This is a genomic window from Luteibacter sp. (assembly GCF_036500425.1).
Classification (GTDB): Bacteria; Pseudomonadota; Gammaproteobacteria; order Xanthomonadales; family Rhodanobacteraceae; genus Luteibacter.
On sequence record NZ_DASYCB010000022.1, the window covers coordinates 1 to 164,638 of the forward strand.

The 164,638-nt window shown below is 63.0% G+C and carries 132 protein-coding genes and 4 pseudogenes; 57 read left to right on the top strand and 79 right to left on the bottom strand.

From position 1 onward, the window contains the following. Nucleotides 1–155, bottom strand: a pseudogene (locus VGN46_RS05380) (IS30 family transposase); the annotation flags it as partial. 478 nt (nt 156–633) lie between these two features. Between VGN46_RS05380 and VGN46_RS05385 the strand changes: the two are divergent. Then, nucleotides 634–1,272 carry a hypothetical protein gene (locus tag VGN46_RS05385; protein ID WP_331641427.1) on the top strand — a complete coding sequence of 213 codons (639 nt, stop codon included), beginning with the start codon at nt 634–636 and terminating at the stop codon, nt 1,270–1,272. Then, on the top strand, nt 1,262–2,401 hold the full coding sequence (locus tag VGN46_RS05390; RefSeq protein ID WP_331641429.1) for an XRE family transcriptional regulator: 1,140 nt from the start codon (nt 1,262–1,264) through the stop codon (nt 2,399–2,401). The genes VGN46_RS05385 and VGN46_RS05390 overlap by 11 nt, the downstream gene beginning before the upstream one ends. Nucleotides 2,402–2,444: 43 nt before the next feature. On the opposite strand, the gene VGN46_RS05395 is transcribed toward VGN46_RS05390, so the two are convergent. The 7 genes from VGN46_RS05395 to VGN46_RS05425 all read right to left on the bottom strand — a co-directional run bounded on the left by VGN46_RS05395 (nt 2,445) and on the right by VGN46_RS05425 (nt 7,690). Beyond that, on the bottom strand, nt 2,445–2,648 hold the full coding sequence (locus VGN46_RS05395) for an abortive infection family protein (protein ID WP_331641431.1): 204 nt from the start codon (nt 2,646–2,648) through the stop codon (nt 2,445–2,447). A gap of 67 nt (nt 2,649–2,715) precedes the next feature. Beyond that, a complete protein-coding gene (locus VGN46_RS05400) occupies nt 2,716–3,186 on the bottom strand; it encodes a hypothetical protein (protein ID WP_331641433.1) in 471 nt (156 codons plus the stop codon). A 5-nt stretch (nt 3,187–3,191) separates the two neighbouring features. Next, on the bottom strand, nt 3,192–3,758 hold the full coding sequence (locus tag VGN46_RS05405; protein ID WP_331641434.1) for a PIN domain-containing protein: 567 nt from the start codon (nt 3,756–3,758) through the stop codon (nt 3,192–3,194). Beyond that, a complete protein-coding gene (locus VGN46_RS05410; RefSeq protein WP_331641436.1) occupies nt 3,758–4,222 on the bottom strand; it encodes a helix-turn-helix domain-containing protein in 465 nt (154 codons plus the stop codon). The genes VGN46_RS05405 and VGN46_RS05410 overlap by 1 nt, the downstream gene beginning before the upstream one ends. A gap of 629 nt (nt 4,223–4,851) precedes the next feature. Continuing rightward, nucleotides 4,852–5,130: a hypothetical protein gene (locus VGN46_RS05415; RefSeq protein WP_331641438.1), complete on the bottom strand. Its 279-nt coding sequence runs from the start codon at nt 5,128–5,130 to the stop codon at nt 4,852–4,854. Between the two features lie 798 nt (nt 5,131–5,928). After that, nucleotides 5,929–7,149, bottom strand: coding sequence for a site-specific integrase (locus tag VGN46_RS05420; protein WP_331641441.1), 1,221 nt, complete (start codon nt 7,147–7,149; stop codon nt 5,929–5,931). Nucleotides 7,150–7,486: 337 nt separating this feature from the next. Next, nucleotides 7,487–7,690 (bottom strand): hypothetical protein, encoded by a 204-nt coding sequence (locus VGN46_RS05425; protein ID WP_331641448.1) that lies wholly within the window; start codon nt 7,688–7,690, stop codon nt 7,487–7,489. Between the two features lie 306 nt (nt 7,691–7,996). Here VGN46_RS05425 and VGN46_RS05430 point away from each other — a divergent pair. Next, a pseudogene (locus VGN46_RS05430) lies at nt 7,997–8,233 on the top strand (IS3 family transposase); the annotation flags it as partial. A 33-nt stretch (nt 8,234–8,266) separates the two neighbouring features. Here VGN46_RS05430 and VGN46_RS05435 read toward each other — a convergent pair. From VGN46_RS05435 to VGN46_RS05445, 3 genes are all read right to left on the bottom strand, one after another. Further along, nucleotides 8,267–8,623 (bottom strand): response regulator, encoded by a 357-nt coding sequence (locus tag VGN46_RS05435; RefSeq protein WP_331641450.1) that lies wholly within the window; start codon nt 8,621–8,623, stop codon nt 8,267–8,269. Between the two features lie 72 nt (nt 8,624–8,695). Further along, a complete protein-coding gene (locus tag VGN46_RS05440) occupies nt 8,696–9,499 on the bottom strand; it encodes a hypothetical protein (RefSeq protein WP_331641452.1) in 804 nt (267 codons plus the stop codon). Then, nucleotides 9,483–9,713 carry a CopG family transcriptional regulator gene (locus VGN46_RS05445; protein WP_331641454.1) on the bottom strand — a complete coding sequence of 77 codons (231 nt, stop codon included), beginning with the start codon at nt 9,711–9,713 and terminating at the stop codon, nt 9,483–9,485. Before VGN46_RS05445 ends, VGN46_RS05440 begins: the two co-directional genes overlap by 17 nt. 81 nt (nt 9,714–9,794) lie before the next feature. Here VGN46_RS05445 and VGN46_RS05450 point away from each other — a divergent pair, with 81 nt between their 5' ends. Both VGN46_RS05450 and VGN46_RS05455 read left to right on the top strand, forming a co-directional pair. Next, on the top strand, nt 9,795–11,537 hold the full coding sequence (locus tag VGN46_RS05450; protein ID WP_414675225.1) for a SulP family inorganic anion transporter: 1,743 nt from the start codon (nt 9,795–9,797) through the stop codon (nt 11,535–11,537). Then, complete coding sequence (locus VGN46_RS05455; protein WP_331641458.1) at nt 11,524–11,877, top strand: YkgJ family cysteine cluster protein; 354 nt, start codon at nt 11,524–11,526, stop codon at nt 11,875–11,877. Before VGN46_RS05450 ends, VGN46_RS05455 begins: the two co-directional genes overlap by 14 nt. 416 nt (nt 11,878–12,293) lie before the next feature. Here the strand turns inward: VGN46_RS05455 and VGN46_RS05460 are convergent, their stop codons facing one another. Both VGN46_RS05460 and VGN46_RS05465 read right to left on the bottom strand, forming a co-directional pair. Next, a complete protein-coding gene (locus tag VGN46_RS05460) occupies nt 12,294–12,785 on the bottom strand; it encodes a DUF6496 domain-containing protein (protein WP_331641460.1) in 492 nt (163 codons plus the stop codon). 484 nt (nt 12,786–13,269) lie between these two features. Then, a complete protein-coding gene (locus VGN46_RS05465; RefSeq protein ID WP_331641462.1) occupies nt 13,270–13,461 on the bottom strand; it encodes a DUF3606 domain-containing protein in 192 nt (63 codons plus the stop codon). A gap of 165 nt (nt 13,462–13,626) precedes the next feature. Here VGN46_RS05465 and VGN46_RS05470 point away from each other — a divergent pair, with 165 nt between their 5' ends. Then, nucleotides 13,627–13,995, top strand: coding sequence for a hypothetical protein (locus VGN46_RS05470; protein WP_331641464.1), 369 nt, complete (start codon nt 13,627–13,629; stop codon nt 13,993–13,995). Nucleotides 13,996–14,131: 136 nt separating this feature from the next. On the opposite strand, the gene VGN46_RS05475 is transcribed toward VGN46_RS05470, so the two are convergent. The 9 genes from VGN46_RS05475 to VGN46_RS05515 form a co-directional block, all read right to left on the bottom strand. Continuing rightward, nucleotides 14,132–14,515, bottom strand: a complete 384-nt coding sequence (locus VGN46_RS05475; protein WP_331641466.1) for an SgcJ/EcaC family oxidoreductase — start codon at nt 14,513–14,515, stop codon at nt 14,132–14,134. Between the two features lie 258 nt (nt 14,516–14,773). After that, complete coding sequence (locus tag VGN46_RS05480) at nt 14,774–15,880, bottom strand: IS3 family transposase (protein ID WP_331641468.1); 1,107 nt, start codon at nt 15,878–15,880, stop codon at nt 14,774–14,776. Between the two features lie 47 nt (nt 15,881–15,927). Then, the gene (locus VGN46_RS05485) at nt 15,928–16,614 is read right to left on the bottom strand and encodes an SseB family protein (protein WP_331641470.1); all 687 of its coding nucleotides are present in this window, start codon (nt 16,612–16,614) and stop codon (nt 15,928–15,930) included. Between the two features lie 246 nt (nt 16,615–16,860). Further along, the gene (locus tag VGN46_RS05490; RefSeq protein WP_331641472.1) at nt 16,861–17,889 is read right to left on the bottom strand and encodes a DNA-binding protein; all 1,029 of its coding nucleotides are present in this window, start codon (nt 17,887–17,889) and stop codon (nt 16,861–16,863) included. Between the two features lie 629 nt (nt 17,890–18,518). Beyond that, a complete protein-coding gene (locus VGN46_RS05495; RefSeq protein ID WP_331641474.1) occupies nt 18,519–20,285 on the bottom strand; it encodes an alpha/beta hydrolase in 1,767 nt (588 codons plus the stop codon). 158 nt (nt 20,286–20,443) lie between these two features. Then, complete coding sequence (locus tag VGN46_RS05500) at nt 20,444–21,118, bottom strand: TetR/AcrR family transcriptional regulator (protein ID WP_331641476.1); 675 nt, start codon at nt 21,116–21,118, stop codon at nt 20,444–20,446. Continuing rightward, entirely contained in the window at nt 21,115–22,614 is a 1,500-nt protein-coding gene (adeC, locus tag VGN46_RS05505) for an AdeC/AdeK/OprM family multidrug efflux complex outer membrane factor (RefSeq protein ID WP_331641478.1), read from the bottom strand. Before adeC ends, VGN46_RS05500 begins: the two co-directional genes overlap by 4 nt. A 2-nt stretch (nt 22,615–22,616) precedes the next feature. Then, nucleotides 22,617–25,751, bottom strand: coding sequence for an efflux RND transporter permease subunit (locus VGN46_RS05510; protein ID WP_331641480.1), 3,135 nt, complete (start codon nt 25,749–25,751; stop codon nt 22,617–22,619). Between the two features lie 15 nt (nt 25,752–25,766). Then, a complete protein-coding gene (locus VGN46_RS05515) occupies nt 25,767–26,957 on the bottom strand; it encodes an efflux RND transporter periplasmic adaptor subunit (protein WP_331641482.1) in 1,191 nt (396 codons plus the stop codon). A gap of 131 nt (nt 26,958–27,088) precedes the next feature. Here VGN46_RS05515 and VGN46_RS05520 point away from each other — a divergent pair, with 131 nt between their 5' ends. From VGN46_RS05520 to VGN46_RS05535, 4 genes are all read left to right on the top strand, one after another. Next, nucleotides 27,089–27,709 carry a TetR/AcrR family transcriptional regulator gene (locus VGN46_RS05520; protein WP_331641700.1) on the top strand — a complete coding sequence of 207 codons (621 nt, stop codon included), beginning with the start codon at nt 27,089–27,091 and terminating at the stop codon, nt 27,707–27,709. A gap of 329 nt (nt 27,710–28,038) precedes the next feature. After that, nucleotides 28,039–29,340, top strand: coding sequence for a site-specific integrase (locus VGN46_RS05525; protein WP_331641484.1), 1,302 nt, complete (start codon nt 28,039–28,041; stop codon nt 29,338–29,340). A 30-nt stretch (nt 29,341–29,370) separates the two neighbouring features. Further along, on the top strand, nt 29,371–32,400 hold the full coding sequence (locus tag VGN46_RS05530) for a Tn3 family transposase (protein ID WP_331641486.1): 3,030 nt from the start codon (nt 29,371–29,373) through the stop codon (nt 32,398–32,400). A gap of 125 nt (nt 32,401–32,525) precedes the next feature. Then, nucleotides 32,526–33,035, top strand: a complete 510-nt coding sequence (locus VGN46_RS05535; protein WP_331641488.1) for an NADPH-dependent FMN reductase — start codon at nt 32,526–32,528, stop codon at nt 33,033–33,035. Between the two features lie 24 nt (nt 33,036–33,059). Here VGN46_RS05535 and VGN46_RS05540 read toward each other — a convergent pair whose 3' ends face one another. Next, entirely contained in the window at nt 33,060–33,638 is a 579-nt protein-coding gene (locus tag VGN46_RS05540; RefSeq protein WP_331641490.1) for an XRE family transcriptional regulator, read from the bottom strand. Between the two features lie 2 nt (nt 33,639–33,640). After that, entirely contained in the window at nt 33,641–34,090 is a 450-nt protein-coding gene (locus VGN46_RS05545) for a nuclear transport factor 2 family protein (RefSeq protein WP_331641492.1), read from the bottom strand. 235 nt (nt 34,091–34,325) lie between these two features. On the opposite strand from VGN46_RS05545, the gene VGN46_RS05550 reads away from it, so the two are divergent. Next, complete coding sequence (locus VGN46_RS05550; RefSeq protein WP_331641494.1) at nt 34,326–36,635, top strand: TonB-dependent receptor; 2,310 nt, start codon at nt 34,326–34,328, stop codon at nt 36,633–36,635. Between the two features lie 52 nt (nt 36,636–36,687). On the opposite strand, the gene VGN46_RS05555 is transcribed toward VGN46_RS05550, so the two are convergent. Next, the gene (locus VGN46_RS05555) at nt 36,688–38,676 is read right to left on the bottom strand and encodes an SPFH domain-containing protein (protein WP_331641496.1); all 1,989 of its coding nucleotides are present in this window, start codon (nt 38,674–38,676) and stop codon (nt 36,688–36,690) included. A gap of 493 nt (nt 38,677–39,169) precedes the next feature. On the opposite strand from VGN46_RS05555, the gene VGN46_RS05560 reads away from it, so the two are divergent. The 7 genes from VGN46_RS05560 (at nt 39,170) to VGN46_RS05590 (ending at nt 47,198) form a co-directional block, all read left to right on the top strand. Next, nucleotides 39,170–40,909: a hypothetical protein gene (locus tag VGN46_RS05560; protein ID WP_331641498.1), complete on the top strand. Its 1,740-nt coding sequence runs from the start codon at nt 39,170–39,172 to the stop codon at nt 40,907–40,909. Between the two features lies 1 nt (nt 40,910). Beyond that, a complete protein-coding gene (locus VGN46_RS05565; protein WP_331641500.1) occupies nt 40,911–42,236 on the top strand; it encodes a hypothetical protein in 1,326 nt (441 codons plus the stop codon). Between the two features lie 18 nt (nt 42,237–42,254). Continuing rightward, nucleotides 42,255–43,334 carry a DUF2235 domain-containing protein gene (locus VGN46_RS05570; protein ID WP_331641502.1) on the top strand — a complete coding sequence of 360 codons (1,080 nt, stop codon included), beginning with the start codon at nt 42,255–42,257 and terminating at the stop codon, nt 43,332–43,334. A gap of 10 nt (nt 43,335–43,344) precedes the next feature. Further along, nucleotides 43,345–43,755, top strand: coding sequence for a hypothetical protein (locus VGN46_RS05575; RefSeq protein ID WP_331641504.1), 411 nt, complete (start codon nt 43,345–43,347; stop codon nt 43,753–43,755). Next, the gene (locus VGN46_RS05580; protein ID WP_331641506.1) at nt 43,743–44,396 is read left to right on the top strand and encodes a hypothetical protein; all 654 of its coding nucleotides are present in this window, start codon (nt 43,743–43,745) and stop codon (nt 44,394–44,396) included. Before VGN46_RS05575 ends, VGN46_RS05580 begins: the two co-directional genes overlap by 13 nt. A 58-nt stretch (nt 44,397–44,454) precedes the next feature. Further along, nucleotides 44,455–45,021, top strand: a complete 567-nt coding sequence (locus VGN46_RS05585) for a hypothetical protein (RefSeq protein WP_331641508.1) — start codon at nt 44,455–44,457, stop codon at nt 45,019–45,021. 164 nt (nt 45,022–45,185) lie between these two features. Then, nucleotides 45,186–47,198: an OPT family oligopeptide transporter gene (locus VGN46_RS05590; protein ID WP_331641510.1), complete on the top strand. Its 2,013-nt coding sequence runs from the start codon at nt 45,186–45,188 to the stop codon at nt 47,196–47,198. Between the two features lie 43 nt (nt 47,199–47,241). Here VGN46_RS05590 and VGN46_RS05595 read toward each other — a convergent pair whose 3' ends face one another. The 12 genes from VGN46_RS05595 to VGN46_RS05650 all read right to left on the bottom strand — a co-directional run bounded on the left by VGN46_RS05595 (nt 47,242) and on the right by VGN46_RS05650 (nt 61,868). Next, nucleotides 47,242–48,033 (bottom strand): polysaccharide deacetylase family protein, encoded by a 792-nt coding sequence (locus VGN46_RS05595; protein ID WP_331641512.1) that lies wholly within the window; start codon nt 48,031–48,033, stop codon nt 47,242–47,244. Beyond that, on the bottom strand, nt 48,030–48,833 hold the full coding sequence (locus VGN46_RS05600) for a formyltransferase family protein (RefSeq protein WP_331641514.1): 804 nt from the start codon (nt 48,831–48,833) through the stop codon (nt 48,030–48,032). Before VGN46_RS05600 ends, VGN46_RS05595 begins: the two co-directional genes overlap by 4 nt. A gap of 94 nt (nt 48,834–48,927) precedes the next feature. Next, entirely contained in the window at nt 48,928–49,542 is a 615-nt protein-coding gene (locus VGN46_RS05605; protein WP_331641516.1) for a NapC/NirT family cytochrome c, read from the bottom strand. Nucleotide 49,543: 1 nt separating this feature from the next. Next, on the bottom strand, nt 49,544–50,119 hold the full coding sequence (locus VGN46_RS05610; RefSeq protein WP_331641518.1) for a nitrate reductase cytochrome c-type subunit: 576 nt from the start codon (nt 50,117–50,119) through the stop codon (nt 49,544–49,546). 10 nt (nt 50,120–50,129) lie between these two features. Then, complete coding sequence (napA, locus tag VGN46_RS05615; RefSeq protein ID WP_331641520.1) at nt 50,130–52,628, bottom strand: periplasmic nitrate reductase subunit alpha; 2,499 nt, start codon at nt 52,626–52,628, stop codon at nt 50,130–50,132. Next, entirely contained in the window at nt 52,625–52,918 is a 294-nt protein-coding gene (locus VGN46_RS05620) for a chaperone NapD (protein ID WP_331641522.1), read from the bottom strand. Before VGN46_RS05620 ends, napA begins: the two co-directional genes overlap by 4 nt. Before the next feature lie 19 nt (nt 52,919–52,937). Next, nucleotides 52,938–53,351 carry a ferredoxin-type protein NapF gene (locus VGN46_RS05625; protein WP_331641524.1) on the bottom strand — a complete coding sequence of 138 codons (414 nt, stop codon included), beginning with the start codon at nt 53,349–53,351 and terminating at the stop codon, nt 52,938–52,940. Nucleotides 53,352–53,433: 82 nt separating this feature from the next. Further along, nucleotides 53,434–53,604 (bottom strand): nitrate reductase, encoded by a 171-nt coding sequence (locus VGN46_RS05630; protein WP_331641526.1) that lies wholly within the window; start codon nt 53,602–53,604, stop codon nt 53,434–53,436. A 197-nt stretch (nt 53,605–53,801) separates the two neighbouring features. Continuing rightward, on the bottom strand, nt 53,802–55,397 hold the full coding sequence (locus VGN46_RS05635; protein WP_331641527.1) for a tryptophan halogenase family protein: 1,596 nt from the start codon (nt 55,395–55,397) through the stop codon (nt 53,802–53,804). 33 nt (nt 55,398–55,430) lie between these two features. Then, a complete protein-coding gene (locus VGN46_RS05640; RefSeq protein WP_331641529.1) occupies nt 55,431–57,869 on the bottom strand; it encodes a TonB-dependent receptor in 2,439 nt (812 codons plus the stop codon). Between the two features lie 290 nt (nt 57,870–58,159). After that, on the bottom strand, nt 58,160–60,661 hold the full coding sequence (locus VGN46_RS05645; RefSeq protein ID WP_331641531.1) for an exo 1,3/1,4-beta-D-glucan glucohydrolase: 2,502 nt from the start codon (nt 60,659–60,661) through the stop codon (nt 58,160–58,162). Nucleotides 60,662–60,854: 193 nt separating this feature from the next. Next, nucleotides 60,855–61,868 (bottom strand): LacI family DNA-binding transcriptional regulator, encoded by a 1,014-nt coding sequence (locus VGN46_RS05650; RefSeq protein WP_331641533.1) that lies wholly within the window; start codon nt 61,866–61,868, stop codon nt 60,855–60,857. Between the two features lie 250 nt (nt 61,869–62,118). Here VGN46_RS05650 and VGN46_RS05655 point away from each other — a divergent pair, with 250 nt between their 5' ends. After that, on the top strand, nt 62,119–63,615 hold the full coding sequence (locus VGN46_RS05655) for an MFS transporter (RefSeq protein ID WP_331641535.1): 1,497 nt from the start codon (nt 62,119–62,121) through the stop codon (nt 63,613–63,615). Between the two features lie 37 nt (nt 63,616–63,652). Here the strand turns inward: VGN46_RS05655 and VGN46_RS05660 are convergent, their stop codons facing one another. After that, a complete protein-coding gene (locus VGN46_RS05660) occupies nt 63,653–64,156 on the bottom strand; it encodes a helix-turn-helix domain-containing protein (RefSeq protein WP_331641701.1) in 504 nt (167 codons plus the stop codon). Nucleotides 64,157–64,269: 113 nt separating this feature from the next. Between VGN46_RS05660 and VGN46_RS05665 the strand changes: the two genes are divergently transcribed. After that, nucleotides 64,270–65,814: a S41 family peptidase gene (locus tag VGN46_RS05665; protein WP_331641537.1), complete on the top strand. Its 1,545-nt coding sequence runs from the start codon at nt 64,270–64,272 to the stop codon at nt 65,812–65,814. On the opposite strand, the gene VGN46_RS05670 is transcribed toward VGN46_RS05665, so the two are convergent. Further along, nucleotides 65,762–66,286, bottom strand: a complete 525-nt coding sequence (locus VGN46_RS05670) for a hypothetical protein (RefSeq protein WP_331641539.1) — start codon at nt 66,284–66,286, stop codon at nt 65,762–65,764. The genes VGN46_RS05665 and VGN46_RS05670 overlap by 53 nt on opposite strands. 79 nt (nt 66,287–66,365) lie before the next feature. Beyond that, nucleotides 66,366–66,686 (bottom strand): annotated as a pseudogene (locus tag VGN46_RS05675) (alkene reductase); the annotation flags it as partial. Between the two features lie 81 nt (nt 66,687–66,767). Between VGN46_RS05675 and VGN46_RS05680 the strand changes: the two are divergent. The 4 genes from VGN46_RS05680 to VGN46_RS05695 all read left to right on the top strand — a co-directional run bounded on the left by VGN46_RS05680 (nt 66,768) and on the right by VGN46_RS05695 (nt 72,362). Beyond that, a complete protein-coding gene (locus tag VGN46_RS05680; protein ID WP_331641541.1) occupies nt 66,768–67,139 on the top strand; it encodes a helix-turn-helix domain-containing protein in 372 nt (123 codons plus the stop codon). Between the two features lie 221 nt (nt 67,140–67,360). Beyond that, the gene (locus tag VGN46_RS05685; protein WP_331641543.1) at nt 67,361–70,060 is read left to right on the top strand and encodes a hypothetical protein; all 2,700 of its coding nucleotides are present in this window, start codon (nt 67,361–67,363) and stop codon (nt 70,058–70,060) included. A gap of 10 nt (nt 70,061–70,070) precedes the next feature. Next, complete coding sequence (locus VGN46_RS05690) at nt 70,071–71,003, top strand: hypothetical protein (protein ID WP_331641546.1); 933 nt, start codon at nt 70,071–70,073, stop codon at nt 71,001–71,003. Nucleotides 71,004–71,141: 138 nt separating this feature from the next. Next, nucleotides 71,142–72,362 (top strand): PQQ-dependent sugar dehydrogenase, encoded by a 1,221-nt coding sequence (locus tag VGN46_RS05695; protein ID WP_331641548.1) that lies wholly within the window; start codon nt 71,142–71,144, stop codon nt 72,360–72,362. 74 nt (nt 72,363–72,436) lie between these two features. Here the strand turns inward: VGN46_RS05695 and VGN46_RS05700 are convergent, their stop codons facing one another. From VGN46_RS05700 to VGN46_RS05715, 4 genes are all read right to left on the bottom strand, one after another. Beyond that, nucleotides 72,437–75,415 (bottom strand): TonB-dependent receptor plug domain-containing protein, encoded by a 2,979-nt coding sequence (locus VGN46_RS05700; protein ID WP_331641550.1) that lies wholly within the window; start codon nt 75,413–75,415, stop codon nt 72,437–72,439. A 255-nt stretch (nt 75,416–75,670) separates the two neighbouring features. Beyond that, entirely contained in the window at nt 75,671–76,645 is a 975-nt protein-coding gene (locus VGN46_RS05705; protein WP_331641552.1) for a sialidase family protein, read from the bottom strand. A gap of 77 nt (nt 76,646–76,722) precedes the next feature. After that, entirely contained in the window at nt 76,723–77,223 is a 501-nt protein-coding gene (locus VGN46_RS05710) for a GNAT family N-acetyltransferase (protein WP_331641554.1), read from the bottom strand. A 42-nt stretch (nt 77,224–77,265) separates the two neighbouring features. Then, nucleotides 77,266–78,177, bottom strand: a complete 912-nt coding sequence (locus VGN46_RS05715) for a LysR substrate-binding domain-containing protein (RefSeq protein ID WP_331641556.1) — start codon at nt 78,175–78,177, stop codon at nt 77,266–77,268. Between the two features lie 174 nt (nt 78,178–78,351). On the opposite strand from VGN46_RS05715, the gene VGN46_RS05720 reads away from it, so the two are divergent. Further along, a complete protein-coding gene (locus VGN46_RS05720; protein ID WP_331641558.1) occupies nt 78,352–78,918 on the top strand; it encodes a DUF4865 family protein in 567 nt (188 codons plus the stop codon). Between the two features lie 18 nt (nt 78,919–78,936). After that, nucleotides 78,937–79,317 carry a tautomerase family protein gene (locus VGN46_RS05725; protein ID WP_331641560.1) on the top strand — a complete coding sequence of 127 codons (381 nt, stop codon included), beginning with the start codon at nt 78,937–78,939 and terminating at the stop codon, nt 79,315–79,317. Nucleotides 79,318–79,359: 42 nt separating this feature from the next. Here the strand turns inward: VGN46_RS05725 and VGN46_RS05730 are convergent, their stop codons facing one another. Together VGN46_RS05730 and VGN46_RS05735 are read right to left on the bottom strand one after the other, a co-directional pair. After that, complete coding sequence (locus VGN46_RS05730; protein ID WP_414675228.1) at nt 79,360–80,937, bottom strand: SDR family NAD(P)-dependent oxidoreductase; 1,578 nt, start codon at nt 80,935–80,937, stop codon at nt 79,360–79,362. A 45-nt stretch (nt 80,938–80,982) separates the two neighbouring features. After that, nucleotides 80,983–81,720, bottom strand: a complete 738-nt coding sequence (locus VGN46_RS05735; protein WP_331641562.1) for an AraC family transcriptional regulator — start codon at nt 81,718–81,720, stop codon at nt 80,983–80,985. A 208-nt stretch (nt 81,721–81,928) separates the two neighbouring features. Between VGN46_RS05735 and VGN46_RS05740 the strand changes: the two genes are divergently transcribed. From VGN46_RS05740 to VGN46_RS05780, 9 genes are read left to right on the top strand one after another with little or no spacing between them, the layout of a single operon-like run. Then, entirely contained in the window at nt 81,929–82,870 is a 942-nt protein-coding gene (locus tag VGN46_RS05740) for a 4-hydroxyproline epimerase (protein ID WP_331641705.1), read from the top strand. After that, entirely contained in the window at nt 82,867–83,964 is a 1,098-nt protein-coding gene (locus VGN46_RS05745) for an FAD-dependent oxidoreductase (protein WP_331641564.1), read from the top strand. Before VGN46_RS05740 ends, VGN46_RS05745 begins: the two co-directional genes overlap by 4 nt. Then, nucleotides 83,961–84,209 carry a (2Fe-2S)-binding protein gene (locus VGN46_RS05750; RefSeq protein WP_331641566.1) on the top strand — a complete coding sequence of 83 codons (249 nt, stop codon included), beginning with the start codon at nt 83,961–83,963 and terminating at the stop codon, nt 84,207–84,209. Before VGN46_RS05745 ends, VGN46_RS05750 begins: the two co-directional genes overlap by 4 nt. Next, nucleotides 84,181–85,500: an FAD-dependent oxidoreductase gene (locus tag VGN46_RS05755; RefSeq protein ID WP_414675226.1), complete on the top strand. Its 1,320-nt coding sequence runs from the start codon at nt 84,181–84,183 to the stop codon at nt 85,498–85,500. The genes VGN46_RS05750 and VGN46_RS05755 overlap by 29 nt, the downstream gene beginning before the upstream one ends. Continuing rightward, nucleotides 85,497–86,402, top strand: a complete 906-nt coding sequence (locus tag VGN46_RS05760) for a dihydrodipicolinate synthase family protein (protein ID WP_331641570.1) — start codon at nt 85,497–85,499, stop codon at nt 86,400–86,402. Before VGN46_RS05755 ends, VGN46_RS05760 begins: the two co-directional genes overlap by 4 nt. Nucleotides 86,403–86,405: 3 nt before the next feature. Further along, the gene (locus VGN46_RS05765; RefSeq protein ID WP_331641572.1) at nt 86,406–88,019 is read left to right on the top strand and encodes an aldehyde dehydrogenase family protein; all 1,614 of its coding nucleotides are present in this window, start codon (nt 86,406–86,408) and stop codon (nt 88,017–88,019) included. 12 nt (nt 88,020–88,031) lie between these two features. Then, a complete protein-coding gene (locus VGN46_RS05770; RefSeq protein WP_414675227.1) occupies nt 88,032–89,789 on the top strand; it encodes a DUF885 domain-containing protein in 1,758 nt (585 codons plus the stop codon). 2 nt (nt 89,790–89,791) lie between these two features. After that, nucleotides 89,792–91,366, top strand: coding sequence for an APC family permease (locus tag VGN46_RS05775; protein WP_331641575.1), 1,575 nt, complete (start codon nt 89,792–89,794; stop codon nt 91,364–91,366). Next, a complete protein-coding gene (locus VGN46_RS05780; RefSeq protein WP_331641577.1) occupies nt 91,359–93,323 on the top strand; it encodes a glycoside hydrolase family 127 protein in 1,965 nt (654 codons plus the stop codon). Before VGN46_RS05775 ends, VGN46_RS05780 begins: the two co-directional genes overlap by 8 nt. Nucleotides 93,324–93,327: 4 nt before the next feature. Here the strand turns inward: VGN46_RS05780 and VGN46_RS05785 are convergent, their stop codons facing one another. From VGN46_RS05785 to VGN46_RS05820, 8 genes are all read right to left on the bottom strand, one after another. Next, a complete protein-coding gene (locus tag VGN46_RS05785) occupies nt 93,328–94,002 on the bottom strand; it encodes a hypothetical protein (RefSeq protein ID WP_331641579.1) in 675 nt (224 codons plus the stop codon). 299 nt (nt 94,003–94,301) lie between these two features. After that, nucleotides 94,302–96,473 carry a hypothetical protein gene (locus VGN46_RS05790; protein ID WP_331641581.1) on the bottom strand — a complete coding sequence of 724 codons (2,172 nt, stop codon included), beginning with the start codon at nt 96,471–96,473 and terminating at the stop codon, nt 94,302–94,304. Between the two features lie 5 nt (nt 96,474–96,478). After that, a complete protein-coding gene (locus VGN46_RS05795) occupies nt 96,479–97,198 on the bottom strand; it encodes a PilW family protein (protein WP_331641583.1) in 720 nt (239 codons plus the stop codon). Then, nucleotides 97,195–97,626: a hypothetical protein gene (locus VGN46_RS05800; protein ID WP_331641585.1), complete on the bottom strand. Its 432-nt coding sequence runs from the start codon at nt 97,624–97,626 to the stop codon at nt 97,195–97,197. The genes VGN46_RS05795 and VGN46_RS05800 overlap by 4 nt, the downstream gene beginning before the upstream one ends. After that, nucleotides 97,601–98,113, bottom strand: a complete 513-nt coding sequence (locus VGN46_RS05805; protein ID WP_331641588.1) for a pilus assembly FimT family protein — start codon at nt 98,111–98,113, stop codon at nt 97,601–97,603. The genes VGN46_RS05800 and VGN46_RS05805 overlap by 26 nt, the downstream gene beginning before the upstream one ends. A 5-nt stretch (nt 98,114–98,118) precedes the next feature. Next, nucleotides 98,119–98,592, bottom strand: coding sequence for a type IV pilin protein (locus tag VGN46_RS05810; RefSeq protein WP_331641591.1), 474 nt, complete (start codon nt 98,590–98,592; stop codon nt 98,119–98,121). Nucleotides 98,593–98,796: 204 nt separating this feature from the next. Further along, nucleotides 98,797–101,412, bottom strand: coding sequence for a helix-turn-helix transcriptional regulator (locus tag VGN46_RS05815; RefSeq protein ID WP_331641593.1), 2,616 nt, complete (start codon nt 101,410–101,412; stop codon nt 98,797–98,799). A 90-nt stretch (nt 101,413–101,502) separates the two neighbouring features. Further along, nucleotides 101,503–101,856 carry a DUF4242 domain-containing protein gene (locus VGN46_RS05820; protein WP_331641595.1) on the bottom strand — a complete coding sequence of 118 codons (354 nt, stop codon included), beginning with the start codon at nt 101,854–101,856 and terminating at the stop codon, nt 101,503–101,505. Between the two features lie 154 nt (nt 101,857–102,010). On the opposite strand from VGN46_RS05820, the gene VGN46_RS05825 reads away from it, so the two are divergent. From VGN46_RS05825 to VGN46_RS05845, 5 genes are all read left to right on the top strand, one after another. Continuing rightward, nucleotides 102,011–102,985 (top strand): GlxA family transcriptional regulator, encoded by a 975-nt coding sequence (locus tag VGN46_RS05825; protein ID WP_331641597.1) that lies wholly within the window; start codon nt 102,011–102,013, stop codon nt 102,983–102,985. A gap of 131 nt (nt 102,986–103,116) precedes the next feature. Further along, nucleotides 103,117–104,115: a VOC family protein gene (locus tag VGN46_RS05830; protein WP_331641599.1), complete on the top strand. Its 999-nt coding sequence runs from the start codon at nt 103,117–103,119 to the stop codon at nt 104,113–104,115. A 138-nt stretch (nt 104,116–104,253) separates the two neighbouring features. Beyond that, complete coding sequence (locus VGN46_RS05835; protein WP_331641601.1) at nt 104,254–105,135, top strand: DMT family transporter; 882 nt, start codon at nt 104,254–104,256, stop codon at nt 105,133–105,135. Nucleotides 105,136–105,760: 625 nt separating this feature from the next. Continuing rightward, on the top strand, nt 105,761–106,147 hold the full coding sequence (locus VGN46_RS05840; RefSeq protein ID WP_331641602.1) for a hypothetical protein: 387 nt from the start codon (nt 105,761–105,763) through the stop codon (nt 106,145–106,147). A 382-nt stretch (nt 106,148–106,529) separates the two neighbouring features. After that, nucleotides 106,530–107,108: a hypothetical protein gene (locus VGN46_RS05845; RefSeq protein ID WP_331641603.1), complete on the top strand. Its 579-nt coding sequence runs from the start codon at nt 106,530–106,532 to the stop codon at nt 107,106–107,108. Nucleotides 107,109–107,355: 247 nt separating this feature from the next. Here the strand turns inward: VGN46_RS05845 and VGN46_RS05850 are convergent, their stop codons facing one another. The 7 genes from VGN46_RS05850 to VGN46_RS05880 form a co-directional block, all read right to left on the bottom strand. Beyond that, complete coding sequence (locus VGN46_RS05850) at nt 107,356–108,240, bottom strand: alpha/beta hydrolase (protein ID WP_331641605.1); 885 nt, start codon at nt 108,238–108,240, stop codon at nt 107,356–107,358. Between the two features lie 128 nt (nt 108,241–108,368). Continuing rightward, nucleotides 108,369–109,394, bottom strand: coding sequence for an XdhC family protein (locus VGN46_RS05855; protein WP_331641607.1), 1,026 nt, complete (start codon nt 109,392–109,394; stop codon nt 108,369–108,371). Then, nucleotides 109,391–111,586: an aldehyde oxidoreductase molybdenum-binding subunit PaoC gene (gene paoC / locus VGN46_RS05860; protein ID WP_331641609.1), complete on the bottom strand. Its 2,196-nt coding sequence runs from the start codon at nt 111,584–111,586 to the stop codon at nt 109,391–109,393. The genes VGN46_RS05855 and paoC overlap by 4 nt, the downstream gene beginning before the upstream one ends. A gap of 2 nt (nt 111,587–111,588) precedes the next feature. Beyond that, a complete protein-coding gene (locus VGN46_RS05865) occupies nt 111,589–112,539 on the bottom strand; it encodes a xanthine dehydrogenase family protein subunit M (protein ID WP_331641611.1) in 951 nt (316 codons plus the stop codon). Beyond that, nucleotides 112,536–113,168, bottom strand: coding sequence for an aldehyde dehydrogenase iron-sulfur subunit PaoA (gene paoA / locus VGN46_RS05870; protein WP_331641709.1), 633 nt, complete (start codon nt 113,166–113,168; stop codon nt 112,536–112,538). Before paoA ends, VGN46_RS05865 begins: the two co-directional genes overlap by 4 nt. 242 nt (nt 113,169–113,410) lie before the next feature. Beyond that, the gene (locus VGN46_RS05875; RefSeq protein ID WP_331641613.1) at nt 113,411–124,300 is read right to left on the bottom strand and encodes an autotransporter-associated beta strand repeat-containing protein; all 10,890 of its coding nucleotides are present in this window, start codon (nt 124,298–124,300) and stop codon (nt 113,411–113,413) included. A gap of 301 nt (nt 124,301–124,601) precedes the next feature. Further along, nucleotides 124,602–127,220, bottom strand: a complete 2,619-nt coding sequence (locus VGN46_RS05880; RefSeq protein WP_331641615.1) for a prolyl oligopeptidase family serine peptidase — start codon at nt 127,218–127,220, stop codon at nt 124,602–124,604. A gap of 160 nt (nt 127,221–127,380) precedes the next feature. Here VGN46_RS05880 and VGN46_RS05885 point away from each other — a divergent pair, with 160 nt between their 5' ends. The 8 genes from VGN46_RS05885 to VGN46_RS05920 all read left to right on the top strand — a co-directional run bounded on the left by VGN46_RS05885 (nt 127,381) and on the right by VGN46_RS05920 (nt 137,780). Further along, a complete protein-coding gene (locus VGN46_RS05885; protein WP_331641617.1) occupies nt 127,381–129,249 on the top strand; it encodes a hypothetical protein in 1,869 nt (622 codons plus the stop codon). An 815-nt stretch (nt 129,250–130,064) separates the two neighbouring features. Further along, on the top strand, nt 130,065–130,601 hold the full coding sequence (gene pilV, locus VGN46_RS05890; RefSeq protein WP_331641619.1) for a type IV pilus modification protein PilV: 537 nt from the start codon (nt 130,065–130,067) through the stop codon (nt 130,599–130,601). Continuing rightward, nucleotides 130,598–131,926 (top strand): PilW family protein, encoded by a 1,329-nt coding sequence (locus VGN46_RS05895; protein WP_331641622.1) that lies wholly within the window; start codon nt 130,598–130,600, stop codon nt 131,924–131,926. The genes pilV and VGN46_RS05895 overlap by 4 nt, the downstream gene beginning before the upstream one ends. Continuing rightward, nucleotides 131,923–132,510, top strand: a complete 588-nt coding sequence (locus VGN46_RS05900) for a pilus assembly protein (RefSeq protein ID WP_331641624.1) — start codon at nt 131,923–131,925, stop codon at nt 132,508–132,510. The genes VGN46_RS05895 and VGN46_RS05900 overlap by 4 nt, the downstream gene beginning before the upstream one ends. Nucleotides 132,511–132,521: 11 nt before the next feature. Then, nucleotides 132,522–136,307: a pilus assembly protein gene (locus VGN46_RS05905; RefSeq protein WP_331641626.1), complete on the top strand. Its 3,786-nt coding sequence runs from the start codon at nt 132,522–132,524 to the stop codon at nt 136,305–136,307. A gap of 1 nt (nt 136,308) precedes the next feature. Next, nucleotides 136,309–136,740, top strand: a complete 432-nt coding sequence (locus tag VGN46_RS05910; RefSeq protein ID WP_331641628.1) for a type IV pilin protein — start codon at nt 136,309–136,311, stop codon at nt 136,738–136,740. Then, nucleotides 136,737–137,333, top strand: coding sequence for a GspH/FimT family pseudopilin (locus VGN46_RS05915; protein WP_331641630.1), 597 nt, complete (start codon nt 136,737–136,739; stop codon nt 137,331–137,333). The genes VGN46_RS05910 and VGN46_RS05915 overlap by 4 nt, the downstream gene beginning before the upstream one ends. A gap of 48 nt (nt 137,334–137,381) precedes the next feature. After that, nucleotides 137,382–137,780, top strand: a complete 399-nt coding sequence (locus tag VGN46_RS05920; protein ID WP_331641632.1) for a VOC family protein — start codon at nt 137,382–137,384, stop codon at nt 137,778–137,780. Nucleotides 137,781–137,783: 3 nt separating this feature from the next. Here VGN46_RS05920 and VGN46_RS05925 read toward each other — a convergent pair whose 3' ends face one another. Then, entirely contained in the window at nt 137,784–138,146 is a 363-nt protein-coding gene (locus VGN46_RS05925) for a DUF488 domain-containing protein (protein WP_331641634.1), read from the bottom strand. 56 nt (nt 138,147–138,202) lie between these two features. On the opposite strand from VGN46_RS05925, the gene VGN46_RS05930 reads away from it, so the two are divergent. Together VGN46_RS05930 and VGN46_RS05935 are read left to right on the top strand one after the other, a co-directional pair. After that, the gene (locus VGN46_RS05930) at nt 138,203–139,045 is read left to right on the top strand and encodes a class I SAM-dependent methyltransferase (protein WP_331641636.1); all 843 of its coding nucleotides are present in this window, start codon (nt 138,203–138,205) and stop codon (nt 139,043–139,045) included. A gap of 79 nt (nt 139,046–139,124) precedes the next feature. Further along, nucleotides 139,125–142,190 (top strand): discoidin domain-containing protein, encoded by a 3,066-nt coding sequence (locus VGN46_RS05935; RefSeq protein WP_331641637.1) that lies wholly within the window; start codon nt 139,125–139,127, stop codon nt 142,188–142,190. Nucleotides 142,191–142,272: 82 nt separating this feature from the next. On the opposite strand, the gene VGN46_RS05940 is transcribed toward VGN46_RS05935, so the two are convergent. Further along, on the bottom strand, nt 142,273–143,826 hold the full coding sequence (locus tag VGN46_RS05940) for an MDR family MFS transporter (protein WP_331641639.1): 1,554 nt from the start codon (nt 143,824–143,826) through the stop codon (nt 142,273–142,275). 94 nt (nt 143,827–143,920) lie between these two features. Here VGN46_RS05940 and VGN46_RS05945 point away from each other — a divergent pair, with 94 nt between their 5' ends. Continuing rightward, nucleotides 143,921–144,601 carry a TetR/AcrR family transcriptional regulator gene (locus VGN46_RS05945; protein WP_331641641.1) on the top strand — a complete coding sequence of 227 codons (681 nt, stop codon included), beginning with the start codon at nt 143,921–143,923 and terminating at the stop codon, nt 144,599–144,601. A gap of 29 nt (nt 144,602–144,630) precedes the next feature. Further along, nucleotides 144,631–145,281 carry an HAD-IA family hydrolase gene (locus VGN46_RS05950; RefSeq protein ID WP_331641644.1) on the top strand — a complete coding sequence of 217 codons (651 nt, stop codon included), beginning with the start codon at nt 144,631–144,633 and terminating at the stop codon, nt 145,279–145,281. A gap of 81 nt (nt 145,282–145,362) precedes the next feature. On the opposite strand, the gene VGN46_RS05955 is transcribed toward VGN46_RS05950, so the two are convergent. From VGN46_RS05955 to VGN46_RS05995, 9 genes are all read right to left on the bottom strand, one after another. After that, entirely contained in the window at nt 145,363–146,733 is a 1,371-nt protein-coding gene (locus VGN46_RS05955; protein ID WP_331641646.1) for a serine hydrolase, read from the bottom strand. Between the two features lie 216 nt (nt 146,734–146,949). Continuing rightward, nucleotides 146,950–147,693 carry a LytTR family DNA-binding domain-containing protein gene (locus VGN46_RS05960; RefSeq protein ID WP_331641648.1) on the bottom strand — a complete coding sequence of 248 codons (744 nt, stop codon included), beginning with the start codon at nt 147,691–147,693 and terminating at the stop codon, nt 146,950–146,952. Continuing rightward, nucleotides 147,690–148,760 carry a sensor histidine kinase gene (locus VGN46_RS05965; protein ID WP_331641650.1) on the bottom strand — a complete coding sequence of 357 codons (1,071 nt, stop codon included), beginning with the start codon at nt 148,758–148,760 and terminating at the stop codon, nt 147,690–147,692. The genes VGN46_RS05960 and VGN46_RS05965 overlap by 4 nt, the downstream gene beginning before the upstream one ends. Nucleotides 148,761–148,824: 64 nt before the next feature. Further along, entirely contained in the window at nt 148,825–149,325 is a 501-nt protein-coding gene (gene msrA / locus VGN46_RS05970) for a peptide-methionine (S)-S-oxide reductase MsrA (protein WP_331641652.1), read from the bottom strand. Next, nucleotides 149,322–149,783, bottom strand: a complete 462-nt coding sequence (gene msrB, locus VGN46_RS05975) for a peptide-methionine (R)-S-oxide reductase MsrB (RefSeq protein ID WP_331641654.1) — start codon at nt 149,781–149,783, stop codon at nt 149,322–149,324. Before msrB ends, msrA begins: the two co-directional genes overlap by 4 nt. A gap of 108 nt (nt 149,784–149,891) precedes the next feature. After that, a complete protein-coding gene (zwf, locus tag VGN46_RS05980; RefSeq protein WP_331641656.1) occupies nt 149,892–151,376 on the bottom strand; it encodes a glucose-6-phosphate dehydrogenase in 1,485 nt (494 codons plus the stop codon). Between the two features lie 202 nt (nt 151,377–151,578). After that, nucleotides 151,579–152,127, bottom strand: a complete 549-nt coding sequence (yjjX, locus tag VGN46_RS05985; protein WP_331641659.1) for an inosine/xanthosine triphosphatase — start codon at nt 152,125–152,127, stop codon at nt 151,579–151,581. 3 nt (nt 152,128–152,130) lie between these two features. Further along, nucleotides 152,131–153,771, bottom strand: a complete 1,641-nt coding sequence (gene pgm / locus VGN46_RS05990) for a phosphoglucomutase (alpha-D-glucose-1,6-bisphosphate-dependent) (RefSeq protein ID WP_331641661.1) — start codon at nt 153,769–153,771, stop codon at nt 152,131–152,133. Between the two features lie 112 nt (nt 153,772–153,883). Next, nucleotides 153,884–154,522 (bottom strand): response regulator transcription factor, encoded by a 639-nt coding sequence (locus VGN46_RS05995; RefSeq protein ID WP_331641664.1) that lies wholly within the window; start codon nt 154,520–154,522, stop codon nt 153,884–153,886. A 90-nt stretch (nt 154,523–154,612) separates the two neighbouring features. Here VGN46_RS05995 and VGN46_RS06000 point away from each other — a divergent pair, with 90 nt between their 5' ends. Then, nucleotides 154,613–155,431, top strand: a complete 819-nt coding sequence (locus tag VGN46_RS06000) for a hypothetical protein (RefSeq protein ID WP_331641666.1) — start codon at nt 154,613–154,615, stop codon at nt 155,429–155,431. Between the two features lie 8 nt (nt 155,432–155,439). Further along, nucleotides 155,440–156,270, top strand: a complete 831-nt coding sequence (locus VGN46_RS06005) for an NAD-dependent protein deacetylase (protein ID WP_331641669.1) — start codon at nt 155,440–155,442, stop codon at nt 156,268–156,270. Here VGN46_RS06005 and tadA read toward each other — a convergent pair. Together tadA and VGN46_RS06015 are read right to left on the bottom strand one after the other, a co-directional pair. Beyond that, complete coding sequence (gene tadA / locus VGN46_RS06010) at nt 156,267–156,758, bottom strand: tRNA adenosine(34) deaminase TadA (protein ID WP_331641671.1); 492 nt, start codon at nt 156,756–156,758, stop codon at nt 156,267–156,269. The genes VGN46_RS06005 and tadA overlap by 4 nt on opposite strands. A 27-nt stretch (nt 156,759–156,785) precedes the next feature. After that, a complete protein-coding gene (locus tag VGN46_RS06015) occupies nt 156,786–158,189 on the bottom strand; it encodes a PLP-dependent aminotransferase family protein (protein WP_331641673.1) in 1,404 nt (467 codons plus the stop codon). A 104-nt stretch (nt 158,190–158,293) separates the two neighbouring features. On the opposite strand from VGN46_RS06015, the gene VGN46_RS06020 reads away from it, so the two are divergent. Together VGN46_RS06020 and VGN46_RS06025 are read left to right on the top strand one after the other, a co-directional pair. Next, complete coding sequence (locus tag VGN46_RS06020; protein WP_331641675.1) at nt 158,294–158,758, top strand: carboxymuconolactone decarboxylase family protein; 465 nt, start codon at nt 158,294–158,296, stop codon at nt 158,756–158,758. 171 nt (nt 158,759–158,929) lie between these two features. Next, entirely contained in the window at nt 158,930–159,913 is a 984-nt protein-coding gene (locus VGN46_RS06025) for a hypothetical protein (protein WP_331641677.1), read from the top strand. Here the strand turns inward: VGN46_RS06025 and VGN46_RS06030 are convergent. From VGN46_RS06030 to VGN46_RS06050, 5 genes and pseudogenes are all read right to left on the bottom strand, one after another. After that, nucleotides 159,907–160,467 (bottom strand): DNA-3-methyladenine glycosylase I, encoded by a 561-nt coding sequence (locus tag VGN46_RS06030; protein WP_331641679.1) that lies wholly within the window; start codon nt 160,465–160,467, stop codon nt 159,907–159,909. The two genes, VGN46_RS06025 and VGN46_RS06030, sit on opposite strands and share 7 nt — an antisense overlap. Continuing rightward, nucleotides 160,464–161,018 carry a TetR/AcrR family transcriptional regulator gene (locus tag VGN46_RS06035; RefSeq protein WP_331641681.1) on the bottom strand — a complete coding sequence of 185 codons (555 nt, stop codon included), beginning with the start codon at nt 161,016–161,018 and terminating at the stop codon, nt 160,464–160,466. The genes VGN46_RS06030 and VGN46_RS06035 overlap by 4 nt, the downstream gene beginning before the upstream one ends. Further along, nucleotides 161,018–161,479, bottom strand: a complete 462-nt coding sequence (locus VGN46_RS06040) for a nuclear transport factor 2 family protein (RefSeq protein WP_331641697.1) — start codon at nt 161,477–161,479, stop codon at nt 161,018–161,020. Before VGN46_RS06040 ends, VGN46_RS06035 begins: the two co-directional genes overlap by 1 nt. Nucleotides 161,480–161,687: 208 nt before the next feature. After that, a pseudogene (locus tag VGN46_RS06045) lies at nt 161,688–162,788 on the bottom strand (NADH:flavin oxidoreductase/NADH oxidase); the annotation flags it as partial. A 133-nt stretch (nt 162,789–162,921) separates the two neighbouring features. Next, the gene (locus VGN46_RS06050) at nt 162,922–163,332 is read right to left on the bottom strand and encodes a hypothetical protein (RefSeq protein ID WP_331641698.1); all 411 of its coding nucleotides are present in this window, start codon (nt 163,330–163,332) and stop codon (nt 162,922–162,924) included. 195 nt (nt 163,333–163,527) lie between these two features. Here VGN46_RS06050 and mgrA point away from each other — a divergent pair, with 195 nt between their 5' ends. Beyond that, nucleotides 163,528–164,568 carry an L-glyceraldehyde 3-phosphate reductase gene (gene mgrA, locus VGN46_RS06055; protein ID WP_331641699.1) on the top strand — a complete coding sequence of 347 codons (1,041 nt, stop codon included), beginning with the start codon at nt 163,528–163,530 and terminating at the stop codon, nt 164,566–164,568. Nucleotides 164,569–164,638: the final 70 nt, after the last annotated feature.

Below are 164,638 nucleotides of genomic sequence, written 5' to 3' on the forward strand. Positions count from 1 at the left end.
CGACCCTTGCCGTGCCTTCCCTGGGCTTGGGGGTAGCGCAGCATGCGTTTGGTGCGCAGATGATCGAGCAGCTGCTTTTTAAGCACTCCTCGGCTCTGGACGAACAGGCTGCGATAGATGGTCTCGTGGGACACACGCATAATGTCGTCGTCCGGACAACCGAGTTCCCGGACCTTGAGAAGATTACAGACGCAGCTGACGCTGCCAAGCATGGTCGGCTCGCGTCGCTTGTGGCACGGCCACGCCATGTCGAGCGCATAGACCAATTGAAGGTTTCGCCGTCGCTTTTCACCGTACCATTCGGGCGCGGCGTATTCGCGGAAGCTGCTGACGTGTTCGTTCGGATGGGGGGGTGACAGCCAGTTCTCCGCGCGCCTCTACGTGTCCAAAGCCCTAGACTTCTGGCGTGCGAAGCTCCGCGACGTCCCCTGCAGTAAGTGCGTTCAACATTCGCTATTTGTGTCAGATACTTACGCAGATATATCGCATGCGATACGCGCCCTCGCCCGGCTCGGCACGAGACGTACTTGGCAGGAAGAGCGGCGCTAGTTGACAAAGTCGATCATTTTTACGAGTATCGCTGACAAAGTAAATGTCAGCCAACTCGGGCCACAAGCGAGGTTTTGTCAACCGATGAACGTTGAATCCGTGCTAAGGGGCTGCGGCCTATCAGACGCGCATTTCACCATGCTCGGCGAGGGTATTCCCTTGGGCTATCGAGCCCTCCAGGCGCTGGTTAAAGCCACCCCCATGCTGGCTCAGTTTATGCCTGGCATGATGACAGTCGGATACTTGCGAAACCTGGCCGTCCAATACGCGCTGGCAAACAAGGCGGCGGAGGGGCAGCTCTTCTTCGTCGACACGGGCCTGAACCAAGCACGGAACCACTCGTTCACGAAGCTGCAGTCCGGGAACGTCATCGTGACAACGCACTACGCCGGCGCGACCGGGTCGCGTGCAGTGCGCAAAGCCATAAGTCGCGCCGCGCTGGCTGACCGAAACGGTGACCTATTTGCCGATGATGGCAAGGGCGTGGACGCCGATGTAAACACTGGCCACGCATATGTACAGCTGAAGCATGGCGGTATTGCCATGCCCGTGTTTGCAGCACTGTACATACCCAATCGGGATCAGCGCTCTGTCGACCTTGCACCAATGCTATTGGAGCTCTCAACGCCAGATAACGCGAAGGTGGAGGAGGTAACCGACCGGCTTCGCGACACGATCAAGCGTAAGAATCGGAACGTCGAGCAGGACCGCCATGCTGGCTAAGTTCGAAGGCACTCGTTTGCAGCAAGCACGATTCCTGCGAGGTCTCACCCTTGCGGAATTGGGTGCAGCTGTGGACGTGACCCGCCAATCTTTGAGTTTGTTTGAGAATAACGACCGCGCGCCCTCGCCGGAGACATTGGAGAAGCTCAGTCAAAGGCTCCAGGTCCCTTTGGAGTTCTTCCTGCGCCCTAAAGGGAACACGGAACGGCAGCCGCGCACCCTGGTCCACTATCGATCGCAACGTCGCACCCGCGAAGTGTTGCGCGAGCAAAACCGTGCGTCTGCGATTCTTGACATGGCCGCGGCGGTGCTCGATGCGTTTGAGGAATACGTCGACTACGAGCCGACTCGCCTTTATGCACTCGACGAGGCAATCGACGTGCTGGCACTGACTGGTGACGACATAGAGGAGATTGCGACACGAACGCGCCGCTCACTCGGGTTGGGCGATGGACCGATTTCGGACGTTTCGCTGCTTGTCGAAAATCAGGCGGTTCTACTCCTTCGAGCCTCCTTAGAAGACGGGATGGACGGGCTGTCTGCTTGGTATGGTGATCGCGCCGCGATCGTCGTATCGAACAAGGCAACCTACGCGCGCGATCGTGCAAACGTCGCCCATGAGCTTGGTCATCTCGTGCTTCATCGTGAACTCGATCATCACGGCGAGTTGGACATGGAGACGTTCAAAGTTGTCGAATCGCAAGCCTGGCGGTTTGCAGGCGCTTTTCTTCTCCCTGCGAAGTCGTTCCTCGGGGAGGTCTATAGCGTTTCTCTGGATGCATTAGTCTCGCTGAAGAAGAAGTGGGGGGTCTCAGTTGCCGCGATGATTCGTCGTCTGCGAGATCTCGGTCTCGTTGATGAAGCACAGAGCCGTTACCTGAATATCCAGTTGCGGCAACGTGGATGGCAGCGTGTTGAGCCAGGCGATGATCGAGAACGCGAAGATAGTCGACTGTTTCGGAAGACAGCTCACGTCCTGGCTGAGGATGGAGGCACTTCACTGCCTGATTTTGCCGCCCACTCGAGACTCCCTCGCGACATTCTCGCATCCGCACTAGAGGTCTCGGTGGCGGACCTTTTGCCAGTGACAACGCCAGAGAATGTCCTGCAATTCAAGTTGAAGCGATAGGGAATGCAGAAGCACGCTCGGCAAGATCGGTGCGGCGCTGACATCACGGCGATAGCTTGGCGTTGAGGTAGTGCAGCACGGTCCGAATACCGTTGATCACTAGCATGGCTTCAGCGTTCGGGAGTAGCAAGTCGTTGGCGTGGGCCAATGTTGCCCGATTACGTAGCGGGTTGAGCGCATCAAGCATGGCTGCCAGGGCCCTCCCGACCTTCGCCACATCGCCCCCTCTAGGGCCACGGTCCTGCATGGCGGGGTGCTGCTGCCAAATCTGTTTGAAGAGCGACGTGATATCTGCGTCGGCTACGAAGGCGAGGCTAGCGTCCTGGCATACAGCTCGCAAATACCCATGCAACGCGGTGTGGGCGCGATCGACACCTGCGACCTCGCCGCTGCTTGCCACGGCTTTCGGTGCGTACGGGCAACGGTGACGACGTGGTATCCAGATCGATCACGATAAATCGCACTGGCTGTTTCAGCTCCGCCATGGTCTCGGCGATGCCTCGGCAGGCCGGGGCCAGGGCGTTGTTAGCCGCACGCTCACCCAGCGCCACGTAGTCATCGAGGGGCGCCGCGAAATAGAGCAGCGCGAACTTGTCATTCCAAGAGTTGGTTCCCTCGTGCAGTTCAAACGGCGCGGTTTCAAGGAACTCGGCTGCGGTGTTCCTGCTGCGTGCTCGTAGAAGGCGAACTGCTGTAGCCTTAAGGCGGACCCACGCGTCCGGCGACAAAAAGGGCTCGCCGAGAATGATCTCGCTGGAACCGGATCCCTGGTGAAGACGAATCATGGCTTCTACAGTCCTTCGATCACTTGCTCCAGCGCCGCCACGGTAAGTACCAGCCCCAACTCTTGGAAGGTATCCAAGAGTTCTCTCGCAGTGCGGGGTGGGTTTTTAAGGGACTCCCGCTGCGCGCGCACCGCCGCGAGGACGGCACCAGGATGCAGATCCAGCAAATGGCGAACGAACTCGTCCGGATGCTGCGCCTCAATGCCTTTGGGGCGCAGCACGTCGACCGGAAAATCCTTGAGGTTGTACGTCACGATGACGTCGGCACGCCCACAGATGGCCGCAGCCAGGACATGGCGATCGTCGGCGTCGGGCAGCTGCAGATCCGCCTCGAGGTCTTCGTAGCCCGTGACCAGGCAATCGGGCACCGCGCGATCCATGAGCTGACTCGTGCGGGCGAGCCGGTCGGCCGTCAGCTCGGGTCGCTTGGCCTGCAGCGACCGAATCCACTCGTCGTGAATGCGATCGGTCCATCTGGCTCGGAAAGTGTCCGTGCGGGCCAGGTGGATCAGCAAATCCCGAAACGGCGCGGGATAAAGCACGCAGGCGTCGTACAGGGCGACGAAGGCCATCAGTAGCCCATGCCCAATTCCTGAGCCTGAGCAGCCAGGGCCTCCATCGCTTCCCGGCCTTCGGCATCGCGTCGGGCCTTATACGCCATCACGTCGCGGGCGTAGATGCGGCGATGCGTGCCGACCATGTGGCACTCGATCTGGCCACTCTCAATGAGCGAGATCAGGAAAGGCCGCGACACATTCAGCAGCTCCGCGGCCTGCTGGGTGGTCAGTTCGGCGTTCTTCGGCATCAGGCCGACGGCCCGACCCTCGGCCATGTTGGCCAGGATGTCGACCAGCAGACGCAAGGCACTGACCGGCACTTCAATGACGTCGTTGCCGTCGTGGACGCGCAGGCGGGCGCTCTCGCCTTGGCCGAGGCAAGCGGCCAGCAAGCGGCTACTGGAGCGGGCCAGTTCGGCCTCGTGCGCCGTCGGCGGTGCCGGCGGGCTGGGTGGGACGGTGTTACGTAGTGCGACCATGATGACGCCTCCTATTGTGTTTCCTAGCTCGACGGAGCGTCATGCCCCGGTTTTCCGACGAGGTTTTTTTTGCCTCTCCGGAATAAGAGCATCTTGCAGCCACAGCCACGTAAACGCAATAACCGAAATAAACGCAACTTAAATTTGGATCGCTAGTTTTGACGCAGGCAATTTGGCCCAATGACAGAGAAGCTGCAATTTATGGCCAAATACGCCGCAATGAATTGTTCTGCTTGATAAATATCGAAAAAACCTCGGAATCGTCTGGCAGGCCTCGTTCAACGGCGCGGATCCGAACGTCCTCTACCGACGTCCTAGGCAGGGCAATGAAATCGCACTCCGGACGCGGTGGCCCCTGGTACCAGCCCGGGTTGTCGCGATCCAGTTGGGCACCGCCGTGGCCGCGGCCGATGCCTGTGGTGACACCGTCACGGGGCTTCGTACCCGGCGTGATCGCACACTGATCCTATTGGGCTTTTTTACCAATTCTCGGCCGACCCTCAAGAGGGCCCGGAAGAGGGGCCATTGCCTTATGCTTCGTGGTCCGCCCGGAGCCGGATGACTGCGGCGACTAGGCGCCCGCCAGAAAGGTTGGAGTAGCCGCTCGTGGCGTGCGAGTCATCTGCAGATCAGCGTAGCGATCGGGTGGCACTTTCTATCGCATCGGAGAGGGCGAACAACGCATCACCATAGTCGTGTGCGGGCGCGGTGCCGTCGGGGCCGAGGCACTCTACCAGCATGGTCGCCGCCATCAGGACTGGGGCAAGGGCGAGCTGATCGGCGATGGCATGGAGGCAGCGGGCCCGAAAACGGATTTCCGTCATGTCATGGTCGCGTAAGGCATGGCCGAGGGCTGAGCCCTCCGCTCGCATGGCATCCAGATGTACGGCGGTATCGGGGGCGTTCATTGCAACGCATCCTATGCCGAACGCGCCTGCGCGTCCTCCCTCCGTTTGGGGGCCGACGCCCTAATAACCTGTGTGGCCTTCGCGCTGCACGCTAAACCTAGGTCTGTTCCGCCCGAGCCTTGGCGACGGCTGCAACTGTCGGCGCCGAACAGGGCCAAGGGCTCACTCTCTGCCGCCATGGTCAGGATGCCATTATCGGCGCCTACTCAGGGGATGGTTTTTGGTGCGGGGCGCTCCCATACTCGGAGCGCAGCATCCGCTGCAAGCTCACCAGATGAGAAATCGAGAAACCCCGATCCACCGTCGATGAGGGAGTTCCCCTCAAGCAAGATCCACCACCACGCGTCGTTTGCATCTTGTCCCGTCATGACAGTCCAGTTTCGTGGTGAAAGTACAGCGTCTGGCCTCAAACTGCCCATATGAATCCTCCCGAGACGAATGCTATAGATCTTGAAATCGCGCGAGCCCTGATTGCGGAGTGTCGCGGCGCGATTGCGAACGCACTGATCTCTGCGGAGGGTGTCTCCCCGGCTAATTCCGAGTTAGTTAGCAAGCTTCTGCACCAGCTCGCTATATTGCGTACGCAAGCCGGAGCGTCATATCGAAGCCGCCGTACGTAAGATCCAGATCCTCGCGTTCGGAGACTTTCTCGATCGAATGATATCGTTCCGTAAACTCGTCGTAGTACTTGATCACGGCGGGGATGGGCGGGAGCCTAGATAGAACTTCCGTCCTAAGGCGATCCGAATTCTCTTCGTTCAGAATCAGATGTTTCTTCACGACTCCTCCTTGTTCGGCTCAAAGATTTCGAAGGTTGCGAAGAATTTCTACCTGGCTATCGAACTCTGCTGACCAGACGCTAGAAAGGCGATCTTCAAAAACGGCCGACGCATAGCGCATCGGCATCATTGACTCCCGTGACCAACCAAAGAAGGCCCGCAATTTCTGGGTTGCGAGATCCATGTGGTCACCATTGGCAAGTAATTGATTTAGGCGTATGACAGCACAGGTGTGCCGAAGGTCGTGCGGAGTAATAGTGTTACGACCGTTTCGGGCACTGAGATCGTCAAGAGCAGATTTTGGAAGCGACTCCGATATCTTTGCGAAAAACTTGGTCAAGGACTCAGTTGACAGAGGCAACTGTCTTTGTGAATTGAAGAGATAGGAATGGCTCGGACGTCCGCGGTAATTATCGACGTAGGACTCAACCAGGTTTGCCATGGTCTTGCTTAGGGGAAGCTGTCGTATAGATTCTGCAGTTTTTATCCCAGGTCGACTCGACCTAGGATCAAGCGAGGCATCCTCGTACGGGTTCGTTTGGATGTTTATCCAGAAGCGATCACGGTCTTGGCGTGAGTCATACGCCGAGCGCACGGCATCCGCAGGAAGTTGGAGCAGCTCGCCTCTTCGAAGGCCTTGGTGAAGCAAAAGTAGGAAGCCTACGAAGACTATCCAGCGAGTTCGTTCACTTCGGAACGGGTTGGCGGCGGCAGCAGGGTCAAGCAAAACGTAAAGCGACTCGACAACGCTGGCTGGTAATGATCTGATCATCGTCGGCTGACGCGACCTGGCAACGTGGAGCTGCTTGTACAGATGTGTCAGCCGGTGAAGTCGCCTTTCGATGTTCCGCAGATCGTGGCCAGGTGGGGACGACTTCGATAGCCACGTTACAGTGTCTGAGACAAAGCCGAAGCCGACACGCCACCTAGCTTCGTCGTTCAGTCTCGAGGAGCTCCTGTTGACGATGGAAACGAACCACGACTCAAGGATCGATGCGAGGCTTGCGACGTCAATCCGATGGATGGCCGCGTCGAGGGCCCCGCAGCCCATCATGCTGTCGGCGTGACAGTAGAGGCTGTCTAGGAAGCGAAGCTTTCGTTCTTCGCTAGAGCTGGCGGCATCGCTAAGCCTCAACGTGGCCCATACAGTTGCCCAGAATCGAGGCACGCCCGCGTGGTCGACGAGGACCCCCTGGCGGAGTGTCGCTGGTAAGGCATTGGTCCGGAGCCGTTTATACATCTGCTGTCAGCCCGCAACGCTGAGGAGGGCCAAAAGCTAGCTTAGTGATTGGTCATTTGCCAAACAGGCCGGCGCCTTGCGCAACACCTGTGAAAGTACCAAGGATACGCATAATGTATATTATGTAAACTTTGACTAAGGGCATTATGAGGGTCGGCCGAGAATTCGGGAAAAAGGCGCCACTTGCAGCATAAGCACCTGTCTGCACTGGGGTTCTTCTCGAGCCGTGAGCTACTCGCATCCCCCAGGATGAAGCGTACGGTTCGGCCGCGCGACGGCGGTGCGGGCTACTGCCTTGTGTGCAGTAGTCCCTTGAGCGCGCGTGGCGCAGAGCAAGTCACTCAAAGTCGAGATCGGCTGGATCGACGCTGTGGAAGACATCTGCAGCTCCGTCGAGAAACATGATCCGTATATTGGGGGTTCCCAAATCGGGGTGTACTACACTGAGCACCTGCGCAGGCGCAAGCCAACGATGGCCACCGTACTTTGTCTTATGCGTGATCTGCACGCGCAGACCAGGCCTCACCTCTTCACGCTCCATCAGTTACGTCCTTAGCACTCTCGCGGCGAATCATTGTTCGCGAGATTTGGAGGCAACGACATCAACGGGCTACGCGGCGAGCTATTTTTTCCGGGCAAGATACCGGCACAGTACCGCGCTGAGGCCCACCATGAGTTCAGCATCATCGAACGATGGTGGACTGCCCTCGACTAGGTGACGGCCAAAGTTGGAGGTGTAACCCCACGCTTTGGTCACCACTGTGTCGAGCGGCGGTGGGAACATCTGGGGATTACGCTGGACCAACTGTCCGAGCGTGTCGCGTGAACCAGCGTGGTCGCGGGCCGCAGCCGGCGCGGCAACTGCTGGGATAACTCGGTGGCGGAGTCGTTCTTCAGCAGTCTGTTCTTCAGCAGTCTAAAGAAGGAGCGCGTGCGAGGCCGCGTCTATGGCAGTCGCGAGGAAGCGCGCAGCGACGTATTCGACTACATCGAGGTTTTCTACAACCGGCAACGCCGCCATGGACATCTGGGTGGCCTTGCGCCAATGATGTTTGAGGCGGCTAACTCAAAATCCAGCAGCTGACCGTCTACGAAAGCGGGGGCGTACCAGTCTGCGTCAGATCGGTCGCATCAAGAGCTGCTCCATGCACCGTTGCAGCTCGACCAGGCCAGTGGGTTTGATCAACACCCGGTCGCCTTCCGTATCGTTGGCACGGGGTTCACCTGACTCCGCGTCGCGCTCGACCAGCAGCACCACGGGAATCGCGCAGCGACGTAGCACGGCGACAATCTGCCGAGTTTCGCCGTAGGGGAGATGGGCATTGACCAGAGCGATGCGGTGGGTCGCCTGCAACAGCGCCTCAAGCGCTGAGGCCAAACCGGCCGCGGCACACACCCCATATCCGGTACGTCGTAAATCGCGCTCCAACGCATCACGAAATGCCATGTCATCGTCAACGATCAGTATCGTCATACCCTCCCCTCGCATGCCTTCGTCATGGCGCGGTGATCACCTTCGGCGCATCTCGTCTGTCACTCTACGCACTTACTTGCGCTGTCGTTGACGACCCAGCGCATGAAAACGGGACGGCGGCGCCAGCTGAGCGCGAACTGTTTCGAAAAGCGGGTTCGGCTGGTCCGGCTGCAGGATGTGCCGACCCACGGCAGCGGCGGCCAATTGGGTCATCTCCAATGCCAGGGGGTCAGTAGCCTCCGACCAAAACGTCAGTTCCAGCGGGCCAAGTCGGGCAGCACTATCCAGATGTGGCAAGGCTTCACGATAAACCTTCAACTGCGCATCGTTCTGCAATGCCCCCCTGCTCGGTGCAATCAGAAGACAACATGCTGCCTGACTCGTGCTCTTGAGGAAGCCGCTATAGGCGGTCAGACAGCCGGCGAACAGAGAGCGATAACGCAATGCATCGGCCCCCGGGAGCGGGCGCGCCTCGTACTCGACGACGGCGACCGAAAAGCGCACCGGAAGGCGACGGATCAACGCCGCCAATGTACTTTCCGCCGCGCCAGAATCACGCTCAAGTGGCGAACCCAGTTGGGGTGCCACGTCGTGAACCCAGGACGTACCACCCTTGGGGGGACTGGAGAGCGCCATGGCGCCACCGCGCAGTTCCCGCAAGCTGGTGGCTGTCTGTGTCAGCGTGGCCCACGCCGTCGGAACGGTGGGCCAGCACAGAACCTGCACGAACACGTGCTTGTCTTCGCTACTCGCCATGTACTCGCCCAGAAACGCCACCTGCTCCGGTCGTAATCCGACCATCGACGGCGACGTGCTTTTGCTGGTCGTCGCCGCCGACCGAGGCGCGACCGCGCCGGGCTTACCGACGGCTGACACGACGACTCCCTTGTTCCTCGGGGACGCCACCGGGCGCGACCTCGTCCTCCGCATGCCATGGCCGTCCCGAGACGCGCTCGATGTACTCCCGGATGAGGCTCCGCACGACCTGGGACGGGGTCGTGTCCGCGTCCGCGCACAGTTGTTCGAAGACCGCCTTCTTGCGCGGGTCGATCAGGATGGTCAGGCGGGCCGTACGGTTCTCGGTGGGCATACAGGATTATCCTGAGTCACATTAGATACGTACTTTATGATAATACTATTATCATCCCGTTTGCTTTCGCTCCAGGGGAAGATGGACGTGATTAACGCTCGCAAGTACCTGCGACTGTATGTGCCGAAGCTGTACACCGTGTTGTCCGAAGGCTACGGATGGCGCGACCTGCGTGGCGATGCGATCGCGGGGCTGACCGTTGCCATCGTGGCGTTACCGTTGGCCATGGCGCTGGCGATCGCCAGCGGCACCACCCCGGAAAAAGGGCTGTACACGGCCATCGTCGCGGGTTTCCTGATCTCCGCACTGGGGGGCTCGCGCGTCCAGATTGGCGGGCCGACCGCGGCGTTCATTCCGGTGGTGTTCGTTGTCATCCAGAAATTCGGCTTCGGCGGCCTGATCCTGTGCACGCTTCTCGCCGGCCTGATGCTGATCGGTGCCGGGCTCTTACGTTTGGGCACCCTGATGAAGTACATGCCCCAGCCGGTCATCACGGGATTCACGGCCGGGATAGCCGTCAGCATCTTTTCCAGCCAGGTCAAGGACGCTCTCGGGCTGACCATGGCCACCGTGCCCGCCGACTTCCTCGGGCGGTGGATCGCGTATGTACACCAGCTTCCGACCACGCAACCGGCGGCCGCGGTGCTCACGCTGGTCAGTCTCGTCGTCATCCTGGCGACTCGCCGCTGGCGGCCGGGCTGGCCCGGCTTCCTGATCGCCTTGCTGGTCTGCACGGCGCTGAGCGTGGGCTTCGCCTTGCCCGCGGAGACGATTGGCAGCCGGTTCGGTGGGTTGCCCTCGAGCCTGCCGAGTTTCGATGTTCCCCATATTCCGTTCGAGCGCACGCGCGAGCTATTGCCCAGTGCGTTCACCATCGCCTTCCTCGCGGGTGTGGAATCGCTGCTATCGGCCGTGGTGGCGGATGGCATGACGGGGGGACGACATCGCTCCAATGGCGAACTGGTGGCACAAGGCATCGCCAACGTCGGCGCCGCCTTATTCGGCGGTCTTCCCGCCACCGGTGCCATTGCGCGCACAGCGACGAACATACGTGCAGGCGGCAGGACGCCGCTGGCTGGCATGATCCACGCAGCCCTGCTGCTGGTGTTCATGCTGGTTCTGGCGCCGCTGCTTAAGTTCGTTCCACTCGCCGCTCTCGCCGCCACCTTGCTCGTGGTGGCATGGAACATGAGCGAGATCGAGCATTTTCGCCACACCTTGTCGGCACCCAAAGGCGACGGACTGGTACTTCTGCTGACTTTCGGCCTGACGGTATTTTTCAATCTCACGGTAGCGATCGAGGTCGGACTGGTCGTGTCGGCTTTCGTCTTCATGTTCCGCATGGCAGAGGCTGTTGAAGTCAGCGCAGGCGTCGGGCAGTTGGACGAAACGGGTGACGATCACCCCTTGGGCGACGACACTTCACAACGTGCCAGGCTGCCGCCAGGTGTCGAAGCATTCCAGATCAGCGGCCCGTTGTTCTTCGGTGCGGCCAATCGGCTGGACGATTTGCTCGATCAGTTTACGAAGGCACCCAGCGTCTTCATTCTCCGCATGCGGCTGGTGCCCATCATCGATGCCAGTGGCGTGCACGCCTTGAAGACCTTGCTGGAGCGCTGTCGTCGACGGAGCATCGTCCTCGTCATATCAGGCCTTCAACCGCAGCCGCAGCGGGTGATCCGGGCGATGGCGCTTCATCCCCACGAGGGTGAGCTGTACTTCGTCGACAACTACGAGGCCGCGCTGGCACTATCCCGACAATTGAGCGTTCGGGCGTTATCCACCGGGCCGGAAACAGCACGGGAAGCCCATGACCCCGAATGACCGAACAATCGACGCGTTGCGTCAGCGCATCCCCTCGTTCACCTGCATCGTGGGTTGCCATGATTGTTGTGGACCAGTGACCGCATCCTCAGAAGAAGTGGCAAGACTGCCAACCAAGACTGAGGCCGAACATGCGGCCGCATTGTCCGAACTGAATTGTCCGTACCTGGGCAAGCATGGCTGTGAGGTCTATGGCGAACGTCCGCTGATTTGCCGCTTGTTTGGCACCACGCCACGATTGCTTTGCCCGAACGGGAAACGCCCGGTGTATATGATCGACACCCGGGCCGAGGGCGAGATTCATCAATTTCTTGCGAGGACACGGCAAGTCTTGTTGTAAAGCGGTCATTGATTCGCGAATCACGCGCCCACTAAGTCCCAGTAACTCCAATCATAGGCTGAAAGTGCCGTCTTCTCCGGGGCAGTCCAGTTGGGCCCCATGGTCTCTCGCCGATACTAAATAGATATACCTAAGACTAAGGCAATTAGCTTAGATTTGCAGATATATACCTATACGGTCCGATATCGTGGATGCCGCGCAATCGCTCGGGTACTGTCGATTCTCGCGTTGCTGCAAGTGGGGCTGCACTTCCCGTACCCGGCACCCCGCGTCAAGGGGCAGTAGCCTAAAGTCGCTTCGCATGAGATCACGTGGCCGGACAATGCCGGCATGGATTCTTTTCGACGTATCGCGCGCGACATGTGCAACTAGCGCCAGACGCTGACTCAGGGCGTGCTGCCGCAAGACACCAGCTGTCAGCTCGCGCGCGTCTTGGCCGCCTTCTTGGCAGCTGACTTACGTCCAGCCACGCCTTTTGTCTGAGCGGCTTTCTTTGCTGCCGCACTCCTCGATGCCGCGGGCCGCTTGCGTGCAGCGGCCTTGCCTTGCCGTGATAAAGCTAACTTGCTCGCTGCTGCCGTGCCCTCACGCTTGAGGACCTTTTTCGTTGCTGCCGAACGCTTCGTCGAGGCCTTTTTTGCGGCACCCTTACGATGAGACGCAGCACTGTCTTGAGCCGCTTTCTTTCGGGTGGCCTTCGTCGCCGTTTTCTTGACCGGCGCCTTGACGCCCGCACGCCTTGCTTTGGACAGGCCGATAGCGATGGCTTGCTTGGTAGATTTGGCGCCGTGCTTGCCTTCGCGGACGTGCTCGATTTCTTCGTGGACGTAAGCCCCGGCTTGGGTGCTGGAAGCTTTGCCTGCTTTCTTGGCAGCCTGGGCTTTCGCCTTCGTTTGTTTCTCGGGCATGGTCGACTCCTTGCAGGGAACCGAAGCCGATTCTCACGAGGAAGGCGTGAATGGTATGGCAAGTCAAGCTCCCTGCCGCCTAGCCATGGCCCGCACTCACAATATCACACCTTACGAGCGATCTTCAGCAACTTTGGGCTCCCGCGTTGTGAGTCCTTAGGAACAAAAAAGTCGGCGACCGATGTCTGCTCCGGGCTCGGTCGCCGACTGACCCTGCGGGCCGGAAGGGAACTCATCAATTACCGCTGGCCGCCCTTGTCGGGGCTCTGCTGGCCTCTCTCGTCGCCTTGGCTCTTGCCGAGCCTGTCCTGGCGGAGATTTGCGGCACGAACCAGCGACGCCGGTGGAGGAATGCTGGGTTATTCGATGGTCGTTATTGCTCATCACTGCTCTCCTGTTGGGAGACCAATCCTCGGCCTCGACTCGTGAGGGAATAGAGGCATCGCCGTCAGCAGTCGGTCACGGCTTTCACCCAAGTGGAGCTTTACGCCACTGTCAGCCGCGCCAGGCAAAGGTACGCCTGCACCTTATGCGCATCGGCACCCACTGCCAGGGTTGCCGCCGTAATAGTTTGCGATGTAACGCCAAGTACGAGGCCCCACAACATTACGTTGTAGGCGTCTTCGAGGTTGATGTTGGTCGACGTCGTTTCGTAGACGTCCGGTCGATCGGTCATAAATAGTCCCACCGCGATACGTCGAGGGGCAGGCTGCCGGTCGTCTCGCAAAGACGGCCTAAGGCTAGTGGTACCGTGAGAAGATCGCGTGAAGATGGTGTTCCGGAGGGCAGCCGCAGCTGAAGGGCGTATGGTGAAGGCTCACCTACGCCCATGGGAACTGCGATGTCCCGCAATAACCTGCCGTTCGCCGTTGTCATCGAGCCGAAGCCCCTAGTGGCTGACATGGTGGCGGACACCCTTCGACGGATGGGCTACGAGGTGGCTGTGTCTGCCACGCATGCTGGCGGCGCCCACCACGCGAAGACGCATGGAATGGTCAGCCTCGGGGTGGTGGCTGTCCCCGCGCCAGGCGAAGACCTAGGGGGGGCGTATCTCCTTGAGGCCCGTCATGCGAACGACAAGATGGGAATGTTAGTCCTGCTCTCCGATCCCTCCGAAGGATCCGACGAAGCCCTTCCCGGTGCGCAGAAGCTCGTGAAACCGTTCGGGATGGACGAACTGAAGGCGGCCGTCATACTCGCGACTAGCTAAGCACCCGTCATTGAACATACATGCTGTCTACAGGTGCCCGCCATGTTTAACGAATCTTCGTCACAACGCTTTCTGGCGGGCGCGGGGACGTCGGCTGCACCCCGCGCCAGCGCGTCATCGAGGCCCGAGGGCAGTGTCAGTTTTGCGTCGTCAGAAGATTAGCGTCGCGTGCAACCCGCCACTTTCCATCGGATTCTTTGCGCAAAAGTGTGAGCGTGTATCCCGAACGACGAATGGGATCACTGCCGGACGGCGTAGCCGTCATGTCAATGCGATTGCGGATGAATGCCCAGCTTCCAAGAACCTCCAGTTCGAGGATCTGGTTCATGCCCTCTATCCGGGTGTCGCCCATGCTTGCTGAGGCCGTAGCAAAAGCCTCCTTGCCGAATGGCTCCTGTCCAGGCACCGAGAACACCACATCGTCGGTCATCAATGCAAGGACGGTTGCGAGGTCTCCAGTCTTGCCAGCTGTCATCCAAGTCTCAACAACTTGCCGGATCGCCTTTTCGTCGTCGGTCATTCTAAAAGCCTCCGCTGAACAATTTCTCTTACGGCACATTGTGCGACTAGAACCCGCAACCTAGCAGGGTTAGAAACTTTGCAATGCATTGAGACATTCGGCATCGCACTCGGTCACGGGTGGTCGAATTCAGCTCTTGGTAGAGATCCAGGCGTCCCCAGCCACCCGTGTCGACCCCCTGTAAACTTACTCCAGACATAAACCGAAGTTGCCGGGCAATTGACGTCGTACCGTTTTTAAGACACTTCAGAACTAGATTCAGGCCACTTCTGGGGCTGCTCGCTGACCTTTCTTCAAGAACTCGCTCGGGGCCAGATGGCCGAGCGATCCCTGGGGTCGGTGCTGGTTGTAATCGATCCGCCAGGCTTCCAACTTCTGCCGAGCATCGTCGATCGATTCAAACGCCTGGACGTTGAGGCATTCGTCGCGTAGACGTCCGTTGAAGGACTCGATCATGCCGTTCTCCGTGGGCCGCCCGGGGCGAATGAAATCCAGTTGAATGCCGTGGTTATACGTCCATTCGTCAACGAGCTTGCAAGTGAATTCGGTGCCGTGGTCCACGGTGATCGCCCGAGGCAGCGGATGAGCTGGACCAAGCCGTTCGAACGCGTCGATAAGGCGTTGGCCGCCGAGTGAAAAATCGGCCTCTAGCAGGATACTCTCGCGGCTCCACTTATCAACGACGGTCAGCACGCGGAAGGGACGGCCGTTGACGAGCTGGTCGTAGACGAAGTCCATCGCCCAGTACTGGTGGTCACCGGTCGGGAGGGGCGTGGGCCCCCGATGCAAGCTGATGACCTTGCGCCGACGACGGCGCATGCGAAGCTGCAGACCTTCCAGGCAATACAGGCGATGCACGCGCTTGCGGCCGACGACCCAACCCTCACGGCGCAGCATCACCGTGATGCGCTCATAGCCAAAGCGAGGTCGGGCTTGGGCCAGATCGCGAATACGCATGCGTAGCGCCGACTGATCCTTCGCCTGGCTCTTGTAGTACCAGGTCGCTCGCTGTATGCCGGCCAATCCGCATGCACGTCGGGCGATCACCTGAAATTGCTCGTGGATCCAATCGGCAATCTCCCGGCGGCGAACTGGCCTCAGATTTTTTTTTCGAATGACTTCCGAAAGGATCTGCTTGTCCAGGGTCAGGTCGGCCACCAGGCGCTTCAGGCGACCGTTCTCGTCCTGCAGCTGACGCAACTGACGAAGCTCAGCAACGCCGAGGCTGGCATACTTCTTCTTCCAAACGTAGAAGGTGGCTTCGCTGATGCCCATCTGTCGACAGACATCCGTGACCAGCGTTCCGGACTCGGCCAGGCGTAGCGCGTAGATGACCTGTTCTTCGGTAAACCGCGACTTCTTCATCGCTCCTCCGGGGCCCGATCGGGCCGGTGGGTGAAGCGACCTTACCTCTAGTTATGAGCTGTGTCGAAAAAGCGGGCCCACGTCACCCACGATGGACGCTGCCCTGGCTCGACGAAATGCACGATATCCAGGGCGAACTGGTGCTCTCGGCACGCAGGCTGTGCGGCGGGAATGATGGCGTGAATTGCTCGCTCGCCCAGTCCGTCTTCCGTGCCCAGAGCCAACAAAGTTCTGCTGGCCCCCTTTCCATCGAGAGCATGCATGCTGGCCATGTAGGCAACCTCAACGAACGACATTCCTGCCAAGGCGGTCGTCAAAATATCCATGAGCCAGGCGGGCGCTGGTGTAGACAGGCCGATCAGGGGCTCGCTCCCTTCCGTGACGGTAACCTTCGCGAACCGAGGCATGCGCCCGGTACGCAAGAGTGCTTCGATCTCCTCGGAATAGAACGTGCCATGCTCGTCGTTGGGATTGAGCATGAGCGTGGCGCCCAGGGTCGCTTCGAGAAACACGCGACCACGCAAGGAAATGACGCGAGGTGACGTTCCGACCGCTGCACGAGCTTTAGCTTCATCGGTGAAAAAAGGAAGAATGAGCTGCCCGGTCTCTGGATGGTTGAACTGGATGAAGCGAAGACGCCGCGATACCGGATCGGTAATCGGCGTGGGCGTACACCTTGGCATCAAGCAGAGCACGAAAAAAAGCCGGCTCCTGATGATTGTCTTCAGCTGCACGCGTCAACAAACGATTTAGCGTGGCGGCACTAATCACCCTCTACCTCCGCTTATCGAACATCTGCTGAGGATTGCCCATAGCGCTCAATTTCATCGACGTTTTCGAGCCGCGATGGGTCAACGGTTACTTCATGCCCGTCTAGATAGACACTATGCGGCAAGGTCCACAGATGATCGCTTCCCTGGCATCGATGTATCCCGCGAGGATGGGAGGGCTTCGAACACCGATCATATTAGGTCGACGGCTTAGGTCGACGGCGCGGTCCCCGTCTGCGGGAATGGCTGAAGACTCGATAGCAAGGCCTCAATTGTTCCCCAGCGTTCGCCCTGCGCTCTGGCTTCTCGCAGGGCGTCCGCCAACGCGCTGCGTTCGGCATCCCATTGCATGTGCGCCATCGTCTGTTCGCGGCGCATCGCTTCCAGGTCCGCGGTGACCTGACTGACGCGCTGCTCGAGCGCCTGATTGGCCTGACGTAAGGCCTCTGTGCCGGCGGCGCGCTCCTGCGCTGCAAGCAACGCCCGGCGCGCTTCCCGCAGCTCTTTGTCGTGCTGCCCAGCCTGCTCGGTCAATCGGGCATTGTCTCGATTGAGCGTGAGGAGCTCGTCGTTCTTCGTCGCCACGCTGTCCGTGGCCCGGCGCAGTTCCACCTGAAGGGCTTGCACCGCCTGTTCGTGTTGCCGCGCTTCGATCTCGCGCTGCTCTTTGGAGGCCAGCCGGAAATGGTCCAGGGCGTCACGCGCCTGCTGGTGTTTGGTTTCGACCGAGATCAGATGAGCCTCGCGCTCGCCCAATTGGCGTTCGAGGCCGGCCAGGCGCTCCTGCAGGCCAACGATCACGGTATCCCGTTCCCGCAGGGCTTGTTCGGTCGCCGCGAGCGTCTGTCGGGCGGCGTCCAAGGTCGTCTGCAAGCGCTGAATCTGGTCGCTTGCCTCGCGCGTTTGCCGAGTCAGCGAGGTCGCCTCGGCCTGGGCGGCGGCCACCTGGCTGTCGGCTCGGGTCTGCCCGGCCGCGACGGTCGCCTCAGCCTCGTGGCGCAATTGGGCGGCGAGCTGCCCCACCAGGGCCTGGAGCACGTCGCTGACCGCTTCGCCTGCGAGTTCCGCCGCGCTGACCTCTTCGGCCTCCAGCTCCTTCATCAGCCGGTGGATCGTCGTCTTCGAGCCGGTATTGCCCAACGCGATCCGGACGGCGTCCAGCGAGGGGTTCGTACCCTGAAGCAAGAGCGTGTCACGCGCGACTTTGACCTCGGATTTATAGACTCGACCGCGTGCCATGACTTGCCCTCAGTGATTTATCGTACCGTAGTACGTACTACGTATATACGTACCATTTAGTATGCAGTCAAGTGCCATCACGGTAGATAAATCAAGGCGGGATAATTACGAATTATCCCGCCTTGGGGCGCCGATCGGCGTAGGATCGGCATCAGGCAGTACGGCTGGCGCATCTCCAGCCCTACGCTCGCCCGGAGACCTCATCTGTGAGCGAAAGCGATAAGAACGAGCTCGCGTCGGCGCCGTTGCCTTTCTCCGCCGGCGACTACGCTGTGGCCGGTCGCCGAGCGAATACCGAGCGTAGTTACGCCGAGGTGTGCGGCATTTCGAGGAAACGTGGGGCGGACTCTTGCCGGCGACGCCCTGCGAAAAAAATGGTGAGCGTACCGGACCGGCGCGAGCTGGTGCGCTATCTGATCGGCCAGGAACTGAGTGAGCGCCAGTCGCTGGCGATCGCCGGTACCCCGTCAAACTCGTGGTCTACGTTAGTGAGATACCACGCGCAATGACCGCCTATCTCGAAACCGTCGAGGCAAAAGCCACAAAGGCCACAGGATAAGCGCCAAGCTGACACTGGTTCGGCTTCTCGAAAGCGAACACACTGCTCTGCAAACGCAGAAGAGGGTCCACTATCTCGTGCCAGGGTTAGCGCCAGCCTGAGCCGAGGGCAGCGTGGCGGCCGCATGTTCGCGCAGGATGCGGCGAATCTCCACGATGGCCTCGGGTGTCTCCTGCACGCTGTGGCCTGAATGCACGACGAGTTCGGATGACGCGGCAGGCATATGCGCACTGGAATATGGCACCAGACCGTCACTGGACTCACTCAAGGGCTGATCCGGATTCTCCTGCCCCAAGATAGCGTGATACGTCACGCCCCGAGACATCGGAAGGTCAGCGGCAACCACGATAAAAGGATCCTCGTCGCTAAGGCTGTCGATGCTGCTCGGTACACGGGGTGACTTCCCTGCATCTTCACCGTGCGACAGATAGTCGGCCGCCGCGCCCATCTGCCTTATCAAGCCTGCCGGAGCCCGGATGAGCTGGCTTAGCCAACGCGCAATGCGCAGCCTCGCGAACGGAGTGCCACGTTGGGGCGCCGCAAGAAAGATGGCACTATCGAACTGGTGCATAGGATTGAACTCCATGTAGGGGGCAAACCTTTCCCGCGCTCGCGCGCTCTCATCCGACCGGAGATTCGGACGGAGCGGAAGTGTCTTCCATAACTTCTCGTCGCTTGTGGAAACGAGAAGCCGACCAATAACGCCTCCCATGCTGTGTCCGATCAATACCGCGCCATTCGACGCGATTGCCGTGCCCAAGGGATCAAAATGCGCAAACGTGACATTGAGTGCATCACGTATTCGCTTGAGATTGACGGGAATCGGCAAGTCGGTGGGGTAATACACCTCCCAGATCTGATATCGCTTTCGAAGGTTTTCGTCACCCATGATTTCGTTTGCAACGTTGACCCATGCTTCGGGGCTGCTCGCCAGGCCATGAATCATCACCACCGTCTCGCGGGTCGGGTCGTAAGGCTGCATGAGATAGACGTTCGGCGTCTGGTCGCCAACACCACGGCCGAAGAGGTTTCGGATGCTCTCGCGAGCGAAATTCGATCCGGACAACCAGACACCGTAGGGCGCAGTGAAGTTTGCACCGAGGGGAAGTTCGTGACCTGCAACCGTGATGGACGCCGATGCGTAAGGGTCACTGACGGACGGGACCACTGTTTTCGCGGCCAACACTTCAGAAAGCGTGTCCCCGGGAAAGCTTAACGAGACCGTGGCAGGCAGGAACGCCGGTTCACGCCAGGGTTGATCTGGCGCGGCCTCGCCCCGCGGCATCTCGGCGACAAAGGTTGCTCCAAAGCCATCTCGCCGGTATGTATTGCGCAGCCCGTTGAAAGCAAGCCGCTGGGACGGGAGGAGTGCCGTTGGCGTCTGTCTGCTGAGATCCGACTTCAGATCATTATGCGGGTACCCAATCGTCCACCCGGCGAGCTTCATGCCTTCGGCCTGGCTAAAGTGCAGGCGTTCCTCAAAGAACCGTCCCACAAGCCGCTGCACGGCGAAATTGTAAAAGTCGATGACCTGGATCTGGCGCATCTCGAACACGCGTTCTTCGGGGTGACGAGAGGTAAAAAAGAGATACGCATAGGCGTACCTGGTTGCCTCCAGATAGGCGGCGGTCGCGACGTCACTGACAAGATGGTCCTCTGGCCGTGCGTCAGCCAGAAGAGCAACCTCAAGCCAGAGCTCGGCGAGGGTCGATGTTCGCTGCTCGTCGTTCAGTGCCAGTGAACCCGCGACGCGCCCCACGCACGCAGTGAACTGCTTTCGACACGTCGACTCGTTCAGAGCAAGAATGGAGAGAACCTGCCTCGTCCCATCGCTCATGCGCGACGTGTTGAGGACATCTGAGCGTTGGTCCGCAAGAAATGCATGCGAACTGACTGTTCGTGTGCCGACGACACTGCAGCCTACCGAAGCGAAAATCATGCTCGTAACAGTGAGAGCGCGACAGATCCACGCCCGTGACGGCGCTCGGGTAAGTCTCATGGCGGTAGGTAACCTCCCGGCGCATAGGTGGTCAGAAAAAACGTCACCGCCACCTCAATGTGTGCATCCAACGACTGCACGCTTGGCCAATGATTTCCAGTGAGGACCGTGTGGAGGATCGGACGACCGATGGCCAGTCCGAGAAACTGCGCGGATGCGCACGGGACGTCAGTAATCACGAGCCTTCCCGCACTAACCTCGATATAAAGGAACGCTTCAATGGCACGCGCATAACGGTCAAATATCTCGGCCGCAAACTGCTCCGTGATATGGGCGTTGAGCGATGTGGAGAGGACGACCATACGGTACATGCTTTTCATCATCGGGCCCGTCAACAGCTCGCATACATCCCGAGCGATGCCACGGAGCGAATCACTGAGGCTCCCTTCGCGGTTGAGAACCAGCTCCCTCGGGCCCGGCAGAGCAGCAAGCATCTCCTCAAGAGCAGCGAGCAAAATATCGTACTTGCCATTGAAATACGCGTAGACCGTTGCTTTTGAAACCTGGGCGGCATTAGCAATGGCGTTGACGCTCGTCCCATCGAATCCGCGCATCCCGAACAGGTGTATGGCCGCTCGCACAACGGACTCGTACTTGCACCCATCGCGGCGGCGGAGAGGCCGATCATCGACCAACGCTTCGCCGATCGGTCCGGGCACCAGACGGTTCACTTCGCCCCGGCCAAGGTTACAAGCGGCGCCCCCGACTCGTGGGAGGCCACCCCAACCTCGTCCGGCTGGTGTGAAGCGGACGCCTCGATCCAACCTCCACCCATCGCCTTGTAAAAGCTCACCTGATTGGTGAATCGGGAAAGACGCGTGGAAATCAGGTTCTTCTGTGCGGCATATAGTGATCGCTGCGCATCGAGGACGTCTAGGTAGCTATCGACATCATGATCGTACCTCGCCTTTGACAACCGGTAGCTGTCCGCTGTGGCATCGACCAGCGACTGCTGGGCTGCAAGCTGACGCGCCAATGTCGACCTCTGGGCCAAGGCGTCGGAAACCTCACGAAACGCCGTCTGAATTGATTTTTCGTACTGGGCCACGTCGATGTCCCGGCTGATCTTGGCGATATCCAGGTTCGCCCGGTTGGATCCCGCATTGAAGATGGGGAGCGACAATTGAGGCGCGAAGTTCCAGCTGCCGGAGCCCCCCTTGAATAAACCCGACAGGCTCGCACTGGACGTACCCGCCGACGCGGTTAGCCCGATACGCGGGAAGAAGGCTGCTCGGGCCGCGCCGATGTTTGCATTGGCGGCACGCAGCGTGCGCTCTGCCTCGAGGATATCCGGGCGTCGCTGCAACAGGTCCGACGACAATCCGGGGGGGATGCTGGCGAGCATATTGCTGTCGGCTTCTGAGTCGTTGGGCAATGCGGAAGGGAGTATATCGTCAGGCACCGGCGTGCCCACCAGCAAGGCGAGCGCATTGCGATCCTGAGCGACCTGGCCGGAGTACGTCTCTACATCCACCCGCGCGCTGTCGACGGTCGTCTGGGCCTGACGCAGCGTCAGGGTCGAATCGACACCGAGGTCGAACCTGCGCTGGGTGAGCCGGTAGCTTTCTTGCTGGCTGGCCAGCGTATCGTTGGCCAACCGCAATAAGTCCTGGTCGGCGGCAAGGGTCAGGTAGGCTGTGGCGACTTCGGCCACGAGACTGATGTGGGTGCTTCGTCGTGCTTCTTCCGTTGACAGATACGTCTCCAGCGCCTGCCTCTTGAGGCTGCGCACGCGGCCGAAGAGATCCAGCTCGTAGGACGTAAAACCCAGTGTGGTGGTGTACTCATGCGACACCAGAGGCTGACCGGTCGCCGACAGGTCGCTCGGCGTACGACCACTGGTGCCCGAGCCCACGGCTTCGATTGCCGGGGAGAGGGCCGCGCGCTGCACGCGGTACTGGGCTCGGGCCTCGTCGACGTTCAATGCGGCGACCCGAAGATCGCGATTGTTCGCCAGGGCAAGTGCAATGACCTGCTGCAAGCGTGCGTCCGTGAATACGTCTCGCCACCCGAGATCCGCAACGGGCCTTGCAGGCGTCGCGTCCCCTGCCCCCGCAAACGTCGCCGGTACTGGCGCGCTCGGTCGTTCGTAAGTCGGATCGAGGGAGCAACCTTCTGCCAGCAGGCAAAGTGCAGCAGACATCGTGGCAATCAACAGATGCTTCATCTTCAGTCTCCCAGCCGCAGGCCGGCTGCCGGCTGCTTGCGCATGAACAGGCGTCCCACCAGAACAAAGAACAGGGGCACGAAGAAGATGGCGAGCACCGTTCCCGAGACCATGCCGCCAATCACGGCTGTACCCAGGGCGTGCTGGGCGCCAGCGCCTGCACCGGCGCCGAGAACGAGCGGAACCACCCCGAGGATGAACGCAAGCGAGGTCATCAGGATCGGACGCAGTCGCATCCGCGCGGCTTCCACCGCGGACTCCCTGAGGCTCTTGCCGCCTTCGTGCAGCTCCTTGGCAAACTCGACAATCAGGATGGCGTTCTTGGACGCCAGACCAATGGTGGTGAGCAAGCCAACCTGGAAATACACGTCATTCATCTTCCAGGTCAGGATGGCTCCGACAAGCGCCCCGAGTACGCCCAGCGGCACCACCAGGATGACCGAGAAGGGAATGGACCAGCTCTCATAGAGGGCTGCCAGGCTGAGGAACACGATGAGAATGGACAGTCCGTACAACAATCCCGTCTGCCCGCTGGATGCCTTTTCCTGCCGCGAAAGGCCAGTCCACTCATAACCGATGCCGGCTGGAAGTTTCGCCGCCGCCGCTTCAACGATAGCCATCGCCTCACCACTGGATGCGGCGCCCGGCATGGCCATACCAAGAATCTCAACCGACGGCACGCTGTTGTAGCGTTCCAGCCGCGGTGATCCCGATGTCCAGCTTGAAGTGGCGAACGCATTGAACGACACCATGGTGCCGGCGCTGTTGCGTACATACCAGCGGCCGATATCCTCCGGCAGCATTCGGAACGGCGCATCGGCCTGCAACATGACTTTCTTCACCCTGCCCTTGTCGATGAAGTCGTTGACATAATTGCTACCCCACGCCGTCGAAAACGTGCTGTTGATGTCGGCGATGGACACACCGAGGGTTTCGGCCTTGTGTGAATCGATATCCAGCTTGAATTCCGGTGCGTCTTCGAGCCCGTTGGGGCGCAGCCCGACGATGCGCTTATCTTTCGAGAGCTCGCTCAGAAGCTGGTTTCGTGCCTGCATGAGCGCTTCATGCCCCAGGTTGGCCCGGTCTTGCAGCATCAGATCGAAGCCGGTGGCATTGCCCAGTTCGGCGACGGCCGGAGGTGCAAACACGAATACCTTGGCATCGCGAATGCCGGCGAACGCTTCGAGGGCCCGCGTACTGACGTCGCTCGCGCTCTGCCCGTTGCCACTGCGCTCATCCCACGGCTTGAGTTTGATGAACGCGAAGCCGACGTTCTGGCCGCTGCCAGCGAAGCTGTAGCCGGAGACCGCGAAAATGCCACCGACAGATGCCTTCTCGTCGACCAGGAAGTGATGCTCGACCTGTCGAATGACTTCATCGGTCCGTGCCGCCGTGGCGCCCGGTGGCAGCTGGATGACCGCAAACAGCGTGCCCTGATCTTCGTCAGGAAGAAACCCGAGCGGCAATTTCATAAAGCCGACGACGACAAATGCCAGCAGCACCGCGTACACCATCATGTACCGCCAGCCCTTGCCGACCATGTGGCCCACCACTCCCTGGTAACGGGCATTGCCTCGGTTGAACGTACGATTGAATAACCCGAAGAAGCCCGTCGTGGCCATGCCGTGATCCTTGGCCAACGGCTTGAGCAACGTCGCGCAAAGGGCCGGCGTCAGGACCATTGCCGTCAACACCGACAAGGTCATTGCGGCAACGATGGTGATGGAGAACTGTCGGTAGATCACGCCGGTGGAGCCGGCAAAGAAAGCCATGGGGACGAAGACGGCCGCCAGCACCAGTGCGACGCCTACCAGCGCTCCGGTGATCTGGTCCATGGACTTTCTGGCGGCGTCCTTTGGTGATAAATGTTCCTCGCCCATCACACGTTCAACGTTCTCGACCACTACGATGGCGTCATCGACCAACAACCCGATAGCGAGCACCATGGCAAACGTGGTCAGCGTATTGATGGTGAAGCCGAACAGTGCCAGCACACCGAATGTACCGAGCAAGACCACCGGCACGGCGATGGTGGGAATCAGGGTCGCGCGGAAGTTCTGCAAGAAGAGATACATCACGGCGAAAACCAGCACGATAGCCTCGACCAGGGTGCGCACGACCTCTTCAATCGAGATGCGTACGAACGGAGTCGTGTCGTAGGGCTTTTGCACTTTCATCCCAGGTGGGAAGAACTTTTCCTGCTCGGCGAGACTGGCGTCGACCGCCTTGACGGTATCGAGTGCATTTGCCCCCGAGGCAAGTTTGAGGGCAAGGCCCGCGGCGGGTTTACCGTTGTAGCGCCCCACGGTGTTGTAGTTCTCGCTGCCAAGCTCGATGCGGGCGACATCTCGCAAGCGGACTTGCGATCCATCCGATTGCGTGCGAAGCAGGATAGTTGCGAACTCGTCGGCGGTCTTCAGCCGGGTCTGCGCTGTAATGGTCGCATTGAGTTGCTGGTTGCCAGTGGCAGGAAGCGCGCCCAGTTGCCCGGCGGAGACCTGCGCGTTCTGCGCGCGTATGGCGGTGCTCACATCGTCCGGGGTCAGGCTGAAGTTCGTCAGCTTGTTGGGATCGAGCCACACCCGCATCGAATACTGCGAACCGAACAGCGTCGTGTCGCCCACGCCATCTACCCGGCTGAGTTTCTCCTGTACGTTGGCTGCGACGTAATCGGACAAGTCCGAGTCCGTCATGCTGCCGTCTTCGGACGTGAAGGCCAATACATTCAGAAAATTAGCCACCGATTTGGTCACCGTCACACCCTGCTGCTGCACTTCCGTGGGAAGCAGCGGTGTGGCGAGCGACAGCTTGTTCTGAACCTGGACCTGTGCGGTGTCCGGGTCGGTGCCGTTTTCGAACGTGAGCGTGATGGTGACCTGGCCGTTCGATTCGCTGGTCGAGGCCATGTAGCTCAGGTGATCCACCCCTTTCATCCGCTGCTCGATCACCTGGGTGACGGTGTCTTCCAGGGTCTTGGCCGAGGCACCGGGATAGTTGGCGGTGATCGCGACGGCTGGGGGCGCAATGCTCGGGTACTGGGCAATCGGGAGCGTGAGGACGCACAGGATGCCGGCCAACATCACGATGATGGCAAGAACCCACGCGAAAATCGGACGATCGATAAAGAAGCGTGCCATGGGGATCGGTCCGCCTTAGTTCGCAACTGGGGAGGCGGAGGGTGTCGACCTGGCATCGGGCTTCCACGGCGCGATCTTGACCTCGATGCCCGCCTTGGCGCGCGGCAGGCCGTCGACCACCAGCTGCTCGCCGGGCTTCAAGCCACTGTTTACCAACCACTGGTCGCCCACCGCACGTTCAGTCACTAACGTGCGCAGCTGAAGCTTGTGATCAGTGCCCACGACATAAACGATGGGCTTGCCCGCGCCATCGCGTTGAATGGCCCGCTGCGGCACAAGCAGGCCTTGACCCTTCACCCCCTCTTCGAGAACGGCGCGAACATACATCCCGGGCAAGAGGTCGGCATTGGGGTTCGGGAACACGGCCCGCAAGGTGATCGAGCCGGTGTCCTTGTCGACGGTGACGTCGGAGAACTCAAGGCGGCCTTCAAGCGGGTAGCTACTCCCGTCCTCCAGAAGCAGGTGGACCCTGGCAGCGCTGGCTCCCGCCTTTTCCAGATCCCCTCGGGTCATGGCCTGCTTGAGCTTCAGCAGGGAGGCGCTGGTCTGGGTGACATCGACATAGATGGGGTCGAGCTGCTGGATGGTTGCAAGAGCCGTGGACTGGCTGGCGGTTACCAGGGCACCGGCGGTCACGCCCGACTTTCCGATGCGTCCGGAAATCGGTGCGTCAACATGAGTGTAGGCAAGGTTGATGCGCGCACTGTCCACACTGGCCTTGCCCGCAGCCACGTCCGCCGCCGCCTCGCCAAGCGCGGCGGCCGTGTCGTCGTTGTCCTGGCGACTGATGGCGGAGACGGCTACCAACTCGTGGTAGCGATCCGCCTTGAGCTGCGCCGTGCGCAGGGTCGCCTGGGATTTTTGCAGTGTCGCCACCGCGCTGTCGTAGCTCGCCTGGTAGGTGGCCGGGTCAATCTGGTAGAGCGTTTCGCCGGCCTTGACGTCGCCGCCTTCCCTGAACTTACGTGACAGGATGATGCCGTTGACCTGCGGCCGGACATCGGCAATGAGGTAGGGCACGGTTCGGCCCGGCACCTCGGTGGTCAGGGTCACAGGCTGCGTGATCACGGTGACGACGCCCATCGTCGGCATGCCTTCGGCAGGCGGCGGCCCCCCGGGGGGCTTCCCACAGGCACTCAGGATGGCGGCCGACACGACTAGGACAAGCAGCGTCCGGGCCAGGCGAAAGTAAGGGGCGAGGTGCATCAGGGGCTCCGGGCATGGACGACGTCATTACTAGACGGTACAGGCCGGTATCCTAAAGACAAGCTTTCGAAAGTCAAGCTATAATGACCACCATCGTGTACTTATTTCAGCCGACCTATAGGGAGCGCCCGATGCGAGTCCGGACGGAAGCCAAACGCGAGACCATCATCCAGGTCGCCTCGGAGGTCTTCCTCGAGGCCGGCTTCGAGGGAACCTCGATGGCGCAGATTTCAGAACGTCTGGGCGGCTCGAAGCGCACCCTGTATGGCTACTTCAACTCGAAGGAAGAGCTGTTTGGCGCCGTCGCCCATCGCGCCTCGGAAGCACTTTTTCGCCCGCTAGTCGACACGTTGATTGCGAGCGAGAAACCTCTGCCCGTTGCCCTGGCGACTTTCGGCAGGGGCATGGTCAGGCTGATATGCGACGAACAGAACGTGCAGATGTTCCGCACCATGATCGGCGTTGCCGGCAGGACCGATGTCGGCGCTGACTTCTATGACAACGGTCCGGCAGTCGGCATCGAGCATGTTGCCGGCTATCTGCAACGACACGTCGAGGCGGGTGAGTTGGTGAAGTGCAACTCCACCGTTGCCGCTCACCATCTCCACGCGCTACTACAGGCTGAGATCCTGCTTCCTGCACTGCTGGGTAAGCTGCGAAATCCACCGAGAAAGTTTGTCAACGATGTGGCAGATCGTGCGGTGAAAGCCTTCCTGGACGCCTACGCCACTGCACATGCGCAACGGACATAGACACCCAGGGCGCCGCGTTCATAACTGTCGCAGTCCATACGTGTCGTTCTTCCTCAAGAGAGTCTGTAGCCGATCTGGTGTAGGTGCATGGCGCAGGTGGCGACGATATCATCGTCACTTACCAGCGAGGGCCTCCGTAACATGGATATGGCGCGATACGATATGTGGGTAACGCGATCTTCTCGCTGGATCCGAGATCCCACATGCGATGGTGGGCTGCCGCCTAGTGTCGGCTGGCAACTCTATAACAGCCTCGTTGTGTCTCAGGGAGTGTTCTTGAACGCCTACATGGTGAGGCTCGCCGCGCTCCGCTCTCAGCAGGACGAACCGTGACCCTCCCGCCAGTCCCGAGCCGAAGTGTCGCGGACTATCTGGACGCGAGCACACGCGACAATACTCAAAAGGCCTACGCTGCTGGCGTGCGCCATTACGAGGAGACCTGGGGCGGTTTGCTGCCCGCAACGCCACAGCGGGTGGCAGAGTACCTTGCCGCCTACGGTGCGACCCAATCGGTCAACACACTGCGTAGTCGCCTGGCGGCACTTGCACACTGGCACCAGTCCCACGGCTTTGCCGATCCGACGCGCCATCCCCTGGTTCGGCAAACCCTCAAAGGGATTCGTGCGGTGCATAACGTCCAGGAGCGGCGCGCGGAGCCCCTGCAATTGCGCGACCTCACGGCGCTTGATGGATGGATGGCCCGCGCCATCGCGGCCGCCGTCGCGTGTGGCGATCATACGACGGCGCTACGCGTGCGGCGTGACCGCGCGCTGATTCTGCTGGGGTTCTGGAAAGGGTTCCGCGGCGACGAACTGTTGCATCTGCGCATCGAGCAGGTGACGGTCATCCCCGCCCAGGGGATGACCCTGTATCTCCCCCGGAGTAAGGGCGATCGACAGGCGGCGGGCGTGACCCACCGCGTGCCAGCTCTGAGTCGGTTGTGTCCGGTCGTGGCCGTCCAAGAGTGGCGTGACACCGCCGGTCTAGCGGACGGGCCGCTCTTTCGCGCCATCGACGCCCAAGGCACCGTAAGAGCCGGCGCCCTGCACGCCAATAGCCTGATCGGCGTACTCCGGCGCGCCTTCACCCGGGCGGGGTTGCCTGGGGCCGCGCAGTACACCAGCCACTCCCTGCGGCGCGGCTTCGCCGGCTGGGCCAGTGGTAACGGTTGGGACGCCAAGGCGCTCATGGAGTATGTGGGCTGGAAGGATGTTCATACCGCCATGCGATACGTCGATAGTCCCGATGCCTTCGGGCGATCTCGGATCGAGGAGGCGCTGGCACAGTCGACGTCGATCACCCCGCCGGCACGCCCAGCCCCGGTACCGGAAGTGGCCCAGCCATCCACGTTCACAGTCTCGCTCACCGTGCGGTTGGCGGTCGGTCGGTTGCGCCGTGGGGCGGCCCAAGCCCATCGCACGATTGAGTTCGTCTGCCTGCAACGGCACGCCGCCGTTGCGCAAGACACCGCGCGAACTCAATACATCCTGACCGTCGGTGCCAAGGATGAGCTGGAACTGAGCGAAACCATGGCGTCGCTGATCGAAGACATCCATCGGATCGCCGACAACCACGGCGCCACGGCCGACACGGTGGCGCAACACGACGAAGGCAGGCTCCGATGGGACTGATCACCTTCTGACCTAGAGGACACGGCCCGGATGACTCAAGAGCACGAGACGGCGTACCGACGGCTCCCCGCTGATCCGGGCGCCATCGAACTGAAGGAAATCTTCACCCCTACAGCGGCGGAAGTTACTTTCATTCGGTCCATCACCGACCAGCCGCATCGTCGCTTCACGGCGATGCTTCAACTGAAAACCGCGCAGTACCTTGGCCGCTTCGCGCCAATCGCAGCGACGCCCGAGCGTATTGTTCGCCATGTCGCGGAGACTCTCGGTTTTCGGCGTTCCTTCCGGCTCGACGACCTAGACGCGTACGACCGTTCGCGAACGCGTGACAGGCACGTCACCGCCATTCGTGAGTACTTGAAGCTACGCCGCCTAGGGGATCGCGGTCGTGCGGCGTTGACGGTCGTGGCCCGAGAGGCTGCGCGAACACGTCATTACCTTGCCGACATCATCAACGTCATGCTGGAGGAACTGATTCGGCATTCGTACGAGCTGCCCGCCTTCGCGTTACTGGACGCCATGGCGGGGAAGGCTCGCGAGGATATTCACGAGACCTTCTTCACCCAGATCGACGACAGCCTGTCCGCTGCCTCCAAGGCGACGATCGCGGACCTGTTGACCGTGTCTCCGGGCATGACCAGCAGTGGCTGGCAAGCGCTCAAGCGTGAGCCGCGCAAACCGGGCAACAAGGAGGTCCGCCACTATTTGGCCCATGTGCAGCGTTTGCGGACACTGGCGGACTCACTGCCGCCGGTGGATATCCCGATCGCCAAGCTGAAGTTCTTTCGTGACTGGGCGCGTGCCAAGGACGCTGCCGAGCTGGCTGAATACCACCCGGCTAAGCGCCACGCGCTGGCCGTCATCTTCATCCGCTCCCAGTACAACAAGACCCTGGACGACGCCGCTGAGCTCTACATACGGCTGCTGCAGAACCTGGAAAACGTCGCTCAAAAGAACCTGATGACCTACCAGGCCGAGCATATGAAGCGCACCGATGCGTTGGTCGCGCAGCTCAAGGAGATCCTGCAGGCCTACCAACTCGACGGTACCTCCGATCAGCGCATCGATGCTATCGAGGGCACCATGGATCGCGCAGTCCCGCTGATCCCGGCCGATTGCAATGAACACCTGGCGTACGCGGGACAACATTTCATCCCGTTCCTCGAGCGGCCCTATGCCGCCCAACGCGCTCTGCTGCTGAATTGCCTCACCATCATGCAGCTCCGTTCCACCTCAAGCGATGACAACACGGGCCGACTGCTGGAAGTACTGGCGTACTGTCGGGACGTACGTCGCGACTCAATCCCTCTGTCGGAACTGGGCTTGAGCTGGCCGGAGGATTTCACCTGGCTATCCGCCGCATGGCGGAAAGAGGTACTGATCAAGAACGGCACGGCGGCGCCCGTGTTGGTTCGGCGACGCTTCTTCGAGCTCGCCGTGCTCTTCCACATCAAAGACGAGCTGAAATCCGGTGATCTCTTTGTGCCAGGAGCCAACAAGTTCGACGACTACCGCGAGACACTGGTCGACGATGCCACATTCGCCGAGGAACTCCCGCTCTATGGCGAAGCCACGGGGCTCGCGATCGAACCCGAGCAATTCGTCCAGGACCTTCGCCAAGCGATGCGCGACCGTTGCGAATCCGTCAATCGGCGATTCCCGGCCAACGCCGACGCCTCCTTCGTGGACGGTCGCTTGATCCTTCGTAAGCCGCAGCGCCCGGAGGTGAGTCGTGACATCGCACTTCTGGATGCGAAGCTACTCGAACGCATGGAGCCGACCACGATTACGGATGTTCTGCAGGACGTTGCGACCTGGACCGGCATGGAGCAGCACTTCAAACCGCTTGCCGGCAGTGAGGCACAGGTCGATAACCTCTTGTATCGTGTCGTCACCACCGTGTTTTGCTACGGATGCAATCTTGGGCCCACGCAAACGGCACGATCGCTCCGTGATTTGAGCCGGAAGCAAGCGGGTTGGCTGAATCTCAAGTATGTGACCGATGAGGTGCTTGAGCGCGCCACCAAGGACATCATCAATGTCTACAATCGCTACGAGCTTCCAGGGTATTGGGGGAGCGGCCAGTCCGCTTCCGCCGACGGGACGAAGTGGAGCATGTACGAGCAGAATACGCTCTCGCAGTATCACCTCCGCTACGGAGGCTACGGTGGTATCGGGTACTACCATGTCTCGGACAAGTACATCGCGCTGCTGAGTCGTTTTATTGCCTGCGGCACCTATGAGGCCATCTACATCCTGGATGTACTGCAGAACGACTCGGACATTCAGCCAAAAACCATTCATGGCGACACGCAGGCGCAGAGCTTTCCGGTGTTCGCCTTGGCCTACCTCCTGGGCATCGACCTTATGCCCCGCATCCGCAATCTACGGGACTTGTCGTTTTCCCGGCCGGATGCGGGAACCGCTTATCCACACCTGCACCCGCTGTTCGGCGAAGGGGTAATCGACTGGGATCTCATCCAGACGCATTTGCCTGACATGCAGCGTGTCGCCGTGTCGATCAAGACGGGAAAAATCACTGCCTCGACGATTTTGCGTCGACTGGGGACGGCTAGCCGCAAGAACAAGTTGTACTTCGCATTCCGCGAACTCGGACGCGTGATCCGAACAATGTTCCTGCTACGCTACATCGACAGTGCAGAGATTCGCCAGATGATCACCGCGGCAACGAACAAGAGCGAGGAGTTCAACAACTTCGCGCAATGGGCCTTCTTTGGCGGTCAGGGCATCATTGCTGAAAACCTGCGCCACGAGCAGGAGAAGGTGATTGGCTACAACCATCTGGTCGCCAACATGGTGATCCTCCACAACGTTGAGCACATGACGCGCGCCATTGGCGAACTCCAAGTGGAGGGGCATGTCATCACGCCGGAGGTCTTGGCAGGGCTATCGCCGTATCGGACCGCGCATATCAATCGGTTTGGCGACTACACGGTCGACCTAACGCGCGCAGTCACACCTCATAATGCGAGTCAAAGGCTCCTTACACCACGCCTCGTCGAAAGTGCAGACGATTCTGTTACACCGGTGGAGGCTTAAGCATTCCCTAGGCTCTGGATATCGAGTGGTCGGGATATCCGTGTTTTCCTGTGGCGGTGCGCATGCCGCATGCGTTCGCATGAAAAAAACGTCGATGCGCCCACCATATCACACATGATATCAATGTGTTACGAGTCAAGTGGCGCTTTTTTTCTAGATTCTCGGCCGACCCTCTACCTATGTTCAACGAAGACGACGAGCACGATCTTGCAGATGGGGTGAAACCACTTCGCCATGCCGTAGCGAAGGCCGATGGCCTGCTGATCGCCACTCCCGAATACAACCACTCGTTTCCTGGTGTTCTGAAGAATGCTATCGACTGGTTGTCCCGGGGCACCGATTCGGTGCTAGCCGGCAAGCCGATGGCGGTTATCGGTGCCAGCACGGGAAGCTGGGGCACTCGCCTTGCACAGGCTGCGCTGCGACAAGTACTTACGGCGACCGAGGCACGAGTTATGCCGGGGCCGATGCTGTTCGTCGCACGTGCGAGCGATCGCCTTGGTGTTGACGGTCAACTACACGACCCCGAGCTGACAGAGTCGTTGTCAGCTCTGGTCGCCCATCTAGGGGATTGGATTACCCTGCACAATTTCCACGGGGAACCCTCGCCGAGGCTTGATCCGTCGATGTCGTGACTGCCCTTCCCAGCTCCCTCAAACCTAGTCCTTAAATATCGCAGGCGTCCCCACCCAAATCATCCGCACCTCGGTCTTCCCGGCATTCCGCATACTGTAAGGATGCCGCTGATCAAAGTGCGCACTATCCCCAGCCTTAAGCACAAACTTCTTCCGACCCACCGTCATCTCCAGCGTCCCGCTAAGGATGTACCAGAACCCCTCCCCCTCCCTATGGATGGTAGGCGCAACGAGGCCCGGTGGAACGATCAGCCGCAGCGCCTCCATCTTCCGTTCGGCATGCCGGCCGCTCAGCCGCTCGTAAACCACCGGCGATTCCAGGTCGATCCGATCATGCTCGCCGGCACGGCAAACAATCTGCCCCGGCGTAGGCACGCCGACGAAGTAATCCACGTCGACATCAAGCGCCCGCGCGATGGCTTCCAGCGACAGTAGCGATGGGTGGGCAAGGTTCCTCTCGACCTGGGAGAGGAACGGTATGGACAGCCCTGAGCTGGTAGCCAGGGCTTGCAAGGTGAGACCAAGTCCGCGCCGGCGGTCACGAATCGCGGAGCCGATGCTCAGCCCCGCGGGGTGCTCCGGCGTCCCCTGAGCGCCGGCCATGCTCAGGAGCTATGGTCGCTGTTAATCAGCCAGCGACCGCCTACCTTGTGGAAGAGCAGCGTGGTGAGTCCGGTGACCTCCGCGCCGGTATCCGGCTTAAGGTGGTAGCGGCCGACCACATAGGCATATTGGGAGCCGAGGTCTTTGACTTCGATGACCTCCAACGTCAGCTTGCCGAAGCTGGCACCTGGCTTCTTGAAGCGCGTTTCGTACATGGCTGCGATCGCTTCGTAGCCCTGGATGCTGCCGCTCGCGCTCACATAACGGGTGCTGGGCGAGTGCTCGTAGCACTCCATGAAGGTTTTCAGGTCACCCGCCGACCAGGCGGCGGCGCTCGCATCGAGCGTCTGCTTGATGGCCTGGGCGGTCGAGACGGCCGGAGTTTCAGCCGACACGCTGGCGGCCATCGCCACTGCGCTCACGGCGCAGAAAAGAACGGACATGGTTTTCATGGCACCCCTGGCGCATGTGAGAAGTAGCTCTTCCACCCCCGGAAGGATGGCATCGGTGGGACCGTTTAGGTGGCTATCTGCAACTGCGATCCGATCCTATCGCAAATACTTGACTCCATCAAAACTTTTTGATCTGATCGAAACAAGCCATCTTGCACCGCAGCAATGGCCGTCTGGATGTCTATCCATTCCGTGCCAGGGGACCTAGGGCACAACCGACTCCCGGGGGAGTTTCATGAACCACGATTTCAAGCGCACCCTGCTCTACTCAGCCCTGTTGTCCGTGGCATTGGCGGCAGGTGTCGCCGAGGCGCAAGACGCCGCCACGCCCGCCAACGATAAAAAGAAAGCGCAGGCGTCTGACACGCCACAGACCCTTGAAGGCATCACGGTGACGGCCGCCAAGCGCGAGCAGGATATCCAGAAGGTGCCGATCAGCATGACCGCGCTGACTGGCGAACAGCTTGAGCGCCAGGGCGTAACCAGTCTGGTCGACCTGGCCCGCATCGCACCGGCGCTGACGGTCGTATCGTCTGGCCCGGGTTCCAATAACCTGATCATCCGCGGCATTTCATCGAGCGCCGGCTCCGCAGCGACCGTCGGCTATTACCTGGACGACGTGCCCATCGCCGCCTCCAGCAATGCCGCGCTGCTTTCAACGCGCGGCGTGATCGACCCGTCGGTCTTCGATATCGAGCGCGTCGAGGTCCTCCGCGGACCGCAGGGCACGATCTACGGCTCCAGCTCAATGGGCGGCACGGTCAAGTATGTGACCAACCAGCCGGACCTCGACTTCGTCGAAGCCCGCATCAAGACCGATGTCTCCGGAACGTACCATGGCGGTCCGAATGCCAACGTCAACGGCGTGCTCAACGTCCCGCTGCTCAAGGACAAGGTTGCCCTGCGCGTCTCTGCCTATTATCGCGATGATGATGGCTATATCGATCGCTACCGGATCGATCCGTCCAACTACCTCGAGGCGGATCCGGATAGCAAGAAGAAGGACAACGTCAACACCTTCAAGACGTACGGCGCACGCGCAGCGTTGCTGATCAAGCCGGACGATACGCTGACGATCACGCCGAGCGTCATCTACCAGTACTCGCGGCTGGGCTCGCCGTTTACGTATGACAAGATTCCCGCGACGCTCAGCGATCCGTACCAGGTACGCGACGTCAACGAAGCGAACGTGCAGAAGTCGACGATCTCGAACCTCGCGATCCACAAGCAGTTCGATGCGTTCGAATTGATGTCGTCGTCCTCGTACTTCACCCGCGATGTCAACATTCGCGACGACAGCTCCAAGGTCATCAACTACTTCTTCGACCTGCCCAGCGTCTATCCGACGACCATGTATGGCAGCTACAAGAACAAGGAGTTCACTGAGGAAGTCCGGGCGACGAGCAAGTTTGACGGTCCGGTGCAGGCCATCCTCGGTGCGTTCTACCACGATGTTAAGGCGCCGCTTTCTTCATCCATCCCCTACCCCGACGGCTTCAACCAGGCTTTCAACACGCCGTTCCCTGACTATTCGACGATCTACGCCGGCGCGCGTAACGCCACCTTGCATGAATACGCCGTCTTCGGGGAGTTGTCCTGGAACATCACCGATAAGCTGAAGGCCAGCGCGGGTATCCGTGCGTTTGAGGTCAAGCAGGGCTTTGCCCAGAGCGGTGATGGTCTGCTCAATGGCGGGCCGAGCACCGTGCGAAGCAGTTCAAAGGATTACGGCAGCACGCCGAAGTTCACGCTGCAGTACCAGATCACCCCCGACAACATGGTCTACGCCACCGCGTCTGAAGGCTACCGCCCGGGCGGCCCGAACAACCCTGCCCCGGCAGCGCTGTGCGGTTCGGAAGTCGAAGGGCTGGGCCTCAGTCAATCGCAGTTGAACAAGTACAACCCGGATACCTTGTGGAACTACGAGCTGGGTTTCAAGAGCTCACTGCTGGACCGGCGCCTGCTCATCGATGCGTCCGTTTACCACATCGACTGGAAGCACGTGCAGCAGCAGATCGTGCTCGGCTGCGGTTACAACATCACCGCTAACTTCGGCGATGCCGTGAGCCAGGGTGCGGAACTCGAGATGAAGTTCCTGCCCATCAACTCGGTGACCTTGAGCGCGGGCTTCAGCTACAACGATGCGTATCTCAAGAACGACGTGCCCGGCACCTCGGCGAAGGATGGCGATCGCCTGGTCAACGTGCCGCGCTTCACAGGTTCGCTCGCGGCCGAGTACCGCCACCGGGTGAATGCGCAGTACGACGGCTTCATGCGCGCCGACCTAAGCTACGTGGGCGATTCCAACTTCCTGTACGACCGCGAGAGCCCGTTCTACCGCCGCGCGGGCTTTGCGACCACCAATGTCCGCTTGGGCATGGAAGGCCGCAACGGCTTCGATATCTCGCTCTACGCTACCAACCTGTTCGACAAGCACGGCGAGACTGACCTTCCGGTCGCCATCTCGGCCGACCTGCCGACGACGCGACGGGTCGCACTCAACCAGCCGCGTACGATCGGCGTGACCCTCCAGTACCAGTACTGAAGGGCCATCAGGCGGGGCTTTGGATCAGTTTTCCATAGCCCCGTCGCCCGGCTCAGCCCTGCACCACCATCCCCTTCCCCTCCGGCATGCCCGCATCGGCCCGCTCGGCCAGCAACGAACTAGCCAGCTGAATCAGCGAGCCCAGGCCATTCGCGCCGGCCTCGCCACCACCCAGCGAAATCTTCGGCACGATGGCGATCTGCCCATCGCGGATCGCTTCGGCGAACTGCGTACCCAGCGTGTTGATCAGCTGCAGGCGCGCACCCTCACCCGTTAGCGCCTGTGACTTGGCCTGGATGGCTTCGGCCTCGGCCTTACCCACCGCGGCGATGGCGGAGGCGCGGCCGTCGCCCTCGGCGGTGAGGCGGCGGCGTTCGGCGTCGGCATCGATACCGATCACGTTCGCCCGCTTGGTCGCTTCCACCACGTTGGCCTCACCCACGTTCTTCTTGATCTCGATATGGATCATGGAATTGGTTAGCTCGGCCTGGATGTCGGTCTTGGCGCGGGCTTCGCGTAGCGAGCGCTCCTTGGCGGCCGACTGTTCCTGCAATTCGAACGTGGCGACTTGCTCGATCGCGACCTGTCGGTCCCTCAACTGGTTAAGGATCGCATCAATACGAGCACCCGAAGCATTCCCCGTGCTGCCATGGGGCGTGCCGATCAGCACCTCCTGGAGTTCCAGGTTGTAAGCCGCAAAGCGACCCATCATCTCAACGCCTGCCACCTGCTGGATCTCGGCGCGGTTCTGGATCAGTTCGATCAGCGTCTTGGTCTGGCCGATGTTCTTGAAGTAAGCACTGACCATCGGGTCGAGGGTCTGGTCGACAAGACGCTTGATGTCGCCGAAGCGCTGCACTACCAGCGGCGCCTTGCGGTAATCGATGTGCACGACCACGGAAAGCGGCAGAAGCGGCTCGAAGGCATCCTTGGTGATCAGTGAGACCTCGGAGAGGTTTTCATCGAACTTGTGCATGTTGGTCACTTCCGGCGTCCACTTCAGGATGAAGTTGGTCGTCGGCACGAGCTGGATCTTGCCAGCATACGTGTTGAAGGCGTACTTGCCAGGAAGCAACGGTTCTTTCCACACACCGCGGCACGAACTGTCCACCAGTTCACCGTGGGAATAGCCCTCGCCGGAGCGATCCGCGCCGATGGTACCGATGTATGAAACCACCACGCCAACGAATCCAACGGGCACCACCGTCTTCGCGATGTAGTCCACCGTCGCGAATAACCGGTTGATGTAGTACGTGCCCTCAACCAGCACCTGGTGCTGGCGGCCGCGGTTACCGCCGGCGCGCAGGAAGGCATCGATATTCTGGAAGTTATTGTGGAAGGTGGGTTTGTCGGCCGCATCCTGGCCCACGCGCGGCGCGACGATTTCATCGGGGGGAAGCACCGGGCCATCGTGCACCGTTACTACGCCGAGCATGTCATTGGTGCTGTCGTCGGCCTGCGCCGAGGCATTTTCGCGGCGGCCCCCGATAATCACCGGCTGGAAGCCGCCACGTTCCTGCAGCACGCTTCCCATGTGGTCGATAGTCCCGCGCTCTTCCTCGGAAAGGAGCAGACCGTGCACACGGGACGCCGTAATGATGGCGAACTGTGCCACGTTGATGGCGTACGTACCTTCGCGGAGCATCGTGCGTTGCGGCCCCTTCTGGCCACCGCTGCGCAGGAAGGCATCGACATCCTCGATACCGGTCTGCACGGTGCGGCCCAGCGCCTGGCCTTCCTCGAGATCATGGCCGTCGCGGGCGAACACGTAGCCGATTTCGCCCTGTGGAATGGTGACCAGGTCGACCTTGTGCACGCGCCACTGGAACGGCGTGAAGTAATGCAGGCCGCCACGCAGGACGGTGGGTTGGTAACCCACTTCGCCCTTAAGTGCGATAAGCCCACGGGTTACCGAGGGCGCGCCCCAAAGCCGCTCGACGACGCCGACGCGGTCATTGGGGATGTAGACGATGACATGGGAGATAACAACGAGCACGATCAGTACGACAACGGCGACTGCGATAGCAATAAGCCAGGTCATGGCTGAATGTCCTTAAGGTAAGTGGGCCCGGTGTGACACCGGGGAAGTACAGCGAACACATAGGCGGGGCGCAAAGGCCCGTCCCGCCCGTAAAAGGCGGATGACATATCAAAGGGTCACGGCCTGACGGCCCGCTGCATACGCAGGGGCATCGTCATGGGCAGGAGGGACGCGGGCTCTGTGCCATCCGGTCGCGGTGCGCCTCAGGGCGCTACGATCCGGCACTACTTATTTCGTGGGCGGCATGGCTGGTTCGTCTCGGAACGCGGGTGCGCGTTCAACGTGCTGCGCAACATACGCCGACGTTCGGTGATACACAATCACACGGCGTAGTCGTGCCGTGATGGTGCCCGATTATGCAATTTCGGCCGGGGTGTTACCGTGCTGAGACGGCCAACTAGCTAATGGGGAAACGTCAGCGACCCGCATAGACTGGACGTTGCCATCGTTTGTGCGTCCTGTTGGCCCGGATTGACGCCGCTAGGAGGCGCTCATGGTTGCTCGTAGTCCGCAGGGAAAGACGGTATACGACGTCGTGCGCAATGATGTGCCGATGCGGCACTGGACGATCCTGGCCCAGGACCCCTCCATTCTGGGCGCAGGCGGTAAGGCACTGACGACCACGGTACGGGTACCGTCGGAGCGCCTCGAGCGTGGGCCGAAGGGCTTTCGCGTCCATGTCATTGACTACGATGCGTCATCCGACACGTTCTACCGGGCCCGCGACAAGAACATCGATACGGATCCTTACGTCAAGGTCACCGATATCGAGAAACTGGTCCGCGACCCGTATTTCCACCAGCAGAACGTCTACGCGATCGCCATGGCGACCCTGCAGGCGTTCGAAGGCGCCCTGGGCCGGACGGTGCCATGGGGATTTCCGACGCCGAGCCACCAGATCAAAGTGGCGCCGCACGCCTTCGCCGATGCAAACGCTTATTACTCGCGTGAATCCGAGAGCCTGAACTTCGGGTATTTCCCGGATCAGGATGGAAAACAGGTATTCACCTGCTTGTCCCATGACATTGTCGTCCACGAAACGGCCCATGCGCTCCTCGACGGGTTGCGCTCGCATTACCTGTTGCCATCGTCTACGGATCAGGCCGCCTTCCACGAGGGCTTTTCCGATATCGTCGCCCTCCTCTCGGTGTTCCAGAGCCAGCCCGTCATCGACCGCTTGCTTGCACCGCTGACCGCCCGGAATGGCCGCCTTGCGCCCGGCAACCTCACGGCGAGCAAGCTGGGCGGCACCCACCTGGCTGAACTCGCCGAGCAAATGGGCGCGGCGCTCAGTGGCGTGCCGACCTCGGCCCTGCGCACGTCGCTGTCGATCAGGCCGGACAAACGCCACTACACCAGCGCCAGGTTCGAAGAGGAGCATGACCGCGGCGAGCTCCTGGTCGCTATCGTCCTGGGTGCGTTCTTCGAGGTATGGGCACGGCGGCTCAAACCGCTCTTGCAGGGGCATCCGGATGGGCTGGCCCGGGCCGTGGTTTCTGAGGAAGGTACAACGGCGGCGAGCCAGCTGCTGCGCATTATGATTCGTGCGCTCGATTACATGCCGCCCGTAGATCTCACGTTCGGCGATTTCCTTAGCGCCTTGCTGACGGCGGACCTCCAGCTATATCCCGACGATACGCGGTATCGCTACCGCGACATCCTCAAACATTCCTTCGAAAGCTATGGCGTGAGCCCGGCGAGCCACGGTCGGTCCGATGGCGCGTGGGACCCTCCGCGTGCCAGCGAATTCACGCTTGCCGGAACGCACTTCGAGCGTATGCAACGCGACCCTTTAGAGGTCTTCCGTTTCGTCTGGGAGAACAAGGCTGCGCTGGGCGTAGAGCCCAATGCCTTCACCCGCGTTACATCGGTACGGCCGGTGATGCGCATTAGCAACGACCAGACGGTCCTGCGCGAGACGGTCGCGGAATATGTGCAGCAGCTCACCGTCTACGGCAGTGAACTGACTCATATGGGCATCCGAAGGCCGGAGGGGATGCCGACAAACCGTCTCATCAACCTCTACGGTGGCGGAACGCTCGTCTTCAACGAGTACGGCTTGTTGAAGTTCCACATCGCCACGGGGGTCAAGAGCCCGCGCCAGTCGGATCGCCTGCAAAGCCTTTGGGACCGCGGCTACTTCGCGAAACAACCTTCCGCGTCCGCGCGTATCGCCAGCCTTCACCGGGACCGCGTCCTGCGGCCGCATCCTTCCTTCAAGGAGGCATGGTGAGATGGCTACGCGTCGTTCTGGCAAAAAAGTCCAGCCCGTCGAAATGATCCTGCGCAGCTACGATGTCGGTTTCGGCGACTGCCTCCTTCTGACGTTTCGCTACGCTGAATTCAACCGGCACGTGTTGATCGACTTTGGTTCGACCCGGCCGCCCAAGGGCAAGAAGCTCGATGCCCACATGTTGGCCGTAGCAAAAGATATCGCGGAAAGATGCGAAGGCAAATTGCACGCGTTGGTCGTTACGCATCGGCACAAGGATCACCTCAGCGGATTCGCCTACAAGGACGGCAAGGGGCCGGGAGCCATCATCCGCGCCCTTGATCCGGATCTGATCATCCAGCCCTGGACTGAGAACCCCAAGGCGCAACCCGGCATGAAGAAACGGGCTAAGACAGCGTCTTCAAGCGCCAAGGCGAAGCAACAGCATATTGCGGCCCTGACCGACATGAACCATTTTGCCGGCTATGTCGTCGCGGCGAGCAAGCGACTTCGCGGGAGCCACCTCAAATCGGTTCGGGACCAACTGGAATTCCTGGGCGACGACAATGACCTGGCCAACCGTGATGCGGTCACCAATTTAATGAGGATGAAAGGCCGTAAACGCTACGTTTCTTTCGGCGTCGATTCGGGGCTGAAGAGCATCCTGCCCGGCGTCGTCACACACGTACTCGGACCACCTACCCTTGATCAGGAACCAGGCATCGCGACACAGCGCTCAAAGGATTCGGAGCAATTTTGGCTGCAACTCGAGGAGCGCGCCAACTTCTGGGCCAAGCATGGCCAGATCGCGAGGTCCGGCAGCACGGGCCGTCCGCTCTTCCCCCGCCACGTCGAGAAGCGTCACCCTTGGGATATGCGCTGGTACCGGTACCAGGCCCAACGCGAGCAGGCGGAGAACATGCTGTCGATCGTGCGTACACTCGACGGCGTCATGAACAATACGAGCGTCATCCTGTTGTTCGAAGCCGGAAGCAAGAGCCTGCTCTTCCCGGGTGATGCCCAGTACGAGAACTGGATGTACGCGCTGTCGCAAGCGGCCATCGTTAAGCGGCTCGCCAAGGTTGACCTTTATAAGGTAGGGCACCATGGAAGCCTCAATGCAACGCCAAAGGACCTTTGGAACCTGTTTTCCGCGAAAGGCGGCAAGGCCAAGACGGGCCGGCTGAAATCGGTGCTATCGACGCTCGCCGGCGTCCATGGCAGCGAGGCCGCCCACACCGAAGTGCCACGGGATCCCTTGGTGGCAGCGCTAACGAAGCAGTCGAACCTCACGGACACAAGGATGGCAGGCGATGAGTTATCGGTAGTAACAAGGCTGAATCTATAGCGTGTACGCGGAGCGACGATGAAACGAATCATTGTGTGTGCGGATGGCACCTGGAATGTTCGGGACCAGATCAACGACGGCAGCAAGACCCGTCGGCCGACCAATGTGACCAAGATTGCGCGCGCGATCCTGCCCACGGATGCGTACGGCGTGACTCAGGTTGTCATTTACCGCGAAGGTGTCGGAACGGGCCCAGGGCTGGACAAGTTAACCGGAGGCGCTTTCGGGAGTGGCATCGAAGACAATATCGTCTCGCTCTACCGCAGCGTCCTCTACAACTACGAGCCCGGCGATGAACTGTTTTTTTTCGGGTTCAGTCGCGGCGCCTTCACCGTGCGCAGCCTCGCCGGGTTCATTGTGCACGCAGGCCTGCTCGGCAAGAGCGACGACTATTACACCCCCGATTTCTACGCATGTTACGAAGGCGGCCGCGGGCCCGGTACACCGGAATGGACGAAGGCTACGCACAAGCTGGAAAGCCCACGCCTGCATCCGAAGATCAAGATGCTGGGCGTATGGGACACCGTGGGTTCGCTCGGCGCGCCCGGCGTGCTTGGGCAATGGATGAACAGCAATAAGTATCAGTATCACAAGGTGGGTCTGTTTCCCGATATCGAGAACGCCTTCCATGCGCTTGCGATCGACGAACAGCGCAAACCCTTCGTGCCGACGTTATGGGAATCCCCCCCCGGTTGGGCGGGGCACCTGGAACAGGTCTGGTTCGCGGGCGTGCATTGCAATGTCGGCGGCGGTTATCCGCAAGACGGGTTGGCCAATGAAGCCATGTACTGGTTGCTCGGCGAAGCCGCACACCTTGGCCTGGCCGTGGATTGCCCCTACCTTGCGCCGTTCGAGGCCAGGTTTGATGGAACGATCATGGATTCGATGGACTTCAAATACCAACTCATGGGTAAGGTCGTTCGCCCCATCGGCGAAACGAAGAACGGGAATGAGGCTATCCACGAGTCGGTGGTCAAACGGCTAGGCGAACCCAGTCTCAAGTATGCGGCGGCGAACGCGCTTGCTTTTCTGAAGAGAAATGGCCAGCAGCCGGTAAAAACACGCCCACTGCCCTGCCCCCCAGTCGTGCCTTCCTGAGGTTACCGCCGTGGATGAAGAGGATTTCGCATTGATCGAACAGGATCTGGTCAGCCTGGCCGAAGCGCTGGGAGCGCCGGATGCCGTGGATGACCCGTTGTTCCGGCGTCGAGACGTCGAGAGCGGCATTGAGCGCGCCATGCCGCGTCTTGAGAGAGTGAGGGAGAAGATTCGTGCCCTGGAACGCGTGGCTGCCTTGATCGATCGTCGCACCTTCGAAACCACGATGGAGGCGATTGGTGCCGCTGCCGACCGCGGGCGGCCTCGCGAAGGGTCGCGCTATGTCCCCGAGAGCGCGTTGGTATTGGGCGACAACGGCGAGCCGGTCATCGATTTAGGTGCACTGCCCGACCTTAGCGAAATCCGGTCGTCGCTGCGCCGTCTAGCGAACTCGTTAGAGGATGAGCAATGGCTACGTTAAGCGGGACGAAGGCCCGATCGGAAATAAAGCGGATCCTGACGCAGTTGGGCGTGGCGCGCTCCGGATTGCCCGCCGTGACAAATCTCGGTGCGGGGAAGCTCTACGAGTTATATGTGCTTTCGCGTTTGCTGGAAGAGCTCGTCAACGATGGCTATGCGCTTGGCTTTTCCCATCCTGTGATTGCCTTCAAGACGGGGGGCGGCCCCATCAAGGCTCATGATTTCCACATCGATCTGAGCAAGGGCGGCAATGTCATCGGCCAGCTATACACGGACGTGGAGGTCAGGACGTTGGGATGGCAGCTGGGTCAGGTCTCCGATCTTAGCCAGTATCACGAGATCGATATCGTGGTCGTCGACGCCGGTACGACGGGCTTTCCCGGGCCCCAGGAACTCATGCTCGGCATCGAATGCAAGGCCACGGCGACCTTCCAGAAATCCCATGTCCGTGAGGCACTGAGACGCCGACGCGAGTTGAGTCTCTTCGACCGGTCGACCTTCCCTTCCAGGGTATTTGCGGGCCGCACCCTTTCAGCAGACCCTCCATCGGAATACTGGCTGGCATTCATCGACCCGGCTGGCAGCAAGTACAGCCAGAGCCCCGCGGTCTTCTCGGTCGACCTGAGGCATTGGCAGCCCTGATAACGTCGCCGTGAGTCGTTCACGGGGCCAGATGTCCATCCGGTGCGAGGATTGCGTCATGGGTTCAGATCTTCGGAAATTCATAGATTCAGCTTATTGGGATATCGAGGCGCTTCTTGGAAAGGCGCCGTTTACAGTTCTTTTTACCAACGTGGCATTTATCCTGTTGCTTGTCCTGATCTGGAAGCTCACCAGCAGGATGACATCTACCGGGGCTGACGTTCGCGAAACATGGAGCAACCGGTTGATAGCATTGATCGGTGGCTTATGCGGCTGGGCCATTGGGACGGCCTTTGCCCCTTACTCGACCGATGATCTTGCCGCCTTTCAACACATCGGGTCAGTCGTGTCGGCGTTCGTATCCGGTTACGTCGTCAGCAAACTTGACAGATTTCTCGAACAGATGGTGTTTCAGGGAAGTCCGGACAGGTGGCAGAAGCTAGGGCTCTTCGTTGCAAGTTTTCTCTTGGTTGCAATTACTGTCTTTATCAACCGCTTCTACGCCTTTAACTTACCGGCAGCCGAGATTACTCATATGCTCGCGCCGCCTTCAGTCATTGTAGACATCACGCATGGGATGACGTCGCCGGCATGTATCGCGCCCCTTCTCTCTGATTGGGTCTAGCGGAGCATGGGTACAGCCACCGGTGGGAGGTGGCCGCGCTCGTCTTGAGCGATGGCCCCTCCCCGCTCCCCCATTGCCATTCCCGCCAAATCCGGCAACCCTACCCGCTAGCCCGCCATCCGAGGCGGAGCACCAGGGGAGCACCACATGACCGGACGACTTTCGTGAGCGGCAATCATCTCCAGACGGAAAACCGCAAGGAGCTGACCGTTCGAGGTCTCATCCTGGGCGTGATCATCACGGTGGTCTTCACCGCCGCCAACGTTTTCTTCGGCCTCAAGGCTGGCCTGACCTTCGCCACGTCGATTCCTGCGGCGGTGATTTCCATGGCCTTGCTGCGTGGGTTCAAGGATTCGACCATCCAGGAAAACAACGTGGTGCAGACCATCGCCTCGGCGGCGGGCACCTTGTCTTCGATCATCTTCGTGCTGCCCGGCATGATCATGATCGGCTGGTGGGCTAACTTCCCGTTCTGGACCTCGTTCGCCGTGTGCGCGCTGGGCGGCATCCTGGGCGTGATGTATTCCATCCCGCTGCGCCGCGCGCTGGTCACCAATTCGGACTTGCCCTACCCCGAAGGCCTCGCCTGCGCGGAAGTGCTGAAGGTCGGCAGTGGCGAGAGTGCCGACGCCACCAGCGTGGACGAAAGCCGTGCCGGCCTGCTTGCCGTCCTGTGGGGTTCGATCGTGTCGGCCGTGTTCGCCGTGATCGTGGCCACGCAGGTGTTTGCCAGCGATTTCGTGCGCTACTTCCGTGTCAACGACAAGGGCGCAGTCAGCGGTTTCGACTTCGGCCTTTCCTTCGCGCTGTTTGCTATCGGCCACCTGGTGGGTCTGTCGGTGGGCATCGCGATGTTGGTCGGCGCGATCATTGGCTGGGGTTGGGGCGTGCCGCACTTCTCCGCGCTCGGCGATCTGTCGCAGCCGCTTTCCGATCTCGCCAATGCGACCTGGAGCCACAAGGTACGCTTTGTCGGCGCAGGCGCGATCGGCGTGTCGGCTATCTGGACGCTGGCCAAGCTGGTGAAGCCGGTGATTACCGGGCTGACCTCGGCCATGGCGGCCGCCAAGGTACGTAAGGCTGGCGAGGCCCATACGCTGCCGCGCACCGAGCGCGACATCCCGATCGGTATCGTCGGCCTGATCACGCTGGCGTGCTTCATTCCGATCGCATGGCTGCTCGGCTACTTCGGCAACTCGGCCGGCCTGGGTGCCCACGTGGGCGTGCTTGCCATCGGCGGCGTCGCCTTCGTGGTGCTGATGGGTTTCTTCGTATCGACCGTGTGCGGCTATATGGCTGGCCTGATCGGCTCGTCGAACAGTCCGCTCTCGGGCGTGGGCATTCTCGTGGTGATCGCCGCCGCGTTGTTGCTGGTGGCCTTCGTCAAGCCGTATGTCGGCGTGGAGGAAGGCAAGGCGCTGGTGGCGTTCGCGCTGTTCATCACCGCGGTGGTGTTCACCGTTGCCGCGATCGCCAACAACAACCTGCAGGATCTCAAGACCGGCCAGTTAGTGGACGCCACACCGTGGCGTCAGCAGGTGGCGCTGGTAGTCGGCGTGGTCGCAGGCGCAGCGGTCATTCCGCCGGTGCTGGATCTGATCAACAAGGCCTATGGTTTCGTCGGTGTGCCGGGCGCGGGTCCCCACGCACTACCGGCGCCGCAGGCAGGGCTGATTTCTGCCCTGGCCCAGGGCGTGATAACCGGTGATATCGACTGGAGCCTGATTGAAATCGGTGTCGGCATTGGCATCGTCATGATTGCGATCGACGAGATCCTGGCGCGCACTACCAAGGGTGCGCGCATTCCGCCGCTGGCTGTCGGCCTGGGCATTTACCTGCCGACCGTAAGCACCTTGATGGTAGTGGTGGGTTCGGTCGTCGGCTGGTTCTTCGACCGCCGCGCCGATCGCTCGGCACGACCGGAAAGCACCAAACAGCTGGGCGTCCTGCTTGCGTCAGGCCTGATCGTGGGTGAAAGCATCATCGGTGTACTGATTGCCGCGATCGTGGCATTCGCCGACAAGCTGGGCTTTAGCAACCTGCAGGCGCCGTTGGCCCTGGTGGGTGCGGACTTCGGCGAAAAGGCGCAATGGATCGGCGGCACCGTATTCGCGATCATCGTGCTTTTCATGTATCGCTGGGTGGCCCGCATGGCCAACGGTATCGGCAATAAGTGAAGCACCCGGTCGCGCCCTGCTCGAGGCGGGGCGCGACCGAACGTTATTGCGATGAAAGTCGCTCGTGCAGCAACCGCGCCCTGGCAAAGCGGTAAACTGGCCCGGCCCAGCGCTTAAGCGGTTTCTTGACGTTCCACGCCGCCCATTGCTTCAGTCGCGCCCCACCCTCCCCGCTGGCAAGCGCCACGGCCATAGCCGGCGCAGAGTCCCGGAGTAGCGCGTAACGACCCAGCACCGCACAGGTGCCGCTATGCGCTTCACGCGTGGTGGGCTCTGAGGTAAACAACGTGCGGATCCCCGCAGCCTCCGCAGCGCGCAATACGGCCGTCGACATGAAGCCGCCCGGCACGGAGGCAGTGTGCACCGGCTCGCCGAGCACTTGCTCGAGGGTATCCACGCTTCGACGCCATTCGTCGTGCAGCGCGTGCGTTTCGAGCTGGGAGATGTTCGCCGGATGCGTATGCGAATGACTGCCGATCAGATGGCCATCCCGGCGCATCGTGCGCAGGTCCTGCGCAGTGACGAATCCGGGTGTACCGATGCGGGCGGTGGTGATGAAAAAACATCCGCGGATGCCCCGCTGCAGCATCGCCTCGCCAACGGTGGATGCGCTTGCGCCGCCGTCGTCAAAGGTCAAAAGGCAGCCTTGGTAGTTCCCACCGACCACGGCATCCGGGTCAGCGAACAGCGTTCTTGCAGCGCACAGGCCGTCCAGGTGGGCGATAAAGTTCGCGGTATCGAGCTTGTAATGGGCCGCCGCGCTACCCGGGAAGCCGCTGTCGTCCCAGCGGCCGGCGGACACGACGTCGTGGTACATGAGGGCGGCCAGGCTCATTCGGCGGGCACCGCGGCAGGCTGCTTATCGAGGGTGGCCCGTTTCCAGCGCAGGTAGCGGCTCAGCCATGGCTGGCCCCACACGCCGCTTTGCCGGCCCGCCACGTCCAGGGGGCGGGCCGTCCCGGCCGCAATGTCCCGAATGCGCTGGGCCAAGGCGTCCAGGTTCTCGAGAACCATGCGGTACTGCACCCGCACATGCGATTCGTTGGCCTCGTCAAAGGCATAGGTGAAATAGCCATAGACCGGCCCGGTGTCGACACCGGCGTCGATGCGCAGCAGCGTTAGCCCAACGCGATCGAGGTCGCGCTCGGCCAGGGCCCAGAAGCAACCGTGGGCATTTCGGTATTCCGGGCAGATGCCGGGGTGCATGACCAGACAACCCCGCCGGGGAATCCGGTAGATCTTTCGTGCCAGGAGCTGCTTGCTGCGGGCGATCATTACGTCGGGTCTGCAGCTGGCCAGGAACTCGGCCACTTCTGGGGCATTGCCGCTGGAAACACGGAGTTCAGGCACGCCGGCCACTTCGCCGAAGCGGCTTTTGAGGCCCGCCAGGCTGGCATCCATCCAGGCATGGTCGGCGGCCGCCAGCCGGAAGCGGTAGTAGAACCGCATCGCAAGCACGTCCAGGAAGCGCCACGGCCCCACGCGCTGGAACTCGCGGCGGACGCGGGCGCGTTTCTGGGTGCCGGTCTCCTCGATCAGGACCAGCCCGACCAGATCGGAAAACGACGCCAGCCACGCCGCAAGGCCCTGGCGGTCGAAGGCATCTTCGGCGTGGCACATCAATACCGTGCGCATGAATCGCACTCAGGTGGGAGGCGGCCTATTCTGGCGCCACCCTGCCCGGGGCGCGATTGGTCGAAGGTTGTATGCCGCCACGCTGATCGGGACCTCACCCCTGCGGAATATCCCTCATATTAGGCAGGTGATGCGCAATCCCCTTATGGCAATCAATACAGGTCTTCTCCCCAGTCCCAAGCCACATCTTATGGATCTGCGCCGCCCGCGGTGATTGGCGGGTCAAGTCCATCGAGTTGAAGCTATGGCAGTTCCTGCACTCAAGCGAATCATTGGCCTTCAGTCGCGCCCACTCGTGTTCGGCGAGCACAAGTCGATGATCGACGAACTTCTCCCGGGTATTCACCGTGCCGAAGACCTTCGCCCAGACCTCCTTTGAAGCCTGCATCTTGCGTGCGATCTTGTCCGGCCAGGCATGCGGCACATGACAGTCCGGGCAAGTAGCGCGCACGCCGGATCGATTGGTGTAGTGGATGGTGGTCTTCAGCTCCTCGAATACGTTGTCGCGCATTTCGTGGCAGCTGGTACAGAAGGCTTCGGTATTGGTCGCCTCCAGACCTGTGTTGAACGCACCCCAGAAGGCGACGCCGGCGATGAAGCCGCCGAGGGTGAGGAAGCCCAGGCTGTAATGCACGCCGGGGCGGCGCATCACGTCCCACATGGACAGGAGCCAGCGGACCGGTGGCCAGGCTGAGATGCGTTGCCACATATCAGTTCGCCTTCTCGCGCTCGTTGGACAGCACGGTATCGATATCCTTGAAGGTATTGGCGACGAGCGGCTTGGCGTCGGTCTGCACCACATGGCATTGGTTGCAGAAGTAACGCCGCGGCGAGATCGTCGCCAGGAACTGGTCGTCGCGGTCCATGTAATGGGTGACGCTCACTGGCGGCGCCTGGAACTTGTCGGCGTTGGCGCGCGCGTGGCACAGCAGGCAACGGTTGGAATTCAGGTCGACCTGATAGTTATCGATACTGTGCGGAATCGTCGGCGGCTGCATCGGGTACGCCCGATTGCGCTTGACGTCGGTGTTTTCCACCTTGGCCATCGCCGGCGGCGGGATTTCCTGGTCGATCGGCGCGCCTCGGCGAATCGCATCGATCTGCTGGTCACCGGGGCCTGGCACGATCGTCACCGGTGGCAGCGGCTTTGCATCGGCCAACGTCGGTGCCGGCGTGCCAGGTTGCAGGTCGGACTTCTTGCCCACGCTCAACCCGACCACGAAGGTCGACGCCGCAATCACGACCAGGAACAGCGCCCCCACGAATACCGGAATCTTGTTATTCATGACGCGACTCCTAGGCGGCCAGGATCTTGACGGCGCATTTCTTGTAGTCGGTCTGCTTGGAGATCGGGTCGGTGGCGTCCAGCGTGACCTTGTTGATGAGCTGGCCCGCGTCGAACCACGGCACGAAAATCACCCCTCGCGGCATGCGATTGCGCCCGCGTGTCTCCACGCGCGATAGCATCTCCCCTCGCCTCGACACCACGCGCACCTCGTCACCGCGCTTGAGCCCTCGTGTCACGGCATCGTCGGGGTGCATGAAGACCACCGCGGCCGGCACGGCGCGGTAGAGTTCCGGTACGCGCATGGTCATTGAGCCCGAATGCCAGTGCTCAAGCACGCGACCGGTGACCAGCCACATGTCGAACTCGTCATCGGGCGATTCCGGCGGGGGTTCGTAGGGCAAGGCCCAGATCACCGCGCGGTTGTCGGGATTGCCGTAGAACTGGAATCCCGTCCCTGGCTTGACGTATGGATCGGTGCCTTCCCGGTATCGCCATAGCGTTTCCTTGCCATTGACCACCGGCCAGCGAATGCCCCGCGCCTTGTGATAGGCATCGAAATCGGCCAGGTCGTGACCATGCCCGCGACCGAATTCGGCGTATTCCTCGAACAAGCCCTTCTGGGGATAGAAGCCGAACACCGTCGCTTCGTCGTTGAGGTAGCCTTTTTCAATGTCTGAAACGGGAAAACGGTCGACCTTGCCGTTTCGGTAAAGCACGTCGAATAGTGTCTTGCCCTTGAACTGCGGGTTGGCTGCAAGCATGTCGGCAGGCCAGCATTCGTCGGTGGTGAAGCGCCTGGAGAACTCCATCAGTTGCCAGAGGTCGGATCGGGCTTCGCCGGGTGCCTTCACCAACTGGTGCCAGAACTGTGTGCGCCGTTCGGCATTGCCGTAGGCGCCCTCCTTCTCCACCCACATAGCGGCAGGCAGGATCAGGTCCGCGGCCTGCGCGGTCACCGTGGGATAAACGTCGGACACCACGATGAAGTTGCCAGGGCGGCGGTATCCCGGAAAGGTCTCCTGCAACATGTTGGCGCCGGCCTGCATGTTGTTGTTGGCCATCACCCAGTACGCATTGAGCTTGCCGTCGCGCAGTGCGCGATTCTGTTCGACAGCGTGATAACCGGGCTTGGCGACGATCACGCCATGCGGAACCTTCCAGATCTCCTCGGCGTGCTTGCGATGCTCAGGGTTGGTCACGACCATGTCGGCTGGCAGGCGGTTACTGAAGGTGCCCACCTCGCGCGCCGTGCCACAGGCGGAAGGCTGGCCGGTCAATGAGAACGGGCTGTTGCCGGGGGTGGATATCTTGCCGGTCAACAGATGGATGTTGTAGACCATGTTGTTGGCCCAGACACCACGGGTGTGCTGGTTGAACCCCATGGTCCAGAACGAGGTCACCTTGACCGCGGGGTCCGCATACAACTCGGCCAGCTTCTCCAGCCAGCCGGCGTCTACACCTGTCATCTCCACCGTTTTTTCCAGCGTGTAAGGCTTGACGAAGTCGGCGAATCGTTCGAAGTCGATCGGTTGTGAGGCCGTCGGGTCCGTCGCGTTCTTCGCGTGTTCCTCCAATGGGTTGTCGGGGCGCAGCCCGTACCCGATGTCGGTCACGCCCTGCCGGAACGTGGTGTGTTTGTCGACGAACGCTTTGTTGACCCTGCCTGTCCGGATGATGTGGTTGGCGATGTAGTTGAGGATGACCAGGTCGGTTTGCGGATGGAACACGATGGGAATGTCGGCTAGCTCGAAGCTGCGGTGCTCGAAGGTGGACAGCACGGCGACCTTCACGTGCGGATTGGAAAGGCGGCGATCCGTGACCCGTGTCCATAGGATCGGATGCATCTCTGCCATGTTCGAGCCCCACAGGACGAAGGCATCGGCCGCCTCAATGTCGTTGTAGCAGCCCATCGGCTCATCCATGCCGAAGGTGCGCATGAAGCCCTGCACGGCGGAGGCCATGCAATGACGCGCATTGGGGTCAAGGTGGTTGCTGCGGAATCCCGCCTTCATCAGTTTGTTGGCGGCATAGCCTTCAAAAATGGTCCACTGGCCCGAGCCGAACATGCCGATTGCCTGCGATCCTTTCTCCTTCAACACCTGCTTGAACTGAGCCGCCATGACGTCGAAGGCTTCGTCCCACGAAACGGCTTCGAACTCGCCGTCCTTGGCATAGACCCCATTGCGCTTGCGCAACAAGGGCTGGGTCAGCCGGTCCCCGCCGTACATGATCTTGGACAGGAAATAGCCCTTGACGCAGTTGATGCCACGGTTGACCTCGGCGTGGACATCGCCATGCGTGGCGACGACGCGGCCGTCCTTCACGGCGACGTTGACGCCGCAGCCGGTGCCGCAGAAGCGGCACGGTGCCTTGTCCCATTTCAACTGGGTCTGGTCGCCTTCGAGGATGACGTTGCTGGCTGATCCCGGTAGCGAAAGTCCCGCCGCGGTGGCGGCGGTGGCCAGGGCGGTCTGCTTGATGAAGTCGCGGCGCGTCACGGTGCTCATGCGGAGGCCTCCATCGATTCGACCACGGGCATCAGCTGATCCAGGGCCTCTCGGGGCTCGGCGTGGTGGTAGATCAGCGACACATTCAGTACGCCAACCACGTCGCGCATGGCGTCGATGTGATCCATCAGGCCGCGTTGGTCGCCGGTCTCGCAGAGCACGATGCTGCGAATCCCTTCGTTGAGCGCGAGTTCGAGCTCCGGGCGAGCATCGATGAAGGCGCGGAGCTGCGGGAGAGCATCGGGGCGATGCTGGATGAATAAGCTGGAGATGTGCAGTTCACGAGACATGCCGGCTCCTTGGAACCTGTCAGGTTGACGGGCGCAATGCGATCGCCAGGGTGGGACAGTTGGATATACAGGCGCCGCAACCAGAGCACCGATCGGGATGGACGGTTGGTGTGGAGACGCCTCCGGCGCGCGGAAGGAAACCGATGGCGCGATCGCCACAGGCATCCTCGCAGCATCGGCAGACCACGCCGCGCGTGGTCAGGCATGCGTCGTCGTTCACCCTGGCCTTCCAGTGCCAGGCCGGTGTCACGGTGGCGGCGTTCAGTGCGCGCGGCGCGCAGGCCTCGGCGCATACACCGCAAAACGTGCACTCCCCGCGCATGGGATCGAAAACAGGAAAGCCGCCATCGGCCGACACAAGCACATCTTCCGGACAGCGTTCGACGCAGGCGTTGCAACGCGTGCAGGTGTCGAGGAAGGCCGCTTCGTCCAAGGCCCAGGGCGGCCGGACAGCGGGTTCCGGACGGGGGCGTCCGCGAAGCCATGCACGGCGGGAAGGGTCCGGGGCATTCATGTCAGCCCCGTGGTGGACCGGGTGGGCCACTGACGAACATCTGCCAGAACCACACGACGAAACCGAAAATGACCACCAGCGCGATCGCCAGGATCGGGAAGAGAGCGACCGTGAGCAGGAGGAAGGCCGACCGCTCGCCCTTCTTCGTGCTGGATGTGATCAAGGGCTCCATGTCACCTATCCAGGACAGGACCCGACTCCGTCACGGAGCCTAGTCATTCATTGCCGCTAATGATTTCCTTCTTATCGGCTTATACAGAAAAAGAATAGGTGGAGCCACTGCTTCGCTCGCAATGTGCGAACCGGCATCGGATTTAGAAAAAAGCCGAGCTCACGGGGGAGTATCCGCAAATTCGGCAAGTCAACCGCTCAACCCGCCACGGAGCCCGCGAGTTTCACACCCGACCGGCTGTGCTCCCCAGGCTCCCGGCAAAGCTGTTCAACCAGAGCGCGATGATCTGGCAGATCATCCAGCGCGCGAGCGGCCGCCTGCTGAATCATCGCGAACTCCTGCCGGGCTAACTCCACATGCGGATAGGCACTGCGCATGGCCTCAAGGTCAGTCTGAAACTCCATCCCATACAGCACGTACTGCCAACTGGAGGTCATGAACATCTCCAGGTCGCTAACGAAATCCAGCCGATGCGGCGGACGTTGCTTCCACTTCTCGAGCTTCTCCCGAAGGGTCTGCGGAATACTGGCGACGTCGGCGTTGTTGATCCAGAACGACGAGTCACGCCGCTGGGTCAGGCAATAGTGCATCTTGATGAAGTCGATGATGCGATCGTATCGCGCCACCATCATCTCGTTGAAATGACACGCGGCACTTTCCATATGCTCTGTGTCGCTCGGCAGCAGATGCGTGAGCAGGTAAGTCGCGAGCTCCACCAGTGCGATGCCGGTGGATTCCAGCGGTTCGACGAAGCCCCCAGCCAGTCCCACTGCCACGCAATTCTTGCGCCAGTGCTCCGGCCGGTATCCCGTCTCGAACTTGATGTGCATGGCCTTTAGATTCTCCCCCGCCCGGCCCACATAGCCCCGAAAGACTTCTTCGGCACGATCGTCGGTGGTGTGCCGCGACGAATAGACATAGCCGACGCCGCGCCGCTTCTGCAGGCCGATGTCCCAGATCCAGCCAGCCTCCTGCGCCGTGGAGATGGTGTATGAGGGGATCGGGGTATCGGGTGCTTCGTACGGCACCTGCATGGCGACTGCGCGATCGGCGAACAGCACATCCGCGCGACTCCGGAACGGCGATTGCATCACGTTGCCAATCAGCATGCCGCGCAGCCCGGTGCAATCTACGTACAGATCGGCAGTGAACTCGCCCTTCTCCTTCGTCACCACGCGTGCTATGGCGCCCTGCTCGTCCAGCTCCGCGCGCTCCACCGTCGCCACATGCCGTACCACGCCAAGTGCTTCCTGGCCATGCTCGGCGAGCACACGTGCGAAGCAGGCGGCGTCGAAGTGGAACGCGTGATTCAGCGGGCCCTGGTACTCCGCATCCTTTGCACGCTTGGGTGCGCGCGCATGATCGACCAGGGTGCTCTGCATCGACACGGCGTCGGCAAAGGCCATGCCCTGCGGTGCGGCCCCGAGCAGCCAGTACGGCAACAACTCGGGGCCACCCGGACGCTGGCTGGGTGCGTTGAATGGATGAAAGAAGTGATCCGCTCCCGGGGTACCCGGTGGCCGTACCCAGTGGCGATAGTGGATGCCCTGTTTGTACGTCGCCGTGGCACCCACCAGGAAGCGGCGCTCGTCGAGGCCGATGGCCGCCAGTGTGCCGCGGATCGAGGGGAACGTGGCTTCGCCCACGCCAAGCAAGCCAATATCAGGTGATTCCACCAGATGGACCTGTACGCTCCGGGGATCGACCGCATTGACCGCCTTGGCCAGATAGCATGCCGCCAGCCAACCGGCAGTGCCGCCGCCCATGACCAACACTTTCTTCAGACGCGCCATGATTCGTTCCCCGCCGATCCGCCGTGTATCACCTCAGAACCACACGCCAAGCTGGACACCATAGGTACGCGGCGCCAGGTATTGCGACACATACTGCAGCGACCCATCAGACATCAGGAAGCGGCCGGCGCTGGTACGGATCTTTCCATCGGAAACATTCTGCACATATGCATTGACCCACCACTTGTCGCCCGGCTCGCTGTAGCGCAATGCCACGTCGCCGCGCGTGTAACCCTTCTGCTGGTCGCCCGACCCCAGGTTGAAGTAGCTCAGCCACTGCGAGCTCTGGTACTGCGCGCTGACGCGTGGCGTGAGGCGTCCGCCGTTGGAAAGGTGGAAGGTGTGCTCGTAGATCGCAGTGAGTGACACGTTCGGCGCATGCGGCAGATCGTTGCCGGTGACGTTCATGCAGTTGGCGAGGTTGGATTCCGGCGGGCACGCCGGCAGGCCCTGGTAGTCGTTGGAACCGGCGTAGACCAGCTTGCCGAGCTCCTTCTTCGGAATGGCCGAGAAGATCAGGTTGAGGCGGTCGTCCGTCGTTTGATATGCCAGCTCCGACTCGAAGCCAAGCACCTTGGTGCTGCCACCCACGTTGGAGAAGCCCAGGCCGTGGTTGCCGTCCGGGTAGACGATGGGTGCGGAGAGCTGGAAGTTCTTGAAGTTCTCGTAGTAGACGGCCGTATTCCACGTCATGTGGCCATCGAGGAAGGCAAACTTGCTGCCCACTTCATAGTTGGTCAGCGTCTCGGGCTTGTACAGCGTGCCGGCGTCCTGTGTACCGCCCGACTTGTAGCCCGTGGAGACGCTGGCGTACAGCAGGCCGTTCTCGCTCACATCGGTATCGAGGCGCACGAGCCAGGTCGGCTTGCCCTTGCTGTATTTGGCGGTGTTCCGCTGCGAGATCGAGAAACCGTTCGACGGATCCGGGTAGACGTCCGGCGAGATCGGCACCTGCGGCACGTTCGGGTCGTAGGCCCAACCCCAGTTGATGCCGCCCTTGTTCTCCTTGTCATCGTGCGACCAGCGCGCGCCGCCGGTGAGGCGCCAGTGGTCGCTGAGATGCCACGTGGCCTGGCCGAACAGCGCGTACGATTCCACCGTTTCCTTCGGCTGGATGAAGGACCCCTGCCAGCTCACCGTGCCGTAGCGCGTGCCGTTCATGATGGGGATGTCGAAGCGGATGTCGTTGTCTTCGTAGCCGTAGTACGCACCGAGGATCCAGTCGACCGTCTGCGGTCCGACGGATTTCAGGTTGATTTCCTGGCTCCAGTTCTTGTAGGTGGAGCTGTTGGTGCGGTCGTCCTGGTAGACGCCATTGGTGGTGAAGCTGGTGGGCACGCTGACGCCGACATCCTGGTCGAAGTCGCTCTGGCCGGTGTAGTGGTTATAGCCGGCGATGTAGCTGAGCTGCATGCCGTCGTTGATGTTCCAGTCCATGCGGCTGCGCAGTGTCTTGGACGTACGGTCCAGGTACGGCGCGGTGTCGATCAGCGCGGACCAGAAATCCTGGCCCTGGCGCGGGGTCTGCATCAGGCTCATGCTGGGCGTGCCGCGATCGAGGAAGTACTCGTACGAGAGATTCCACTTGAACGCGTCGCTGGGCTGCCACAACGCACTCACGCGCGCGGCGGACTGGTCCTGCGAGTTGTACTTGTCGCCCTTCTGCACGTACTGGCCGGGGTCGATCGGCCGGAAGCCGGCAAGCGAGCCGCCGGAAGCCGGCGAAGCGAGGTACGCCTGTTGCTGCTGCGCCACGCTGGGCAGCTGGCCTGACGGGTTCTGGTAATCGACATAGCCATCGTGCTGCTCGTGCACCACAGCGACGCGCATCGCGAAAGTGTTGCTGATGGGAAGGTTGAACGCGGCACGTGCACCTAGCTGGTTGTAGTTACCCGCGCCCATCTGTGCGTTGCCGTAGAAGCCTGCGCCGATGTCTGGCTTGGCCGTCTGGAAGCTGATGGCACCCGCGGTGGAGTTGCGGCCCCAAAGCGTGCCCTGCGGGCCGCGCAGCGTTTCGACGCCATCCATATCGAGCAACAGACCCGATGCCGCCTCGGCGCGCGGTGCATAGACGCCGTCGACGAACGTCGCGACTTCGGGATCGGCGTACTCGGTCTTCGCGCTGTCGTTGCCGATGCCGCGCAGGGTCAGCGTCACGACGCCATGATCGCCCTGCGATGTTCCTTGCAGGCCGGGCACCAGCTTGGTCAGGTCCTGTACGGTCATCACGCGCTCTCGGTCGAGCGTGTCGACGGAGATCGCGGTGACGGCTACCGGCGTCTTCTGCAGCGGCGTCTCGCGCTTGGTCGCGGTGACCGAGACGGCGTCCAGGTTCTGTACCTTCTTGTCGGCGGCAGCAGGGTTCTTTGACGGCGCGCTTTGCCCTGTGGTGTCCTGATCCGCGGCGAACAGCGTGCCCGGAGCGACGGCGAGCGATATGGCGACGTACAACAACTTGCGATGCAAATTCATCTGGTTCTCCCCATGATTCGTTCGGATAAATGTTGTCCGCCGCACGCGCCGGCCATGACAAAGGTTTCCCTACTCCCCAACCGGCACGCCATTAACCCCAAATGACAGCGCTGTCATTGCTTGATAATAGAGCGCCGTGACGATGAATGCTTGCGGCATGGCAGCACGTCATCGTTGGCAACGACAAACTCAGGATGTACGGGCTCGGGCGCCGCTTCCGAGCCTTTCAACGCCTTGATATTGGTGCAAAGCAAATAAACAATCTGGCGCTTAATCCACAAAGTGGACGGTCACGGCTTATCCCGGTGAGTTGGGCACGACAACGTGCGGTCCGCAACGGTGCCGAGTGATACATCGGTGATGGCAATTTGCCCGCCAGAATGGCTGGACCATTCAAAGGGCCGATCGATCTTGCTCATGTTCGCGCCGGCGTCGCGGAAACATTTCAACGGAATGCCCACGCGCAACCACTGCCCGTGAGGCAACGCGGAGAGCTGGTCGCCGACAGGCACCCTGCCCTCACAACCGGTGCCGCAACCAACACCAACGGTCGAGGTATCCCCTGGTGACATGGCATCCACCTTCAACGTAGTCACCAGCAAAACATCGCCATTGGTCTCGCGATCGACATCGAGCGGTGCGGGCGCAACCAGTTCAACGCGTGCGGCACCCGTACCGGTACCGGACCAGCTCAGGCTGCGCGCATCCTCCTGCGCTTTATAGTCGAGCGCGGTCAGCCGCAGGCTGCCGTCTGCCGTGGCGGCCGGCGTAGCGGCGACACTCATGGCCACGCCGTTCGCGCCAGTCAGGCGCACCACGAAATCCTGTGATGGCTTGCCGCGGGAGAAGTAGACGCCGGCCTGCGCGCTGCTCAGGACGAGGCCTGGGTCCTCTGGCAACTTAGTGGCGGTCCCGTGATCGGCATAGGTCAGGCCAAAGCCGTAAGGGAATTGCGGATGCTCGCCTCGTGCCATGGCGGCGACCGGTATCTGTATCGCACTGCGTGGCCAGGCGTAAGGCAACTTGCCGTGGAAGTCATGCGCTACACGACCATCGCGGGTACGTAGCAGCACGTCGGCGATGCCCTCGCCCTCGCTACCCGGGAGCCACGCCACCACGAAAGCATCCGCGGCGTTGATCTCGCGATTCACCCACAACGGCCGCCCGGTCAGGAACACCGCTGTTACCGGCACGCCCTGACTGCGTAGTTTGCGAAGCAGATCGAGGTCGTGATCGTTGCCCGGATGATAGGCCAGGTTCGGCCGGTCTCCCTGGAACTCCGCGTAAGGATCCTCACCGAACACCACGATGGCGGCGTCGGGCTTCTGTTTGTAGTCGCCATCCACCGACAACTCGGCGCTGCCGCCTGCGGCCTTCACCTGTGCCTGGAGACCGGCCCAGATCGAGGTGGCGCCGGGGAAATTCGCGTTGGTCAGGCCGGTGCCCTGCCAGGTCAGCGTCCAGCCACCGTTTTGTTTGGAGATATTGTCGGCGCCATCACCGGTCACCAGGATGTGCTTGCGCGGATCGATCGGCAGCACGCCCCGGTCGTTCTTCAGCAGTACGAGGGATTCGCGGACGGCCCGACGTGCCACGTCGCGGTGTGCAGCACTGCCGATCACCTCGGCTGACTTGACGGCCAGTGCGTTGGCGGACGGTCTCCCGGCTTCAAACATGCCCAGGCGCATCTTCACCCGCAGGATGCGCGTCACCGCATCGTCGACGCGGCTCATCGGGATCACGCCAGCCTTCACCTCGGCCAGGGTGTTCTTGTACAGGCCTTTCCAGGAGTCCGGTGCCTCTAGCATGTCGAGCCCGGCGTTATACGCGACGGGGCAATCCTCGTTGGTGCAGCCGGGGACTTGTCCGTGCGCGTTCCAGTCGCCCAGCACAATGCCATCGAAGCCCATGCGCTGCTTCAGTACGTCGGTGATCAGGCCCTTGTTGCCGGCCATCTTCACCCCGTTCCAACTGGAGAACGAGACCATCACCACCTGCACGCCCGCCTTGATCGCGGGCGGATAGCCTGCGCCGTGGATGTCGCGCAAGGCGGCCTCGCTGACCTTGGCGTCGCCCTGGTCCTTGCCATCGTGGGTGCCGCCATCGCCGAGGAAGTGTTTAGCGGTGGCGATCACATGTCCGGTATCGAGGAACTGCGCGGTGCCTGGCTTGCCTTCCAGACCACCGATGATGGCCGAGGCGTATTGCGCAACGAGCGCCGGATGTTGCGAGTAACCCTCATACGAACGGCCCCAACGCACATCCTGCGGCACGGTGAGCGTGGGCGCGAAGGTCCAGCTGATACCGCTGGCACGTAGTTCTCGCGCGGTGACCTCACCGATGTCGTGCATCAACTGCGGATCGCGCGCGGCACCCAGCCCTGAGTTCTGTGGGAAGAGCGTGCTGCCGACCAGGTTGTTGTGGCCATGTACGGCATCGATGCCGAACAGCACCGGGATCGCCAGGCCGCCCTTCGATGTATCCATGGAGGCGTCGTAGAACGCGTCGGATAGTGCCTTCCAGTCCGCGCCATTGGGGTACGGCTTATCCGGCGGTTTGGAGTTGCCGCCGGCCAGAACCGATCCAAGGCGGTACTCGCGCACATCGTCCGGCGTCACGTACTTGATGTCTGCCTGGATCATCTGGCCGACCTTGTCCGCGACGGACATCTTCGACAGCACATCCCGGATCCGGGCTTCGAGCGCGGGATCAGGCGGCAGCGGTGATTGGCCTTTGGGCCACTGGTCGGGATGCACGGCGGTGGCATCGCCACCCATGGCTGGAACGGTCATTAGCAACCCGCTGGCAACAGATAGCGCGACGGAAAGGCTTCGCACGAACGGGCTCGATCGGTGCAGCAATGGCACGGCAAAGCTCCCCGCAGGCGTACCGGCGGTACGCTCCCGAGCCGCATCTTGGCAGGAATGACAGCGCTGTCAATTTGCTATGCAGCATGACCTTTGCCTGGGTCGGGAACGAGTGTTCTCAGGGGGCCTTGGCCGTGGAGCCGCGGATCTGCAGGGAGAAAGGCACCTGCACCAGATGACCGGTACCATGACTGCGCAGGTCGCTTAGCAGCTGCTCGGCGGCAATCTTTCCCATCTCGCGGCTGGGCTGTTGCACGGTGGTGAGCGCCGGCCATAGCTGGCGAGACAGGGGCGTATCGTCGAAGCCGCAGACCGACAGGTCGTGCGGCACTTTCAAGCCATACTCGCCGGCCGCCCACATCACGCCGGTGGCCATGTCGTCATTGGCGGCGAACACCGCCGTCGGTCGCTTGCGCAGGGAAAACAGCTGTCGCGCCGCCTCCACGCCCGAACCGAACGTAAAAGCGCCCTGCACCACCAGGGCCGGATCCTCGGGTAAACCCGCGGCGGCCATCGCCTCGTGGTACCCCGCCAATCGCCAACGACTGGCACCATGATTGGCGATACCGACCACGTGGGCGATCCGCCGGTGGCCCAGGTCCAGCAGATGCTCCACGATAGCGCGCGCGGCGCGCTGCTCATCCATCGTCACACCCAGGTTCTTGCCGCGCCGCTGCGGCGACACGCTGGCGTAGGGCACCTTATGCTCACGCAGGCGCTTCAACAGCGGCGCGTAGTCGGTAATCGGCGGTGTCAGCACCACGCCATCGGGGTGGTGGTCGGAAATAAGCGCATCGAGGCGGCGGATAAAATCGCCATCGCGCATGCGCAGCGGCCGGACCATCATGCTGTAGCGGTGTGCGTCACAGGCCTCGAGCACGCCATCCTGGATTTCGGCCAGATAGGTCGAGGACGGGTTGTCATTGTTGTCATAAAGCATCGCAACCACGAACGAACGGTTGCCGGCCAGGCTGCGCGCGGACGGATGTGGGCGATAATCCATTGCTTCCATGGCCGCGCGCACGCGCTCACGCGTGGCATCGGTCACGTTGGCCTCGTCATTGAGCACGCGCGATACCGTCTTGGGCGATACGCTCGCTGCGCGCGCCACATCTTCGAGGCGTACCCGCATGGATTCTCCGCTGTCATTGCACTGTCGATTGACTATGCGGCCAGTGCCCTCTCCTTTACAAGGGCAGGCCAGGCCCTCGATGCTGCGCCCGCAGCATGCGGGATGCGCCGGGCCATGACATAACTGTGGTTGGAGGAGGCACCCATGACCTTGAACGACCCCAGTGCAGACCCGCTACGTGCGCGCTGAGCATGTACCCGACGGATGCGCACCGGCGGCGCGCGATCGCCTGGAGCACGGTCAAGTATCGATGACGAGGCGATCCACGCTCTCGTTCTGGCAGATATGGAACATGTGCTTTGGTTTTCTCGGCCTCCAGTTCGGGCTCGCGCTGCAGAACGCGAATGTCAGCCGGATCTTCCAAACCCTGGGCGCGAACCTCAATGACATCCCTGCCCTATGGATCGCCGCGCCGCTGACGGGGTTGATCGTGCAACCGATCGTCGGCCACTACTCCGATCGCACCTGGAACCGCCTCGGCCGACGCCGGCCCTACTTCCTGGCCGGAGCCGTGGTCGCCTCGCTGGCCTTGCTATGGATGCCGAACGCGCCGGCGCTGTGGATGGCTGCCGGACTGCTGTGGATCCTGGATGCCTCGATCAACGTCTCGATGGAACCCTTCCGCGCCCTGGTGGGCGATCAACTGCCCACGCAACAAGCGCCCACCGGTTTCGCGATGCAGAGCTTCTTCATCGGCGCGGGCGCCGTGGTTGCCTCGATATCGCCCTGGGTGCTCGCGCGCTTCGGCGTCGCCAACGTGGCACCGGACGGAGGCATCCCTGATACGGTGAAGTACGCCTTCTACGTCGGTGGCGCGGTACTACTGGGTGCCGTGCTCTGGACCATGCTGACTACGCGCGAATACCCGCCTGCGCAGCTGCGTTCGTTCACCGACACCGTGCCAGAGCGGCCGTCAGTGGATGTATCACGGGCCGTTCGTCCCGGCTTGTTCTTACTGCTTGCGGGTGCTGCTGTCCTGTTCGCGATCAGGCATTTCGCGTTGGAGAAGGAGGTTTACCTGCTGGCTGGTGGCCTGGTCGCGTTTGGCCTCCTGCTGACCTGGCTTAGCCGCACGCGCAGTCGCGGCATGCTGCGCGAGATCATTGGCGATCTCTATGGCATGCCCGAGTCGATGCGGCGGCTGGCCGGGGTGCAGTTGTTCTCGTGGTTCGCGCTCTTCGCGATGTGGATCTACACCACCGCAGGTGTGACCCAGACGATGTACGCCACGGTGGATACGAGTTCAGCCGCCTACAACGAAGGCGCCAACTGGGTTGGCGTGCTGTTCGCGGCATACAACGGATTTGGTGCGCTGGCTGCGGTGGTCATTCCGCTGATGGTGCGCCGGTGGGGACTGCGTACGAGCCATGTGGTGAACTTGTGCTTTGGTGGCCTTGGACTGCTGTCGTTCCTCTACATCCGCGATCCACGTTGGCTTCTCGCCTCGATGGTCGGTGTCGGCTTTGCGTGGGCTTCGATTCTATCGCTGCCTTATGCGCTACTTTCGGATCATCTGCCCACTGCGAAGATGGGCGTGTATATGGGTATTTTTAATTTCTTCATCGTGATCCCGCAGGTGCTGGCCGCCAGCATTCTCGGGCTGTTGCTGCGGCTTTGCTTTCATAACCAGCCCATCTGGGCGTTGGGTCTTGGTGGAACTAGCCTGCTTATCGCCGGCCTGTGCACATTGCACGTGCCGGAGCCACAAGGCCGAGTTCACGGCAGCAGCCTCTCGTCCTCACCATGAAATCGCAACACCTTCCGTCGCGCCGCCGGCGGACACTTCACCAGACTGTGCAACGAAAGAAGCGCATCACGTCACGACCACGGTTCTCAAACACGTGCACTTGATCGCTGGCAAACAGATGCCCCGTCTGCGTGAGCTCGACCTTCTTCCCTGCACACGTCAACGTCAGCACGCCCGACACCACGAACAACATCACGTGCCAGCCCTCAGGATCCGCTCCCGCCTCGTAACGTTCCCCAGGCTGAAGCACCCACTCCCAGGTCTCCGCTTCACGACGCGCGTCGACGCTCCAGCGCAGGATGCCCTCCCCGCCCTTCTCCCCTTCCCAGCCCAGCTGATTCCGTACCACACTGCGCCGCCCCGACGAATCGGCCACGAGTTCCGACAGCGTGGTGTCCAGGGCCACCGCGATCCGGTCGAGGGTGGCGGTGCTCAGGCTGGTCGTCCCGTTTTCGATGGCCCCGATCATGCGCAGGCTGATACCTGAGGCTTCGGCGAGCGTTCGCTGGCTGACGCCAGCCCGCTTGCGTGCTTGCCTCACATTGGTGGCGACATGGACAAGGAATGATGGCGTGGCTTGACTAGGCAAAATTTTGCCTCTCTACTATATGGCAATATATTGCTTATACCGGAATCGCCTGCATGCCGCCATCGATGCGTTGGGTCATGGTCTTTCTATATGGGATCGGCAGCATCGGCGCTGCGAGTGCCGCGCCCCCTCCGACCACGGCGCTTACGGCCTCACAGGCACAGGAAGACCTCGACCTGGCCGTGAAGGCGCTCGAAGCAGCGCTCCCCGCGCTCTACTGGCATCAGACGCCTGGCGAGTGGAGGCAGGCCAAGGCAATGGCCCGGCAACGGGCTGCGCAGGCAGGGAACAGTGAGGACCTCTGGCGGGCATTAATGCCGCTTCTGGCCCAGATCGGCGAGGGTCATCTCAGCCTCACACCCAGCGACGCGATGGTCCAGAACGAGCGCACGAACGGATTGCTTCTTCCGCTCTCCGTGCTTTGGAACGCCTCAGGGGCGTACGTAGTGGGTAGGTATGGGGATGCGGCCGACATCCCGCGTGGGACACGTATCCTCGCGATCAACGAACGCAGTACAGCTCTCCTCGAGAAGGACCTGATGTACGCGGCGACACGCGATGGACAGATCCGCACAGGCGTTCTCCGTGAGGCGTCGGGTAGCAACTATGGCCACCTCCTCTACCTGATGACCGGCTCACACGCGCAATTTCGTCTTCAGCTGAAGACCGTCGATGGACGCATTGTGAACCGCGATGTCCACGGGGCGCCGCCATCGGCACGCCACGATCCTATCGTCGCGGAAACCCCAGCCGTGGCCTCGTTGGCATGGTTGGATCCCGATACCGCTTACTTGAATGTCCCGACATTCAGCAATCGACGTTACCGTGAGGCAGGAGCGGATTTCCACGCGACCCTTCAGCGCATCTTCGACGAACTGCACACTAAGGGCGCGCGAAACCTCATTCTCGACCTGCGGGAGAACGGCGGCGGCTCCGAACCGAATGAAAGCATCCTGTTCTCCTACCTCGTCGCCGAGCCGCTGCAGAAATACGCCGCCGTCGAAGCAAACGCCAGGCACCTCTCCGTATACGACGCCAGCGGCCGGCGCTATGAAACGGACGTCTTCGACGACGACGAGATGAAAATGCAGCGAGTCCTGCCCAAGGGACGCCTTATAAGACGCGATATCCCACCCGAAGGGCTGATGACCACGTGGACCGCCTCATCGCCGGTCTTTCACGGCCGCCTTGTGGTCCTCGCGGGCGGAAACACATTTTCTGGGGGCGCCGAGCTGGCATCCATGCTTTACCACGTTCACCGCGGCGTGTTTGTAGGCGAAGAAGTCGGTGGCACCCACGAAGGCAACACCAGCGGCTACCGGTGGTCGCTGACCCTGCCGAACAGCGGCATGACAGTCAGGATCCCTTTGCTTCAGTTCCGCTTCGCATGGGCCGGACTGCCGCGCGACCGCGGCGTCCGGCCCGACTGTGAAGCGCCCCCGAGTGCGGAAGAGTACGGATTGCAGAAGGATGCGGCGTGGCGTATCGCCCGGAACATCGCCCGTGGGTTGACCGACGTTCACTGCGCGGGAAACGTACAGGCTCGCCGCGCGCGCCTCAGTCTGTCGCCGCTACCGCCTGCTCCTCTTCCCAACGAGGGAAGTCCGTGAAGCCCACCGGGCCGCGACGGGTGTAGTACGTCGAACGATCGGCGACGGCGAGCGGCCAGCCGTTCCGTAGACGCTCCACCAGGTCGGGGTTCGCAATGTACGGGCGGCCGAAGGCGATCAGGTCGACCAGACCGGTATCAAGCGCTTCCTGGGCAGCTTCGCGGGTCGTAAAGCCCCCGCACCAGATGATCGTGCCGGGGAATATCGCGCGAATCTTCGCGAGTACGGCGTGCTCGATGTGCGCCTTTTCGAACGTGGCGCTTTCCATGTTTCCCGCCAGCATCAGCTCATAGAGAAGATGGATGTAGGCGACGCCGCGCTGACCCAGCTCACGCGCAAGGTATAACAGCGTTTCCTCGACATCGGGATCCGCCGGCATCGAGTTGAAGATGCCGAAGGGGGAAAGGCGAACGCCGACGCGCCCCAGACCGAGCACACGCACCGCCTCGTCGACGGTCTCCTTGCTCGTCATGGGCAAACACGTCAGAGGTCTCAGCCGGTTGTTCGGTCACGCCCCAGGGCGCCTCGCCGTTGGGCATGAGCGACGGATGAGCCATGCGGCCAACGTGCCAGATCTGCATGAAGATCGTGCCGCCGTTGCGATGGACTTCGTCGGTTACCCGCCGCCAGCCCTGTTTCTGCGCTTCGTTGTAGATACCCGGCGTCATCGCGTATCCGTTACTGGACGGAAGCACGTCTGCGACCTCACTGACGATCAGGCCTGCACTGGCGCGCTGTCCGTAATAGGTGGCGATGAGCGCATTCGGGATGTCGCCTACGTCAGTCCGTGTACGTGTCATCGGGGGCATGACGATGCGATTTTTTAACGGAACGGTGCCACCGACTACATGCGAATCAAAGAGGTTTACCATACGCTTATCTCCGATCAGGAATGATCAAAAGATAGGTTCGGGTCACCATGCATTCCACACACTTTTTGGTAAGTAGTCGCCATGAAGATCAACAAGAGACTGCCAGGCCTTGCGCTTGACCGCACGTTGGCCATTCTCTCCGGACGCTGGAAAGCGAACATTCTTCATGCGCTCCTCGACGGAGCACAGCGCACCCGAGAGCTCGACAAACGCATCATCGGCATCTCGCAGAAGGTGCTGATCGAGCAACTTCGCGTACTTGAGGAACACGGGTTGGTGAGCCGGCAACCTAGCAGTGACGACCGGCAAGGGATCGAATATCGGCTCACTCCGTTCGGCGAAAGCCTACGGCCGGTGCTGAAGGCATTGGATGAGTGGGGAATGCATCATGCCGAGGCATCGCACGAGGGGGACAGGCTTCTGCCGTGTGAGGCGGTGGTCCGGGAACGGTAGAGACCGGGTCTTGCTGCCACACGTAGGGCGAGACGTAGCCGTATTCGGCAAATGCAACGCACGCGAATCACCACGCGATTACTCGATCGAGTTAGGACGTCTGAGGTATGGGCGAGCGGCTGCCGCTGTAAATAGACTGTGCGCCGCGGGCCCTATGTGGCCCGTGTCATTCCGCACGTCAGGGGCCACGCCGACACGCATCCAGGATGGGAGGATTTGCCATGCCCGCGTCCCGAACGAATTATCTGTCTTCGTCGTTGGCCGATCTCGAACGTGAGCTTCCGCCGCCGGTCCATTGGGAGCATGTATCGAGCCTCGGTTACGGCCTCGCGCGATCGGCAAGCGCAGGCACCAGGCTGGCGTCGTTTGAGCGATTCCTTTGGGCCATCACGGGACCGCTCCGGAAACTGGATGCGCTGCATGAGCTGGCGTTGTCGGCGCTGGCGGGAAACCCGGACGCGGTGCGGGCAGCTTCGTGCGCACTAGACCAGTTAGCACGACGCGCCATGCAGCGCGATTTACTCATACACGGCAAGGTTACGGCATGCGCGGTCGAACCCGCATGCGGTTGCGCGCACCTCCCGTCGCGCGATTCCGCACCTCTCGAAAGCCCGGACGGGCGAAGCCATGTCGATGAACCCACGCTCTTGAACGAGCTGGGGCTATCCGGCCTGCTGCTCGCGGCCGCAAGACTTCACCGGCATTCACCTCATCTGGATAGCACGCTGAATGCCGTCATGGATCTGGTGAATTCCGCCGGGCTTGCCGCGGAACTGTTCAAGGCACTCGTACGCGCGGGTGACGAGGCGCTCGCCCCTGTGTTGGCGCAAAGGCTCGCTTCCCTGCCCCAGGAGGCACTGCAATCGCTGGATGAGGCCATGCGCCCGATGTCGATGACCATGGACCTCGATTTTGGTACGGACGTTCCGGGACTACCTGGTCTGCCAGGCGTAGATCAGCTGTTCCCGAAGAAGGATATCGACAACATACTCGCGACGTTGCGCGGGAAGAAACGCTTTGATCCGGACCATCTGTTGGACCCGAATTTCGTCGTACACCGCTCATACGATTATGTGGACTACTGGAATCTTCCCTTCTTCCGCTGTGTCCGGCACGCCAAGGAGATGCTCGCCGATCGCGCAAAGATCCCGCCGCCGAACCCACCGGTGCCCGTGACCTGGGCGCTCGGGATCTCGAGCATAACAGCCAGTCATGCATGTGCAGGTGCCACGGTAGTGATTCGCGGTACCCATTTGAGTATTCCGGGTGCCGTACTCCTCGTGCCGTTTGCGGATGGTTGTCATGTGGTGCCCGTGGACGCAGGGCGCTGGACCGACTCGACGATCACGTTCACGCTCCCCGCAGGCGCTATCAGCGGCCCCGTCGGATTCGGCGACGGAGCTTACATAAAGGCTTACGACGTATGGGCGGATCAGCAGAACCAGCTGGCCGATCAGATTCGAGCGCTGAATTGCCTCTTTCCCGACATGCCCTGGGTTTCGCCCTTCCGGCAGTGCCCGCCCGATCTGGGTGTCAATCACATACAAGCCGGGGCGGCGATCATCGATGCGTTCACGGCCAACGGCGCGGGCCTGCTCGTGCTTGAAAGCGATGCGCCCGTCACGCTCGCCTGGGTCGTGAGGAACGCCATCGAGGTCCGGATCAGCCAGATAGGAACGCTCGGGCCGTTTCCCGGAGGCTTCTCGGATATCGTGAATCCTGTCGGCACTTCACTGGCACTGGGTAATGTGACCGCAGGAAGCCCTTCGGTTTTCACGTATCGGCTGGTAGCTCGCGGACCTTGCGGGGAGGCGACCCAGGACGTGCAAGTGGTTGTGAGCCGACGGCCAAAGCTGTCCATCCAGGGTATCGAGATCACCCAGGGCATTCAGACCATTCCCGCTTCCCTGCCCTACGTGGTCGGGAAACCGATCGTGGTGCGAGTGACGGTTCGGCACGGCCTGAATGGGTGGGCAGACGACACGGTGCCCCACGTGGTGGGTCGTCTTAGAGTGCGCTACACCGCCGGAGGAGGCTCGGCCTGGTTCGACGCCGCCAATGGCTCGTTCCCCATGGCTCCTAATCCCGGAACCAGCATCACTGTGCGACCCCATCCGCAACGTAGCCGTACTGACGACACGTTGAACTTCCTGGTGCCGCTCATTTACAGCACCAATCTGCCGTGTCTATACGCTATCGAGGTACGCGTTTCGGGGTTTGGAGCCATCGGTCCGTTTGCCGGGTTCGATGATCAGGTCGCCGTGTTGAGCGACGTGTGCACGTTCGAAACGCGCAAGGCTCTGGATGTCCGCTATGGGATGGTGAATTTCAACAACCAGGGTGCACCCACGGCGGCCCAATGTGTTTCTGTCATCAACGCCGGCGTGGCCCTCCTACCGACGCCTGCGCCTCATATCTCCGCGCTTCCCATGGGAGTGCGCATGGCGTCGGGTGGGGGCTCCCCTGGCAAGGATAAGTTCATTGGCGGCAAGCAGGCCTTCATCGATCAGGTGGATGATGAACATAACTGTTCGTTCCTTGAGTCTTTCATGCCGTTCATGGATTGCCCGGACGACGACGGCGCGTATTGGGCATTCATTACCGGCGCAGCCACCAGTATCGGCGGCCTTGCCTCGGATATCCCTGGAAATTGCCTGCTTTCCGATCAGACGACGGTCATTTTTGCCCATGAGATGGCGCACTGTCTCAACCAGCGTCATGTGAATACCTGCGGAGCGAGCGGCGGTGATTCAGCGAGCGCATGGAACAACGGGTACCTCAACGATTTCGCGTTCGACCCATCGGCCAATACGGTGGTCGTTGATGCGACGGGGCGCACCACCGAGCTCATGACGTACTGTAACGGCCGCTGGCCGGCCCCGCAGCGCTGGGATGCCTTGTTCAACTACATCGGCCCGTGAGGTAGGCGCCATGCGAGATATCACCTTTCTTCTGCTTACCGGTGTGCTGGACCGCGCCGGCACCTTCACCCTCCGTCGTGCGCAGACGGCCCTGACCGTACGCGCGTGGCCACACGTCACGGCGTCGCAACTGCGATTGGAGTCGCTGGATGCCGAGCACCATGTCATTGCCAGCGAGGAGGCGGAGCTCCGGCCGCGCACGACGTGTTCGGCGGCGGATAGCGATGACTGGCGCGTATATGCGGCCATCGCCCTCAGGGATGACGCGGCCAGTATCCAGCTGGTCTGGAATGAACGCGTGATCTGGTCGAGGACCCTTCCTGAGCCGCCGACATTGGAACTGCTTGAACTGAAGACGTTCCATCGCAAGGAGCGACAGGTATCGCTTCGAATGGATTTTAGCGCTCCTGAAGATGAGGCCTGGATGGCTGTAATCTACCAGTGGGGTACGCAGCGCATGCATCGCATGGTCTATGTGGGCGAACCTTTGCGCACGATGCAGCTCGGCCTGAACGATATGCCGGGAGGTGATGAGTGCGTGATTCGTATCGCTTACAGCAACGGCCTGCGCTCGGCGACAGTGAACTCAGAGCCTTTCAGCATGCCGCCGCTGGGGCCGCGCCTCGACATCCTGAAACCTGCCGATGGCGCCAGGGTGCGCTTCGGTGTGCCGGTTGAACTTCAGGCCTCCATCCTGGACGAAGAGCGGGTGGGTGGTGCGCGCCCCGGTGATCTGGTCTGGTGGGTCGATGGCAAGGTCATAGCCTCGGGGCATTCCGCGTGCACAAGCCTGCTGGGGATCGGAAACCATGAGATCCGCGTCGAGTACGGTGCTCCTGTTGAAGCCCGCGCTGTGGTTCGCGTCGCGGTCGAACGGGTGGGTGATGCGCCCATCGCCGATGAATGGCGCGATTGGAATCCGGTACTTGGGCGGCCTGCGTAGTAGCGTGTGGCACGACCTCGGTCACCGATTCGGCGAAAATCCGGGCTCGTGGCGTGCAGGTGTGCGAATAGCGGTAGCGTCCAACCTATCCGGGGCCCTAGCATACGACGGATATCTCCGACGCGAGGAACCACGCGAATGAAGAAGCTGGCCAACGGTGTCTTGCTCGCCGCCCTGCTGACAAGCGCCGCCCATGCGCAAACCAATGCGGGTGATCAGAAGTCCGATTCCGATCTCCCTTTCAATATCACGCAAGTGGCTACCTTCGATTTGCCTTGGCGCATCGCCTTCTTGCCCGATAGCCGCATGCTGATCACCGAGAAGGTCGGCCGCCTCCAGCTTGTGACGCCCCAGGGCGCCAAGACCGAGGTCCAGGGTGTGCCGGCCAGCGATTTCGAAGGCCAGAACGGCATGCTGGGTGTCTTCCTTTCGCCCCACTACGCCACCGACCACAACGTGTACCTCACGTACAACGAGCCTGGTGATTACGGCAGCGGCCTGGCCCTGGGCCGGGGGAAGCTCGTGCTGGATGGCGACAAGCCGCGGCTGGAGAACTTCCAGGTGCTGTGGCGCCAGTTGCCGACCGGCAAAGGCGGCCAGTCCGGTGCCCAGATCGCCTTCTCACCGGACGGTAAGTATCTGTTCCTCACTGTCGGCGATCGCCAGCGCTTTACCCCCGCGCAGGATCCGGATCAGCCGGAAGGCAAGATTCTGCGGCTTACACTGGACGGCAAACCCGCACCGGGCAATCCGTGGGCCGGAAAGGAAGGTGCCCACACCATTCCACTGATCGACCCGGCCAAGGACACCGAGGCCGCCAAAACGGCGCCGGTAGTCAGCACCTATACCTTCCCGGGACCCAACCTGACACCCGCTGAAACCTGGGCCACTGGCGTGCGCACACCGTATGGCCTTGCCTTCGGTCCCGATGGTCGCCTTTGGGAAGTTGAACACGGCCCGCGTGGGGGCGACGAGCTGAATCTGATCCAGCGTGGCAAGAATTACGGTTGGCCCCTGGTGTCGTACGGCATGAACTATGACGGTGTACCCATTGCAACCCCGGATTCGCGGCCTGATCTCGTCAAGCCGGTGATCTATTGGGTACCGGTGATCGCACCAGGCAATCTCATGTTCTACAAGGGCAACCTGTTCCCACACTGGAAAGGCAGCGCCTTGATCAGCGGCCTCGTCAGCATGGGCATGACCCGCGTGACGTTCGACGGCAAGGGCGGCGCCACCGCGGTCCAGCGCTGGAGCATCGGCAAACGCATCCGTGACATCGAAGAGGCCCCGGATGGCTCGCTCTGGATGCTGCAGGATGCGCAGCCTGGTGGCCTGTTCCGTCTGACGCCGAAGTAACCTCGAGATCAGGTCCGCAAGACGGGTTGGCCTTTTCGACATCGGGCCAACCCGTATCGCGGTCGAGCGTCCTATTAGTTCAGCTTGTAATCAAACGTCATAAAGATCTCCCGACCGTTGTACTCATCCGCGGTCTGCCCCGTCGTAACGAACTCAAAGCCACCGGCGTAATAAGGAATCGCCCCGACCTTATTGAAGATGTTCGACACGGTGAGCTTCAAATGCGTATCGGGATTGATCTGCAGGCCCACCGAGCCGTTCCAGGTAATCCACACCGGCGTCCTGCCCCTATACGTCGTGTCGCTGACGGTGACCTGATTACCATCCTGCGTGACCTGGCAGATGCCGGTCGGGTGTGTCTCGCCCCCATCAGCATAGGTGACCATGCCAGGCTGGATGCCATTCGGCAGCACATCGCAGCCGTTGTAGTTGGGCGCGCGCATGCTCCCCTCGCGGACACCCGAGATCGATACGTTCCACGGCCCCTTGGTCCAGTCACCGATCCAGGTGACCCGGCTCGCTACGTTCTGATAACGCGTGTTCTGCAATTCATCAGACGCAAGCACACGCTGCTTGTACGAAAGGTTGTCCGTATAGTTGATGCCAGCACGGAAGTTGCCCCAATGATCCGTGTGGAACTTGTAATCCAAAGAGGCATCGATACCGCCGACGTACAGTGAGGCCTCGTTGATCGGCCCGGAACGCACGGAGAGGACCTGGCCGGTCGCATCACGCGTCACCATCTGGGTCACCATGTTGCAGTACGCCGAGCCCGCCACGTGTGCCGTATAGGGTGAAAGGCCGGAGGTACCGTTTGGTTTGACGCCCGTGAGGCAACCGGCCTCGTCGTTCAGCACGGTGTTCTGGTCGAGGTACTGGATGGCATTGTCCACGCCCATGTGCCAGTAATCGGCGGACACAGACAGGCCCTGTACGCCCGGGATCTGCCATACGAAACCGTAGGTCCATGAGTGGCCGGTCTGCGGCAACAGCAGGCGGCTGCCGTTGGTGTACAGCGTGTAGTACTGCGAGCTCGGCCGCTGGACCTGGTTGCACCAGGTGTTATTGCTCTGGCCGCTCTTGATCGCGTTTATGCACTGCAAGGGATCGATGTAATCACCCACCGGCGAGGTGGAGCCGGTCAGGTAAATGGCCTGCATGTCCGGCGCCTTGAAGTTGGTGCCGTAGCTGCCGCGGAGCAGAAGGCCGTCATACGGCCGCCATTCGATACCGGAACCCCAGGTCCGGGCGACGTCGGCGCTGCTCGCGTCGTTGTATTTGTCGAGGCGGCCGGAGATGGTCCAGGTCACGGTATCGAGCACAGGCACGCGGAACTCGGTACCCAGCGAATAGCGCTGACGGGTGCCGCCACCGGTGAGATATGCACCAAACGGATTCTGGAACGTGCTCGGGTCAGTAGCGCGAATGTCCGGCGAGAGTTTGAAGCCGTTGTGTGCCGCTTCCAGCACCGCCGCCCAGCCCACTGACTCATCCACCCAGGGGAACTTGAACAGATCGCCGTTAAGGCGGAACTGCGCCTGGTTTAGCCAAGACGATGAGGTGTTCTCGCCGTTCACCGCGAACTGGCTGTACTGCTGCGGCGTGATGGGGTTCCACCACTGCTGCCAGTTCATGGCGTAAATGGGCAAGCCATCGGCCGTGGTGCCCTGCTGCTGGCCAAGGAAGAAGTTATTCATGCCCTGCGCGTTGTAGCCGGTGAAGTCCTCGCGCACGATGTACTTCTGGCTGTTGAGGTTCAGGTCCCAGTTGAACCTGCCGTCGAACACAGTGCCGCGCAAGCCGGTCTGCAGGTTCCAGTTCTTCTCGCGATCGTGGGTATTGGCCGACGTGCCCATCTCCGTCGCCGTCAGCTGGCGGATGGCCTGATTGATGACCTGGCCGGTGGTCTGGTCGTAGAACTTACCCGTGCCGTAGGCATTCAACTGGGTGTTGGAAATACCGACCGTCTGGTAGAGGGCCGCCGAACCGTAGAGCTGCAACCCGTTGTCGAAGTCGTACTCGCCGGACACGTAACCATTATTGCTGCGGCTACCGGGCGTCAGTACCCAGTTCTGGAACAGGGCTGGCTGTGAACAGTAATAACCGTTGTTCGTCACGCCAGAGATTTGCGTGCCATTGGTGGTGACGGTGTGCGACTGGCTCAATTGCGAGTTGGTGAATTTCCCACAGGTGCCCGATGGCGGCGTGATGTACTGGCCGTTGCCGTTCATCGCGGAAAGAGCCACGGCGCTGGCCGCATCGTACTGGTAGCCAAACATGCGTGCAGCCGGGCCCCAGGCGCCATAACCGGCATCGGACACGGAATCCTGGTACGGACGATCCATGCCCCACAGGGCCGTACGGTTTGACTTTTCCAGGTTGTAGAGGACATGCCAGTTGCTGCCGGACTTGCCACCGAAAAAGTTGATGTCGCCATACGCGCGACCACCGCGTGTGGCGCCACCACCGGTCACTTCCAGGTTGTCGCCCTGGTAGTTCTTCTTCAGGATCACGTTCACCACGCCGGCGACCGCGTCCGATCCGTAAATCGATGAGGCGCCGGAGGCGAGGACTTCGACATGGTCGATCATGCCGATGGGGAGGTTGTTGTAGTTCTGGAAGTTGTTCTGTTTGTTCAACGGCTGTGGATAATCCACGACGCGGTGGCCATCGATCATCAACAGGCTGAAGCCGGGGCCCAGGCCGCGGAGGTTGACCGAGCGCGCATTGACCGAGCTGGATCCCCATGCGGCGGAATCCGAAATCTGCTGGCCCACCTGCGGTAGCGAATCGAGGAATTCCCACAGGGTGGTATAACCCTGCTGCTTGATCTGCTCGGCCGTGATGCTGATCACCGGCGCGGGGCCCTCGACCTCCACGCGCGGAATCATTGAACCGGTGACCGTGACCTCCTTGAGCTGCACCGCCTTGTCGGGGGTGCCGGGAGGCGGGGCGTTTTCAGGCGTCGCCGACTGCGCGTAAACCTGCGGAGCCAAAAGCGCGAGTGCAATGGAACTGGCGATAATTCCGCGTCGTAAACGAATGCTATTCATTAATGATCCTCCCCCCACGGGAGTTCTCGAACGGATGAGTGTTGTGCAGCCTGCTCGCTACCCCTAAGCCCCGGCCCCGCCTATTCGCAAGAAAATGCGATATGAGGCAGGGAGATGCATATACGAACGCGAAGTTCACATATGTAGGTACGGTTTATAAGCCGAATTAAGATCGATGCAAGTTGCGTCGCACCAAGCATTAGCCGCGGTTCAGGAACTCACGGTCAAGTCCGCATGCAAATCGCATACTGGCTTTCAGAAACCTTTCGATGGCGCGGTCAATTTCGTGGGGTCGATAACGACATGTCGCATTTTTTTTCGCTCCCACGTATAGAAAACATGGACGCGACCATCCCGCGCTTGAATAACCGCGGGGTACGAGTACTCCTTACCCGGTTTATCTTCGAGCGTCAGCACCCTCTTCCATTGAATGCCATCCTCACTAATAGCGACCGCCAGGGTGCCCCGGCCATCCCACCAGTTTTTGCCAGGTTGGCCCGGGTTGTAGACCAACAGGTAGCGATCATCCGCGAGCGATACCGCGTCGATGCCTGAATTGGGATTTTCGACGTCCAACAAACGCATCGGCGACCAATGGCGCCCGCCATCCACGGAGCGGGTCTGAAAGAGCTTGCCTTGGCGGGTGCGCCCGATCGCTTCCAACTCACCGTGCGGCCTGACGAGCACACTGGGTTGAATGGCGTCGATGCCACTCGCTGCTACATCGCCGCTCCTCGACCATGTCTTGCCATCATCGCTGGAGCGCTCGAAATGAATATGCCAGCCACCCTCTTCCGTGCTGGAAGGACTAACGATGGTCCCATCGGCGAGTTGGACCGGCTTGTTCTTGATCGGCCCAAGGATGCCCGGCGGCAAGCGGCGCGGTGCGGTCCAATGCAGACCGTCGTCGCGGGAGGTCATGAGCATGCCCCACCAATGCGACGGATCGGGGCCAATCTTGTAGAAAAGCATCAACGTGCCAGACGCGGATTGAAACAGGACGGGGTTCCATGTCGGCAGGCGCTGTCCGTTGTCTTGCATCCCATTTGCGACTTCACGTGGTGGTAACCAGCGTCCCTCGACGTATCGCGCCACCCAGATGCCGACGCTGGGGTCACGCTCCTCTTTTCCACCGAACCAGGCTGCAACGAGCCCATGCCCGGTCTCCACGATCGTTCCTGCATGACTCTGCGGCGTGGGGGCGGGGTCGGCGACGAATTCGCTGGTCACGACAGGCGTCTCACTACCGAACACTGAGAAAGGTATGGTTAGAAGAAGCGAACAGCCCCAAACGCGCCAACCAGAAATCATGAGCGCTCCCGCACATACTTCCCGATAACCTTTCCATACAAGGACGTCTCCTCCTTGTAGGCCAGGCCAAGGCGCTCAGCGACACGGATCGATGACGTGTTGCCTTCGGAAATCAGCGCATGCACGCTCGGCTCGCGACGCACGGTGAACGCGTGATCCACCATCGCCGCCGCCGCTTCACCAGCAATGCCCTTACCCCAAAAGGCCCGATAGGTATTCCAGCCAATCTCCATGTCGGACGACTGCTCGCGGAAAAATGCGCCGACGGTGCCGACGACCTGCCCTGTTTCGCGCAGCTCCACCGCCCACCAGCCGGCGCCATGGAGTAGCCAAAGGCCGGCATGCGATCCGAAGATCCGCCAGGCCGTCTGACGATCCTTTACCGACAGATGCACCATGCTCTCGGCATCCGCGGTGTGTTCAGCGAATGCGTCAAAGTCCTCGGGGCGGTAAGCGCGCAGCAGAAGGCGTTCGGTCTGGAGGATCGGTACAGACATGGCAAAAGCATGGGTCATGGAATGGACAGCCTCGGTTAGGCGTTATGCCGGTGAATAGTCGCCGCCTGGAAGACCGAGTTTCCCCAGTGCTTCTCCCAGTCGTTCCTTGATAAGCAACGCAAGCCGCTCCGCCGCAACGTTCTTCTCAGCGCCGCTCGTGTAGAGGGCAAGTCCCAATGTGGGTAGCGCCGGTAAATCATGCTGCCCAGCGTCCAGCACCTGCAATTCGGCCGGTAACCCCAGCTCCGTCCGGACGCTCAGGCCCCACCCCGCCTTCACCGCCGCCCACGTGCCGGCAAGGCTTGGACTGGTAAAAGCGATGCGCCATGGGCGGCTCGCATAATCAAGCGCGTCGATGGCCGCCGATCGCATCATGCAGGGCGCGTCAAGCACGACCAGCGGCATGGGCTCATTCGCGTCGGGCAAGGGTGAGTCCTTGGCGGTAATCCAACGCATCGGCAGCGTGGTGATGTGCTCCGCGTGGATGGAACTGGCCTCGGTCTGCCAGGCCAGGGCCAGGTCGAGGCGGCCGGTCTTCAGGCCATCCAGCAGTTCGGCATTGCGTGCCAGCTGCACTTCGATCTGCAGGCGCGGGTGGGCCCGGCGGAAAAGCCCCAGGACATCGGGCAGCACACTCTCGCCAAAGTCCTCTTGAAGACCAAGCCGCACGCGGCCGGCGAGTTGGGCGCCCTGCATCGCACTGGCCGCTTCGTCGTTCAGATCGAGCAGGCGGCGGCCATAGGCGAGCATGATTTCGCCGGATTCGGTCAGGGCCAGACCCCTCCCCGCCTTTCGTAAAAGAGGTGCATCTACCTGATCTTCAAGACGTTTCAGCTGTGCACTGACCGCCGACGTCGACCGGCCCAGCCGTTCGGCCGCCTTGACGAAGCTCCCCAACTCGACGCCAGTGACGAAGCTGCGAATGACATCGAGATCGAAGGTAAGCCGGCCCATATAGACAGTCCTGATTTTCGGGATCGTCGATCAATTACTTTCAAATTTTCAGAACGATCATCCGGAGCTAAGCTGGTTTCGTCAAGCCGTTACACCGGAGCCATTTATGACGTATCGATCGCTTACCTGCGTACTGCGTTGTGTCACCACGGCGAACTTGCCGGGGGCTGAGACATGATGGCCATGCAATATCGCATCGGGCTTCCGGCCGACTACGACATGGCGATTATCCGCCGACGTATTGCCGAGCGTGGCCATCTCACCGACACGCTCGACGGGCTGGCCTTCAAGGCGTACCTGCATGCCAACAGCGACCCGACCCGTGTGGGCAGCCAGAGCGCTTATGCACCCTTCTATCTGTGGCGAAAGCCCGAAGGTATGAGTGCCTTCCTGAGCGGCCCCGGCTTCGCTGGCGTCGTGGCGTCGTTCGGCCGGCCGGTGGTGCACCTATGGTCGGTATGGCAAGCGGAGTGGAACGATGACCTCTCGCTTGTCACCCATGCGACGCAGGAAACGGCCACGATTTCGCCGCATGCCTCCCTTGACGACGTGCGCAAGACCGAGCACGCGCTCGCTCAGGCCGCGCGCGACGAAGGCGCAGAGGCTGTCGTCTCCGCGTTCGATCCCACCCGCTGGACGCTGATGCGCTTCGCCCTTTGGCGTAGCGCGAAGCGTGCCGACGGCATGCTGCTCGGCGATGCCTATGCCGTCGGTCACCTTTCCCAACCGCCCTACGTTTGATCACCCTGAGGACAAACCATGCCCCTCGTACGTATCGCCTTGCGCCGTGGCAAATCGGCTGCCCACATCAAGGCCATCCGCGATGGCGTCTATGCCGCCATGCACGAAAGTTTCGAGGTGCCGGAGGGCGACCGCTTCATCCTGGTCAGCCAGTACGACGCCGATGAATTCGATTACGACCCGTCCTACCTGGGTATCGAGCGAAGCGACGATCTGGTGATTGTGCAGATGACCTGCAACAACACCCGTGGCGTCCCGCAGAAGAAAGCGTTCTACGCGGCGGTCGTCGAGAACCTGAAGGCCAATCCGGGGGTCCGCCCGGAAGATGTCCTCATCAACCTCGTTGAGGTGGTCAAGGAAAACTGGTCGTTCGGAAACGGTATCGCGCAGTACGCCTGAAGCCGCTGGGCCATCGAATCGGAACGATGTCGACTGACTGGCTTACCAGTCAGTCGGTCGATAATCCTTCAGGAACTGCCCCCAGACGTGTTCGCCGGTGTTGATGCCGTTGATGATCGGATCGACGATGCGCGCGGCACCGTCAACGATGTCCAGCGGCGGGTGGAAACGTTCTTCCAGCACTTTCTTCGCGGCAAGGTCCGCCGGATCCTCGTCGGTCACCCAGCCGGTGTCGACGCTGTTCATGTGGATGCCGTCGTTGTAGTAATCCGTCGCCGAGGTGCGCGTCATCATGTTGAGCGCGGCCTTGGCCATGTTGGTGTGTGGATGCCGGGTGGTCTTGAAATTCCGGTAGAACTGCCCCTCCATCGCCGACACGTTGACGATGTGCTTGTCGCGCTCGGGGGTGCGCAGCATGAGCGGCTTCAATCGCGCGTTGATGATGAACGGCGCGATCGCATTGACCAACTGCACCTCCAGCAACTCAACCGATGAGACTTCGGCCATGAGCAAGCGCCACGAATTACGCTCACGCAGGTCGATCTGCTGCAGGTCCTGGTCGAGCTTGCCCTCGGGGAACAGATGGCTCTGTGCCAGCATCTCTTCCGGTAGCAGCGGCAGCTGCGAGAGTTCGGCAGCGCGGACCAGACCAGGCAGATCCGTAGCGCGGTTGGCGATCGGGTTCGCCGCAACGCTCGCATCGGGCAGGATGTTGGAGCCGCGCAGGCCTTCGTAGTGACCGACCAGTTTACGCACGTGCTCGGGCATGTCGTGCAGCGCGGCCCTCTCGCCATCCATCATGTGCGCGTAGAAATCCGGCGGGCGACGCACGGTCTGGCAAGCGTTATTGATGATGAAATCCAGACGCGGCCGGGTAGCGACCAGTTCCTGGCAGAACGCTTCGACGCTGGGCGTGTGGCGTAGATCAAGTCCGTAGACTTGCAGGCGATGTCCCCATTCGCCGAAATCCGGCTCCTCGGCGTACCGTGCTGCCGAGTCGCGCGGGAAGCGCGTGGTGACGATCAGTTCCGCACCCGCGCGCAGCAGCTTCAGGCCGGCTTGATAACCGATCTTGACGCGACCGCCGGTCAGCAGCGCGACGCGACCACGCAGGTCGACCAGTTCCGTGCGCTTGGCATAATTGAACGTGGCGCAGTCTGGGCACATCTGGTCGTAGAAGAAATGGATTGACGTGTATTTCTTCTTGCAAACGTAGCAGTGCTTGGGCTCGATCGACTCGCGCGGTTGCGTGGCGTCGGCATCGGGGCCAATGTCGTTCGCCTCGAAACCCTCTGGAGCAAACACATTCGGCGTGGTGAAGACCGGTTTGCGGCGCAGTGCGCGGATACCGGTCTGGTTGAGAACGGTGTCCTCGGCCTGGATCTTCGAGGCATGCCGGGCCTTCTGGGCTGCCTTGAGCCGGATCCGGCGCTCGCCTGGGTCGGGGTGATAGACCTGCGCCACCGCCTGGTACAGGCGCTGGCGGTCATCGGCTGGCACGTCGTCCAGCAACAGGCGGTCGGCCGCGACCGATTCAAGCAGTTGCACCGCGGAACGCAGGCGCTCCAACAGTGGGGTATCGGTGTCGTTAGACAGTGGCGTGGTCATAGTCAAGAGCATCATCCGTATCGGGCATCGCACATAGCAAGCGGCCTATTTTGCCCGTTATGGCGGTGTCGTGGGGATTACGCCGTGAAGTTCCGCGCTCAGCACCATGGCGCGGTAGTCGCTCGGCGTCATGCCGACGGTCGCCTTGAACTGGCGCGCGAACGCGCTCTGGTCGACGAAGCCGCAGGCCATGCCGATGGAGGCGACGCTGCCGTCACCGCTCAGTAAGCGCATGGCTGCCTCGATGCGTAGCTTCGTGAGTACCTGTTGCGGTGTCAGCTGGAACACGCGACGGAAATGGCGTTCGAGCTGGGCCACCGACAGGCCAGCGAGCTGGGCAAGTGCAGGGATCCGTACACCATCGCCATAGTGCACCTGCATGTGCGCGAACACTCGGCGTAGACGTTCATACGTCGGATGTCGACCATCAGGAAGGCCCAGGTCCCGCGAAATGCCGATCACACCGCGGATCTCGCCGCGCGACGATACCAGCGGCCGCTTGCAGGTCAGGCACCAGCCCGGCGTGCGGCTGTTGAAAATGTGCACCTCGAGCTGATTTTCGATCAGCTCGCCAGTCAGCACGCGCCGATCCTGCGCGGCGTAAGAACCACCCATCATCACCGGGAAGAGTTCGGTCACGTCCTTACCTATCACGTCGCTGCGACGCTTTAAGCCCAACCGGCGGACAAGGGTCAGGTTGGCATGGGTGTAGCGGCCGTCGGTGTCCTTCACGAAGAACACGACATCGGGCAATACATCGAACAACGGCTCAAGCTCATCGGCGGAAATCTTCATGGCCGCGCGGTCCTCCTGGGCTGTGGCAACGTGTGATGACGACACACCGGATATGCCGCAACGCATCATAAACGGCACGGAACGGGTTGTTGCAAGGCCTCCACTTAAAGCGTCCACCAGGGCGGTGCTTCGGGTTATGCCAAATTCCGCATCCACCCTCGGCAAAGCCTTCTATACGTCGAAGGGGCGTCCCGGTGAGCATGATCCCATGCACCGTATCGAATTCATTGACTCACACACCGGCGGCGAACCCACCCGGGTCGTGCTTTCCGGCTTTCCCGACCTTGGGCGTGGCCCGCTCTCCGAGCGTCGCCTGCGCATGCGCGAAACGTACGATCACTGGCGCCAGGGTATCGCCTGCGAACCCCGCGGTTCAGACACCATGGTCGGCGCCCTGCTTCTGGAGCCGAGCGATCCGTCCGCCTGCGCGGGCGTGATCTTCTTCAATAACGTCGGCTACCTTGGCATGTGTGGGCACGGCACCATCGGCCTGGTGCGTACGCTGCACCACCTGGGCCGAATCTCCCCCGGCCGGCACCGCCTCGAAACTCCCGTCGGCATGGTCGGCATCGAACTGCTCGACGACGGCCGTGTGGCCATCGAGAACGTGGAAAGTTACCGGTACCGCCGGAACGTCGTGGTCGAGGTGCCCGGTCACGGCCTGGTCACCGGCGACGTCGCCTGGGGTGGCAACTGGTTCTTCATCACCAGCGACACCCCGCACCCTCTCACCCTGGCAAACCAGCGCGCGCTCACCATGTACACCGAAGCGATTCGCGCTGGGCTCGAACGTGAAGGGATTACGGGCGCCGACGGCCAGGAAATCGACCATATAGAACTGAACGGCCCCGACCAGGATACGGGTGGCGACGGCCGCAACTTCGTGCTCTGTCCCGGCATGGCCTACGACCGCTCACCCTGCGGTACCGGCACCTGTGCGAAGGTGGCGTGCCTGGCTGCCGACGGCGAGCTTGATCCGGGTCAGGTATGGCGGCAAGCCGGCGTCCTCGGCAGCATCTTCGAAGCCACCTACCGCTATGGAGAGCGCGGCGTGCTGCCGCGTATCACCGGCAGCGCGCACATCACGATGCACGGCACGATCGTGATCGACGAGGCCGACCCGCTGGCCTGGGGCATAGGCACCGCGTGAGTACGTTCGACCTGATCGTGATCGGTGCCGGCATCGTCGGTGCCGCATGTGCGGAGAAGGCTACCGCCGAAGGGCTGAAGGTCGCGATCATTGAGCCAGGTACGGTCGGTGGCGGTGCCACGGCGGCAGCGATGGGGCACCTCGTGGCGATGGACGACGATCCGGCGGAACTCGCGTTGTCGCGATATTCGCTTGCCTTGTGGGAAGCCTTCACCGATCTGCCTCTCGCTGAGTTCAGCCGTTGCGGCACGCTATGGATCGCCAGCAACGATGACGAGTTCTCGCACATACCCGCCAAACTCGCGCGACTCGCCGATGCCGGCATCGAGGCAGAGCTCGTCGAAGCGGCGTACCTATATGAACTGGAACCGATGCTTGCTCGCGGATTGCGCGGCGGCCTGCGGGTCCCTCGTGAAGGGGTGGTTTACCCGCCGGCCATCGCGCGGCATCTCGTGGATCGCGCGGTGGAACGGGGTGCCACGTTCCACGCGCAACACGCGTCCCACTTGCAACCAGGCGGCGTAACGCTGCAGAACGGTAGTGTGTTGCATGGCCCCGTGCTCGTCGCCACCGGCTGCGCCTTACCCCAACTGCTACCCTCGCTGCCGATCCGCGCGCGCAAGGGGCATCTGGTCATCACCGAGCGCTATGCGCCTATGGTGAGGCATCAACTCCTTGAACTTGGTTATGCCGACAGCGCGCACGGCGCCGATACCGCCAGCGTTGCCTTCAACGTGCAGCCGCGGCCGACGGGGCAGATACTGATCGGCTCGTCGCGCGAATACGACGCGAACGATGCTGATGTGTCGATGGATATGGTCCGGCGCATGCTTCAGCGCAGTTTTTGTTTCCTTCCGGGACTGCGCGATCTCGACGCCCTGCGCATCTGGACCGGCTTTCGCCCGGTGAGCGTGGATGGATTGCCTTACCTCGGCCGCGTGCCGGGGATGGCGGATACCTGGGTCGCGGCCGGCCACGAGGGTCTTGGTGTGACCACCTCGCTAGGCAGCGCTAGCCTTCTTATCGACCAGCTGCTGTCGCGTGCGACGGCGATCGACGCGACGCCATACGATCCCGCTCGGGTGCTCTCGTGAGCGGAGACCGTGTCCGCCTGACCGTGAATGGTGTGCCGGTCGATGTGCCTGGGCGGATCAGCGTCGCCGCCGCGCTGCTCGGCCTCGAGCGTCCCTTCCGGCGCTCGTTAAGTGGACAACGCCGTGCACCGTTGTGTGGCATGGGTGTGTGCTTCGAGTGTCGCGTGCGCATCGATGGCCGTGCCCAGCAGCGCGCCTGCCAGGTCACCGTACGCGATGCCATGCGGGTGGACACGGATGACTGAAGCCTTCGACATCGCCGTGATCGGGGCTGGCCCGGCGGGTCTGGCCGCAGCCACTGCCGCCGCCGGCGCGGGGCGCCGTGTCGTGCTCATCGATAGCCAGCCGACGGCGGGCGGCCAGGTCTGGCGCCACGACGTCGCACACGGCTATCCCGCGCCCGCCAGGCGGAGCATTCAGGGCGCCATGTCCGGGCACGGCGTGACGTGGTTGCCCGAAACACAGGTGGTCGCGGCCGAATCCGGTCATCTGCTCGTGCAGGACCCGCGCCGCGGCTATCGGCTGCCCTACCGTTCGCTCGTGATTGCCTCCGGCGCACGCGAACTGCTGCTGCCGTTTCCGGGATGGACGCTACCGGGCGTGGTCGGCGCCGGTGGCCTTCAGGCGTTGGCCAAGCAGGGCTGGGCTCTGCGGGGGCGTCGTGTCCTGATCGCAGGCAGTGGCCCCCTTCTGCTGGCCGCCGCCCATACCGCGCGCAGGCATGGTGCCATCGTGCTCGGCGTCCACGAACAGGCATCGGCCGCGACGATCCACCACTTCGCGCGCGGGCTCTGGCGCTGGCCGGGCAAACTCGCGCAAGCCGCATCGCTGCGGCTGTCGCTCGCCGGTATCGGGTACTACCCAGGCAGCGTCGTTACCGCGGCGCTGGGCGATGACGCCCTTTCCGCCGTGGAGATCGAAGGCCCGCGCGGTCATGAGCGCCTTGACTGCGACGTGCTCGCGGTTGGCTTCGGTCTCGTCCCCGACCTCACCCTGGCCAGACACCTGGGCTGCGCGACGCGCACGGATCATGTGCACGCACAGGTCGACGTGAATGCCCAGCAACGGACGAGCCGTGACGACACGTTCGCCGCTGGCGAAAGCTGCGGTATCGGTGGCCGTGACTGCGCTCGGCTGGAAGGCACGATCGCCGGGCTCGCCGCGGCCGGTGTACCGATACCCGCGGCGCTGCTGCACCGTCGTGACCACGCGCGGGCCTTCACACGCCACCTCGACCGACATTTCATCCTCTCGCCGCGCGTGCATGACCTCGCCCGTGATGACACCGTGGTCTGTCGCTGTGAAGACGTGCCGCTGGGTGCGATCCGTCCACACGCCAATGGGCGCAGCGCAAAGCTCGCAACCCGTTGTGGCATGGGCGCTTGCCAGGGCCGCATTTGTGGCGCCGCGTTGACCGAACTCGGGCACGGCCCAAGCACCGATGCGCGCCCACCTGTCTTTCCCACCCGGTTGTCGACCTTGGGCGAACCGGATCGTCTCCCTTCCCTTCCCGTATCGAGAGGCATCTCAACATGAGCAACGCAACCTTCTGGCACGGCGTCCTCCCCGCCATCACCACGCCATTCACTGCCGATGGCCAGGTCGATCACGATTTTCTTGCGAAGCACGCGGTGCAGATGCTCGATGCTGGCTGCAAAGGCATCGTTCCACTCGGTTCGCTGGGTGAAGCAGCCACGCTGAGCTTTGACGAAAAGGTGGCTATCCTGCGTACGCTGGTCAGGGCTCTCGACGGCCGCGGCCCGGTGATCCCGGGCATCGCCTCACTCTCCACTGACGAGGCCGTTCGCCTTGCACAGGAGGCCAAGGCGATCGGTTGTTCGGCGCTGATGGTCCTGCCGCCCTATGTCTACTCCACCGACTGGCGCGAGATGAGCGCGCACGTGAAGGCCGTGATCGCCGCCACCGACCTGCCCTGCATGCTCTACAACAACCCGGTGGCCTATAAGACGGACTTCGCCCCGGCGCAGATCGCCGAGTTGGCCTCCCAGTTCCCGAACCTACAGGCCGTGAAGGAATCCTCCGCCGACGTGCGCCGTTTCGCCGCGATCCGCGCGCTGCTCGGCGACCGACTCGAGCTGCTCGTCGGTATGGATGATGCCCTGGTCGAAGGTGTCAGCATGGGGGCAACCGGCTGGATCGCCGGCTTGGTCAACGCCTATCCGGAGGAATCCGTGAAGTTGTTCGAGCTGGCTCGCGACGGTGGCCCCAAGGCCGCTGAATCGCTCTATGCCTGGTTTTTGCCGCTGCTCCGCCTCGATACCGTGCCCACCTTCGTGCAGCTCATCAAGCTGGTGCAGGCGCGCGTCGGCATGGGCAGCGAAACCGTACGCGCGCCGCGCCTGCCCGTCGCGGGTGCGGAACGCGACGCGGCAATGAAGGTCATCGATCACGCCATCGCCACGAAGCCGGGAGTCTGAGCCATGAGCGACCAGCCGCAGGTTCTGGTGGGTGGCCGGTGGCGCGCCGCGGATAGGCCGACCGGCGAGTTCCGGGCGGAGGACCCTACCCGCGCCGAAGCCATCGGCCCGGCTTTTCCGGTCAGTAGTGCCGCGGACGTCGAGGCGGTGCTCATCGCCGGCATCGCGGCAGCTGCCGACCTGGTAGCCACGGCACCCGAACGCATCGCGGATTTCCTCGAACGTTATGCGTCGGCGATCGAGGGCGATGCCGAAACGCTCGTCGCGCTAGCGGCGGCGGAAACCGCACTGCCCGCCGAGCCACGTCTGCGCTCAGTGGAACTGCCACGCGCGAGCGGGCAACTTCGCCAGGCAGCGCGTGCGGTGCGCGAACACAGCTGGAGCGATCCCGTGATCGACACCGCCAGCGGCTTGCGTGCGCACCGCGCACCGCTAGGCAAGCCGGTGCTGGTGTTCGGCCCGAACAACTTCCCGTTCGCCTTCAACGCGATCGCAGGCAGCGATTTCGCCTCGGCCATCGCCGCGCGTAATCCCGTCATCGCCAAGGCGCACCCCTCGCATCCGGCCACCTCGCGACGCCTGGCCGAGCTCGCCCACGCGGCGATCCTCGCCGCCGGCCTGCCCGCCGCGGCGGTGCAGATGCTCTACCACGTCGATAACAGCCTCGGTGTGCGGCTTGCCGGCGATGCCCGGCTGGGTGCCATCGGGTTCACCGGTAGCCGCGCAGGCGGTCTCGCCCTGAAAGCCGCCGCCGATCCGGCCGGCATTCCCATCTTCGCCGAGATGTCCAGCATCAATCCGGTCTTCCTGTTGCCGGGGGCGCTAGCCGAGGATGCCGATGCGCTGGCGGCGACGTTCTTCGCCTCCTGCACGATGGGCAGCGGCCAGTTCTGTACCAACCCCGGTATCGTCGTCGTCCCCAAAGATGCCGCCGGTGATGCGTTCGTCGCCCGCGCCACCCGCGAGTTCGCCGAGGCTTCCCCACGCCCGCTGTTTTCGCGTGGCGTACAGGAAAGCCTCGCGCGCGCCGTGCAGGGACTGACCGTGGCCGGTGCGCAGGTACTAGCGGGCGGTGACGTCGGTGCCGGCACGGGCTATCGCTTCCGGCCGACGCTGCTTAGTGTCGAGAGTGCCGCCTTCATTGACGACAAGGGCGCGCTGCAAGCCGAAGCCTTTGGCCCGGTCAGCCTGCTGGTCCGTGTCGATGGCGACGAGGCCTTCACCGCGGTGGCAAAGGCGTTCGAAGGGAATCTCACGGGTACGCTTTACCGCGCTGCGGACGGTAGCGATGACGTACTCTGGGCATCCGTCGCGCGGCACTTGCGCGAACGCGTGGGCCGGCTCATCGCCAACCGGATGCCCACCGGCGTGGCGGTTAGCCCCGCGATGAACCACGGCGGCCCCTTCCCGTCTACGAGCCAGGCCGGCTTCACTGCCGTTGGCATGCCGTCGGCCATTCACCGGTTCACGGCGTTGCACAGTTACGACAACGTTCCCGATGCGCTGCTACCGGATGAGCTGCGCGATCGCAACACAGTTGGCGTGCAGCGGCGTATCGATGGGCGCTGGTCCGACGCTGATGTGGGAGCCGGAGCATCGACACGCACCCACCACTGAACGGAGTGTCACGTGCCCCCGTACCTCGCCCGTCTTACCTTCCTGTTGGGCATTGCCACCTTCGCTGCCCCCGTGCTCGCCGACGACGCGACCCACCGCTTTCGCGATATCGCCGCCCGTGAATGGTCGTGGCGACAGGGCCAGTTCGCCGGCGCGGATGACGAGGATGGCCCGACGGTGCCCTCCGATACCCTGCCAAGGGTGGATGCGTCGACCCAGGCGGCACGTCAGCGGTACTGGAGCGAGGTACTGGGGCAACTTCAGGGGATCGACCCGAAGGAGCTGACGGGTGAGGACCCGGCCAATGACGCAGTGTATCGCCAGCAGATCGAAGTGTTGCTCGCCGACCAGCGTTTCATGACCTGGCAAATGCCCTTCAATGCCGACACGGCCTTCTGGAGCAACCTCGGCTTCAGCGCGCGGGCCACGTTCACCGATACCGCGGCGTACCGCCGTTACCTCGGCCGGTTACACGACGTGCCCCGCTACTTTGATGAGCAGATCGCCAACATGCGTCTCGGCCTGGCGCGCGGCTTCACGCAACCGAAGATCATCGTCGCCAGCCAGTACGATGGGATTCGCGCGGTGGCCAACGCGACCGACGACGAAAACATCTTCTACACGCCGTTCAGGAGAATGCCCTCGGTGATTCCCGCGGCGGAGCAGGCACGCCTGCGCGAGGAAGCGCGCAAGGCGATCACGCAACAGGTACGGCCAGCGTACGCGAAGCTACTGGCATTCATGCGCGATGAGTACTACCCGAAAGCCCGCGAGGGCCTCGCCGCCGAAGACCTGCCGGACGGCATGGCTTTCTATCGTTCGCAGATCCTCGAGTACACCACGCTCGACATGAGCCCCGACGACATCCATGCGCTCGGTCTGAAGGAGATGGCGGATATCCACGAACAGATGCTCGCGGTCATGCGCGAGGTGGATTTCAAGGGTAGTTTTCCCGAGTTCCTCCATTTCCTGCGCACGGACCCGCAGTTCTACGCAAAGACACCCGATGAGTTGCTCAAGGATGCCGCGTGGATCGCCAAGGAGGTCGATGCCGTGGTCGGCGACTACATCGGTCTGTTGCCGCGGCGGCGCTTCGCGATCAAGCCCGTGCCAGACGATCTCGCCCCCATCTATACGGGTGGGCGCGGCGGTCCCGGTATTTACCTGGTCAATACCTATAACCTGCCGGCGCGACCGCTCTATTCATTGCCCGCGCTGACACTGCACGAATCGTCCCCCGGGCATGCCTTGCAGATGCCGCTGGCGGCTGAGATGACAGGCCTGCCCGACTACCGCCGGTACAACTACATCTCGGCGTACGGCGAGGGGTGGGCCCTGTACTGCGAGTACCTCGGCCAGGAGATGGGTATCTACCACACACCCTACGAGCGCTTCGGTTACCTCAGTTACCAGGCATGGCGCGCGGCGCGACTCGTGGTCGATACGGGTATCCACCACCTGCACTGGACACGTGAGCAGGCCCGGCAATACCTGCGGGACAACACGGCCCTGGCCGAGCACGAGATCGACACGGAGGTAGACCGCTATATCGCGTGGCCAGCGCAGGCGCTGTCCTACTACATCGGCGAGATGGCGATCCGCGATGGCCGCGCACGTGCCGAGAAGGCGCTGGGCACGACGTTCGATATTCGCGCCTTCCACGATACGGTGCTCGCCACCGGTTCCGTGCCGCTTCCCGTCCTGAACCAGCGAATCGACGCCTTCATCGCGAGTGGTGGTAAATCTCCACATGACCAGGGAATCCATTGACCATGGCTGATGCATCGCAAGGCCACTTCCAGAAGCGGCTCACCCTGGTCGATCTCACCTTCATCGGACTGGGCGCGATCTTCGGCTCGGGCTGGCTGTTCGCGGCCGGGCATGTCGCCGCGCTCGCGGGGCCGGCCGGGATCCTCTCATGGTTGATCGGAGGCGCTGCGGTTCTGCTGCTCGGTCTGGTCTATTGCGAACTGGGCGCCGCCCTCCCACGCGCGGGGGGCGCGGTGCGTTACCCCGAGTACTCGCACGGCGCGCTGCTCGGTTCGCTCATGGGCTTCATCACGCTGATCGCGTTTTCCAGCCTGATCGCCATTGAAACCGTGGCCTGCCGGCAATACGCCGCGGCGTGGCTGCCCGCGCTGAACGTCCCAGGCACGACGCATGCGAGTGTGGTCGGCTGGTTCGCCCAGCTGGCCTTGCTTTTCGTGTTCTTCGCGCTGAACTACTTCAGCGTGAAAACCTTCGCTAAAGCTAACAACGTCGTCAGCATCTTCAAGTTCGTGGTGCCGGTACTGGTGGTTATCGTACTTTTGACGCACTTCCACCCCGGCAACCTGAGCATTCACGGACTCGCGCCCACCGGCCTCTCTGGCATCGAGGCGGCGGTGTCTGCCGGCGGCATCATCTTTGCCTACCTCGGCCTTACGCCCATCGTCTCGGTGGCCAGCGAGGTGCGCGACCCGCAACGCACGATTCCCATCGCGTTGATCCTGTCGGTACTGCTCTCGACGGTGATCTATGTGCTGCTGCAACTCGCCTTCCTCGGCGGTATCCCCACCGAGATGCTGGCAAGCGGCTGGAGCGGCATGGACAAGGCTTTCGCGCTGCCTTACCACGACATCGCGCTCGCACTAGGCTTTGGCTGGCTAGCTACGCTGGTGGTTTGCGACGCGGTGATCTCGCCCAGCGGCACCGGCAACATCTACATGAACGCAACGCCGCGCATCGTCTATGGCTGGGCTCGTAGCGGCGGCATCTTACCGATGCTGACGCGGATCGACCGACAGTCCGGCATTCCCCGCCCGGCTCTCTGGCTGACCCTCGCCTTGTCGATCTTCTGGACCCTGCCCTTCCCCTCCTGGGAGGCGTTGATCCAGGTCGTCTCCGCCGCACTGGTGCTGAGCTATGCGGTGGCACCGGTGACGGTTGCTGCGCTGCGCCGTAGCGCGCCGGGACTGGAACGTCCCTTCCGCGTCCATGGCTTCGCCGTCATCGGGCCCGTCTCGTTCGCGGTCGCCGCGCTGATCGTCTATTGGTCTGGCTGGAGCACGGTGTCGTGGTTGCTCGGCCTGCAGATCGCGATGTTCGCCGGCTACATCATCATCAAACGGGCCGGCGGCGCGCCACGCGATGTGCTCGCCCAGCAGGTGCGCTCGTCGCTGTGGCTGATCGGCTTTTATGTGCTGATCATGCTCGTCTCGGCGCTAGGTACGTTCGGCGGTAGCGGCCGCCTGGCGCATCCCTGGGATTCGGTGACGGTACTGGTGTTTTCTACGCTGATTTACTACTGGGGCGCATCGACCGGCTTGCCCGCCTCCGCGCTTTCACTGGATGACGACGATGAGTGACCACGACCGAGGCGGCGATGCCGTGCGCCTGTATGAAAAGCGCAGGCGATTTCTGAAGACCGGTGCGTTGGCCTTCACCGGTGCGCTCACCGCGCCCCGCCTGCGCGCCTTCGATACCGCCGACCCGGCCAGTATGGCCGCCGGCGCCGCCCGCGAAAAACCGGTATCCCGGATGCAGCCTTTCGCGCTGAACCAGGTCCATCTGCTCGATAGTGATTTCAGCCGTGCTGCGGCGGTCAACCTCGGCTACCTGCACAGCCTACCCGTCGATCGCCTCGCTCACAGTTTCCGCGTGCAGGCCGGCCAGCGCTCCACCGCGCAACCATTGGGTGGCTGGGAGAAGCCGGATGGCGAGTTGCGTGGCCATTTCAGCGGTGGCCATTACCTCTCCGCGGCGGCGCTCGCCTGGGCGGCCCAGGGCGACACCACGATGAAAGCGCGGGGCGATGAACTCGTTGCCATCCTGGCCAGCTGCCAGCGCCCTAACGGCTACCTCAGCGCGTTCCCCGAATCGTTCTTCGACCGGCTCAGTGCCGGCGAGAAGGTATGGGCACCGTTCTATACGATCCACAAGATCCAGGCCGGCATGCTGGACATGTACAGGCTGGCCGGCAACAAGCAGGCCCTGGCCGTGGCAACAGGCATCGGCAACTGGACGGTGCGCTGGCTCAACGGATTCTCCGACGCAGAAATGGCGCACATCCTCAAGACCGAATACGGCGGCATGAACGAGTCGATGGTCGAGCTATACGCCATCACCGGCAATACGCGCTATCTGGACGCCGCCCACCGCTTCGACCAGATGTCGCTGTTCGAACCGCTCACTGCCCATCGCGACGAGCTGAAGGGCTTGCACAGCAACACCCAGATTCCCAAGGTAATCGGTGCGGCAAGACGCTACGAACTCACCGGCGAGCCGCGTTTCCGCCGCATTGCGGAGTTCTTCTGGGAGACCGTGACGCAGAACCGCACCTATGCGACCGGTGGCTCAAGCAACGACGAGTTCTGGAACACCGGCCCCGGTGATCTCACGCATCAGCTGGGCCTGTACGCCGCCGAGTGCTGCGTGGCCTACAACCTGCTCAAGCTAACGCGCCACGTCTACGCCTGGAACGGTGACCCGCGCGCCTTCGACTATTACGAGCGCAACCTTTACAACGCGCGTCTGGGCACTCAGGACGCGCAGGGTATGAAGCTCTACTACTACTCACTCCAACCGGGCGGCGCGAAGTTCTACAACTCACCGATGGATTCGTTTTGGTGTTGCACCGGCACTGGCGCGGAGGAGTTCGCCCGCTTCAACGACGCGATCTACTTCCGTGACGGCGACGCGCTGCATGTAAACCTGTTCATCGCTTCGACCCTGGACTGGCCCGAGCTGGGCCTGACAGTGCGCCAGGATACGGATTTCCCGCGTGAGGCCGCGACGCGCTTCACGCTCACGATCACGCAGCCGCGAGAGATCGCCCTCAACCTGCGCATTCCATCCTGGATCGAGCCCGGCGCGACGTTGGAGGTCAATGGCCAGGTGCAGGACATATTCGCCTCGCCCGGCAGCTACCTCACCATAAAGCGTACCTGGCGCTCCGGCGACCGCGTGTCGCTGACCCTGCCCATGGCACCACGTCGCGTGCCGCTGCCCGGTGACGACACCCTGCACGCCGTCCTGCTCGGGCCGCTCGTCCTCGCGGCGCGACTCGGCGCAAAGGGTCTGACGCACGACCAGCAATACGGCAAGTACGACGCCGGCCCATCGCCGGAGCCGAAACCACTACCTGCCCCGCAGGTGGCCTCCGACGAGGGTGATCCGCTCGGCTGGCTGGTTCCGGCGGGGAAACCCTTGACGTTCCACGCAAACACGCGCCACGGCGTGGTTGAAGTGGTGCCGCTCAACACGATCCAAGGGGAACGCTACGCCGTGTACTGGCAGACCGAAGGCGAAGCCGGCACCGGCTGACGACTCACTCCTTCGGCAGCACGATGTTGAACCCGACGGTTACCCACGCTGAGTGGGTCTGTCCGCGATCCGCGCCGACCAGCACATCGAAGCTGGCGTCCTCGCTCAGGTAACGCCGTATCCCCGCCTCACCGGCCGCGTGGGTATCGCGGTAGGCCTCGGCCAGCATGGCCCAGTGGCCGGCGATCGCCACTTCAAACCCGATGCCTCCGGTCACTGCGCCATGCTTGCCAGGGGACTGTGCCCACCCCACGTTCGTGTTCATGACGACGCGACGCTGCGAATCCAGGGCGAAGGTCATCGGGACATTGACGTTCCAGCCGTCTAGGTGTCCGCGCGTGACGTTCCACGCGGTACCGACGGAAAGGCCAACGCCCCAATCATGCGTATCGAAATCGCGGAACACGCGCTTGATGCCGGGACCCAGAAGCGTGCTGGATGATGCGTTGTGGAGCTGGCTTACGCCCAGGCTCCACTCGGTGCCATCCACGGTGCACGCCGGCACCGCGGTGAGCTCCTGACCGGGCGTATAGGTGCGCGCCCAGGACTCGACCTGGCAGCGGCCCGCCGGGGTGAGCGTAGCGTCATCGACGAACAGGCTAGCGCCCGCACGCGCTTGCAGCGCGTACGTCGAAAGAAGAGCCACGAGAAACGTGACACGCAGGTGCTTCGAGAGCATTGGCGATCTCCGGGAACAACGGAAATGCCAAAGACCTCCCTGTCGGGGTCTTACGGATGTTCAGCAGATGGGTGCGAGGCGCACCGTGAGGCTGGGCTCACGTTGAGCGGGCCCGTCCTGAGCGGACGGAACCGACCTTGGGGTCAGTGTTCCGCCGGCTTAGGCGCCGTGCCGAGATCGACTATGACTGTCCAAGGAAGGAGGCCTCTGGATCGGTGGATGAAAGTGGCGGGATGATGCCGGACCCATCCCGCCAAATCAACCGCATGCAGACCTGATCTTTCAGTCACGCGTCATCTTCACAGATAACGCGACCACTGGACCACACTGCTATTTGCCGTGCCGCTCGATCCCGACGCCGCGCAGTCCTTCATGCACGGCAGCGTGCCGGGACTGTACGTATTCGGGAGCTGGGCGAAGTTCAACGACGTCGAACCGCTCCACGATACCGGGCTCTTGTCGGCGGCGTTCTGCGCGGACGACATGATGAAGCCGTTGATGGTGGAGCTACCGCCCGTGTTGACCTGGTTGCCGGCGATGACGCTTCCGTTCACGACCGAGCTTGCCCCGATATCGATATTGCCGCCGCTGAAGGTGTCACCGACGTAACCGCCCGCGAGGAGTCCGATATTGCCGATCGGGTTGGCGATCAGCTGTTGTTTGGCCGTATCGCAAAACGCGGTCGGGTAAACCCCGGCGAAGTCAGCCACCTGGGCGGTGTCCAGGGTGACGCCCGCAGGCGTGGCGTTCGTGCAGATAGCTGCGTATCCGGCGAAATTTGGCGAGTCCAGGCGGAAGCTGCCGCTGGTGAAGATGTTCCCGGTCGCGATCGCGGTGTCGAGGTAATAGCCGTTATCGAGGTTGAGGTCTCCCTCGAACCAGATGACCCCGCGGGCGAAGCTGCGACCGCTGATCTTCCAGGTGCCGTTGGTATAGGAGAGGCAACTATTGACCGTCGACTGGCCCTGGCAGAGCGTGCGGCCTGGTGTTGCCGGGGTAAGGCATGTGCCCTTCCCGCTTGCATCCAGCGTTCCACTGACAAGAGCGGTGCAGAGGAAATCCTGGTAGCCCCGACCGGAGGCGAAGGGATACGACCCGAGGAAATAGGTGCCATCCGTCACGCCGGTAACTCCCGAGACGGTCACCTGGATGGCCTTTCCCGCCACCGTGAAGGCGTAGTTCGACGAGGCGCGCAGTGCATAAGCGTCGACTGACTGCGGCGCCAACGTGACCGGCGCCAGCGGTGTGACGTCGACCGTAGGCACGGTCACAACCAGCCCGGGGCTGACGGTGACATTGGATGACATGAACGGGCTGGCTTTGGTCAGCGTGCCGCCGATCGTTCCGGTCACACTGGCCCAGGCATTGAGGTTGAGGTTCCCCTTCGCCAACAACGCGTCGACACCGCCAAACCCATTGATGGTGACGTTGCCCAAGGTGGTGACGGCGTGTGCGCCACCTCCCGTCAGGGTCACGTCGCCCTTGGCCTGGATCGTCGTGGAACCGGTATTCCCGCCTGCGTAGACGACGTAGCCGTTCGCGGTGATCGAAGTGGCGCCGCCACCGCTTCCCGTCCAAAGCACATTGCCCATCGTGGCGATCGAGCCGATGGTGATCCCGCCGCCCTGGACGAGGACATCCCCCATGGCCTTCACCGTGGTGGCACCGCCGCCCTGGAAGGTGACCGAGCCGTTGGCGGTGATGAGCACGGGGCTGGCCCCACCCTGGATGATCACGTTACCCAACGAACTCACCTGGGCGACGCTTGCGCTGCCGGTCAAGGTCACGTCACCGTTGGCGTAGACCTGGTTCACGTGGATGCCGCTGCCGATCGACACGTTACCGGTCGCATTGATGCTGTTCACGCCGGTGATCGACGCGCTATCGAGCACGACATTGCCCTGGACGTTCAGGTTTGCGCTCTGACCGCCAAGGACCGCGATGCCTCCGGTCATGTTGAGGTCTTTGTAAATGTTGATCGTGTCGATCGTCGCGGGGTTCGTCCCGCCTTTACTGCCACCGGGCGTGGTGCCTGCGTTGCCGGGCGTCACGCCATAGACCACTTGCAACGTGGCTGCCGTCGCCGCGCTGGTATCCGCAGCCACCTTGCCGGTCAGGTTGACCACGATCCGGTAGACCACCGGGCTGCCAGTGGCATCCACGCGCACCACGCTCGCGGTCAGCCCATCGAGCCCATCGATCGCGAGTGTCCCGCTCAGCGCGGCAAGCGTATCGGCAGGCAGCGTCTCGAGATAACGGCGGACAAGTTCGGAGCCCGTCCAGGCGGTCTGCTGGGCCGGTGTTATCGCATGCAGGGAGAGCTGCCCTTCTTGCGAGCTGCGCACCGCATGGACCACACCCGCGGTCGTGACGATCATCCCGAGCCCGATCATCAGGACCATGAGCAGATTGGCCATGCCGCCCTGGAAACGACGTGGCACGCGAGGGTGGCTGCGGCGTACAGGCATCATGGCAATCACGTCCTGAAGTTGGGCAGGCAGACGGAAAACACCGGGATCGCGTTGAATGGCGCGGATGCCGCAGTGGAGGTCGGGGCCGGCAGACCGGCGGCGTCGGCGCCTTCTTTCGTGAGGTAATAGCTCACGAGAAGGCTGTTCACGGCATCGGTCTGGCCGAAGGGCCAGCAACTGGCCGGTTCGAGGCGGAACGTGGATGCATCGCCGACGACACCCGGATCGACCAATGCCGTTCGCCTCCATGTCAGCTCATGCCATTCGGTCGGCGCGGTACAGGCAACGGGCGACAGTCGAAGCAGATCGTTGCCATCGACGAACAGGCCTTCGCAGGTATACGCGGCAGGATCGAGGGTTCCGGTCGCCCCCGTGGGGTTATAGCCCCAGAGGATGGCGTTACCGGTCACGGCGGAGCTGTACGCGCTGGCTGGCTCGCCGCTCATCTTGCCGGCCGCAGTCACGCTTACGTGCTGCAGCACGATCACATCCGTGCCAGCGACCGCCTGGTTAATGCCGAACCCCGCCTGCTGAAGCTGTTGTTGGGCGACCAGTGACGACGTGGCCAACTGCGCATCGATACCGGCGCGCTGCCTGACATCGTACGAGGTGGTGACCAGCATTCGATACAACACGAGCATGGCGGCAATGCAGATGACCCCGATCAGCAGGCCGATCATCATGCTGACGAGCGTGAAACCACGACTGCGCGGGTGGCCTTTCATCCGCAGGTCACCTTGGCATTGTTTCCCACCTTGATCGTGCCCTCGAACTGACCTGCGGAATCCTTGGGCACACAAAGCACGACGCTCGAGGGTTGGTCGATGCTCACACCGCCTACCGACACCTTCATGCCCTCAGCGCACTTCACGTCCAGGGATTGATGGGCGTATGAGCCAGGCAGGATGACCGCCGCTCGTGAGTGGCTAGCCGCACCCGGGCATAAGGTGGCGCCGTACTGCTGGAGCAGGACGCGCATTTGCGTGGTCGCCGCGCCATTGGCACGGGTCTGGCGCGCGCTCACGTTCATGCGCGAGGCGATGTACGTCGACCCGGCACCGATGATGGCCATGATCAGCACGCATATCAGCGACTCGAGCAAGGCATCGCCGCGGGCCTTACGCACGTCACGGTATGGATACGGTAAGCGCATTCTCGTTCCCCACGATGACGTTGATGATCGCCTGCTGGCCGTTGTTGGGCGCGGGCGTACAGTGCAGGCCACCCACGGTCGCATCCAGTGCAAGACCGCGTTCGTTGTAAGCCACGCAGCTCAGCGCTCCGCCACCGGTGGCCAGGGTCACTTTGGCGTCCTCGGGAAGCGTGCTCGACCACACGATCCCGGCGGCGCAACTTAGGCTTGTACCGACGGGTACCACCACCCGCGCGTCGCTGCCGATAAGACAGGCAGCTGCCACGGGAAGCGTCTGATCCGTCTGCCCCGCGGCATTGCGAAGACTTAGCGCCTTTGCCCTTCCCAAGGCCTCGATCAGCATGCCGTACGCGCTGCGCTGGTGTGCCGATTGCACCCAGGCACGGGTGAGCGGCGTGCTGAGCAGGATGAGGAAGGCCAACACCGTAAGCGTGACCATGAGTTCGATCAGCGAGAACCCGCTCGCTTCACCCTTTCGCCCTGTCACGGCGCTCACCAGGCGGTCACGGTGCCGCAGTTATCCACCTGGCCGATCTGCGCATTGGCTGCGCTGGTCGCGCTGCCGGCTGGGTACATCGTGCTGTTGAGAGTCAACTTGCAGCCGGTGACCTTACCCTGGCTCCCGGTGGCGACGAGCTGGTAGCTGCTCGCTGTCGAGGTCATGGTGTAAGTGAAGTTGTTGTATTGCGCGGGCTTCCAGCCGGGATACGCACTGACCGTCGCATCGGTCGAGGTCGTGGTATGCGCTCCATAACTGAGATTGCGCTGGAGCTCGTTCTCGAGGTTAAGCGAGAGCGCGGTGAGATCGCCCTTGGCCGCCTGGATCTTGCTCCGGGTGATGTACCCGCTGTAGATCGTGATGGCGATCGCCGCGAGAATGCCAACGATGGCAACGGCGACCATGAGTTCGATGAGTGTGAAACCTCCAGCGCGCTTCGGCGCCGGCGGCTTGGTCTGACGGTTCACTACGGTCTTCCCCTGTAGAAGAGTCGAAGCGGTGGGTTAATGGCTATGGTGGGAAATGGTAGCGGTGAGCCATTCACACGGCCTCGGCCCGCGCGGGCCGAGTTCCTGTCAGATCAGGCCATGTTCGCGAACTGCGACAACCGACGCAGACAGATCGCATCGATCGCCATCGTGCGAAGTGCACTTCCGCCGGGAATGCGGCGACTAGCCCTGGTCCGTCAGGCCGATCCGCCCCGCTGCAGCGACGGCCTCGCCGCGCGAACTCACGTCCAGCTTGCGCAGGATCGCCGAGATGTGATGCTCCACGGTCTTCTCTGAGCGCACGATCTGTTGCGCGATGTCCGCATTCGAAAGGCCTTTCACCAACAAGCTCATGACGTGGCGTTCGCGCGCGGTGAGGCCTGCCGGATTCGCCGCGGTACTGGCCCGCGGTCCTCGCGTGACGCCGCGTACGCCCGCTTGCCGCAATTCACCTCGGCACAGCTTTACCGTGGCACAGGCACCCAGTGCCTCGAAAATGGCAAGGGCTTCCAGCTTGTGTGCTTCATCGCCATCCCACAGCGCGATCGCGCGCATGTACGGGCAATCGAGCGTCGCCCAGGCGTCGGCGGCACGCTGCCACTCGCCATCGCATTGCATGGCGTAGGGATCATCCACAGCGCGATACGTCCCCTGCTCCTCGCCCAGCTTCCAGCACCAGAAGGCAAGTTCGCCGAGTTCGCGACGCTCACCTAGCCCTTCGGCCATCGTGTAGGTTTGCCTTACCCACGCGTCCGTCAACCGCGTGCTGCCTTGCAGCCACGCTGCTTCTGCGCGTGCGATCGCCACGGGTGCAAGCCGCTGGAACTCGCCGGTGCTGCTCGCCAGTTCGCTGGCTTCATCAAGCATGGCATCGGCACCGGAATCACCGCGGCGCAGGCGGATGCGTGCGAGCACGGCCATCGCGGGGATCCGGGTGACGGGCGCCACCGCGTCACGGATGATGAGCTGGCTGGCCAGGCGTGCCGCATCGTCCCAGCGGCCCTGTTCGAAATCCATGCGGGCCTTCCAGGCGAGGACGTAGTTTGCCCACGAATCGAGATCGCGCTCAGCGAAGTAGGCCCGGGCTTCGTCGATCGATTTCGCCGCACGCACGTAGTCGCGCGTGGTGACTTCGGTACTGGTCAGGTTCGCATAGGCGCGGGCGACGTGTTCGCCGTAGTTGTGTTCGAGTGCGACCGCCAGGCTGGCTTCGAGCAGCGCCCTGCCCTCCGGGTCGCCGGTGCCGAGCATGGCGGTGCCGACGTTGTTCATGGCATGGCAGAGGACTTCGGTATCGCCGATGCGCTTGGCGAGTTCGGTCGCGCGGGTGCCCCACGCCACGGCTTCCGCGGTCTTGCCTGCAAGCATGTACAGCTGCGAGCGGTTGCTCAGCGCCCAGGCCAGCTCACGGTCTTCAGACAGTTGTTCGAGCAAGGCCACGGCCTGGTCGGCATAGGCTTCCGCCTCACCGTTCAGGCCGGCGAACCAGCGCAGGCGTGATAACCAACGCAGGGTGTGCCCTTCCTGGGTGAGGTCGCCGAGTTCACGCCAGATGGCCAGCGCACGCAGGGTCGCGGTCATGGCCTCGTCGGCCTGGTCGGTGAGGTAGCACTGGTAGGAGCGGCGACCCAGAAGCTCGGCCTGCTCACGCGGCGACAGGTTCCATGCGTGGGCCAGCGCGACGCCATACAACTTGGCAGCCTCACAGTGCGAGCCGTGCGAAATGGCTTCCTCGGCAGCCGCAGGCGCATAGGTCAGGACGGCGGTAGCGTCGCCAGCGCCCGCGGCGTGATGCACCAGGCGGGCAAAAGGAACCGCATGTTGAGAGGGTGCGGGGGTGTCCTCGTTCTGCGCTTCGAGGTGAGCGAGCATCTGCGCGTGGAGCATGGCAGCCTGGGGCGCGGCCAGCGCCTGCTCCATCGCGATGCGTGCGAGCTCGTGGCGATAGGCGTACCAGCCATCGGTGAGCGTGATGAGCCCTGACGCGAGAGCGGCGGAGATGTCTTCGGCCATGGGCGCAAGGACGGCGTCGACGGTGGCGATATCGATGCGCGCTGGCACGATCGCCACGAGGTCAAGCAGTGCGCGTACCGATGGGATTTGCCGTGCGGCACGCGCCAGCACGGCATCGCGCACGCTGGCCGGCACGCCCTCCGCGCGCAGAACCTCGGTGACGAAGAACGGGTTGCCGGCCGTGGTGGCGAAGATGCCATCGACGGCGCAGCCGGACTCGCGCGCCATACGCGCGACGCCTTCTTCCGATAGCGGCAGCAAAGGAATGCGCATCGCGGCATCGGCCGGCAGATCGCCAAAGACCAGTTGCAACGGATGCCTGTCACCTATCTCATCGTCACGGTAGGTAAGCAGGAGCATGGCGCGCAGCGGGTGGATGCGCCGGGCCAGGTATTTCACGAGATCCAGGGTCGCGGTATCCGCCCAGTGCAAGTCCTCGAGGACCAGCAGCGTGGTGCGGCAGGACTGTTGCAGATCCGCCAGCACGGCGCTGAAGAGCCGGGCACGTGAGCCATCGACCCCCAGCATGCCCTGCACCTCGGCGTCGAAGGCGTGGGCCATGTCGTAGATCGGCCCCAATGGCCGGGGCGAAAACAGGGCCTCACAACTGCCCCAAAGCACCCGATCACCCTCCACGGCCCGGTCGCGCACGAGCCGGCGCACCAGCGCCGTCTTGCCGATCCCCGCCTCACCGCTGACGAGGACGGTGAGTCCGGTGCCCTGGTCTGCTCGCCCGACGGCGTCGTGCAAGCGTTGCAGGGCGTAATCGCGTTCGATGAGTTCCACCTACGGGCTCCCCGGAACCTGCCCGCGCATTCTTGCACCGGGCAGGTTCCAGACGAGTGAAGCGGCGTGCCGCTGTTGTAGCTTTCCGCCTCAGGCCGCCAGGTAGCTGAACGGAAGCCAGGGAGCGCGCAGACGGGAACGTGCCGTGGATTCGCTGCCCGCATGGCCGATACCCAGATAAAAGTACGGATCGAGCACCGAGACCTCGGTGATGCTGCCGACCGGTAGCTTGTTCCGGCGAGCCACCTCGCGGATGGCCTCCGGGCTGGGAGCGTCATAGACACAGAAGGTCACCGTGCGGTCCAGGCTCACATAGGAATGCACCCAGGTGACCCCTTCTTCCGCATTGGTGTCGACGATCTTGCGGCACAGCCGGTCGCCGGTCTCATTGGTGGGCAGATCGAGGCCGCCAGGGAAGGAACGTTCAACGATATAGCGAGACATGGGTGTTCTCCGTGGGGAAGGCAGTTCAATGTCGAGCTGCGAGTTCAGACTACGGAGACCGGGCCCGCCCGCCATCGGGGATATCCCCCAGATTGCACGCACGAGCCCCTCAGTTTGGAACCCTCGATATGGACCCAACCGTGCGGGCACCCGCTTGACGCTCGCCATCCGGATCAAGCCCAATGGCCGCACCATGCGCCGCGAGATCGCCATCGTCGTTTTCCCCGGGTTCCAGCTGCTGGATGCGGCTGGCCCGATCGCCGTGTTCGAGATGGCCGAACGGTTCCGGCCGGAGAGCTATGCGATCCACGTCGTCGCCCCTGGCGGTGGCGTGGTGCGCAGCTCGTCAGGTGTATGCCTGACCGCGGCACCGCTGGAGCACACGCTGTTCGATACCGTGATCGTCTCCGGTGGCAACCTGGCGCAGGTCGAAGCGGGCCAGTCGGGGATCGCGGCGCTGCTTGCGGGCGACGCCTGGCGCCGGGCGGCAGGCGTTTGCTCCGGGGCGTTCTTCCTCGCTGAATCCGGCCTGCTTGATGGCCGGCTCGCCACCACGCACTGGGCGGCAGCCGAGCGCTTCCGCCAGCTGTATCCGAAGGTGCGGCTCGATGCGGACCGGATGTTTGTCAGGGACGGCAAGCTCTGGACCTCGGCGGGCATTTCCGCGGGGATCGATCTCGCCCTGGCCCTGGTCGAAGACGACCTCGGCCCCGGTATCGCGCGACGCACGGCGCAGCAGCTCGTGGTGCACCAGCGGCGCCACGGTGGGCAATCGCAGTACTCCGTGCTGATGGAACAAGGGGGCAAGACCGGCCGCTTCGGTGAACTGATCGGCTGGATGCGCACGCGACTTGACGAGCCGATGTCGGTCGAGCGCCTCGCCGAACGGGCCGCGATGAGCCCGCGCAACTTCGCCCGCGCGTTCGCGGCGGATATCGGTGCGACACCAGCGAAGGTCGTCGAAGGCTTGCGTCTGGAAGCGGCGCGCATCGCCGTGGAAACCGGCCACCTCAACCTGGAGCACATCGCGATGTCGACCGGTTTCGGCGACGCTAGCCGCATGCGGCGCGCGTTCGTGCGTGCCTTTGGCATGTCGCCGCAGGATCTGCGCCGTAGTACGGGTACCTGAGCGCAGCGCTCGCGCGCTGTCTGCCGCCCTTCCCGGCTGGCCGTTTTCGCTCGGAAATTGTCCTTGCGGCGACAGGCGCGAGCGCCGATAAAAGGGCGCAGCGGCAACCGCTACCCACCATGAGGATTCGCATGCGCCCGATCCGTCTCGCCTCAGCCTGCCTACTGTGTCTCGCCACCGCCCAGGCCGCGATAGCCGCACCTGCGTCCGTTGCGACGACGACACGACTCGACCATGTGCTGCTGTGGGGCCATGGGATCGACGAAGCCACTTCGGTGATGGCGGTCAAGCTGGGCTTCCAGGTCCGGCCCGGTCGCGATCCTGGCGGCGTAGCGAACCGCTATATCCGCTTCTCGGATACGAGCTTCATCGAATTGCTCGGCGTCACCCGGGCAGATCCCAGCTACGACCCCGGTATGAAGGAAGACCGGCAGGCGCTGAAGAACGGGCCCGGTGCACGGACCTTTGGCTTCCGTTCGTCGTCGCTGGATACCCTGCATACCGCGTTGGAAGCGCTGCACTACCCCATCACGCCATTCTTCACCGGGCCCGATAGCGCCAAGCCGGGCTGGCGTTTGTTCGCGTTCGACCTGGACCACCCGCCGCTGTCGAGCAACACCTTCTTCATCGACTACAAGGCCGACTACGCGCCTGACCAGTTCGATCCCGCCAATAAGGACGACTACCGTGTGACGCGCGAACATTCGAATGGCGCCCGCGCGCTCTCCTCGATCTGGATAGTGTCGGGCGATGCCGATGCGGATCGGCGCGAGCTGGAGAAGATGGGCTTCGGCCATGCCATTCCCGTGACGCTGCCTGCCGTGGGCGCGAAAGGGTTCTGCGTACCGGTGGGCCCCACCGCACTGTTGGCCGTACAGCCCGATGGCGCGGGTGTCGCCGCGCAGACCATGGCGAAGGGCGGCGCCCGCATCCTCGGCGTGAGCTTCGCCGTCGCCGACCTCGGCCGTGCGCAGCGCTGGGTCGAGCGCGGCTACGAGCGCAAGCTGCCGACATACCAGGGACTCGCCGGCGAATCATTCCTGGCACCGACGCAGGACGACCTCGGTCTGTCGATCGAATTCCACGCCATGCAGGGGCATGCATCGCCGTGCGCCGGAGCTAAACCGTAGGCGCGTCACAAGCTAACTACACCAGCGGCCGGCGTATCCATCACATGGAGTGCCTTGTCCGTGGCGGCCACGTCTGCCGCTTCCGTGTCGGACCCGCCTAGGCCACTATGTCCCTCTTGAACCGGGGACGTGTTGGGCATGAATGAGGCAAAGGCGTCGACGGGCGCTGTCATCGCACTGGGTGTCACCGTCGTGATCTGGGCTTTCAGCTGGATCGTGATGAAACTGGTGCTGCAATACGCGGGGCCGTTCGACTTCTCGGCCCTGCGCTACAGCATCGGTGCGGTGCTGCTGTTCGTCGTGTTGCTGGTGATGCGCCGCCCCCTGGCGCCACCGCCGCTGCCCGCAACGATCGTGACCGGGCTGGCACAGACCGCCGCTTTCCAGGGACTCGGCCAGTTCGCGCTCACCGCAGGTGGAACCGGCCACGTGGTGTTATTGGCATATGCGATGCCGTTCTGGGCGGTGCTGCTGGCATGGCTACTGTTGGGCGAGCGGCCGTCGCGCAGGCACTGGATAGGGCTCGCCCTCGCCGCGATCGGCCTTACCTGTGTTATCGCCCCGTGGCATGGCCTGGGTAATCCGGTCAGCACCCTGTTCGCCTTGATTGGCGGCATGTGCTGGGCCCTGGGTACGGTCACCAGCAAGCAGATGTTCCAGCGCCACCAGCCCGACCCGCTCACCTTCACCGCATGGCAGATGGCCTTTGGCGCCGCCGGGCTAGGTGTCGTCGCGCTGCTCGTACCGCAGCGGACCATCGAGTGGAGCCCGGCCTTCATCGCGGGCCTGGCATACTCGGTGATCCTGGCCACCAGCCTCGCCTGGACGCTATGGCTGCTGGTGGTGCGGCGGTTGCCTACCGCCGTCGCATCGGTGTCGTCACTCGCCGTGCCGGTGCTTAGCGTGCTGATGGCCTGGGTGGTGCTGCAGGAGAAGCCCGCACCTAGCGAGTGGCTGGGTATGGGTTTCATCGTGGCAGGGCTGCTGGCGGTCAGCGGCGTGAGGCTGCGCCGAACCTGACGCCCGTACGGATGGACGGTTACACCGGCACTATCTGAGGATCGGCCGAGATCTATAGAAAAAGCGTCACTTACGCTGTAATCCACCGTATGTATCTGCTTTCGTCGCGTTGGCCGGCCGGGGCGCGCTTGCCTGCCTAGTGCGATCGACGACGAGAGTTAACCAAGCGCGCGGCCCATGCCCATTCATAGCCCGGCGTCAGTGGGAGCGCATCGATCCACGGATGGCCTTGCCTGGCCATAGATGACGTGAAGGGCCTGCTATCTCTCGGCGCCAATAACGGCGCTGGATCCTCGGCGTGCAACCGAACGTGGACTCGCGAATGAACTCTCGCAATGGCCAGGTTTGGTTCGCCGAATATGTGTAGGTGAATTCCCTTCGTGCATTGTCGGTGCTGCCTGACAGTGAACTCTAAAAAATTGATCTACGTTTTCGAGCGCTGCGCGCGCTTGGGCTGACCAGGCGCACTGACCGATTGGCCTGTCTTCTCCAATGTACCTGGCGCGAATGCTCCAGCGGTAAGGGCCGGTGCAGCAATAATCGGCGTTGCTACCGTAGGAATAGGCTTCTACGATGCAACTATCATTCTGGAAGGCTTCATCTACGCGATTCCTGAGAACTCACCATGACCTTGACGTGGATCATAGTTGTTGCTTCCGTTGTCGCATTGGCCGCCTTGATTATGTACTTCAGGCGGCACACGCGAACCAATCTATTTGGGACAAGGGAAGATGTTAGCCTCGAGCACCTACGGGTTATGTCGAATACGAATGCGCCGCTCGCCTTGTTCGAAGAGGTTTTTAGCACGATTGCAAAGGAAGTCGGCGTCCATCCCGGTCAACTCAGACCTTCGGATAGACTTGTTGAGATTTTCAAGGTCGACAGTTGGCAGTTGGGCGGCGCGCAGGATGCGCTCGAAGTCTTGATTCGAAGAAAGACGGCAAATCGTCCACCATCTTTCGAGACCCTCCAGGAGTTACTTACTTGGCTGGCGAGCGAGCAATCAAAATAATCCGTGATGGGCATTAGCTTTTGGCAAAATAGCTGTCCCATCTCGTAGATGATTACCGGAAATTCGCTGAACCGAGGACCTGGGCCTAGGAGATTAATTCGGCGTAGAGGAGAACGATGGCTTCGCGTTCATTGGGTGCTCGCGAGCCATCCTCGGCATGGGATGTTCTGTATGTGAGAATCGTTAGCTAACGCTGTGGCGGCCCGTCGCCGGTCGCGACAAGCTCGCTACGGTTCGGTAGCCTGCACTGACCGTATCTTTGACCAGAATGATCTGCGGATGATGGACCCTATCGCTTTCGCGGTATCGGTCTAAGTGGTCGGGTTGCTCCATTGAGAAATTCTCTGCAGCAGAACGGCATAGACGTTATTGAACATTGACCATGACATACGACATCATTAAGCAGCCCTTCGAGAAAGATCTTCTTGATATGTCGAAAGGCGAGCTCGAACAATATTTCCAATGGTTCATCGGCGTGATTCCAGCTCGCATCGACGTACTAGAAGAGGCTGTGCGCAATACGCCTGGGTTCGGTCAGTGGTGCGCGGATTACACTCCGTCATCACTCAGTCCGCTTGGCCATTGGTTTGCCTCCCAGGTAGAGACTCGAAGCCGATCTGAGACAGAGCTGGAAAAGATAAGGGAAAAGCAGACCTTTCCCATGGATGTACCAGAAACCGAGCTGACAACCAGGACTTTGTCCTTAGTCATGGACATTGGCATGTACCTCGGCCGGGTTTTTCTGACGAACCACCCTTCCTTGAAGTGGTCTCAGGATACGTCGGACAAGAAATTCGCTTACTACGGACAACCGCTAGTTACTGGATTCGGCTCCGTACCGTTCAATCCTGCAGGCACAGCCTTGGTTCAGGCGTATGGCCTAATCAGCAAGAAAAAAACGGGAGACAGGCTTCGGGAAATTTACGACATTTGGCAGAAGCGAACTGGGCCTTCGTCGTAAAGCGCATGCCCTCATACTGAGCGCGTCCGGTCGTCCGCGCGATTCCGTGCTAGTCGGTTGATCAGCCGGGCTACTTAGCTGTGAAAGCCGGGTAGCCCGGTGGCCTCTGGCATATGTCCGATCGATGGAGCGGTTTGATGACCCACCGCAGGTGCGATACCTCACGGCAGGACTAACTGACATGTCGTTTCCGCGCTGAAAGCCGCCCCCTTGGTCACAGGTAAAGGCCCGATTCTTGCCCGGCCCTCTACCTGACCGTTGCCAGCCACTTCAGCAAGGCCTGCGAAAGCTCCAGGCGCTTATCGGAATACGCATGGTCCGTTGGCAAATGCAGCGCGGCCACCTGTGTGTCGCCGGCTTTGCGAAGTGCCTCGGCGAACGCCCCATCCGATGGAGCCAGGCCGTCGTCTGAGGTAATGACGAAGACCGGCCGGCTTTTGAGCGCGTCGACCGTGGATGAGAAGACCCACTTGGCCGTATGGTCGGCAAGTTCCTGGCCCAGGCCATCCGGGGTCACGCCGTGCAGCGGCGCGAGGCCTTCTTCCGCGAGCATCGCGCCCATCTTCTTCGCTGCGGCTGCTTGCGTGGGTTCCTTCGCTCGCACCTGCTGGAACATACCGGCCATGTCGGCGCCTGAAATCAGGGCGATACCTTTGATCGCGGGATCCGCGGCCGCGCCTTGCGTGGCCATGAAGCCACCCATGCTATGGCCGATGAGCACGATCTTCGAGGGATCGATCCGGAGCTTTGCGGCGTTCTTGGGGTCGCGAAGGTAGGCAATGGCCGACGACACATCCTCGATGCTGTTCGCGAAGGAAAAGTCGCCCGGTGTGCCCCACGCGCCGCGGTAATTGAAGTAGAGGACGTCCCACCCTGCCCGGCGCATGTCCTGGGCAAGATCCAGGTTGCGCTCGTTACCGGGAAAACCATGCAGCAGGATCACGGCCGGATGCGGGCCCGCGCCGGCCGCCACGTAGACGATCGCGTTGAGCTGCGACCCGTGGCTGGGGATCTGCAGGGTGGCCATGCTGGCTTTCGTGTCCGCGCTTTCGCTGGCGTACACGGCGGGCACAGCGGTGCATAGCAACAGGCAGGCGATGAATCGGGCCGCCTTCGCAAAACGATGGGTCATGTGGTTCCCCCTGGACGCTGTGACGTTTATCACTTGCCCGGCCGCCGGTGTGGGCAGGGTGCGTGGGGAGTGTACGCCGGTTGGGAGGGATCGCGCGCAAGCGCGCTCCTACAGGGTCGTGCGTTTGGTTAGTGGATTGGGCCGCCGCTGCGGCTTAGGGCGCGGCCATCGCGGGCATGCCGGGCGGCCATGATTTCGGCGACGACGGAAAGCGCGATTTCGCGGCTGGTGTTGGAGCCGATGTCCAGGCCGGCGGGTACGTGCAGCGTGGGCGATGGCACGGCGTGGGCGATGGTGCGGGCGCGTTGTTGTGAACCTAGGGTACCGAGGTAAAACGCGGAACAGGCTTGTCCGGCGCGAAGATAAGCGATGTCGAGTTCGAGGTTGTGGGTCATGCTGACCACGGCCGTCGAGGCGTGGACACGTAAGGTGTGGGCGAGTCGCTCGGGGCGGACTTCTACGGCATGCCACCCTGGCGCATCGAGATTCATGTGTTCGAGGCGCTCCACGGACGTATCCACGACGACGCCCCGCCAGCCCATCCGCGACGCCAGGTAGGCCAGTTCCCTGGCTTCATGCGACGCGCCCGCGACAATGAGCGACACCGGTGCATCGAAGGTTTCGAACAGGCGGAAGCCACCTTCCCACGGTTCGCTCATGGCCTTGTCGCGTGTTACACCTTCGCCATCGCCGCCCTCAACCCGCATTAATGACCGCGTTGCAGGGCTGCGCGCATCCGGCGCGGGGAACGAGGTGACGATGCGAAACGCATCGTTGCTAGCGAGCATGGCATCCAGGTCACCGAGGAAGGCAGGTAGCTCGCCGTGGATCGGTTCGATCGCCACCTCCAGTTCACCGCCACAGCCGGCTTCCATGAGCAGGTCCAGTCCTTGTTCGGCGTTGTAGGCCACATAGGCGATCCTGCCCTCGCTCATCACCATAAGCGAGCGCTCGACGATCTCCCGTTGCGGGCAGCCACCCGCAAGCGGGTTGACCACGCTACCGTCGGCACGGACCAGCATGGCGGCGCCGACACGCCGGAACGTGGAACCCGATGTACGCAGGATCGTTACCAACGCGGCGCGCGCACCGGGAGTCTCCCCAAGCACGCGCCATGCCCTGGCCAGTTCGCGTAATTCGCCGTAGGACTTCATACGGCCGGGAGCTTGTCCAGTAGCTTGTCGAGCGTGACCGGGTAATCACGCACGCGCACGCCTGTCGCGTTGTACACGGCATTGGCGACTGCGGCGGCGACGCCGCATATGCCGAGTTCTCCCACGCCCTTGGCCTTCATCGGCGACGACATGGGATCGGTTTCGTCGAGGAATACCACGTCCTGGTGCGGGATATCCGCATGTACAGGCACCTCGTATCCGGCGAGGTCGTGGTTGACGAAGAAGCCCAGGCGCTTGTCGACGACGAGCTCTTCCATCAAGGCCGCACCGACGCCCATGGTCATGGCGCCGATTACCTGGCTGCGGGCCGATTTCGGATTGAGGATACGGCCCGCGGCACAGACGGCCAGCATGCGTCGCACCCTAATCTCACCCGTGGCCGCATCGACGCCCACCTCGACGAAGTGCGCACCGAATGTGGATTGCTGGAATTTCTTTTCCAGGTCGCCGTATTCCATGCTGTCCTCGGCGACGAGCTCGCCACCCATGGTGGCCTGCATGAGCGGCAGGCTATGACCGCCGGCAGTGACTTTACCGTCTTCAAAGACGGCTGATGCGGGGTCTAGCCCGAGCTTCCCGGCGACGGCCTCGCGAAGTTTCACACACGCCGCGTAGACCCCCGACGTGGAGCTGTTGCCACCCCACTGCCCACCGGACCCCGAGGACACCGGAAACGACGAGTCGCCCAGAAGAACGGTCACCTTCGATAGCGGGAGGCCGAGCATTTCCGCCGCGGTCTGTGCGATCACCGTATAGCTGCCGGTACCGATGTCGGTCATGTCGGTTTCAACCGTGGCGCGTCCGTCCTTGCCGAGCCGAACGCGCGCGGCCGACTTCATCACGAGGTTATTGCGGAAGGCAGACGCGACACCCATGCCCAGCAGCCAGCGTCCATCGCGGCGCGCACCCGGTGTCGCTGAGCGTTGCTGCCAGCCGAACTGCTCGGCGCCGCGACGCATGCACTGGACGAAGTTGCGTTGGGAGAACGGCCGTTCGGGTTTTTCCGGATCGACCTGGGTGTCGTTGAGGACGCGGAAATCGATCGGATCGAGCTTCAGTTTCTCGGCCAGTTCATCGATGGCGATTTCCAGCGCCATGAGGCCGGACGCTTCGCCCGGCGCGCGCATCGCATTGCCTTCTGGAAGATCGAGCGTCGCGAGCCGCGTTGCGGTCATGCGGTTGGCCCCCGCATAGAGCAGCCGCGTCTGGCTAACGGCCGTCTCCGGGCCGCCACCAGGCAGATCGCCCGACCAGCTCTCGTGGCCGATCGCGGTGATCTTGCCGTCGGGCGTCGCACCGATGCGGATCCGCTGGATCGTCGCGGGCCGATGGGTCGTGTTGTTGGCGATGAGCGGACGGGGCAGCGCGACCGCGACCGGACGCTTCGCCGCCTTCGCACCGAGCGCCGCCAGCAACGCATCCGCGCGGACGAAGAGCTTGCCGCCGAAGCCCCCACCGACATACGGCGAGATGAGCCGGACGTTCTCGGGCGGCAGACCCAGCGTCTTCGCGACGTCGCCCTTGCCCCAGTTGATCATCTGGTTCGAGGTCCACAGCGTGAGCTTGTCACCCTCCCAGGCGGCGATGGACGCGTGCGGTTCCATCATGGCGTGGGAATGGTCGGGCGTGGTGTAGGTGGCATCCAGTTTGACCGGGGCGGCGGCATACGCACCGGCAAAATCACCGACCGCGGTATCGGGATCGCCATCCGCCGGTTTGACCGCGGCGCCTTTGGCGGCCGCCAGATCGAAGGTACCGGGCGTGCGGGCATAGTTGACGCGGACGAGACCCGCTGCCGCACGTGCCTGTTCGAAGGTCTCCGCGACCACGACGGCGAGGGCCTGGTGGTAATGCTGGATGTCCGGGCCGCCGAGCAGGTTCGCCGTGTTGAACTGGCCCTTCGGCAGGTGGCCCGCCTCTTTCGCGGTCACCACGGCCAGCACGCCGGGCGCGGCCTTCGCTCGTGAGGTATCGATGGCGACGACCCGTCCCTTCGCGATCGTGGCCGGGACGATGTAGCCGTACGCGTGATCCGGCACGGCGTCGTGCCGTTCGTAGGCGTAGCGTGCCGTGCCAGTGGTTTTCAGCGGGCCTTCGATACGGTCGTGCGGCTGGCCGACCACCTTCAGGCGATCGATCGGATTGATGGTAGCGGGGGTATCGAACTTCATGCTCAGCTCCTCGCTTCCGTGATGACTGCCCCAAGGGTTCGCTCGACGAGTGCCACCTTCATCGCGTTCTGCGGTGTGGTGCGTGCATTCGCAAGCAACACCGGGGTCACGGCTTTCGCGCCTTCCGCCAGTTTCGCGTCCGCGGCGTCAGTACGCCATGGCATGGGTGCCACGCCGCCCAGCGCTACCCTGCCCGTGCCATCCTTCTGCACGATGGCGGCGACGGAGACGAGGGCGAACGCATACGACGCGCGATCGCGTACCTTGTGATAGATGTGCGTGCCGCCTACGGGTTTGGGTAAGGTCACCGCGGTAATGAGTTCGGCTGGCATCAGTACGTTTTCGATGTGTGGCGTCGCCCCCGGCAGCTTGTAGAACTCCGCCAGCGGGATACGGCGGGTCTGGCCGTTCGGCTGCACGGTTTCCACGGTGGCATCGAGGGCGCGCATCGCCACCGCCATATCGCTGGGGTGTACGGCGATGCAGGCGCTGCTCACGCCGACGATCGCATGCGATCGGCTGAATCCGCCCAATGCTGCGCAACCGCTGCCCGGAAGGCGCTTGTTGCAGGCCTGGTGCGTGTCGTAGAAGTACGGGCAACGCGTGCGTTGCAGCAGGTTGCCGGCCGTCGTCGCCTTGTTGCGCAGCTGGCCCGATGCACCCGCGACCAGCGCGCGCGTCAGCAACGCATAATCACGGCGCACCCGGTTATCCGCCGCCAGATCGGTATTACGCACGAGGGCGCCAATGCGCAGGCCACCGTCCGGCGTCGGCTCGATCGTGTCGAGCCCTAGCCCGTTGATGTCGACCAGGTGTTCGGGTGCCTCGACCTCGATCTTCATGAGGTCGAGCAAATTGGTGCCACCGGCGATGAACTTCGCCTTGTGCTCGTTGGCCACGGCAGCGGCCGCCTGGGCCGGCGACGTCGCGCGTTCGTAGGTGAAGGGCTTCATGCCTGGCCCTCCGCATACTCGGTCACCGCCTCGACAATATTCGAGTAGGCACCGCAGCGGCAGATGTTGCCGCTCATGCGCTCGCGGAGTTCGAGCGTACTGAATGCTGCTTTGCTGCTGACGTCCGCGGTTACATGGCTTGGTACATCACGCCGTATTTCATCCAGCGCGCCGACGGCGCTGCAGATCTGGCCCGGGGTGCAGTAGCCGCACTGGTAGCCATCGTGCTTGACGAAGGCCGCTTGCAGCGGGTGGAGCTTATCCGGCGTACCCAGGCCTTCGATCGTCGTGACCTTGGCACCCTGGTGCATCACGGCAAGGGTCAGGCAGCTGTTGATGCGCCGCCCATCGAGCAGCACGGTACAGGCGCCACACTGGCCGTGGTCGCAGCCTTTCTTGGTGCCGGTGAGGTGCATGTGCTCGCGCAAGGCATCCAGCAGCGTGGTGCGCGTATCCAGGGTGAGCGTCGCGGGCTTGCCGTTGACCTCGAGCGTCACGGCCTGCATAACCGGTGGCTTGCCGCCATCCGGGGTGGCCGCGCGGGCCACCCACGGGGGCGTGGCGGCGAGCGTGGCGGAAACGGCCGTTAGCTTAAGGAAGCCACGACGAGACACAGGGAGATCGTTGATGGTAGCCAAGGCGTTGCCCTCATGCCGGCGGGTCTGTGGGTATCGCTACCTGGGCCATGCTAACGGGTAAGGCGTCGGCGGATTGTTAGGGAAATCCGCATGAAGTGATGGGGGATCTTCATGAATCGGCGACGTGGATGCTGCCGCCGGGTTGTGCACTGAGGCTATCGCGCGCAAGCGCGCTCCTACAAAGGCGGTTTGTAGGAGCGCGCTTGCGCGCGATGGGCGTGCCGTGCCGCTGATCAGAACCGCATACGGAACCCCACCGTGCCGCTCACACCGTGCGAATCGCCCGCATGGGACAAGCCCTTCTGTCCAAGCACCTCGCCATACACCGAGTAACGCCCACCGGCCCAGTCCAGCGCGCCACCGATGCCCAGGCCACCCGACCAACGCTCATCACGCGTGCTGAAATCCGTGCCGGCCACGCTGGCACGTGCCTGGTCCTTGAAGCGGTTGTACACGTTGGCGATGGCGTACAGGTGCGTGGTGACCGCGCCCGCTGCGCCCTGGCGGGTCGTGAGGTAATCGAGGCTGACGCCGCCGCGGGCGGTGCCTGCCTTGCCATCGGCCTGCGAGACATGGGTATCGAAGGCGTCGTCGAAGTTATCAAACGACGCGCGGCCGTAGCTGACCTGGGCTTGTGGCGTGATCGTCCATGCCTCGCCCACCGGGAAGCGCTTGCCGGCTTCGATACCCAGTGCATAGCCGGTGGCCTTGTTGTTGTCGGCAAGGACCCGGGCCAGCGCGTTCGAATGCAGATCCGAGTTGAAGCGCAGCCAATGGGCCTGGCCATCAACATAGAAACCGTCATCGCCATACCAGGTCAACGCAGCGCCCACGCCGTACGAACGCGTGTTGATGCTGCCATCGCCATACGCCGAGCGAACGCTCGAGCTTTCATGGCCATATTGCAGCGATGCGCTGCCGACGAGCCGGCCCTCCCCGCTTTGCGCAAGGATCGCGTCGGCACCCAGTTCGGACTTCGAGCTCGACACATCGAAGTTCGTGCCGCTCGTGCTGGAGGCCGGCTTGATCGTCTGGTCTGCACCCTGGACGCGGATCCACGCACCTTCGCCCGGCTGCATGCTATCGCGCGACTGCTCATCGGCCCACTGGCGATTGCCGGTGCGCTGGAACAGCGTATCGAGCGCATTGGCTTGCTGCAGCATGCCCGCATACGCCTCGTAGACAGGCACGCCGGGCTGATAAAGCGGGGTCGTGCCGCCACCCGCCGGATCACCACCGTTCGGGTCGCCAGCCGGGTTGGTCAGGGCCGAACGCAGGTACCAGTCGCCATCGGTATTACTCGTGCCATCCTTGTACAAGCGATAAGCGTAAGCACCGGCCACGACCGCCTGGTCGCCCTGGAACACGTAGTTACCCTTCAGGGCGAAGGTGCCATTGGACGCACCCTGCACGTCGATCAGCTTGATGCCGTTGGTCGTCTGCGCGCCGGCGCCGCCGACGTTGGCGACCTGCACCAAGGTATTGCCCGACGTGTTACCGGTGACCGTCAGCAGGTCGGTCGCCGATGCATCGGCACCCAGTGCCGTGTTGAAGTTCAACGTGCCGCCCTGGCCCGTGTAATCACCCTGCACGGTCAGCGCGGTGCCGGGGGCGTTGCCAAAGTGCACCGTGCCCGCGTTGGTGAGCGCGCCCGTGTGCTGCGCGAAGCCGGCGAGATCCAGGGTGCTGCTGCCTTTCACGGTCACGGCGGACGCCGCATTGAACGCGTTCGCCGCCGCGGCGCTCAACGTACCTGCGGTGATCGTCGTATCACCACCGTACGTCGACGTGCCACTCAGCGTCAGCGTGCCCGTGCCCAGCTTGGTAAGGCTACCCGTCCCGCCGATACCGTTGCTCAGCGTCAACGCAGTGCCGTCGTCGGTGTCGATGATCGCCGCGCCGCCGAGGCCCACCGTGCGGGCACTCTGGAAACTGCCGGTGGTGTGCAGCGTGGCGTCATCGATGGATAGCGAACCTGCCGCGAAACCGAGGTTCCCATCGTTGGCCACCTGCAGCGTGCCGGCGTGTACGGTGGTGCCGCCGACATAGGTGTTGGCACCGGTAAGCACGAGCGTACCCAGGTCGTCCTTCACCAGCATGCCGGTGCCGGTGAGCGCGGAGTCGATGGTCGCGGTCATGTCTGCGCCGGCCGCGGTGCCGTCGCCCACACGGATGCCGGAGGCGCCGCCCGCCAGGGCGATGGCGCCGCCGCTCAGGCGATAGCCATCGGTCAGGAACTGCATGCCTGATGCGGTCACCTGCCCGTTTGCGTTGTCCACCGTCACCGAGCCGCCGGTACCACCGAACACCGCGAACGTACCGTTGCTGTAGGGCGCGTTGAGCGAACCCGTGGCATCGGTCCAGTAGTCGTTGTCGGCAAGGCGCCAGGTGCCGGTGCCACCGGTGATAGCACTGTCATTGGCATGACCCGGGCCATCCCAGAAGCTGAGTGTCAGGCCATCGGTGTTGACCAGGTTCACCTGGTTGTCGAGTGAGGTCTGCACGAAAACGTTGCTGCTCGGCGTGGTGCCGATGGCAAGGCCGTTGTCGGTCAGTGCGCCGTCGTAGCTGAAGAGACGGTACACACCCGCACCGAACGTGCGGCCTGCCGTGGCCGACACGTTGAGCGTGCCGTCCAGCGTCAGGTTGCCATGCACGACGGTGAGGTCGTTGAAACTGCCGCCCACGGTGCCGGCCTGACCCAGCTGATAGTCGACCAGCGCATTCGGGGCCAGGGTCAGGTTGCCGTTAATGGTTAGCGTGCCCGGGGAATCGCCCGGGCTCAGCGTGCCACCGTCGGCCACTGTCACGTTGCCGCCGATGGTGCCCGTGCCGCCCAGGTTGCCGCCGTTCTGCACGGTGGTGGCGCCGGTGGCAGCGGACTGGTCGCTGTCGATCAACAGCGTGCCGCCCTGTACGGTTGTCGCACCGGTATAGGTGTTACCGCCGGTAAGCACGGTGGTGCCGCTGCCCATCTGCGTGACAGCGCCGCTGCCAGTGATGACACCGCTGAACGTCTGGACGTCCGAACGGTTGAAGGCCAGCGTACCGTTGTTGGTGACATCGCCGATGATCGAACCGCTCGTGCCGCCCTCACCCAGCTGCAGCGTGCCGTCCGTGATGGTGGTGCCGCCGGCGTAGGTGTTGTCGGCCGCAAGCACCAGCGTGCCGAGATCCGACTTGGTCATGCCGACGCTGCCGGTAAGCACCGAGGCGATGGTCGCTGTCATGCCCACACCGGCCGTGGTGCCGTCGCCAACGCGGATGACCGGCGACGTGCCCACCAGGGCGATGTCATCGCCTTCGACGCGGTAACCATCCGTCGCGAACTGCATGCCCTTGCTGTTGATGGCGCCCAGGCTCGAATCCACCGTCACCGTGCCAGCGGCGCCCGCGAAGATCGCGAAGCTGCTGTCCGCGTACGATGCATTGAGCGTGCCATCAGGCACCGTCCAGTTATCGTTACCGGATGCGTTCTGCCAAACGCCATCGCCACCTTGCACCTGGCCATCGCCGCGCGCGCCATTGCCATCCCAGAAATTCACGCCCAGGCCGGCGGTGTTGAGCAGGTTTACCTGTTGGGCGATGGACGTCTGCAGGAAGTAGTCAGACGACGGCACCGAACCGATGTCCAGGCCGTTGTTGGTCAGGGCGCCCGTGTAGCCGATGATGCGATAAATGCCCGGATCGAAATTGCCGCCCGACGACACGGACACGTTAAGCGTGCCGTCCAGCGTCAGATCGCCATCCACCTGTACCAGGTCGTTCAAGGGGCCGCCCACCACATTGGCCTGGCCCATGTCGACATTGAGATTGGATGTCGTGCCGAACGACAGGTCGCCCTTGATGGTAAGCGTTCCCGGTGCCGCGCCGACGTTGCCCGGGCTGAGGGTGCCGCCATCCGCGATGCTCACATCGCCGCCAATGGCGCCCATACCACCCAGCGTGCCGCCACTGTCCACCGAGGTAGCGCCCGTCGCAGCGGACTGGTCGCCATTGATGATAAGGCTACCCGCGCGCACGGCGGTCGCACCGGCATAGGTGTTGGCACCACTGAGTACCGTGGTGCCACCGCCCTGCTGTTCCAGCGCGCCAGTGCCGGAGATAGCCCCGGCAAAAGACGACGTGTCTGCGCGATCGAACACCAGCGTACCGTTATTGACGATGTTGCCGCTGACCGTACCGGCATTTCCGCCGTTGCCCAGTTGCAGCACGCCGCCTGCGATGGTGGTGCCACCGGTATAGGTGCTGTTTGCCGCGAGCACGAGCGCACCCGCCCCCGTCTTGGTCAGCGCGCCTGCGCCACCGACGCCGCTTGCAAAGGTGAGATCGGCGTCCGTGTCGAACGTGCCGCCACCACTGCCCAGCGTTATATTGCGCGACGAGGTGAATGCACCTGTGTTCTGCAACGTGCCGCCTGCGAGCGACAGAGCGCCGCCCGCATTGCCCAGGTTGGCATCAGCGGACACACTAAGGATGCCGGCATTGATCGCAGTACCACCTGCATACGTGTTGACGCCGCTCAGTACCATCGATCCAGCGCCGATCTTGGTAAGCGCACCGGCCCCTCCGATCGCTTGAGTGGCAAGCAGGGAGGCTGACGTGTCAAACGTGGCACCACCCTGGTTGATCGTGACCGGGCGTCCCAGTGCGAGGTTCTGGGTGGTGCGCAGGGTGCCACCGTCGAAGCTGAGCGCACTACCCGCGGCGCCGAGATTGCTATCGCTTGCCACCTGCAACACGCCACCATGGATCGCGGTGCCACCGGTGTAGCTGTTGATGCCGCTGAGGACAAGCGTGCCGAGATCCTGCTTGACCAGGCTGCCCGCGCCATCCAGTGCGCTGCCGATGGTAGCGGTCATACCCGCACCGGCGGCGGTTCCGTCACCCACGCGAATCACATCCTGCCCAGGGGCAAGGGTGATCGGGTCGCCGATGATGTTGTAGCCGTTCACCGCGAACTGCATCCCCGAACTGCTGACCGCACCGCCCGTGTTATCGACGGTCACCGTGCCGGGCGCCCCCATGAAAATGGAGAACTCGCCATCGGTGTACGGCGCGTTGACCTGGCCGGTCTGGTCGGTCCAGTTGCTGTTGCCGACGCTGCTCTGCCAGGTGCCACTGCCACCATCGACGGTGTTGTTGGTGTGGCCCGTGGTGCCATCCCAGAAGTTCAGCGTGAGGCCGCCGGTATTGATCAGGTTGACCTGGTTCGCCACCGAGGTCTGCACCTGGTAGTTGGCGGTCGATGAGCCGCCGAGCGCAAGGCCCTGATCATTGAGCGTGCCGTCGTAACTGATGATGCGGTACAGGCCCGGGCCGAAGCTGCCGCCCGGCGTGGCGGACACGTTGAGCGTGCCGTCCAGGCTGAGATTACCGTGCACCACCGCGAGATCGTTGAGGGTGCCGCCAACCACGTTGGGCTGACCGAACTGGTAGTTCATGACCGCACCGGCGTCCAGCGCGAGATTGCCATTGACGGTGAGCGTTCCTGCCGCACCGGCGTCGCCCGGGTTGAACGTACCGCCGTTCGCCACCGTGACGCTGCCACCGATGATGCCCGAACCGCCAAGGGTTGCCCCGCTCTGCACGGTGGTGAGACCGGTGGCGCCGGACTGGTTGCCATCGATCAACAACGTGCCGCCTTGCACGAGCGACGCACCCTTGTACGTATTGGCCGCGGTGAGCACGGTCGTGCCCGTACCCAGCTGCGTCACGCCGCCCGTGCCGGAGACCGTGCCACCAAAGGCGTAGACATCGGAACGGTTGAACGCCAGCGTACCGTTATCCGACACATCGCCCACGATGGAGCCGTTGGCGCCGCCGTTGCCCAACTGCAACGTACCCGCGTTGATCGTGGTACCGCCGGTGTAAACGTCGGCGGCCGTCAATACGGTGGTGCCGGTACCGGACTGCACGACATCGCCTGCACCCGATATGGTGCCGTCCAGCGTCATGCTGTCGGAGCGATTGAAGCCCAGCGTACCCGCCGTATCGACAATGATGGTGGGGCTGGCGATAGAACCACTGGTGCCGCCATTGCCCAACTGCAGCAGGCCGTCATTCACGACCGTGTTGCCGGTGTAGGTATTGGTGCCGGTCAGCAGCCAGGTGCCCGCGCCATTCTTGCCCAGGGTGGTGATGCCACCGAGGCCGTCGACGATGGTGCCGCCCATGGTGTTGTTGCCGGTGTTGGTGCCGCCCAGGCCCAGCGTGCGAAGCCCGTTGCCACTGTACGCGGCGGAACCGGTATTGCTGAAGACGATGGCGCCCGTGCCGGAGGATTCGATGACGCTGGAGCCCACCGACAGGGTGAACAGCCGGTCGGTGGTGTCGCCGGCACCGGTATAACGCAACGTGGCACCGGTGCCGATCACCAGGTTCGAGGCCGCGTTGGACGATGCACCGATACTGCTCGCCTGCCCACCATTGGTGAGGTGATCCACACCAAGCACGCCGCCGGCGATATTGGTGACGCCGGTGTAGCTGCTCGCGGCGTTGCGCAGGATCCAGGTGCCTGCGGCCGTCTTGTTGAGCGAGGTCTTGCCCGTACCGTTTTCGGTGATCTGCGCCGCCAGGCTGTTGTCGAGCACACTGGTACCCGTGAGGGTCACCGTCTGTGCCGTGTTGGGCGAGGTGAACGCGAGGGAACCGGTATTGGTGAAGGCAATCGCGCCCTGCCCCGAGGCATCGAGCGAGCTATTGCTCGCGCCGAGGGTGAAGAGCCGATCCGTGCTGCCGCCTGCACCGAGATATTGCAGCCTGCCGCTGTTAAGGACCAGGTTCGATGCGCTGTTGCTCGATGCGCCGATGGAGCTCGCCTGGCCGCCATCGGCAAGCGAGTTCACCGCGAACAGGCCACCGTTGATGGTGGTCACGCCTACATAGGTGCTCGCAACACCAGAGAAATAGCTGATGCCCGAGCCACTCTTGGTGACATTGCCAGCCTCGGAGATGGCGCCTGCATAGTCACCCGTATTCAGATACGCATTACCCGCGGTAATCGTCAGCGTGGCGCCGCCCAACGTGATGTTTCCGCCCGTGCTGCCACCACCGCCAAGACCGGTGACCGAGGTATCGAAGCCGTTGAGATCCAGTAGCGTACCTGCGGTATTCGCCAGACTCATGCTGGTCGTACCGAGCGCACCTTGTTTGCCCACGCGCAAGGTGCCCCCCGTCACGAAGCTACCGACATAGCTATTGGTGTTGTTGCTAAGAGTCAGCGTACCTGCGCCTTGCTTGGTCAGGCTACCGGCACCCTGCACCTGGCCGCTGACCTCCAGCGTCGTACCCGCGTTGCTGACACTGACCGTGCCGGCCGTGACCACCTGGATGCCGCGATCGGTGCTGACGTCGGTACCGGTGTAAACGAGCGTGCCGTTGGTCAGTGTCAGGTTGGCCGGTGCGCTGGTGGAGGCACCGACGCCGCTATTCTGCCCACCATTCGCAAGGCAATCGGTGCTCAACTGCCCGCCCGCAATGTTGGTCGGGCCGGTGTAGCTGTTGCCGCAACCGTTCATGGCCTGGTTGGCACCGGTAAGCGCCGTGACGCCACCCGTGCCACTGACATTGCCGGTGAATGTACCGGTGCCATTCACTTGCAGCGTACCTGAGCCCAGCGCGACGTTGCCGGCACCATTGAGGCCGCCCATCGTGGCGGTGAAGTTGTTCATGTCGAGTGTCGCACCCGACGCCACGCTGACCGGCCCGACCCCCGTGCCGTTGGCCTGGCCACCGAAGGCCTGGGCGGAACCGGCCTTCAGGGTACCCGCCGCGACCGTGGTGCCGCCGGTGTAGGTGTTCGCGCCGCTGAGCAACAGCGTGCCCGCGCCGTTCTTGGTCAAACCACCTGCGCCGATGACGGTACCGCTATCGGTCACCGTCGTGCTGGCCTGGTCTACGGCAACCTGTCCGCCACCGGTACCCAGGGTGAATCCTCGATCGGTCGTGGTGGTCGCGCCGGTATATTCCAGCGTACCGCCGGTCTGCAGCACCAGGTTGGCAGGATCGCTGGTGCCTTCACCGATGCTGCTGGCCTGGCCACCATTGGCCAGCGTGCTCACGGCCAGCGTGCCGCCGCTTACCGTGACCGGGCCGATGAAATCGCTCGTGGCGTTGGTCAGGGTCAAGGTACCGGTGCCGGTCTTGGTGAAGCCCGCATCATCCGGGCTGGTCACCTGGCCGCTGAAAGTGAGATCGGCCGCGCCGTCCACCTGGATCGTGCGCGAGGGGCCGCCATTGACCAGCGTGAAGCCGCGATCCGTGCTTGCCGTGGCGCCCGTGTAGCGCAGCGTTCCGCCTTCCAGCACCAGATTGGACGCATCGGCCGTCGACGCGCCGATCGCGCTCGCCTGACCGCCATTGGTGATGCTGTTGATGTTGAGCGTGCTGCCGCTCAGCGTGGTGCCACCGGTGTAAGTGTTGGCGCCGGTGAGTACCACCGAACCGGTGCCCGAGCCGCCAGCGGTAAAGCTGGTTGGCGTACCGCCATCAGTGATCACCGAGCCGATCGTGAAGGTGCCGGCACTGTTCTGCTGGACACCGAGCGCGCCGCCCGCGCCGCCATTCACCGTTCCGCCCTGGATGGCCTTCGCGGAACTGGCCACGGTGGAGGTGACCAGGATGGTGCCGTCAACGCCCAGCGTATTACCAGCGCCCACGTTCACCGTCGACCCCGCATTGGCCGTGTACTTGAGGCCCCCCAGGGTCAGGCTGCCGTTCACCGTGCCGGTGTACGGCGAATTGGTGGTGCCGCCTGCGTCGCTCACGATGTCGCCGGCGAGCCATGTCGCCGCATTGTCCTTGTTCGCGTAGTTGGTGAACGCAGTGATGACACCGCCGGTCACCTGCGCGTAGTCCGTACCGTTCACCGTAGCCCAGCCGCCGAGTGGGCCGTCCGCATGGGTGGTCGTGATGGTGGCACCGGTGTTGTAACCGAAATCGACGAGGCCGCCGCTGCGGGTGATCCCTCCGAGGCTCAGCGCGAACGAACCGCCCGACGCCGCCGTCGCCGCAATGCGATTGTTGCCCGCGGTGACATTAAGGCCGTTGAACGTCTGGCTGTTGGCGGCCGCCTTGCCCTTCAGCGACAGCGTGCCGCCGCTGAGATTGAGTGCGGACGCACCGTTGATGATATTGCTGACCGGCGCACCCGCCGCGCTGAAATCCAGCGCCAGCGTGCCACCGCCCACGGTGGTGGCGCCGGTGTAGGTATTGGCGCCGGTCAGCGTCTGCGTGCTCGCGCCGAGCTTGGTCAGACTGCCGCTGCCGGTGATGCTGCCCGCATAGGTGGTACTGCCCGATGCACCCTTCAGCGTCAGCCCCCCGCTACCGAGGCTCACCGCGCCGCCGGTGCCCGCCAGCGACGGTGCCGTGACAGCGAGATTGTTGATGTCCAGCGTGCCGCCATTGACGATCAGGCCCGTGGAAGCGCCCAGCGACGTCGCCGTGCCAAGCCTCAGCGTGCCACCCTGTACCGTCGTGCTGCCGGTGTAGGTATTGGCGCCATCCAGTTCCCACGTACCGGAGCCGCTCATCGACAGATTCCCGGTGCCGCTGATGATGCCCGAGTACGCATTCGTTCCCGTGTAGCTACCGGCCAACGCAAGTGTGTCGCCGCCGACGCCGCCCGCCGTAAAGGTCGTCGCACCGCTCAGCGCGAGCGCACCCGCCAAACTATCGTTGCTGATGGTCGCGACGCCATCGATGGCCAGGGAACGGTTGGAGCTTGAACCCGTACCCGCATAGCTGAGCGTGCCGCTAGTGATGCTGAAGCCGCCCGCCGTGCCCGTACCAAACGAACTGTTCGTGCCGGTATCAGCGAGCATACCGACCTTGACCGTGCCGCCATTGATCACCGTAGCGCCGGTATACGTGTTGGCGTTACCCAGCGCGATCGTATGGCCGGCGCTGTTGATGTACTGGAAGGTACGATCGGTGAGCGAACTGAGCACGCCCGTTAGCGCCAGGTCGCCGGTCTTCGCCGTGAAGTTCATGGCGAGCATGTACGTGTTGATCGCCGCGATATTGCCCGTCAGGGTCAGGAGGCCGGTGCCCTGGTTGCTCAGCTGTGCCGCGCTGCTGGACGAATTCAGGAACTGGAAGTCGCGATTGGACGAATTCCCGGCGCCTGAATAAAAGAGCGTGCCGGCGCTCACGGTGACGAGGCCGTTTGCCGCCGTGGTCGGTGCGCCCAACGCGCTGACCTGGCCAAGATTGCCGATAGACGTAAAGCCATAGGAGCTGTTGCTCCCGAAGCTGGTCGTGCCCGTGTAGTCGTTGGCGTTATTACTCAACGTGACGCCATTGGTTGCCACGAGGCCACCCGCACCGGTGTATCGCGCCGAGCCGACGCCAGCGCCCTTCAGCGTCACCTGCCCCCCCGTCAAGGTGATGACGCGGCTGGACGCTATGGCGCCGGTGGCGCCCAGGCTCGTATCCGCCGCCATGGTGACGCCATTGCTGGCGTTGCCGAAGCCCGCATCGGTGGCAACGAACAGTGTGCCTGCCGTCACGTTGACGCCACCCGTGAAGGTATTTGCGCCGTTGAGGTTCAACTGGCCGGTACCGGTCTTGGTGAGGCCCGCGCTACCAGCAAGCACCGACGCGATGGTGTTCGTGCCCGCGACGGCGATGGTCGGCGTGGCACCTGCCAGCGTGAGCGTGTTGCCGCTCAACGTGTAGTTAGTCGCCGTGAAGGTGAGGTTGTTGACGGTGATCGGCGCGCCCAGGGTCACCTGGCCTCCCGTACCGCCGAACACGGCGTTGTCGAGCGCGGCGTTGTTCCACGCGGTGAAGGGGCCGGCGACGCCGTCGTTCGCAGCGTTCCAGTAGGCCAGAGTGGTGTCCCATGTACCCGTTCCGCCGCTGCCGTTGGAACCCCCGTTGACGTCCCAGTACTTGTCAGCGGCGAGCGTCGGCGCGGCGTACATCGATGCCAGCGCCATGAGCACACCCAGGCGAACTGTCCACGCGCCGCGCGAAGCGCCCGCAGGTGATGACCGTTCGTCGCATGCTGCAGAGGCGACGCACCCGCGCCCCTTGCCATGCTTGCCCGCCAACTCAGAAGCCACCACCCACGCGCCCACCGCCGTGGACCACACGATGCGGAATACCCGGTTCATCATTTTCCCCTGTCGACGCGCCGAGCGGTGCTTGGCGCAGGCAAAGCTCCGCCGCCCTCAATCAGGCAGCCGTGAGACTTTGACAATCGTTTGGATCGATTTAAATGCCGGCGAAATAAAAGCCTATCGCCAAGCCCCTGTTGCCCGATGCGTAGCAGGTCGCGTTAAAAATTCATAAAGAATTCGTGCAGACCCCGCCGCGATCATAAACACGTCCGTAAAATTACCTAGGGCATAAACGGCACGCGAAAGAAGGTTTACATCGCTTTTGTGAAGCACATCTCACTTCTTAAAACCACAGTCAGATTGTGCTATCCGCGCCCTGTTTAACCAGATTCGCCATAAAACCGGCGAGCCTGGAGACCGTTTCCTGGTTCGTTACGTGGTAATTCGCCGTCATTTCCTGAAGATCGTGATATCCGAGCCATGTGCGCCCCTGTTCGTCCTGCCAGATGGCAAGACGCAACGGCAGGTCGAGCGCGATCGACTGGTCTTCTTCCATCAGGTGTGTCCCGACGGAGGGATTGCCAAAGACGAGCACCGTGGTGGGTCGCAACGACAGTCCTGCGCCTTTTGCGTTCGCCGCATGATCGAAGGTAGCGAAGACGGGAACCTTGAGCTTGTCGAGCGCTGCGCGCACACGCGCCTCGGTGGTCGCGACATCCGACGTGCTTTCGGTAAGGATCATGCGCGTGGCCTCGGGGCTGTGAGCGGCTGATGAGCTGGCGACCGGCAAGGTCGCATCCAGGAAGGCGAAGATATCCGCCCATTGCGCGGCCTCGCTACCCGGCAAGGCCTGGATACCGTGGCCGGCGTTCGCGTCGGTACGTATCCACACCGGGCGCCCGCTCGTATTGGCGCTACGGATGGCCGCCACGAACTTGCCGGTCTGCCACGGTACGACGCGGCTGTCATTCAAACCGACAAGCACCAGCATCGCGGGATAGGCAGTGGCCGGTTTCACCTGCTGGTACGGGTCCATCGCGAGTACCGCGGGAAAATCGGCGGGTTTACCAGGGTCGCCGAACTCGCCTACCTGGTTCGCACCATTCGCGGCATGCATCATCCGGATCGGATTGAGGATAGGTACCAGGATGATCGCGGCAGCGAAGCGCGAGGGATACGCGGTCACCGCACCACCGATCAGCAGGCCGCCTGCACTGCCCGATACCAGTCCCGTCCGCTGCGGCTGGCTGTAACCCAACGTTGCGAGCCGATCGACCGAGGCTACGAAATCCTCCACGCCTTTGTGCTTGTTGGCACCCTTCCCCGCCTGGTGCCAGGCCTCGCCTTTCTCACCACCGCCGCGCACATGGGCGTAGGCAAACACGTTGCCTGCCTTTACCCATTCAAGCCGGGTTGGCTTGAAGGAAGGCTGCAGCGTGAGACCGTAGCTGCCGTAGCCAAAGATGAGCGCACGATGGCTTCCATCGAGGACCGCATCCTTGCGATGCAGGATGGTCAGCGGCACGCGGGTCCCATCCTTGCTGGTGAACTCCGTCTCCGTCACCATGATCATGCTGTAGTCGGCCGGGCTCGCTTCGTCCTGGCCCAGGCTCTTCATCGAGCGGCTCGCCGGCAGGTAGCGCCACGATTTGGGCGGTGTCGTCCAGCCGCGCAGTTCGAGCAGGAAGCCATCCTGGTCGACACTGGCATGGAACAGCGATGCCGTGCCGGCGAGGGGCATCGCTACGGTTTCCTCTTTTTGTGTGGCGTAGTCGATGCGGCGGATGCCATCGACACCATTCGTCGCGACCTTCAGGTACAAGGCATCGCGAGCGGGCGCCAGGGTCTGCGCGTCGTTCAGGGTGAGCCCGACGATGAGTTCATCGTCACCGAGCTTCAGCACCGGCTTCGCATCGGCCAGTGTCACTCCGGGGCGGCCCAGATCGAGCGCGAGCAACTGACCGTTGGAGCGCGTCTTCGACGACACCAGGTAAAGCGTATCGCCATGGATCGCGGCGGCGCTCACCTCGTCGGCCATCGTGACCAGACAACGCCACGTGGCCGTGGGCGAGATGGCTTCCGTTTGCGGGGCGACGCAGTAAGTCACTTCACTTTGGGCTCCCGAGGCGGAGGCCAGCGCCCAGCGGGACCCCGTGGGGAACTCCATGATGGGGAAGCGGTTGCTTGCGATCGGCATGGAAGCGCTCGCGCCGGCGCCGGTACCTGCACGTAACAGCACGGGATCCTGTGCCGCCGGGCTGCCGAGACGATGCAGCCGCAGGCGCATATCCTGCAGCGGGTCGCCGCCGGTACGCTCGCCCGGTGGCGCCATCTGCGTATAGGTGAAGCCCGAGCCATCGGCCAGCCAATGTACGTCGAACTCGCCCCACACCGGCTCCACGACGTCGGCAAGGGGCTTACCGCTTGCGACGTCGAATACCGAGACGCGGGTGACCTCGTTGCCGCCATGGTCGATGTTCACGGCGATCTTTCCGCCATCGGGGGAAAGCGAGTACGTGGTGATCGATGGCGTGCCACCCGGCCCGGCCAGTGCCGTCGGATCGACCAGGCTGCGCTCGCGCCCATCGGCCTCGCGTACCTTCAGTACGGCGGCGCTCTTGCCCGCTTGTTCGAGGAAGAACAGGCGGCCACCCGCGGTCCGTTGCAGGCGATGCACCACGCCGGTGTTATCACTCGCCTGGAGCGCCTTCGCCCAGGCGGGCAAGGTCGGCAAGCTGTCCAGCTTCGCCCGGGTGTACTCGCCTTGCGCGGTGAGCCACTGGGTGAACTCGGGGTTCTTCTCGCCTTCCATCCAGCGATACGGATCGTGCAGGGTATGGCCGAAGACCTGCTCGGTCACGTCAGCGCGCCTCGCGGGCGCGGGTTCGGTCGGTGGGACCTGTGCGCCGGTGGCCGCCAGGCCGGCCATCGAAACCATCATCAGCAAAACGAAAGACGTCACACGTTTAGACACGTCAATGCACCCCTTCCCTATGGACCTGCCGACCCTAACATCGGGAGGGCGGTGTCGCCTGAGACGGAAGTCAGGGTTTTACCCGGCCGTATTGGGGCCCACCGAAGGCGGCCACTCCGCTTATAATTCCTGTTTGGACTGTCCGGATACCCACGCGCATATGTTGAGAAGCGACCAAGTCCTCGTCACCGTCGGCACCGCCTGCACCCTGTCGGCCGTGGGCTCGACCGAGACCTACCAGGCCATCGTGGCCCAGTCCGAGGAATCCCTGCCGCTGGCCGCCTTTGATGCCGGCCTCATCGAGATCGACCCCGAAGCAGCAAGCGCGGCCGATGGCATGCGCTGGGCCGAGGGTGACCACGCCGGTGAGCCGGTGACGCTGGATGAGCTCAAGCGCCTGCACGGCGCTACCCTGCGCGCCAACATGGGCATTCGCCACGTCCCCGGCGTGCGCGAGCTGGCTCCGCGCGTGGTGACGGACATTGCCGCGCCGCTCCCGCACGATCTCGAAACGGTGGGCCTGCGCCGCCTGGCCGGTTTGCGCTACGAGGACATCCGCGCCTCCGGCCTCAAGGAAATGCACGGCCTGTTCCAGAACGACCCGCTCTTGAGCCCGTCCCTGCAAGCGCAGCTTTTCGCCTACGGCGCGCTGGGCGCGCTGGCCGGCCTGCCTCGCCCGCTTTCGGAGCTCGTCCCGGATCCGTTCGCCTTCCGCGTCGCCTCGGCGACCGCCTTTGGCGGTAACGATGGTCTCGGCCAGTGGCTGCGTCCGGACGCGCCGCTCCCCGAGGGCGGCTTCCCCAAAGACACCTTTGCGGTGCGCCTGGCCCACTCGCTCGGTTCGCACGGCCCGGCGCTGGTCTCGACGATGCTCTCGCCGTCGTACAGCATCAGCCGCGTCCTGAAGAACCCGGAGCTACGCGAGTCACTGAAGTCGGCGGATGACGTGGGCTTCATGCGGGTCCCCCAGGCTCCCGCGACGGCCGTGGGTGCTTGCGCCTCCAGCCTTATCGCCCTGGCGGATATCGCCCCGCAGTTGCTGTTCGATTACCCCGGCTTCAAGAAGCCGAAGCTGGTCCTGCTCACCGCCGCAGACGCCGCGTTGCAGCCGCGCTTCGGCATCCTCGAGGCCTTTGGCGGCGGCGCGCTGATGACCGGCGAGAAACTGGCCACCAAGAACGCCGCCCACGGCGATGGCGTTGAACGTACAGTGCATGATTCGCTTGCGCCGTTCGACATCGATGCCGATGGCACGGTGGTGGGCCATGGCGGCTCGGGCCTGCTGGTGACCACGCTGGAGTTCGCGCTGCAAAACAAGCTCGACATCACCTCGATCATCGTCGGCTGGGGTACCAGTGGCGAAGCCGGCGGTAAGGCCCATTTCGCAGGCGTTGGTTTCGGCGGTGAGAACGCCCTGGTGCAGACCCTGGATATGGCCTACAAGGCGCACGGTTACGGCGTGGATGATTTCCAGTACCTCGCCGCCCACGCGACCGGTACGCGAACCAATTCGAAGACTGACCTCGGTACGGCACTTGCCGGGCTGCGTGGCGCGGCGGAGCGCCAGGGTCGCGAGGGTGAGCTGCCGAAGCTGTTCGTCGGCACACCCAAGGCGGTTGGCGATGGTCACACCATGGGCGAGACCGGCCTGAAGGCCATGTCGCAGGCGTTGCAGTACGTCCTTGGCCGCAAGGCACCGGGCGTGCCTACCCTGCGCCGTATCGATCCGGACCTGGCCGAAATCGCCGGCCACTTCCACCTGCAGGCCGAGCCCTCGCCTGGTAATGACGACGGCGGCGCGATCTGTGCCACCCAGGGCTTCGGCGGCTACAACGGTGCGGTGGCGCTACGCTCCGCGAATCCCGAAGCACTTAAGCGTTATGCGTGCGATGCCGATGATCTGGCGGCTTACCTCGAGGCCTGGCCTGAGATTCGTGCCGCGCGTGAGAAGGCTGAGCGCATCGCGCGACGTAGTCCGAAGCTCGCGTTGGTGATGGCCGAGAAGCATCGCTGGGCTGGTTTGGAATAATCGTTACGCACATGCTGTAGAGCGATGCAGCATGAATCATGGCCGGTACGTCGGGAGACGTGTCGGCCATTTTCTTTGGTTCTTCGCGCATTAGCGGGTGTCCGCTGCATTGCGCCTCGTTATCGGTTCATTCGCTGGCGCGAATGCGTGTGTCGAGCGGCTTGCGCCGCCTTAGGCTGGATGGGTGAGGGTATCGGGGACGGTCAGGCCCCGAGTCCATACGCGCCGTTACATGCCGCACAAGCCGGCATACCGAAGCCCTGCCCCTTGTAGGAGCGCGCTTGCGCGCGATCAACCGACGAAGCACTGATGCCGTGCGCCTTGCAGTAACCATGCGCCCGGGCACACGCCACCGAAACGTTCTCGTTGAGGTCGTTCCTGGTGGTTGTGGGTAAGGGTCATTGCCACAGCACGCTGACCTGGGGTTCGCGCGAGCAAGGTGGCTTACTGCATCACCGCTCCGTGAGCCTATCGCGCGCAAGCGCGCTCCTACAACGGGATGTTTACGAAATTACTCAAAGGTGATGGGATCGCAATTAGTAAGCGCAGAAACTATCGAAACGTGATGGTCAACGCGGCGTGCATGTCATCGTTTGATCAAGCACATGTGAAGACAGCGCTCATCACATTTGTGATGTATCGATCACATTCGACGCGCTAAGTTTTAACCCGCGATGTCCTGGTGCCGGATTTGCAGCATTCGCACGTAGGCTGTGCAGGATGATGGATTCGACACATCGATAACATGCGGGCGTCGCCTCGATTCATATTTCGGGGGCGTTGTGGAAGATCTTAGAAAACAGGCAAGGAGTCGTATGTCATCACCAGCGCGAGCCAGGGGCGCGTCCCTGATCGAGGTGCTCATCGCGGTATTGGTGTTTGGCGTCGGGATCGTCGGTTTGGCCGGCCTGCTTATCATTTCGTTCCGATCCAATCAGGTAGGTTACCTGCGCACCCAGGCCGAGTTCCTGGCCATGGGCATGGCGGATCGCATGCGCGCCAATCCATTGGGCGTGTGGAATGGCGCATACGATTCGACCAGCTATCCGCTTTCCGTGACGCAGGACTGTACGAAGACCAGCACCTGCTCGCCGACGCAGCTTGCGAAGCGTGACCAGGCGCAGTGGAGTTCCCAGCTCACGACCTTCCTGCCGACGCCTTCGGCATCTATCGCCTGTACCAAATCGGTCACGCCCGATGCGACCCAGTTGCAGATGCGCCCACCTTACGCAGGGAACTGCGTGATGAAGATCAGCTGGGTCGAGCGCGCCGCGACCGACAACAGCACGGCCACCAACACACCGAATGCGACCGTGGCGCTGCGCACGTACGCTTGGAACTTCCAGCCATGATGGATCGAACGTACGCGTCGCGCCATCGGCCTCGCGGCGTATCGCTGATCGAGCTGATGGTCGCCATCACGCTGGGCATCCTGGTCGCCCTGGGCATCGTCAACATCTTCAACACCACATCGAGCAGCAGCCTGGTTCAGGCGCAACTGGCAAGGCTCCAGGAGGGCGGCCGCTTCGCGGTGACCGCGCTGACCAACGACTTGCGCATGGCGAATGCCCAGTACTGCTCGAACATGGGCGGGCAATCGGCGGCGTTATCGAACGGCGCCTTGACGCTTGACCGCTACCTGCGTGCGCCGCGGGTGATCGTGTCCGGCGCCACCCTCGCGGCGGCGCTGAGCGATGTGACGACCACCTGGGCGGTCAAGAGCGGCTCGAATACCTACCCTGCGTCGCCGACGGCACCGTTCACGCTGCCCTCCTGGTACGCGATGCGCGGCTACGACTGCACCACGACAGCGTGTACGCCGGTCGACCCCGCAGGGCCTTCGGGAAGCACCGGTGTCATTCCCGCGCAGGGTACCGCGACCGGGAACCGCGTCAGCGGCAGCGACGTGCTGACGATCCGTTACCTCGACGGCACCCGCGGCTGGACGCTGGATGGGACGAACAGCAAGATGACCGTCGCCTCGCAGGTCGTGACCAGCGTGTCGGTGAACCCGCAAACCGGCGAACCGCTGCTCACCGATATCAAGACCGGTGACCTGATGATGCTCGCCGACTGCAATGCCTCGCAGGTGTTCAGTGCGAAGGTCTCGGGCTCAACGATCACGGCGGATTCGAACTATGTCTCACTAGCCCAGCCCACCGGTGTCGCCCCGCGTCTGTTCGACTTCAATCGCGACTACCAGACGATCACGTATTACCTGCAGGTCGTCGACGATAACAACGGCAACAAGACCGGCGCCTTGATGCGTCGGCAGAACGGCGTCAGCTCCGAGGTCGTCCGCGGCGTGGAACGGCTGGACTTCCTCTACGGCGTGATGGATGCGACAGGAAACACGAGCTTCCGCACGGCATCGGATATCGACAGTGCGACCACCTGCGCCTCATCCAACATCGCCGCGCTGGGCACGGATCCCGGTTGCCTCTGGCGATCGGTACAGAGTATCGAGGTTCATCTGCTCATGGATGGGCAGAAGCCGCTATACGCGCTGAATGCAGGCGACATGCAATACCAGTATTACGGCGACACGGCGATCACCGGCCTGGCGTCGCCCGATGATACCGGTCGGACCGTCAAGCCCAGCCAACAGGGCTTCGATAACCACATGCTGCGCCGTGAATTCACCACCCTGGTTTCCGTGAGGAATTACAACCCATGAACAGGGAACGCGGCGCGGTACTCATCATTGCCCTGATCTTCCTGCTGCTGTTGACGATCGTCGCCATCACCAGCTCGAGCCGGTCACTCATCCAGGAGCGGCTTGCGGGCGCGTTGCGTAACGCGCAACAAGCCGAGTGGTCTGCGGAGACCGCGCTACGCGGCGTTGAATGGCGCATCTTCAGCGGCGATACCACGCTCGGTTGCTACAACTCGAGCACCCCTGCGCTGGTAAGTGCGAAGGCCACCACGTTTCGCACCGCCTCGACCTGGGTGACCGATGGCGGCACCGAGTACAAGGGTATAGGCGGCGGCGTGGACTACACCGCCACCCCGACCGATACGACGTTGAGCACCGCCGTACTGGCCGCCAACCCCTGGTACATCGTGGAATCGCTTGGCCAGGACCGCACCCCGAGCAACAACACCAGCACGGCGAAAGAAATTGGCTCAGGCGGGAGCACCACGGCGAATTTCTATCTCTACCGGATTACCGCCCGCGCCACGGGTGGCAGCCCCAACACGATCCGGGTGGTCGAATCGACCTTTGTTACGCCGAATCAACTTACGTGCACGCTGAGCTGAAGGACCTGTCCATGCCTCGCCTCTCCTTCCCTTGGCGCTTCGTTCTTTCCTGCCTCGCCACACTGCTCGTTGGATCTGCGGCGCAGGCGGGCACGGTGACGCTGAGCAAGACCCCGCCGGGGGTGACCTCCAAGGTCGCGCCGAACATCGTGGTGACGTTCGATGATTCCGGCTCGATGAACTCCACCTCGATCCCGGATGCGATGGATGATAGCTACGGCAAAAAGTACTACTACTCCGCCAAAGGCAATCCCATCTATTTCGATCCGGCGGTGACCTACGTCATACCGCCGGATGCGCTCGGACAGCCGCTGGGTACGCCGACGTTTACTGCTGCATGGCGCGATGGCTACTGTGCTAATACCTTGAACAAGAAGTGCTGGTCACCAGGCGTCACCAGCATCCCCGTGGGTCTTTACAAAGATCCCGTCACGGTTAATCTGAGTTCGGCGTTCAGCACCAACTTCCTCACCAATACGTTGGCAGGCAACTCACCCTGCCCGCGCGACGCGAACGAAGCAGGCTGGTACGGGAACACCGTTCTCCTTAACAGCTGTGCCCCCCTGGAGATACCCACGGCGGTCCGCGGGTCGAAGACTTCGGGATCAGGTATTTTCCAGGTCACCACGTACGACACCGGCGCCTTTTACTACGTGTGCACGAACGGTAGTGACGAGAGCACCTGTACCTATCACCTCGTCGCAAATGAGTCCGCGGCAACCCAGGCCAACTTCGCGATCTGGTACAGCTTCTATCGCACGCGAAATTTCAACGCGCGCGCGGCGATCGGTCGTGTGTTCGGTGCGATCGGCGATAACGCGGTGCGAGTGAGTTGGCAGACCCTGCAAAGCCAGAGCGCCGGGAGCAGTTACAACACCAGTTCAGCCCTCTACGCCGGGCTCGCCTATGGGCCCCTGGCCACGGCCAGCAAGATCCTCGAGCTGGCCAACGGCGCGAGCTGCACGGCGACCAGCACGGCGGATACCTGCTGGCGAAGCCAGTTCATGAACTGGATCTATGGCGTGCCGGCAAGCGGCGGCACGCCCACCCGCGTAGCGACCATTGCGGCCGGCGAGTTTTACAAGCGCAGCCTGTCGACCACGACACCGACCGCGCAAGACCCGTACTGGAATGGGAGCACCAGCACGCCGGGCGAACTCGCCTGCCGCAAGAACTTCCACATGCTGGTGACCGATGGTTACTGGAACGGCGACAAGCCGGGCACCGTGACTCCCACAGACGGTGCTGCCACGACGCTTCCGGATGGTGTCGCGTATTCCATTTCCGATGCGAACTCAAAGATCTACTGGAACCAGGCCGGGACGGTCAGCCCGTCACTTGCGGACATCGCGTTCGCGTACTGGGCCACTGACCTGCGCAGCGACCTGACCAACAATGTCCCGGCGTACTGGCCGGACCTCAGCACAGGTGTGACAACGGCCGCCACCACACCGCCGGTGACCGTGGACCCGGCCAAGCCCGGCGCGACGCCTGAGGTCTACTTCAACCCCGCGAACGACCCGGCGACCTGGCAGCACATGTCGCAGTACATGGTGACCATGGGTATCTCGGGCACGCTGGCTTACAACGGGGATTACACCGCGCTGCGCAAGGGCACCAAGCAGTGGCCCACGCCTGACACCGGTGGCGGTGCCGTCAACATCGATGATACCTGGCATGCCGCCGTGAACAGCCGTGGCGGCTATTTCAGCGCGGCGGACCCGACCTCGCTCGTCAGCAGCCTGAGCAGCATTCTTTCATCGGTGATCGCCAGCAGTTCGACCGCACTCACGGTCAGCCTGAGCACCAGCGTCCTTACCGCCAACGCGATCGCCTATTACGCGGGCTACGACACCACGAGCTGGGGCGGTACCTTGCAGGCGCGAAGCGTGAGCCTGGCAGGTGTGGTCAGTACGACGGCACTATGGGCTGCGGAAGACCTGCTGAAACCGCGCAATCCGAGCAATGATGCACGCCTGATCGCCACGAGCACCGGTCCCGGTACCGGCCTGGGCACCGCCTTCGTTTACGACAACCTGAGCACGAGCCAGAAAGCCATCATGAATTCCACGGATGGCACGGCTTCCACGGCGGCCACGGATACCCTGGGTCCCCAGCGCGTCGCATGGCTTAGCGGCACGAGGACGGCGGAGGGCAGCACGTTCCGCACCCGATCCTCGCTGCTCGGTGCGATCTTCGGGTCGCAGCCGGCGTATGTGGCCGCGCCCTCCGGCAACTACAGCGATAACTTCCCTTCGAATTCACCCGAAGCCGCCGCCGCGGCCGCAAAAAATCCGGTCACCTACGCGGCCTTCCAGGCGACCTGGGCCAGCCGGCCGGCCACGGTCTACGTGGGTGCGAACGATGGCATGCTGCACGCGTTTGATGCGCGGTTGAAAGCGGATACGACGGCCAAGCCGGGTCGCGAGTTGTGGGCTTACGTGCCGGCCAGCGTGTATGCGAACCTGCCTGCGCAGAGTGCGCTGAAGAACTTCACGTTCACGCCAACCGTGGACGGCAGCCCGGTGACGGGCGATGTCTTCTTCAATTCGGACTCGACCTGGCACACGTTGCTCGTCGGCTCGCTGCGTTACGGCGGCCGCGGTGTGTTCGGCATCGATATCACCGACCCGCGGAACGCCACGCTGAGCAGCGCCACGGCGGTTGCATCGAAAGTGCTATGGGAGTTCAACAGCGATAGCGTGTCGACCGCCGGAACACCTGCGAACCTCGGCTATACGTTCGGCACGCCGGTGATCGCACGCGTCGCCTGGACGAACAGCAGCACGTCCGTGGGTCGCTGGGTCGTCCTCGTCCCCGGCGGTTACTTCCCGGATGACAGCAAGGCGACGGCCGCCAAGAACGCTTACAGCTCGCTCTTCGTGCTCGATGCGCAGACCGGTACCTTGCTCAAGGAAATCCGTACGCCGACCGGTACAGGCGCTACGACGAGCCACGGCCTGACTACGCCGACGCTGGGTGATTACGATGGCGACCAGGTCGCCGACGTGGCCTTTGCCGGCGATCTCGATGGCAACGTGTGGCGTATCGATCTCTCCAGCGCATCGTTAGCCAGCACCACGCAGTCGCAAGGGGTGAGCCTGCTGTTCAAGCCGGCCACGGCTAACAACCAGTCGATCACGACGGCGCCCCGCCTAGTGCCCGATCCGAACTCCGCCTACTTCATGGTGGTGTTCGGCACGGGCCGGTTCCTCAGCACCGCGGATACCTCGGATACAACGACGCAGGCGATCTACGGCGTGCGCGATCCGGGCACCGCAGTGACTACGCCGATTGGCGTCGCGACCCTGGTGCAGCAGACCTTGTCCGTCGATGCGAGTTCGGGCGCTATCGGCGTGAGCAGCAATGCCGTGCCGGCCAGCAAATCAGGCTGGTACCTGAGCCTGAACAACCCGTCCGGTGAGCGCGTGGTGGTCACGCCCGCACTCGACGCGAGTTCGAGCACGGTAACCTTCGTTACCCTGATCCCGACAGCGAACGACCCGTGCACGACATCGACCTCCGGCTCGCTGCTTGCCCTGGATGCGACCACGGGTAGCGCTGCCTATGGCGTGTCCATCGGGACCTCGACGTACTCGCTGGGCAATGGCTTCACGCTGGCCGGTGCGCGCGTGACCGGTGCCGCGACCTCCGGTGCGCTGAGCACGGTGGCGAGCCTGTCCGGCGGCAAGGCGTACAACCCGAGCTCGCCCACGGCGAAGGGCGGCAACACGACCAGCTCGGCGATCCCCACCGCACGTCGCCGCGGGTGGCACGTCCTCAACAGTGAGAACTGACATGATCAGGATCCGCCAGCGCACGAGTGGCTTCACCCTCATCGAACTGATGATCACCCTGGGCGTCGTGGCGATCCTCGCAGCCATCGCGTTCCCGCAGTACAGCCGCTATGGGTTCCGGGCGCGCCGCGCTGATGGGCAGAAGCTGCTCATGGCCATCGCGAATGCGGAGGAGCGCTATTACGCCCAGCAGAACAAATACGCTGACCTGAAAACCATCGGCTTTTCCACCACGACGACAGCGACCTCGGATAGTGGCTATTACACGGCGACGGTCACGGTCAGTGACGTGAATAAGTTCGCTGCCCAGGCCTTCCTGGCCACCGCGGTACCAGGCGGAGCGCAGCAGAAGGACGTGTGTGCCAACCTGACCCTGACGAACACGGGTGTCAAAGCACCCCTCAACATCACCTCGAACGGGAGTTGTTGGTGAAAGCGCGGGGCTTCACGATGCTGGAACTGATGGTGGTGGTCCTGATCACCGGGATCCTCCTTGCCATCGCCGTCCCTTCGTTCCGCACGACGATCCAGCAGCACCGGCTGCGCAGCGCGACCGACAATCTACAGGCCGCGGTCGACTACGCGCGTTCCGAGGCGGTGCTCAGGGCGACCTACGTGTCGCTGTGCGCAAGCGCCGATGGCGCCACGTGCTCAACCACGAAGAATTACGACACGGGCTGGCTGGTCTATGCGCACCCGGTGGCGACCACGACGGCAACCGATGTGTACACCACGGATACGGCGAAAGGGATGCTGATGCTCCGGGTGGGTGCCGCGATGAGCCAGGTCTCCGCCCAAGGCCTGGATAGCCATGTCGTGACCTTCGGCCAGCAGGGACAGCTGGAGCCGATCGCCTCACGTACCAATGCCACCCAGCCGATGTATTTCATCCTGTGTGCCATCACCACGGGTAGCACCACACCGGGCCAGAACACCACCAAGGTGCCGGGTTCGCGCATCGGCATCAGCGCGTTCGGTGCCTCCGCAGGTACGAAGCTCAACACGACGGACGCCTGCACCACCTGAGTTTGCGCTACAGTCCCGGGCCTGTCCCCCTTGTGCAGGAGCCTCCCGATGATTGACCACACTGGCGTCACCGTCAGCGACTTCGAGCGCAGCAAGACGTTTTACCAAACGGTGCTTGCGAAGATCGGCTACGAACTGCTGGCGATTTTCCCCGCGACGGTCACCGGGCGCACCGATGTCGCCGGCTTCGGTGAGGGCGGCAAGGCTGATTTCTGGATCTATAAGGGTGAGCCAAACCGGCCACCGGTCCACGTCGCTTTCCGGGTGAGTTCACGCCATCTGGTGCACGCCTTCCACGAAGCCGCGCTCGAAGCCGGTGGCCGCGACAATGGCCCACCGGGGCCGCGCTCGCATTACCACGAAGGCTATTACGGCGGCTTCATCCTGGACCCGGATGGGCACAACATCGAGGCGGTCTTCCACGGCCAGGCCCGCCTGGGCGGCTGAACCTCAGCGCGCCTTGTTGAGGAACCGGGCCAGGACCACGGCGTGATTGATCGCGTGGTCCTTCGCGCCATAGAGCAGGGTCGTACGCCCGGCCGGCGACGCATCCCGCGCCTCTTTCGCGTACGGATTCGCGTGCAGTTCGGCCAGGTAGCGATCGGTAAACTCGGCGAAGCGATCCTCTCGGTGATCGAACCATGTGCGCAGCTCCGGCGTGGGCGCGATGTCTTTCCACCAGTCGTCCAGCGCGGCGCGCTCACGGGATACCCCGCGCGGCCACAAGCGGTCCACCAGCACGCGGCGCCCATCCTCGTCTGAAGGCGTGTCACGCACGGGCTTGATCACGAACGTCTTTTTTGCAGCGACCACGTGGCGTTCCTCCTGCCGGTTATCATGATGGACCCGCTCCCTGATGGGCACCTGCCTTGTCACACTACACCGGCCCGCTGCTTACCGAACCCACGGCCCAGGCCCTGCTCACCGCGCGCAAGGCAGGCGCCGGCACGTGGCAGGGTTCGCTGGACCTCGGCCGCAGCGAGGGCACCGCAAGCCTGCATGAGGACCACTGGACCTGGCTTGGCCAGTCCTACCCTTACCCCGGGAAGATCAAACCGCGAACGATCTACACATGGGATGGCGACAGCTTCGAGCCGGTCTCCCGATTCGATGGGTCGCTGATCAAGCTGGTGCCCACGGAATGGGGCGTGCCCACCTTCGAGATCGATGGGATCAAGATGTTGCCCACGTCGAAGGAATCCCCGCTCGACGATGCCCGGCGCAAGGTGGCGCTGGTCGAGCCGCGCGGCAAGACCGTGCTGGATACCTGTGGCGGCCTCGGCTACTTCGCCGCGTGCTGCCTGGATGAGGGCGTGGCACGGATCCTGTCCTTTGAGAAGAACGCCGATGTGCTGTGGCTGCGCACGATCAATCCATGGTCACCGGATCCCGGCGCGGCAGACGCTGGGGGACGCCTGCAGCTTACCCATGGCGATGTTTCAGAGATCATCGCCACGCTCGCGGATGCTTCGGTGGACGCGATCCTGCATGATCCGCCGCGCTTTGGTATCGCCGGCGAGCTGTATTCGCAGGCTTTCTACAACGAACTGGCCCGCGTTATCCGTCGCGGTGGCCGTCTGTTCCACTACACCGGCAGCCCGAACAAACTGACCACCGGCCGCGATGTACCGACGGAAGTCAGCGCCCGCCTGGAGAAAGCGGGTTTTGTCGCGAAGCCCGTACTTGATGGCGTCTTTGCCACACGCCGCTAATACGCGACGCCGTTGGCGCAGGGGGCTGTGTTTCATCGCGTTACGTGACTAGTCTGTGAGACCTCCCCGGAGGTAACCCATGCGTTCGATGTTGTGCTTCGCTATCGCCGCCTTGCTTGCGACACCTGCCCTATCCGCGAGCCTGCCCCCACGCAGCGCCTGGCTGGCGACGAGTTCGTCGCAACAGGTCCCTGCCCTCGCCCCGGCGCATGCCATCGATGGCGATGAAACAACCCGCTGGGGTGGCTCGTTCAGCCCCGGCCAGTGGTTCCAGGTGGACCTGGGCAAGGTCGCCCGTGTCGGGGGCGTCCGGATCCATTGGGATAGCGGCTTTGCCGCGGCCTATTCGATCCAGGTATCGACCGACGGGAAGACCTTCCACCCGGTGTACTCGGTCACGGACTCGCCCGGTGGCGTGGAATACCTGGTCTTCCCTGCGGAAGACGCGCGCTACGTGCGCCTCGCCGCACCCGCACGCACAGCGGACTGGGGCGTGTCGGTGTTCGAGTTCGAGCCGATCGCCGCCGAACAGGCCGCGAAGATCACAGGCCTTGCGGGCAAGGACGATGCGGCCTCGCTCTGGGCCGATGGCCATCCGCGTGAGGTGGCTGGCCAGGGTAACGAACGCCATGTCGACATCGCCCTGCCGAGGCCGCTCGATGTCGCGGGTGTCGAGGTGACCTGGGCGGGATCGCGCAACGGTGTGACGCTGCAATCGCGGAACGCCGCGGGCCAGTGGATCACGATCGATAGCGATCCGGGCACCGAGGGCGACACGTCCTACCTCGCCGCCGCCGAACCTTTCAAGGCGAGCATGTTGCGCCTCGCTATCGATGCCGGTAGCGCCACGCCGAAGATCGCCCGGCTCCGCTTCCTGGGTCCGCCCCGCGTCATGACCCCGATGAAGCGCTACCAGGTGGTCGCATCGCGGGCGAATGCCGCGTTATTTCCGTCGTCCCTGCACATGCAGCAGGTGTACTGGACCGATGTCGGCGTGCCTGCGGGGCTGCAGAAGGCGATCTTCGACGAGTACGGCGACATCGAGCCCTTCAAAGGCGGCCCTCTGGTGCAGGCGATCTGGCGCGGCGCCGATGGCAAGGCCAGCGTGGCCGACAACAGCGAGCGCACGCATGCCTTGCGCGATCGGTGGAAACCCATGCCTTCGGTGGGCTGGACGGCCCAGCCAGGCCTCGCCGTCACGGCGACCTCGTTCGCGGTGCAGGATGGCGCCCAGCCGGTGGTGCTGCTGCGCCATCACCTCGTGAACCAGGGGGCAGCCCGGATCGACGGCCGCCTCTTCCTCGTCGTGCGGCCGATGCAGGTGAATCCGCCCTGGCAGAACGGTGGCCCTTCACCGATCCATTCGCTTAGCGTCGGCGCAGACAAGGTCGCGGTGAACGGACGCACGTTGTTCGTGCCCTTGACGAAGCCCGATGCGGCCGCTGCGGCGCCCTTCGGTGACCACGGTGCCACCGAGATCACCGCGGCGCTGGCCGCCGATACACTCCCCCCGGCGACGACGGCGAACGATGCGCAGGGCCTGGCCGCAGGTGCGCTTGCCTACGATGTCCATCTTGCCCCGGGCGAAGCGCGCGATGTCGTTGTCGCCTTCCCCCTGGGAACCACGCCGGCGAAGGCCGATGGCTCGTTGCCGGAACCGCCCGCCATCGATACCCGCCGGATCGGCGCGACGACGTTCGATACGCTCGCGGAGAAGGTTTCCGCGGAATGGCAGGCACGCCTCGGCAGCGTGGGGCTTTCACTACCGGACGAAACCCTGGTCGACATCCTGCGCTCGCAGGCGGCGTACATGCTGGTAAACCAGACCGGCCACGCGATGCAGGCAGGCCCACGCAACTACAACCGATCGTTTATCCGTGATGGTGCGGCGACGGCCTCGATCCTGCTGCGCATGGGCGAGGTGAAAACCGCCCGCGATTACCTCGACTGGTACGCCAGCCATGCCGTGCATGAGAACGGGCTGGTCTCGCCGATCCTCAATGCCGATGGCACGGTCAACCGCGGTTTTGGTTCGGATATCGAGTACGACAGCCAGGGCGAATTCATCAACCTGGTGGCCGATGTGGCTCGCTTTGGCGGCGGCCCGGACAGCGTGCGCGCCTATCTGCCCAAGGTTCGCGCGGCCATGCATTTCATGCAGGAACTCCGCGAGCGCACGATGGTGCCCGGCTATCTTGCCGACCAACCGGCACCGCAACGTTTCCACGGCATCATCGCGCCTTCGATCAGCCATGAAGGCTATTCCAGCCCGACCCACAGCTACTGGGATGACTGGTGGGCGTTGAAGGGTTGGCACGATGGCGCATGGCTGGCCGACCAGTGGGGCGACAAGGACCTGGCCGCGTACGCACGCACGCAGTACGCGGCGCTGCGCGAGTCGGTCGGCGCCTCGATTCGCGCCACCATGGCGTGGAAGGGTGTCGATACCATCCCCGCCGCCGCCGATCTCGGCGACGGCGACCCCACCAGCATCTCGATTGCGCTCGACCCCGCGGGCCAGATGGACGTGTTGCCGCACGCTGCGCTGGTCACGACGTTCGATCGCTATCTCGCCGATGTGCGCAAGCGTGAACAGCCCGGCGAGTTATTCGCTTACACGCCGTACGAACTGCGCAACGTGCTGACCTACGTCTACCTGGATCGGCCTGCGGATGCAGCCGAACTGCTTGGCACGATCGTGCGTGATCGCCGGCCGCCCGAGTGGAACATGTGGGCCGAGGTCGTCCACTCGCGCCTGCGCCACCCGGGTTACCTCGGCGACATGCCCCACACATGGATCGGCGCCGAGTACGCGCGGCTGATCTTCGGCATGCTGATGCGCGAGGCGGATGATGGCCTGTACCTGCTACCTGGCGCACCGCCGGCCTGGGTGGCCGGCAAGGGCCTGACGGTATCGAAGTTGCCGGTCGCCTATGGCGTGCTGAACATGTCGGCACGCCGCCAGGGCGATACGCTGGTGGTCACGCTGGACAAGGGCATCCGCGCCGGCACCGCCATACGCGTGTTCTGGCCAGGCCGGACCCGGCCAGCCAGTGTTGTCGTAGACGGCAAGCCGGCGACCGCATGGGACGCCGACGGCATCCGCATCGACCACCCCTTCCACACCCTGCAAGCCCGTTGGTAATCCCTGTAGGAGCGCGCTTGCGCGCGATGGGTGCTCGCGGCAAGACCCGTCGCGCGCAAGCGCGCTCCTACAGGTGGGGTATTTACGCGGATTTCTTTCCTGCCTGGCGCAGCGGCACGTCACGCAGGAACCACGCGAGGCAGAAGCCCAGGAATACCACCACCGCCGCCACGTGGTAGACGACGTGCAGCGATGAGCCAAACGCATGCAGGAACTTCGCATGCAGGTCGGGCGGCATCTTCGCCACCATTTCCGGCGAGAACGTCCGTGGCCCGATCGACGCCGTCGGTATGTCATCCGCCATGCGCGACTGCAGGCCATGGGTGAACAGCGCACCGAAGGCGGAGACGCCGACGGAGCCGCCGATGGAACGGAACATCGTCACACCCGATGTAGCGACCCCCATGAGCTTCATGTCCACGCTGTTCTGCACGGCCAGGATCAACACCTGCATCACCATGCCGATGCCCAGGCCCAGCAAGCCAGCGTAGCCGTAGATGAGATACAGCGGATCGTCTTCACCGACGCTCCCCAGCAAGACCAGCGCGACGGCGCCCAGGAACGTGCCGATGATCGGAAACATCCGGTAACGACCGATCCGGCTGATGATGCGACCCGCCACGATCGAACTGACGAGCACGCCGCCCATCAGCGGCAGCAGCTGCAACCCTGCCCCGGTCGGCGAAACGCCCTTTACCACCTGTAGGTAGAGCGGCAGGTAGGTGGTGGAACCAAACAGTGCCGTACCGACGAAGAAGCCGATGAGGCTGCACAGCAGGAAGGTGCGATGCCGGAACAAGTGCAGTGGAATGATCGGTTCACTGGCGATACGTTCTTCGTATATGAAGCCTGCGACCGCGGTCAGTCCCATGACCAGGATCATCCACAGCGCGATCGAGTTCCACGGCATCTGCGAGCCGCCCTCGGTGGTGAACAGGATGATGCAGCTGAGCGCAACGGCGAGGAACCCTGCGCCAAACCAGTCGATGGCGTGCTTCACGTGGCGCGTGTGCGGGTGGAATACCGCGGCGATCACCAGCAGGCAGAGGATGCCCAGCGGCAGGTTCACGTAGAAGATCCAGCGCCACGACAGGTGATCGACCATGAAGCCGCCGAGCAACGGCCCGATCACCGTGGCGAGACCGAACACGCCGCCAAACAGGCCCTGGTAACGCCCACGGTCCGCCGGTGGCACGACGTCGCCGACCGCGGCCATGGTGATTACCAGCAGGCCACCGCCACCGAGACCCTGCAGCGCACGCATCAGGATCAGCATTGTCATGTCCTGGGCCAGGCCACACAGCACCGAGCCGACGAGGAAGATGACGATGGCCACCTGGAGGACGATCTTGCGTCCATAAAGGTCGCCGAACTTGCCGTACAGCGGTACGACGACCGTGGAGGTCAGCAGGTAAGCCGTGACCACCCAGGAGAGCTGGCTGAGCCCGCCCAGGTCGTTGACGATGGTGGGCAGCGCCGTGGAGACGATGGTCTGGTCGAGGGCGGCCAGCAGCATGACCAGCATCAACGCCGGAAAGAGCAGGCGCAGCGAGGGCTGGGCGGGGATGGGCGCGAGGCTGGGCTCGACGACGCCAGCGGGCGTTTCGGCGGGTTCGGGGCGGTGAACGGCGTTCACGGGTGAGTGGGCCTGTAAATTAATTAAGTCGTCAGTTAATATATGCGGCAACGAACCGCAAGGCAACTCCCTTCTCTCGTGCTATTCATTTCCGATGACTAACCCGAACGCCTCTCCAACGACCAAGCCGCGCCGCGGGCGCCCGCCCGGGCGTCCCCACGCCCAGCCGGATGGCGCCGACCAGCGTAGCCGGCTGATCGAGATCGCACTGGGGCTTTTTGCCCGCTACGGCTACGCCGCGACGACCCTGGCCGCCATCGCCCGCGCCGCCGGGATGACCCCCGCGGCGGTCCACTACTACTTCAAGACCCGTGAGCAGTTGTTCGACGAGATCCACCAGGCGCATATCTCCCCGATGCGCGAGCGCGTCGAGGCAATCTTCCACGAACACAAGACGGATCCCGTCTCAGCCTTCGTCAAGGTCGCCGAGCGTTTCGTCGAGGTCGCGGACGAGCATGCCTGGATCGCGCCGGTGTTCTTCGGCGATCTGCTGACCGAGAGTGACGCCCTGCGCAAGCACATGCACCAGAAGAAGAATCCCAAGGAGCAGGCGGCGTTCCATGAGCGGATCCACCAATGGCAGCGCGAAGGCCTGCTCAATCCGGGCCTCGATCCCGCACTGGTGATGCCATCGATCATGTCGCTAACCATGTTGTTCATGGCGGCCCGGCGCAAATGGAAGGACGATCCGCTGCGTAAGGACATCGATCGTGAAGCCATCCGCCGCCACGCCGTGGCCCTGCTCGGCCACGGCCTCGGACCGGTAAAGGCGTAGAATCAGCGTTTTGATCGTGGAGCGGCGCCTTGGCCTTCCCCTACTCCCTCGTCATCTTTGACCTCGACGGCACGCTGGTGGACAGCGCGGCGGATATCGCCGAATCCGTGAACCGCACGCTGAGCGACTGGCGCCTGCCGGTCTACGATGTGCAGCAGATCACCGGCTGGATCGGTGAGGGCTCACGCCAACTGATCACCTACGCGTTTCGTGACGCCGGCAGTGACGCGGACATCGATGACGTGATGCCGGGATTCCTCGTGCACTACGCGGAGACGGCGCTTGATGCGGTGGTGTATGACGGCGTGGTCGATACGCTTGCCGCCTTGCACGCGCAGGGTGTGAAGCTCGCGGTCTGCACGAACAAGAACGAGGAGTTCGTGCGTCCCCTGCTCGAAGCGCGCAGGTTGATGCCGTACATCGACGGCATCGTCGGCGGTAACACGCTGCCCGAGCGCAAGCCGAGCGGCGTGCCGCTGAAGCACCTCGCGGATGAGGCCGGCGTGCCGCTGGCGAAAACGTTGATGGTCGGCGATTCCGAAAGCGACATGCTGGCGGCGAAAGATGCCGGCGTCGCCTACGTACTCGTGAGCTACGGCTACCCCAAATCCCTCGACCTCCAAAACGCCGGCGCCCTCGCTGTCATCGACCGCATGCCCGACCTCCTCAACCTGACCTAACCCGTGTAGGAGCGCGCTTGCGCACGATAGGGGGCTTGCGGCTAGCCCTATCGCGCGCAAGCGCGCTCCTACAACAGCGTGTTAGTGGTACGCGGCTATCGCGGCTTTGATCAGGTTTACGTCGTCTTCGATACCGTAGTCCGGTGGTGCGGAATAACCGAAGCGGGTCACCACCAGGTGCTCCGATGGCACGATGTAGATCCGCTGGCCCATCGTGCCGCTGGCGAAGAACCCATCTTCCGGGAAGCCGCCCTTGATACGGTAATGCGCCTCCCTGCTCGGTCCGTCGTTGGTCCAGAAGCCTGCACCGTACGGTGCACCCAGCGCCGAGGTGCGCGACCAGGCGACCCAGCCTTCCGGTAGCAGGCGGGTCCCATCCAGCGCCTTGCCATCGTTGAGGTAAAGCATGCCGAAGCGGGCGTAGTTGCGCGCGCTGGTGTACACGTAAGTCGAACCGACGAAGGTGCCCTGCCCGTCGAATTCCATGGTGACGTCGCCCATGTGCATCGGATCGAACAGACGCCTGCGGGCAAAGTCGCGCATCGCCGCCGCACCGCCACCCACATGGCCGCCGATCATGCGGTCGATCAGCACGGTATCCGCCGAGGTGTATTCGAAGGTCTTCCCGGGCGCTTCCTTCGCCGGCTGCAAGGCGGCGTAGCCGGCCATGTCACTGTGCAGGAACTCCATCTTCGCCACGGGGCTGAACGCCGACTCGGCTTCCTCCGCAGCCAGGCCGCTCTGCATGCGCAGAAGGTCTTCGATGCGGATGGCCGCGCGCGGATCGCCGGGCTTGCGCCACTCCGGGGCGTTGAGCGGTTGCTTCACGTCTACCTTGCCGTCCATGGCGAGCATGCCAAGGAAGGCGTTCGTGAACGACTTGGCGACGGAGAAACTGAGCAAGGGCGAATGGATGCCATAGCCATTGGCGTAGCGCTCGGCCACGACCTTGCCGTCTTTCACGATGACGACCGCCTTCACTACCTTGGGCGTGTCGCCCGGGTGTTTGGTGAAGACCTGATCGAGCGCGGCGGCGACCTGCGGCTTGTCGGTCGTGACCAGGCTTTGTGGCGCGAAGCCGTCATCGACGTCGGCTCGTGTGCGTGTGTCCGCCACCACGGCCGTGTTACCCGGCAGATCGAGGCGGCAACCGTAGCCTGGTGTGAAGGTGGCGGTCGCCAGGGTCGATACGAGGCCGTTGACGGCGACGGTCTGCTGGTCACGGTTCACGTGGATCGTCAGCAAGGCCGATGCGGTCTGGCCAAGCACCGGCGTGACCAGTTCGCGGAAAATGGTGTCGGGATCCTGGTGGCCGATGAACGTCATCGAGCAGACGTGGTGGGCAGCGACACCTGCGGCGGTCCGCATGACCTGATCCGGACGGGCAACCGCCCAGGCTGTTCCCGCGAGGGCGAGTGCGATGGCGGTTGCGATGAGGGCTTTCTTGCGCATGGGTGGGCTCCTTTTGGGCGTGGAGCCAGTCTGCGGTGGCGCAAGCGGGGCGTGACGGCGGGTTGGGACGAAAGCCGGTGGGGCTGGGACGTAGTCGGGTACTCATCGCGCGCAAGCGCGCTCCTACAAGAGCACACCAGTCCCTGTAGGAGCGCGCACGCGCGCGGCAAAGCCTCCTGTAGGAGCGCGCTTGCGCGCGACCGGCCCGCGATCAGTTCACGAGGTTCCCGCCACATCGGCATCGAAATACCGCCGGGTCCAGGTCACCCGGCTGCCGTCGGTGAGGATGAGGCGCTTTTCGCCGTCGGGCCACGGCTGGACTTCCACGATGGCATCGAGCCGCACGATCGTCGAGCGGTTCACCCGGACGAAGCGAGACGGGTGCAAGCGTGCCTGCATGGCATCGAGCGTGCCGCGCAGGCGCCGTGGCGCCCCGCCGACGTAGACATCAAGGTAATTGCGATCCGATTCAATTCGATCCACTCGGGCAAGCGCAACCAGCTCGGCCGATTCACCCACCGGCAACAACAGGCGCTCCAGGTAGTGCGCAGGCGCCGGTAGATCGCCGAGCAAGCCATCGAGCTTCGTGACCGAGGGGATCACCCGCGCGCACAAGCGCTGCGCCGTGCGGGCGAAACGCTCCGGCCCTACCGGCTTCATCAGGTAATCGAAGGCATGCACCTCGAAGGCACGCACGGCCTGGTCGTCGTGCGCGGTGACGAACACGATCTCCGCGGGCAACGGTTCCCCCAAGGCCTGCAACACACCGAAACCATCCATGCCCGGCATGCTGATATCGAGGAACACGACATCCGGCCGCTCGCGCTGGATCAAGGCCACCGCCGCCGGCCCATCGGAGGCCTCGCCCACCCACTGGATACCTTCGTGTTCGGCGAGGTACCGCCTCAGTTTCGCCCGTGCCGGGGCCTCGTCATCAATCACGACCGCACGCAGGCTCATGCCGCACCGCCCTCGCGCGCGGGCAACCAGAGCGTCACGGTCGAGCCCTGCTCCGCCGCCTCCAGGCGAATGCCCGCAGCCGCTCCATACAAATGTTGCAGGCGCGCCTGCACGTTACCCATGCCGATACCATGCCCCGGCCGTGCCGTCCCGCCGCCACCATCGCGCACGGTCACCACGGCGCGGTCACCATCGCGCCGCGCATCGATCCGTACGAAGCGCGCATCACCGACGCCACCGTGCTCGATCGCGTTCTCGACCAGCGGCTGCAACACGAGAAACGGCACCCGTACCGCCGCAAGGCTATCGTCGGTACTGAGCACCGCATCGAGGCCGCTGCCAAAGCGGGCACGCTGGATATCGAGGTACAGATCCAGCAACCGCCACTCTTCGCGCAGTGCGTGCTCCTGGCCACCCGCGGCCAGGGTCGCGCGCAGCAACTCACCCACCCGGGCCAGCATCTCGTCGGCCACGCGTGGGCGCTCGTACATCAACTCGGACACGGCGTTGAGCGTGTTGAACAGGAAATGGGGATTCAGCTGCAGGCGCAGCGCCTCGAGGCGCGCTTCGGAGAGTGCCGATTCCAGCTGCGCCGTGCGCACTTCGCGTGCGCGCCCTTCCCGGTAGCGGTCGAAGAGCCACAATCCAAGCACGATCACCACGTAAAAAAACAGCTGCGTCGGCACTTCCATCAGGTAACGCCACGGCGTGACGGGAGGTGCGCGGCCGGGCGCACCGACCAGGCCGAAAACGACGACACGCGCCGCGATCATCAACGAGGTTTGTACCAGCGAAAGCGCGGCAAACAGCGCGGTATGGGCCAGCAAGCTACGCGGTATGCGGCGTAGCGCGATGAACAACAGTGGCAGGCAGGCGCCAAAACTCAGCGAGCCCGTGAGTTCTTCAATCAGCTTGGGGGCGAAGGGCGTCGCGTAGCCATTCGCGACATCGATAAGAAAACGATTCGTCGCGCGGAGCAGCCCGATGACCACCAGTACGACGACCCACAGCGACAATGCATGGCGCTGCCATGCCCGTGGAACGGCCTCGCCTTCATCGACCCGCATGCCCTACCTCTCACAAACCACCCCGTCGGCTCTTATACCAGAGCCGGCGGGTGGCGCATGTGGGTCAGGCGGCGCGGCGCGGCAAGACCCAGTCAGGGCGGATGAAGTGGCAGGTATACCCGTTCGGGAACTTCTCCAGGTAATCCTGGTGCTCCGGCTCGGCCTCCCAGAACGGACCCGCCGGGCTGACCTCGGTCACCACCTTGCCCGGCCACAGGCCGGAGGCGTCGACGTCGGCGATGGTGTCCTCGGCGATCGCTTTCTGCTCTTCATCCAGGTAGAAGATGGCCGAACGGTAGCTGGTGCCCAGGTCATTGCCCTGGCGATTCACGGTGCTTGGGTCGTGGATCTGGAAGAAGAACTCCAGGATCTTCCGATAGCTGATCTTCGCCGGATCGAACTCGATCTCAAGCGCCTCGGCGTGCGTGCCGTGGTTACGGTAGGTGGCGTTCGGCACATCGCCGCCGGAGTACCCGACGCGCGTGCTGATAATGCCCGGCTGCTTGCGGATCAGATCCTGCACGCCCCAGAAGCAACCGCCAGCCAGGATGGCTTTCGACGTCATGCGACACCTCCCTTTTCATTCGCAAACAGCTTTGCATACTCGGCATAGCCTTCCTTCTCGAGGTCGGCAACAGGAACGAAGCGCAAAGACGCTGAGTTGATGCAGTAGCGCAAGCCGCCGCGATCACGCGGGCCGTCCGGGAACACGTGCCCGAGGTGGCTATCGCCATGCGTCGAACGCACTTCCGTGCGGACCATGCCGTGGCTGGCATCGGTGTTCTCGACGACGTGGTCGTTTTCCAGGGGCTGGGTGAAGCTCGGCCAGCCGCAGCCGCTATCGAACTTGTCCAGCGAGGAGAACAACGGCTCGCCGGAAACGATATCGACGTAGATGCCCGGTTCCTTGCTCTCATGAAACGCGTTATGGAACGGACGCTCGGTGCCGCTCTGCTGGGTCACCCGGAACTGTTCCGGGCTGAGCCGGGCAAGGGCCTCGGGTGTCTTGCGATAGTCGGACATGGGAAGCCTCCTGGGGATGATCGGCGTCGCGGTCGCCCGCTTCGCCGCTCTCCACATAATGCGGGCGAGCGACGTGGATGCAATGCCCCGGAAGGGTGAAGGGCGGCCTCAGGCGGCCAGATCTTCGACCCACTGGTGGCCGGCCTGGGCGAGCAAGGCGCGGGCCGATTCGGGGCCCCAGGTGCCCGCTTCATACGCATCGGGGCCGGCGCTGGCTTCGCTCCAACCCTGCAGGATCGGCGTGACCCACTGCCAGGCCGCCTCGGTTTCGTCCTTGCGGACGAACAATGCCGGGCTGCCCTTCACGGCATCCAGCATGAGCCCTTCGTACGAATCGCGGAAACGTACACGGCCCGGCTCGCCCAGCTTCGAAAGGGCATCCACCTCATCAAGGCCGAAGCGGCTGCCTGGTTGCTTGACGAACAGCGGCAGGATGACGCTCTCGTTCGGCTGCACGCGAATCACCAGCCGGCTGCCCGGCCGCGCTTCGCCAAACAAGCCTGGCTCGCCAGCGCGGAACTGGATGATGACCTCGGTCACCTTCTCCGGCATACGCTTGCCCGAGCGCAGGTAGAACGGTACGCCCTTCCAGCGGGCGTTTTCGATCTCCGCCTTCAGCGCGACGAAGGTTTCCGTGTTGCTCGGGTTCGATTCCGGCAGCTCCTCGCGGTAAGCGGGCACCGGCTGGCCGCCCGCCGTGCCGCGCACGTACTGGCCACGGGCGACATTGGCGGCGAGATTGTTACGATCGAGCGGCTTCAGCGACGTAAGCACGCGGACCTTTTCATCGCGCAACGCATCGGCATCCAGCGACGACGGACGCTCCATGGCGACCACGGTCAGGACCTGGAGCAGATGGTTCTGGATCATGTCGCGCAGCGCGCCGGAGCCATCGTAGTAACCACCGCGGCCCTCAAGGCCGACGGTCTCCGCCGCGGTGATCTGTACGTATTCGATCGACTCGCGATCCCACATGCGTTCCAGCATCGGGTTGGCGAAGCGCAGCGCGATGATGTTCTGCACCGCTTCCTTACCCAGGTAATGGTCGATGCGATAAATGCTGTTCTCGGGGAAGTGGCGGCCCACGCCCTCGTTGACCTTGCGCGCGGTTTCCAGGTCGGTACCGATCGGCTTCTCGAGGACGATGCGCGACTCCGTGGTACGCAGGCCCTTGTCGTCGATGTTCTTCGCGATATCGCCGTACAGGTCGGGCGCGGTCGCGAGGTAAAACACCCGGGCGCGATCGGCGGCCTGGTTCGCGAGCTTCTCCGCGAGACCCGCCCAGTTGCCGTTGGCGTCTGCGCCGTTGAGGCTGACGTAATGCACCAGGCGCAGAAACCGGCTGACGGTCGCATCGACCAGTTCATCGCCACGAATGAACTCACGCAAGGCCTTCAACGCACGCTCGCGGTAGGCCTCGTCATCCAGCGGTGAGCGCGCCGTACCGATGATGCGCGCGTCAGTGGGCACCTGGCCTTCGGCGAACCGGCGGTAGAGTGCCGGCAGCAGCTTGCGCATAGTGAGGTCGCCGGTCGCTCCGAAGATGACGTAATCAAACGACGGGACGGGTTCGAGCTGGCTGGAAGATGTCATGGCCTGGTATCCGGATACAAAGGATGGCGGCGGCTGCGCCGTCGTCGATGCTTTGCTGGATAAGGGGCGTTGGCCCGGATTCAAGGGGCTGGATCGATCTAAATCGTTGCTCCCGAGGCACAACACCTTTGCCATGCCTCTGTAGGAGCGCGCTTGCGCGCGATGGGTGCTCGCCGCAAACCCATCGCGCGCAAGCGCGCTCCTACAGGTTGGCGCCGTACAGCTCGGGGTGGAGGAAGGGTGCCATGGCCAGGGTCATGGCCTGGGCGTAAGCGTCCTCACGTGTCACATGGCCGTTCGTGACCAGGCCAAGCGCCCCACCCTGCTGCTTGATGTTGACGGTGCCGAACACACGGTCCATGACATCGCCCAGCTCCTCGCCATCGAGCAGGGCCTCGAATACGGCCGGTGGCAGGGGCAGCCATGCGCTGCGTCCAACCGACACCCTGTCGCCGTGGCCGATCGCCACGACGCCGAAGGTGCCGGGGCCGTCTTCGGTGACATCTACCCCGCTCTCCAGGGCGACGAAAAAATCCGCCTCGGCGTGCTGGCGGAGGTAATTCATGCGGTTCAGCGCGCCTTCGCGGGTTTCGGCAGCAGTCATCGGCTGGTCGGGCACGCCCGACGGCGCGTGCATGCCCTCGGATTCCACCATGCGACCAGGAAACAACGGCGCGAGGCCGCGCTGGACGGCGGCGACCTTGACCGGATTACGTGAGCCGACCAGCACGCGGATGGGTGCGTGGGCCATGGCTTACCCGAGCGCCTTGTCGACCATCGCCTGGGCTTCTTCCAACACGCGGGCAAGATGCTCCTTGCCACGGAAGCTCTCGCCGTAAACCTTGTAGATATCCTCGGTGCCCGACGGCCGGGCGGCGAACCAGCCCTGTGCCGAGATGACCTTGATGCCGCCGATCGGCTGGCCATCGGCCTGGTTGATCACCGTGGTGATCGGGTCGCCCGCCAGCGTCTTCGAGGTGACCTGCGCCGGATCCAGCTTCGACAGCTTCTGCTTCTGTGCATGGGTGGCGGGCGCATCGATGCGCGCATTGGCGGGATCGCCGAGCTTGCCAGTGATTTCCTGGTAGATCTCGCCAGGATCACGACCAGCGCGCGCGGTCATCTCGCCCGCGAGCAGCGCGGCAACGAGCCCATCCTTGTCGGTGGACCAGGCCGACGCATCCTTGGCGAGGAAGGAGGCGCCTGCGCTTTCTTCGCAGCCGAAGCCCACGCTGCCATCGAACAAGCCGGGCACGAAGTACTTGAAGCCCACGGGCACTTCAAGCAACGGACGCTTGAGGTGCATGGCTACCCGATCGAGCAAGCCGGTGCTGACCGCGGTCTTGCCGACCGCGGCATCGGCACGCCAGCCAGGACGGTTCTGGAACAGGTACCACGCCGCCGTGGCGAGATAGTGGTTCGCGGGCATGAGGCCGACGCTGGGGGCCACGACGCCGTGACGATCGTGATCGGTATCGCAGGCGAAGGCGACATCGAACTTGTCTTTCAGGTGGATCAGGCGCTGCATGGCGTACGACGACGAGGGATCCATGCGGATCTTGCCGTCCCAGTCCAGCGACATGAACGCGAAGGTCTTGTCGACCTCCTCGCTCACCACGGTCAGGTCGAGCTTGTAGCGTTCAGCGATGGCGTGCCAGTAATGCACGCCGGCGCCGCCCAGCGGGTCCACGCCCATTTTCACACCCGCGCTGCGAATCACCTCGAGATCCAGCGCATGCTCGAGGTCGCCGACGTAACGGTCCAGAAAGTCGAAGGCGTGCGTCGTGGAGGCCTTCACCGCCTGCGCGTACGGTATGCGCCGGACCTCGCGCAGGCCTCCTTCGATCAGCACATTGGCGCGATCGGCGATCCACTTGGTCGCATCGGTGTCGGCCGGGCCGCCGTGCGGGGGGTTGTACTTGATACCGCCGTTGTCCGGCGGATTATGCGACGGGGTGATGACAATGCCATCGGCCTTGCCACGCTCGCGGCCGCGGTTGTGCACCAGGATGGCGTGCGACACCGCGGGGGTCGGCGTGTATTCGCCGCCGGCGGAGATCATGGTCTCCACGCCGTTGGCGGCCAGTACTTCCAGCGTGCTTTCAAGGGCGGGCTGCGAGAGCGCGTGGGTGTCGATACCCACATAGACCGGGCCATCGACACCGGCCTTCGCGCGGTATTCGCAGATCGCCTGCACGACCGCGAGCACATGGGCTTCGTTGAACGAGCACTCGAACGAGGAGCCGCGGTGCCCGGACGTGCCAAAGACAACCCGCTGTTCAGGCACGGACGGATCAGGTTTCAGATCCGTATAAGCGGCGAGGAGCTTCGACAGATCGACGAGCGTGCCGTCGGTAGCAGGCTTGCCCGCGAGGGGGCTGATCTTGGCACTCACCAGTGAATCTCCTTACGACGGGCGGTATGACGCCCCATTGGGACATAGTTTTGAGAATTCTTCTATGTCCCCGGCGGCCTCCGCTGGCTATCGTGGCAGCGTCCGTTCAGCCCTACAGGCGCAACCGCTCGATGTACTCGAAAACCTCAGAGTCGCTGGCCAGGCGCAGTTTGCGCATGGCGTTCGATTTTTGCTGGCTGATGGTGGACAGGCCGCGCCCCGTGGCCCGGGCGATGTCGGTCACGCTGTGGCCAGTGGCAAACAGGCGCAGGATTTCCAGTTCGCGGGGCGAGAGGTCGGCGAGTGTTCCCGACCTGTCGATCGGCGCGCCCTGCTCCACGCCGAGCATCGCAAGCACCGAGGCACCGAGATAGACATGCTCAGCCAGGATCTCCCGCAGCGCTTCGGGAATTTCACGGGCGTCGCCCGACTTACCGATGAGGCCGAGCACGCCCATCGACAGGATCTCGCGGTAAAGTGCGGGGTTTGCGATCGTCGTTATGACCATGACGGGAAGACGCGGGTGTCGCTCGCGCACGCTGGCGAGCATCGCCAGGCCATCGTGGTCGGAGCCGGGCATGCTGAAATCGGTAATAAGCGCATCGCATGCGACGCGATCGAGGATGGCGAGCAACGCTTCGGGCGAGCTCGCTTCGGCGACGACCACCGCCAGGCCATCGCGGGCCAGGGTAAGGCTGATGCCCTTCAATACGACCGGATGGTCGTCTGCGACGATAACGCGGTACGTCATGGGTGATCCTTCCAAGCGGCACTGTCCATCATCCCGCCTGGCCGTGCCGGGGCATCGCGGGGCGCAGAGTTGAGCACATCACGCACGGGGATGCCAGCGACGTGGTGGCGCGATTCGTTGGAACGCGTACTCGAAGCGCACGCGGCGCGCGCGGCGCGCGTCGGCATCGCGACCAGCTTGCCGGACTTGCTCGAGCGCCTGGGGCGGCGCTATCTCGGCCGCGCGCATCGGCGCCGTGTACGCCTTGCGCTTGACGTGGATCCCACCCTGGCCACGGACCTGGTCGGACCGATCCGTGCGCTGGGCGCGATCCTGCAACGCCTGCTCGAACTGGCTATCGACCAGCCACACGGCGAGCTCATCACCCTGCGCGTCGATGTGGTGGGCGATGAACCAGGACGACAAACCGTGCATTTCACCGTCGACTTTCTTGCCGACGCCGCCCTGGAGACGCTGGATAGCGCACGGCGAATGACCCTGTCCCTGGGTGGCGCGTTGCACGTTGAACGTGAGGATGCGCTGCGCGCGATCGTCGAACTGCGTTTCCTCGTGCCGCCCGTGGCGCCGCACGTCGATGTCGTGGCCTTGCGCACGACGCTCGGCAGCGACGGCGCGCTGCACGAAGTCATCGACGCGTTGGGTGAGGCGCTGGCCGCCGATGTCGGCCACCTCGAAGGGGCGCTGGCCCGCTCGGATGCACTCGCGGTCCGACAATGGCTGCACCGTGTTTCCGGCGCGCTCGGCATGGCCGAGGCCACCGGTCTGGCGGCCATGGGCGGCAACCTGGAACAGGAGATGGCGGTGTGTCAGCTCAGCGACATGGAGCTTGCCGTGCGCCGCTTCGCCATGGATGCGACGCGCGCGCTGGCGTGGCTTCGCGAAGCCCGGACGCATGATCCGCTGATATAGTCGACGGGGTGAACCTTCCCGCCACAGCCGACACCGATCTTGAAGCACTGCGAAACTTCGTAGATACACACCCACGCCTGTTCGTGCTGACCGGTGCCGGCATCAGCACCGACTCGGGCATTCCTGATTACCGTGACGGCCAGGGCGAGTGGAAGCGCAGTCCACCGATGACCCTGCAACTCTTCATGAGCGGCGAACCGGCACGCGCCCGTTACTGGGCACGCGGCATGATCGGCTGGCGTCATTTCGGATCGGTGCAGCCGAACGTGGCCCATCACGCGCTGGCGAAGCTCGAAAAGCAGGGACGCATCGAACTGCTGCTCACACAGAACGTCGATGGCCTGCACGAGGCCGCCGGCAGCCTGAATGTCGTGGATCTGCACGGCCGCATGGATCGTGTTCGCTGCATGCAATGCGGTGATATCACGCGCCGCGATGTCATGCAGGGTCGCCTCGAGCAGGCCAATCCCGACTGGCTCAACCTGAGTGCCACGATCGCGCCCGATGGCGATGCCGATCTGGACGGCGTGGATTTCTCGCGCTTCGTCGTACCGCCATGCACGGTGTGCGGCGGCATCCTGAAACCGGACGTGGTGTTCTTCGGCGAAAACGTACCGCGGGCGCGGGTGGATACCGCCTGGGCGCACCTCGGCCGGGCCGATGCCATGCTCGTCGTTGGCTCGTCACTCATGGTGTATTCCGGTTACCGGTTCGTGCTCGAGGCCTCCCGCAAGGGCTTGCCCATCGCCTCGGTGAACCTGGGCGTCACCCGCGCCGATGCCTTGTTGACGCTACCGGTGCCGCTGGCCGTCGCCGACGCGCTACGCCCGTTCGCCTAGCGGCGCGAGCGGAAGAACTGGCGAAGCATATCGCCGGCGGCATCCGCTTCGAGCCCACCCACCACGTTGATCTTATGGTTGTGGCGATCGGAGATCAGCGTATCGAAGACACTGCCGGCCGCGCCGGTCTTGGGGTCGGTCGCGCCGTATACGACGCGGCTTACCCGTGCATGGACCATGGCCATGGCGCACATCGCGCATGGCTCCAGGGTGACGTACAGGGTGGCACCCGGGAACCGGTAGTTGCCGAGCGCTTCACCCGCGGCGCGCAAGGCCTGGATCTCGGCATGCGCGGTGGGATCGTTCAACGTGATGTTTCGGTTCCAGCCGAGGCCCGCGGCCTTGCCATCCACGACCAGTACCGCACCAACGGGAACTTCGCCTTCCGCATCGCGCGCGTGCGCCGCCAACTCGAGCGCGCGCGCCATCCAGGCACGATCTTCCTCGGTGAATGGCGGGGTGGCATCGGGGGCGAGCGGGCTGTTCACAGGTAACTCCACGACAAGCCGCGCATTCTAGCCGGTCGCACCGCGGATCACCGCCGCGAGGCGCTCCACCAGGGCATCGGCCCGCGCCTCGGGAACGTTGGTGACGCCAAGCAGCAAGCCCGCCCGGGTTGCCGGCCCGGCGAACCACGGGGAAAGCGGCACCGGGGCGAGTTCCGCCGCATGCGCCGCACGGGACAGGGCGACATCGTTCGTGCCCGCAGGCAGCGCTATGCACAGCGCCAATCCACCCTCTTCCCAGTCCAGGCCAACGCGGGAAAGCGCCGCGCCGATCGCGTCGCGCCGGCTCGCGTACGCACGCTTCATGCGACGCAGGTGGCGCAGGTAATGGCCTTGCCGGATGAAGCCCGCCACGGTGTGCTGCATGACTGGCGGCGGCGCTGGCGCCAACGTGCCGGTGACCTCCTGCAACGCCGCCACGAGCGTCGGCGGAGCGACCAGGTAGCCCATGCGCAGCCCAGGGGCGATGGTCTTGCTGAAGGTGCCGATGTGGATCACGCGCTGGCTGTCCATCGAGGCGAGTGCCGGTGCCGCGCGGCGGGTGAGCTGGAGTTCGCCAAGGTAATCATCCTCGATGATCCAGCGCTCGCCCGCGTGCGCCCACTCGATCAGCGCGAGGCGCCGCTCCAGCGACATCGGGGCGCCCGTGGGTGCCTGCTGCCCGGGCGTGACCAGCGCGATGGCTGCGTGCGGTGCGAGCGCGCCACCGGCCGCAATGTCCAGGCCATCGGCATCCACCGGCACCGGGACCGCGCGCACGCCGGCCCAACCCAGCGCGGTGCGGGCGAAGGGATAGCCTGGCTCCTCGAACAAGGCGTCCGCGCCCTGCACGCGCAGGACACGGAGGATCACGTTCAGCGCCGCGGCGTAACCGTGGGTGACGAACACCTGGGAGGGATGGCAGGCCACGCCACGTGCCACGGCGAGGTAACCGGCGATTTCTGCGCGCAGGCCCGGTTCGCCGCGCGAATCCGGGTAGTCCGTCTGCGTAGCCGCCGTATCGCGTGCCGCCTGTCCTAACAGACGCGTCCACAAAGCCGCCGGGAACAGGTCCGCCGCCGGGACGCCCACCTGGAAAGGCAAGGCGGTCGAGCTCCCGATGGGAAAGCCACCAAATGCGGCACGCGTGCGGATCGGCTCGGGTTCGGGACGCATCGTGGGCATGCGCCCGGTCACCCGGGTCCCCGCCGCCCCGGAGGGCATGACGAACTGGCCATCGGCCAGCTCCTCATAGGCCATTCGGACGGTGCCCCGCGCGACGCCCAATTGCGCGGCGAGGTCGTTCCAGGACGGCAAGCGGGCCCCCGGTGCGAGCCGGCCATCGCGGATGGCGGCACGAATGCCGTCCGCGATCTGCGCCGACAGCGACAGCCGCGCGCCACGATCAATGCGTATGCCGAAGGAACCTTCCATGCAAGCGATGGTACACCCCAACGATGCATTCTTGGCTCTACCGAATGGCCCATTATGGGCGCACGCTATGCCCATACCCCCTTCCTAATGCCGGAGCCATCGCCATGAACCAGCGCATCAACTATATGAAGGTCGCCCCCGATGCGGCCAAGGGCTTGCTGACCGTCCACGGCTACCTCGCCCAAAGCGGGTTGGACAAAAACCTGATCGACCTTGTTTATCTGCGCGTATCGCAGATCAATAGCTGCGCCTTCTGCATCGACATGCATTCGCAGGACCTGAATAAGCACGGCGTGCCGTTCGAAAAGCTGATCCTCACCGGGGCATGGCGCGAAGCGGGTGACGTGTTCAGCCCACGCGAACAAGCCGCGCTGGCCTGGGCCGAATCCGTCGCGAACGTCGCCGAGACGGGCGTGCCGGATGAGGATTACGCCGCGGCCGCCGCCGAATTCAATGAAAAGGAGCTCGCTGACCTTTCCGTGGCGATCGCCCTGATGAGCGCGTTCAACCGCCTCGGCGTGGCTTTCCGCAACCAGCCCGTCGCCGCCTCACGCCTCGCCAAGCTGTAGCAGCGCGCTTGCGCGCGATGGATCTTGCGATAACCCCGGTCGCGCGCAAGCGCGCTCCTACAGGATTTACGTAGGTCATTGCGGTTAGGCCGCTTGTCGTGTGGCAGCGACCGCAGGTTCGTACGACGCTTTTCCTCGCTGCAGGGGTCCTGTTTCGAGGGGAGCGTCACCATGGATCAGCACGACCATAACGAGCCGCACATCGTGTGGCCCCTGGACCCTGCGGGGTTCTCCACGCACCGGATCACCCGGTTGCGGCATAACTTCCACCGCCATCCGCTATTCCAGTTGCCCGAGCTCGCCAACCTGGCGCGCGAACTGATGCCGAAGGAGCAATGCCGGTTCATCCGGCCCGGCATGCAACAGGATTCGGCATTCCGCCACGAGCCACGCCCGACCGATGGACGCGACCTCGATCAGGTCTTCGAGCATATCCACGAAAGCGGTTCGTGGATCGCGCTGTACAACGTCGAAGCCATTCCGCGTTATCGCGCGCTGCTCGAGGAGATCATCGATGGTCTTCGCCCCCTGATCGAAAAAGAGCAACCCGGGATCTTCAATGTCACGGGGTTCATCTTCATCTCCGCGCCGCCTTCTGTCACACCGTTCCACATCGATCGCGAAAATAACTTCTGGATGCAGCTGCATGGACGGAAGACATTGAGCGTGTGGGAGCCAGACGACCGCGACGCGGTAAGCGCGGCGCATGTCGAGGACTTCATCGTCAGCCACACGCTGCGCGATGTGCGCCTGACCGACGCCGCTCGCGCCACCAGCCATGACTTCGATAGCGGCGCCGGTGATGGTGTGTATTTCCCGACGACATCGCCGCATATGACCCGCTCGGATACCCATTGGGTGCACGGCGACGATGCCGTGTCGATCTCGATCGGCGTCACCTTCTACACGAGCCACACGGTTCGCAATGCGCGCGTGCACCAGTTCAACCGCGTGTGCCGCAAATACCTGGGTATGCAGCCGGACTACCCCGGCCACCATGCCTGGCGCGATCGCGCGAAGGCGCCGCTAGGCTACCTGCTCGGCGTGAGTCGTCAATGGGTCTTGCGTGCCATGACCTTCTACGGCGGCCTCAAGGCCCACCACCGTCCCGAGGAAGGCTGGTGGGGTGAGAAAGCGCCACCCGGCTCTTACTGAGCCCGGTAACGGAAGCAGGCGCGGGCATGGTCGTCAGCGATGCCCACCGCCTGCATCCATGCGTAGACGATGGTGGGGCCGACGAACTTGAATCCGCGCTTTTTCATGTCCTTGGAGATGGTGGCGGACAGCGGCGTCTGCGCATGCACGGTCTTGCCATCGCCACGCAGCACCTTGCCCTTGGTGAAGGACCAGCAGTAGTCCGCGAAATCCTCGCCATTCGCTTTCATGTCGAGGTAGATCTTCGCGCCCTGGATGGTGGCCGCGATCTTGGCGCGTGAGCGAATGATGCCTTCATCGCCGAGCAGGCGTTCGATGTCCTTCTCGGTAAAACGGGCCACCTTCACTGGATCGAACTGCTTGAAGGCTTTGCGGAAGTTCTCGCGCTTGCGCAGGATCGTGATCCACGACAGCCCCGCCTGGAAACCCTCGAGCATGAGTTGTTCCCAGAGCATGCGGCTATCGTGCAGCGGGACACCCCACTCGGTGTCGTGGTATTCGGCATACAGCGGGTCGCTGCCTGCCCAGCTGCAGCGGATCTTGGCGTTGGTCACGGCGTGGTGTTGCCCAGTCGGCGGAGTCGGTGGGTAGTTTCTACGAAGACGCCGGGATTGTTTAGAGCCCTGGCGAGAATCAGCGCGCCCTGGATGCCACCCACGATCTCCAGGGCGGCTTGCCTTGGCATGGGCTCGCCAGTAGCACCCAGCGCCGCCGTCAACACGTCGATCCAACGGGCGAAATACACACCGATGGCGCTCGCAAAACGATCGCGCGTTTCGTCGATGGCGAAGGCACCCACCAGGCAAACGCGGGCACCGCCGTGGAAGTACTCATCGACGGCCTGCCACATCAGGGGGATGGCTTGCGTGGGAGGCAACGTGGCCAAAGGCGTAAACACCCGGGCTTCGAACCAGCTATCCACCTCGGCCAGTACGGCCGCCGCCATGTCTTCCTTCCCGCCGGGGAAGAAGTGGTAGAGGCTACCCTTGCCCAGCCCCGTCTTTTCGGTGATCCGGGCCATGGACGCGCCGTCGTAACCCAACTCACGGAAGGCTTCCGCGAGCATGGGCAGCACATCGGCGCGTTCGTAGACGATGCGCGGCATCAGAGGCCCAGGTCAGAGAGGCTCGGGTGATCGTCCGGGCGGCGGCCTAGCGGCCAATGGAACTTGCGATAGGCCTCTTTCATCGGCATGTCGTTGATGCAGGCATAACGGTGATGCATCAGGCCATCCGAGCCGAACTCCCAGTTTTCGTTGCCGTAGGAGCGATACCAGTTGTTGCTGTCGTCGTGCCACTCGTAGGCAAAGCGCACGGCGATGCGGTCCCCGGTGAAGGCCCAAAGTTCCTTGATCAGCCGGTAGTCGAGTTCCTTTGCCCACTTGCGGGTCAGGAATTCGACGATCTGCGCTCGGCCATGGACGAACTCGGCACGGTTCCGCCATTCGCTATCCGGTGTGTAGACCAATGAGACACGCGCCGGATCTCGACTGTTCCAGCCATCCTCAGCCAGGCGAACCTTCTGGACGGCGGTGTCGTGGGTAAACGGAGGAACGGGTGCGGCCATGACGCAATCTGCTGTACCGGGGAGATTGTACTGTACCAATCGGTACAAACCACCACAAGCATACGAAGGTATATGTAGGAGCGCGCTGGCGCGCGATGGGTGCTCGCCATACCCGTGATCGCGCGCAAGCGCGCTCCTACAAGGGGTGTCAGACGTAACGCCAGTCTGGGCCGCGGACCCATTGTGCCTCGGGCGCCATCGCGGCATCCGTGTGGAAGACATGGCGGTGGCGCGCCGGCTGTGAGCGCAGATACTGCTTCGGTGCCCTTACCTGCCCGCCCAGTTGAGCCGCCGCGTGCCACGGCCAGCGTGGGTCGTAGAGGATCGTGCGGGCCAGGGCGATCATGTCGGCATCGCCATTGGCGACGATCGCCTCGGCGTGCTCAGGCTCGGTGATAAGGCCCACGGCCACGACCGGCATCGCCACAGCCTCCTTCACCCCGCGGGCGAATGGCACCTGGTAACCCGGCGCGGTCGGGATCTTCTGCGCCGGGTGCAGGCCACCCGTCGATACGTGAATCGCATCACAGCCGCGGATTTCGAGGGCCTGGGCGAGCGCCTTCGTCTGTTCGAGATCCCACCCACCCTCCACCCAGTCCGTCGCGGAGACACGCATGGTCAGGAGTTTGTCGGCAGGCAATGCCGCGCGAACCGCATCGAATACTTCGAGCGGCAAGCGCATGCGGTTCTCGAGGGAACCGCCATAGGCATCGGTGCGTTGGTTTGAAAGCGGTGAGAGGAACTGGTGCAGCAGGTAGCCGTGGGCTCCGTGCAATTGGACACCATCCACACCTGCGCGCACAGCGCGACCCGCAGCCTCGACGAATGCCGCCTTGATCCGCTCCAGTCCGGTGAGATCAAGGGCGAGCGGCGCGATCTGGTCATCCTGGAACGGAATCGCTGACGGGGCGACCGTCTGCCAGCCACGCGCGGTCCCGGGCGGGATCTGCGCACCGCCGGCCCACGGCGTCTGCGTCGAAGCCTTGCGGCCGGCGTGGTTCAGCTGCACCACCACGGGAATATCCGACCAGTGCCGGATGCTTTGCAGGGTGCGGCGCATCGCTTCTTCGGTGGCGTCGTCGTACAGGCCGACGTCGGCCCAGGTGATCCGCCCTTCCGGAAGCACGGCCGAGGCTTCGATCGTGAGCAACGCGGCGCCCGAGAGCGCGAGCTGTCCGAGATGGATGAGATGCCAGTCGTTCATCTGGCCATCCACTGCGGAGTACTGGCACATCGGGGCGATGATGATGCGATTGGCCAGTTCATGGCCGCGCACGCGCGCGGGCGAGAAGAGGACGGGGTTGGCCATGGGAGATCCCTGCTGTAGAGGTATGACAGCAGGGTTGGGCCTTTCGGCCTGGTGCGCAAGTCCCATTAAACGATGGTATGCACTGTCTGTTCTGCTAGCCCAGCGCGTTCTCGTGGCCGAACAGCGCATCGCCTTAACCGTGGCCTGCAAGATATCCAGGTAGGCGAGCCGCCGTGGCGGGTATGCGGGTTCGGGGTAAGCAGGTCGTGGCATGAACGCGCTCAGCGCGGAATCGCGCCCCCGTGGTGTCCGGCGGTGTGGGCGGGTGCGGCGAATACCCCGCGTACGGATTTCGAGCCATCGAAGCGTGCGCCTCGATGAGGGTCGCGTGTGGCAACACGATAGCCGCGTCCGCCAGCGCGAGATGCAGTGCCACGATAAGCGAGTTGGCGCTGTACGCGGTTGTCAGTGCGATCTGGCCCGCGCATCGGGCACCGATCAGGAAATGGGAGAGCCCAGCCTCGCCCATTCGCAGCATGAGGGTGCCGCAGTCGTTGTCGGCTAAACCGAGGTCGTACGTGATCGTGATGTCGAAATCCGGCATGGTCATCTCCGCCCGTCAATATCTGGCCTGCATGAAAGCGTAGTCGCCGCCTGTCAAATTGGCAGTTCGGCATCGCCCTGAACATCGTGTAGTCCTAAGCCAACGTCGCTGTGAGCCGAGCTCGCTCGTGTCACGGCCATCCGCTAGCATCGACAGGTCAGCTACCCCTCACGTCCCCACGCAAGGAATTTCCCGATGACGTTTGTCGCCGATCCGGCCCGCTATGACGGGCGCATGCCTTACCGCCGTGTTGGCCGAAGTGGCATGGTGTTGCCCGCGGTTTCGTTGGGCCTGTGGCAGAACTTTGGCGGTGTCGATCGCTTCGAGACGGGCCGCGCCATCCTGCGCCGCGCCTTTGATCGTGGCGTGACCCACTTTGATCTCGCGAATAATTACGGCCCTCCGTTCGGTTCGGCGGAAGAGAATTTTGGCCGCTGGTACGCGGCGGACTTCGCACCGCACCGTGACGAGTTGGTCATTTCGACGAAGGCGGGCTGGGATATGTGGCCGGGCCCGTACGGTGGCCCCACGGGTACGCGCAAGCACCTGATCGCCAGCTGTGAGCAGAGCCTGAAACGCATGGGTCTCGACTACGTCGATATCTTCTATTCGCACCGTGTCGACCCGGACACGCCGCTCGACGAGACCATGAACGCGCTCGTGCATCTGCACCGCCAGGGCAAGGCACTGTATGTCGGCATTTCGTCGTACTCGCCGGAACTCACGCGCGAAGCGGCAGCGATCCTGGCCGCCGAGAACGTGCCCCTGTTTATCCACCAGCCGAACTATTCGATGCTTAACCGAAGCATCGAGCACGGCCTGCTCGATACGCTCGGCGACCTCGGCACCGGCTGCATCGCCTTCTCGCCGCTGGCCCAGGGCATGCTCACCAGCAAGTACCTCAACGGGATCCCGGAGGACGCGCGCGTCACCCGCGATGGCTCAATGAAGAAGGACATGCTGAGCGAGGAGAACCTTAAGCACATTCGCGCACTCAACGGCATGGCGGAAAAACGCGGCCAGACCCTGGCGCAGATGGCCATCGCCTGGACCCTGCGCGATCCACGCATCACCTCGTCGCTGATCGGCGCTCGCACGGTCGAGCAGCTGGACGATTCCCTGGACGCGGTGAAGCATCTGGCCTTCAGCAAGGAAGAACTAGCCGAGATCGACCAGCACGCCCGCGACGGCGGTGTCGACCTCTGGGACGTCTCCTCCAGCATCGGCAAACGCTAAACGCCGCTGTAGGAGCGCGCTTGCGCGCGATGGGGTTCACGGCACACCCTATCGCGCGCAAGCGCGCTCC

What these genes read in the sequence shown, in the direction of transcription:
- VGN46_RS05385 (WP_331641427.1), top strand. Translation starts at nt 634, where the DNA reads ATGAACGTTGAATCCGTGCTAAGGGGCTGCGGCCTATCAGACGCGCAT.
- VGN46_RS05390 (WP_331641429.1), top strand. Translation starts at nt 1,262, where the DNA reads ATGCTGGCTAAGTTCGAAGGCACTCGTTTGCAGCAAGCACGATTCCTG.
- VGN46_RS05395 (WP_331641431.1), bottom strand. Translation starts at nt 2,648, where the DNA reads ATGCAGGACCGTGGCCCTAGAGGGGGCGATGTGGCGAAGGTCGGGAGG.
- VGN46_RS05400 (WP_331641433.1), bottom strand. Translation starts at nt 3,186, where the DNA reads ATGATTCGTCTTCACCAGGGATCCGGTTCCAGCGAGATCATTCTCGGC.
- VGN46_RS05405 (WP_331641434.1), bottom strand. Translation starts at nt 3,758, where the DNA reads ATGGCCTTCGTCGCCCTGTACGACGCCTGCGTGCTTTATCCCGCGCCG.
- VGN46_RS05410 (WP_331641436.1), bottom strand. Translation starts at nt 4,222, where the DNA reads ATGGTCGCACTACGTAACACCGTCCCACCCAGCCCGCCGGCACCGCCG.
- VGN46_RS05415 (WP_331641438.1), bottom strand. Translation starts at nt 5,130, where the DNA reads ATGAACGCCCCCGATACCGCCGTACATCTGGATGCCATGCGAGCGGAG.
- VGN46_RS05420 (WP_331641441.1), bottom strand. Translation starts at nt 7,149, where the DNA reads ATGTATAAACGGCTCCGGACCAATGCCTTACCAGCGACACTCCGCCAG.
- VGN46_RS05425 (WP_331641448.1), bottom strand. Translation starts at nt 7,690, where the DNA reads ATGGAGCGTGAAGAGGTGAGGCCTGGTCTGCGCGTGCAGATCACGCAT.
- VGN46_RS05435 (WP_331641450.1), bottom strand. Translation starts at nt 8,623, where the DNA reads ATGACGATACTGATCGTTGACGATGACATGGCATTTCGTGATGCGTTG.
- VGN46_RS05445 (WP_331641454.1), bottom strand. Translation starts at nt 9,713, where the DNA reads ATGCCCACCGAGAACCGTACGGCCCGCCTGACCATCCTGATCGACCCG.
- VGN46_RS05450 (WP_414675225.1), top strand. Translation starts at nt 9,795, where the DNA reads ATGGACGTGATTAACGCTCGCAAGTACCTGCGACTGTATGTGCCGAAG.
- VGN46_RS05455 (WP_331641458.1), top strand. Translation starts at nt 11,524, where the DNA reads ATGACCCCGAATGACCGAACAATCGACGCGTTGCGTCAGCGCATCCCC.
- VGN46_RS05460 (WP_331641460.1), bottom strand. Translation starts at nt 12,785, where the DNA reads ATGCCCGAGAAACAAACGAAGGCGAAAGCCCAGGCTGCCAAGAAAGCA.
- VGN46_RS05465 (WP_331641462.1), bottom strand. Translation starts at nt 13,461, where the DNA reads ATGACCGATCGACCGGACGTCTACGAAACGACGTCGACCAACATCAAC.
- VGN46_RS05470 (WP_331641464.1), top strand. Translation starts at nt 13,627, where the DNA reads ATGTCCCGCAATAACCTGCCGTTCGCCGTTGTCATCGAGCCGAAGCCC.
- VGN46_RS05475 (WP_331641466.1), bottom strand. Translation starts at nt 14,515, where the DNA reads ATGACCGACGACGAAAAGGCGATCCGGCAAGTTGTTGAGACTTGGATG.
- VGN46_RS05480 (WP_331641468.1), bottom strand. Translation starts at nt 15,880, where the DNA reads ATGAAGAAGTCGCGGTTTACCGAAGAACAGGTCATCTACGCGCTACGC.
- VGN46_RS05490 (WP_331641472.1), bottom strand. Translation starts at nt 17,889, where the DNA reads ATGGCACGCGGTCGAGTCTATAAATCCGAGGTCAAAGTCGCGCGTGAC.
- VGN46_RS05495 (WP_331641474.1), bottom strand. Translation starts at nt 20,285, where the DNA reads ATGAGCGATGGGACGAGGCAGGTTCTCTCCATTCTTGCTCTGAACGAG.
- adeC (WP_331641478.1), bottom strand. Translation starts at nt 22,614, where the DNA reads ATGAAGCATCTGTTGATTGCCACGATGTCTGCTGCACTTTGCCTGCTG.
- VGN46_RS05510 (WP_331641480.1), bottom strand. Translation starts at nt 25,751, where the DNA reads ATGGCACGCTTCTTTATCGATCGTCCGATTTTCGCGTGGGTTCTTGCC.
- VGN46_RS05515 (WP_331641482.1), bottom strand. Translation starts at nt 26,957, where the DNA reads ATGCACCTCGCCCCTTACTTTCGCCTGGCCCGGACGCTGCTTGTCCTA.
- VGN46_RS05520 (WP_331641700.1), top strand. Translation starts at nt 27,089, where the DNA reads ATGCGAGTCCGGACGGAAGCCAAACGCGAGACCATCATCCAGGTCGCC.
- VGN46_RS05530 (WP_331641486.1), top strand. Translation starts at nt 29,371, where the DNA reads ATGACTCAAGAGCACGAGACGGCGTACCGACGGCTCCCCGCTGATCCG.
- VGN46_RS05540 (WP_331641490.1), bottom strand. Translation starts at nt 33,638, where the DNA reads ATGGCCGGCGCTCAGGGGACGCCGGAGCACCCCGCGGGGCTGAGCATC.
- VGN46_RS05545 (WP_331641492.1), bottom strand. Translation starts at nt 34,090, where the DNA reads ATGAAAACCATGTCCGTTCTTTTCTGCGCCGTGAGCGCAGTGGCGATG.
- VGN46_RS05550 (WP_331641494.1), top strand. Translation starts at nt 34,326, where the DNA reads ATGAACCACGATTTCAAGCGCACCCTGCTCTACTCAGCCCTGTTGTCC.
- VGN46_RS05555 (WP_331641496.1), bottom strand. Translation starts at nt 38,676, where the DNA reads ATGACCTGGCTTATTGCTATCGCAGTCGCCGTTGTCGTACTGATCGTG.
- VGN46_RS05560 (WP_331641498.1), top strand. Translation starts at nt 39,170, where the DNA reads ATGGTTGCTCGTAGTCCGCAGGGAAAGACGGTATACGACGTCGTGCGC.
- VGN46_RS05565 (WP_331641500.1), top strand. Translation starts at nt 40,911, where the DNA reads ATGGCTACGCGTCGTTCTGGCAAAAAAGTCCAGCCCGTCGAAATGATC.
- VGN46_RS05570 (WP_331641502.1), top strand. Translation starts at nt 42,255, where the DNA reads ATGAAACGAATCATTGTGTGTGCGGATGGCACCTGGAATGTTCGGGAC.
- VGN46_RS05580 (WP_331641506.1), top strand. Translation starts at nt 43,743, where the DNA reads ATGGCTACGTTAAGCGGGACGAAGGCCCGATCGGAAATAAAGCGGATC.
- VGN46_RS05585 (WP_331641508.1), top strand. Translation starts at nt 44,455, where the DNA reads ATGGGTTCAGATCTTCGGAAATTCATAGATTCAGCTTATTGGGATATC.
- VGN46_RS05595 (WP_331641512.1), bottom strand. Translation starts at nt 48,033, where the DNA reads ATGAGCCTGGCCGCCCTCATGTACCACGACGTCGTGTCCGCCGGCCGC.
- VGN46_RS05600 (WP_331641514.1), bottom strand. Translation starts at nt 48,833, where the DNA reads ATGCGCACGGTATTGATGTGCCACGCCGAAGATGCCTTCGACCGCCAG.
- VGN46_RS05605 (WP_331641516.1), bottom strand. Translation starts at nt 49,542, where the DNA reads ATGTGGCAACGCATCTCAGCCTGGCCACCGGTCCGCTGGCTCCTGTCC.
- VGN46_RS05610 (WP_331641518.1), bottom strand. Translation starts at nt 50,119, where the DNA reads ATGAATAACAAGATTCCGGTATTCGTGGGGGCGCTGTTCCTGGTCGTG.
- napA (WP_331641520.1), bottom strand. Translation starts at nt 52,628, where the DNA reads ATGAGCACCGTGACGCGCCGCGACTTCATCAAGCAGACCGCCCTGGCC.
- VGN46_RS05620 (WP_331641522.1), bottom strand. Translation starts at nt 52,918, where the DNA reads ATGTCTCGTGAACTGCACATCTCCAGCTTATTCATCCAGCATCGCCCC.
- VGN46_RS05630 (WP_331641526.1), bottom strand. Translation starts at nt 53,604, where the DNA reads ATGGAGCCCTTGATCACATCCAGCACGAAGAAGGGCGAGCGGTCGGCC.
- VGN46_RS05635 (WP_331641527.1), bottom strand. Translation starts at nt 55,397, where the DNA reads ATGGCGCGTCTGAAGAAAGTGTTGGTCATGGGCGGCGGCACTGCCGGT.
- VGN46_RS05640 (WP_331641529.1), bottom strand. Translation starts at nt 57,869, where the DNA reads ATGAATTTGCATCGCAAGTTGTTGTACGTCGCCATATCGCTCGCCGTC.
- VGN46_RS05645 (WP_331641531.1), bottom strand. Translation starts at nt 60,661, where the DNA reads ATGACCGTTCCAGCCATGGGTGGCGATGCCACCGCCGTGCATCCCGAC.
- VGN46_RS05650 (WP_331641533.1), bottom strand. Translation starts at nt 61,868, where the DNA reads ATGCGGGTACGCCTCGAAGATGTGGCGCGCGCAGCGAGCGTATCGCCC.
- VGN46_RS05655 (WP_331641535.1), top strand. Translation starts at nt 62,119, where the DNA reads ATGACGAGGCGATCCACGCTCTCGTTCTGGCAGATATGGAACATGTGC.
- VGN46_RS05665 (WP_331641537.1), top strand. Translation starts at nt 64,270, where the DNA reads ATGCGTTGGGTCATGGTCTTTCTATATGGGATCGGCAGCATCGGCGCT.
- VGN46_RS05670 (WP_331641539.1), bottom strand. Translation starts at nt 66,286, where the DNA reads ATGACGAGCAAGGAGACCGTCGACGAGGCGGTGCGTGTGCTCGGTCTG.
- VGN46_RS05680 (WP_331641541.1), top strand. Translation starts at nt 66,768, where the DNA reads ATGAAGATCAACAAGAGACTGCCAGGCCTTGCGCTTGACCGCACGTTG.
- VGN46_RS05685 (WP_331641543.1), top strand. Translation starts at nt 67,361, where the DNA reads ATGCCCGCGTCCCGAACGAATTATCTGTCTTCGTCGTTGGCCGATCTC.
- VGN46_RS05690 (WP_331641546.1), top strand. Translation starts at nt 70,071, where the DNA reads ATGCGAGATATCACCTTTCTTCTGCTTACCGGTGTGCTGGACCGCGCC.
- VGN46_RS05695 (WP_331641548.1), top strand. Translation starts at nt 71,142, where the DNA reads ATGAAGAAGCTGGCCAACGGTGTCTTGCTCGCCGCCCTGCTGACAAGC.
- VGN46_RS05700 (WP_331641550.1), bottom strand. Translation starts at nt 75,415, where the DNA reads ATGAATAGCATTCGTTTACGACGCGGAATTATCGCCAGTTCCATTGCA.
- VGN46_RS05710 (WP_331641554.1), bottom strand. Translation starts at nt 77,223, where the DNA reads ATGTCTGTACCGATCCTCCAGACCGAACGCCTTCTGCTGCGCGCTTAC.
- VGN46_RS05715 (WP_331641556.1), bottom strand. Translation starts at nt 78,177, where the DNA reads ATGGGCCGGCTTACCTTCGATCTCGATGTCATTCGCAGCTTCGTCACT.
- VGN46_RS05720 (WP_331641558.1), top strand. Translation starts at nt 78,352, where the DNA reads ATGATGGCCATGCAATATCGCATCGGGCTTCCGGCCGACTACGACATG.
- VGN46_RS05725 (WP_331641560.1), top strand. Translation starts at nt 78,937, where the DNA reads ATGCCCCTCGTACGTATCGCCTTGCGCCGTGGCAAATCGGCTGCCCAC.
- VGN46_RS05730 (WP_414675228.1), bottom strand. Translation starts at nt 80,937, where the DNA reads ATGCTCTTGACTATGACCACGCCACTGTCTAACGACACCGATACCCCA.
- VGN46_RS05735 (WP_331641562.1), bottom strand. Translation starts at nt 81,720, where the DNA reads ATGAAGATTTCCGCCGATGAGCTTGAGCCGTTGTTCGATGTATTGCCC.
- VGN46_RS05740 (WP_331641705.1), top strand. Translation starts at nt 81,929, where the DNA reads ATGCACCGTATCGAATTCATTGACTCACACACCGGCGGCGAACCCACC.
- VGN46_RS05755 (WP_414675226.1), top strand. Translation starts at nt 84,181, where the DNA reads ATGCCATGCGGGTGGACACGGATGACTGAAGCCTTCGACATCGCCGTG.
- VGN46_RS05760 (WP_331641570.1), top strand. Translation starts at nt 85,497, where the DNA reads ATGAGCAACGCAACCTTCTGGCACGGCGTCCTCCCCGCCATCACCACG.
- VGN46_RS05765 (WP_331641572.1), top strand. Translation starts at nt 86,406, where the DNA reads ATGAGCGACCAGCCGCAGGTTCTGGTGGGTGGCCGGTGGCGCGCCGCG.
- VGN46_RS05775 (WP_331641575.1), top strand. Translation starts at nt 89,792, where the DNA reads ATGGCTGATGCATCGCAAGGCCACTTCCAGAAGCGGCTCACCCTGGTC.
- VGN46_RS05780 (WP_331641577.1), top strand. Translation starts at nt 91,359, where the DNA reads ATGAGTGACCACGACCGAGGCGGCGATGCCGTGCGCCTGTATGAAAAG.
- VGN46_RS05785 (WP_331641579.1), bottom strand. Translation starts at nt 94,002, where the DNA reads ATGCTCTCGAAGCACCTGCGTGTCACGTTTCTCGTGGCTCTTCTTTCG.
- VGN46_RS05790 (WP_331641581.1), bottom strand. Translation starts at nt 96,473, where the DNA reads ATGATGCCTGTACGCCGCAGCCACCCTCGCGTGCCACGTCGTTTCCAG.
- VGN46_RS05795 (WP_331641583.1), bottom strand. Translation starts at nt 97,198, where the DNA reads ATGAAAGGCCACCCGCGCAGTCGTGGTTTCACGCTCGTCAGCATGATG.
- VGN46_RS05800 (WP_331641585.1), bottom strand. Translation starts at nt 97,626, where the DNA reads ATGCGCTTACCGTATCCATACCGTGACGTGCGTAAGGCCCGCGGCGAT.
- VGN46_RS05820 (WP_331641595.1), bottom strand. Translation starts at nt 101,856, where the DNA reads ATGTCTCGCTATATCGTTGAACGTTCCTTCCCTGGCGGCCTCGATCTG.
- VGN46_RS05830 (WP_331641599.1), top strand. Translation starts at nt 103,117, where the DNA reads ATGCGCCCGATCCGTCTCGCCTCAGCCTGCCTACTGTGTCTCGCCACC.
- VGN46_RS05835 (WP_331641601.1), top strand. Translation starts at nt 104,254, where the DNA reads ATGAATGAGGCAAAGGCGTCGACGGGCGCTGTCATCGCACTGGGTGTC.
- VGN46_RS05840 (WP_331641602.1), top strand. Translation starts at nt 105,761, where the DNA reads ATGACCTTGACGTGGATCATAGTTGTTGCTTCCGTTGTCGCATTGGCC.
- VGN46_RS05845 (WP_331641603.1), top strand. Translation starts at nt 106,530, where the DNA reads ATGACATACGACATCATTAAGCAGCCCTTCGAGAAAGATCTTCTTGAT.
- VGN46_RS05850 (WP_331641605.1), bottom strand. Translation starts at nt 108,240, where the DNA reads ATGACCCATCGTTTTGCGAAGGCGGCCCGATTCATCGCCTGCCTGTTG.
- VGN46_RS05855 (WP_331641607.1), bottom strand. Translation starts at nt 109,394, where the DNA reads ATGAAGTCCTACGGCGAATTACGCGAACTGGCCAGGGCATGGCGCGTG.
- paoC (WP_331641609.1), bottom strand. Translation starts at nt 111,586, where the DNA reads ATGAAGTTCGATACCCCCGCTACCATCAATCCGATCGATCGCCTGAAG.
- VGN46_RS05865 (WP_331641611.1), bottom strand. Translation starts at nt 112,539, where the DNA reads ATGAAGCCCTTCACCTACGAACGCGCGACGTCGCCGGCCCAGGCGGCC.
- VGN46_RS05875 (WP_331641613.1), bottom strand. Translation starts at nt 124,300, where the DNA reads ATGAACCGGGTATTCCGCATCGTGTGGTCCACGGCGGTGGGCGCGTGG.
- VGN46_RS05885 (WP_331641617.1), top strand. Translation starts at nt 127,381, where the DNA reads ATGTTGAGAAGCGACCAAGTCCTCGTCACCGTCGGCACCGCCTGCACC.
- pilV (WP_331641619.1), top strand. Translation starts at nt 130,065, where the DNA reads ATGTCATCACCAGCGCGAGCCAGGGGCGCGTCCCTGATCGAGGTGCTC.
- VGN46_RS05895 (WP_331641622.1), top strand. Translation starts at nt 130,598, where the DNA reads ATGATGGATCGAACGTACGCGTCGCGCCATCGGCCTCGCGGCGTATCG.
- VGN46_RS05900 (WP_331641624.1), top strand. Translation starts at nt 131,923, where the DNA reads ATGAACAGGGAACGCGGCGCGGTACTCATCATTGCCCTGATCTTCCTG.
- VGN46_RS05905 (WP_331641626.1), top strand. Translation starts at nt 132,522, where the DNA reads ATGCCTCGCCTCTCCTTCCCTTGGCGCTTCGTTCTTTCCTGCCTCGCC.
- VGN46_RS05910 (WP_331641628.1), top strand. Translation starts at nt 136,309, where the DNA reads ATGATCAGGATCCGCCAGCGCACGAGTGGCTTCACCCTCATCGAACTG.
- VGN46_RS05920 (WP_331641632.1), top strand. Translation starts at nt 137,382, where the DNA reads ATGATTGACCACACTGGCGTCACCGTCAGCGACTTCGAGCGCAGCAAG.
- VGN46_RS05935 (WP_331641637.1), top strand. Translation starts at nt 139,125, where the DNA reads ATGCGTTCGATGTTGTGCTTCGCTATCGCCGCCTTGCTTGCGACACCT.
- VGN46_RS05945 (WP_331641641.1), top strand. Translation starts at nt 143,921, where the DNA reads ATGACTAACCCGAACGCCTCTCCAACGACCAAGCCGCGCCGCGGGCGC.
- VGN46_RS05955 (WP_331641646.1), bottom strand. Translation starts at nt 146,733, where the DNA reads ATGCGCAAGAAAGCCCTCATCGCAACCGCCATCGCACTCGCCCTCGCG.
- VGN46_RS05960 (WP_331641648.1), bottom strand. Translation starts at nt 147,693, where the DNA reads ATGAGCCTGCGTGCGGTCGTGATTGATGACGAGGCCCCGGCACGGGCG.
- VGN46_RS05965 (WP_331641650.1), bottom strand. Translation starts at nt 148,760, where the DNA reads ATGCGGGTCGATGAAGGCGAGGCCGTTCCACGGGCATGGCAGCGCCAT.
- msrA (WP_331641652.1), bottom strand. Translation starts at nt 149,325, where the DNA reads ATGACGTCGAAAGCCATCCTGGCTGGCGGTTGCTTCTGGGGCGTGCAG.
- msrB (WP_331641654.1), bottom strand. Translation starts at nt 149,783, where the DNA reads ATGTCCGACTATCGCAAGACACCCGAGGCCCTTGCCCGGCTCAGCCCG.
- zwf (WP_331641656.1), bottom strand. Translation starts at nt 151,376, where the DNA reads ATGACATCTTCCAGCCAGCTCGAACCCGTCCCGTCGTTTGATTACGTC.
- yjjX (WP_331641659.1), bottom strand. Translation starts at nt 152,127, where the DNA reads ATGGCCCACGCACCCATCCGCGTGCTGGTCGGCTCACGTAATCCGGTC.
- VGN46_RS05995 (WP_331641664.1), bottom strand. Translation starts at nt 154,522, where the DNA reads ATGACGTACCGCGTTATCGTCGCAGACGACCATCCGGTCGTATTGAAG.
- VGN46_RS06000 (WP_331641666.1), top strand. Translation starts at nt 154,613, where the DNA reads ATGCCAGCGACGTGGTGGCGCGATTCGTTGGAACGCGTACTCGAAGCG.
- VGN46_RS06015 (WP_331641673.1), bottom strand. Translation starts at nt 158,189, where the DNA reads ATGGAAGGTTCCTTCGGCATACGCATTGATCGTGGCGCGCGGCTGTCG.
- VGN46_RS06020 (WP_331641675.1), top strand. Translation starts at nt 158,294, where the DNA reads ATGAACCAGCGCATCAACTATATGAAGGTCGCCCCCGATGCGGCCAAG.
- VGN46_RS06025 (WP_331641677.1), top strand. Translation starts at nt 158,930, where the DNA reads ATGGATCAGCACGACCATAACGAGCCGCACATCGTGTGGCCCCTGGAC.
- VGN46_RS06035 (WP_331641681.1), bottom strand. Translation starts at nt 161,018, where the DNA reads ATGCCGCGCATCGTCTACGAACGCGCCGATGTGCTGCCCATGCTCGCG.
- VGN46_RS06040 (WP_331641697.1), bottom strand. Translation starts at nt 161,479, where the DNA reads ATGGCCGCACCCGTTCCTCCGTTTACCCACGACACCGCCGTCCAGAAG.
- VGN46_RS06050 (WP_331641698.1), bottom strand. Translation starts at nt 163,332, where the DNA reads ATGCCGGATTTCGACATCACGATCACGTACGACCTCGGTTTAGCCGAC.
- mgrA (WP_331641699.1), top strand. Translation starts at nt 163,528, where the DNA reads ATGACGTTTGTCGCCGATCCGGCCCGCTATGACGGGCGCATGCCTTAC.